The organism is Mesorhizobium dulcispinae (assembly GCF_033977345.1).
Taxonomy (GTDB): domain Bacteria; phylum Pseudomonadota; class Alphaproteobacteria; order Rhizobiales; family Rhizobiaceae; genus Mesorhizobium; species Mesorhizobium dulcispinae.
In genome coordinates, this window is the sequence record NZ_JAVIIY010000010.1 from 1 (window position 1) to 218,552 (window position 218,552).

Sequence of the window (218,552 nt, forward strand, 5' to 3'; positions counted from 1 at the left end):
CGTCATGCGAAAGATCGTCGTCACCCTAAATGCCAGGCTCCGGGACGCCATGATTCCTCAGAGTTGATGACGAAGACGATAGGCGGCGCTCCTAAGCCTCTGTTCTACCGGACACCTCCCTCGCAGGGGTCCCCAAAGTGGGGAGATTGGGCAGTTGCTCCGCCCCAGCCTCCCTCACAATTCCTTCTCCGCCAGCTCCCTGAACGCATCCGGCACCGAGCGCGCGGCTTCCAGCGCCACGGTGCCGTAGCCGACGGCCTCCTTGCCGAAGCGCCGGCGGATCTTGTCGATCGCGCGGTCGGCGCCGAAGCGGGCGAGGCCTTTGCGGCTGCCGGGCTTCAGCTTCTCATCCGCCAAGCCGAGCGGCAGCTCGAGCTGCAGTTCGGCATGCTCTTCCAGATGCGAGACCGAGATCGCCAGCAGCGAGATTTCCCTTTCCCCCGGATGGGGTGGCGAGCACGCCGCGCACCAGCTCTTCCGCGATCTCGGCGAGCATCGTCGTGGCCTGGATTGGCTGTTCCAGCGTCACCGAGCGGGTGACAGCGCGCATGTCGGCGAAGCGTACGCGCACCGTCACGGTGCGGCCGGGCCGGTCCTTGGCGCGCAGGCGGCTGGCGACGCGGTCGGCGAGATGCAGGAGCGTCGGCACGAAGACGCTGGGCAGCGCCGGCTTGCGGCCGAGCGCCGATTGCGCGCCGGCGGAATGGGCGCGGCGATGCGTCTCCAGCCGGCGCGGGTCGCGGTTCCAGGCGAGCGCCGCGAGCTTCTGGCCGGCGGCGTGGCCGATCAGCCGCTCCAGCGCGCCGCTATGCGTGCGCGCCAACTGCCCGATGGTCTCGACGCCGATCTCGGCGAGCCTGGCCTTGGTCGCCGGACCGACGCCCCACATCAGCGAGACCGGTAAATCGTGCAGGAAGGACAGCTCGGTGCCGGGCTCGACCACCACCAGCCCGTCGGGTTTGGCCACCTGCGAGGCGATCTTGGCGAGATGCTTCGTCCGCGCCATGCCGATCGAGATCGGCAAGCCGAGCTCGGCCTTCACGCGGCTGCGGATTTTCCTGGCGATCTCCTCCGGCGGTCCGAACAGATGCGTGCAGCCGGCGACATCGGCGAAGGCCTCGTCGATCGAGATGCGCTCGACCAGCGGCGTGAAATCGTCGAGCACCTTGATCGCGGCGTCGCCGAGACGCTGGTATTCGCTGAAGCGCCCGCCGACGAAGATGAGCTGCGGGCAAAGCTCGCGCGCCTTGCGGCCGGGCATGCCGCCGCGCACGCCAAAGACCTTCGCCTCATAGGAGGCGGCGAGCACCACGCCGCCGCCGACCGCGATCGGCTTGCCGCGCAGCGACGGGTCGAGCAACTGCTCGACCGAGGCGTAGAAGGCGTCGAGATCGGCATGCAGGATGGTGGCGGATGACGCGGCGTTCATGGCGGGCATCGCGCGCTCCCATCTCCGGCCGATACCGCGCCGCAGCATTAGTAAGAACTTTTGTATGAGGTGTTTGCTGGAACATAAAGAGAACAAAACCAGTCTCTTGTCAAGCCGCCGCGCTGGACATGAGAACGTTTACAACCTCGTGCAACCGAGGCGTTCGGAGGTGGTTGCGCGGATAATCCCCGTCGAGGGGAGATCGGCGGTTGCTATGCCGGTTTGGCGTATTGCTCGGCGCTGAGCACTTCGATGCACTGGAACGGCTGATTGCCTTCCACCCAAGCGTCATGGCCGGGCGGAATTGTGTAGGACGTGCCGGCCTCGAAGGTCTTCTGCGTCCCGTCGTTCATGCGCACGGTGATGGTCCCGGACACGACGTAGCCGACATGCGAGACCTGGCAGCTTTCGGTCTTGACCACTGGCTTCACGCATTCGGACCATTTCCAGCCCGGCTCCATGTTGAGCCGCCCGATCGTGTAGCCCGGCAGCCGCACCACTTCGACGCGCGTCTTGGCGGGCGAGCGGACCTCGTCGGGATCGTTGTGCGACTTGGATTCGAGTTTGGTGACGTTCATTGGCGCTTCGGCCATGGCATCCTCCCATCTTCCAAGCGGAGCCTGACGCGCGGTCGTCGGTGACCGCCGTCTGTTTCATACGCCTTTTATTGAGTGACTGCTAATTTAATTGCCGGGCGCGGCAGGAAATCGATTTTGCCACGCAACGGCTATTGCAGGCACGACATGCCGGTGATTTGCTGTTCCAAGCGTTGGCACGACGATGGTTGAGGGACCATCCGTTCTCGCCCCAAAAGGGAGAATTCGATGAATCCTCGGCAACCTGTCCGGACGATCTCGTCGCCGCCGTCGCGATCCCCAACCCGGACAATTTCGAGCTCGCTCAAATGCGCGCCGCATGCTCGGCGGGCGAAGCCGTGGCGGGGACAGCTAGGCCGGAGGCAATCAAACTAAAAAAGGGAGGAAACCGATGCTTCATCAGGCTGTCAAAACGGAAACCCGTCCGCCGCTCGCGTCAGGGCGCCGCACCCCGCCGGCGCTTCGCCAGTGTTGCGACAACTATATCTGTCCGGTCTGCGAGCAAGTCGTCGAACTGACGGATTTTCGCCAGGTCGTCTGGCATCAAAGGCCGGGCCATCAGCCAATGGAAATGGACGACTGAGCGGCCCCCGGCGCGAAAAAAGGGCCCGCGTCTTCCAAAGGAGTGCGCGGGCCGAAGCTGGAGTAGCCATTCGACGAACGCGCTGCCGGGCAACTGGTTGCGCCTGGTCGAAACGATCGACCGCCGCCGGCGGGCAGAGCCAAGCGAGCGGTTCGGGCTACGGTCCAGGCGCGGTGGGACTGAAGTCTTACCTTGCAACGCAGAGGCCCGAGCGGCCGGATTTCTGGAAACAAGTGCGCCGGCCATTCATTGCTTCACAGGCCGTCGAGCAAAGTCCCTTCATCGGCGGCTGACAACGGAGGGCCCGCCATCTCCTGCGATGTGGCGGGCACCTCTATCAGCAATTCCAGGAAAAGTGCGCGGCGCCGGCGTCTTCCTCGCCTTCGGCAGACCGCTCTGGCCGGAACGCCGGGCCGAGATCGTGGTCCCATTCACGGTCGATGCGACCACGACCGGCTCCGAGCGCGGCGCCTGCTTCGAGCCTTGCCTGCCGCTCCGCTTCGATCTCAAGCGCGCGCCGCCCAGGCCGTCGTCGAAATCGTGACCGCAACGACTCCAAGCGGAACCCGCCGCCCGCCACGCCGTTGATTCCCACGAAGGGATGCTGCGGGCGGAGGCCGCCATGGACAGCTTCGAACTCATCGATCTTATCTGCGTCGTCGATGCCTGCGCGAGCGACCGCGCGGCCGGGCGCCTCGTCTCGATGTCGAGAGCCGTCGAGGAACTGCGTGTCTTGACCGGCGACTTCGTCTCGTCGGACGAAGACGCTGCGAATGCCTTGAGCCAGGTGGCGCTGGAGCGCGGGTGCGCGGTGCTCTTCGACGAACAGGCGGGTGCCGATATCGTCGGCGAACTGTGATCTACGCCTCGTCGCCAAAGGCGGCAGAGGGGGTCGCCTCGAAGTGAGACGACCCCCTCTGGCCATCTCCCCTCAACGGGGAGAGTGGCGCCCCCGCCATCTCACTTCACCAGCGTGATCATCCTGCCGGCATACATCTCGCGGTTGCCGAGCTCGGCCGCGCAGTCCGACTTCACCGCCGAGTTCCCGGTCATTTCGACAGTTTTGCCGACCAGCCGCAGGCAACTGCCTTGCGCGTTCATATCGGAATTGCCGGCGTAGGAAATCGGCCCGTCAGGCGCGTAGATGAAGCCGCTCACCAGCGAGCCGGCCCCGCCGTTCAGCGTCAGCGCTTGTATGTTGCCGTGATCCTGGAAGATGGTGATGCCGGCATAAGGACCGCTGGTCGGCGGGGAGAGATTCACCTGTTCATTGGCGTTGATGTAGATCTGCGAGCCTTCCATCAGGAAGATCGTCACGTCCTGGCCGGTGAGGCTGCCATTGCCGCCGGGCTTTATGGTGACGTTGCGCAGGATGTAGGTGCCCGGGCTGAGCGTGATCTTTCCCGACCAGGTCTTGTCGCAATAGGTGCCGGGCGACAGCGTGATCGTCTTGCCATTGGGCATCGACTGGCAAAGCCCGTAGGGAGGCGGGGTGACGTTGGCCAGCGGATCGAAGGACGCGTATTGGTTTTCGAGCGGCGCGCCGCACGAAAGTGTGGCGTTGGGCGGCGTCATTCCCGAGGTCGAGCCGACCGTCGAGACGCATGCGGCGCTGACGATCGCAGAGCCGCCGCGGTTGACGGCGGCAGCCGCGTCCGAGTTGGCGGCGATCACGCAGCCGTTCATCGCGACATTGGTCGAGCCCTGCAGGTTGACGGCAGAGCCCACATGCGGATCGAGCGCGAGCACGCACGCCTGCGCTCCGGGCTTGACCTTCACGGAGGCGGAGCGGATCGCTTGCCAGGCGGGCGCGCCGCTGACGAAAGCCGGGCGGTTGATGCTGGACGACAGCGAGATGGTGTAGGCGCTGGGATCGCCGCTGGCCGTTGCCTGAAAGGCGTCGAGGCTGCCCGAATATTCCCCGGCGTCGGCGGCGCTCATATTGGCCGCGAAGAAAGTCAGGCCGAGCTGCCGCACATCGCCGGACGACATGCTCGGCTGGTACTTCGTGCCCACCGCGAGTCCTGCCGCGTCCAGCGAGTTCTGCAGTTGCGCGGCGTCGTCGCTTGTGCCCACCACGTCGACGGCGCCGGCCACGACGAGCATCAGCGGCACCATGGCGATCGCGGTCGCCAGCGCGAAATTGCCGCGCGTCGAAGCCCAGAACCGTCTAATCATGGCAGCGCCCTCGCCGGAAACCACGAAGAAATACCCCAGCCGCCTCTACGACCGATTTCCGAAAAAGATAAAATGCAGCAAATGCTAAAATCGCTGATTTATCCGTATCTTGACCTTAGGTCTTACGTGGATTGGGACCTAAGTCTGAGTGACTGCGGCGCAGGGCGGTAAATACGCGCTCAGGGGTCTGAAAATCGCAAGTCGAGGAAAAAAATTAGCCATTCGTTTATTGCCGGGTGCTGAACGTGATGGCTGGGATAGCTTGGGCGCGCTCGGCCATGGCCTCATTCGGTCTAATCTTCAGGTATTTCGTTTGCCGTCGCCTGCGAAGCGGCGAGGGCGGCAATGTCGCCATCATCTTCGCGCTCACCTTGCCCATTGTCGTCGGCGGGGCGGGGCTCGGCGTCGAGACCTCCTACTGGTACTATTCGAGCCTGAAGCTGCAGGCGACGGCTGACGCCTCCGCCTATGCCGGCGCGCTGGAGAAGATCGCGGGATCCGACACCGCGGCGATCACGACGGCCGCCACCCAGTCGGCGACCGATAACGGGCTGGGTACCGGCACCATAGTTGTCCACACCCCGCCCACCTCGGGACCGAACACGGCCAACAAGGCGGTCGAGGTGATCCTCAACCAGAACCTGGACCGGGTGTTCACCTCCATCTTCAGTCAGAGCAAGGTGCCGGAGCAGGCGAGGGCGGTGGCGCTGATCACCGATGGCGCCTATGGCTGCATGGAGGCGCTCAATCCGTCGGCCTCGCAGGCGGTGCTCTTCTCCGGCAGCACCACCGTCAAGCTCAGCGGCTGCGTCATCGCGTCGAATTCTATCGCCGACGATGCCATCAAGACCCAGGGCTCGGCGTCGCTCAAAGCCGACTGCCTGGTTTCGGTCGGCGGCATGGTGCTCAACAATCCAGTCACCACGGTCTGTAAGTCTCCGATTACCAAGTCCTTGCCTGTGGCCGATCCGTTCTCCAGCCTGCCGACGCCCGCGGCCTCGAGCCAGTGCTCGAAAGTCAACGGCAGCAAAACGTCGCAAACACTCCAGGCCGGCACCTACTGCAACGGCATGGACCTCAAGGGCAATGTCGCGCTTTCTTCCGGTACCTATGTCGTGCAGGGCGATTTCAAGATCAACGCCGGTGCGGTCGTCACCTGCGCCACACCCTGCACCGGCGTGACCATCTACATGGCCGGCAGCAACACTGTCAGCATGAACGGCAACGCCACGGTGACGCTGAGCGCGCCGACCTCGGGCACCTATTCCGGCGTGCTGTTCTACGGCGACAGAACGGGGACCACGGCGCAGAGCACCTTCAACGGCACCGCGGACTCGCTTTTGACCGGGGCCATCTACTTCCCCAGGCAGCAGGTCAACTATCTTGGCAATTTCTCCGGCGTCAACGGCTGCACGCAGGTCGTTGCCGACACGATCCAGTGGTCGGGCAATTCGACCATCAATCAGGACTGCACCAGCCTCGGGATGAAGAACCTCCCGGCGGCCCCGTCGATTGCGATCGTCGAGTAGCGGCATGGGACCATTCGCGATCCGCTTCCGCAAGAACCGCTCCGGCGCCGCCGCTGTGGAATTCGCGCTGGTGCTGCCGGTGCTGTGCACCGCGCTCTTCGGCATCGCCGATGGCTGGTCCTATGTCACCAGCTCGATGGCGATGCGCGCCGGCGTGAAGACGGCGGCAAACCTGCTGCTGGCCGGCGCGAGCGACGATACTGCCGTCCAGGCCGCCGCGCTCGCGAGCTGGGAGAAGAAACCTGCCGATGCCGCGATCGCGGTGACCCGCACCTACAAGTGCGGTACGACCGTGGTCACTTCGACCACCATCTGCACGGGCCAGAAGTTGCCCTCGGTCTTCGTCCAGATCCAGGCGTCGGGCACCTGGGTTCCGCCTTTCACCTTCGGCCCCTTCCCAAACAACACCGCGCTCGGCCATCAGCAGGTGATCCGTGTCCGCTAGACAGAGAGTGAAGGCGTTTGCCGGCAATGCCTCCGGCGGAGCCGCGATTGAATTCGCGCTGATCGTACCTTTCCTGATCATGCTCCTGTTCGGCATCTTCGCCTTCGGCTGGTCGATGAACAGCGAGTCCAGCGTGCGCTACGCGCTGGAGGCCTCCGCGCGCTCGCTGCAGCTCGACAACACGATGACCCAGGCCCAGATCCAGGCAATCGCGACAAAGAGGCTGCAGGCGCTCGGCCTGAAGGACGTCAATGTCACGATCACCACCGATCCGCCGAGCGGCGGCTTCAAGATGGCGCATGTCAACGCCAGCTACGCCTTTGTCATCAGCTTCCCGTATTTCAGCGATTTTCCGATCAACTACTCCACCACCGTTAACGTGCCGCTGATCGGCAGCTAGAGCAGTTCCAGCAAAAGTGTGAGCGGCTTTCCACCCGGAATCGCACGAAGCAAAGAGCAGGTTCGGGGAAGATATAGATTAGTATATAACGGCGGCCGTCCCTGGATTGCGCGAAGACAACCGTTTGCGCGCCCGCGCGCTCTGGCGCCAGCGCCTCTCCTGTCCGTCGCTCGAAACCGGCGCGGCCCTTATTGCGAAAACCAATGCATAAACAAGGATCTCGCCTTGCTTGACCGACGCAGGCTGCAGTGCGTTGGGCCCATGGTCCGATGGGGCATGGGCCTTCATTGTTTCGTAGGGTGTACTTAGCACCAGTCCTTTTTTTTACGTAACAATTTCAACAGGTTAATGTAGAGTCTCGGTCGATGCCGGGATTGTTTCCCTGGTTTGCTCCCTTGTCGCGACGGTATTTGTCTAAAAGTTACTCCAAGCCGTTAGGGAATTCTCATATGAGGCAGCCTAGCGGTTGGGCAGTGGTGGCGATTCACCTGCGGAGAAACACGATGACGATCCGAAAGACACTTCTGGCTTCACTGGCCATTCTGGCGCTCGCGGCTGCTCCGGCGCTTGCCGGGGCCGGTGGCAACGGTGGCGGCCATGGCGGCGGCAATCATGGCGGCGGCAACGGCAATGGCGGCGGTAACGGTGGTGGCAACGGCGGCGGCAAGGGCAACAGCAGCGCCTCGCACGGCAAGGCATCGGCTCCGGGCCAGGTGGCGAAGTCGCAGGACGACACGACCGACGACATCACGGATGAAACGGCCGCGACGCCCAAGGAAAAGAACATCCATGCCAAGCTTGGCCGGCTGAACTCGCTCCAGCGCAACATCAACGCCTACATGAATTCCAAGAGCAAGAAGTTCGCAGGCGTCCAGGCTTATGTGACGCAGGCGGCTGCGGCCAAGAACGCGCAGGCCAAGCTCGACGCGGCGAACGCCAAGCTGGCCGCCGACCAGGCCACGCTTGACGGGCTCAATCAGCAGCTCGCCGACCTGAATGCGACTGACACAACCGGCTTCACGCCCGAACAGCAGGCGGCTCTCGACGCGCAGATCGCCGACGTGCAGGCGCAGATCGACGCGCAGAACACGGCAATCGCCGATGACACCCAAGCGGTCGCGGATGCACAGGCCGCGGTTGACAATACACCTGCCCCCGATGATGCCTCGCTCGACGCCGCCCTGCAGGACATGGCCAACAAGCCGGTCGACCAGGAGGTGACGGACTGGGCCAAGGGCGTGCTGGCCGGCAAGATCGACCAGGCCGCCGCGGCGACATCCACGCCGTAAGGCGATCGTAACCTCCCAGAAGGTGAACTGCCATGCCGCCGGGCCTTAGCCCGGCGGCATTTTCGTTGGTGACATCGATCTCCCCTTGTAGGCCTGGGATCGGCGGTCCGCCGCCTCACGCCGATTTCAGCCGAATTTCAGCCGGGCATCACGCCGGCAGACGGGGCTTCGGGCAGCATGGCCGAAAAGGAAGGAGCACATCATGGCGGACATGCAAGGCGCGCAGCACTGGAACGAGAACAATTCCCGCAGTTTTCTCGACTATGGGCGCTATTTCGTTCCCGAACGCGAACGCCAGATCGACATGATCGCCGACCTTATCCCTGCCGCGCCGGGCGGGCTGCTGGTCGAGTTTTGCTCCGGCGAGGGCTTGCTCAGCCGTACCTTGTGGGGGAGATGCCCGCCAGGGCACAAGGGGGGCGCTGTTCCGCCGGCGTTGAATGGTTCATCCACACCAAAACCCGCCTTCGCCCTCAGTGCGTCGTGGCTAATATGCCTTGCGGCGTGTAGACTTCGGGGGTGAGGGTTTCACTGGGCATTGGGAGGACAGCAACATGCCACGGGTTTCCGAACTTTTCTTCAAGACGGCCATCGTCTTTCTCATTCTGGGCATAGCTGCCGGGCTGCAGATGGCGATTTCGGGCGATCACGGCGCCTTCCCGGCGCATGCCCACATCAACCTTCTCGGCTGGGTCACCAGCGCGATCTTCGGCGGTTACTACGCGCTCAATCCGGCCAAGGCCGAGCGCCGCATCGCCATGATCCATTACGGCCTCTATACGGTCGGCATCGTGATCATGCTGCCGGCGCTCTACTGGATGCTGGCGGCGGGCCGTCCGGAGATCGAGCCGGTCGTGGCGATAGGCTCGTTGATCGTCGCCGCCGCGGTGCTGGTCTTTGGCTTCGTCGTCTTCTCGTCAACGGAGACGGTGCGCTCGGCCACGGCCGCCCCAGCGCGCTGACCAGCATAGCGCCGCGCCGGCAAGCGCGTCGTCCGAACTCGTTTCGGCACGACGCGCTTTCGGTTCGGGTGCACCTATCCGCCGTTGCTTCGGTAGAGCCGCCACGACGTCTGGAGTTAAGCGTGGCATCCGGCCGTCGTCATCCGAGGCGGAGCAGGAGCGAAGCTCCGTCGCGGACACCCTCCATGCCGTTACCTTAGCCGAAGAGCGCCGCGGCGCAGAATTCTGCACCGTAGCCGCATTCTGATGTAAGGGTCTGGGGTCTGCGCCGCGTCGCTTCGCTCCAGGATGACGAAGCGATGGCGTTTCGGCCGAACTCTGAGGCGGACGATCGCTACGGCAGCAGCTTCGGGAACAGCCGCGAGATCAGCGCGTAGACGATGCCGTCCCGCTCGAACGGGCCTGGCAGCTTGGCGGGGGCGCCGGCGTCGGTCGCCTTGCTCTCGTCCGTCACCCGGCTTTCTATTTGCACAAGCCACAGCACGGCCACGAAGTAGCCTGCCTGCAGCACCACGCCTGCCAGGAACGTCCAGCCCAGCGACTCCCAGACCGACCCGGTGGACGCGTAGGTCCATCCGAGGACCACCAGGAGCGTTGCCGTCATTCCCACAAGAAACTGCGGAAAATACATTTGCCCAACCGAGCGCCGTGACCGCATCCGGTCCCGACGATCTCGCCCATTTCTCTACCCGTCCCGACCCTTGCACTTTTTCCGGGTGGATCGCAAGACTTCAGGGAGCCTCCCGGCCATAGGTCTTAGTGCCGTCGGGACCTGCGGTCCGGGACCTCCGACACAGGAACCAAGCCGAGGCCGATCCGTTCCCTTCCATCACGTTAATCAGGAGGAACTGATGGACCGCAGCGTCTATGAGGCGCGGTGGCTTCTCGCGCCTGTTTTCGGCCTCTGCATCGTCTTCGCGGCTGCCGGAATCCTGCTCGGCTAATGTCGCCCAAAAGTGCGCAGCGGTTTTGTGAGAACGACATGCATCAAAACAAAGCCTTAAAGCGCGTCGCCTGAATTCGCTTCAGCGCGACGCGCCTAGAGTCTCAACCATCCCGCAATCCCCGCACGACCGCCGAGAACGTCCCTTCATCGGCGGGAGGCCAACCCCCGCTGCTTTCTTGCGAAGGCGGTGGGGTTTGGATCTATGAAGCCTGTTCCATTGCGAATTCCGCGCCGCGAAAAATGACCCGCCATGCCTTGCGGCGCGGCGGGCCTCCTCCTGGCGGAAATGCTGTCCGGATCAGGCCTCCAGGATCGCCACGATCTCGTAGGTGTCCGGATCGACGATGATGATGCGTCCGTCGGCCAGCACGAAGTAGTCGAAGTCCTCATAGGCCGGGACGATCTTGACGATGCGGGCCGGCACTCGATGCAGGCGGATCTTATGCCGCGGAATCTCCACGCCGACCGAGATGTCGAAGTCGACCCTCGCAACCGGCTGGACGTGGGTCTCGTGGATGATCTGCGTGATCTGCGTCTTCTGCTCGACCGTCACATTGGCGATCGATGCCGTCTTGTTCTGATCGGTCTGGACGTTGGTACCCTGAGCGTTCTGCTCGGTGGTGGTACCGGTCTTGCCCTGGGCTTTCTGCTGGGTCTGCATCTTGGTCGTGCCCTGGGCGTTTTGCTCGGTGGCTGTACCGGTCTTGCTCTGGGCATTCTGCTCGGTGGTCGTGCCGGTCTTGCCCTGAGCATTCTGCTCAGTGGTCTTCATCTTGGTCTTGCCCTGGGCCTGTTCCTTTGTGCCCTTCGGGCAGTTAGCCATGCCGGTCTTGCACTTGGCCGTACCCTGAGCCTGCTCTTCGGTGTTGGTGCCGGCCTGGCCCTGGGCCTGCTCTTCGGTCTTCATCTTGGTCTTGCCCTGAGCCTGCTCATTGGTCTGCACCTTGGCCTTGCCTTGAGCCTGTTCCTCGCTGTTGGCGCCAGCCTTGCCCTGGGCATTCTGCTCGGTCTTCATCTTCATCTTGCCCTGGGCCTGCTCGCCAGCCTTGCCACCCTTCTGACAGTCGGCCTGGCCGGCGACACAGTTGTTGTCGCCGCTCGGCTGTGCGGACTCAGTCTGCGCCATCGCGGCGCCGCAACCGACGCCGAGCGCGATCATGCTCGTGATAAGCAGATACTTCATTGGATTCCTCCTCGGAAAGCCGGTCCCTTCACTCGGATAACCCGGGCTGAAAAGCATTGTTCCGAAATGTTTTGCGAAGCCGCGATGACGTTATGGGAGAGCGCGCCCGAAATTTTTGCAGGAACAAGGCGCGGTCACCGGCGTTTGGCCAGAGCCGACCGGCTGTGAAAAATCGCAGGCGCAGCGGAGGAGGCGACTTATCCGCAAAAGGAGACGATCATGAAAATGCACCTGACCACAGCCGCCGCGGGTCTACTGCTTCTCGCCGGTGTGGGCGCCGCGGCCGCCCAGGACGTCATCATCCAGCCTGAGCAGGAGACGGTGATCCGCGAATATGTGCACAAGCAGCCGCTGGCCTCGATAAAGGTTCCGGGCGTCGAGCTGAGCGTCGGCAGCACCCTTCCGGACACGGTCGAGCTACATGAAGTGCCGAGCGTCAAATATCGCTACGTCGTCGTCGATAACCAGACGGTCATTGTCGACCCCGGCACCCGCAGAATCGTCGAGGTGCTTCAGTAAAAACGGCCGCTAATGTCGGCCGGCAAACCGAAATGACCCGTCGCGCGCGTTGCGACCGGCGGGTCATAACCCAGTATTATTTTGTTACCATACGCTAACGGAACCTTCCGTCCGGGTGCGCGTTGCCGCCTCTGGGTCCGCGTTGCCTCATAAGCAACATAAGCCATTGGCATGATGCAGATGCGGATTCGGGCGGCGGCAAACAGGCATGGGCTGGGGGAGGAGGACTGACCAACATGTCGAAACGAGAAATCGGAACATCCCGCTCGCTCGGGATGCGCGTAGCCGATCTCAGGGCCAGGATGCGGGACGCCCGGATCACCGAACACGAAATGAAGACCTTTCAAAAGGTCGCGGCCATCATGGGGGGCGGCGAGGGCTCCCTACGCATCGATGCGGACGACCTGATTGCCGCATCCTTCGTCACCGAGGCACTCAGCGAATCGTCGCCTAACCGACAGTAGCCTTCCCCCGCCATCCGATGTCGGCCGGCTGCCGTCCAGCGCGTGGGCGGCAGTAAGCGGCGATGCGCGGGCGCCGCACCAGTGCCGGCAAAGCCTTTGGTCGGACGCCCGCCGATCGAACAGCGCCGGGTTGCCGCGCACAACCAAACCGAGCGGCCTCCTCGATCGATCGAAAGCCAGATCGCGCTCAAGGTGATGAGCCTTTCGGACAGGGCATAATCGACGCTCATGAGCTATCGATAGAGCTTGAAAGGGTAGGCTGCCGTAAAACTGGCCTTGCTGGGTAGTGCGGCTTGCAATCCTGTGTCGCCTAGAAAGCAAGCCGGGCTATTCAGCCTCTATCGCGCGCTTTTGCAGGGACCGCGCACGGCAGGCTTTCCGGTTTCCCTAACGGGCGCAATGATATCTGCGATCTTCCAAAGCTCGTCCGTCACGCCAGCGGCCATTGCCGACGCGACTGCTGCTGACCTGCGCGCCTGATCCTGCCGCGCCTGATCTTGGCCTCGCGCAGCGCCGTCACCGGGTCGACGCCGGTCCACAGGATGCCGGCCTTCTCCGCGAAGGCGAGGAAGGCCTGCCGTGCTGCCCCTAGTTTTATCCCTCCAGCCCATGCCGCCTCGCAGGCCTGCATCGCCGCGGCATGACAGTCGCCCCGCATCGCCTCCGGCCATTCCTTGAGGAAATTCTGCATCGCCCCCAGGGAGGCGATCTCGCGCTTGAACCCAGCCCCGACTGCGATCGCCACCGGCGTGCGCAGTGGCATGTCGCTTGTGACGTGAACTTCATTCATGGCGGGCCTTCCGCTTGTCGAATTGTTCAATTCAAACAATGCGAAGTCGCCCCGGCGGTTCCCGCCGAGAAAAATCAATTAGCCGCCGCGGAGGGAACAACAGCCTTCCGCAGGCGTTTGCCCCGCGAGCTCCTATGTTCGATCTGCCGATGTTTCCGCTCAGGCGGAGGCGGTGCGGAGCTCGCCAACGCAACAGGAGACTTATGATGAAAACCACCCTCATTCCTGCTGTCGCCGGCCTGGCTCTGATGGCCGGTATCGGCTTTGCGGCTGCGGACGAGGTGATCGTCACCCCTGAGCAGCAGACCGTTGTGAAGGAATATGTCCACAAGCATCCTGTGGCCTCGGTCAATATTCTAGGCCTCGAGCTCGGCATAGGCTCCACGGTGCCGGATACGGTTGAATTGCAGACGGTGCCGGACGTTCAGTACAGGTACACTGTCGTCAACGACCATACGGTTCTTGTCGACCCTGGCACACGCAGAGTGATACAGGTTATCGAGTAATCTTTGTGCTTACGAGCCCCGATCCTCCCGCCATAGGCGGGGGGATGCCGGCTCCTAGAAAGGAGTCGCAGCTATGCACCATCCCCATGTCGAATCACCTGACATCGCCAAAAACGTTGACAAGCTTCTCGCCGAGCATTGCACCGGCCTGCTGTCGATGAAGGATGCGATCGCCATTCTGCGCGAGCGCACCGGGACCGAGCGCTCTGATGCCGATTTGGCCGGATTGATCACAAAAAAGGCAGCGCATCTGGGCGTCGCCGTTATCGCCGTCGAGCACTGAAGAAATCGCTGCCCGAAGTTCAGGCCTTCATGCGTCGATGCGCAAGACGCCACCGGAAAATTCGGCTAATGTTTCCGTCGGGGAACGGCCCCATTTAAAGGAGGCGACAGTGACGGACGACAGGCAGGAACGCATTCGCCGGCGGGCGCATGAGATTTGGGAACGGGCAGGCCGGCCGGAAGGCGCGCATATGGAGCACTGGGACCAGGCGACCGCCGAGATCGATGGAGCCGCGAAGCCAAAGGCCAAGGCCGCGCCGAAAAAGGCGGCCGCCGCCAAGGCCGCCAAGCCAAAGGCGGCGAAGGCGGAAAAGCCCGCCAAGGCCCCGGCCAAGGCAAAGGCTCCCGCCAAGCCGAAAGCCAAGGCCTGATTTCAGGCGGCCCACGCGCCGCCGGCCCGCTGTCATCCATGACGAGAGGTCCCTTGCGCGCGGACGCACGCCATGCGTTCGCGGCGTAGTACTTGGCGGAGCGTATCCAATCTTTAATTAGAGACTATTAATAGACATGGCGCCCACGAACGCTTCGATCTCGGCCGCCCTTGCAGAACCGGATCTCGTCCAGGGCGAGCATTTCGGCCTGCGCGTCAACTAGGGCAATGCCGGCGAACGCCGAACCTTCGGCGTCACCGGCGCTGCGGTGCTGAGCTTCGCCCACGGCGGCAGGCTGACCGCCACGCTCGGCATTGCCTTTTCCGGCAGCGTCGTCGGCGGCAATGCGGGGCAGCAGTTCGCCTGTAGGTGTACGCCACCTTCTCCCCTTGCGGGAGAAGGTGGATCGGCGCGAAGCGCCGAGACGGATGAGGGCTATTCCAGCTTGGCGATATGCTTGAAAATGCCAGCCTCATTCCCTCCAACACTCGCATCCGGCCGAGCTTCGCGAGGCGTGCCTTCTACCAAAAAGGGGGAGAAGGGAGGGGCGCCGAACGGCTACCGCGCGCCTTGCTTCCTGGCATACTGGGCAACCGCGCAGAGGAATGCCATCGCTGCCGTATCGCAGGCAGCCCGCGATGGCGACGGACCCTTCGCAAAAAGCACCGCGTCCGCGACCGGGATCGTCAGGCCATGCTTCCTGGCAAATGAGGTGACTTCGTAAGGCTGATCGTCGGGTAGTATGCCGATGTCGATTTGCTGGTCCATCAAACGAGTTCCTCCCTGGTACGCGACTATGTCCTCCTTCGCCCGAGAGGAATTAAACGCCCGGCCGCTCGCAGGCGTCCACCAATTGGCAATTGTGTGAAACGATGCATTTCCGAAGGCGCAGAGCCGAAGGTTGCAGAGGGCATGATTGTTCGCGTTTTTGGGGCGGCGCCGGCGTTCTTTTCCCTACTCCCGTTGTAAGGGGGACAAGGGGGAGAATGCTCACTCCCAGGCATCGCTCGCCTTTGCAAAGGGCACGCTGGCCGCAATCATCGCGCTTTCGCATTCGCTGATGAGCCTGAGGTTCCTCAGATACCGCGCCACAGTCTCCGGCAGCCAGGCGGCGCAGGCCTCGACATAGGCGCGGCCGTGCACCAGCGTGCCGGTGGAAAGTCGCTGGTCCCTTCGGCGATCACCTTGAGGTATTGCCGGATGAAGCGGATGTCGTCGGCGATGTCCTGGCTGGCCATGCGCCAGGCGCCGGCCAGGCGCTCGCGCTCCTTGAGCGGCAGTGGCGACAGAATTGGGCGGGAGAGATCGGCGAAAGCGGCATGGTTCGCGGTGTTCAAGCAAGTTCCCCTCAAAGGAAGGGAATTATCGTACTTAATGTACGAAAAGTAGTCAAGCGAGCTTCGTACAATTTGAACGATAGTTCACTTGGGCCGCGTCGTGAAACCTTCGAGGTCGATTTGCGCTTCGTCGAGCGTTTTGCCTAGGATCAGGTCCACCATCTCGCGCCTGTCCGGCTGAAGCAATTGCAGGCCTTTGCGCAGCGCCTCACGCCAGGCATCGCCCCGTTCCCACGCTTCCGCGAAGGCATGGGCGAGATCGTTCCGCCGACGCGTGACGTCGAGCGCCTCGACCAGCAGGCCCGCTTGATGCAGGTCCTTTTCCCGCTTCGCGGCAGCGCTTCGTTCGCGACGTGCCGCGACGATCAGCTTGGACGGCGAAGCGCTCAGGCGGGGGACAAGCACCGGCACACCGGAACGATGCAATAGCACTGTCCTGACCGGCTCGCGGATCAGGAAATCGAGGAAGCACAAGGGTTGCGCCGAGGCGCCACCGAGCGGCGGCATCGGGCTTGCGTGGTCGGCATGGTCGTCGCTGCCGCGGTTCGGGGTGAGGAATTCGATCCGGTAACGAGAGGCGTTCTCGAACTGCGTCGTGCGCGCGGCATCGGCCCGGTGCGGGATCTGCCTGAATGTCGGGTCGATCGCTTTCAGCACCTCGATAATCGGCGGCATGCTGTCGTCGACCTCGGCCGAGACGGAGTGGAACTGGGCGAAGTCGGCATCTCCGGTCTGCAGCGCGGCTCCAGGCAGCTTGACGCCTAGATACCCGGCATAGGTTTGGAAGGCGACGGTGCCGATGAGAACCGCGCGCAACCGGAAGAGCCCGGCCTTCTCCAACGCCTCGACGACATCGCCGGTGAACGGATCGGGCGCCGCCAGGCCGGTGTCGCGCGTAAGGGTGGAGATCAGCTTGCGGCGGCTCCTCAGATCGTCCTTGATCTGCCTGAAGGCTGCGACCCGCTTGGCGATCTCTGGATTCTCGGCCGGGCCGACATAGCGCCTGGACTTTTCCGGTCGCGTCTCCTCGAAATACCAGTAGTCACGGCCTTTCACAGGCACGCGCACGAAATTGCCGGCCGTCGAGAAATCGGTCTCGAAGGAGGCGTCGAGGCCGCGTTGCACAAGCTCGGCGTATAGGGTGCGATAGGCGAGATCGATGCTCTTCATTGGCCGCATAGGGCAGGACAGACCGGGGCGCGAAGGAACGCCACGTCTCGTCAAGACATGCCAGGCACACCGCCTAATTCTTCGCAATGGCGTAGAGCATGGCGGTTTTGATGTGCCGTCCGGGCTCGCCCGGCAGCGACAGGGCGGCCGCGTAGAATTTGGCGACGGCGGGGCACAGGCCCGCGAAATCCTGGTTGGCGCTTGCTATAGCGTCCATCTCTGCCGGCGTGCCGCCGCTTTTGGTGAAAGCGTCAGCGACCAGCGACCAATCCTGATCTCCGGGCACAGCTGCCGGCAAGCCGCTCTTCTTGGCGGCGCCAAAGGCGTGGAACAGCGTCGCGCCGATCCTGTCCAGGTCCACCAGAAAATCATTGTCGGGCGCGCTGACCGCGTCCGGCCCGATGCGCAAGTAATTGTTACAGGTGGCTGGCGTTTGACGCTCCATCAGATGATTGAGCATGGCGAGCTGGGCGGAAAGTGCTTGCGCGGCTTCGCTGTCCGGGGCTGAGGGTAAAAGCGACGCATATTTGCGCCGCAGCTCGGCGACCCCAACCCTGCTCGCAGCGCGAACCTCCTGCTCGCTTCCCGATCTGGCCGCGACCGTGATCTTGTCGATCAAGGCACTGTAGTCGTCCGGGAATTCCTGAGCGATCGCCTTGAAGATCTGCAAGTCCTGCTTCTCGACCTCGGCGTTTATGTCGGCGCTGGTCAATGCCTTGGGCGCGGACGATCCCGCGAGCGTCTGATAGAGATATTTGCCGCCGGCAAAGCCGAGCGCCCACGGCAGCACCTTCACCGCGACGAAAGCCAAAGCGCCGACCGCCGCTACGCCCAACCCTTTCCAACGCGACATCCGCCGGCCTTTCAGATACCTGTTCAATTTCCCCCGAGGCTCAACGCCTTCTTGCGGTCGGCCTCGGCACGCTTGCGGTTACCCTTGGCTTCCCATGCTTTGCTTCGCGCCTCATATAGCCGGGCGAAGTTCGGATTGAGCTCGATGCCTTTGCTGAGGTCGGCAATGGCTCCGTCATAGTCCCCCCTGGTTTTCCGGATCACGCCTCGGCCATAGTAGCCGGACACGTTTTTGGGATCGAGACCGAGCGCCTTTTGGAAGTCGCTGTATGCGCCATCGCTGTCATGCCGGCTCATCCGCACTAAACCGCGATCCGCATAAATCTTCGCTTCGGTGGGGGCAAGGCTGATGGCTTTGTCGTAATCGGCAAGAGCCTGCTCAAAGTTACGTTTCAAGGTAAGGCTCTGAGCACGGCAATAATAGGCTGCGGCATTGTTCGGATCGAGGTCGATCGCCTGGTCGAATTCTGCGATGGCGCGGGCATAGTCGCCCTTTTCTTGCAGGGCGCGGCCCATGTTGAAGAACACCATCGCGCTTGCCTGCTTGAGGCCCTGGGAGAGGGTGTCCCCGTCGAGCATCCCCTTGGTAAGCTTGCCGGGCGCTTTCGAGCGAGATGCTTTCTCCTTCGCAGCCATTGCCAATTTTCGACCCTGGCGAGCCATGTCGGATTTAGGATCGATCTCGAGCGCCCGGTCGAGATCGGCGGTAGCGCGCTCGAAGTCGCCCATATAGTACCAGGCACTGCCGCGCCCGAAGTAATACGGGGCATAGTCCGGCTTCATTTCGATCGCGCGGTCGAAATCGGCGATGGCCTTTTCCGGCTCGCGCTTCTTCATCAGCGTGAGGGCGCGGCCGTGATAGGCTGCGATGTAGGATGGATCGATCTCAAGCTCGGTCGAGGTCGGCCAGGGCCCCGTCATAGTCGCCCTTTTGCAGGCGCGCCCTGGCGCGCGCCGAACAGGTCGACGGTTCATTTGGTGCGAGCGCCACGGCGCGGCTGTACTCAGCGATGGCGCGATCGTATTTGCGTTTCGCATAGAAGGCGTCGCCGCGCTCCAACAGTGCCATGACAGCCCGCAGATCCGCGCTGGCCGCAGCGTCGGCCTCATCGCTTTGCCCTTTCGTCGCCACAGCTGCCTTGCGGGCGACGGCGTAATCGGCATTGCCGGAGTCGAGCTTGAGCGCCTGGTCGAAATCGGCAATGGCGCCGTCATAGTCCTTGCGGTCGGCCCGGGCCATGCCGCGCGCATAGTAGCTGGCGTCGTCTCTCGCATCGATGCCGATCGCCACCGAATAGGCCGCGATGGCGCGCCCGGCGTCGCCCTTGGCGTGCCAGGCCATGCCCTTGCAATAAAAGGCGTCGCGCGCCTTCGGGTCGAGCTTGGCGGCCCGGTCGCAGTCGGCGAGAGCGCCGTCGACATCGCTGGACGTCACCTTGGCGAGGCCCCGGCGAGAATACGCCGCGGCGAAATTGGGGGCGAGCTGGATGACCCGGTTGAAATCGGCGATCGCCTGGCCGTAGTCGCGCGTGGCGGCCCTGGCCTTACCGCGGCCGAAATAGCCGAAGCGGTTGTCGGGGTCGAGAACGATCACCTGGTCATAGGCGCCGATCGCCTTGTCGTATTTGCCCATGTCCAGCCAGGCATCGCCGCCGAGGATCAGTTCCAGGGCCTTCGGGTCTTTTGTTTCCAGCGACTTTGCAGCTAGGGTGTCGTCCGTGGCCGTCAAATTAGGACGGACGGTTTGCGGCTTTGCAGCGGCGGTCGCCGGCTTCGACTGCTCCAAGTCCGGTACCGTCGCAGGGTTGCCCTCATCGCCAGCAAGCTGTTCGCTGCAGCTTCCCGTCCGTTTCAGGTCGAGTTCGATGGCGTGCCGGCAATCGGCTGCCGCGCCAGCCCGGTCGCCCTTAAGCATCCTGGCACGGCTGCGGCCGAAATAGGCGTCGGCATTTTTGGGATCGAGGCTGATGGCCTTGTCGAAATCGAGCAATGCGCCGTCCACGCCATATTTCGACAGCCGCATCTGGGCGCGCTCGAGCAGAGTTCTGGCGGTCGCCGGATCCCTGCTTGGTTGCGCGACGGCCGGCTTGCCGTGTTCGCCAGGCAGGTATTCCCAGCACGTGCCGGTTCGCTTCGGATCGAGCTCGACGGCCCGGCGGCAGTCGCCGACCGCGAGATCGAAATTGCCAAGCAAGGCCTCGGCGATCGATCGGTTGTAATAGGCATCGGCATTGTAGGGGTCGAGGTGAATGACAAAACTGAAGGTGTCTATCGCGCCCTTGGGATCGACCTGCATCTCTTGCAACCCCGATTTGAGGTTCCAGGCGATGGCGGCGGAATTATCCTTTGTGGCGTATGGTTGCGGCGGCTCGTACACGGGAGGCGTGGTAGGCTTGGCCGCCGCTTGCGGCTCAGCGGGGGACTGGGACCGGGGCCTGACCGGTCGCCGCGCTGGGCGCCTGCCGCAGTTTCGTCCCGCGCTTGCCAATCTGGACACTCAGCCTTTCCTTCCGGTAGTCGGCGTTGGCCGGATCGAGCGCGATCGCCTTGTCCAGGTCCGCGATTGCTTTGTCGGGATCACTCGCCTCCCAGACAAGTGCCCTCTCGAAATACGATTTTGGATCATCGGGACTGATGGAAATCGCTTTGTCGAGATCGGCGAGCGCCTCCCTTGAATTACCGACCTGGGCCATGGTCATGCCGCGCACGCGGTAAGCCTGGGCGTTGGCCGGGTCGCGGCGAACGGCTTCATCCAGATCGGCGATAGCGCGGGCATAATTCTTCTTTAAGCCCCAGCTCTTGGCGCGGTTGAAGTAGAAAGCGGAACTTGCTGGATTGAGCCGGATCGCCTCGTCGAATGCGGCAATGGCGCGGGTATGGTCGCCCTTTTCCTGCCACTCCACTCCAATCGCATTTTGAGCAGAAGCGGGGTTTGGGCCGGTCTCGCCGTCGCGCGGTTCGCCGAAAGCCTCGGCGATCAGGCGCGCGCAATCGCGCCCCTTGTCCGCATCGACGCCGGCAATGTGCCTGCAATCAGCTTTGGCGCGCTTGCGATCGCGCTTGGCGATCCACGAGCGAATGCGATCGTTGTAAGGCGTGACGGGGTCCGCACGGACGCTCTCCGCTTTGTCGTAGTCGGCCTGCGCCCGCACCGCGTCGCCCTTGTCGTCCCACACAACGCCGCGCACCCCATAGGCCATTTCATTGGCGGGATCGATGTCGATCGCCTTGTCACAGTCGACAATGGCGCGATCATGCTCGCCTTTCTTGTTGAGTGCCCTGGCGCGGTCGGCATAGAGGTTGGCATCGTCCGGCGTGAGCGCGATCGCGCGAGTGTAGTCCGCGACGGCTCGCTCGAAATCTCCCTTGCTCTCCCAGGCAATGGCGCGATTGGTAAATGCGGGCACGTATGTCGGATCGAGCGCGAGCACTTCGGTCATGTCGGTGACGGCGTGGTCGATATCGTTCTTCTGCGCGGAGGCGAGGCCACGCCAGAAATAGGCATTCACGCGAAGATCGGGAATCTCCGCACTGTCCTCGGCGATAGGAGTGCACGCGACAATCTGCTGGTCGGCGGAAACCTTGCCGTCACTGAAGCAGGTGGCGTAGTCCTTGCCCGCAGCGAGCGCGGGTGTGGCCAAGGCGCCAAGCATCACCGTCCCCGCCAGCCACAATAGCGGGCCGCGCCAAAGCCAAGCAACGAATGCGCGTGCAAACGCGGTGCGGCATGACATGGTGATGATCCTCCCCCGGAGTTGCCGCCACGGCGGCTGCAATTGCCTATATAGTTCTGTTTTTGTTCCGAAATGCAAGCAGAAATTGCGGGAGCTGCATTCCTGCGCTTCTAAGGTTAACGTCAGCGGGACAGAGGCGGCCCTCTCGGCCTGTCCACGCCAACCCTCACATATCGATCATCGACCGCTTCACCCGCCCGATGATCGTGATCGCGCCCTCCAGCTCCGGCGGGGGGATATCCAGATACGACGCCGGCTGGAAGGGCGGGATGTCGTTGGGGCGGTAGCGCTTGTAGGTGGCGCGGCCGGTCTCGTCGGCGATCACGTAGCAGCCATTGGTCACCAGCCGCTTGTCGCGCAGGTTGACGAAGATGATCGAATCCGGCGGCGAGATCTTGTTCATCGACGGCCCGTCGACGCGCAGCGCAATCCACTCGCCTTCCTCGAGGTCGGTGGTGGGGATGGTCGGATAGTCGGAGAGGTTGACGACGCCCTCCTGGCTGCCGAGCTCCCCGGCGCTGATCCATGACACGATCGGCACGTCGATGGTGACGGGCGAGGGGACAAGGTGGACCGGCGCTGCCTCGGCGCCGTCACCCCCCAAACCACCATCGAACAGGAGCCAGCCGGGGTCGACGTTGAACAGCCGGCCATATTTCTCCGCCGCCTTGCGCGACAGCGGCCGGTTGCCGTTCTCGTGGCTGATGAGGGTGTTCTTGTTGATGTCGCGCAACGCCCGTGCCGCATCGCTGGGCGAGGCATAGCCTGCCCGGGCGCGCGCCTGCTGCAATCTGTGCCGAGAATCCATCATCGTACAAAATGCCTGAAAATTATCGTCCAAAGTGTACGATTTCGCTTGCGCGTCGTTCGTACATAACGTACGCTTAGCGCATGATTGAGCATCCCGCAAGCATTTCCGCATTGTCCATGAGCTTCGTGAGTCTGCCCCCGACCATCTCGGGGCTTGTCGACCGCTGGCAGGGCATCGGCGCTTTCGCCGATGTCGACTGCTGCTACGAGGCCGCTCGCCGGATGCGCCGTTGCAGCCGCAACGCGTCGCAGCACTGGCCGCATGTGGTGGCCGCGAGCCGCAGGCTGGGCATCGCCGGTGTCGGCCACGAATGGATGGCCGGCCGCGCCGCCGCCGCCATGCAAGTGGAGGCGGCATGAACGTGCGTCCCTCGACTTTCGAATTCCAATCGTCCGGACTGTCCTCCTCCCCGGTCCGGACGCATTCCGGGGCTTTTGCCCCGGATCCGGCTGAACCGCCCGCACTCCGGTTCACCGGAACGGCCGGAGCCGCTCCTCCCCCGGCTCCGGCCCCCAATTCAGGTCCGCCCGTCTCCTGCATCCGCACCGAGGACGGCACCGTCATCCTGTTCGACCGGATCACGGGCCGCGCGGTGTCGGGGCTGACGCGGGCCGCCGCCGAGGCGGCCCTTCTTCAACTGACCGGCGCGGCGCCCGGCGCCGCCTGACCTCAACTCTCTCGCCGACCTCAAGACGCGGCCTCGCGGCCGAACCCTGGCGCTTGGCCGGAAGTCAAGCCCTTCGCAAGCAATGGAATGAGAAGATGGCAGCCGCCTACACCGAAAAGGAAATCGACGAGATCGCCGCCTGGCTGAAGGAGGGGCTTTCGGCCTCGCGCATCGCCGGTCGCTTCAGCGCGCTGCGCGGCAGCCCGGTCTCGCGCAACGCCATCATCGGCATCGTCCACCGCAACGCGGGCTTGCGAGCCATCGGCTTCGCCAATCCCAAAGGCGGCCGCGCCGGCGGCCGGCCGCGGAAGAATGCACGGCCGGATCGTCCGAGCCGACGGGGCAGGGTGGCTGGAGCGGTGACGCTGTCCGAGCCGGCGGCACTTGCCAGTCGAGTTGAGGAAGCCGACGCTGCAATTGCAGATCTCCCCCCAAGTGGAGGAGATGCCCGGTCCACCCTCCGCAGCTGCAGCGCAGCTGCTGCGGAGGACGGGCAGGGCAGAGGGGGGCGCCGTCCCGATGACATGTCCGCTTTTGAGCTCGCCGCGCGAGCGGACCGCGCCATCACTCCCCGCACGCCCAAGCCAAAGACACCCAAAGCCCGCAAACCCGCGCGTACGCTGCCGCCGGCCTGGCTCTCCCCCGGCAGCCGCGAAAAATCCGAAGCCCAGCTCTACACACTGCCGGCGCCGCCGCCTCCGGTAGCGCCGGGCCGACAGCCGCATGTCGCGGCCATGCGTTTCCTCGATTGCCTGTTCGGCCGCTGCCGCGCACCGATCGACCTCGCGTTGCGCGAGGATGCCGAGGACGACCCGCCCGGCGCGCGCCCGGGACCGCACATGCTCTGCTGCGGCCTGCGTACGCCCGGCACGCGCTCCTACTGTGCGCATCATCATGCCAGGTTTCACGGACGTCGCGGAATGTGATCGGAGCGCGATCGCCGGAACGCCAGCCTCTCCAATTTCTCCCAACCTCAAGGAACACCCATGCCCCGCAAGGCCTCCAGAAAACCCCAGCCGCCGAAACTTCCCAAGGGCGAGGCCGAGCAGGTGCGCATCCGCCGCGAGATCGGCCATGACTTCGCGCTGAAGGAGGACCGCTTCGGCCGCCAGCGCCTCACGAATGGCACCGCGGAGGCGCGCCGCGTCTACGAAGTGTCGAACGGCGGCTACACCTCCACCGGCGGCATCGTGCGCCTGCGCAATGTCGATCCGCTCATCGGCATCACCTCGCTCACCCGCCAGCAGCGCGAGGCAGGACAACGCTTCCGCGACGATTTCGAGCGCGCCGCCCGCGAGGGCCTGCAGCCGCAATCCTGGAGCGAGCGCGTCGACGGCGGCCGGGTCGGCGGCGGCATCCCCGACCGCGTGCTCTCAGCCGGCCGAGCCCATGCCCAAGCCGCAGCCGCGCTTGCCCATTGGGAGGTGGCGGAGGTGGTGCGAAAAATCTGCCTCGAAGGCCAGTCGGTAAAGGCCATCGCGGAGCGAAGCGGCGACGGGCGCGACGTGGTGGTCAAGCTGCTGAAGGTCGGGCTCGATTTGTTGGCGGTGCACTACGGGATGATGATGGGACGGAAGGCGGGGTGAGGGGTTCAATCGACGCGGCGAAATCAGGCACTTGCCGCAGCGAGGTGAATCACGATGTGAGGCGGCTGGCATGAACTTGCAAAGGCATGGCGCTGCCCCTCATCCGCCCTTCGGGCACCTTCTCCCCGTAAACGGGGCGAAGGAAGAGGCGCGGCGCCGGCGGCAGCGTCTTTCTCCCCGTCACTATACGGGGAGAAATGCCCGGCAGGGCAATGAGGGGCGGCGCCGACCGAACGCTTCTCAAGCTCCAGTCTTATTTGCCTTCGTTGGCTCCTCGCCGCTCACGGGCGGCCCCTCCCACCCAAACACACTCCGTCCCCCGAGCAGATGCGACTGGTCCATCTCGCCGGCGACGATCTCCTTCAGGCTCGGCCCCGTCACATAGCGCTCCATCCGGCGTGACTCCCCATCCAGCCGCTTGAGCGCCTGCAATTCCTCATCCCGCCCGAGCTTGGCCTTGCTCACCGCCGACTTCAGCACCGAGATCGTCTCGTCGTAGACCTTCAGCGGCACGGGGAAGGGGTGGCGGTCCTTGCCGCCGTGGGCGAGGGAGAAGCGCGCCGGGTCGGAGAAGCGGTAGGGCGCGCCGTGCACCACTTCGGACACCATGGCCAAGGCCCGCACCGTGCGCGGGCCGACGCCGGGTACAAGCAGCAGCTCGGGGAAATCCTTCGGCCCGCTTTCGATCGCGGCCGAAATGTTGCCGTGCAGCCGGCGCATGACGATGTCGCTCTCGCGCACGTCGTGATGCGCGGGCATGACGAGGTTGGGGAGCAGCGGCTGCGCGGCAGGTTCCGGCGCCGGCTTGACAATTCCTGGGGGCTCCAGCACCGCGAGCTCGGCCAGGATCTTCTCCGGGCTCATGGTCTTCAACAGCGCGATCTGACCGCCGCGGGCTTTCTCCGCGCGACGGTCGGTGAGGTTGACGATCTCGCCCTGGCGCTCGCCTTCGATCGCCGCATGCGGCTGGTCGACGAAGCTCGTCAGTCCTTCCGACAGCCAATGGTAGCGGCGGGCCTGGCGGGCGTCGCCGTTCATGCCCTGCTGCACCACCACCCAGCGCCCGTCATCGGTGACGATGAAGCCGTGCAAATAGAGGTCGTAGCCGTCCTGAACGGCGGCGCTGTCCACTTTGGCCACCAGCCGGCTGGCGGTGGCCAAGGCATCGCCGTCGAGGCCAACGCGGTCGCCGATGGCGATGAGCTCGCCCGGCGTCTTGCGCGAATGCGCGCCGCGCCCGCCGCAGACATGGATGCCGAGCTCGCCGGCGAGTGGGTTCAAGCCGCGCTTCAGCGCGCCGATGACGGAAGTGGTGATGCCGGAGGAATGCCAGTCCATGCCCATCACGGCGCCAAAGGACTGGAACCAGAAGGGATGCGCGAGCCGCCTGAGCAGCTCGTCGCGGCCGTAATGGTGGATGATCGCTTCGCACAGCACCGCGCCGAGCTTCGTCATGCGCTCGCCCAGCCATTTCGGGACCCGCCCGCCATGCAGCGGCAGGTCGGCGCTGCCGCTTCGCTGCGTCACGTCTTGGTCTCCATAAATGCCGGCTTTCTAGATGGCATTTTGGTGGGGATTTGCAAGGCGGAGGAGGTGGGCGCGCACAAGCTTCGCGGTCGTCATCCTAGGGCGGAGCAAGGAGCGAAGCGACGCGGCGCAGACCCTAGGATCCATGCCGTGACGTTCGAGCGTTACAACGGTGCAGAATTCTGATGCGTTGCGTTCCTCGGCCAATGTCACGGCATGGATCCTCGGGTCAAGCCCGTGGATGACGAAGGAGAGGCTGGTGAGACAACGCCCCTCCGCCCTGCCGGCCCCATGTCAGCGGCGCAAACCCACCCGGTGGCGGTGACGCCGGTGCTCACCATCTCGCTTCGCCAGCGGCCTGCTACGCGTGCTACCTAGTACCTGTAATAGTACCGATGGTGGTGCCTGTAGTGGTGCCTATGATGGTACCGATGGTGGTGCCTGTAATAGTGGTACCGGTAGTAGTAGCTGTGATACCGGTAGCGCGGATAGGGGACCATGTAGCCGGGATAATAGTCGTCGTAGTAGCGCGGGCCGTAATAGGGGCCGTAGCCGTAGAACGGGCCGCCGTAGAACGGGGCGCCGTAGAACGGGCTGAAGCCGAACGGACCGAAACCAAGGCCGAAGAATCCGTGCGCATCCGCCGGAGCGATCGTGGCTACCGCGGAGGCAGCGGCGATCGCCGAGGCAAGTAGAAGTTTTCTCATGGCAACCTCCTCCTGAAGGTCGATCATCAGACAAACGCGCCGCAAGGAGCCCACGTTCCCGATCGCTGACATTGGCTGCCAACAAAGTGGAGTGCAGTAGTGCCAGTCTGCCGATCGATCGGGGGCTCTCGGTCGCTGCCGCTTCGCCAGCTGTCAATGACAGCGGGCAGGCATCTCAGCCCGGCTCAGTAGCCGCAGACGCGTATTCCCCGCCTGACCCAGTGGTGGTGACTCCGGTGCCTCACCACCTCGATCCGGCAGTCCCGGTCGCGATTGGGCACCGCAAAGCTGCCATAGCCGCGCTTGTAGCCGGGGCCGATATACGTGTCGTAATAGGGGCCGCCGTAATACGGGCCGTAGAAGGGATACTCGCTATAACTGTTGTAGAAGTCGCCGAAGGGGCCGAAACCGAAATAGCCGCTGCCAAGGCCGAAGAACACATGCGCGTCCGCCGGCGCGACAGGGACCGCGGCCGCAGCGAGGGCGATCGCGGAAGCAAAGATAAGCTTTTTCATGGCAACCTCCTCCTGAAGGTTCCTCATGACAACGCGTGCCCAGCCGAAAGGCTTCCAGGCGCGGCTACGCTCGGCGCTGCAGCTTCGCTGCGTCACGTGTTTTGTTGGTTGTGGATGCCGGCCTTTGCAGGCGGCATTTTGCGCGGGATTTGCAAGGCGATTAGCCAATCTCCCCCCAAGGGGAGATTGGCCCGCGCCGCCCGCTTCGCTAATTGCAAACACCACCTGCCGACCCCTCAAGAGGTTTAGCCCATCGCCGGCTCAGTACCTGCAGATGCGAATTGCCTCGTACCTATGGTGGCGGTGCCACACATACTCGATATGGCATCGCCTGTGGTGCCGGAAGTAGTAGTGGTGCCGGTAGTAATAGTGCGGCCTGTAACTGTAATATTCACCATAATACGGGCGATAGTAGCGATGGGCATAATAGTCGCCGTAATAGGGTCCGTAGTCGTCGTAATAGTCATTGTAATAGCCGTCGCCGATGCCGAACTCGAACTCGAGACGGCCGGCATTGGCGGGGCCGATCACGGCTGCCGCCGACGCAATGGCTATAGCAGAGGCGAGCAGGAGCTTTTTCATGGCTACCTCCTCCTGAGGTTTGTCACCCCATAAACGCGCTGGAGGCAGCCTATGTTCCCAAGCGCTAATATTCGCCCGCCCATCGCCGGGATGGGCGGGCGGCCATCTCCCTTCGCGGGGGAAGATCAGCCAGTCGCGGGCACTAGCCGGTCAGCGCTCGCAAATGCGGATTTTTTCGATGACGCGGTGGTGATGGCGCCAGTGCTTCACGATCTTGACCCGGCAATAATCACCATAATACCGGTTATGATAGCGGACCACGTAACGATCACGGTAGGGAGTGTAGTAGTCGTCATCATAGACGTGCCGGTAATAGCGGTGAGGGTAATACCCGCCATAGTAGTCGTCTCCGTAGTATGGGTCATAGGACGGGCCGATACCGATACCGAACTGGACGCTGCCGGCGCTGGCCGGCGCGATCGCAAACGCCGAGGCGATGGCGATCATCGAAGCAAGCAGAAGCTTTTTCATCGCTGCCTCCTTGAGGTTCGATGGATGCCCCTTCGATCGGTAAACGGTTTCAAGACGGGCCGTGTTCCCGAGAAAATTGTGGGGGCGGAGCGAGGAGCGGCGCTGGACCTGCCGATTTCCCCCTTGTGGAGGAGATAAGGCGCCTCCGTCCCAGACCGTCGCGCCATGTCGCGGCGCCGCGCGCGCCATGCGGCGCCATCGGCTATTCAACCGCCAGCCAATCCCGGCAACCGCAGGAGCCCTCCATGAGCAAGCAGACCATTCTCAAATTCGGTGCCGTCGAGCATGCCGAGGCCGGCGACCTGCCGGGCTGGATCGTCGTCGAGGGCACGCCGACCATGCAGACCGCCGTCCAGCACACCAGCGAGGACGGCAAGGTGATGTCGGGCACCTGGCGCGCTTCGCCCGGCACCTACCACGCCACCTACACAGACTACGAATTCGTGCATATGATCGCCGGCCGCATCATCATCACGCCCGATGGAGGCGAGCCGGTCGAGGTCGGCCCGGGCGACGCCTTCGTCGTCGAGGCGGACTTCAAAGGCACCTGGAAGATCCTCGAGCCGGTGACCAAGCATTTTGTCGTAGTGGTGGGGTAAGGGCACAGCGCCGAAGCCGCTGATCTCCCCCCTTGTGGGGGAGATGGCCGGCAGGCCAGAGGGGGCGTGAAGGATCACGGCGCGCCGCCCTGAGCTTGCGACGATCCCACAAGGGGAGATCTGGCGCTCCAGCGCCCCGCCTACCGCCCCACTTTCGAGATCACCCTCTTCTCCACCTCCGGCTCCAGCGATTCCGCAAACGGCGTCGCCAGATGGTGCTGGTCGCGGAAGGCGATCTGGCCGTCGATGAAGACGTGGCAGGTGGTGGCGTTGCAGAAGCGGTCGGTGAGGTCGACGTAAGAGGCGTTGGGCACGCTGGTGACGATCTCGCGTTCGACTGCCGCCATCTTATCGTTGGCCGCATCTGCGCGCGTCTGGTCGCAGAGCGAAGGCGCCTTGTCGCGCCACAACGCGCGCGACACACAGGTGTCGATGTTCTCGTCGTTGAACGGCACGTCGCGGATAAAGGCGATCTTCAGCCCGGCCTTGCTCAAACTCACCAGTGTCGAGCGCAGGCCGGCCCGCCACACGGCGTCAGGCGTGTCCGGCTCGCCCTTGCCGGCCGCCATTTTGCGCGAAGAGGTCAGCGCCAGCTCCGAGATCACCACCAGCGAAGGGTTCGCGGCGATGATCTCCTTGATCGCCTGCTCGCGCCATTGGTCACATTCGCGATAGTCGCGGTTGAGCTTCGTGACGAAATAGGAGAAGCGTGAGGGCCGGCACGAGCTCTTCAGCCAGGTCTCGACGCGGTAGCCGTTCTTCTTTCCCGCCTCGATCAGCGGCGTCGACCAGTGATCGGCGTGGGAATCGCCGAACAGCGCGATCATGCGCCGGCCATTGCCGAACACGCAGGGTTTGGGCGTCACCGTGCCATAGCCCTCGACGCAGGCCTCGGCGCGCGCGGTGGCGGGCACGGCAGCGCTTGCCGCGATCTCGCGCTGCTCGGGATCCTGGTGGCGCACCGCAAGCGCTGCGTTGCCGTAGGCGGCTGCGACGCCGGTGCCGGTCAGGAGGAGGGCCGGCACCAGCGCCCGCGCCGCATTGGCCATAAGCCAGCCGTTGCGACGGATCGGATTCTCGATGAAATGATAGCTCAGCGCCGAGAGCGCCAACGTCAGCCCGAGACAGGCGAGGCGTTGGGCAAGCGTCAGCTCTTCCACCAGCATGCCGGCATAGACGATGACAGGCCAGTGCCACAGGTAAAGCGAATAGGAAAGTTTTCCGATCCACTGCAAGGGCGGCAGCGCCAGGGCGGCATTCACGCCGTCCCTGACGCCGGCCGCTCCCGCCAGCAAGAGAAGGACAGTGCCGGTAACCGGCACCAGCACCAGGAAACCGGGGAAGGGAGCCTCCTCGCTGAAGGTGAGGTAAGCGAAGGCAATCATTGCCAGTCCGGCCAAGCTGAGTGCCGGGGCAAGCCACGGGCGCTTCTGGAGCAGCCATGCCGGCGCCATCGAGGCCAGCCCACCGGCGGCGAATTCCCAGGCGCGCAGCGGCGAGAAGTAGAAGGCCCAGGGCTGCGATACGGTTGTCAGCCACGCGCAGACCGCGAAGGAGACGAGGCCGGCAATGGCGATCATGAGCACGATCGTCCGCTTGCCGGGCTTCAGCCAGGCCGCCAGCATCAACAGCGCCGGCCAGGCGAGGTAGAACTGTTCCTCCACCGACAGCGACCAGTAATGGATGAAGGGGTTGTTGGCGGCGTCATTGGCGAAATAGTCGAACGACCAGCGGATCAGCCACAGGTTGATCACATAGGCCGAGGCCCACATCGCGCCCTTGGAATAGAGCGCCTGCTCCTCCGGCGAGAGGATGATTGCGCCCGCGGCAAGCGTCGCAGCGATGACGAAAAGCGCCGCCGGCAGCAGTCGCCTCGCGCGCCGGGCGTAGAAGCGCAGGAAATCGAGCCGGCCGGTTTCGGAAATCTCGGTGACGAGATGGCGGGTGATCAGGTAGCCGGAGATGACGAAGAAGATGTCGACGCCGGCAAAACCGCCGGGCAGCGCCGTAAGGCCGAAATGGAAGGCGACGACGCCCGCCACGGCCAGCGCACGCAACCCCTCAATGTCTGGCCGGAAGTCCGGCGATGGTGCTGACACGAAGGCGAACCTCGCAACGCTCGTTCGTATCCCGCCTTGGGGCAAGCCTCGCGCCTACGGGTTTATATCGCAATGCAACAAATCTAACGCAGTGCAACATAAGGGAGGGGCGCCATATCTCTCCTCTTGTGGGAGAGAAAGCGATTTCAATATCTTAGCGAAGCTAAGTGTTAGAAATCGCAAGTGAGGGGAAAGCGCCAGCCCAAGAGAAAGTAGCGTCTGAGCCTGCGAGAAAGTTAGGTCTGCGCCTTACCGGCCGGGTCCCCGCTGCTCCGCAGCGTCCCGGCGTTCGCCGGCCTTTCATCGTGCCAGTGGCACGATGAATTCGCCTTCGGCGGACCGGCTGCTCACCCCCTCTCTGGCATTTTCCAAGCACTTGCTCGGGGCAAGCCCGCTCGCAAATGCAGGAAAATGCTTTCTCCCCCACCAGGAGGGAGATTGGGCACGACGCCCGCCCACACTCACGCCTTCTTCAAAAACTCCGTCTTCAGCACCAGGCCCTTCACCTGCTTGGTGTTGCATTCGATCTCGCCGGGATTGCCGTTGAGGCGGATGTTCTTCACCAGCGTGCCGCGCTTGATTGTCTCGGACGTGCCCTTGACCTTGAGGTCCTTGATCAGGGTCACGGAGTCGCCGTCATTGAGCGGGGTGCCGTTGCTGTCTCTTACGATCGCATCTGTCATGGTGGGTCTTTCGTCGATTGAATTGGCGAGCGCCCCGCCTATCGCGCCGGCGATGACCTGGTCAAGCCGCCACTCGCCCCGATATCGATTCAAGGGCGGGGCGGCGACGCCGGCTGCTATAGGCGTAGCGCCCACGATCTCATGCCATTTTAGAATATGCTTGTTTAGAACCTTCTTGCCCTCCCGATAGCCTCGGCGCATCATGGGCGCGTAGCCCAAATGGGGTCATCCTTGGTCGACGCGGTGCAGGTCGAAACGGGCAGCCGTCGTGACGCGCGGCTGGGCGTCGTGCTCGTTCTCGCCGCTGCGCTAGCCTGGAGCACCATGGGCCTGTTCGTGCGCATGTTGCCCGACGTCGACATATGGAATGTCGTTTTTTGGCGCTGCACCTTTGGCGGACCGTCGATTGTCGCTCTCGCCATGATGGAACGGAAGCGTTGGTCACTGGATTGGCCACGAACCGTGATGCCCGCGGGCATCGCAACCACCGCACTCATCGCCACTGGCCTCTTCTGCTCCATCTATTCCATGCAGAACACCACCATCGCGAATGGCGGTGTCATCTACTCCACGGTTCCTTTCATGGCAGCTGTTCTTGCCTGGCTGTGGTTCCGGGAACGGCCCGGCGCCAGTACGATTTTTTGCACATTCGTTGCCGTGGCAGGTGTCGCCGTGACCGTCCGCGGCACCGTCAGCGCGGGTGGCGGTCATCTGAAAGGCGATCTTGCAATGGTCTACGTGGCCTTCGCGATCGCGATGATGACCGTCACCATGCGCCGCTATCGCGACACGCCGATGCTGGAATCCGCGGCTCTCGGCAATATCGTAGCGGCTATTTTTGCATTCTCTTTCGCCGACCCATTCAATATCCCTCTCGGCAAGGTGGCGCTGCTCGGTCTTTTCGGAATCATCACGCAAGGTGTCGCGCTCGGGCTCTACACGATGGGCGCGCGGCGCCTGCCGGCCGCCCAAGCCACCTTGCTCAGCTCGGCGGAGATGCCGATGGGACCGCTATGGGTCTGGTTGTTCTTCAGTGAGATGCCGGCGATGGAAACCTTCGCGGGCGGCGCATTGGTGCTTGCGGCAATCCTGGGGAACATTGCTGCCGAGCTGCGAGACGGTCCAACTGCGGAGGCCGTTTGAGCCGAGACTGTAAGCCTCACTCCACAATCATCACCTCGGCCTCGATCTCGACCGGGAGATCGAAGGGCAGGGCGGCGACGCCGATGGCCGTGCGGGCGTGGCGGCCGATCTCCGGGCCGAAGATTTCGAGGATGAGGTCCGAAAAGCCGTTCATCACCGCCGGTGTCTGGGTGAAGCCCGGCGCCGCATTGACCATGCCGTGCACGCGGCACCAGCCGGTGATCCGGTCGAGGCTGCCGAGATCGCGCCGGAGGCTGGAGAGCATCGACAGCCCGACCTTGCGGGCGGTCGCGCGAGCCTCTTCCAGCGACACGCTCCCTCCGACGGCGCCGAACGGGCCGGCGAGCGCGCCGTCCGGCTCCTGCGGCCCGTGGCCGGAGATGTAGGCGCGGTCGCCGCGCACGTTCACCCACGGAAAAGGCAGCACCATGCCCGGCGGCAGCTTCAGCGGCGGTGGCAGCACAATGCCGAGCGCGGCAAGCTTTTCGTCGGCACCCATAGTATGGCCTCCCTCGTCGCACAGCACCATTGCAGTGCCCTGGCCGCAACCGTGCCGAGCTTTCCGGTTCGCCGTCCTTTCGTCAAGACGGCAAGAACTGGCCGAACTGAGGATTGGCGTGGCCCGCGCGGACCGCAGTTTTGCGATCCGCGCGGACGGGCGCCTGCCCCCGCCGCGGCGGCGCCTAGCCCCCAACCCTCAGGCTGGCCGGGAGGCTGTTTGGTTCGGCCCTTTGCCCGGCCGATTGTTTTTTCCTCGCTGATCCGGACCGGAAACCGCCGTGCGGCCTTCCGGGGAATGGCTCCCTTTTGTCTTACGCAATTCCTGACGGAGAACCCCTGAGCACTTTTCGCGGATTGCTTCTAGAAGTGCAGGTCCAGCGGCGGCGGATAGGCCTGGCCCGGTTCAGCGTCGTTCGCCATCCGGTCGGCCGAAGGCAAAATGCCGCCAGTGGACGTCTGGTCCAGCGCCGGCCGGGTTTTCTCGGTCTGGGTCTTTGTCTCGGTCACCAGAGTTTTCGTTTTGGCTTCAGCGGCTTGCGACAGCGCAAGCGCCACAACAAGCGCGGATAGAACGACTTTCATGACAGCTCCCCTGCACCCACCCTGGCGGCGACCCTAGCGCCGGCTGTCCGGCCGCAAAGACGGTGCGTGCGGAACGCTGTGGAATTCTCTGGATTTCCTGGAATATTAGGCCATGGAAAATTGGCATGGCCGGGGAATGGAGACTGTTTGCCGACGTGCTAAACCGTAGGCAGCTCGGCGATTCCCCTGCCAAACGCCGAAACGCTCTGATGCATGTCGCCCAAAAGTGTGCAGCGGTTTTGGGAGAACGACATGCATCAAAACAGGGACCTAAAGCGGCGAAAAGTATCGAGGGGCTTGTGGCATGGCGCAGCACATCGCGCAAAAACTAAGACTGACGTCGGCCTTGCTGGGAACGGTGACCCGCAAGGACCTGGCGGCGGCGTTCCGAGCCGTCAACCCAAAGACGGCGTTCGATCTCGGCCGCGCCGACAAATGGCTGCAGGGCCGCGCGCGGCCGCGCCAGATGAGCGTTTATGACGACTGGGCAAAGGTGCTCGAGCTGGAGCAGCCCGGCGCCTGGATCGCCGAGAGCGATCTGGCAAGCTTCACCGCCGCGATCGCGGCCCGCCGTGGCATCGACGGCGCCGAGCTGGAGCGCCGCGCCGGCATGCAGTTCGAGGCCTCCGCGCATGACGAGCGCGGCCTCGGCTCCGGGCTTGCCGGGACCTATGCCTGCTATTCGCGCGCGTGGTCGCCCTACTACCGCGGCCAGCTCATCAAGGGCCGCCTGTCGATCGAGGCCGGGCCCGGCGCACATGGGCTTGCCGCGACCTATCGCGAGACCTTGCCGACCGGGCAGCTGCTGCTCAGCGGCCCGGTCAACCCGGCAAAGCGCGGCCTCTACGTGCATCTGAAAGAGGTGGGCGGCGACGCCCAGTTCTTCCTCTGCCTGTTCCCGCAGACGCAGCCGGTCAGTGTGCTCGGCGGCTATATGTGCGGCGCCGCCATCATCGGGCCCGAAGCCCAACCGTCGATCACCAGGATCCTGCTGGTGCGGCTGCGCGATGCAGCATCCGGCGCCGAGACATGGGGCGGGTACCTGCCGCCCGGCGGCTCGGTCGCCGAGGACCTGGCGGGTCTCGGCATCGCCGTGGAGCACCCGGAAACGGTCGACCGGCAGCTCGAGCAATTCTTGGGCGCCGACAGCGGCGGCGGCGCCAACCAGATCCCGCCGACCGATTTCCGTGCCATCGTCAACGTGTTCGACCGCCACTGGCTGCAGCACGCGGGCTGACCTCGGCGTCCACCGCGTATCGCCGAGCCGGCGGCAGCGGGCGATTTCGCCGGGCTTTGCCGCATGGTTGCACTCGTCGAAGCTTGACAGGCTCGGCATGGCGCGTTCACCTGCGCCGATCGTTGACCCTCGCAGGAGCGGACGATGAAGAAGACTTACGAAAAGCCCAGGCTGCAAAAGCGCGAAAGGCTTTCGGCCGCGACCGCCGCCGCCCCATCGTCCGGCTTCACGTTCTGAAGCCGTCGGGCGCCCCAAACCCGACAGGCGCTCCCCGCGGCTCTCATTTTGCCCGGATCGTCTTCAGGGGGATCTCGATGGGGAAGGTCTACAGCAGCCGACGCTCGAAAAGCTTTCGGCTGTAGCGGCTGGCAACGGCTCGTCCATCGCGGTCTAGCGGCAGCCACCCTTCGGAGCCTTGCGCCGCTCCTGGCCAGGAGCGGGCGGTGCACTGCGTAGGTGCCCGCCCGTCCGGCGCCGCCGCCAAGCTGCTGAAACCCCGTCCGTCCCCAACAGCAACGGTCATGGCGTGACCAGTGATTGCGGAGTGCCATTGGCGGGGCTTGCTGTCAACGCCGGGCGGGACGCCGCGTCGAGGGCGTTTTTTGTCGTTGTGCAGGGCCGAAATCGGCCTGCCGCGATCGCGCCATTGCCCCACGGGAAAGCCTGGAAATGGCGGATTTCCGGGCTTTTCGGCCGCCGCGTGGTCAAGTGCGCGCTTATTTGCCTATCCGCTTGAATAAGTTCGTTTTTCGTCGGCTGAGGTATTTTGAGGTCCGGTTCTCAACCTGACTTTTTTTGGGCGCATTTCCGCAGCGCAACATCGGCGCTGAATCTCCCCCTTGTCTCTCGAGGGGGGAGATGCCCAGCAGGGCCAGAGCGCCGGCGCTTCTGGCGTCGGCAAGGCGTTGGCGCTTCACGCACCGCGGCCCCCTCTGTCGCCTTCGGTGGCATCTCCCTCGGGTCCCGTCAACTCCTCTGTGAAAGGCTTCATGATGCGCTCATGCAGACATGCTAGAATGCACTATCCGAGCGGGGAGGGTGCGGTGGGCAGTCGGTTGCTCGAAGTGCTCGCCAGGCGCAAGTCCTGGCTGGACAGGCTGGCGCTTGGATTCCTCATCTTTCTCGCGACGCTGATTGCCGGTCTCATGGGCGGCGCCAGTGCGCAGGAGATGGAAAAGGTGCGCGCCGCCACCTTCAACGCCTATCTGCTCTCGCCGATGAGGACGCCAAGCGCGAGTTCGATCGACGGGGTGCGCGATCCGCTGAAGTGGAATTTCGATGGTGGCCGCAACCGGCTGAACTATGAGATCACGATGCGCAAGAACACGCCGCTGACGGCAGCGCACTGAAGGTGGCAGCACTTGGGTTCCTCGCCCCGCGAAGCGAGGGAGAGGTGTCCGCGAAGCGGACGAAGAGGGGGCCTTTGTAGGGCGTTCCCCCTTTCGTCTCGGATTCGCCGAGCCTCCCCTCCCTTACTTCGAGGGGCGAGGAACCCTGGTCCTGACGCGCCGTGATCCTTCGCGCCCCCTGGCCTGCCCGTCCTCCGCAGCAGTTGCGGAGGTGGACCGCCCATCCTGCCGCAGGGAGGAGATCGGCGGCCTCCCGCACACCTCCCGCACCACCCCCCGGAGCCAGCGGTGCGCGGGGTCAGCGTCGAGGCGAGGGTGCCATAGCAGCGAGATGGTGAGTTCGGCGAGCTTCACCGGCAGGGCGAAGGTGAACAGGCCTTCACGCAGCTTGCCCGTATAGCGCTCCGGCACGGTGGCGATGAGGTCGGAGCCGCGCGCCAGCGCCAGCGCTTCCGAAAAGCCGCCGACCACGGTGGCGATCGTCCGCGTCAGCCCGGCGGGCTCCAGCGCGTCGTCCACCGGCCCGCGGTCGAGGCCGCGGCGCGAGATCAATATATGTCGTCCGGCGGCGAAACGAGCGGCGGTGATCCTGCCTTCGCTCAAAGGGTGGCCTATGCGCACCACGCCGACGAAACGGTCACGGAACAAAGCTTGCGCCCGCACCTCGGGACCGGTCGAGCCGCCGACCACGCCGGTCTCCAGATCGACACTGCCCTCGCGCATCGGCGCGCTGTCCTTGTCGGGCTTCGGCACGAAGCGCAACTGAACGCCCGGCGCCTCCTCGGCGACGCGCGCGATGAGAGCAGGGCCGAAATTCTCGACAAAGCCGTCGCTGTTGCGCAGCGTGAAGCTGCGCGCGAGACGCTTGAGGTCGAGCCGCTCGGCGGGTCTGAGCACGGCTACCGCTTCCTTCACCAGCCGGCCGACATCCGCACCGAGCTCGATGGCGCGCGGCGTCGGCACCAGGCCGCGCCCGGCGCGTACCAGAAGCGGATCGCCGGTCGCCTCGCGCAATCTTGCGAGCGCGCGGCTCATCGCCGAAGGGCTGAGCTTCAGCCGACGTGCAGCCCTGGCGACGCTGCCTTCGGCAAGCAGCACATCCAGCGTGACGAGCAGGTTGAGATCGGGTCGCGACATGGCACGACCATAGCATTGTTGCGTCGCCATGACATGGCATTTCATGCACTGTTCATGTGCAAGTGCTGCGCATTCCGCCATATCAGGCAAGCGCCTATCTTCTCGGCAAGTTTCACCCGAGCCGGAGAAGAGTCATGGTCGAGGTCGCAGATCCACGCATCGCATCAGCAAGCCGCTCGGCAACCGGCGCGCTGGCCAGCCTGTCGCTGGCCATGCTCCTGTCCTCGCTCAGCACCAGCATCGCCAATGTCGCGCTGCCGACGCTTAGCACGGCCTTTTCCGCGTCCTTCCCGGCGGTGCAATGGGTGGTGCTTGCCTATCTGCTTGTCATCACCGCGCTCATCGTCAGCGTCGGGCGGCTCGGCGATCTCGTCGGCAGGCGGCTGCTCATGGTTGCCGGTCTCGCGCTGTTCAGCGCCGCCTCGCTGGCGGCGGCGCTCGCGCCGACCCTGCCGCTGCTGATCGTCGCCCGCGCCGCGCAAGGCCTGGGCGCGGCGGTGATGATGGCGCTGACCATCGCCTTCGTCGGCGAGACGGTGCCGAAGCAGCGCACCGGCAGCGCCATGGGCCTGCTCGGCACCATGTCGGCGATCGGAACGGCACTTGGGCCGTCGCTCGGCGGGGTGCTGATCGCTTCCTTCGGCTGGCGTTCGATCTTCCTCGTCAATGCCGCGCTCGGCGTCACGGCCATGCTTGCCGCACGGCGCTTCCTGCCTGCGGGCGAGTCGAGGGAAAATCAGGGCGCGAAGAGGGGACGCGGCCGCTTCGATATGCTCGGCACGATCCTGCTTGCGCTGACCCTTGCCGCCTACGCGTTGGCGATGACTTTCGGGCGCGGCCGTTTCGGCGGCATGAACGGTGCGCTGCTCGGCGCTGCCGTTTTCGGCGCCGGCCTGTTCCTCTACGCCGAGGGCAAGGTGGCCTCGCCCCTGGTCAAACCGGCACTGTTCCGCGACCCGGTGCTGGCGCCGAGCCTCGCCATGAACGCGCTGGTCTCCACCGTGATGATGGCGACCCTTGTGGTCGGGCCGTTCTTCTTGTCGCGCGCGTTGGGCTTGAGCGAAGCGCTGGTCGGTGCCGTCCTGTCGATCGGCCCGGTCGTCTCGGCGCTGTGCGGCGTGGTCGCCGGCCGCATCGTCGACCGCCTGGGTGCATCCGCGATGGTCGTCGCCGGGCTGGCGCTGATGGTGATCGGCTGCGGTGCCCTGTCGCTGCTGCCGGCGCTGTTCGGGGTCGCCGGCTACGCGGCGGCGATCATGCTTCTGACGCCCGGCTATCAGCTCTTCCAGGCGGCCAACAACACCGCCGTCATGGCCGATATCGACAGCAACGAGCGCGGCGTGGTGTCGGGCATGCTTAGCCTGTCACGCAATCTCGGCCTGATCACCGGCGCGGCGGTGATGGGTGCGCTGTTTGCGTTTGCTGTGGGTGCGGGGGAGATTGCCGAGGCCGCGCCGGAAGCCGTGGCTGGCGGCATGCGCGTCACCTTCGCGGTGGCGGCGGGGTTGGTGGTGATAGCGATGGGGATCGCGGTGGCTGGCAATTGGAGAAGGCGTTGACGCGCTTAATCTCCCCCCTCGTGGGGAGATGTCCGGCAGGACAGAGGGGGGCGCGAAGGAACTCGACCGTTCCGTGATCTTGTGTGGGTGCAAAAAACGGATAGGCCGGCGGGACAGCGCCCCCTCTGCCTTGCCAAGCATCTCCCCCACAAGGTGGGGGATTGGCAGTTTCGGCGACGGCGCCCTTCTCGTCCGGCGCCGCCCGCCAATGTAACCCATCGCACATTCCCCGCTCCCATCTTGCCGTATCGGCTTCCGTAAATTAGCCGATTTTGATATTGCGGTGCGGTCTTCTCCCGCCGCGGGAAGCCAGGGGGTAATGGCAGTGGAAGGGTGCCCGGTCGCATGACTGTCGGTCCGTATAGCGGGCCGCTGAACCTGTGCGTGCTCGGCGATTTTCAGGTGGCACGCGACGGCGCGCTGCTCGACCTGCCGCCGTCGCGCAAGACGAGGGCCTTGCTCGCCTATCTCGCCGTCACCGGCAAGCCGCACCAGCGCGAGCGGCTTTGCGAAATCTTCTGGGACATTCCCGACGATCCGCGCGGCGCGCTGCGCTGGAGTCTGTCCAAGATCCGCCAGGTGCTGGGCGAGGACGAATGCGCTTTGGTCGCCGACCGCAACAGCGTCTCGCTCAAGGTCGCAACGGACTATGCCCGGCTGCTGCCGCTGCTGAAGGGCGATCTTTCCCTGGCGTCGACGGAAGAACTGGAGGCCGTCGCCGGTTCGATCCGCGGCGATTTCCTCGCCGATCTCTCGCTCGAGCGCTGCTTCGAATACGAGGCGTGGCGCGCGGGCCTCGCCAGCGAGGTCGAGATCGCCGAGCTTGGCATATTGCGCGAGCTGGTCGGTCGCCTGGCCGGCGAGCCGCGGCGGGCGCTGCCGCTTGCCCGGCGCCTGCGCCGCCTGCTGCCGGAGGATATAGGCCTGGCGGAAGAGATCGAGGCGCTGGAGGAGAAGGTGAGGGCAGCGGCCGTCCATCCGACGCCACGCTCGCCGCAACCCGGCGTGGCCCAGGCCCAACCGCCTTCGCCTTCCCTCGGAAAGAGCCCGACGGCCACACAGGACCCCGGCCGTGCCGTTCATTTCTGCCGGGCCCGCGACGGCACGAGGCTCGCTTTCGCCAAGACCGGCAGCGGCCCGCCCATTCTTCGCGCCGCGCATTGGATGTCGCATCTGACCTTCGACTGGGACAGCCCGATCTGGCGGCATTGGATGTCGGAACTGTCGCGCGAGAACCAGCTGGTGCGCTACGACGAGCGCTGCAACGGCCTGTCGCAACGCCATGTGGTCGACGTCTCGTTCGACACGATGGTGTCGGATCTCGAATGCGTGGTCGAGGCGGCGGAACTCGATCGCTTCACGCTTCTCGGCCTTTCGCAGAGCTGCGCGGTTTCGATCGCCTATGCCATTCGCCATCCCGAGAAAGTGTCGGGCATGATCCTCTATGGCGGCTACGTCAAAGGCTGGCGGGCGCGCGGCGACGCCGGCGAGATCGCCACACGCGAGGCCGTCGCGACGCTGATGCGTGAGAGCTGGGGCAAGCCGAATCCGATGTTCCGCCAGGCCTTCTGCTCCATGTTCATCCCCGGCGCCACGCACGAACATTTCGCCTGGATGGACGATTTGATGCTTCGCACCGTATCGCCGGACGATGCCTGGCGCCTGCAGAGCGCCTTCTCCGTCATCGACGTGAGTGAGCTCCTGGAAAAGGTGCGGGTACCGACCCTGGTGCTGCACGCGCGCGAAGATAACGTGGCGCCGGTGGAGTCGGGCCGCACCATGGCGGCCGGCATTCCCGGCGCGCGCTTCTTCGAACTGGAAAGCCAGAACCACATCCTGCTCGAGGGCGAGCCCGCCTTCGACGAGTTCATCGGCCACGTCCGGGCCTTCGTCGCCGAGACGGCGGGATCGTAAGACCCGCGGGCGGTTGTCCGGCTGCCCGTCATGGAACCATATCAGCGAGGTTGCGTTTACTTATTGCGTTTATTTCGGATATTGCGGATAATGGTGTAAATGCCATACCGATAAGGACATGACTAATGACCAGGCTGCTCGGACGACCGGTCTTGCCATCGGTGGACGACGCCGAACTCGCCGCTCAGGCCAGTCGGGTGCTTTCGCGCACCAAGCGCGACGATGCAGAATTGAAGGTTCAGGTGGGTAAGGAAACCTTGCGCCTGCCGAAGAGCGTCGGCGACCTGCTTTACCGTCTTCTGACCGAAATGGGCCAGGGAAATGCGGTGACGGTGATCCCGATCCATGCCGAGCTTACGACGCAGGAGGCGGCGGACTACCTCAACGTATCGCGCCCCTATCTCATCCGGCTGCTGGAAGAGGGCAGGTTGCCTTTCAACATGGTCGGAACGCATCGGCGAGTGAAGTTCTCCGATCTGACGGCATACCGAAACAGCAAGGAGGAAGAGCGCAAAAAGGTCATGGAAGAACTGGCCGCTCAAGCCCAGGAACTGGGGATGGGCTATTAAGACCTCTTCCTGTACCGCTGTCCTGGACGCTTGCGTTCTTTATCCAGCCCCGCTGCGCGATCTCCTCGTGGAACTTGCCGCCGGAGGTGGCCTCTATCGCGCCAAGTGGACAGAACAGATCCATGATGAGTGGATGCGCAACCTCTTGCAGGACCGTCCGGATCTCAAGCCGGAGCAGATTTACAGAACACGCGACCTGATGAACCGCGCCGTCCCGGATTGCCTGGTTGATGGCTATCAGGACCTTGCTGCCGAGCCTAGCGCTTCCCGACGAAAATGACCGCCATGTTCTGGCGGCGGCCATCGTCTCGGCTGCCGATGCGATCGTCACTTCAACCTCAGGGATTTTCCCAAGCCCGTTCTCGATAAATACCATCTGGACCTGATCCACCCCGACGATTTCATTTTCCAGCAGTTCGGCATCGACAATGCTGTCGTATTGGTCTCGGTTCAAAGATGTCGCGCGCGGCTGAGGAACCCTCCCAGAAGCCCTGCCGAATACCTCGATACGCTGGAGAGGCAAGGCCTGCCGAAAACGGTTGGCCATCTGCGCGCTTATACTGGAGTGATTTAAGGACCAGCTTGCTGCCCGTCCTCACTTCGGCCTTCAGCCCCGGTGGGCTGAACGGTCCTCCTGAACCGGCGGACATGGTTGATCGGCGTAGGAACAGAACACGCAGCAATCACCCGCGCGAGGCTTCAGGAGCGTTCCGCACCCACGGCATTGATAGAAATGAACGCAGGCGTCCGTGGGCATCGTCTCTTTTTCGCGATGTCCGCACTCGGGGCAGGTGATGGTCGCTTCAAGCATTGCCGCTCCCATGCTTCCGGTAGGCATATATGCCCCAAAGCATGTGGCATCAAATAGATAGGCAATCGGGGACCAGGCGCATTCAGCTCTTGGCCAGCGGCACGGTGAACACCGTCGCGGTGCCGGTGAGACACATCTCACCGGCTTCGTTGCGCACCGATGTCTCGAGCTTTGTGATCGGCTTGTCGGCGCGCACCTCCGTGACCTCGACCCTTCCGGTGATCAGCTCGCCGACGCCGACGGCCTTGACGAACTTCCATGAGACTTCGAGGAACACCGAGCCGGGACCGGGAAGGTCCTCCGCCACCACCGCGTTGAGGATGCCTGAAGTGACGCCGCCCTGGACGATCAGCTTGCCGAACACCGAAGCCTCGGCCAACTGCCTGTCGTAATGCAGCGGGTTGCGGTCGCCGGTCATCTCGGCGAACGCTTCGATATCCTGCGCCTGTGTCCGCCGCGAGCGCTCAGCGGACGCGCCCACCTGCGGGCGGCCGTTGACGACGCCGATCCATCCGTCCTTCATCATATGCGCGGTCATGGTCTCATCCTCATTCGGTTGCGTTGCGTGATCGAGCCGGCTGCTACCGGCGGGCTGGTGTCGTTTGCCGGTGCCCGCCGCGCCGCCGGCCGCCGTCGGGCGGCGGGGAGGGTGTGGCTTGGCATCTCCTCTCCGGCGAGCGCTTGGACTTCCGCCTTCATCACCGCGCTCAAGCGGCGATGACGCTCGCCGATGTCGGCGAGCGTCCAGTCGAAACTTGCGACGGCGTCCGTAGCGTCGAGGATCTGATTGGCGAAGACGTCGCGCCCGCGCTGCCAGGCAGCGAAGGCTGCTTCCGATCCGTCCAGGACCGCCCGTGCCAGGCCCTCGGCATCGCGCAGCGCATCCGAAATGCCGTGCGCGGTGATCGGATCGCGGAAGAAGCCGGCATCGCCGACCAGCGCCCAGCCCGGACCGTAGGCCTGGCGGATATAGCCCGGCACGCCGCGGAACGCCTGCAGGCGGGCATCCTCGGCCGCGCGGCCCGCTTGCACGGCAACGGCGGGTGAGAGTGCTTCCAGCACCTCCATGCGGGCGCGCGCATGGTCGGCGCGGAAGTGCTGGTCGAACAGCCTGGTCGGCACCGAGGCGACAATGCAGGCCAGGCCGTCATTGGTCGGGATCAGCGAGCCGGCAATGCCGTCGCGAAAATACCAGTGGTAGCCCGCGCCGGATTCGACGGGAGCATAGCTATAGACATGGGCGGCAGAGACGCTGCCGGCGCGCAGCACCTGCGCGTCGCAGCATTTCGCCACCAACGAGCCGATGCCGTCGGCGCCGATGACGATGTCGGCACTGACCCGCAAGGATGCAGCGCCCGCGCCGCGGATCTCCACGCCGCGCACGCGACCGCTCGTATCGGCGAACAGGTCGGCGACGGCCATGTCGTGCAGGAACTCGGCACCGGACTTGCGCGCGGCGTCGACGAGAACGCGGTCGAGCACGGTGCGCCTGGGCGCGATCAGGCCGGGCAGGTCCGGTCCGCTGTCGAGCGGGATGGCGATCTCCTCATCGCCATAATGGAAGGTCGTCGTCTCGATCAGTGGTGTGCCGGCCTCGAGCAACGGCGCGAGCAGGCTCCAGCGCGACAATTGCAGCACGGCTGGACGCATCAGCGCGTGCGTCGACAGCGTGTCCGAGCCATAGCGCCTGCGCTCGATGACCAGCACTTTCAGCCCGGCGCGGGCGAGCAGCAGGGCCGTCGAGGCGCCGGCGCAGCGCGCGCCGACGATGATCGCATCGTACTGGACGCGTTTGGGCGTGGGCGTAAGGGAAATCGCAGTCGTTGGCATCATCATTGTCCTCAGGCGGCTTGGCGGCCTTTGCGGTCGAGATAGCGGGAGACCTCGGCGGCGATCGCCTGCGCGTCCGTGCCGGCGCCGCCGATGAAGTTGGAATCGCGCTTGCGCAGGAAGCGGAAGCCGAGCGCGTAGAGGCCCGGAACGCTGGTGACGCCGCCCTGATGCGCGAGCTCGCCGTCCGGTCCCAGCGCCGATGGCTCCAGCCAGTCTAACGATCGGGTATAGCCCGTCGCCCAGATGATCGTGCGGATCGATCCGTCCGTCAGCAAAAGCCGCCGGGGCTGTGCTGAAGGTATCGCCACCGGTTCGCGCCGGCCTGGTCGCGCCGCGCCGGCAAAGCGGTCGATCTCGGCAAGCAGGCGCGCCTGCTTTGCCTCGGCCGCCGCTACGTTCGCCGCGAGATCGTCGGCGAAGGCGATCTCGCGATTGGCCATGCCGCGCACCCGCCCGGTCAGCTCAACGCCCAGCGCCTGCAGCGTGGCGAGATCGACATCGGCCTTGTCCGGCCGCCCGGCGAGCTGCAGCGAGGGCTGCCGCCTGGCGCTCTCGGGGTTGGCGAGCGCGTCGAGCGGCTGCGCCATGAGACCCATCTGGCAGAGCCAGAAGAAGATATCCTTGCCGCGCCACAGCCTAGGCAGGCGCGTGTGCTTGCCGACTGACAGCATCACGCGCCGGCCGGCCCGCGCCAGCTCGTCGGCGATCTGCACGCCGGAGGAGGAGGCGCCGACGATCAGCACGCCGCCGGGCGGCAATTCTCCGGGGGAACGATACTGCGAAGCGTGGAGAGCGAGCGGCCCACCTATGGTTCGTGACACAAAGGGGATCATCGGCCGGTCGCAATGGCCGGTGGCCACCACGACGGCCTTAGCCGACCAGGCGCCGGCGCTGGTGTCGAGCATGAAGCCGTTGCCGGTCCGCCTGCAGGACAGAACCTCTACGCAGCATTCGACCGGCGCCTGCCAGCGTCCCACATAGGCCTCCAGCGTCGTCACGAAGGCGCTTTTGTCCATGAAGCCGTCGGGGTCGCCACCCGCATAGGGCGAGCCGGGCAGGGCGTTCAGCCAGTTGGGCGTCAAGAGCCTCAGCGAACGCCAGCTCTGCGAGCGCCAGCGCTCGCCGATGCGGCCGCGCTCCAGCACGACATGATCGATGCCGGCGCGGCCAAGGCAATGGCTGAGCGCAAGCCCGGCCTGCCCACCGCCGATGATGACGACGTCAGCATGTCTCATGGCGCTGTTCCAAAACCCCGGGAAGAAACGGTCCGGATTTCTCCGGACCGGCTTTTTCAGCCAACGCATGTCGCCCAGAAGTGTGCAGCGGTTCTGGAACAACGACATGCGTCAAAACAAAGATCTAAAGCGCGTCGCCTGAATCCGTTTTCAGCGCGACCCGCTTTAGGTCACTGGATGGTCTTGATGCCGACCGTGACCGGCACGCCCTTGGTCAGCACGTCGAACACGGCCGAGCGTGCGCGGGCCTGCTCGACAAGCTGCTGGAGCTTCTCGGCCGGCGCGTCGCCCTCGATGTCGAATGAGACCTGGATGTTCTGGAAGCCGTTGCGGACCTCGTCCGAGATGCCGAGGATGCCACGCAGGTCGATGTCGCCGTCAACCGAGCACTTGACCTTGGTGAGCTTGATGCCGCGCGCGGCGGCGATGTTGGCGAGCCCCGCCATCAGGCAGCTCGCCAGCCCATGCAGCAGCCATTCGACCGGAGTCGGCGCGTTGTCGGCGCCGCACAGGATCGCCGGATGGTCGCTGTCGGCATAGAAGGGCTTTTCGTGCTTCTGCTCCTGGCCGGCGCCGTGAAAGCCATGCATCACGCTTTTGCTGTGCGTGCCCTCGATCCATTCATTGTGGGCGCGGAACTGGAACTTCGCCAGTTCCGGCTGGCCGGCGACGAAGTTGATCGTCGCCAACAGGTTCGGCGTGTCGACGCCATTGAGCGGAAGTCGTGCAGGTTTGGTGTTGGGTTGCATTTTCCTACTCCGAAGGTTGTTTGCGGCTTGGTTGCCGTGACGCTTTCTTTTGGCGGTCGAGCGTTTGAGCGAGAGTGGGTGCGAGCGTGGAATTTTTGATGCGGGCACCGTGGAAATTGCATCGACTGTTTCATTTGGGACGCGCGCCCGCCGCCGCAATCCAACGTTGGGAGGCCGGTCGCTGCTGGGTCAAACGCGAAAAACCCCGGCAATGCCGGGGTCTTTGGCTGGGCTCATAAGCCGTTCCGGCCGGCGAAGCGGCGATGCTTCAGCGGCCCGTCCCCTCCGTGTCGGAGGGCGCAAGGCGCACGCGGGTGTAGTGCTCGATCTGCGAGCGGCTGATGCCGATATCCTTAAGCATGTGGTCCGGCATGGCCTGCAGCGCGGCGCGTTCGCTGCGCATCTTCATGGCGCGATAGGCCAGCCTGAGCGCGCGGCCGGCAAAGCCGGGCAGGCTGAAGCCCGCCCGGCCGGACGCGCTGATGGTTCGATCCAAAGTCGTCATTGTCATCTCCATAGGTTGCGGGCGCGTTTGTTCGCGCGGTCGACGGAGACGATGCATGAGGCCCGGGGGAGCCAGCGTTGGAGCCGGCGTCGAAATTGCCGTGGAATCGTGGGGGTACTGGTAGTCTCCCCTCGAGGGGAGATTAGCCGCTCCCGCCGCCCTCATTGGACTTCGCCCGGCACAACCCCATATTGAATCCATGGAGCTTTGAGCGTGAAACTCGCGCGGGTGGCCCTTCTGGCAGCGGCCTTCGTGGCCGCCGCGGTTCTTTTCCCCTTCTCCTCGGCCGGAATGGCGGCGGAGAGGATTGCTCTCAGCATCGCGATCGATGGCGCCATTGGTCCGGCAAGCTCGCGCCAGCTCAAGGATGCGCTCAAGGTAGCGTCCGAGCGCAACGCCGCGGTCCTCATCCTTCAGCTCGACACGCCGGGAGGCCTGGTCACCTCGATGCGCGAGATGATCGCCGACATCCTTGCCTCTCCCGTTCCCGTCATCGGTTATGTCGCGCCGGCCGGCGGCCATGCGGCAAGCGCCGGAACCTATATCCTCTATGCCACCCATGTCGCGGCGATGGCGCCCGGCACCAATCTGGGCGCGGCGACGCCGGTCGAGATCGGCGGGCTGCCCTCGCTTCCCGGCGGGGAGAAGGACAAGGGCGGGAAGGACGCCGGCGGGCAGCCGTCCGGCGATCCGATGATGGCCAAGGTGACCAATGACGCGGTGGCGCTGATCCGCTCGCTCGCCGAGCTGCGCGGGCGCAACGGCGACTGGGGCGAGAAGGCCGTGCGCGAGGCGGCGAGCCTCTCGGCAAGTGCCGCGCTGCAGGAACATGTCATCGACTTCGTCGCCCGCGACACGACCGAGCTGTTGCAGATGGCCGACGGCCGCACCGTCGAGGTCGCCGGCAAGAAGGTGGTGCTGGCGACGAAGGGCCTGGCGGTCGAGACGCTGGATCCCGGCTGGTTCATCCGGCTTCTCTCCGTCATCACCGATCCGAACGTCGCCGTCCTGCTGATGCTGATCGGCTTCTACGGCATCGTCTTCGAGGTCACGAGCCCCGGCGCGGTGGCGCCCGGCGTCATCGGCGCCGTCTGCCTCGTGCTCGCCCTCTACGCGCTCGATCTGCTGCCGATCAACTATACCGGGCTCGCACTGATGCTGCTCGGCGTCGGCTTCCTCATCGTCGAGGCTTTCAATCCGACGGTGGTGCTGGGGGTCGGAGGCGCGGCCGCCTTCCTGCTCGGCGCGGCCATGCTGCTCAAGATCGAGGGGCCGGGCTTCGCCATATCCTGGGCGATCATCGGCCCTGCCGCCGCGTTGACGCTGGGGCTGGCACTTTTTGCCGGCAGCTACCTCTGGGCGGCGCGGCGCAATCCGCCGCGTACCGGCGGCGAGGCGATGCGTGGCCTCCCCGTGGAGATCCTCGACTGGCAAGGCGGCGAGGGCCATGTGCTGGCGCTCGGCGAACGGTGGCGGGCGAAGGCCGACGAGCCGATAGCGCCGGGAGATCGTGCGGAGGTGACCGCCGTCAGCGACCTTGTGCTGACGGTGCGGCGGCGTAATGCGGGAAACGACGGAGCAAGACAATGACAGTCGGTTATGTCGCCTATCTGGTCCTTGCGCTGCTGGTGATCATGTTCCTTTCTGCGGCAATCCGCATCCTCAGGGAATATGAGCGCGGCGTGGTCTTCACGCTCGGCCGCTTCACCGGCGTCAAGGGGCCGGGTCTCATCATCCTCGTTCCCTTCATCCAGCAGATGGTGCGGGTGGACCTGCGCGTGGTGGTGCAGGACGTGCCGCCGCAGGACGTCATCTCGCGCGACAACGTCTCGGTGAAGGTCAACGCGGTGCTCTACTTCCGCATCGTCGACGCCGAGCGCGCGATCATCCAGGTCGAGGATTTCATGACTGCCACCAACCAGCTTGCGCAGACCACGCTGCGCTCCGTGCTCGGCAAGCACGAGCTCGACGAGATGCTGGCCGAGCGCGATAGGCTCAACAGCGACATCCAGGAGATACTCGACCAGCGCACCGACGCCTGGGGCATCAAGGTCTCCAATGTCGAGATCAAGCATGTCGACCTGAACGAGAGCATGATCCGCGCCATCGCCAAACAGGCCGAGGCGGAGCGGCTGCGGCGCGCCAAGGTCATCAACGCCGACGGCGAGCAGCAGGCCGCGGCAAAGCTCGTCGAGGCCGGCCGCATGCTTTCGGCCGAGCCGCAGGCCATGCAACTGCGCTACTTCGAGGCCCTGCACGACATCGCCGGCGAGCGCTCCTCTACGGTGGTCTTCCCGCTGCCGGTGGATCTGCTGCGGCAGTTCCTGAAGCAGCCGGGCGGTGAGGGCGGGTAATCTCTTCTCGAAGGTTGTCAATCCGCCTCGCGGTCCGAACCCTTGCCGCACTCGGCGAGCACCGTGCCGATTGCCGCGCTCGATCCGGCCAACGGAAAGCTCACCTCGCCATATTTGTCGGCCGAAACCCTCACTTCACCCTTGCCGCGCAACAGAGCCAGCAGCGGGTCGGCGGGGCCGGAGAGGTCCGTCGTGAAATAATTGTACATCGCCTCGAGAACCAGCTTTTTGGTCACGCTCTTGCCGCCGGCCTTGAAGGTGAAGGATCCTCTGATGCCGGGCTCCAGTTGCCCGCCGGCCGCGCCGAGATCGTAGCTCAGCACCGGCCTGTCGAAGCAGGCCAGCATCAGATTCGCATCGCCCTTCGGCCCGCCACAGACCGAGGCCATCATCACGCTGCCGCCTTCGTCTTCCTCCATCTTGGCGGACCAGGCGCAGGACGCGGCATGGGCAGGCAGGGCGACGAGCAAAGCGGCGGGGAGGAAAAGTGCAAGGACGAGGCCTGCCGGGATGCGCTGCATGATCCTTCTCCGTGTGTTTCCGGATCATACAGGACAAAAGGTCTGGGGACAGCACTTACGACGGCGTATGTGCGCGGCGGCGCACCTTGTCCGCTGTCGAGCAGAATTTCGTCACCGGCTCTGGGCCGGCTGGAACAGTTCCACCAGATTGCCGGAAGGATCGACCAGCAGGATCTGCGAACCGCCCGGACCCGTCACGATTTCATTGCGGAAGCTGAGGCCCGCCGCCCGCAGCCGGGTAACCTCGGCCGCAAGGTCCTCGACGATCAGGTGGATGCGGTTCCAGCCGCCCGGGCCCGGCCGCTCGCCATCGGGCATCGGCCTGCCCGCTGAACTCGTGGGACCACTCAGGAGCAGCCGAAGCGCTCCCCGCGCGACGTCGGCGAAGGCCGGCGCATGGTTCGAAAGCTGCTTGAAGCCCAGGTGCTCCGTGTACCAGGCCACCGCCTCCTCGACGTCATTGACCATGTATCGGACGTTTACAGTCGTGGGCATCGTCTCGCCTCGCTGACCTCGCCGCAAATCCCGGAAAAGTGCGTAGCGGTCTTCCGAGAGATAGAGCGGTTCGCTGTTTCCGTGAAGCGGTGAAATGCGCCGGCCGGCTACCGCCAGGCAGCCTCATTCTTCTGCTCATAGTCCCGAAAGGCCTTGATCAGGCCGCCCAGGACCTCCGCCGACGTTTCGAACATTGCCTTGAACTGGGGCTCATCGACCTTTTCGATGTCTTCCCGCAGGTGAGCTTGAATCTCCTGGAGTGCTTTCTGCATTTTCTGCGTGTGATGCAGCGGATCGCGGTCGGCTACGCTTGCCATGGTCCATCTCCATTCGTGAAGCGCTCGTCAGCAAACGCGGGCGATGGAGGCGGGTTCCGACGCCGGGCATTGCCAGTGGCGGCGGTTGCACCACGTATTGAGCGGATCCGACCGCCTTACGATTGCAAGGAAGCGAACCAATGACCGATGACGAGGCCGCGATCCGGCGGGTGGTCGAGACCTGGATGGCGGCGAGCCGCAAGGGCGACCTGGAGACGGTGCTCGGCCTGATGACGGACGACGTCGTCTTCATGGTTCCCGGCAAGGCGCCATTCGGCAAGGAAGCCTTCGCCGCCGCCTCGAAGGGCATGGGCGAGACAAGGATCGACGGCGACAGCGACATCGTCGAGCTCAACGTTCTCGGCGACTGGGCCTATATCCGCAACCGCATCGACATGACGGTGACGCCGCCGGGTGGCGAGCCGGTGCGGCGCTCCGGCTATACGCTGACGCTGCTGCGCAAGGAAGGCGACGGGCGCTGGCGGCTGGCGAGGGATGCGAATTTGCTGGCGGGGTAGGGACTTGTCGCGAGTTTGCCGCGGTCCTCATCGCCGCCACGGCGGCTCGGGTGAAAATCGCTTACCGATCCAGTCGGCGAAGGCACGGGTCTTGGCGGCTTGGCCTTTGGCCGAGGGCATGACGACATAGACCGCGCCCTCGTCGGCCAGCGTCCAGTCTTCCAGGATCGGCACCAGCCGCCCGTCGGCGAGCTCGCGTCCGACCAGCCAGTCGGTGCTCATCATCAGGCCTGCGCCCTGCACGGCGGCTTCGACCAGCACCTCGGCGTCGTCGCTGACCAGCGGCCCCGAAACCTCGACGCGCACGCGCCGGCCTTCGCGGTCGGTCATCTCCCAGGCCGGGAAGGTCTGGAAGCCGGTGAAGCCGAGACAGGAATGTTCGAGCAGCGCCTGCGGTGTCTGCGGCCGGCCTTTTCGGGCGAGGTAGGAGGGCGCGGCGCAAAGCAGCCGGCGCCGCGTCGCCACCTTGCGCGCCACCAGGCGAGAATCCTCCAGGCTGCCCAGCCGGACAGCGACGTCGAAATTCTCCGCGACGAGATCGGCGAAGCGGTTGGAGAATTCGGCTTCGATGCGCACGTCCGGGAACTCGGCGAGGAACTGCGGCAGGAACGGTGCTATCCACATGCGGCCGAACGTGCCGGGCAGCGCCAGCCTTAGCAGGCCGCGCGGCCCGCCGCCCGCATGTGCGGAGGCGGCGGCTTCGGCCTCGTCGACTGAGGCGAGGATGGCGCGCACGCGCACAAGGAATTCCGCGCCCGCCTCGGTCAGCGATACGCTGCGCGTCGTGCGGTGGAGCAGCCGCACTCCCAGCCGCTCTTCCAGCGACTGCAGCCGACGCGACAGGATGGTCGCGTCGCGCCCGACTTTCGCTGCCGCCCGAGTGAAGGAGCGCGCCTCGGCGACAGCCGCGAAGGCGGCCATTTCGGCAAGGGTGGAGGGTTCATGAGATTGCTGCATGATTTGCAATACTCAAATGCAGAAGCCGACAATTATCAAGGAATAGAGCAGCAGATAGGTTCACTCAACCCTTGATCGGTTACCCACGGAGTGAACCCATGAAAGCCATCGAACTCAGCCAGCCCAGGCTGGACGCCTTCCGCGCCGCCAGCGTCGCCACGCCCGAACCACAACGCGGCGAGGTGCTGATCCGCCAGCGCGCGGCGAGCCTGAATTTCGTCGACGTCGCAGTGGCGAGCGGCAATTATCCTGGACCGGTCTTCCCGCTCATTCCCGTCGCCGACGGCGCCGGCGAGATCGTCGCGCTCGGCGAGGGCGTGACAAGGTTCGCCGTCGGCGACCGCGTCGTCGCCCACGCCAAGCCGCGTTGGATCGGCGGCCGGCCGCGGCCTTACGAGATGACGCAGATGCGCGGCATCTCGCTGCCCGGGTCGCTCGCAGAATATGTGGCGCTGCCGGCCAATTCGGTCGTGCCGGTTCCGGCGCATCTCTCCTTCGAGGCGGCCTCGACGCTCCCCATCGCCGGCACCACCGCCTGGAACGCGCTGCGCGCCGCCGATGTCGGGCCGGGCTCGGTCGTCGTGCTGCTCGGCACCGGCGGCGTTTCGATTTACACGCTGCAGCTTGCCAAAGCGGCCGGCGCCACCGTCATCATCACCTCGTCGTCGGACGAGAAGCTGGAGCGGGCCAAGGCGCTCGGCGCCGATCATCTCATCAACTACCGCACGACGCCGGACTGGGACGGCAAGGTACTGGAATTGACTGATGGCCTCGGCGCCGACCTCGTCGTCGAGACCGGCGGCACCGCCACCTTCGCCCGAGCGGTCAACGCCACCGCGCCCGGCGGCACGCTGTTCACCATCGGCTTCGTCACCGGCGCCGAGGCGACCGTCAATCTGCTGCCGATCATCATCAAGGCGCTGAAGGTGGTAGGCAACAACACCGGATCGGTGTCCGACCTGCGCGACGCCGCCCGCGCCGTCGGCGCTGCCGGGATCGAGCCGTTCGTCGACAAGGTGTTTTCACAAAACGAGGCGACCGAAGCCTACACCCACATGGCCGCCGGCGGACTGCACTTCGGCAAGTTGGTATTCCGCCTGGATTGGTAAGGGATGGCTGACGCTGGAAATTGGCGAAAGCGGGCAGACTGCCGATCTCCTCCCTTGTGGGGGAGATGTCCGGCAGGACAGAGGGGGGCGCTGTCCCGCCGGCGTATCAGCTAATCCGTGGTCGGATACTTTCGTAAGTTACCAATGCACCCAGCGTTGCCGGAGAGGTCTCGTTCCTTCGCGCCCCCCTCTGGCCTGCCGGCCATCTCCCCCACTTGGGGGGAGATCGGCAGCTTCTACGCCGGCGCTAAATCAACTTCTCCAGTGTGATCGGCAGGTCGCGCACCCGCTTCCCCGTCGCATGGAACACTGCGTTGGCTATCGCGGGCGCCACGCCGACGATGCCGAGCTCCCCCACGCCCTTGCCGCCGAGCGCGGAGGAGTGCGGGTCGGGGATGCCGACCGAAATCGTCTGGATGTCGGGGATGTCGGCGTTGGTCGGCAGCATGTAGTCGGCGAGGTTGCCGTTGACGATGCGGCCGTGGCGGCGGTCGACGATGCCTTCTTCGAGAAGCGCCTGGCCGATGCCCATGATGATGCCGCCCTTCCACTGGCTCTCGGCCAGCTTCGGGTTGTAGAGCCGGCCGGAATCCAGCGCCGACACCACGCGCGACACGCGCGCGGTGCCGAAATCCTCGTCGACGCGCACCTCGACGAAATGCGCGCACCAGGAATGGCGCGAATAGTCGCCCTCGGTATGCGGCAGCGCAACGGCGATGGTGGTGTAGTTGTTGTAGCGCTGCTGTGGCGTGAAGCTGGCCGGAACGGTGTCGCCCTTGGCCTCGATCCGCTCGCGGCCAAGCATGCTCATCAGCTCGGGAATCGAAATCTCCGGCCCGTCGCCGCGTGGCGAGGCGATGCGGCCGTCCTTCACGACCAGCGTGTTCGCCTGCAGCCCATGGAAGGGCGAGCGCGGATCGGAGAGCGCCAGCCCGATCAACTCGTCCAGCGCCTGGCCGGCCGCCTTGTAGACGGCACCGGTCATGACGCCGGCGAGGCGCGAGCCGCCGGTGACGCCGGCCCGCGCAAGACGCGAGTCGCCGAGCTTCACCGACACGCGTTCCACCGGCACGCCGAGCGTCTCGGCGGCGGTCTGCGCCAGGATCGTGTAGGTGCCCTGGCCCATGTCGATGGAGGAGCTTTCGACCTCGGCCGAGCCGTCGGCCAGGAGCTTCACCACCGCCTCGCCATAGGCGCGCCGCACCGGATAGGTGCCGGCCGCCACGCCCCAGCCGATAAGCTGGTGGCCGTCGCGCATCGAGCGGGGCGCCGGTGAACGCTTCGCCCAGCCGAAGGCTTCCGCGCCGACGGCAAAGGCTTCGCGCAATTGGCGTGTCGACCACGGCTTCCTCGCATGCGGATCCCGCTCGGCATAGTTGATCAGCCGGATCTCCAGCGGATCCAGTCCAAGCTCATAGGCGAGCTCGTCGATCGCGCATTCGATGCCGAAGGCGCTCGGGTTCTCGCCAGGCGCACGCTTGGCGCCCGGCACCACCGTGTTCACCCGAACCACATTCTGCTTCGAGGAAAAGTTGGAAGTGGCGTACATGATCGAGGTGACCGAACCGAGCGGCTCGACCCACATGCCGTCGACGGCGGTCTCGTTGACGCCGCGATGCACGATCGACTGGATGCGGCCTTCGCGGTCGGCTCCGATCGCCACCGTCTGCCGTGTCGCGGCGCGGCCGCCATAGGAGGTGAAATTCTGCGGGCGGTTGAGCACCAGTTTCACCGGACGGCCGAGCATTTTGGCCGCTGCCGCCGCCACCGCGCTGTGCGCCAAGGCCAGCGCCTTCGAGCCGAAGCCGCCGCCAATATAGGGCGAGACCAGCCGCACATTCTCGAACGGGATCGAAAACCATTCGGCATAGGTGCGCGCCATGCCGTCGAGCCACTGGCTCGGCTCCCAGATGGTGAGCGCGTCGCCTTCCCAGTGCGCGATCAGCCCATGCGGCTCCATCGCCGCCTGGAACTCGCGCGGCGTGTTGTAGGCCGCGCAGACACGCACCGGCGCTTCGGCGAAAGCGGCTTCGGCGTCGCCCCATTCCTTGGTCATGGCATCGATCGGGATACCGTCGGTGCCGTCGCTCAAGTCGACGATGGCCGGCGTCTCGTCATACCAGACCTTGACGAGTGCGGCCGCCGCCACCGCCTGCTCGAAGGTCTCGGCCACCACGGCCGCGACGTGCTGGCCGGAAAAGGTGACCTCGCGGGCAAGGGGACAATAGGTTTGTGTGGCCGGCGGGTTGCCCAGCCAGTCCGAAGCGCCCTTCAGCTCAATGATGGTGTCGGGCGTCAGCACCGCAAGCACGCCCGGCGCAGTTTCCGCCGCGCGAGTGTCGATCGCAGTGACCTTGCCGGCGGCAATCGTCGCGCCGACCATCACGGCATGCGTGAGCCCTTCGAGCTGCTGCTCGAAAGCGTATTTCGCCGCGCCCGTGATCTTGGCCGGGCCGTCGACGCGCGACAGCCTGCCGCCGACCGCTTCGAGGCGCGCGCTGTCGGACGCCGCATGTTTCATGTCATGAACGGTCATGCCGTCTCTCCCAATTTGAGGATGGCGCGCGCGATCACGCGCGGCGCCAATGCGATCTTGTAGTGATTGGCGCCATGGTCGATCGCGCCCTCCATTGCGAGCTCGCTCGCCTCGCGCACGATCTCTTCGTCGAGCGGCTTGCCTTTCAGCGCCTCCTCGACTTCGCGCGCCCGCCACGGTTTCGTGGCGACGCCGCCGAGCGCGACGCGGATGTCGCGGATGGTGCGGCCGTCGCCTTCCAGTTCCAGCCCGACGGCGGCACTTGCCGCCGCGAATTCATAGGACTGGCGATCGCGGATCTTGAGGTAGGTCGAGCGCCGCGCGGCAGCCGAGCCGGGGATCTCTATTCCAATGATCACCTCGCCTGGGCGAATGTCGTGCTCCTGCTCGGCTGTCGCGCCGGGAGCGAGGAAGAAGTCCTCCACCTTCAGCTTGCGCTCGCCCAGATCGACCTCGGCGTCGAAGGCGACGAGCGCGATGGCGAGATCGCCCGGATAGGTGGCGATGCAGGCCTCGCTCACACCGAGCACCGCATGGCCGCGCGTCACACCGCCGATGGCCGAGCAGCCGCTGCCCGGCGCGCGTTTGTTGCAGGCCGGGAAGTTGGCGGGATCGCGGAAATAGGGGCAGCGCGTGCGCTGCATCAGATTGCCGCCGATGGTCGCCATGTTGCGGAGCTGCGCCGAGGCCGCTTGCCACAGCGCCTCCGACACGGCCGGGAAGTGGCTCTTCACTTGCGGGTTGTCGGCTACATGGCTCATCTTCGCCAGCGCGCCGATCACGGCACGGTCGGCGGTTACATCGATGGCGCCGAGCCCCTCGATATGACTGATGTCGATGACGGTCGAGGGTTCGGCGACGCCGCATTTGGCGAGGTCGACCAGCGTCGTGCCGCCGGCAAGCAGCATGGCGCCGGGAAGGGCGGCCGCGTTCCGCGCGGCCTCGACGCTATCGGCGCGGAGGTAGGAGAAATCTTTCACGAGCGGAGCTCCTGTGCTGCCTGGCGGACGGCGGCGACGATGTGCGGATAGGCGCCGCAGCGGCATAGATTGCCGGCCATGTATTCGCGGATCTCATCGTCGGAGCCGGCATGGCCCTCGCGGATGCAGGCCACTGCCGACATGATCTGGCCCGGCGTGCAATAGCCGCACTGGAAGGCGTCTTGTTCGAGGAAGGCGGCCTGCACGGCATGAAGCGTGCCGTCCTCGTCGGCGAGCCCCTCGATGGTGGTGATCGAGCGGCCCTCGACCTGTGCGGCAAGCGTCAGGCAGGCAAGCACGCGCTCGCCGTCGACATGCACCGTGCAGGCGCCGCACTGGCCTTGGTCGCAGCCCTTCTTGGTACCGGTCAGATGAAGCCGCTCGCGCAACGCGTCGAGCAGCGTCACGCGCGGCTCGACGTCGAGCGCATGGGTCTGGCCGTTGATGGTGAGATGGATGGATAAGGTGGTGGGGCTGATGGTGCTCTGGTCATTCATGAGGCGTCGGGCTCCGGTTGCTGGACGCTAGGCGGATGGAAATGGGGCTTGGGAGGAGAGGGGCAAGGGCGGCGATTGTGGAGAGGCGCCGGCGGCGGAGAGAACAATCTCCCCCGCGCGGGGGAGATCACGCTCTCGTCATCAACACGTGACATACCGCTTCCCCTGATTATATGATAAAGGTACTCCACTAAAACGGAGGCGCCTCCGCTTATTACGTGGGGGCTGACCCGCATGGGTTCAAGCCCCATATTGCGAGAGTGGAGAAAAAACTGACTGAACAGCCGCCAGAGACTGCCGAAAAGCTGGAAACGCCGGCACCAAAGCCGTTGCGCGCCGACGCGCAGCGCAACCGCGACAAGCTCGTCGAGGTTGCGGCGCAGGCGTTCGCGGCCGACGGCGTCGACGCCTCGCTGGAGGAGATCGCCAAGCGGGCAGGGGTCGGCATCGGCACCCTCTACCGCCATTTCCCGACGCGCGAGCATCTGGTCGAGGTGGTCTATCGCCGCGAGGTGGAAGGGCTATGCCACGCGGCTGGCGAACTCGCTCAGCTGCATCCGGCCGATGTCGCGCTGGAGCTCTGGATGCAGCGCTTCGTCGACTACATTGCCACCAAGCGCGGCCTGGCGACCAGCCTGCGGGTCCTGCTGACGACCAACTCGACGCTGTTCTCCGACACCTCGGGGCGCGTCTCAGGCGCCATGAGGCGCCTAATCGAGGCTGCCGCCGCCTCGGGAAAAATCCGCGCCGATGTCGACGCCTCCGACGTGATGCACGCGCTCGGCGGCATCTATTCCGCCCCCAACACGCCCGACTGGCGCGAGCGCTCGGGCCGGCTGGTGAAGTTGCTGATGGACGGGTTGCGGTTCGGAGCGAAGGGGTGAGGCTCCCCCTTCTCCCCTTGTGGGAAAAGGTGTCGCCGAAGGCGACGGATGAGAGGTACTGGACAGAACGAGACGGAATCAGGGGCCTTGAATCATCGGCGCCTCGTTTCTTCCAACACCCCTCAATGCTCGCGATTGCCAAACCGCGCGACCGCCTCGATCAGTACCCTGGTGTCGACGGGCTTCGACAGTCTCGGCGAATCGCGGAACTGGTCGGGAAAGACCGTGGCGCTGTCATAGCCGGTGAGGAAAACAAAGGGGACGTCGCGGGCTGCGAGATGCTCGGCGAGAGGGAAGCTGCGTTCGCCTTGCAGGTTGACGTCGAGCACCGCACCATCCAGCTCGACGCCGTCGATCTGCTCGAGCGCCTGTTGGACGGAGGGCGCGGGTCCGACGACATCGCAACCTGCATCGGCCAACTCGTCGGAGAGATCGAGCGCAACCAGGAAAGCGTCCTCGACGACGAGGATCCGCAGGCCGGCTAATGGAGCGCTCTTGTTCATTCGTCGTCGGGCAACAGGTCGACAGCTTCCGTCTGGGGCAAGGGAATCTCAAGCAGGCACTCCAAGCCGCCTGGCCTGAAGTTCAATTCGACACTCCCTCCCAACTCGTACTCTAAACTCTGCTGGATAAAAGTCGTTCCAAAGTTCCTACGGGAGGGCTCTTCCACCGTCGGGCCGCCGATTTCCTTCCAGGTGATCGACAAGATGTCCGGCTTTTCGATGCGCCAGGAAATATCAACGCGGCCTTTGTCGCTGGTGAACGCGCCATATTTGGCTGCGTTGCTGGCCAGTTCGAAGAAAACCAGACCGAGCGTGGCCGCCGCGCTCGCGTTAAGCTGGAACGGTTCGCCCTGAATGACCACGTTCTGGCCTGAATAGCCGCCATAGGAAGACAGCGTCGCCCGCACCAGCCCTTCGAGATCGGCGCCTCCCCAGTGGTAAGAGGTCAGCAATTCGTGCGTGCGAGCCATCGCCTGGAGACGGGCCTGAAAGGCGCTCGCGAAATCGTCGAGCGATTCCGAGGAACGCACCATACGTGAAGTCAGCGCGGTGATGGTGGCGAGGATGTTCTTCACGCGATGCTGCAATTCATGCAGCAGCCGCTCCTGGTCGCGCTCGGCATTCTTGTGGCTGGAAATGTCGATCAGGGTGCCGATCGCGCCGCGCACCTTGCCAAATTCGTCGAACAGTGGATTGGCCGACATCATCACGTCGATGCTCGAGCCGTCCGACCGCGCGACTCGCGCCTCGTAGCCGGGGATGGCCTTGCCCGTCCGCATTGCCTTTTGCAGGGGCTGATCGTCCGTGTCGACCGTGGCGCCGTCGATCATCAGCGGCAGCTTGGCCGGCACTGGCGTTAGCTTGCCGTCCGCGGCGCGCAGGCCGGCGAGTTCCGCCGCGCGGCGGTTGGCGCGGATCGCGTCGCCGTTGCCGTCCTCGGCGATGAAGATGCCCACAGGCACCAGGTCGAGCAGCGTCTCGAGGCTTTCGACACGGTTGCGAAGATCGTGCGAGAGCACGCCGATCCTTTCCTCCGCCCGCGCGATCTGGGTGACGTCGACGAAGGTGACGACCAGGCCGGCGATGACATTGTCGACAGTGCGGTAAGGCAGCACGCGCATGATGTAGCGCCTGCCATTGTCGATGCCTTCCACCTGCCGCTCGATCGTGCCAAGCTTCTGCAGCACCTGCTCCATGTCGGTCTGCAGACCGTCGGCGGGAAAACGCGGGCGCACATGCGCGAGCGGCCGGCCGACATCGCTTTCGACCAGCCTGAACAGATCGCGCGCCGTCGGCGTGAAGCTCTTGATGCAGAGGTCGCGGTCGAGGAACACGGTCGCGATCTGGGTGCTTTCGAGAAGGTTCGCCATGTCGTTGTTGGCGCGGCTGAGCTCGTCGACGCGGATGTTGAGCTCGGCATTGACGGTCTGCAGTTCCTCGTTGATCGACTGCAGTTCTTCCTTTGAGGTTTCCAGCTCCTCGTTTGACGATTGCAGCTCCTCATTGATCGAGGACAGTTCCTCGTTGGAGGACTTCAGCTCCTCGTTCGAGGATTCGAGCTCCTCCGTCGTGATCTGCAGCCGCTCCCTGGTTTCCCTGAGCTCCTTTTCGAGCTGGCTGACATTGGCGCTTTCGACATCGTCGGTCGTGTGGACCGGTTCGTCCTCGGCCTCAGGCTTGATGCCGCCGACATCCCGGAAGACCAGCATGTAGAGCGAGTCGTTCGACCCGTCGGGCGGCAGCGGTTGCACCGCGAGGCTGATCGTCTGGCGCCCGCCATTGGTGCCGATGCTGATCTTGTTCTGGACCGCCACCTGTCCGGTGCCGACAGCCTTGTGGAGCGCGGCCCTCAAATCCATGCGCAGCCCGCGCCGCGCCATGGAAAAGACGTTGTTGTCGGGGGCGCCGGCGGCGAGCTCCAGATATTTGCCGGTGCCTCCGGAGCTGTGCATCAGCTCGCCAGCGGCATTGATGACCACATAAGCGGGCGAATAGCGCTCGACCAGCAGGCGCTCCGCAACGTCCTGCAAGGTTACCGTCGTCGCCCGCTGGCGCGCATGCGGGGTTGTCTGCCTGGCCGCGGCAGCGAGCGGGAATTCCGGCAGCCGGTGCGCCGCGCCGCCGCGCTTCTGGAAGATGCGGCTCGCCTTGTCGATGGTCGAGAACAGTCGCGCGTGACGCGTGACATTCTCCGAGGAGCCGAGAAAGAGATAGCCGTTGTTGCGCAGCGCGTAGTGGAAGATCGGGACGATCTTCTCCTGCAGTTCCGGTCCCATGTAGATCAAAAGGTTGCGGCAGGCGATCAGGTCGAGCCTGGAGAAGGGCGGATCGCGCAGCAGATTGTGCGCCGAAAACAGGCAGACTTCCCGCAGCTCCGAAGCGACCCGGTAGGTGCCGTCCTCGCGCGAGAAGAACTCCTTCAGCCGCTTCGGCGTGACGTCGGTCGCCATCGTCGCCGGGTAGCGGCCGGCGCGCGCCACCTCCAGCGCGCGCTCGTCTATGTCGGTGGCGAAGATCTGCAGGTTGGGTGAGGCGGCACCGCGCGGCGCGGCCTCCTTCAAGAGCATGGCGATCGAATAGGCTTCCTCGCCGGTGGCGCAGCCCGGCACCCATACCCTTATCGTCTCGTCCGGCTTGCGGTCCTCGAAAAGCTTGGGAATGACGAAGCGTTCGAGCGCATCGAACGCCTGCGGGTCGCGGAAGAAGCTGGTGACGCCGATGAGCAGGTCCTGGAACAGAAGATCCACCTGCTGCGGCTCGTCGCGCAGCCGTTCGTAGAAGGCGGTGGGGTCGTCGATCTGCAGCACCTGCATGCGGCGCTGGATGCGCCGCAGGATGGTGTTGTCCTTGTAGCCGCTGAAATCATGGCCGGTGCGCGTGCGAAGCAAGGCCGCGATGCGCGAAAGCTGCTCGGCCACCTCACGCTTGCGGCGGTCGCGCTCGCTTTCGGTACGGTTGGCGTGGCTGAAATAGCCGACCAGCTTGTCGGCCATCTCTTCCGCGGGAAGCACCATGTCGACCAGGCCGCTCTGGACGGCGCTGCGCATCATGCCGTCATATTCGGCGCTTTCCTGCGCAAGAGTCAGGCCGCCGTGCTCCTTGATTGCCCTCAGACCGATGGTGCCGTCGCTGCCGGTTCCGGAAAGAATCAGCCCGGCCGCATGTTCCGACTGTTCCCGCGCCAGCGAGGTGAAGAAATCGTCGATCGGCGTTCGCCTGGCGCGTGTTGCGGCCATCTTGGCCACGCGGAACTGCTGTTTCTCGATAGTCACCGAGACGCCGGGAGGAATGACGTAGATATGGTCCGGCTCGATCTCCACACCCTCCGCCGCTGTTTGTGTTTCGATCGCGGTTGAGCGCTGGATGATGCTGGCAAGCACGCTTTCGTGCTCGGCGTCGAGGTGTTGAATCACCACATAGGCAAAGCCGCTGTCGGACGGAACTTCGGGGAAGAATTTCTGCAGCGCCCCTATGCCGCCGGCCGACGCGCCGATGCCGATGATGGGGAAAGGCGCGGGCTCTTTCGCGCCCTCGCTTGAACTAGCCCTTGCCTTCCTTGTGCTTGCCTTCCTCGCCGCCTGCGCCATCGTGTGTTGCCTGCACCCGCCTGCTTTCGAGGATGCGCTCGATCAGAGCGGCATCCGCTTCGTATTCCCTGGCCCGCTTGCCGAACTCGTTGGCGAGCTCGGCGCTTTGCTGTGTCTTTTGTCGCTCGGCCATGCGCCGGGCAAACTCTGCCCGCTGCTGGTGCGATCGCAGCAAGCTCCACAAGATCTCGTCGGCCTCGATCGCCTGCGCTTCCATCACCGCTTCGGTGGTGAATGCGTGCCCGGTATGGCATCGATAGCGCAGCATGTCACCGTCTTCGATCTCCCACAGTGGCCCGTGGCATTCGGGACATGTAAACACCGACAGTTCACCAAGTCGATCTTCATTCTTCATGGTCGAATGCTCCTGCGCGGCTACCGCTGCCTCCAGCCTCACACCCGGTGGCGCGGGGAAGGTCTCGCCGGCTGGTTCGGCCGCCAATTTCCCGAGCAGACCGCCGAGCTTCGCGGCCGGAAGACAATGGTCGATCTCGACGTAATGCAGCGCGCTTTCCACCATGGAAGGCACCAGCGTGTCCCTCGGGTGCTGCACGACCGTAAGCCCCCCGACAGCCTTGATGGCCCTCAAGCCGGCGGTGCCGTCGGATAGCGAACCTGAGAGCAGCACGCCGATGACGCTGGCGCCATAGCTCAGTGCCGCCGAGCGGAACAGCGGGTCTATCGCCGGCCGGGCGAGGTTTTCGCGCGGGCCGCGCCGCAGCATCATGTGATCGTCATGCAGGAGGAGGTGGAAGCCGGGCGGAGCCACATAGACTTTGCCGGTCTTGAAGGTCGCGCCGTTCTCGGCCACCGAAGCCTTTAGCGCTCCCGCGCGGTCCAGAATTTCCGGGAGATAGCTCACCTGACCCACGTGGAGCACGATGAAGACGGCTGCCGGCAGATCGGCGGGCAGGTCGCTCGCAATCTTCTTCAGCGGTTCGACCCCGCCCGCCGACGCGCCGATCACGATGATGAAGCGGTTGCGCGCCTGTCCTTGCGGCGAGCTTGTCTCATTCTCGCGAGCAGGTGAAACACGATTTCGAACGTCGGCCATGGCACCCATGGGTTGCCCCTAATCATAAGTCGGCCAAGGGGACTAGGTTCCATGGCGCGGCGTTGTCATCGACTCGCATTACTGAAAGCGCAGCCTAGATAGAGCGGGGCAAACACCGTGCAGAAGGACATCCGCATGCCTGAACAGCTGACATTGAACGACGGCGCCACCATTCCCCAGATCGGGCTTGGCGTGTGGCAGGTCGATCCGGACATCACGGCCAGGGTCGTGCGCTGGGGGATCGAGGCTGGTTACCGCCTGATCGACACCGCCGAGGGCTACCGCAACGAGGAAGGCGTGGGCGAGGCGATCCGCGCCGCCGGCGTGCCGCGGTCTGAGCTGTTCATCATCTCGAAGCTGCGCAATGGCGCCCATCAGCGCGACGCGGCGCTGCGCGCCTTCGACGACACGATGCAAAAGCTCGGCATCGACCAGATCGACCTCTTCCTTATCCATTGGCCGGTGCCCAGCCAGGACAAATATGTCGGGGCCTGGAAGACGCTGGTCGAGTTGAAGCAGGCCGGTCGCATCAAATCGGTCGGCGTGTCGAACTTCAACCTGGACCATCTGGAGCGCATCATCGGCGAGACCGGCGTCACCCCCGCCGTCAACCAGATCGAGCTGCATCCACGCTTCCAGCAGCGAGACAAGCGCGAATTCCACAAGAAGCACGACATCAAGATCGAGAGCTGGAGCCCGCTTGGCAGCGGCCGGCTGCTCGCCGACCCGACGCTGGAGGGCATCGCGAAGAAGCACGGCAAGTCGGTGGCGCAGGTCATCATCCACTGGCATCTGCAGGAGGGATTGATCGTCATCCCGAAGTCGGTCCATCAGGAGCGCATCGCCGGCAATTTCGACGTCTTCGATTTCGAACTGGACGGCGAGGACATGCAGACCATCCGCGGGATGGACTCCGCCGACGGTCGCACCGGGCCGGACCCCGCGACGGCGGCGTTTTTGTTCTGACGCATCGCAGCGTCCAATCTCCCTGGGGGCTCATGCGGGGATGTCCGGTCGACCTCCGCAGCGCAGCCGCTGCGGAGGAGGCGATCATCCGCGCGGTCGAGCACTGCGGAGGCGGATTTGCGGGTCGTAAATCCGACTGCGAGGCGGCAAGGCGAGGCTTGCGGCACGCCGGTAGGAAAAGATTTCTAAATTAGCCGTCTCTCATGGAACTTTGTGGCGGGTCTTCCATTTTCAACGGCATGCGAGACTCTGTCCACGGCATACGGACGCGGGCAAACGTGCTATCCCCACGCTACTCATTGGTGCTGCCGATATACAATGAGGAAGAAGTCTTGCCTCGGCTGGTCGAGCGGATCAGCGCACTGACCACACGGTTGGACGGAGAGACCGAAGTCATCTTCGTCGACGACGGAAGCAGCGATAAAAGCGTGAGGTATCTGCGCCGCATCGTCGCCGCTGAACCGAGCTTCAGGCTGATCGAGCTTTCCCGCAACTTCGGCCATCAGATCGCCATCACCGCCGGCATGGAGGCGGCGGCGGGCGAGGCCGTCATCGTCATGGATGCCGACCTGCAGGATCCGCCCGAGGTCGTTCTGGAACTGGTGGCGAAATGGAAGGAAGGTTTCGAAATCGTCTATGCAAAGCGTGTCAGGCGCGAGGGCGAATCCTGGTTCAAGCGCTTCAGCGCGAGCCTTTTCTACCGCGTCCTTGAGAGGATGACGCCGGTCGACATCCCGCGCGATGTCGGCGATTTCCGCCTGGTCGGCCGTAAGGCGCTGGAGACGTTCAAGCGCATGCCGGAGCACGATCGCTTCGTCCGGGGCATGTTCGGCTGGATGGGCTTCAAGCAGGCGGCGGTGCCGTTCGAGCGCCCGGCGCGCGCCCTGGGCGAGACCAAATACCCGTTCTGGAAGATGCTGAATCTTGCGCTTCACGGCATCATCGGCTTCTCGGAACAGCCGTTGCGGCTGGCGCTCTGGACCGGATTGGCCATTTCCGCACTTGCGGTGCTGTTTGGCGCCTACGCCATCTTCTCCTGGATCTTCGACACCGGCGTTATTCCCGGTTGGACCTCCACGGTGGTGATCGTGTCGCTGTTCAGCGGCATCAATCTGTTCATGACCGGTGTGGTCGGGCTTTACGTCGGCAGCATCCATGCCGAGGTCAAACGGCGCCCGCTTTACGTGGTCGATCGGCTAAGCGGCTTCGACAGGCGGATGCGCGTCGCCTCCGGCGCGAAACGCGCATCGTTCCGCAAGTCCGGCAGCGGGGTTACAGCGGATGTCCGAACTCTTCGACCGTTATAAATCCAGCTATGGCGAGGTGGTCGAGGGCTCGATCCGCTTTTCCGGCCTTCAGCATGACTTTTTCCTGCGTGCCAAAGCCGAGCTTCTGCGGCGACTGGCGGTCGAGCAGCGCCTTCGCCAAGGCGGGGCGCAGGTGCGCGCGCTCGATGTCGGCTGCGGTGTCGGTTCGCTTCATCCCTATCTCGAAGATGCCTTCGATCGTCTCGACGGCTGCGACGTCTCCAAGGAATCTCTGTCGCGCGCCAGCGGCACCAATCCGCACGTTGCCTACAGGGCGTGCACCCCGTCCCGTCTGCCTTACGAGGACGGCACCTTCGACCTGGCTTTCGCGAGCTGCGTTGTCCACCATGTGCCGCCTGCGTCCTGGCGCGATTTCTTCCGCGAGCTGCGCCGCGTCCTGCGCGGAGGCGGGCTCGCCTGCATCATCGAGCACAATCCCTACAATCCGCTGACCCGCATGGCGGTGCTGAGGTGCCCCTTCGACAAGGACGCGGTCCTGCTCAGCGCCGGCAAAACCGCCTCGCTGCTCAGACAGGCGGGCTTCAGCGACATCGGCTGCCAGCATTTCCTGCTTCTGCCATCGGCAAGGCCGTTAGCCAGGAGGCTCGAGCGCGCATTCGCCGGCCTGCCGCTCGGAGCGCAATATGCCTGTTCCGGCCATGCGTGATCATCGTCGCGTCGCCGGCCTGCGGCTCCTGGCACGCTTCGGTACCGTCGGCATCATCGCCACCATCCTCTATGCCGTCCTCGCCGCGTTCTTTTCCCGAGCGGGATGGATCGGCCTCGCGCCGGTGGAAGCGTCGTTCGTGGCTTACGCCGCCGCCGCGCTGTTTTCCTATCTCGCGCACAAGTTCTTCACCTTCATGTCGGCAGGATCGCATAGCGCCGAGGCGCCGCGTTTCCTCTTGCTGACGCTCACCGGTCTGGCCGTGGCCTACGCCGCCCCGATACTGTTGACGGTGAAGCTCGGGCTGCCGTTCGTGGTTCCCGTGCTCGTCACCTGCCTGGTTATCCCGGCGCTCAATCTTCTCGTGCTCGACCGGTGGGTCTTTGCCGAACGCGGTCGCCGGGATGACGGGCCGGTTTGACAGCTTGGCGGTGAGACGGGTCAAAGCCGGTCCAGCCGGAACGATGTCAGCTTGATGGCGCGATTGTAGATATTGCTCGCGGCCGGGCTCTGCGCGATGCCGTCGGGATAGTCGAACGCCATTTCCAGCCTGTCGTTGCCGGCCAGGACTGCCTGCGGAATGACGAAGGACACCGTCGTCGGCGCGGCGCCCGACAGCGTCACCCGATGCACCTCGGTGCCGTTCGCCGAGATGACGATCCTTTGCGAGAGTTGCGGCGGGCGAATGACGGCGTTCATTTCGAGGGTCGCCAGCAGCCCGTCGCGCAACGGCGGCATGGCGAGGCGCAGGCGCGAGGTCTCGCCCAGCGAATGGGTGCCGTCGGCAACCGGGCCTGACCAGCCGCAGACCATCATTGGCATTGCCTCCCTGGCCCCATTCGGCCGGAACGACACCGTTCGGCCTGGCGTGTAACGCCCGACGGCGTCGCGGTTGAGGCAGGTCGTCGTCTTGTCGATGTAGTAGGCGCGGTAGTCGTCGTTGACCTTGGGGTCGAGGGCCAAAGCGAGGACGGCGAGCTCGGCCGCCGCGAGCGCGCCCGCCAGCGCGTAGCAGCAAAGCAGCTGCGCGGGCCTGGTCGATCTCGTCAGCTCAAGCCAGCGCAAGGTGGCCCCCCAGCCACGCCACGGTCATGAAGTAGCAGGTGGCGAGGAAGAAGATCAGGGCGGCCGCGAATGTCGGCTTCGAGGCCGACAGCAGCACGGCCGCCAGCATCGACAGCGGCGCGAGGCCGACGACATAGCGGACCATCGAAGCCAGGTTCGAGGTCAATGGCAGGGTGATGGCGATCGCGCAGAAGAGGGCCGCGCCATATTGCCTGCGAACCGCAAGCATAACGGACAGCCCCAGCCCAGCGATCGCCGTCAGCGCGCTCCACTGCGGCGCCGTCGGCAGCCAGCTGCTCGTGGGATGATAGGACAGCCCGTCCCACAGGAACAGCAGCGGATCGCCCGCCACGCGCCCGAAGGCGCGCTGGACATGGACGAACGCAAAGCCGTCCCCGACCGTGACAGTGAGGTAGAGGATGTAGGCAAACAGGCCGCCAGGCGAGATGAGGATGGCGACGAGGAGGTCCGGCCGGCCAAGCAGCCAGCGCGGGAAGCCGATGACCGATCCGCCCCTGGCGCGATGATCCTCGAACATGCGAATGACGGTCGCGAAAACGGCAAGCACGCCGACAGGTCTCGTTGCCGAGAGGAGCGCGCAGGAGATGCCCGCCGCGAGATAGTTCGAGCGTTTGAGCGCCAGGAAAAGACACGATGTGAGAAGGACGAACAGCGGCTCGGTGAGAAAGGCGGCGAAGTAGAAGGAGAACGGGCCGCTCATCAGGAATGCGCAATAGAGCGCATAGGCCCGCATGTTCTTCTCCATGAGCGGCCATGCCACCAGGCACGAAGCGTAGCCGCATGCGAGCGACGCGACGGTCGCGATCAGGAGGGTGGGGAAAGGGAAGACGGAGCGGATCCCGGCCACCAGCATCGGATAGAGCGGAAAGAAGCCCCAGCGCCCGATATTGGTGTGGCCCGGAATGGGAAAGCGCTCATAGCCCTGCTCGGAAATGTCCACATACCAGGTACAGTCCCACTTGCAGAACGCGCGGGCATAGGCCGCAAGGCTCGGGTCCGCGGACACCGAGGCAAACGCGGCATAGCGAATGGCAAGGCCGCTCAAGAGAAACAGCAGCGGCACCGCCGCCACCGTGATGACCATGAGGCGAATGCCGCTTTTGGCACGCGCCGCATTTTCAAGCGCCAAATCCGCCTCCACCCGTCCGGACGGCATCGCCATCCGCTCCGCGTCGGTCCGGCGGTCCTGGCGGGTCGGCCGTCCAACGCGGCGTCGGGTAAAGCGGCTGCGGGTATTTTAGTTCCGTTGCAAGTATCTAAAATCGGCTGCTTGGCGCGCGGCCCGGTCGGCGGCCCCACCTTCTCCGACAGGAGAGAACCGCTAGGCTCCGCGCTGTCAGTCGCTGGAGCCCGCCCATTCCAAAACCCACCTTCCTTGAATCGCCGCGTGCTATCTCGAGCAGCAGCGCGCGCACCGGCTGACGGCCATGCCCATCATGGACCTGCGAGGAGACGTGCGTCGGCTTCTCGCACTGGCAACGCCGATCGTATCAATACTGTCTCGCCGGCCTGTCGAAAGAGCATCTGCGCCGCCGTTGAACTTTGGACGCGCCTGACCTTCTCTAGACCAGGGAGAAGGAGAGGGCGCGCTCGCCTACCCCTTCGACTCCACCAGGATCACCAGCGAGTCCGGCACCACGCCGTCATAGGCCATCGCATCGGCGGCCGCCTTGCTCTGCATCACGGCCGCGAGCTTGTCCATGTCCGGAACGTCCATCATCACCGCGACGCGTTTCGGGTTCTGCGGGTCGACGAAGGTGCGGATATTGGTGATCCCGAGCGGGCCGAACAGCTCCTTGCGCTTGGGCGATGTAAGCCAGTGGTTCACGTCTTTGCTGATGTCGTGATGGCCGATGATCGTTGGCATCTGAGACCTCCCAAGGTGACGTCGGCGGGTCGAAATCGCCCGCCTTGGCTGCGATCCTTGCGGCATCGAATGAGCGCCGCTTCCGGCAGGCTGTCAATTAGTATTTTCTAATATTGCGCAGCGACGACGGAACGGCTGATCTCCCCGCGGGTCGGAGATTGGCGGCTTCAGCGCCCCGCCTCCTTCTCTTGCAACGGGAGAAGGTCTAGGCTCGCGCCGACACACCCCAGGAGCCACCCATTCCAAAGCCTACCTTCCTCGAAATCGCGCGTCGCGCCGGCGTCGGCACGGCGACAGTGGAGCGCGTGCTGAACGGCAGGGGCGGAGTGCGCTCCGAGACCGTCGAGAAGGTGGTCGCCGCGGCGCGCTCGCTCGATTATCCGCGCCGGCTGCCGGAGGCGCATCGCGGCGTCATCCGCATCGAGGTGATCCTGGTGAGGCCCGACGCCACCTTCTTCGCCAGGCTGTCGCGCGCCTTCGAGCGCATTGCGGCGACGCTCGACCGCAGCATCGCCGTCCACCGCACCTTCCTCGACGAGGCCAATCCGGCGGCGATCGCCAAGCGCATCCTCGAGCCGGATCTGCGGCGCGCCGCGCTCATCCTCGCCGTGCCTGACCATCCGCTGGTGAGCACGGCGCTTCGCAAACTCGAGTCGGAAAACATCCCGACGGTGCAGATCGTCACCCAGATTTCCGGCACCAGGAGCACCTATGTCGGCATCGACAACTACGCCGCCGGGCGCATGGCGGGGCTGCTGATGGCGAAGATGCAAAGGCGGCCGGGCAAGGTGGTCGCGGTCTGTCACAGCCAGATCTACCGCGTCCACCGCGACCGCGTGCGCGGCTTCTTCGACTTCCTGATCGAGCAGGGGCGAGATTTCGAGCCCATGGCCGCCCTTTTCGGTTTCGACGACGGCGACCGCAATGCCGAGCAACTGCACGAGGCGTTTGTGCGCTGGCCGGACCTTGTCGGCCTCTACAATGCCGGCGGCGCCAACACGGCACTGAACGAGGTGCTGCGCCGCCATCCGCGCGGTCGCGACATCTTCTTCGTCGGCCACGAACTCACCGAGCGCAGCACGCGCGGCCTGCGCGATGGCACCATGGACGTCGTGCTCGACCAGGCGCCGGAAGCGCAGGCGCGCCGCGCCATCGACCTGGTGCTGGCAGGGCTCAACCTGCACGATCTGCCGGTCGACAACCCGCCGATCCGTTTCATCACCTTCACCGCCGAGAACCTTTGATCTGATTTGATCAAGGAACCGCGAGCCTTCGCTGCAATTCCGGTGCTAACTCGCCCGTGAACGGGAGGATGAGCGTCTGCAAGGACTCCCCCTCATCCGGCCGCTGCGCGGCCACCTTCTCCCCAAGGGGAGAAGAGGGCCGGCACCGACGCAGCAGCCCGGCTCCTCTCCCCTCGGGGAGAGGTCGGATTGCCCCGAATTGCCCTTCGCAATTCGGCTGGCAATCCGGGTGAGGGGAACTTTTCACGAGCACATCCTTTCCGCCAAACGGGGAGGAACATAGGTGACGAGACGGCTGACGGCCTACGATCTGCAGAGCGCCAAGGGCAACCGCAAATGGCTGCAGCTGCATGTCGACACGCCGGCCGAGGCGGCCGCCGCGGTGGCCTGCGACATCGTCATTCTTTCCTGCGAGCCCGATCACAATCTCGAAGCCATTCGCCAGGCGGCACCCTTCGCCTTCCTCTCCGTCGGCATGCCGCATGGCGCGATTGCTTCGCCCGAGGAGGCAGTGCGGCTGGGCTTCGCTATGATGAAGCGCGGTGCCGATGCGGTTTATTCGTCGCATTCGCCGCGCTTCATCGAGGCGATGGCGGCCGAGGGCATTCCCGTCACCGGCCATGTCGGCCTGGTGCCGAACCGCGCCACCTGGACGAATTTCCGCGCCATCGGCCGCACGGCGGAAGAAGCCTTCAAGGTGCTGCGCGCGGCGAAGGACATCGAGAATGCGGGCGCCGCCTGCATCGAGGTCGAGGTGGTGCCGGTAAGGCTCGCCGAGCACATCACGCGCGCCACCCCGCTGATCACCATGGGCATGGGCTGCGGCAGCGCCTGCGACACGCAGTACCTGTTCTCCTGCGACGTGCTTGGCACCCATGCCGGCCACTATCCGCGCCACGCCAAGCGCTATGCCGACTTCCTCACGCTGGAGGCCGAGCTTCAGGAGAAGCGCATCGCCGCTTTTCGCGCCTTCGGCCGCGACGTCGCGGCCGGCGGCTACCCGGACGCGAAGCACCAGGTGGACATGGACGATGCCGCCTACGACCGCTTCCTCACCCTCTCTCAGTCTTTGTGAGATCAGCCATGGACGACCTGCAATACGGCACGCGCAACAAGCGGGGCGACTGGGCGCCGAACGAACCGGCCGGCACCGCGCCACTCTTCGTCTTTCCGCCGCGTCCGCTCGCGGTGCTGAAATGGCTGCCGCATTATTTCCTGCCTTACAATGTGCTTTTCGCGCTCTCGGCGGTGGTATGGTGGCGCTTCGTGCTGCCTGACGTCGAGACGATGAAGACGCTCTCCGTCGGCTGGATCCTGCGTCTCTTCATCGTCAACTGCGCGGCGCTGCTCAGCTTCTTCGGCGTCTTCGAGCTTAGACTCTACATTTTGAGAGCCCAGGGCAATCGCTTCAAATACAACGGCAAATGGCCGTCGGAGCAGAAGAGCAAGGCCTTCTTCTTCGAGAGCCAGAACATCGACAACTTGCTGCGCACCTTCGGCACCGGCATGCCGATCTGGACGGCGATCGAGGTGGCGATCCTCTACGCTTACGCCAACGGTTACGTGCCGTGGCTGACCGTCGCCGAGCATCCGGCCTACCTGTTCTGCCTGGCGCTGGTGGTGCCGATCATTCACGAGACGCATTTCTTCCTGCTGCACCGGTCGATTCACTGGGGGCCGCTCTACAAATGGGTGCATTCGGTGCACCACAATTCGGTCAACCCGTCGCCCTGGTCGTCGCTGTCGATGCATCCGGTGGAGCAGCTCGGCTATCTCGGCGTCGCCTTCTGGCACCTGATCATCCCGTCGAACCCGCTGCTGGCGCTCTATCAGCTCCACTATGCCGGCTTGGGCGCCATTCCCGGCCATGTCGGCTTCGACAAGGTGGAGCTGACCGAGGACATATCAGTCGATAGCCACGCCTACATCCACTACCTCCACCACAAATATTTCGAGGTTAACTACGGCGATGGCCTGATCCCCTTCGACCGCTGGTTCGGCACCTTCCACGACGGCAGTAAGGACGGCGAGGCGCGCATGCAGGCCCGCTACGAGAAGAAGAAGGCGCGCGCCAACGCCGCCGCCAAATGACGCCCGAACAGACAGCCAAATGGGTCGGCCTGAGCCGCCCACTGGTGAGATGGCCTTTGGCCATCCACCTAAACCATCCCGAAAGGGCCGGAGACAAAAGCGGGGTGAACCGGCACCCATCCGCAAAGGGAGGAAACCCGTGAAGAAATTTCTCATCTCGACGGCTTTAGCCGCTCTGTGGTCGACGGCATTCGCCGCGACTCTGTCGATGCCGGCAACCGCCTTCGCCGCCAAGCTTGGCGTCTCGATCGTCAATTTCGACAACAATTTCCAGACGCTGCTGATGCATGGCATGCAGGCCCGCGCCAAGGAGAAGGGCGCCGACATCCAGGTCGAGGACGCCCAGAACGACGTCGCCAAGCAGCTCGACCAGGTCAAGAACTTCATCGCCTCGGGCGTCGACGCCATCATCGTCACCCTCGTCGACACCAATGCTTCGAAGACCATCAGCGAGGAAGCGGCCAAGGCCGGCATTCCGCTGGTCTTCGTCAATCTCGAGCCGGTCGACATGGCCAAGCTGCCGGAGAAGCAGGTCTATGTCGGCTCGAACGAGGTCGAGTCCGGCACGCTGGAAGCCTTCGAGGTCTGCAAGATGCTGCGCGCCAAGGGCAAGTCGGCCGGCGCCACAGCCTACATCGTCATGGGCAGCCTGGTGCACCAGGCGGCGCTCCAGCGCACCAAGGATGTCGAGCAGATCTTCGCCACCGACATGTGCAACTTCATCAAGGTCACCGACAAGCAGTCGTCGGAACGGTCGCGCGACAATGCGCAGAACCTGATGACCAACTGGCTGACCGCGGGCGCCGCACCCGACGCCGTCATCGCCAACAACGACGAATCCGCCATCGGCGCGATCCTGGCGCTGAAGGCCAACGGCGTCGACATGAAGAATGTCGTGGTCGGCGGCATCGACGCCACGCAGGACGGCCTGCAGGCGATGAAGGCCGGCGAACTTTCGGTGACGGTGTTCCAGAACGCCAAGGGGCAGGGCGGCGGCGGGGTGGATGCGGCGCTTGCGCTCGCCAAGGGCGAGAAGGTCGACCGCGTCGTCTACGTGCCCTTCGAGCTGGTGACGCCGGCGAACGCGGCGGAGTATCTCGACAAGAACTAGGCCTGGCGAGGCCCCCTCATCCGGCCGCTGCGCGGCCACCTTCTCCCCCAAGGGGAGAAGAGGCTGACGCAGGCGCCGACAACCTCCTCTCCCCTTGGGGAGAGGTCGGATTGCCCCGAATTGCCCTTCGCAATTCGGTTGGCAATCCGGGCGAGGGGGACTTTCGCCACCCAAAAGGAGAAGAAAATGACCGGCTGGATCAGGGCCTGCGGCCTCGACGACATCGAACAGGAAGGCGCGCGCCGCTTCGACCATGGCGGCAAGACCTATGCCGTCTTCCGCTCACCGGATGACGAGGTGTTCTGCACTGATGGCCTCTGCACGCATGAGGCGGTGCACATCGCCGACGGACTGGTCATGGACTACGAGGTCGAATGCCCAAAGCACGCCGGCGCCTTCGACTATCGCACGGGAGCGGCAAAACGCCTGCCGCCATGCATCAATTTGAAAACGTATCCGGCGAAGGTGGAGGCGGGGGAGGTTATGGTGGCGGTGGGGTGAGGCGCCGGCGCCTCCTTAACGTTGGTGATTGGCGAAATCGCCCAAGCTGCCAATCTCCTCCCTTGTGGGGGAGATGTCCGGCAGGACAGAGGGGGGCGCTGTCCCGCCGACTTAGCGAGCAGCCCGACTCCGCCAGCCTCTCAGATCGGACCAGCCAATCCCGCCCTAATAACAATGCGCTGGCACACATTGTCGATGTCGCGGATCACGTCGTCGTTCCAGAAACGCAGGACGGTCCAGCCATCCTGTTCCAGGCGGCTCGTTCTCGAACCATCTGCCTCGGCAAGACCCGCGTCGCCGTGCTGCGAGCCATCGACCTCGACGACTAACCTCTTCTCCGGACAGGCGAAGTCGACAATGTAGCCCGCTATCGGAAACTGCCTGCGGAAATCTAGACCCATCAGCCGATGCGCTCGGAGTTCATTCCAGAGCTTGAGTTCGGCATCGGTCATGACCCGGCGCATCGATTTCGCGTTGGCGCGATGTCTGGGCGGCAGGGGCGTGTGCGGCATGGTCGATCTGCGGGACTGAGGTTTATGTCGCCCACGTTGATACTCTACGGCGCCCCCTCTGTCCTGCCGGACATCTCCCCCACAAGGGGGGAGATTGGCAGCTTCGGCGATTCGCCAATCGTCAACGAGAGAGACCGCCGCCGCTAAATCCCTTCGCCATCCACCAGCGGCACGTCCTCGCCCTCCCATGGGCTCGGCATCGACCCTCGCCCTGCCGAGGGCAGCGGCATCCAGCATCTGAGCTCCGGCTCGGCATATTCGACGATGCGGCCCGGAGATGAGTCCGACGCCCGCCAGCCTTCTTCGCCGAACTGGTCGGCGCGCGACCAGTAGGCCATGTCGACCTCGGCCGGTCCCTGCTCGGACGAGCGCACCGTCACCAGGATGCGGCTGCCGTCCCGCGGCGCGCTCGCCATGTTGCGCCAGTGGTCGGTCTCGTCCATGGAAAGTCCTCCTGTGCACTCCTATTGCGATAGTCGCCGCCCGCCGGGGAGGGGTCAACCCGAACTTGGCGCAAGACAGAAATATCGTTCAGAGCTAATATCTTTCCGACCGCAATCGGATAACGACGATGGACGAAGGATTGCTGTCTCAAGCCACCCGTCTCGGGCCGGTCCATCTCAGAGTGACCGACATCCCGGCCGCCTTGACCGTGTGGCGCGACACGCTCGGGCTCGCGCTGGTCAATGAGGACGATGCCACTGCGAAGCTCGGCGCCGGCGGCCGGACGCTCATCGTGTTGCATGCCGGAGCGCAGACGCCCCTGCCGCAGAAATCGCGCGATCTCTTCCATGTCGCCATCCATGTCACGAGCCGCCGCGACCTTGCCCATGCGGCGGCCCGCCTCAAGGCGTCGGGCCTGAGATTCAGCGCCCAGGACCACCTGGTTTCGGAATCGCTCTACGTCTCCGACCCGTCAGGCAACGGCATCGAGATCTGCTTCGACACGCCGGAGCGCTTCCTGCGCCGGGAAGTGTCGGCCGATGGCCGCGTGACGCTGATCGCCGCCGACGGCAGCGCGCATTCCGGGCTCGAGCCGCTGGACGTCCCGGGCCTGCTGCGCGATCTCGGCAATTCCGGCCATGTCGAGCAGAGGATGGCCGCGGATGCCTTCATCGGCCACATCCACATGCGCGCCCGCGCGCCCGAGACGTTGATGGAATTCTATGTCGGCGTGCTCGGCTTCAGGCCGCACATCCAATCCAGGACGTTTGGCATGTTCGACTGCGGCACCGCGCGCCGCGCGCATATGATCGCCTTCAATATCTGGGCGCGCGACGAGCTGCGTGAGCCGCCGCCGGGTGCGGCCGGCCTCGATCTTTTCACGGTCGAGCTCGCGTCGGCGGAGGAGTTTGCCGCGGTGGCGCTGAGGCTCGACGCAGCCAATGCGCCGTCGAAAAAGGTCAATGGTGCCGTCGAGACCGCCGATCCGGAGGGCAATCGCTTGCGGCTCGTGGTTCAGGAAGGTTGATCGCGCCGCAGCGGACCCATCGGGGAGGCAGAGGGAGAAGGGGAAAAATGTCGCTCAGGGTGATAGGGACCGGCTTCGGCCGAACCGGCACGGATTCGATGCGCGAGGCGCTGACGATGCTCGGCTTCGGCCCGTGCCACCACATGTCGGAGGTCACGGCGCACGACGAGCAGAAGCGGCTCTGGCGGGCGTTGGCCAAGGGCGCCGCGCCGGACTGGGACCGGCTCTTTGCCGGCTACAAATCCTGCGTCGACTGGCCATCGGCGCATTACTGGCGCGAGCTGATCGAAACCTATCCCCAGGCCCGCGTCATCCTCACCTGGCGCTCGCCCGAAAGCTGGTGGGAGAGTTTCGCAAAGACCATCCTGCCGGCGGTCATTGATAGCCAGGATCAGGAGTCGTTGGGCGTCGCCCTTGTGACCAAGCAGGTGTTCGGCGGCCGCCCGCAGGACCGCGCACATGCGATCGCCGCCTATGAGGCCAATGTCGAAGCGGTGCTGAAGACCGTGCCGGCCGGGCGCCTTTTGATCCACAAGCTCGGCGACGGCTGGGAACCGCTCTGCGCCCATCTCGGCGTCCCGGTGCCGGCCGAGCCCTATCCCAACCGCAACACCACGAACGAGTTCCGCACGGCGCTTTCGTTGAACTGAAGGGAGTGGGCAGTAGGCAGTAGGGAGTAGGGTAGTGGCGGGCAAAGTGCACGGCGCCCCAGTCTGATCTTTCCCTACTGCCTACTGGCTACTTCCTACTGCCTGGAGCACGACCATGACCCACTCCGACACCACCTTCCTGACCGCCGGTGAGCTGGCGGCGGCGATCCGCGCGCGGCGCGTCAGCGCCGTCGAGGCGATGGAGGCGCAGCTGGCCCGCATCGCGCTGGTCAATCCGCTGCTCAACGCCATCGTCACCCTCGACGAGGAAGCCGCCCGCTCCGGCGCGAGGGCCGCCGATATGGCGGTCGCGCGCGGTGAGGCCGTCGGTCCGCTGCATGGCGTGCCGGTCACGCTGAAGGACGGCCACGCCACCGCCGGCATGCGCACCACCGTCGGCCTGGAGGCCTTTGCCGACCACGTTCCGGCGATGGACAGCACCGTCGCCGCGCGGCTGCGCAAGGCCGGCGCCATCATCATCGGCAAGACCAATGTGCCGCCCAGGCTGCGCGACCTGCAGACCGTCAATCCGATCTTCGGCCGCACCGTGAATCCCTGGGATGTGACGCGCACGCCGGGCGGCTCCAGCGGCGGCGCGGCCGCCGCGGTCGCCGCCGGGCTGGTGCCGCTGGAGATCGGCAGCGACGCCGGCGGCTCGATCCGCGTGCCGGCGCATCTGTGCGGCATCTATGGCTTCATGCCGACAGGGGCCACCGTGCCGATCACCGGCAGCTATGCCGATCCGCCTGACATGCCGCGCAGCTTCCGCCTTTTGTTCGGTATCGGGCCTTTGGCTCGCGACGTCGACGACCTCATCCTCGCGCACCGCATCATCGCCGGCGCCGACGGCCTCGACACCGAAGTGCCGCCGGTGGCGACGGACGAGGCACCGGAGCCGCCGCTTGGGCAATTGAGAGTGGCCTTTGCCCCCGAATTCCCGGGCGTGCCGACCGCGCTCGACATCGCCGACGCGATCGAAGGCTTCGCTGGCGCGATCGAAGTCGGCGGTGCGCGGGTAGGGCAGGCCCTGCCGCGACATGATTTTTCGGCCGAGCGGGCGCTGTTCTCCGATCTTATCACCTGGTATTCGCAGGCCTTCCGGCAGCCGAGCGAAGCCTCGCCTTCCTTGGCCGCCTATCTCGAGGCGCTCAACCGGCGCGACGAATTCATCTTCGCCTGGGAGCGCTTCTTCGACGACTGGGATGTGCTGGTCTGCCCGGCGATGATGTGCACCGCCTTCCGCCACCGCGAGATGGGGGCGCCGATCCCCGTCGACGGCATCGAGACGCCATACTGGAGCGCGCTCAGCCACGCCTGCCGCTTCAACTTGACCGGACATCCGGCCGCCGTCATTCCGATCGGCCTCGACCGGGAGGGCCTGCCGATCGGCGCCCAACTCGTCGGCCGCCGTCATTCGGACATGAAGCTGCTGGCCGTGGCGAAGGCGCTGGCGCGTCTCACGGACGGCTTCGTCCGGCCGCCGGGGTTGTGATCGGGAGGAAGGGCGCCGGAAGATGGAGGCCGGGCCTCCGGCTCACACATGCACGTCGCCGAACGACAGCTCGCCGTCGTCGGCGTGTATCAGGAAGGTGGCTGCCAGCATCGCGAGATAGAACACCACGACGCCGCACACCACCACGACGCCGGGGATTGGCCCGAGCGTCGCCACCCGGAAGGTGTCGATCAGCGAGGCGCCGAAGCCGATCGGCGAGCCTTCGCGCTGCAGGCTGGGCGTGGTGATCTTCAAGACCCAGGCGAGCATCAGGATCGTGTACATGAACATGTAGTTGCGGCGCAGCCGCCGGATCAGCGCCGAGCGCTGCGAGATGAGGAAGCGCGGCGAGCGCAGGCCTTCGCCGAGGATCGCCAGCCAGTTGGAGGCAAAATCCGGCTGCGGCGAGAAGATCTGCGCGAAGTAATAGCGCTCGAACTGGCGCACGCGCGCCCGGTAGACGTCGAAAAAGCGGTAGCGGCGCGCTTCGATCCACAGAAGCAGCGTGATCAGGAGCATGGCGAAGAGCAGCACGCCGTGGTGGGCGGAGGGCGTCGACAGCGACACCGAGAGCATCGCCGCCACCACGGTGATCGCCCAGTTGCTGGTGCGGTCGAGCCGGTCGCGCCAGCCAGCCATGCGTGCGATCTCGGCGCGATGGAAATGCGACATGGTGGTTGCAAATTCGGAGGAGGTCAGCTTCAGCGCGAACGCGTCGGAAGCACGCGGCGGAGCGGCCGCTTCGGCCGGTTTTATGGTCTGGACCTGCGACATCCCCTTGCCACGCGCCTCCCGCCGTGGCCGGCCGAACGAGCCCGCCACACCCCATATAGCACAACGTGCGGCCGGCGGAAAATGTTCCCGTCGACGCCCTTCCGGCGGAAGCTTTCACGCGCTCAGCCAGACGCGCTCTGCGACGCGATGATCACTGAGCAGGAAGTTGGGATTGGGAACGAATCCCTTCACCTCCTGGCGCGCTGCGTCGATCCAACTGGCGAAGGCCGGGATAATGGTCGGGCACTCGTCATGGATCATCTGCTGCAGCTCGAAATAGACCTCGCGACGTTTCGCCGGATCGGCGAACGAACGCGACTCCGTCAGCTTTCTGTCGAAGTTGTCGTTCTTCCAGTGCGTCTCGTTCCACGGAGCGCCCGAGGCGTAGACGGAGGAGAACATCATGCTCGCCGACGGCCGCCCGGCCCAGAAGGAAGCGACCCATGGCTTCTTCAGCCAAACGTCGCTCCAGTAGCCGTCATCGGGTTCGCGCTTGACGCTGATGGTGATGCCGGCGGGCTTGGCCGATTGCGCGAAAAGCTCCGCCGTGTTGACCGCCTGCTCGAACGCCACGGGGGCGGCGTGCAGCTCGAGGGCAAGGTCGCTCTTGCCGGCTTTCTTGAGGTGGAAACGGGCCTTGTCCGGATCGTAGGCGCGTTGCGCGATGTTCGGATTGAAGCTCGGATCGCTGGCCGCGATCGGATGATCGTTGCCGACCCTGCCGTAGCCGGCCATCAAGAGCTTCACCATCTGCTCGCGGTCGAGCGCGTACTTCAGCGCAAGCACCACGTCGGGATTGTTGAACGGCTCCTTGGTGGCGTCCATCGGCAGTGAGAAATGTTGCTTGCCCTCCGTGACCACCAGATAGGCGCGCGGATCCTTCTTGAGCAGCGGTGCGATCTTGTAGTCGATGCCGTTGATGATGTGGACGGAGCCGCCCTGAAGCGCCGTGACGCGCGCCGTGGCGTCGTTGATCACCACCGTTTCGACCGTATCGACATGGCCGCGATCGCTGCGCCAATAGCTTTCGTTGCGTGTGGCCGTGGCATGCACGCCGGGCTGGAAGGCGGTGAGCTTGAACGGACCGGTGCCGACCGGCTTCAGCCAATCGGTGAAGCCCGCCGGAACCATGGCGAAATGCAGGTCCGACAGCACGTAGTCCATGTCGGGGTTGGGCGACTTCAGCAGGATCTCGACCTGCGTCGGCGAAGCGGCCCGCACTTTGGCGATGTCGGCAACCAGCCCCTTGGCCTTCGACTTGGTCTTGTCGCCAATATGCAGCCCCAACGAGTATTTGACGTCCTCGGCATCGAAGACCTTGCCGTTGTGAAACTGCACGCCCGGCCTGAGATTGAGGATCCAGCGCTTGTTGCCGTCGCTGGCTTCCCAGCTGGCCGCGAGTTCCGACGCCGGCTTGCCGTCGTCGCCGATCTCCACCAGCGTATTGTAGACCTGCCGCGAGACGTTGATGGAAAAGGTGCCGATCAGCTGCGTCGGGTCCAGCGTGTCGGCGGAGCTGCCGCCGTTGAGGCCGAGGCGCAGCGCGCCGCCCTTGCGCGGCGCCTCGGCGAGGCCGGTGCGCGGAAACGCCGCCGTGGCGAAGGCGGCCGCAGCGGCTGTCTTGATGAAGATGCGGCGATTCATGCTGTCCAGGCTCGAGAAGACGCTCTTGTCGTTCATGTCATTCTCCCATTGGTTCAGTAGGCGCCAAGGACTTCGTTGACTATCAGCGGCCGCGGCGGCAGCCGCTGGTCGAGAACGGCATTCAGCGCGCGCGCCTGCGCGCTGAATGCTTGCTCGGGAAACAGATTCCAGTGCTCCCAGGGATCTACGCGAAGGTCGAATAGCTCCCCCCACGCAGGCTGGTTGGGGTAGCGCGTGAACCGCCACTCCTTGGAGATGATCGACTGGTTGTAGAGGCAGGCGTCCCGCCGCGGATGGTATTCGGCGAACAGGACGTCGCGGACATCGGCGATCCGGCCGTCGATCAGCGGCTTGAGATCGCTGCCGTCGGTCGCCGGCGCCGGCAGGCCGAGCAGCGATGCGATGGTCGCGAACAGGTCGAGATGACTGGTGAGGGCATCGATGCTGGTGCCTGCCTGAATTCCCGGGCCGCACAGCACCAGCGGCACCTGCAGCAACTGCCGGTAGGGCGGCGGCCCCTTGCGCAGCAGCCCGTGATCGCCGAGCAATTCGCCATGATCGGCGGTGAACAGCACATAGGTGTCGTCGAACACGCCTGCGTCGTCCAGGGCCGCGAGCAGCCGTCCGACGGCATCGTCGATCATCTGGATCATGCCGTGCGTGTGGGCGATCGCGGTGGCCAGCGTTTCTTCGGAGATATCGTCGGTGCGCAGGAGGAAGCCTTGCTCGCGCGGCTGCTCGCCGCTGGCGATGTAGGGCACTTTCGTCGGATCGTCGCCTTCGCCGAGATAGGCCGGCATGCGCTCCAGTTCGCCGGCCCGGATGGCCGGCCCGGGCATCCGCTCCGGTCGGAACAGGTCGCAATAGGGCCGGGGCGGCGCGAAGGGGTGGTGCGGGTCCGGAAACGAGACAAACAAGCCGGACGGCTCCGGTCGCTTGCCCTGATGCTCGATGAATTGGATGGCCCGGTCAGCGATCCAGTTGGTGTAGTGGAGCTCCGGCGGCACCGCGCTTTTCCAGACTTCGTTCAGATCCCGCGCCCGGCTGTCGGGGCTGGCCTCGGGCTCGTAGAGGTCCACCACTTCAGGATGGTTGTCCTTGAGCCAGGCGGCGTAATGTCCGGCGCGGGTGGATTCGTTGGCTTCGCCCATCACGAGGTCGACGGCGTCGAAGCCGAAATAGGGACCGCGCCAGGCTTCGCTGTTGGGCTTTTCCCAAAAAGCCAGCGATTCCGGCATGTCGCGTTCGGCTGGCGCGAGCAGGGGCTGGAAGTGCAGCTTGCCGACGCCTTTCGTGGCGTATCCGGCAAGCGACAGCGCCTGCCACAGGTTTGGGAGCCGCTCGTCGAGCGCCACGCCGTTGCGCCACAACCCGTGATGGCGTGGATAAAGTCCCGTTGCCATCGTCGCCCGGCTTGGCGAGCAGATCTGGTTGGGCGTGAAGTGCCGGTGGAAGGTCGCGCCCCGCGCCGCGACGCGGTCGATATTGGTGGTATGGGCGACGCGGTTGCCGGTGACCGATAGCGCGTCGTAGCGCATCTGGTCGGCACAGATGATGATGAGGTTGGCTCGCTTCACGACGTCTCCGCCCGTTTCTGCCAGGCTTGCAGCTAGGGCTCGAAACGCATCGAAATCAAAGATCAAGATTTTCGTCCGGTATGTGCTAATCCTATACCGGGAGGAAGAGATGCGTTTTTCCGGGCTCAGCGTCCGTCAATTGGAAGCCTTCGAGGCAACCATGGTGGCCGGCTCCGTGTCGGGCGCCGCGATTGCGCTCAACATCTCGCAGCCCAGCGTCAGCCGCCTCCTGCAGGAGCTGGAGATCGACACCGGCCTCAGCCTGTTCGATCGCTCGCACGGCCGGCTGATTCCGACCGAACAGGGCCTGTTGTTTTACAGCGAAGTCGGTAAGACCTTCCATGGCGCGCGCAACCTGATCATGGCGGCTCAGGAGATCAGGGAGCTCAAGCGCGGCGTCGTGCGCATCGGAACCCTGGCCGCGATGTCGTTCCACATCGTGCCGGAGGCGATCCGGCAGCTTCGCATGCGCTTTCCCGAAGCCAGGACCACCATCGCGGTGCGCAGCTCGACGGAAATCGTGTCTTCGGTCGCTTCGCGCCTGACCGATGTTGGCGTGGTGGACGCCGAGGTGTCGTTTCTGGATGCCAAATGCGTCGCCACCTTCGAGCGCAACAGCGTCTGCGTCATGGACCAGCACCATCCGCTTGCCGGGCGCGAACGGGTCCGGCTGGAGGATTTCTCCTGTTATCCGTTCGCGTCGCTGGGTGAGCTCTATTTCAGGCGCAGCCGCGACGGCGCCAGGCTGCTCGAAGTGACAGCGGCCAACACCGTCGCCGATATCTTTCAATCCTTTCTGGCTTGCGCGCTGGTCAGGGGCGGCTCCTCTCTGGCAATCGTCGATCCATTCACGGCAAGCTTCTATTCCGAGTTTGGACTGACGCTGAGGGAAATCGACTTCGACATTCCGTTTCGTACCTCGATCATCGTCAATGATCGGTCAGCGACGGGCGCGGCGGCCGGCAAGGTCATCGAAACGATGACGGACCTGATTGGTCGTGGGTGACAATGCCGGTCGCCACTGGCTTTGGCTATCTTTGCAAGGCTGTCTTGGGAAAAGGCACCACTTCGGCCTCGGGCCGGGCATATTGGGCGGTGGCGACCGCTTCGATTACAAGGTCCAGCGCCGCGAGCGCCATGCGGCTGGTCTCGTCGTCGCCGCGAAGATAGTGGCAGGCCCTGTCGAGGTGCAGGTGGGCGGCGGCAAAGTCGCTTTTCATTAGCTTCTCCTTATTGCCCGCCTTGTCTCGACCATGCGCGAGTCGCTTTACCGACAAGCAAAGATCGGCGATGGCATTTGAATCGAATTGTCCGGGGACGCTGAAGCCGCCAATCTCCCCCATCGTGGAGGAGATTAGGCATTTCGCCGTTGTGCAACCGAAGCCCTCGCCGAATCGTTATGGCCAGGCATAATCGAGGGGTGCAGAAATTGTCCTCCATGCTCAGTCGGCGCTGGACGACCGTGCTTGCGGCGACGGCGCTCCTTTTTGTGCCGGCCGTCGCCTGGGCCGCCGAGAAGAGCAGCATGTCCAGCGAAGGTATCTTCGTCCTCGAAGTCATCCTGCTGCTGCTCGTCGGCCGCGGCATCGGCGAGTTGCTGGAGCGGCTCGGCCAGCCGGCGGTTATGGGGCAGTTGATCGGCGGCATCCTGCTCGGGCCCTCGCTAATCGGCTGGCTGTGGCCGGCGGCCGAGCGCCTTGTCTTCGCCGGCGATGCCGCGCAGAAGTCGATGATCAACGCCATCGCCCAGTTCGGCGTCTTGATGCTTCTGCTGCTGACCGGCATGGAGACGGATCTGAAGCTGGTGCGCCGGGTCGGCCGCGCCTGCTTTTCCATCTCCGCCGCCGGCGTCGCCGTGCCTTTTGCGCTTGGCTTCATGGCGGCACAGTTCATGCCGGCCTCGCTGCTTGCCACCGGCAGCGAGCGCATTGTTGCCGGCCTCTTCCTCGGCACCGCGCTGTCGATCTCCTCGGTCAAGATCGTCGCCATGGTGGTGCGCGAGATGAACTTCATGCGCCGCGACCTCGGCCAGATCATCGTCTCCTCGGCCATCATCGAGGACACGATCGGCTGGGTGATCATCGCCATCACCATCGGCATCGCCACAAAGGGGAGCATCGAGCTCGGCAACCTTGCCTTCACGTTGGCCGCCGTCACCGCCTTCATGGTCTTTTCCTTCACGCTCGGCCGCCGCATCGTCTTCGACGCCATCCGCTGGACCAACGACACCTTCCGCTCGGAATATGCCGTCGTCACCGTCATCCTCGCCATCATGGGCGCCATGGCGCTGATCACCGACCTGATAGGTGTCCACACCGTGCTCGGCGCCTTCGTCGCCGGCATATTGGTCGGCGAGTCGCCGATTCTGTCGCGCCACATCGAGGGGCAATTGCGCGGGGTGATCACGGCACTTTTCATGCCGGTGTTCTTCGGCGTCGCGGGCTTGTCCGCCGACCTCACCGTGCTCGCCGACCCGGTGCTCGCGCTGCTCACCGTTGCGCTGGTGGCGATCGCCAGCATCGGCAAGTTCGGCGGCGCCTTCATCGGTGCCGAGGTCGCCGGCATGAGCCGTGCCGAGGGGATCGCGGTCGGCTGCGGCATGAACGCGCGCGGCTCGACCGAGGTCATCGTCGCCTCGATCGGTCTCTCGATCGGCGTGATCTCGCACACGCTTTTCACCATGATCCTCACCATGGCCGTCATCACCACCTTGGCCATGCCGCCGACCCTGCGCTGGGCGTTGGGGCGGCTGCCGATGGGCGAGGCGGAGAAGAAACGGCTGGAGCGCGAGGAGGTCGATCAGCGCGGCTTCATCGCCAATCTAGAGCGGCTCTTGGTGGTGGTCGACGAAGGCGTGGTCGGCCGCTTCGCCGCCTACCTTGCCGGAGTGATCGGCGCCGGCAAGCCGACGACGGTGCTGCATGCGAGCGGCGAAAGCGAAGCCGATCCAGGCGAGGCAGCACATCTGGGCGAGGTCGAGAAAGGTGCCGAGGAGGGCCGCGAGGCGGCGAAGGAAGCCAATGAGGAGCCGGCGCACGAGGTGCCGCTCACCCGCCGCCGGCACGACCTCCCGCTCTCGGCCGAGGCGGTCGCCAAGGAGGCACGCAAGGGCTACGGCATGCTGCTCATTGGACTCGGCCGCGCGGTGACCGCGAAGGGCGGCTTCTCGCGGCGGCTGAACGAGGTTGCCGGCGCCTTCGACGCCCCGCTTTGCCTGGTGCTGAAGCCGACGGGCGCCGGCCGCCATATGCCGGGGCTCGGACCCCAGTCGGGCCGCATCCTGGTGCCGGTCAACGGCACGTCGGTCGCCCGCCGTGGCGCAGAGCTCGCGCTGGCAATCGCCGCTGTCACCGGCGCGCCGGTCAAGATGCTCTATGTCGCGCGCCCCGGTCGCGATGAACCGCGCGACACCGTCTCGCATCGCCGCAGGGAGGCTGTGCTGAAGGACATCGTCGCGCTCGCCGACCGCTACGGCGTCGAGATCGAGACCGCTATCCGCTCGAGGGCCGCCGCCGCCGATGCCATTGCCCGCCAGGCAGGCAGGAACGTGGCGTTGATCGTCATGGGCGTGGCGCGTCGGCCGGGCGACGAGCTCATCTTCGGCGCGACGACGAGCGGCGTGCTGCAGCACTGCCCGTGCCCGGTGGTGCTGATCTCCGACGAGCGCCTGCGCCGCGACGACGAGGGCAGGGAGGCGCTGAGGTCGGGCACGGGCGGGTGATTAGCTAATCTCCCCCACGAGGGGTGAGATTGGCAGCTCTGGCGCCCCCGCTTCAAAGTCTCCCCGGATCGGTTATCCTCGCCGCCCACGGAGGCGTTGATGAGCTTCAGTGTAAAACCTCTCGACATGGTCACCTGGCCGGACTTCGCCGCGCTGGTCGAGCGGCACAATGGCGTCTGGGGCGGTTGCTGGTGCATGGCCTTCCATGCCAAGGGCGTCGGCGCCGCCGGCAACCGCGACGATCCCGCCAGGGACGCGGCGCGCGTCAGGGCGATGTACACGCATCTTGGTTTCGTGCGGCGCGGCGTTGGCCGCCTCATCCTTTCCGTCTGCGAAAAGGCCGCGAGGCAGGAGGGCTTCCGTCGCGTCGAGCTCGGCGCGACCATGGCCGGAGAGCCGCTCTACCGGGCCTGCGGCTACCAACCGAGGAAGAGGATCTTCGACGACACCGGCGGCGCGCCGGTGCCGATCCTGATGATGTGGAAGACGATCTGAGAGGGAGAGCAGCGATGGCCGCCTATCTGATTGCCGATGTCGATATCACCGACATGGCTGTGTTCGACGAATACAGGCGCGAGGTCCCGGCGACCGAGGCGCGTTATGGCGGGCACTATCTTGCACGCGGCGGCGCGACCAGGGTGTTCGAGGGCGACTGGGAACCGCATCGCCTGGTCATCATCGAATTTCCCGACATGGCTTCGCTCACCGCCTGGTACGATTCACCGGAATACGCGCGGCTGAAGGAAATCCGCTTCCGCTGCGCCCGTACACGCATCATAGCCCTCGAAGGGGTGGCGCCGGCCTGACGGTTCGGGAGCCGACGGCTGCCGTTCACTTGCCCTCGAAGAAGCTGTGGATGGCCGCGTCCAGCTTTCCGATGAGCTCGGCGTTGCGCGTGCTGCCGGCCCAGATCAGCGCATTGAGCCGCATGTCCTTGTTGAGGAAGTTCACCTTCCGGGTGGCCAGCAGATATTGCGCAACCTCGAAGTGCCGTCCTTTGATCGCCTCGATGAGCGCGCTGTTGCGTCCCGTCTTGTCGGCCTGGTTGACGTCCGCCCCATGCTCGACCAGCAGCTTGACGACATCGAGGTGCCCGTTCCTTGCCGCTTCGATCAATGGCGTCCTGCCGTAATAGTCGGCGCGGGCATCGATATCGATCTGCGGATGCTTCACCAGCGCCTGGATACAGGCGAGGTGACCTCTGGCCGCGGCCAGGCTCAACGGCGTGCTCTTCCATTTATTTCGAGAGTTCACGTCGATTGCCGGGTGGCCGATCAGGGTTTCGAGCGCGGCGATACGGCCGTTATGCGCGGCGAGGTGGAGGGCCGACCAGCCACCTTCGTCGGTCTGGTTGATATCCGCGCCCGCCGCGAGTTCCAAGCCAATCGCCTCGGCATTGCCGCTCTCGGCCGCGACCAGCAGGCGGGACCAATTCCTTGCTTCTGCGGCTTTCAGGCCTGAGGCCACTGCAATATCCCCGGATCACGCCGGTCTGGCCGGCATTTCAAATGCAGCGTTTCCTGCGCGGAGAGTTTCACACTCGCCGTCGTCGGGCAATGGGTTTCGCATCGCGGGCAGGCGGTTCCGTGAGGGTCGGAACCGCCGGATATTCTTGCGACGCTTACGCCATCTGCAGCCGCTGCCGGCTCGGCTGCGGCGGGAAGGCGATGGCGATGCCGGCAGCACCCAGGCCCACCAGCGCCGAGCCGATGAACAGCCAGGAATAGCTGGCATAGGCGTCGTAGATCATGCCGCCGGCAAGCGGGCCGAACGACATGCCGAGGCTGGAGAGCATGGTGGCGGCGCCGAGCACGGTGCCGATGATGCGGCCGCCGAAATATTCGCGCGCCAGCATCGCGTAGAGCGGCATCACGCCGCCATAGGTGGCGCCGAAGATGACGGCCAGTATGTAGAAATGCTCCAGACGGCCGGCGCCGAGATAGGCGGCGATCACCAGGCCCTGAATGGCGAGCCCGGTGACCAGCACCGGCTTGACGCCCAGCCTGTCGGCGAGCACGCCGTAAAGCAGCCGGCCGCCGAGGCCGGCGAGGCCCTCGACGCTGTAGATCGAGACGGCGGCCATCGGCGCCACGCCGCAGGCCATGGCATAGCTGACCATGTGGAAGATCGGCCCGGAATGCGCCGCGCAGCAGGCGAAGAAGGTCAGGCCCAGCACCAGGAATTGCGGCGAGCGCAGCGCCTGGCCGACGCTCATACCGGGGTCGTCGGCGGCAGGCTGTGCCCCGCCGCCCGTCGCCGCGACCGCCGTCGGCGGCTGACGCACCAGGAGGACGGCGGGCAGCAAAAGCACCCAGGCCATGACGCCGATGTCGAACATGGCGGTGCGCCAGTCATAGGCCGAGATCAGCCAGCGCGCGAAAGGCGAGATGGTCATCGGCGCCACGCCCATGCCGGCCGAGACCAGCGACACGGCAAGGCTGCGGTTGGTGTCGAACCAGCCGGTGGTCAGCGCGATCATCGGCGCGAAGAAGGCGCTGGCCGCAAGGCCGACGATCACGCCGTAGCTGAGCTGGAACACCAGCAGCGAGTTGGCACGGCTCGCCACCACCAGCGCCAGGCCAAGCAGCACCGCACCGGCGAGCACGACGGGGCGGGCGCCGTGGCGATCATAGATCGAGCCCCAGGCGAAACCGCCGACGCCCATCACCAGGAAGTTCAAGGTCATGGCGCTGGAAATGCCGGCGCGCGACCAGTTGGTGTCGAGCGACATCGGCTCGAGAAAGATCGCCAGCGAGAACATAGCGCCGAGCGCCACACAGGTCATCAGCGCGCCAGCCGCGACAATGACCCAACGATAGGAATGGTTCATGGTTTTCTCCATGCCGTAGGGCATCCTGTTTGATGCGGCACGGTTTTTCCAGGCTCATCGTGCCGCTTGCGTCCGAAGGACGCCGCAGGCGACACCGATCCTACAATCTGGTTGCATTTTTTATCTGGTTTTTTGGGGGTGGATATCGGCTATTGCCAGAAAGGTCGCGTTCCTTCGCGCCCCCCTCTGTCCTGCCGGACATCTCCCCCACAAGCGGGGAGATTGGCAGTTCCCGCGCCGGCGCTTTTCCCGTGTCCTCGGTGATTGGCGAAAGCCGGCGTGATATCTGATCTCCCCCCAAGTGGGGGAGATGGCCGGCAGGCCAGAGGGGGGCGCTGTTCCGCCGGCGTCTCGGAATGTCAGCAGCCTTCCGCCTTCACATTGACCAGGCTCCCGTCCCTTCTAGATTGACCCCTCAACTTGGAGGCACCCCATGGAACTTTACCGCGGCCGGCTCATCGACCACCTTCATCTGGTGGTGCGCGATATCAAGGCGAGCAGGCGCTTCTACGGCGCGCTGCTCGAGGTGCTGGGCATCCCGATCGGCGGCGAGGCCGAGGATTATTTCTGGGCCGACGAGCTGTTCGTCTCCAGCGCCGACAGCCGCGCGGCCCTTGGCGTGCTCACCGGCCGGCACCATTTTGCCTTCCAGGCGAAGGACCGCGCCATGGTCGATGCCTTCTACGAGGCGGGGCTGGCGGCCGGCGGCAAGGGCAACGGCGCGCCGGGCGAGCGCCCCTACCATCCCGGCTACTACGCCTGCTTCCTGCTCGACCCCGACGGCAACAACGTCGAGGCGGTGTTCCATGGTGAGGCGAAGCGGAGCGCGGCGGCGGTGGTGGTGAGCTTCTAGGAAAGCCAGGCCGGCCCGATTGCGGTGTCCCGGCCGGCTAGCTCAAGCCCAGCCGCTACCCCGTAGGCACGACGTATAGGGCGCCGTTCATGAGAACGGGCACATGCCGGCGAGGTCAGGTCAGAAAGAGGCTGCGCAGGTTAAGCCATCGGCGGGGGCGATCGACGGTCGGCTCGGCGCCCATTTCGCTGTATGACGGCTCGTCGGGCGTCAGCAGGTACAACCAAGCCAGCATCTCATGGGCCTCGCCGCAGCAGGGGCCGGCAATGCCCGTGGAAAGGATGCTCAGCGCTTCTCCTCGCGTCAGCGTCGTGGCTGCGAATGGTGTGTCAGTTTTCGCATGCATCATTGAGCTCCGTGATTGGCGGCGGCAGCTCATTTCTCACTGAATTGAGCCTGCCGCCGGCGCCGCCCTCTACGACAATCCCGTCATTTGCTGGCCAACTCGTCGGCCCCAGGGCACTGCGGCCTGGCGCCGACGGGAACCACCTCGTAACCGGCGGCGATCAACTGGAGCCTCGTTTCCTCGAAATGTCGCTTCAAGCCACTGTCGATCGCGGCCGGCGTATAGTTCCAGCCGTTGCGGGCGGCGGCGGAAAGAAGGTCGGCATATTGGCGGATACTGGCGATCTTCAGGTCGGATTCGATGAGCTGCCGGCATTGGCCTGCCCATGATGGCCCGGCCACGGGCAAACTCAGAACAGCGCATGCGATCGCTATCGAAATACGGCGCATGGAAACCTCCTTCGGTTGGTCGTCGATCCTGTCGAGGGAAAGCTTGCGCCGAATACGCCCGCGGCGGGATCGGCCACATGCTGTGTTTTTGGGTCCTGCATTTGTAGTATTTTTGCGGCGTCGGACGTTTGATAATGTTGCACTCCGCGGGCAGGGGATCGGGATGAACCACAACGCGACGCCCACACCGGCAGCGCTTTCGTCGGGCCAGCCCTTGCCGGCCCTGTCCGAGCGAGAGCGCGCGGTGGCGGAAAAATTCGCGGCCGGCCTGACCTATCGCGAGATCGGCGAGGCGCTGTTCATCGCGCCGTCCACCGTGCGCACCCATCTTGCGGCGATCTACGAAAAGCTGGGCGTGCGCAGCAAAGTCGCGCTCGCCATGCATATAAACGCTATCGGCGCCGCGCCGGCGCCATCCTCGGCCGTCGCCGACGCTTCGCCGGTGCTTGCGATATTTCCAATCGAATGCCTGAGCGCCGACGAGCACTGGCGCCGCTTTGCCGACGGCCTGTCGTCGGACATCACAGTCGACCTTGCCCGCTACGCGGATCTGCCGGTCGTTGCCTTCCACACTATGAAGGCGCTGGGCAGCAAGCCGGCCGATTTCACCGCCGACGGCAAGGCCTTGGGCGTCGCCTATTTTCTGTCCGGCCAGTTGCGCGCCGACGCGCAGCGGGTGCGGCTGACGATGGAGCTTGCCGATGCACAGACCGGCGTCAGCCTGTGGAGCGAACGTTTCGACCGGCCCGTCGAGGACATCTTCGCGCTGCAGGACAGCCTGACCGAAAGCGTCATCAACGTGCTCGCCGGCTGCTTCGGTGCGATCGCCACGGTCGGCCGCAATGCGATCCGTCGCAAGCCGCCGGCCAGCCTGCGCGCCTACGACTGCTACCTGCTGGGCGTCGAACAACACAACACCTTCAGCCGGAGCGGCAACAGAGAAGCCATCAGATTGTTCTCACGCGCGCTCGAGCTTGATCCGACCCTGGTCAGAGCCTGGACCGAACTCGCCTATGCCTACTCGATCGAGGCGTGCAACGGCTTCGGCAGCGATCCGAAGCAGTCGATCGAGAAATGGCACAGGGCGGCCGAGAACGCGCTGCGGCACGACCCGACCGATAGTGCGGCCAATACTTGTCTTGGCGATGCGATGGGTTGTCTCGGCGATCTCGAGGCGGCGGAGCGTTGCTATCGCCGTGCCTTCGAATATGGCTCCAACCACGCCGACACGCTGATGCTGCTTGCCGGCAGCAGGGCGCTGGTCGCCGGCGATCCGGGCGAGGCGATGCCGCTCATCGAGCGCGCCATGCGCCTCAACCCGTTCGTTCCCCCTTGGTATTTCGGTATGCAGGGCCGCATCCTGTTTGCGGCCGGCCGGCACAGGGAGGCTATCGCCGCGCTGCGACGCAGCACGCTGGACTCTCCAAATGCGTTGATGTTCCTGGCGCTAGCCCATGCGGCGGCCGGAGAGGGCGCCGAGGCCGAGCGCTTCGCGGCGCGGCTTGATGCCGAATTCCCCGACTTCACCGTCGAAGGTTTCATCTCTGGCTATCCCGTCACCAATCCCGGCGCCGTGCGCGCCATCCGCGACGCGGCGAAGCTGGTGCCGATCCGCTAGCCTAGAGCAATTCCAGGAAAAGTAACGGTTTTCCGTCCGGAATTGCGTAAAAAAAAAAGAGATAGAGCGTTTCGCCGTTTCCATGAAACGGTGAAGCGCTCCAGCGTCCATCGAGTGGCGCGTTGCCCATGAAAATGGCAAGCGCCGACGGCGAGGCTATTCCTTCACCGCGCCTGTCATCGACGAAACATAGTGCTCGACGAAGAAGGAATAGAGCACCACCACCGGCAGCGAGCCGATCAGCGCCCCCGCCATCAGCGCTCCCCATTCATAGACGTCGGAGCGGACGAGCTCGGTGAGAACGCCGACCGGCACCGTCTTCTTCTCCGACGACTGGATGAAGGTCAGCGCATAGATGAATTCGTTCCAGGATAGCGTGAAGGCGAAGATGCCGGCCGAGATCAGGCCGGGCACCGAGAGCGGCAGCACGATCTTGGTGAGGATCTGCCAGCGCGTTGCTCCGTCGATGAGCGCGCATTCCTCCAGTTCGAACGGGATCGAACGGAAGTAGCCCATCAACAGCCAGGTGCAGAACGGGATCAGGAAGGTTGGGTAGGTGAGGATCAGCGCGAACGGCGTGTCGTAGAGGCCGAGGTTGAACACCATCACCGACAGCGGAATGAACAGGATCGAGGGCGGCACGAGATAGGCGAGGAAGACGGCAAGCCCGACCTGCCGGGCGCCGGAGAACCGCAGCCTTTCGATCGCATAGGCGGCAAGCACCGCGGCGGCCAGCGACAGGAAGGTGGCTGCCGTCGAGATGATCACCGTGTTGAGCAGCCAGCCGGGATAGGAGGTCTCGAAGAGCAGGTAGCGAATGTGCTCCAGCGTCGGATGCACAACCCAGAGCGGATTGTAGTTCACATAGTCGGTCATCTCGACATTGGGCTTAACCGCCGTGATCGTCATCCAGTAGAACGGAAACAGGAGCACGATCAGAAACACCAGCAGCGGCAGATAGACCGTCACCACCTTGCGCGGCAGGCTCTGCAGGTAGCCCATGCCGCCTTCATCGGTGTCCACGCGCTCGACTTGCTTGATCGCGGCCATGTCAGTCTCCTCCGCCTTGCTGCCACCTGCGCCGCTGCAGGCCGAAATAGCTGAACAGGATCGCCGCCAGCAGGAAGGGGATCATGGCGACCGCGATGGCCGCGCCTTCGCCGAGCTGGCCGCCGGCAATGCCGCGCTGGAACGACAGTGTCGCCATCAGGTGGGTGGCGTTCACCGGTCCGCCGCGGGTCAGCACATAGATCAGCTGGAAGTCGGTGAAGGTAAACAGCACCGAGAAGGTCATGGTGATGGCGATGATCGGCGTCAAAAGCGGCAGCGTGACATGGCGGAACAATTGCCAGCGGCTGGCGCCGTCGAGCGTGGCCGCCTCGTAAAGCGATTGGGGAATGGTCTGCAGGCCGGCAAGCAGCGTGATGGCGACGAACGGAATGCCGCGCCAGACATTGGCAGCGATGACGGAAGCGCGCGCATTGGTCGGATCACCGAGGAAATTGATGCGATGGTCGATCAGGCCCATTTGCTGCAGCGCCCAGGACAGGATCGAGAACTGCGAATCGTAGATCCACCAGAAGGCGATGGCCGACAACACCGTGGGCACCACCCAAGGCAGCAGGACGATCGCGCGGAAGAATGATTTGAAGGGCAAGTTCTCGTTGAGAATGAGAGCGAGCCACAGGCCGAGCACGAACTTCAGGATCGATGCGCTTATCGTGTAGAGCAGGGTGTTGAAGACGGAGAGCCAGAAGACGCCGTCGCTCCACAGATATTGATAGTTCTCGATGCCTATGAAGATGCCGGGGCGGCCAATACGGGCATCGGTGAAGCCGAGCCAGACACCGAGCCCGAGCGGATAGGTGAGAAACACCAGGAGCAGCGCCGCCGCCGGCAGCATGAAGCCGAGGCCAAGAGCATTCCGGCTCTCGGCGAGCCGCGAAAGGATCGACGGAGGTCGCTGAACGGCAACGGATGGCACGGCCATGGCGTGGGCTCCCTATGAAGTCTGATGGAGCGGCCGGGACGGCTCTTCGTTCCGAATGCCTCCGGACGACAGGCGCGGCCACCCCGGCTCAGGTCGAACAGGATCAGACGCGATAGTAGCGGTTGGCGCGCTTTTCGGCCTCTTCCATCGCCTCCTGCGGCGTGGCCTGGCCTGTTACCGCCTTGGCGAACATGTCTACCAGCACATAGTCGGCCATGGTCGCGGCGGAGGCATAGCCGAGCGGCCCGGCATAGCCGTTGGGGCGCAGCGTCGCCGAGGCCTTCGCGTAAGCCGCATTGTTCGGGTCGGCCTTCCACACCGGGTTGTTCTCGAAAGCCTTCAGCGTCTGGCAGCAATACGCGGCCGACGACGTGATCCAGTCCGGCATCTGCGGCTCCTCGAACATGAACTGCAGATAGGCTTTGGCCGCGTTGGGGTAGGGGGTGTAGTTGAAGATCACGGCCGTGGTCACCTGGAACAGCTCGACCGATTTCCCGACCGGACCGATCGGCAGGTTGGTGGTGCGCATGTCCTTGGCGATTTCGGTCAGTTTCGGATCCTTGTCCTTGTTGACCTTGGCCGTGTTGTAGACCGAAATGCCGTTGGCGATCACGCTCACTTCGCCGGCCAGGAAGGCGCGGTTGTTGTTCACGTCGAGCCAGCTTTCGGTGCCGGGAATGAAGGTCTTGTAGAGCTCCTGCGCATACTGGATCGCCTTGAGCGTCTCCGGGCTGTTGATCGTCACGTTGCCCTTCTCGTCGACCATCTGGCCGCCATGGCTCCAAAGCAGCCAATGCGCGTAGTTGTTGCCGTCGCCGACGCCATGGCCATGCGTGAAGCCGGCTGGATGACCTTTCGCCTTCAGCGCCTTGCAGAGTTCGAGGAAACCGGCAGTGTCCTTCGGGAATTCGGAGAAGCCCGCCTCCTTCACCCAGCTTTCGCGATAGACGATGGCGTTGCCGATGGTGGCCAGCGGCAGGCCGAGGAACTTGCCCTCGCGCGTCGCATACTGTTTCGGGCCGTCGTACCAGCCGCCATATTTCTTGCCGAGATAGTCGCCCAGTTCCGTCACGTCGAGCAGCTTGTCGGGGTACTGGTGCGGGTCGTCGAACCAGACCAGCATCAGGTCCGGGCCGGAGCCGACATTGGCGGCGACCGCAGCCTTGGGCCGGATGTCTTCCCAGCTCTCCTTGTCGACACGGACCTCGACGCCCGTCGCCTCGGTGAACCGCTTCGTATTCTTCAGCCACTGGTCCTCGTCGCCCTGCACGAAAGGCGACCAGCGCAGCAGCCGGAGCTTCGCACCATCCTCCGGCTTGTACTTGAGCCCCTCCTGGGCGATGGCCGGTGAGCCGATCAAGCGGCTGCCCAAGGCCCCGGCCGCCGCGCCGGCGGTCGTGCGGATCACGTCGCGTCTGGTGAACTTCATGCTCGTCTCCTCCTGCTTTTTCCTCGTTGCGTGAACTATCGCGCCGCTTCGATCCGCTGGCCCGTTCCGCCGTGAAACAGATGGATGGGGCCGGGTTCGACCGACAGCCGGATGGTTTCTCCCGGCGCGAAGGAATGGCGTTCGCGGAAATTGGCGACGATATCCTCGCCGCCGGCCGTCCGGCCGATGATCTGCACTTCCGAGCCGGTCGGCTCGATAACCACCACGGTGACCGGAATGCCGTCGTCGGCCAGCCGCAGATGCTCGGGCCGCACGCCGAGCACCATCGCTTCGCCATTGCCGATCGAAGGTGGTTTCGGCAAGGGCACCGAAACGCCTCCCGCGCCCCGGAAGGACGGCACGCCATCGTTGGCGAATGTGCCCTTGAGCAGGTTCATGGCGGGCGAGCCGATGAAACTCGCGACGAAAAGGTTGTTCGGCCGGTCGTAGAGATCGAGCGGCGGTCCGATTTGCTCGACGATGCCGTCATGCATGACGACTATCTTGTCGGCCATTGTCATGGCCTCGATCTGGTCATGGGTGACGTAAATCGTCGTCGTCTTCAGTCGCTGGTGCAGCTCCTTGATCTCGGCGCGCATCTGGACCCTCAGCTTAGCGTCAAGATTGCTGAGCGGCTCATCGAACAGGAACACCTGCGGATTGCGCACGATCGCGCGGCCCATGGCGACGCGCTGACGCTGGCCGCCTGAAAGCTGGCGCGGATAGCGCGACAGAAGCGGAACCAGCCCGAGGATCTCGGCCGCGCGCTGCACTCCGGCATCGCTTTGCGCCTTGGGCACACCCTTCAGCATGAGTGAGAACGCCATGTTCTCGGCCACTGTCATGTGCGGATAGAGCGCGTAGTTCTGGAAGACCATGGCCACGTCGCGCTCCTTCGGCGCAACGTCGTTGACGATCCGGCTGCCGATCGAAATATGGCCGCGTGAGATTTTTTCCAGGCCGGCAATCATCCGAAGAAGGGTCGATTTTCCGCAGCCCGACGGCCCGACCAGCGTGACGAACTCGCCGTCGTCTATATTGACGCTGACGCCGTGCAGGATCTGGGTGGCTCCGAACGACTTGTAGACATCGCCAATCGCGACAGACGCCATCGAACTCCTCCCGATGGTCCCTGCGAGGTTTCGCGGGGAGCCGTTTCCCAATCAAGGTGTGGCTGAAACGGATGCCGGCAAGCATCCACCACTGGCGTCGGCGACGTTGCCCCAGCTCCCCCCGGGTCACGCGACTGTGAAACGGTAGCGCTACCAAACTCGCCTGTAAAGCTGCGGTGCGTGCCCTTATACTTTCGTCGCGGAGGTCGGATGGACTGAGAAGTCGAGCCGGCTACGCCGCTTCTCCCTTGTCGGATAGCGGCTGAATAACATTAGCAAATACTAAGGTGCTTGATTTCAACCTATCCGGGAAACCTGACCTGTGCCCGTTGCGGCGTAAATTGGATTGGCCGCTATCCGTGTGGGATGCGGACATTGCTTCATTGTGCCCCTGCTCACACGGAGGGCAGGGCGCCGACCGCTGCCTCTCACCCCCCGAGCAAAAACGCCGCGATCAGCTTCTGCAAATTCCCGCCCGGGCCGAACTCGACCTTGTCGAAGTCGCGGCTGGCCTGACGCTGGGCCTTGGAAAGCTGGTCGAGATGTTGCGTCAGCTCGACCCTGATCTTCTTGCAACCGGGATCGTCGGCCACGGTGAGGCCGGTGCTGAAGGTGACGATCTTGTCCACCATGTCGACGATGCCGGCGCCGTGCACCTTCTCATGCGCGATAAGCCCGTCGGCGAACGCATCCCAGCGTGCCTGCACGGCCGGGGCAAGTTTTCCGGCAGGTTTCGGCAGCGTGTAGGTGATGATGAGCTTCGGCCGCGCCGTCTTCAGCACGCAGGCGCCGCCTTGCGGTTGGTAGTCCCGCTGCCAGGTCAGCTTGAAATTGGTCTGCGCGATCGCCCGCCGCCCATTGCCCGCGCTGTCCTTGCCGATCACCGGACCCTTGTCGCCGATCGAGACATAGAGTTCCTCCACCGTCTGCCCGGAGATGGCATAGGGCTCGATTTTCTCGACCGGCTTCCAATCGGCGAGGGCCGGCGCGGGCAGGAGCAGGGCGGCGATGGCGAGTGGGAGCTTCACGCGGCGACCAGCAGTTTCGTCGTGCGGGTGAAGATCGGACCGTAAGAAGGATCGTCTACCTCGGAAAAGCTATGTGTCCGCAAGAAACGCTGTAGCCTTGGATTCGGCTTCGCACAGGTCAGTGCATGCACGTTCCAGCGAATTGAGTGGAAGTCACGTTCGGTCGCATACGCTCGTAGGGCTCGCCAGAGGACCAGCAGAACACCTTCGCCCCCACCGTCGATATGGGCAAGATTGATGGTCAGTTCCTTTCCATCCTGGTTGAACTCGGCCAGGACCGTGGCGCTTCCCATCATGAAAGAAATTGGCCGCGAAAAGCTGAGCAGTTCGTCCTGCTCCTGATGCGACAGCGCCCTTAGCGCGTCGAGCGGGATACCTTCGATTTCGATCGTCATGGCGATGCTTCCCCTCGGGGCCCGGCAAGCTAGACGGGAGGCCTGCTCCGCACAATGGACAAAATCATCCACCGGTTGCGGCCTTCGTTCGCTTGCACAGTGGCGTCGAACCACCTTGACTCTTCCTTACTTAAGCGCAATAAAATCTATACGCATGTACAGTTACACATGCGCATTCGTATAGGAGGAGACGGAATGCCAATGCGTAGGCTCATGGGAATTCTCGCCGCGGCCACCGCCGCTTCGGCGTTGACGGCAGGCGCTGCCCTGTCGGAGGAGATCACCGTCGCGACCGTCAACAACGGCGACATGATCATCATGCAGAAACTGTCGTCGGAGTGGGAGAAGGCCACCGGCAACAAGGTCAACTGGGTGGTGCTGGAGGAGAACGTGCTGCGCGAGCGCGTCACCACCGACATCGCCACCAAGGGCGGTCAGTTCGACGTGCTCACCATCGGCGGCTACGAGACGCCGATCTGGGGCAAAAGCGGCTGGCTGACGCCGCTCAACGATCTCGGCGACGACTACGACTATGACGATCTGATCGCGCCGGTGCGCAGCGGCCTCACCGTCGACGGCAAGCTCTATGCCGTGCCCTTCTATGCCGAGAGCTCCTTCACGCTCTACCGCAAGGACCTGTTCGACGCCGCCGGGCTGAAGATGCCGGAGCAGCCGACCTACGACCAGATCACCGAATTCGCCGACAAGCTCACCGACAAGTCGAAGGAGCAGTATGGGCTCTGCCTGCGCGGCAAGCCGGGCTGGGGCGAGAACATGGCCTTTGTCGGCACGCTGGTGAACACTTTCGGCGGCCGCTGGTTCGACCTGGACTGGAAGCCGCAGTTGAATTCCGACGCGTGGAAGAAGGCGATCGGCTGGTATGTCGACACGATGAAGAAGGACGGACCTCCGGGCATCAGCTCCAACGGCTTCAACGAGAACCAGACGCTGTTCGCCTCCGGTCGTTGCGCGATGTGGATCGACGCCACGTCCGCCGCCGGCCGTGTCTATGACCCGAAGCAGAGCAAGGTGGCCGACAAGGTTGCCTTCGCCAAGGCGCCGGTGGCGGTCACGCCCAACGGCTCTGCCTGGGGCTGGGCGTGGAGCCTCGCCATCCCGGCCTCGACCAAGAAGGCGGACACGGCGAAGTCCTTCGTGAAGTGGGCGACCTCGAAGGCCTATGTCCAGCGCGTCGGCGAGACCGAGGGCTGGGTCGCGGCACCGCCGGGAACGCGTAAATCCACCTATGCCAGCCCGGACTACCAGAAGGCGGCGCCCTTCGCCGCGACCGTGCTTGCCGCGATCGAATCCGCCGATCCGACCAAGCAGTCCAAGGACCCGGTGCCCTATATCGGGATCCAGTTCGTCGCCATCCCCGAATTCCAGGGCATCGGCACGCAGGTCGGCCAGGCGGTCGCTGCCGCCGTCACCGGTGAGCAGTCGGTCGACGACGCGCTGAACGGTGCCCAGGCCAACGTCGAGAAGACGATGGAGGAGGCGGGCTACATCAAATAGCGGCCCCGAACAGGCCGGCCGGGAGACGGAGCGTGCGCCTCTCCCGGCCATCCGGCCCGCGGTAAAACTCCCTGCGGCAGGCCGGAGGATGCGCGGATCCGCCCGAGCAATTCCAGGAAAATCGCACAGCGGTTTTTCCGTCCGGAATTGCGTGAGCAACGGCGGATCCGTGCGTTCCTTGGCGTGCACCGACATCGTTTTCGAAACTTAGAAACTGGAATTTGGAATGAAGCTGACCAACAAGACTGCGCTCATCACCGGCGGCGCGCGCGGCATCGGCCTCGGCTTCGCGCGGGCCTATGCGCGTGAAGGGGCGAGGGTGGTGATCGCCGATATCGACATCGAGCGCGCCACGCAGGCGGCGGCCGGGATCGGTCCGGCGGTCAGCGCCCAAAAACTCGACGTCACCGACCTTGCCGCGATCGAGAGCGTCGCCGCCGAGGTCGACCGCGAATTCGGCGGCATCGACATCCTGATCAACAACGCCGCCATCTTCGATATGGCTCCGATCACCGACATCACCGAGGCGAGCTACGAGCGGATCTTCGGCATCAACCTCAAGGGGCCGCTGTTCATGATGAAGGCCGTCGCCAATCTGATGATTAAGCGCGGCCGCGGCGGCAAGATCATCAACATGGCGAGCCAGGCCGGCCGGCGCGGCGAGGCGCTGGCGATGCTCTACTGCGCCTCCAAGGCGGCGATCATCTCGGCCACGCAGTCGGCGGCGCTCGCCCTGGTCAAGCACGGCATCAACGTCAACGCCATTGCGCCCGGCGTCGTCGACGGCGAGCATTGGGACGATGTCGACGCCCATTTCGCTCGCTGGCAGGGCCTGAAGCCGGGCGAGAAGAAGGCGCAGGTGGCGAAGGCGGTGCCGATCGGCCGTTTCGCCACGCCGGAGGACATTTCAGGCCTCGCGGTCTTCCTCGCCTCGGCCGACAGCGACTACATCCTCGCCCAGACCTACAACGTCGACGGCGGCAACTGGATGAGCTGAGGGGGGCCGCCAGACCGATTGGAGGAGACGGGATGAAAGCTATCCGATTTGCAGCCGCGGGCGTTGCCGGCATGGCGGACCTCGACACGCCGAAGATCAGACCGGGGCACGCCCTGGTCAGGGTGCGCGCCGCGGGCCTCTGCCACACTGACATCGACGTGCTGCACGGCCGTTACGGCGAGGGCGCTTTCCCGCTGGTTCCCGGGCATGAATATGCCGGCACTGTCGAGGCGGTCGCCGACGACGTGACATCGGTGAAGCCCGGCGACCGCGTCGCCGTCGATCCCAACATCCCGTGCGGGCAATGCCCGGCCTGCGCGAAGGGCCTGACCAATCTCTGCGCCGCGCTGAAGGCCTATGGCGTGACGGAGAATGGCGGCTTCGCCGAGTACAGCCTGGTAGCTGTCGACCATCTACACGGCATCGGCGATCTCGGCTTCGAAACGGCCGCGCTCGCCGAGCCGCTGGCGTGTGTGCTGAATGGCCTCGGCGCCGCCGGGGTAGGGGCGGGCGGGCGCGTGCCTGGCAACGCGCTGGTCTTCGGCGCCGGGCCGATCGGCCTGCTCATGGCTTTGTCGCTGAAGGCGAGGGGCGTGGGAAGCGTGGCGGTCGCCGACATCAGCGAGCCGCGGCTCGCCTTCGCAGAGAGCCTCGCGCTCGAGCCGCTGGTTTCCGGATCGCAGGCACTCGCCGCAAGGGCGAAGGGCTTCGACTTCGTCGCCGACGCCACCGGCGTCGCCAGGGTGGTGGAGGGCATGATTGGCCTCACCGCCGACGGCGGCACGGCGCTCGTCTTCGGCGTCTGCGCGCCTGACGCGAGGATCTCGGTCGCGCCGTTCGAGATCTTCCGCCGCCAGATCAGGCTTGCGGGCTCGCATTCGCTGAACCGCAACATCCCGCAGGCGCTGGAGATCCTGAGCCGCGACGACGGCACGATGGCGAAGCTGGTCAGCCATCAGCTGCCGCTTGCAGAGGTGTTGCCCTTCTTCGAAAAGAGCGCCGGCAGCCCGGCGACGATGAAGGTACAGTTTTCTTCTGAACAGTAGCGGGCGAGCCGGCTTCTTTGCGCGAAAATGGTGACTCAAGTAGATAGTCGCGAGGCGGTACGGACAGGGGCAATCGGATGGCAAAGACAATAAGGACAATGGAGGATTTTTCCGCCTTTGTCGGTCTGTCCCGCACGACGGTCTCCAAATATTTCAACGATCCGGACTCGGTGCGGCGCAACACGCGCAGTGCCATCGAGGCGGCGCTGAAGAAGTCCGACTTCCGGCCGAGCATGTTCGCCGTCAATTTGAACCGCCGCCGTTCCAACATCCTCGGCGTCATCATCCCGAACTCGACCGATCCGTTCTACATGGCGCTGACGCGCCGCATCGAGCTGATCGCCAACGAGGCCGGCTTCCTCGCCTTCGTGCTCTCCTCCGACGGGCGCGCCGAGATGGAGGACCAGGCCATCCAGACGTTCCGGTCGATGAACATCGCCGGTGCCATCATCGCGCCGCTCGGCGTGCGCTCGCATCATCGCATCCTGGCCGAGCTCGGCTCTTCGATCCCGCTGATCTACGTCGACTCGCCGCTCGACGAAACCTCGTCCTTCGTCGGCACCGACAACCGGCAAAGTTTCAGGCTGATCGTCGACTATCTCTGCCGCTCCGGCGAGCCGCCCTGCTACTTCGCCATGCCGCTGGTCAACAACAACGCCTTGGCGCGGCAGGAGGCCTATGCCGAGGCCATGCGGCAAGTCGGGATGACGCCGTCGATCGTGTCTGTCGAAGACGTGCGGTCCTGGGATTTCGAAAAATTCGGCTTCGACGAGGCGCTTCGCATCCTGAAGGGCAAGGGCTTCCCGACCAGGACCGTGCTGTGCGCAAACGACCGCGTCGCCTTCGGCGTGCTCGGCGCCGCCTACCAGCTCGGCCTGAAGGTTGGCCACGGCCCCGACTGCGACCTGCGCGTCGCCGGCCACGACGACCATCCGCTGTCGCGTTACGCCTGCCCGCCGATCACCACGGTAGCGCAGAACTACAACGAGATCGGCCGCCTCGCGATCGAGCTGCTGCTGGCAAGGCTGGACGAGAAATCGCCCGCGGCGAAGCCCGAGCGGATACTGCTCAACGCGGAGCTGATGCTGCGGAGCTCGGCTTGAGCGTGCCAGCGCCTATCTCCCCACAAGGGGGAAGATAGAGAGTCTGCACCGCTCGGAACCCGTCCCACCCATCCCCCGTTTCTATGCCATCGCCTCGACAGATGGGGGAGGACAATGATGACCCGCAACGAGATCGTTTCCGTTCTTGGCCCGGTCGATGAGGCCGTGATCGCCGACATCGCGCTCACCGGTGCCAGCCTCGAGGAATTGCGCGAGGCCTTCGCTTGGATCGGCGCCGACGAGGCGCTTGTGAACGAGGGGCACGCAATGCCCAGCCCTCGGGTGTCGCGGCTGATCGAGATCCTGGAACCGCCCGAGGACGAGCCCGAAGTGCCTGGCGAGATGGAGTGAGTTCTTCCTTTCTCCCACAAGGGAGAAGGATAGGTGCTTCTCCCCACTTGCCGTTTCCACGCCTCCCGGCATAGCCTGATATGGCCTTGGGGGGAGGAAACTACGTTGGACACCAATGTCGTCATTGTCGGCGCCGGACCGGCGGGTCTTGCCGTCGGCGCCTGTCTGAAACAGGCTGGCATCGATTTCATCATCCTCGAAAAGGCCGGCGAGGTGGCGCCGGCTTGGCGGCGGCATTACCGGCGGCTGCATCTGCACACGGTGAAATCCTTCTCGTCGCTGCCCTTTGTGCCGTTCCCCAAAAGCCACCCGCGCTACGTCCCGCGCGAGAAGGTGGTTGCCTATCTAGATGCCTATGCCGAACGCTTCGGCCTCGAGCCGCGCTTCGGCGTGACGGTGAAGGCGATCCGCCGTGCGGGCGGAAAATTCCTGGTCGAGACCGATAGAGGGGAGATCCTCGCCCGCAAGCTCGTGATCGCCACCGGCAACAATGCCGAGCCCATCACGCCGGACTTCCCGGGCATCGAGGCCTTCAAGGGCAACGTGCTGCACAGTGCCGCCTATACGGAGGCCGCACCCTATACGGCCAAGAACGTGCTGGTCATCGGCATGGGCAATACCGGCGCCGAGATCGCGCTCGACCTGGCCGAAAGCGGCGCCCGTCCGACGATCTCGGTGCGCAAGGGCGTCCACATCGTGCCGCGCCAGCTCTTCGGCGTGCCGATCCAGATGGTGGGCATCGCCAGCCGGCCGATGCCGCAGGCGCTGAACGACTGGATGTTTCCGAAAATCCTCGATCTCGCGCTGGGCAGGCTGGAGAAATACGGCATCGTGCGGCCGAAGCAGGGCATCCTCGCGCAGATCGATGCCGGGCGCATTCCCGTCATCGATGTCGGCACCGTGGCGGCGATCAAGGCGGGTCGGATCGGCATCGCGCCTGACATCGCCCGCTTCACCGGGGGCGGCGCCAAGTTCGCCGACGGGCGGGAGAGGAAATTCGACGCGGTGATCCTCGCCACCGGCTATCGGCCGGGCTTCGACGGCATCCTGCCGGCGGAGCTCAGGCCGGGGAACAGTGGCGTCAATGCCCGCGCCTCGCAGCTCGGCGTCTATCTCGTCGGCTTCTACAACCCGGTCACCGGCCTGCTGCGCGAGATCGGCATCGAGGCGCAGGCGGTGGCCGCTGATATCAAAAAGCGGGGGTGAGGCGGAAGATTGGGCGACTGCGTCGGTGACGGCCGATCTCCCCCTCCGCAAGGGGGAGATCAGCAGCTTAGGCTTCAGTGCTTGGCGCTGCTAGCCTTGCCCTCGTTGACGGCGATGCGTTTGGCCTTGGTCTGGGCGCGCTTGGTCTTGGGCAGCGTTACGGTGAGCACGCCGTTGCGGAAGGTGGCGTGGACCTTGTCTTCCTCGACTTCGTAGCCGAGCGGGATGCGTCGCTCGAAACGGCCATAGAAGCGTTCGGAGAATTGCTTGCCCTTGTCCTCGGTCTCGGCGCGCTTCTCGCCGCGCAGCGTCAGCACGCCGTCGTCGAGCAGCACCTCGATGTCCTTTTCCTCCATGCCGGGAATCTCGGCGGTCACGTGGATGTCCGTCTCGCCGTCGGAGATTTCCACACTTGGCCAGGCTTGTCCGGCATAGGCCCCGCCAAATGACGGCATGCGCGTTTCGAAGCCACGCATGGCGTCGTCGAACAGGCGGTTCATTTCCCGATGCAGCATCATGAAGGGGTCGCCCCCACGATGGAGATCGCGATACATGTCGGAGAGCTGGCTGCCCTCCCGGCCCCAGGGAATGAGATCACGGATTGCCATTGCATTTCCTCCTCATCTGGTCGCGTCAGGATGTCGTCGAATGTCCAGGCCTGGGATCGTGTGACTCTCAAGTCGAACCGCGCCGTCGCGTCGGATCCGTTGCCCGAATGGCCAACAAATCGTGGCCAGCAAGCCGCGGCCGGCAAACCGGCGGCGTCGCCGGTCCCTTCAGGCGACCGGCAAGTGTCGATTTGGAGGTTGTCTGACCAAAATCAAGACCCGCATTCTGTCTGCCGGCAGATTTGATCATGGAGCTCGAATGCCGGCCGCTTGCCAGGCGCGCGGGTGGCGAGGCTGATCGAGACCCTGGAGCCTCCGCGCCGGCGGATCGCCGCATAAATCGGGTGGCGCCCATGCATTGCCCATGCCAAGCAAGCCACCTGCACGAGAAGGGACCCGCAATGCTCACGCTCTACGATTATCTGCCGTCGCAAAATGCCTGGAAGGTGCGCGTCCTGCTCGGGCTGCTCGACATCGCTTACGAGACCCGCATGGTGTCGATCTTCGAGGGCGAGAGCCACACGGAAGAATTTCTCAAGCTCAATCCGGCCGGCGCCGTTCCGGTGCTTGGCCTGGAGAATGGCGAGGCGATTGCCGAGTCAAACGCGATCCTCGCCTATCTCGCAGAGGGCACGCCTTATCTTCCATCCGATCGATTCCTGCGCGCGAAAATCATGCAGTGGCTGTTCTTCGAGCAGTATCATGTCGAGCCGGTCATCGGCTCGCTGCGCTTCTGGACGCTGACCGGGCGGCTGGAGCGCAACCAGGCGATGGTTGCCGCCAAGCGCGAGGCAGGCGCCCGCGCGCTTGGCGCTCTCGAGCGCAGCCTGCAAGACACGCCCTTCCTGGTTGGCAGCTCGCTCACCATCGCCGACATCGCCGTCTACGCCTACAGCCACCGCGCCGAGGATTGCGGCTTTTCGCTTGCCGATTATCCGGCGGTCGCGGCATGGATGGACCGGGTGAGCGCGGCGATCGGCCTGGGCTATCCCGTGCACCCTTACAGCATCGATCGGCATTCGGGCGCCTGAGCCACCGGAACAGAAGCGCGGGCAGGGCGTTTTCCAATGGCAGTTGCGGCCTGCTTTCCAGCAACATGAAGCAATGGAGGCCAGGATGGTTCGCTCCGTCGCCATCGCAATCCTCGCCACCGGCATTGCCGGCCTTCCCGCCATGGCGGCCGAGGAATACTGGGTCGCCAGGGATGCCGTATCGAAACAGTGCGAGATCGTGCCGAAGAAGCCCGACGGGACGCTGGTCATCGATCTCGGCAAGAAGAAATACGCCAGCGAGGGGGAGGCCAGGAAGGCGATGGAGGCATTGTCGGACTGCAAGAAGAAGTAGGGTCGATCTCCCCGGGGAGATCGGCTGGCCCTACCGATCCACCATCGACATCGTCCGCTCGTTATATCTCGGCCCCGACACCTTGTCGGGCGAGAGCGCCATGTCGAGCCCGAGCATCTCGGTGGCGTCGAGCTCGATGCCGGCCGCCGCGATATTTTCTTCCAGATAGGTCCGCCGTTTGGTGCCGGGGATCGGCACGATGTCGATGCCGAATTCCGGACCCTTGGCGAGCAGCCAGGCGATCGCCACCTGGCCGGGCTTCACGCCCTTGGCGTCGGCGATGTCGCGCACGGCGGCGGCCGCCGCGACATTGGCGTCGAAATTCTCGCCCTGATAGCGCGGGTCGCCGCGCCGGAAATCGCCTTCCGGATACTCTTCCGCGCGCTTGACGTCGCCGGCGAGGAAGCCGCGGCCGAGCGGCGCGAAGGGCACCAGGCCGATGCCGAGCTCGCCGAGCGCCGGGATGATCTCGGGCTCCAGGTTGCGTTCCCACAGCGAATATTCGCTCTGCAGTGCCGAAACCGGATGCACCGCATGGGCGCGGCGGATGTTGGCAATCCCCGCCTCCGAGAGGCCGAAGAAGCGCACCTTGCCCTCCGCCACCAGCTCGCCGATCGTGCCTGCGACATCCTCCATCGGCACATCCGGATCAACGCGGTGCTGATAGAGCAGGTCGATGCGGTCGGTGGCGAGCCGCGTGAGCGACGCCTCGACCACCTCGCGGATATGCTCGGGCCGGCTGTCGCGGCCGGTTCCGTCCTGCTTGCCGTCGACGATGCGGAAGCCGAATTTCGTCGCGATCGTCACCTCGTCGCGCCGGCCCTTCAGCGCGCGTCCGAGCAATTCCTCGTTGATGAACGGCCCGTAGACCTCGGCCGTGTCGAGGAAGGTGCAGCCGAGCTCGATCGCCCGGTGGATTGTCGCGATCGACTCCGCTTCGTCGGCCGGCCCGTAGGACTGGCTCATGCCCATGCAGCCGAGGCCGATCGCCGAGACTTCGAGCCCCTGGCCCCCGAGTTTTCGCTTGCCGAGGCTCATCTGTCTGTCTCCGGTGAGAAATTAGCACCCGCGAAATTATAGGGCCGGGAGGCGAAGCGTCCAGCGCCTCAAGCCATCGGCAGCAGCCGGCGCATGATCAGCGAGGCATGGCCGCCGACGCCGTGCGCCGCCGGCCGGCGCTCGGCGATCTCGAAGCCATGCTTGCGGTAGAAGGCGATCGCCCGGTCGTTGCCCTCAATCACCTCCAGCGCGATGCTGGGAATGCCGGCATGGGCGGCAAGTACGGCGCGCAGAAGGTCGACGGCAAGCCCGCTGCCGAATTCCTGCGGCTCGACATGCAGCCGGTCGAGCATGACGTCGCCCTTCTCGTCCATCGCAGCCATCGCATAGCCGGCGATCGAGCCGTCGGTCCGCTCGGCGACGAAGGACATCTTGTTGTCGTCGGCGAGTTCCTCGGCCAGCTTCTCCGGCGCATGCTTCTCGTCGGAGAGCCGGGCGGTGTTTTCCTCGCCCATGATCGGCGAATAGGTCCGCCGCCAGGATTGGCCAAGCAGCCGCGACACTGCCGAGAGATCCTCTTTCGCCATTGCCCTGATCTGGACCATTACCATCTCCCTCATTCGCCGGCGCAAACGCGACGGGGCTCACTACTGCAGGCGGCGCGCCTGCTTGGCAAGGCCGGTCGACAATCGCCGGGCCCATCTGAACGGGCTGATGAGGCGAAGTGTTCCGATGCTGCACCGCGCAAATCCGCCCGCTCTCGAAATGACCCGCACTTGCGCTCGCGCCATCCTGAATAGCGCCGTGATTACAGTGCGTTGAAGTCCCGACAGGGCGTTGAAAATTCCGGGTGGCAGCCCTTGAAACCCCTCGGTGCCAGACTAGTTCGATAGACGTGCGAGCCCCGGTAATAGAAGGCTCGCGGAGGGAGGGTTCCAATGGTTGCCAAGGAAGTGAAGTTCCACACCGAGGCCCGCGACAAGATGCTGCGCGGCGTCGATATTCTGGCCGACGCTGTGAAGGTGACGCTCGGCCCCAAGGGTCGCAACGTCGTCATCGACAAGTCATTCGGCGCGCCGCGCATCACCAAGGACGGCGTGACCGTGGCGAAGGAAATCGAACTGGTCGACAAATTCGAGAATATGGGCGCGCAGATGGTGCGCGAGGTGGCGTCGCGGACCAGCGACATTGCCGGCGACGGCACCACCACCGCCACCGTGCTCGCCCAGACGATCGTCAGGGAGGGGGCGAAAGCCGTTGCCGCTGGCATGAACCCGATGGATTTGAAGCGCGGCATCGACAAGGCCGTGGAAATGATCGTCGCTGAGCTCAAGGCCAATGCCCGCAAGGTAACCCGCAACGACGAGATCGCCCAGGTCGGCACCATCTCGGCCAATGGCGACGCCGAGATCGGCCGCTTCCTGGCCGAAGCGATGCAGAGGGTCGGCAATGAAGGCGTCATTACCGTCGAGGAAGCCAAGACCGCGGAAACCGAGCTCGAGGTGGTCGAGGGCATGCAGTTCGACCGCGGCTATCTCAGCCCTTATTTCATCACCAACCAGGACAAGATGCGCGCCGATCTCGAGGAGCCTTACCTGCTGATCCACGAGAAGAAGCTGTCCAATTTGCAGGCGCTGCTGCCGATCCTGGAGGCGGTGGTCCAGTCGGCCAAGCCGCTTCTGATCATCGCCGAGGATGTCGAGGGCGAGGCATTGGCGACGCTGGTCGTCAACAAGCTGCGCGGCGGCCTCAAGGTCGCCGCCGTCAAGGCGCCGGGCTTCGGCGACCGCCGCAAGGCGATGCTGGAGGACATCGCCATCCTCGCCGGCGGCCAGGTCATCTCCGAGGATCTCGGCATCAAGTTGGAGAATGTTACGCTCGAAATGCTTGGGCGCGCCAGGCGGGTGACCGTCGAGAAGGAAACCACCACCATCGTCGATGGCGCTGGCGCCAAGCCCGACATCGCGGGCCGCGTCGCTCAGATCAAGCAGCAGATCGACGAAACCAGCTCCGACTACGACCGCGAGAAATTGCAGGAACGGCTGGCCAAGCTCGCCGGCGGCGTCGCGGTCATCCGCGTCGGCGGCTCGACTGAGGTTGAGGTCAGGGAACGCAAGGATCGTGTCGACGACGCGCTGCACGCCACCCGCGCCGCGGTCGAGGAAGGCATTCTGCCGGGCGGCGGCGTGGCGCTGCTGAGAGCAGCAAAGGCGCTCGACGCGGCCGCCGTCGACAACCCCGACCAGAGGACCGGCATCGAAATCGTGCGCCGCGCGCTGGAAACGCCGGTGCGCCAGATCGCCGAGAACGCGGGCGCCGAAGGGTCGATCATCGTCGGCAGGCTGCGCGAGAACGCTCAATTCTCTTTCGGCTGGAACGCGCAGACCGGCGATTACGGCGATCTCTTTGGCCAAGGCGTGATCGACCCGGCCAAGGTGGTGCGCACCGCCCTGCAGGACGCCGCCTCCATCGCCGGGCTTCTGGTCACCACCGAGGCGATGGTGGCGGAAAAGCCGAAGAGGGAGGCCGGTCCCGCAATGCCTCCCGGGGCGGGGATGGACTATTGAGGCGGCAGCACCTCACTTCGCCGTCCTCGGGTCAAGCCCGTGGATGGCGAAGCTCCGGGTCCTTGGCAATCGACGACCTTGCCTGAGTGATCGCCGCCGACTGCGCGAAAATTGACTCGATCCCCGCTCTCCGCCATCCTTAGCGAGCCGTTATTCAAGCGGCAGCGTGTTTCGAGTGAAGCCATGGCCAGTCCCGTCGCCAGAGAAAAGTCCCGCCGCGCCGCGGTGAAGAAGGCGCTCGACCGTCACAAGGTTTATGTCACCGCGCAGAGTTTTTCCGGCGGCACCTATCAGGCGCGCGTGCTGGTCGATGGCGAGGCCTATTGGGTCGACGAGTTCCGGCTGAGTCAGCTGCGGCAAGGGCTGACGCCGGCCGAACTGGAACTGACGCCGGCTGCTGACGATTGAGGTGATTTTCGTTCTTTCGCACCGCTGCGCCATAGGAAAATCCGAAATGCTGGCGGGACAGCGCCCCCCTCTGTCCTGCCGGACATCTCCCCCACAAGGGGGGAGATTGGCGGTTCCGCCGATGGCGCTATTCCTGCAACGTCGAAAATTGGCGAAAGCCCGCGCGACGTCCGATCTCCCCCCAAGTGGGGGAGATGTCCGGCAGGACAAAGGGGGGCGCGAAGGAACGCGGCTTGTGTCTTTGGCAGCCCCTACCTAACCCATGCCCTCCAAGCTCAAAACCTACCGCGCCAAGCGCGAGTTCAGCCGCACACCCGAACCTGCGGGCAGGCCAGAAGTCGGAGCGGGCAACCGCTTCGTCATCCACAAGCACCATGCCACGGCCGACCATTACGACCTGCGCCTGGAGGTGGGCGGCGTGCTGAAGAGCTGGGCGGTGCCCCGCGGACCCTCGCTCAACCCCGCCGACAAGCGCCTCGCCGTCGAGACCGAGGACCACCCGATCGAATATATCGACTTCGAGGGCGTCATCCCCGAGGGCGAGTATGGCGGCGGGCCGATGATCGTCTGGGACACCGGCACCTGGGCGCCGATGGAGGATGTCGAGGAAAGCCTGCGCACCGGCGCCTTCAAGTTCCGGCTGGCCGGCCAGAAGCTCAATGGCGGTTGGATGCTGACCAGGCTGAAGCCCAAGCCCGGCGAGGACGAGAACAAGAAGAACTGGCTTTTGTTCAAGGAGCGCGACCTCGCTTCCGACACCAAGCTCGACATTCTCGAGGCGCGTCCGGAAAGCGTGAAGTCGGGCCGCCGCATCGAGGAGCTGGTAGCGCCCAGAAAGCCGCAGCGCCTGCCGCCGAAGCTCGGCTCGCTGAAGCCCGGGTCATTGCCCGGCGCCGTGAAGGGCGACCCGCCCGCCCGCATCGAGCCGCAGCTTGCCACACAGGTGCCGAAACCGCCTGGCGGCACGAGCCTCGCGGAGAACACACGCGAGCTCTGGCTGCACGAAATAAAGTTCGACGGCTACCGCACCATGGCGCATGTCGTCGACGGCGAGGTGCGGCTGATCACCCGCGGCGGCATCGACTGGACGAAGCGCTACGGCGATCTCCCCCAGGCGTTTTCGCGGCTGCCGGTCAGCCAGGCAATCATCGACGGCGAGATCATGGTGCTCGACGACAGGGGCATCTCCCGCTTTGCGCTGTTGCAGGACGCGCTGGCCGAAGGCGCCGGGTCCAAATTGCATTTCTATGCTTTCGATCTTCTCCACCTCGACGGCTGGGACCTGCGCAAGGTGCCGCTGCAAAAGCGTAAGGCCCTGCTTGCCGAACTGCTCGCCGGTCAGGCCGCCAACTCCGCCATCCAGTTCAGCGACCATGTCGAGGGCGACGGGCAGGGCCTCTACGACCAGGCCTCGGACCTTGGGCTGGAAGGCGTCGTCTCAAAGCGTGCCGACGCCATCTACCAGAGCGGCCGCACCAAGAGCTGGACCAAGGTGAAGGCGCAGAAGACGGACGATTTCGTCATCGCCGGCTATACGGTCTCCGACCGCGCGGAAGGTCTGGCGGCGCTAGGCATGGCCGAGTTCGAGAATGGCGAACTTCACTATCGCGGCAAGGTCGGAACCGGCTTCGACAGCGACATGGCACGAGAGCTGCTCACCCGACTGGAGCGGCTGTCGGCCGGCGCCAGCCCGCCCGAAGGCGTGCCGCGCGAGATCATGCGCGAGATGCATTGGGTGAAGCCGCTGCTGTCGGCGCGCGTCCGCTATTCGAACCGCACCGCCGATAATGCGATCCGCCACGGTGTCTTTCGCGGCTTGCGCGACGTCGGCGGGCTCACCACGCCGGTGCCGGTCAAGCGCAAGCGGTTGATCGCCGAATCCGACCTTGCCACCATCTGGGTCACCAATCCGGAGCGGCGCCTGTTCGGCAAGACCGGGCCGACCAAGCTCGACATCGCCGTCTATTACGCGCTGGTCGGCGATTTCATGCTGCCGCACATCATCGGCCGCCCGGTGTCGCTGGTGCGCTGCCCGACCGGCAAGCCGCAGGACTGCTTCTTCCAGCGCCACGCCTTCACCGGCATGCCGCCTTCGGTGGCGGTGTTCGAGTCGACGAATTCCGAGGGCGAGACCAAGACCTACCTCTCGGTCGAGGACGCCAAGGGCTATCTGGCGCTGGCGCAATTCGGCGTCGTCGAGTTCCACACCTGGGGCACGCACCGCACGAAACTCGATAAGCCCGACCAGATCGTTTTCGACCTCGACCCCGGCGAGGGGATCTCCTGGCGCGAGGTGGTGGAGGCTGCCGTCCACATCAAGGGCGGACTGGAGAGCCTTGGCCTTGTGCCGTTCGCCAAGACGTCAGGCGGCAAGGGCATCCACATCACCGTGCCCGTGACGCGCAAGCAGAACTGGAAGAAACTGCACCAGGCCTCGAGCGCCATTTCGACTTTGCTGGCGGCAAGCGCGCCCGACACCTTCACCACCACCATGGGCAAGGAAAACCGCAAGAAGCGCATCTTCATCGATTTCCACCGCAACGCCCGCGGCCACACCTCCGCGGCGCCTTATTCGCTGCGCGCCCGCACCAACCTGCCGGCCTCGACGCCGGTGAGCTGGACGGACCTCGAAGCAATCGACGCGCCGGAGGACCTGAACTACGCCTCGCTGCCGGGATTGCTGGAGACCTCGGGGGATCCGTGGGCGGAGATCGACGAGGCTGCGAGGGATTTGCCGACGACGGACAAGGCAAGATAACGAAGAACGCTGAGTTCCTTCGCGCCCCCTCTGTCCTGCAGGACAGAGGGGGCGCTGTCCCGCCGGCATCTCTGTGCAATCCATCGACGCTTTCTACAATTTGAATTATTCTTCCGCCCGTCCCAGCCGCGCCTCAGAAAATACTTCGCTAGGGATTTGCCGCTATCGTGAGGGGTCGGTGTAGGATTTCCACGGCGCCAACCGTCCTTGAGCGGGAAGCGCTGCAGAGAGCATGATCCCAAAAAGTGGGAACCGGTTTTTGGAGAAGATCATGCTCAAGCTAAAATGTCAGTGCATGGCTGCGTAGGAGTTCATCATGGCGCCCAGGGCAAGTTGGAAAGGTTACCTCAAGCTCAGCCTCGTCAGCTGTCCGGTCCGGCTTTATCCGGCCACCAGCGCGAGCGAGCGCATCTCGTTCAACCAGCTGCACAAGAAGACGCACAACCGCATCAACATGAAGCCGGTCGACCCCGAGCTCGGCCTGGTCGAGCGCTCGGATCTGGTGCGCGGCTACGAATACGAGGACAAGCAGTACATCATCATCGATGACGCCGACCTCGATGCGGTCAGGATCGAATCCAACCACACGATGAACATCGAGGCCTTCGTCGACGAAGGCGAGGTCGACGTCATCTTTCAGGACTCGCCCTATTATCTCGCACCCGACGGCGCCATGGCGGAAGAGACTTTCGCGGTGCTGCGCGAGGCGATGCGCAAGTCCGGCAAGCTGGCGATTGCCCGGCTGGTGCTCTCCAGCCGCGAGCGCGTGGTGACGATCGGCGCGCGCGAGAACGGCATGTTCGTCTGCACCTTGAGGAATCCAAACGAAGTGCGCGGCACGGCTGAATATTTCGGCAACATCCCGGCCGGCAAGCCGGACCCGGAAATGCTGGAGCTCGCCCAGGCGCTGATCAAGCAGAAGGAAACCCACTTCGATCCGAAGAACTATGAGGATCGCTACGAGGTGGCGCTGATGGCGATGATCCGCGAGAAGCTGAAGGGCCACAAGCCGATCATCGCCGCGGCACCCGAGCGCGGCAACGTCATCAACCTGATGGATGCGTTGAAGGCGAGCCTGTCGCAGCAGGCCAAGCCCCCGGCCAAGTCGAAGAGCAAGGCCGAGGAAGCGCCGGCCAAGCCCGCCAAGAAGACGGCTGCCGGCGGCGGCGCGCCTGAAAATCCGCTCAAGGCGAACCTGCTGAAGGCCGTCGGCAAGAGCAAGAAGTGACGTCGGTGATTCTCCCCGGCGCCGTCTTCGGCGCCGTCGGCGCGCTGGCCGCCTTTCCGCTCAGGCTCGCCGCGCGCGAGGTCGAGCGCCGCCATGCCGAGCTGAGGCGCGGCGTCACCCGGCGCACCACCCATGTCGTGTTCGGCCGCGCGCTGCTCGCCAAGCCAACGAAAACCGGCGACGCCGAGATCGAGCGTCGCGTGAAAGCCGAGCGCGACGCCGGCCGCCGGCTCATCAGCGAGGGCGGTTTCCTGCGTCTGCTCGGGCTGATGAAGGCGCCGGAGGCGTCGTCCCTATCCAGGCAGTCGCTCATCGACCAGTCGCGGCTCGCTGGCGACGATCTCGACATGCTGTCGCTGTTCGATGCCTTCGAGCATGACGGCGAACCCTATTCCTTCCGCGATCTGATCCTGGCCCGAAAATATGCTGGGCTGATCGCCAGCGGCGCCTCCTGGGGCGCGATCGTCCGCTCCGTGTATCGCTCCGGCCCGGTCGCCTCGCTCACCGCCAAGTCGCTCAATCTCGGTTCCCAGTACGGCCGGCCGGACGCGATCTATCTCGACGATGGGACGAGCGAGGTCGACGGCCAGCTGCTGTTCGATCTCGGCAGCTCGGAAGACGACACGCTGGAGGAGCTTTTCGCCGAGGCGGAAGCCGCCGAAGAGGAGGGGCGCCACGACGATGCGGCAGCACTCTACCAGCGCTGCCTGGCGATCGACCCGAAGGATGCGATTGCCGCCTTCAATCGCGCCAACTGCCTGCGCGGCGCCGGCCGCGTGGCGGAGGCCGCGCATGACTATGCGCGGGCGATCAAGCTGGATCCGGGTTTCGTCGAAGCCTGGTTCAACCTAGCCGGGCTGATGAGCGACGAGGGCAAGGTGGCCTCGGCCCGCCGGCACCTGCAGAAGGCGATCGCGCTCGACAAGGCCTATGCCGACCCGGTGTTCAACCTCGCCCGGCTGGAATTCGACGCCGGCAATCTTGCCGAGGCGCGGCGGCTGTGGGCGCGGTATCTGGAGCTGGATGCGGAGTCGGAATGGGCAAGGCTGGCGCAGAAGGGGATACAGTTCGTGGATTTGCATATGGCGCGCACGGCGGGGTGACGATGATTGGCGAAGGCCGTCGCGACGGCCAATCTCCCCCCTTGTGGGGGAGATGTCCGGCAGGACAGAGGGGGGCGCTGTCCCGCCGACCTCTCAACGGTTGGCCGCCGCGACCTTTAGAATTCTCTTTTCTTAAGGGTCGAAGTCGGCGTTCCTTCGCGCCCCCCTCTGCCCTGCCGGGCATCTCCCCCACAAGGGGGGAGATCAGCAGCTTCGCCGTGGCGCGGAATATCTCTCCATGACCTATTTCCTCTTCGACGGCCCCGACACCGCCCCCGTCACCATCTTGCTCGCGCATGGCGCCGGCGCTTCGATGGACTCACCCTCGATGGCGGCCACCGCCAAGGCACTCGTAGCGGCCGGCTTCCAGGTCGCGCGCTTCGAGTTCCACTACATGGCCGCCCGCCGCTACGGCCACCGCAAGCCGCCGCCGCGGGCCGAGACGGTGAACCCGGAATATGTGAAGGCGATCGCCGATCTGCGCGCCAAGGGCGTGACCGGCAAGCTGATCATCGGCGGCAAGTCGATGGGCGGCCGCGTTGCTTCCATGGTCGCCGACGAGATGTTTGCCAAGGGCGAGATCGCCGGGCTGGTCTGCCTGGGCTATCCTTTCCATCCGCCCGGCAAGCCGGAACAATTGAGGACAAAACACCTCGCCGGCCTGAAAACGCCGACGCTGATCTTCCAGGGCACGCGCGACGAGTTCGGCACGAAGGACGAGGTCGCGACCTACGGCCTGTCCGAGGCTATTCAGGTGATCTGGCTGGAGGACGGCGACCACGATTTGAAGCCGCGCAAGGCGATCTCGGGGTTTTCGGCGGCGGATCATCTGAAGACGGTGGCGGAGACGGTGAAAGCCTGGATGGCGCCCTCGGCTTCGTCATCCTAGGGTGGAGCAAGGAGCGAAGCGACGCGCGCAGACCCTAGGATAACGAAGTGTGGGGCGCCTTCGGCATCCAAAAATGAAACTCGCCACCTTCAACATAAACAACATCAACAGCCGGCTGGAAAACCTGCTGGCCTGGCTCGCGCGCGCAAAACCCGACGTCGTCTGCCTGCAGGAGCTGAAGTCCCGCGATACCCAATTCCCGCTGACCCGACTCGCCAATGCCGGCTATGGCGCGGTGTGGAAGGGCGAGCCGACCTGGAACGGCGTCGCCATCCTGGCAAGGGGCTCGGAACCTGTGCTGACGCGCGACGCGCTGCCCGGCGACGATGCCGACCGCCAGGCGCGCTACATCGAGGCGGCGGTCGACGGCATCGTCGTCGCCTGCCTCTACGCGCCGAACGGCAACCCGCAGCCCGGACCGAAATTCGACTACAAGCTCGCCTGGCATGAACGCTTCGCGGCGCATGCCGAACAGTTGCTCGATACCGGCCTGCCGGTGGTGCTCGCCGGCGACTACAACATCGTGCCCGAGCCGCGCGACATCTACCAAACCCGCTCCTATGACGACAACGCGCTCGTGCAGCCCGAAAGCCGCGCCGCCTTTGCGGCGCTGATCGAGCAGGGCTGGACCGATGCGCTGCGAAAAGTCTTCCCGAAGGAGGAGAAGCTCTACACCTTCTGGGATTACCGGCGGAACCGCTGGCCGCGCGACGCGGGTCTCAGGCTCGACCATATCCTGCTGTCGAACAAGGTGGCGCGGAAGCTGAAAGGGGCCGGGATCGACCGGGAGGTGCGAGGCGGCGACAACGCCAGCGACCACGCGCCGGTGTGGGTGGAACTGGCGACCTGACCTTCTCCCACAAGGGGACAAGGGAATGGGGCGCTGTCCCGCCAACATTTCGATGGTTCGATACTATCATCTCGCCGGTTATGGTTGTGCAGCCACGAAGTCCCAAGTTAATTTGAAAGACATTAAAGAGGGGGCTCTGACGTTATGCTTTTCATCTTGGACATCTTTCTCCAGCCATCGCTCCCCCGCCATGGCTGACAACGCCCTCGTCCTCTTCATCTCCGCTCTCGTCCTCGCCGGCACCATCGCCCTCATCGCGCTCGCCATGCGCTGGCGGCGCAAGCGCCGCAAGGCGCGCGGCAATCCCGATCCCGCTCAGGATTATGCGGCCAGGACCGACTGGAGCGGCAGCCGCCGACTGCTCAACTATTCCAGCTTCGTCTTCATGGATGTCGACGGCGACGGCAAGTTCGGCCAGGCCGACCGGCCGATCGCGGGCATCGTGGTGCGGGCCTATGACGAGAAGGGGTCCTTCCTTGCCGCCTTGCGCACCAACGGTGGCGGCTTCGCCAATTTCCCAATGTCGACGAAAAAGCGCCGGGCGCTGCTGCGTGCGCCCGGCACCTATCGGTTTGTGGTCTCGGTGCCGCGGGGATGGCGCGTCAGCACGAACAACCAAGACCAGTCGCTGCGGCTTATGGAATTGCCGGGCTCGCCTTCGGGCCTCGCCGGCGAGGAGCTGCCGCGGGCGGTCGGCCTTTCGCCGGCGCGCTTCGTGCGCGGCAAGGCGGCGGCCGAGGTAACGCTCACGCTTCTGGGCGATGGCATGGTCCTGGACACGAAGCCACTTGCGCCGGGCGCTTTTCGCTTCGATGTTCCAGTCGATGCTGACACGGTGATGATTTCAGGTTCAGGCCTCGACCGGCGCCTGCCGCTCTCGCCCTATGCGGCGGACCTTGGGTTATTGCAGCGGGGCGCGATCAGCGGCGAAGCGGCGCTGGAAACAATCGGTTTCAACGACGTGACCAGGCTTCCCTTCCAGAAGGTCCGCTCGGGCTATGGCGGGCTCGACTGGCGCAACCTCAATGCCTTGACGGGCCACTACGTCAAGAACAGCGAAGGCTATGTCAACGGCAGCCTGTCGCGCTGCTATGTGGCTTATACGAGCAGCGGCCATCAGGCCGAGTTCGGCAGCAACGAACCGTTCGGATTTCATTCGGTGATGCTGACCGCCGCATGGCTCGCTTCGGAAGGCGAGGTGGCACTGATCGAAAGCTGGTTAGGCGAAGAGCTTATCGCGAGCGACGAGGTGGTGCTATCGGCGCTGGCGCCCGTCCACTATGCGCCGATGCTGAAGGCGGTGACACGCGTGCGCATCTCCACCAGGCATTGTTGGCAGGCTGTGCTGGATGAACTGGTAGTGGCACGGTGAGCAAACCCGGCCCCCGCAGCATCTAGGTTGACTGGGCCGTTGCGGTGACGGTGGAAAGATTTATTTAGCCAACATATGCGGCCATATAGGTCTTTTGAATGACCTTCGAGACGCCTCTTGGGAGGGGGCCTAGCCGGGAAATCTAGGCCGGTGCGTTTCCATTAGTGGGAACGGAAACACCGCCGCTCGTGATCGCCGAAAGCTTGCCTTTGCGGACGATGCTAGGCTTCTCGTAAGTCTTCTTCATGATTCAAAACCCCCTTATTGCCCTGCCTATGGCTTATGAGCGATGTCCTTCGCTGTCAATTACCCCCGCCGATCCACCATGCCTAACGATCCACGGAATCGTTCAGTCCTGCTGGTGGCTCGCGCGACAGCTGTCCGGGCGCTTCAAAATCGTTAAGTCGCGGATGGCGCCAACTGCGCAGTGACTGTCGAAAGCCGGCCCTTTTTCACCAGGGAAGGCCTCTCATAAATCTTCTTCATGCCAAGCTCTCCTAAAAATTCCCCGCCGGATGATGTCATAAGGGTTTTTCCTGTCAACCAAGCCGGCTAGCATTCCAGTCTATTCTTGGGGAATGTGGCTTTCTGCTCACAGTGTCGGTCGGCCGCCATGGGCATGGAGATATTGGTCAGCCGCGCAAGTAAATGGCAGCAGACTCGATGGAAAAGACATGCCTGACCGAAGCCCATTTATCTTTCTTCATGTGATGTCTCGCACTTAGCCTCGGAGGGAAGCTCGGCTAGGATGGCGGATGCTTCTTCCATCTTTGGGCGGGGAAGGGGCGCGGGGGCGCTGATGAAAAGATCGACCGACAGGCTGCTGGCATTGGTGATGCTTGCCGTTGGCCTCGCCTGCTTCGCCAAGCTCTATCTGGCGCTGGGCGGCAAGCCCTCGGCCACGACGAGCGCTGAGATCTTCGGCGCCGCGGGCGTGCTTTCGATGCTCGCGGGGCTTTTGTTCCTCGCCGGCCTGCTGCCGTCGGCGGCAAGGCATGATCCGTCAGTGCCTCTCTTCGGCCGCGACGCCGAGATTGTGCCCGCCGGGCGTCCGCGGCTGCGCCGCATCGCGCTCGCCATGCCGCTCGTTGCCCTGCTCGTCATCCTGGCCGACCAGTTCAGCCCTTGGCGTGCCCACGAGGCCGGCGCCGGCAGCGAGCCGGCCGCGACCGCCGAACCAAAGGACGTCGCCAGCGCTCCGGCGCAACCGGTACCGCCGGCCGAGCCCACCCCGGCGCCCCCGGCTCCGTCGGCCGAGCCGGCGAAGCCCGCGCCACCTGCCGAACCCATGGCCGCGCCTGTCGCGCCGACAGCCACTTCGCCGGCCGAGCCGGCTCGCTCGACGCCTGCTGCGCCCGCTACACAAACTGTCGCTCCGGCGCAGCCTTCCCAGCCAACCGAACAGACGGCGCTGGCGCCCGCTACGCCGCCTGAGACGGTGGCGCCGCCTCCACCCGAGCCGCCGGCGCAGCCGACCGCGCCGGAAGGCCATCGCGATGCCGTCGTCTGGCTGGCGGTGTCAGCCGACGGGCACGAGATCATGAGCGCCAGCACCGACCGCACGATCAAGCTCTGGGACATCGACGGCCAAAGGCTGATCCGCGATCTCGGCGTCCACAAGGACATGGTGCGAACCGCGCTCTTCATGCCCGACGGCAAAACCGCGCTCACCGCCGGCGACGATGGCGAGATCGTGCTGCGCCAGCTTTCCGATGGCGCGGTGCTGCATGTCTTCTCCTCGGGCCAGAACGGCGGCGTCAACAAGCTCGCCATCAGCCCGGACGGCAAGCGCGCCGTCAGCGGTCACGACACCGGTTCGGTCATCGTCTGGGACCTGGAGAAGGGCGCGGTCCTGCATATGCTGTCCGGCCATGACTGGTCTATCAGCTCGGTCGCCGTTTCGTCCGACGGCACGAAGGCGCTCACCGCCAGCATCGACGGCGAGCTGAAGCTTTGGGACATTGTCGCCGGCAAGCAGCTGCGCAGCTGGCACGGCCACGACCGCGGCGCCTATGGCGCAGTCTTCACCGCCGACGGCCGCCATGCGGTGACCGGCAGCGGCGACTACACGATCAAGCTCTGGGACCTCGACAGCTTCAAGGAAGTGCGCCGCTTCGATGGCCATTCCGGCACGGTCTATGCGCTGGCGCTCTCGGCCGACGGCAAGCGCCTCGGCTCGGTCTCGCTCGACGGCACCGCGCGGATCTGGAACATGGACACAGGCGCCGAGATCGCCGAATTCGACCCCGGCACCGGCCCGATATACGCGGTCGCCTTCGCCGCCGACGGCACGCTCATCACCGGCGGCATCGACCGCACCATCCGCGACTGGCCGGCGGCAGGAGGGGATGGGACGGTGCTGTTTGCGGGCGCTCCGGAGTAGCCTGATTGACGGAAGTTCGTTCACGGAAAGGCCGGGCGGGACAGCACCCCCCTCTGGCCTGCCGGCCATCTCCTCCGCAAGGGGGGAGATCAGCAGCTTCGGCCTCGCCGCCATTCCTGCAACGCTGGCGAATGGCGAAAGCCTGCGCGACAGCCAATTCCCCTCTTGCGGGGGAGATGTCCGGCAGGGCAGAGGGGGGTGTGACGGAGCGCGACCTTCAGGAAGCTGCGGATCGTCGCCATTGCAGAGAGTTTGCCATGACTACCCTCCGCCTCGTCGAAGCCTCGATCGCCGACCTGCGCCACGCGCTGGAGGAGGGCATCGTCACTAGCGTCGAACTCACGGGCGCATATCTGCGGCGCATCGCCCACTACGACCGCCGCGGCATCGCGCTCAACGCCGTGCCGATCCTCAATCCAAAAATGTTCGAGGAGGCCGAGGCTTCCGACCGGCGCCGCCGCGCGGGCAGGGTGCTCGGGCCGCTTGACGGCATCCCTTACACCGCCAAGGACAGTTACAAAGCGAAGGGCCTGACGGTCGCCGCCGGCTCGCCGGCCTTCGAGCATCTTGTCGCCACCGAGGACGCCTTCACCATCGCCAGGCTGCGCGCCGCGGGCGCCGTGCTCATCGGCCTCACCAACATGCCGCCGATGGCCAATGGCGGCATGCAGCGCGGCGTCTATGGCCGCGCCGAAAGCCCTTACAATGCCGACTATCTCACAGCCGCCTTTGGCTCTGGCTCGTCCAACGGTTCGGGCACCGCGACCGCGGCTTCTTTCGCCGCCTTCGGGCTCGGCGAGGAGACCTGGTCGTCCGGCCGCGCGCCGGCCTCCAACAATGCTTTGGTCGCCTACACGCCCTCGCGCGGCGTGATCTCGGTGCGCGGCAACTGGCCGCTGGTGCCGACGATGGATGTGGTGGTGCCGCATACGCGTACCGTGCCCGACATGCTGGAACTGCTCGACGTGATCGTCGCCGACGATGCCGAGCCGAGAGGCGATTTCTGGCGCGTGCAGCCCTGGATTTCGATCCCGAAGGCTTCGGCGCTCAGGCCGGCAAGCTACACAGGGCTTCCGCTGCTGGGCGCGCTCAAGGGCAAGCGGCTCGGCGTGCCGAAAATGTATATCGGCAAGGATAGTGAAGCCGACCGTCCGATCGAGACGCGCGCCTCGGTGCTGGATCTCTGGCGGCAGGCCGCTCGTGACCTGGAAGCGCTCGGCGCCGAGGTGGTCGAGGTCGATTTTCCCGTCGTCTCCAATTATGAGCGCGACCGCCCGGGCGCACGCTCGATGGTCGATCGTGGCCTGGTGCCGAAGGATTTCGCCGAGCGCGAAATCTGGGACCTGTCGATCTGGTCGTGGGACGATTTTTTGCGCGCCAACGCCGATCCGGCCATCCCAGATCTCGCTTCGGTCGACGGCCCGAAAATCTTTCCGCAGCCGCCGGGCACGCTGCCCGACCGGTATGGCGATGACGGTTTTGACCTGGCCGAATATGTCGAACGCGCCAAGAAAGGTGTGGCGCCGCTGGAACACATTGCCACCATCGAGGAAGGGCTGAAGGGGCTGGAGGCAACGCGCCGCGTCGATTTCGAGGACTGGCTCGAGGCGAACGGCCTCGATGCCGTGGTGCTGCCCGCCGCCGCCGATGTCGGCCCGGCCGATGCCGACGTCAACGAGGCTTCGGCAGAACTTGCCTGGCGCAACGGCACCTGGGTCGCCAACGGCAATCTTGTCTGGCGCCATCTCGGCATCCCGACGGTGACGGTGCCGATGGGCACCATGGCCGATATCGGCATGCCGGTCGGCCTGACCTTCGCCGGCAAGGCCTATGACGATGTGGCGCTGCTGACGATGGCCGGAGACTACGAGCGCGCCACGCAGCGCCGCACCGTCCCGCCGCGCACGCCGGCGCTGGCGGACGATGTGTTTGCGGCGGGCTGGGGTATGTCGAGTGGTGCCGGCGATGCGCCGTTTGCGATAGATTTGAGTGCTGAAACGACCCACGCCGGCGACACGGACGAGATCGCGATCGCGCTGGAGATCGAGGCGGGCAGGGCGGAGCCAGAAGCGGCCGTGAAAGTCCACGTCAACGGCGAGCCGGTCACCATGCAAGTAAACGGCAACCGCTACACCGGCCGGGTGATTGTCCCGGCCTCGAAGCATCAGGGCTTCCACAGCGTCTGGCGCGGTTCCTACGGCTCGATCGTGACGGCCATTGTGAGGCTGCCGGATGGGCGCGCCGCGGGCGCTTATGCGGTGATGGGCGGGATTGGGTGAGGCGCTGAAACCGCTGATCTCCTCCCTTGTTGTGGGGGAGATGGCCGGGGGAGATCGTTCAATCCCGTTCCTGCATCGCCCTGTGCCAAGGTTACCCTCGCGCCATGCAAACCAGCCATAGGGAAGATCCCAGAATTCGCGAAGCGAGTTGTCACGCTTTACCATCTCCGACAGGCCGACAAGCATGGCATTGGCCACCTCGAAATCGGCGTTCCGGTTCAGGAATTGCCACGCGCCGTCGTCGTCATCATGGCAGACATAGTCGATGATATGTTCGCCCTTCATGACCTGACGCGTCGTGAAGACCGCAGCATTCGGCGGATCGTCAAAAGGCCAATCAGGATCCACCTGTCAGCTCCTGCAACCCGCGAACGGGAGGATTGATCCTCAAGAGGGCAGGGAGCGAGCCATGAATCCCAAAACTTCTGCTGCATATGGACGAACACGGGCGCCACGTCATAGCCTTCGTCAAATATATTGACTAAGTCGCTCTCGTTGGGATGCTCCCCCGTTTTCACCTTGCAGACCACCAATCCACGACTCATCTCTGTCAAAGTCCCCCTCAGGGAAAATATTGTAACTCGCACCGTAACAAAATGGCAGTATCCCTTCTACTTCGAGTTGCTTGCGGATTTGGCACAGGGCTTCGAAATAGTCGTCTTCTTCCGCCTCGATGACCTTGTTCCGATAACTGCAGGTGAGCCTGCACCTGGTTCCCACGTCCTGCAGCGTGAACACCGCCGGCTCGTTGCCTCCGGTGTCTCCTCCAATCAGAAATACGGTGCATTGTTGACCCATCGTAATTCCCCAATCAATCGCGGATAGTAGTTGTGATGTATTCGCATTTCAACTAGTGATTGACAATTCTTAAGTCGGCAATGGCACTTGCCGGCTCCTCTGCGCCTTGACCCATCCCCCGCCCACGCTATCTTCGCGCCATGTCAGACACCGCTCCCTCCGCCGCCGCCCCGCTCATCGTCATCGACCTCCAGACCGGCATGTTCGACGGTCGTTTCGATCCGCCGATCCATGACGCCGACATTATCGCCGAACGCGCTCGAAAACTGATCGACTGGGCGCGCCGCTCCGGCCGCAAGGTGGCGTTCATCCGCCATGACGGACCGGCGGGCGATCCGCTGGCGCCGGGCGCTTCCGGCTGGCCGGTGTGGCCGCAACTCGGCCAGGCGGCCGACGAGCCGACCTTCGGCAAGACGGTCGGCAATGCCTTTTCCAATGCCGAGCTCGGGCAGTGGATCGCGGGGCAGGGCGCGCGGGATGTTGTGCTCATCGGCGCCCAGACCGACTTCTGCGTCGCCGCCACCGTCAGGGGCGCCTTTGCCGAGGGGCTTGGCGTCACCGTGGTTTCGGATGCGCATTCGACGCTGGATTCTCAGGATGAGAAGGCACCGGAGATTATTGCGCGGCACAACGCGGCTTTCGCCGAGCAGGGCGTACGGCTAACCACGACGGCGGCGTTGACGGGTAAGTAAAAGGCCGCGATCCTTCGCGCCCCCCTCTGTCCTGCCGGACATCTCCCCCACTTGGGGGGAGATCAGATGTCACCTTGGCTTTCGCCAATCTCTAACGCTGCAGGACAAGGCGGGGCGCGCCCGAGCTGCCAATCTCCCCCCTTGTGGGGGAGATGTCCGGCAGGACAGAGGGGGGCGCTGTCCCGCCGGCGTTTGTTGTTCAAACTCAGGAGCCCCACCATGCCGACCCTTTCCCTGCCCGCCGAAGGAGGCTGCCGCTGCGGCCGCGTGCGCCTGAAAATCTCGGCAAAGCCCTTGCTCACCATGGCCTGCCACTGCACCGGCTGCCAGAAGATGTCCTCCAGCGCCTATTCGTTGAGCGCCGCCATTCCCGCGGACGGCTTCGAGATCACCAAGGGCGAGCCGGTGATCGGCGGCCTGCACGGCGCCTCGAAACACTATTTCTGCGGCTACTGCATGACCTGGATGTTCACCCGGCCGGAAGGGCTCGACTGGTTCGTCAACCTGCGCCCGACCATGCTGGATGACCCCGCCTGGTTCACGCCCTTCGTCGAAACCTGGACCAGCGAGAAATTGCCCTGGGTGACCACACCCGCCGCGCACAGCTATGTGGCCCTGCCGGCCTTCGAGGAATATGACGGGCTGGTCGCGGAATACGCCGGCTCCCAAGCCTGACGGGTCAAGACAACCTGATCGGCCCAAAACAAAAACGGCGACCCGGGTCAGATCGCCGTTCAGTTCATGGTCGACGCGGCCGTTGGGGGCGACATTGTTGGGGATGTGCTTGGGCGTCCGCGTCGACCACGGCGGCCTCGTACCGCAGAATGCACTATCGCATATTTTTGGCGCACGGAAACTTCCGTGATAGCGGAATAGGCAGGGGGCAGGGACTTCCCCACCGGCGTTTGAGATTAAGGTTAACGACGGCAGCCGCGACAGCGACCGAGCGCGCGATCCCCGCTTGTGAGATCGACAGCTTCGGCGAAAGACTTTCTACCTCCCGCCGCATTGACCTCGGCCTGCCCAGCGGCGACGACTGGTGCTTTCACTTCCAATGGATTGCATCTTGCCCCAGTTTCTCAACGCAAAACTTGCCGATGGCTCGTTGGCCGATCTCACCGTCTCCGACGGCCGCTTCAGCGCCATTACGCCCGCCGCCGGCGCCACAACACCGCCGCCGGACACCGTCGACCTCGGCGGCCAGCTCGTGCTGCCGGCCTTCGTCGAGGGCCACATCCATCTCGACACCTCCTTCTATGGCGATGCCTGGCGCCCGCACATTCCCTGCACCAACGGCTTTGACGTGCGCGAGCGTGTCGCCTTCCAGATGCAAAACCTTGAGCGGGCCGCGCCGATGGAAGAGCGCGCGAAAAACCAGCTCGAGCTTTGCATCGGCCACGGCAGCCTCGCTATGCGCAGCCACGTCATGGTCGACGCCGCGGTCGGGCTGAAGCATGTCGAGACGATCCTCGGCGTTCGCGAGAAATATCGCGAGCTGATCGACATCCAGCTCGTCGCCTTCCCGCAGAGTGGCATTCTTTCCTCGCCCGGCACGGCCGAGCTTCTGGACGAGGCCTTGACGCTCGGCTGCGACCTCATCGGCGGACTCGACCCAGCGAGCTTCGACCGCGACGTCAAGGGCCATCTCGATGTCGTCTTCGGCCTTGCCGAAAAACGCGGCGCCGGCGTCGATATCCACCTGCATGATGGCGGCACGCTCGGCCTGTTCGAGATCGAGGAGATCGCAGCGCGGACCACGGCACTGGGCATGCAGGGAAAAGTCGCCGTCAGCCACGCCTATGCGCTGGGCGACATTCCCGCCGACGCGCTGGCCAGGGCCGGCGAGAGGATCGCCGCCTCCGGCGTTGCCATCATGACCAATGCGCCCGGCAACCATCCTTTCCCGCCGGTCGCGGCGTTGCGCGAGGCGGGCGTCACGGTGTTTGGCGGTTCCGACAACATCCGCGATTCCTGGTGGCCCTATGGCGACGGCGACATGTTGAACCGCGCCAACATGATGGGCTACCGCTCCGGCTTCTACGAGGATTCCGAGCTGGAAGCCGCCTATGACGTGGTGAGCCGTGCCGGCGCCAGGGCGCTGGGGCTGGAAGGATACGGCGTCGCCGTGGGCACCAAGGCCGATTTCGTCGCGCTGAAGGCCGAGCATGTGCCGGAAGCCGTGGTGGCGGTGCCGAAGCAGCGCATCGTCTATCGGGCGGGCAGGGCTGTTGCCAGGGACGGCGCAATGATCGGGTAAAGGGCCGGGGGGCGCGCAAAATCGGCTGCGCTCCGCTCCCCTCATGGATCGTTTAGCCGGCACCGACGTTCCTCTTGGTGGAATCGAGATCGGGAGGAACCAATGGCAGACGAGACCAGGGAAGAGCGCATCCGCAAGCGTGCCTATGAGCTTTGGGAAAAGGAAGGAAAGCCCGAGGGCGCCGACTTGCGCTTTTGGGAAAAGGCGATGGGCGAGATCGACGAAGAGGATCAAAAGCAGGATACGTCGGGTAAACGTCGGCGAGCCGGCCCCTAAAGCGGCATAAATATGCGCCCTGATATGGGCCCCGCAACGGCGGCTTGCGGTTGCTAGCCCATCTATGATGGTCGTGTGGCAATGGACGTTCGCGACGCCATCGATCGAGCGCTGGCCTGGGCCAGCGGATGGTTCGACTATGCCGCAAACCCGTGGTTTCTCTATCAGGCCGCCATCATCGTCACGCTGATCCTCGCGGCCAAGCTTGCGGCGCGGCGTGTCGAGCCGCTCGCGGAGGACCAAGCGCGCCGGATCAAGGGCCATCCCGGACTGCTGAGAGTCGTGATAGCCCTGTTGCGGCGCACCGATTGGATCCTCTTCGCGCTCTTCCTGTTTGCAGCACTCAGCGTCTTGCGTGCCTTCACCTGGCCAAGCCGTACCCATCTCCTCCACATCGTGCTTTCGCTGTCGCTTGCATGGCTGGTGGCGTCGGTGCTGTCACGCATCATCCATAATCGCCTTGTCGCCCGGCTTCTCGGCTGGCTGATCTGGATCTATGCGGCGCTTGTCATCTTGGGCATCAGTGAGGAGACTGAAACCTTCCTCGACAGCCTCGCGATCTCGTTAGGCGCGGTCCATTTTTCGGCCCTGCTGCTGCTCAAGGCGGTGCTGCTGCTGGTCGCGACGGTCTGGCTTGCGGTGGTCGTCGGCAATTATATCGATGAGCGCGTCCGCATCTCCGAGGAGCTGACACCCTCGATCCGCGTCCTCGTCGGCAAGGTGGCAAAGATCGGCCTTGTCCTGGTAACCGGCGCCTTCGCCCTTTCGGCCGTCGGCGTCGACCTGACGGCGCTGACGGTCTTTTCCGGCGCCATCGGCGTCGGTCTGGCCTTCGGGCTGCAGAAGGTCGTTTCGAATTTCGTCTCCGGCATCATCATCCTGCTCGACAAGTCGATCAAGCCGGGCGACACCATCTCGCTCGAAGGCACGTTCGGCTGGATACGTGAATTGCGGGCGCGCTTTGTCTCGGTGGTGACGCGCGACGGCCGCGAATATCTCATACCAAACGAAGACTTCATCACCCAAAGGGTCATCAACTGGTCGTTCAGCGACAATCTTGTGCGGCTCGACGTGGACTTTGGCGTCTCCTACGAGGCCGACCCGCACAAGGTCGCCGAACTGGCGATAGAGGCCGCGATCAGCGTCGGCCGGGTCGAAGCCGACCGGCGGCCGGTCTGCTGGCTGACCGGGTTCGGCGATTCCTCGCTCGACTTCGTCCTGCGCTTCTGGATCCGCGATCCGCAGCAGGGCCTGACCAATGTGCGTGGCAGGGTGCTGCTGGCGTTGTGGGACACGTTCAAGAAGAACGGCATAGGCATCCCTTATCCGCACCGCGAGGTCATTGTGAGGGAGGCCGGGCCGACCGGGCTGAAAGGCAATTGGGCGGCACGTTGAAACGGCAGCGGGATCGCGAGGTCAGAGAAACCGTCAAGTTTTCGATCGAGTACGCCCCCCAACCTTCGCATGGCCGAATAAACTAATTTGCACACAAATGTTTCAGGCCGCGCCGGCTTCGTGAAGCATTTCACCGTTCGCGCGCAATCGGCTGGTTACAGACGCATCTGAAAAGCGGCGCCCTGGTGAGCGGGCAGCACCGATCTTTCTGCCGCTGCTTTGAGGAGGTCCCGATGTTTAAGAGCCTTAACCGAATCCGCGCCGCCTTTGCGCAGGCGAGCAAGCGCCGCAGGACGACGCGCGAGCTGAACGAACTGCCGCCGGAGATCCGTAAGGACATCGGCTGGCCGCAGTCGAGCCAGGTCGACGAGATTCGATTGCCATTCTAGCCTTGGTGACTGCCGCCTACCGGCCGCAATTTGGCGTTGCGGCCTTGCCGCTTAGCCGGTCCCGCGTCCAGGCCACCAATTCGGCTTCGAGCGGCGAGCCGCCCGTCACCAGCGAAAGGTGGTCGAGACCTTTGTACTGCCGGAAGTCGATCGGCTGTCCTTCCGAGCATCGCTTGCCGACATAGTCCCGCTGAATGCGGGCCGGGACGAGATCGTCGTCGGCGCCTTGCGCGATCAAGACCGGCGCATTGATAGGCGCGCCGGGCATGTTCTCGTCCAGTCTTGCGCCGAGCGGCCCTGAGGCCGGGTCGCGGGTGAAGATGCCGCCGGGAACAAGGGCTGCCTCGGCGATCGAGAACAAGGTGGCCCTGCCGCCGACGCAGCGGCCGGCCATGTCGCGGGCAAGTATCCTCGATACAGGACCGAGATAGTCACCGAGCTGCACGTCCGGGTAGGCCTCGGCGTAGGCCTCAGCGAGATAGGACGATACGATCTTGCCAAGGATCGTATCCTGCACGGCCTGGAACAGGGCGCGAAGATCGGTTGCCGGCGCGAGCGCCGCGACGCCGGCAATGTCGAGGTCCGGCGCATACCCCATGGCGCGCATGCCGGCCCAGAGCGCGCTGTTGCCGCCTTGCGAATGGCCCCAGACGACTACCTTGCCATTGGCTCTCAGGCCGCTGATCTGGCGCGCGGCGCGCACGGAATCGAGCATGGCCCGCGCGGCATCCTCGCCGATCATATAGGCGTGGCGGTCCCCGGACGTGCCGAGACCGACATAGTCGGTCGCCACATAGACCCAACCTTGCTCGAGCGGGGCGTGCAGCGCAGGGACATTGGCAAAGGGATGCCTCAACACCGAGGGCGCGCAGCCGGGTTCGATGCCGGTCGTGCCATGCGCCCAGGCGACGATCGGGCGGCTTGCGGCGCTCGGGCCCCTCGACGCCATGACGATCGCGCTCGCCACCGTCGGCGAATCGTCGCCGCGCGTGGTCGCGTAAAGCACCAGCCACGCCCGCGCACCCTCTGGAACGTCGCGGGTAAACGGCTCGCTGGCGATCAGCGTCCCGGGCGGCGGGATTGAGTCGGGCTGGCTGGTGTAGAAGGCGTCGGGCATCGCAGGCCGCGCCAGCCACCACAGGCAGGCGACGAGTGCGCAGGCGGTCACTCCGATCCATGCCGCGAGCCGGACAAGAACCTTCACAGGGCAGTTCCTCTCGCCGCGTCCGCCTGTGCCGCCATTCCGCTACCCTGCCCGAAGGAGAGCGATTGTGGCACGAAAACGGGCTCGCTTCATCAACGGTGGCAGCGAGTGGACCCGGTCTGTCTTTCGTTTCGGGATTCGGAAGGCAGCACGGGCAGGTTCAATCGAGCCGTGCTGCCTGACCGGAGGCAGGTCAGCCGGCGGGCTTATAGACGCCGGCAGCCTTGTTGGCGGCCTCGATCACCGCCTTCATGTTGAGTTCCTCGAGGACGACGAGGTCGCGCACCGAACCGCTGGCCCGGACCGCCAGCGCCATGCCCATCCCGGCAACCTGATCCGGCACCTCGCCATTGACGACGACATCGTACATGCCGCGCGTGAATGTCAGGCTGCTCATCCTGCCGCCGACGCTTTCAAAAAGCGCCTGGACTGCTGCTTCCCGGTTCGATCCCTTCATCAGCCCTTTGGCGGCATTGGGTTCGTAGTTTGCCAATATGGTAACCTTCATGGGAATCTCCTCCAAATATCATTGTCTCGGGCTGCTCAATGGTTTGAGCAGCACCGAGGTGCTTGTTGCTTCACTGACATTTGACCTGGTCGTGGACCGCCCGGGCAACCGTGGCCAACAGGCGGTTCAACCGGAGCATGGCTTCGGCTTATACCAATATGCGCCTATTCTAAAATAACGACAATCCCGCAATGAGGGTCGCAGGCCCCGATCGCCGTCGCACCTCCATTAGCATTCATGAAAATATGTAGGCCAAATGTCGCCTGAACGATGCGCCATGGCCGTTTTGTGTATTCACGCATGCGGCATCACCTGATAATAGGTCAACCAAGCTGACCTAAATACGAAGCCCTGAAGCCCTAAAGACGAAGCCACAGACACGAAGCACTGCGGGAGGTGCGCCTTGACCCTGTTGAACCTTCTGGCCTCGCGCTCCTCGCGCATGAAGGCCTCGGAAATCCGCGAGCTCCTGAAACTGCTCGACCAGCCCGACATCATCTCCTTTGCCGGGGGAATTCCGGACCCGTCGCTGTTTCCGGCCGAGGCCATTGGCGATGCTTACCAGTCCGTGCTCGGCGGCGCGGAAGCGGGCGCTGCCCTGCAATACCAGGTCAGCGAAGGCTTTCTGCCGCTGCGCAAATGGCTGGCCGCCTATATGGGCAAGCTCGGCGTCCAGTGCGACGAGGGCAATATCTTCATCACCTCCGGCTCGCAGCAGGCGCTCGACTATCTCGGCAAGCTGTTTCTGTCGCCCGGCGACACCGCGCTGGTGACCTGGCCGACCTATCTCGGTGCATTGCAGGCCTTCAACGCCTATGAGCCGCGCTACGACCGGCTGAACACGGCCGGCGGCAACATGACGCCGAAGGCCTATCGCTCGGCCGCCGCCGCGAATGGCGGCAAGGTGAAGTTCGCCTATCTGGTGCCGGACTTCGCCAACCCGACCGGCAATACGCTCGATGCCAAGCAGCGCGAGGCGGTGCTCGAACTTGCCGGCGAGCTCGACATCGCCGTCATCGAGGACGCCGCCTACCGCGCGCTGCGCTATGACGGTGAAGCGGTGCCGCCGATCCTTTCGCTCGATTGCGCGCGCGCCGGCGGCATCGACAATGCCCGCACGCTCTATTGCGGCTCCTTCTCGAAGATTCTCTCGCCCGGCATGCGCGTCGGCTGGGTCTGTGCGCCGCGTCATGTGGTGGAGAAGCTGGTGCTGATGAAGCAGGCCTCCGATCTGCATAGCCCGTCGATCAACCAGATGGTCATGCACCGCGTCGCCGAGACGATCTTCGACGGCCAGGTGGAAAAGCTCATCGGCGCCTACCGCCGGCGCCGCGACGCGCTGATCGGCGCGCTGGAAGCAAGCATGCCGAAGGGTATCTCGTGGAGCCGGCCGGACGGCGGCATGTTCGTCTGGCTGATGCTGCCGGAAGGCAGTGACGCCACCGAACTGCTAGCGCGTTCGGTGAAGGAGGCGCGCGTCGCCTTCGTGCCGGGCAACGCCTTCTACGCCGACGGCACCGGCCGCAACACGCTGCGCATGTCCTTCACGCTTGCCGATGACCGCGCGGTGGGCGAGGGCGTGCCGCGGCTGGCGAAGCTGCTGAAGGGGTAGGGGCGCAACGCTGAAACTGCTGATCTCCCCCTTGTGGGGGAGATGTCCGGCAGGACAGAGGGGGGCGCCGTAGAGCGCCAACTTCAACCAAACCAATTGGCCGCATACCTTCAGATTTTCCAGGGTCTCACTGCGAATAGCTGAGCCGCTGGCGGGACAGCGCCCCCTCTTGGCCTGATAGCCATCTCCCCCACAAGGGGGGAGATCAGACGTCGCGTCAGCCTTCGCCAATCTCCAGCGCACCTCCTTTCGCCGGCTATCACCTCGTTCTCGCGCAGGCGTGATTGTTGGTGCTCAGGCGTGATTATCGGCGCGGCCGGTTCTTCGGCTAGGGTCGCGGTCGATCCAACACCCCCTGGATCGACCGGCCGCGAAAGTCCCACCTTCACGGCCCGAACGAAAGAGCCCGACGGCCTCACCGGCGGGGCTTTTTTCATGGGGCCTTCCCGCGCCGGCGGGGCCGACGCGGTAGAACGGGACAAACCAAGCAGCGCTACTTGTTGCAGTTCTGCATATCGGAGGTCATGGCGCCGCTGGGGGTGTTGTTGTCGGTATCGTAGCCACCGCTGTCCTTGCAACGGTCTTCCATGCCATTCGACTTGTTCGTGGAACTCGTCGTGGTGGTATCCGTAGTATTGGGGGTTGCCGGGTTCGGTGCCGTCCCTGTCACCGTTGCGCCGCCGTTTGTGCTGCCCGACGCATTGGCGCCGCCGCTTGCGCCGGTCGATTGCGCCATCGCGGCCGAGGTCGCGAGCGCAATGGTGAGCACGGAAGCTGCGAGGATTTTCTTCATCATGAGGAAATCTCCATCGGTTTGCATCGTTGATTGCATCAAGTGTCCAACGAAGCATTCCGGGGGATGTTCCCCATTCGAAGAATTCGTGAAGGGCCGCGCCGCCGGGCTTTTTCGAGGCCTGGGGGGCAGGTTGCGCGCTGGTCGGCCCTTGTAGCGGAGGGCCGGCAAGGTCAAATGTGTCGCCTGTGTCGCCCGGGTTCGCGAGAGAGGATGGTATGGATGCATCGCCGCGCGTGACGCTGCTCATCGGCAGCGCCCCCGATGTCATGCGCTGCGCCGCCTGGCCGAAGCATGCCTTCGCACACATCGTTGCCATCAACAACGCCTGGCGCGTGCGCCCCGATTGGGACGTGCTGGTGCACGCCGGCGATTTCCCGGCCGATCGCATGCCGCAGCCTGGCCCGTCGCGGCAGATTTTCAGCGCCCCCGACTACGTGCCGGCGCAAAACGCTTTCGGCGGCTTCGTCTATGCCGGCGGCACCATGTCGATGACGGCGGCCTACTGGACCATCCATAGCCGGCGCTCGGATGTGCTCGCTTTCCTCGGCTGCGACATGATCTATGATCAGCCCGGCAATAGCCATTTCTACGGCACCGGCCGGGCCGACCCGCTGCGCGACGACGTCACGCTGCAGAGCCTGGAGGCCAAGTCCGCGCGGCTGCTCGTCCATGCGCTGCGGCGCGGCACGCTCTGCGTCAACCTGTCGGACCTCTCGCGCAGCCGGCTGGTCTTCCCGAAACTCACCTTCGAGGAAGTTCGGGACCTGTCGCCGTCGCGCTTCGCCGCTATGCGGGCCGAATTGCGCGCCGGCATCGATATTGAGGCGGTGGAGGCGGCCGAAGCGCTGGAGCGCGAATTCGGTTATTTCTATCAAGACGGGATGTACTGGAACCATCTCGACGAGATCGACGGCGCCAAGCTTGCCCGCATCGACCGGCTGTGGATGGCGGCCGTGGAGTGGCTGGTGGCGCCGCCGCTGGAGGAATGCAAGGCGGCGGAGTAGGCGCAGTTGGCGAAGGCGCTGGCGACGTCCAATTTCCCCCTTGTGGGAGAGATCGACAGCTTTGGCGCCTCGCCCGCCCGTCACGCAAAGTTGCTCGGTTCCGGCCCGCCTTTCGGATAGACTTCGGGCAATCCAAGCAGAAGGAGTGCAGCCATGATCTTGCGCCTTGGCTTTACCATGCTTGCGCTGGCCGCCTTCGCCACCCAGGCATCCGCCTTCGAAATCTCCAGCCCGTCGCTCTCCAACGGCAAATGGGACGCAAAATATCTCGGCGACAAGGCCGGCTGCGGCGGCAAGAGCGTCTCGATCGCGCTTGCCTGGAAGGATCCGCCGGCCGGCACCAAGAGCTACGCGCTCACCATGTTCGACCCCGATGCCAATAGCGGCAAGGGGTTCTGGCATTGGCTGGCCTGGAACATCCCGGCAAGCGCCAAGGGCCTGGCCGAAGGCGCGGGCTCCAAAGGCGGCAAGCGCCTGCCCAAGGGCACGGTGTCCGGCACGGGCGGCGTCGGCCGCGCCGGCTATTTCGGCCCATGTCCGCCACCCGGCAGCGGCGCGCACCATTATGTCTTCACGCTCTATGCGCTGGGTGAGCCGAAGCTGCGCACACCGGAAAATCCATCGCCGGAGATGGTGTCGGTCGCGGCGAAAAGCCAGGCGCTGGGCGAGGCGAGCGTGACGTATACGTACGGGAGGTAGTGGGGCGTCGGCGACAGCCAATCTCCCCCCGCTAAAGGGAGATCAGCAGTTCGCACGCCTTCCGCCTACCTCACTCGGCCGCTTGCAGCTTGTCCCGCGTCTTCGTCTCAAAGTCGCTGGCGTCGTGGCGTTCGTGGAGCTGGTAGGCCGGGTCGCCTGAGATGCGGTTGACCATGCGGCCGCGCTTGACGGCCGGCCTAGCATCGATCGCGTCGGCCCAGCGCTGCACGTGCTTGTACTCGTGCACCGAAAGGAACTGCGCGGCGTCGTTGTAGCTGCGGCCCTTGGCGAGTCCGCCATACCAGGGCCAGACCGCCATGTCGGCGATGGTGTAATCGGGGCCGGCGAGGTATTCGCTTTCCGCCAGCCGCCGGTCGAGCACGTCCATCTGCCTTTTGGTCTCCATGGCGAAGCGGTCGATGGCATATTCGATCTTTTCCGGCGCATAGGCGTAGAAATGGCCGAAGCCGCCGCCGAGATAGGGCGCCGATCCCATCTGCCAGAACAGCCACGAGAAGGTTTCCGCCCGCGCCGCACGCTCCGTCGGCAGGAATTCGCCGAACTTTTCCGCCAGATAGGTGAGGATCGAGCCGGATTCGAACACGCGCACCGGCTTTGCTTCGCTGCGGTCCATCAGAGCCGGGATCTTCGAGTTCGGATTGACCTCGACAAAGCCTGAGCCGAACTGGTCGCCGTCATTGATGCGGATAAGCCAGGCGTCGTATTCGGCGCCCTTGTGGCCGCGCGCCAGAAGCTCCTCCAGCATGATCGTGACCTTCTGGCCATTGGGCGTGGCCAGCGAATAGAGCTGCAGCGGATGCTTCCCGACCGGCAGTTCCTTCTCATGCGTCGGCCCGGCGACCGGCCGGTTGATCGAGGCGAAGGCGCCGCCATTCGGCTTGTTCCAGGTCCAGACTTTCGGCGGGGTGTACTGGTTCATCTTAGGGATGCCTTGTTCCTGCGGGGCGGATGAGGGTTCGTTGGCCCAAGATTTAGGTGCGGTTGCGCGCGCGTCAAAGAAAAAAGTTCAAATTTCGTTGAACTAATGACTGTGCCAGCCCGACCTCCCCACAAGGGGTGGGCACAGTCCGCCCTTGCACCACGTCCCTTTGGCCATACTTATAGAAAAACACCCGCAATTCAGGATCGACCGATGACCATCGAAAAAGTCTCGCGCTCCGTCGTGGCCATTCGCGCTACGGTTCCGGACGACGCCTTCACCGCCAATGCGCTGGGCACGCGCCGCGAGGGCAGCGGCGTGGTGATCCGCGACAACGGGCTGGTGCTCACCATCGGCTATCTCATCACCGAGGCCGAGGAGGTATGGCTGACCGACCAGAACGGCCGCGTGGTCGCCGCGCATGCGCTGGCCTACGACCAGGAGACCGGCTTCGGCCTGGTGCAGGCGCTGTCGCCGCTCAACCTGCCGGCTGTGAAGTTCGGCAACGCCAGGAGGGCCAATGTCGGCGACGCCGTGACGCTTGTCGACGGCATAGGCCAGCAGGTCGACGCGCATATCGTCACCAAGCAGGAATTCGCCGGCTATTGGGAATATCTCATCGACGAGGCGATCTTCACCGCGCCGGCGCATCCGTCCTGGGGCGGTGCTGCGCTGTTCGACGGTGACGGCAAGCTGCTCGGCGTAGGCTCTCTGCGCCTGCAGATGAGCCGCGCCGGCGAGGTCGCCGACATCAACATGATCGTGCCAATCGACCTTCTGACCCCGATCCTCGACGACCTTGTGAAGCGCGGCCAGGTGGCCAAGCCCGCGCGCCCTTGGCTCGGCGCCTTCTCGGCCGAGTCGAACGGCATGGTCGTGGTGATGAGCGTCGCCGAAGGCGGTCCGGCAGCGAAGGCTGGCCTGCGCCAGGGCGACATCATCTCCGACGTGCGCGACGGCGAGGTCGATGGTCTCGCCGACTTCTACCGCAAGCTCTGGGAGAACCCGGCCGGCGCCGAGATCCCGCTGCGCGTGGTGCGCGACGGTCGTGAGACCTGGCTGCGCGTAAAATCCGCCGACCGCAACTCCTTCCTCAAGAAGCCGCAGTTGCAGTAACGCCGCATGCATCCAAGGCTGTTGAAGACCTTCCTCACGGTCGCGCGCACCCGCAGCGCCACGCGTGCGGCGGCAGAGGTCAATCTCGCGCAGTCGAGCGTCAGCGACCAGATCCAGGCGCTCGAGGCCGAGCTTGGCGCGAGCCTGTTCACACGCTCGCGGCAGGGGCTGGAACTGACGCCGGCCGGCGAGGCGCTGAAACCCTATGCCGAGGAGTTGCTGGCGCTCGCGGACGAGGCGCGAGCCGCCATCGATGCGACCAAGAGCGAGACCGCCGGCAGCTTGTCGATCGGCGCGCTGGAGACGATCGCTTCGGCAAGACTTGCCGGCTGGCTCGCCGACTTTCAGGCCGTTCATCCCGATATCGACATCAAGCTGAAGATCGCCGGCAGCGGCGCGCTGCTGCGCATGCTGGGAGAGGGCGAGCTGGACGTCGCCTTCTGCTTCGATCGGTCCGGCGCAGGCGAACCGGACGCGCGCTTCGCCAGACGCATCGTCGGGGCCGAGCCGCTGGTGCTGATCGCGCCGCCCGGCGAGAACCGGACGGATGTCGATCTGGCCGAGCTTGCCGAAAAACGCTTCGTCGCCACCGAGACCGGATGCGTCTACCGCGCCATGGTCGACAGGGCTTTCGCCGAGGCGGGTTTTGGCCTGCCGAAGCTCGCGGCGGAGGTCGGCAGCATCGACGCCATCGCCGGCCTTGTGGCGTCCGGCGCAGGCTTTGGCCTGGTGCCGCGGCTCGCGGTTACCGAGGCGCTCGATCGTGGCGCGGTGGCGGAGGCGGCCTGGCCGGATCCTGGCCGGTCGGTGGATCTCGTCATGATCTGGCGGCGCCGGCGCGTCCAGCCGCCGGCGCTGAAGTTATTGCTCTCGGCGAGCGAAAACTTCGCAACCGTCAGACCAGCCGGTGCCCGCCCTCGACATGCAATGTCGCTCCCGTCGTAAAGCCGTTGCCCATCAGGAAGCGGATTGCGTCCGCAATATCCTCCGGCCGTCCGACCCGTCCCGCCGGCAGGCGTTTGGCCATGGCGGCGAGTGTATCGTCCTTCGCATCGCCGGCGACGAATTGCCAGATCGGCGTGTCGACCCAGCCGGGCGACACAGCATTGACGCGGATCGGCGCCAGCTCGACGGCCAGGGCCCGCACCAGCCCTTCGAGCGCCGCGTTGACCGCGGCGACGACCGAGCCGCGCGCCGCCGGCCGGTAGGCGGCAATGCCGGACACGAAGGTGAGCGAGCCGGCAGCCGACAGTTTTGGCGCGCCATGCTTCGCCAAAAGCAGCGGCCCATAGAACTTGCTCTCCACCACTCTTTGCGCCGCCTCCAGCTCGATCTCCGGCAACAGTCGGTAGGCGCCCGCGATGTCGGCCGCGGTGCTGACGATGTGGTCGAGTGGGCCGATGCGCTTGAAAAGTGCCGCGACCTCGTCCTCTCGGCCGATGTCGACCGCTGCCGTCTCGAGCGCGGCCGGGCGGCCGAGTTGTTCCCGCGCCGCGCTCAACTTCGCTTCGCCGCGCCCGGCGATGATGACCGCAGCACCTTCGTCGAGGCAGCGCCTGGCGAGCGCCAGCCCCATGCCCGAGCTGCCGCCAACGATCAGGATTTTTCGATTGTTCATGTCCATGCCTTTCCTTGCATGGACGTGATGTGGCAGGCAGGAGCGCGAAGCGGAAACGGAAGAAACCGATGGTGTTATCGGAGAGTCCGATACGGCAGCGTCGGTGGCTGCGCAAGGAGGAGCAACGATGCCCCCGGTCAAGGTCGATCCGGACAAGATCCACGAATTCCCCGATGCAGCAAGCTTCTATGCCTGGCTGGCCGAGAACCACGCCAGCGAAAGCGAGGTCTGGATCAAGGTCCATAAGGTCGGTTCGGGGCTTGCCTCGATCACGCCGAAGCAGGCGATCGATGTGGTGCTTTGCTTCGGCTGGATCGACGCGGTGCGCAAGTCGCTCGACCAGAAGAGCTTCCTGCAGCGCTACACGCCGCGTGGAAGGAAGAGCATCTGGAGCAGGATCAACATCGACAATGTCGCCCGCCTGGTCGAGCAGGGCCGCATGACCGAGCATGGTCTCAAGCAGGTCGAGGCGGCGAAGGCCGACGGCCGCTGGGACCGCGCCTATGGCGGCTCGAAGGAGATGGCGATCCCGCCCGACCTGCAGGCGGCGATCGATGCCGAGCCGAAAGCGAAGGCAATGCTGGCAAAGCTCTCCGCCCAGAACCGCTTCGCGCTCGCCTTTCGCACCCACAACATGAAGACCGAGGCCGGCCGCAAGAAGAAGATCGAGAGCTTCGTCGAGATGCTGAAGCGCGGCGAGGCGATCCACCCGCAGAAGAAGTAGCAAAAACGCCGCCCCGAGAGGGACGGCGTTTCAGGGAAGCGATGATCCCGAACCCTGTTGAAGCGGTTCGAAATCACCCGGTCATGAAGGTTGGGAGGCTGACCTTATGCGGCCTGCTTCTTGGCGGGCTTCTTGTGCGCGGGCTTCTTGGTGTGGTGCTTCACCTGGTGCTTCTTGGCGTGATGCCGGGCGTGCTTCTTCACGTGATGCTTGCGGGTGTGGTGGCGGCGATGCTTCTTGTGCTTCTTGTGATGCGCGACCGTGGCGGCGGGCTTCGCCGTCTCGGTGGCCGCGGCCGGAGCAGCGGTCGTAGTCGTCGTCGTGGTGGTCGCGGCAGCCGTGGTCGCGGCGGCGTTGGCTTCGGTGGTGCTCAGCGCCGGCACCGCGAAAGCGAGCGCGACGGCCAGGCCGAGAACAGAGAGAAGGGTCTTTTTAAAGATCGATGTCTTTTGTCGCGCGCCGCAATCGTTCGGCTGCTCCGCTGCCGCTTATGACAGCCGGTCTTTTCGCCAGTTTTTCCCGATTGTTGAATCTTGTTTCCGGATTGTGTACGGCATTTCCTCGCCCGCGGAAGGGGTTGCCCAGTGGTCAAATCTGACGCGTGGTACCCGATGCGGAATGCGGCTTCGACCGACCCAGGCGGACTATCGGACTCGACGATGGCATCCAGGCCATTGCTGGGCTAATGTCGCCCGAACGAGGCCAAAACGGTGTCCGGCTGATAGGACCTGTTATTAACTACCAGCGTCTGGCGCCACTCGCACTGGAAGATCAGTTCCGATGCCGACGTTGCTATCGCTGCCCGACGACATATTGATCAAATCGGCGCTCGGGGAATCTGTCCTTGAAGCCGCTCGCCGGGCAGATGTCCCGATCGCCTGCGCTTGCGGCGGTAAGGCCAAGTGCTCGACCTGCCGGATCTGGATTCTCGACGGTGCAGACGGCTGCCCGGAGCGCACCACGCTGGAGCGCACGCTCGTGGAGCGGTTGGGGCTTGGCAACAACGTACGCCTGGCATGCCAGCTCAGACCTGCCTCCGACATCACATTCCGCAGGCTCGTACTCGACGAGACCGACCTGCGAATGACCAGTCAGTTGCTACCGCACAGGTCCACCAGTGCGGGCGAGCTGAAGTCGGTCGTCATTTTCTTCAGCGACGTAGCCGGGTTCACCCACTTCTCCGAAACGTTGACGCCTTACGACGTCATGTATCTGCTCAATCGCTATTTCACTCAGGTCGCCGAAGTGATCGAGCTCAACGACGGCTACATCGACAAGTTCGTCGGCGACGGGCTTATGGCGATATTTGGCGTGGAGGGCCAGGACGATGCGCCGGTGCGCGCGGTCAATGCGGCCCTGCAGACCCTTGCCACGGTCGATCGGCTGAAGCCCTTTTTTGCCTCGATGTACGGCATCGACTTCGATATTCGCATCGGGTTGCACCTGGGCGAGGCCGTGATCGGCTCTGTCGGATCACCCGGCAACGAGCGCCTGACGGCTATAGGCGATGCGGTCAATGTGGCGAGCCGCGTCGAAACGGCCAACAAGGAGGCCGGAACCCGCCTGCTGATTTCCGAGACGCTCTATGAACGGGTCAAGGATGAGGTTGAAATTTCCGATTTCATTCGGGTGCGTTTGCGCGGTACCTCCGACCGCATTTCCCTGTACGAGATAAAGAAGCTGAAGGTTGAAGCCGAGCGCCGGCTGAACGAAAAAGGCACGCGCGAGACCATGCAACTGGGCGGCAAGATGTGGCACCGGACGGTCGCGACGAGCGAACTGAAGGACGGCGACTACAAGGTGATCGAGTTCCAAGCGCTCTATGTCGTGATTTTGCGCAGGGGCGGGCGCGTTCATGCCTTTAACAATGCCTGCCCGCATTTGAAGTTGCCGTTCTTCGAGAGTACCTCGCGGACCAACGGCCACGCAGGACAGGCGAGCACTTTCGACGAGGACGGCACGCTGGTGTGTCGCTGGCATCACAGCGGATTCGATCTGGATACAGGCGAAATCGTAAAGTGGTGCGAGGCGCTCAATGAGGACGGAACTTCGGCCGGCATGGAGATCCTCGGCGACATTTCGAAGAACCGGGCTCCGTTGCGTCTCATTCCGTGCCGCGAGGAGGATGGCTACATCTGGGTCGGTCTCGATTGAACGTGCCGGCCGGATCGTCCAAGAACTCCCGCTAATCTGCTGTCGGTCCGACCAGTAGAGGGTTCCTCCAACCGCGTTAGGACCATTTGGCCCTAATGTTCCTCCCCACGCTGAGCGGGCTTATGACTCCGGTACCAGGCATCAGATTTTGACCGCTGGTGCCGGAGAGGAGGGGCCGCGCTCCCGGATGCGCCTACGTCCTCTTGCGGCGGCGACCGACTGCGAATCCGATTTGCTCAAGATCACTAATTCATGAGCTGCATCGCGCAATGAGTGCCAATTCTGCACCCTAATTATTCGGTGCGATCGATGCGATCTTTGCTACCGATACGAGGAACGGAAGGACAGAAGCAATGACCAACACCCAAAATCATTCGGGCAAGGTGGCGCTCGTCACCGGCGGCAATCGCGGTATCGGGCTGGAGACGGCCCGCCAACTCGCCGAACTCGGCTTCACCGTGCTCATCGGCGCGCGCGACCTCGCCAAGGGCGAGGCGGCGGCGACGACGCTTGGCGGCAAAGTTGAGGCTATCGCGCTGGATGTCGCCGCGCCTGATGCTGCAGCCCGCGCCGCGGCCGAAGTCGAGCGCCGCTTCGGCCGGCTCGACGTTTTGGTCAACAACGCCGCCATCCACTACGACCCTTCCGCGCGGGCGCTAAAACCCGACTGGACGACGATCCGCGAGGCCTTCGAGACCAATGTCTTCGGCGCCTGGCGCGTCGCGGTTGCCTTCGCGCCGCTGCTCGGCGCAAGCGGCCACGGCCGGCTGGTCAACGTCTCGTCGGAAGGCGGCTCGCTCGCCTCGATGGGCGCCGGCGCGCCGGCCTATTCGACCAGCAAGGCGACGCTCAACGCACTGACCCGCATCCTTTCGGCAGAGCTGCGCGGCTCAGGCGTGCTCGTCAATTCGATCTGCCCCGGCTGGGTCGCGACCGACATGGGCGGTCCCGGCGGACGCCCCGTCGCGCAAGGCGCCGCCGGTATCGTCTGGGCCGCGACCTTGCCGGACGACGGCCCGACCGGCGGCTTTTTTCGCGACGGCAAGAGGCTGCCTTGGTGAGCGGCTCGACCGCCCCACCTGCCCATACGCCATGCTACGAAAATAGCATTCTCGGTCTGCCGGGCGGGTGCTAGGGTCCCGGCCCGTGCACCCAAGGCACAGGGCGGCGTGTTCCCGCAGGAGGAGGTAAGGCGAGCGGCACGCATGCCCGTATTCCCGACGAATCCCACCGACTGTTGAACCATTGCGAGGCCCGCCGCGTTTCCGCTGGTTGGCCACAAGGGAGGAACCACCAGTGAAAGCATCCTATCTCGTCTCGGCCGCGCTCATTGCGGCGTCCGCAATGCCGGCGGCGGCTGGCGAAATTTCCGACGGCAAGGTTAAGATCGGCATCCTCAACGACCAGTCGGGCGTCTATGCCGATTTCGGCGGCAAATGGTCGGTCGAGGCCGCCAAGATGGCGGTCGAGGATTTCGGCGGCAAGGTGCAGGGCGTCCCGATCGAGATCGTCAGCGCCGACCACCAGAACAAGCCGGACATCGCCTCCAACATCGCGCGCCAGTGGTACGACACCGAGCAGGTCGACGCGATCATGGAGCTCACCACATCTTCCGTGGCGCTCGCCGTCCAGGGGCTTTCCAAGGAAAAGAAGAAGATCGACATCGTCACCGGCGCTGCCTCCACCGACCTCACCGGCAAGCAGTGCTCGCCCTATGGATTCCACTGGGCCTATGACACGCACTCCCAGGCGGTCGGCACCGGCGGGGCGCTGGAGCAGCAGGGCGGCGACAGCTGGTATTTCCTCACCGTCGACTATGCCTTCGGCTATTCGCTGAAGGAGCAGACCGCCAAGCTGGTCGAATCCAGCGGCGGCAAGGTGCTGGGCGAGGTGCGCTATCCGCTGGGCTCCACCGACTACTCCTCCTTCCTGCTGCAGGCGCAGTCCTCCGGCGCCAAGATCATCGGCCTTGCCAATGCCGGCCTCGACACTTCGAACTCGATCAAGCAGGCCGCCGAGTTCGGCATCGTCGCCGGCGGCCAGCGGCTGGCCGCGCTTCTCTTCACGCTCGCCGAAGTGCACGGGCTCGGCCTGCAAGCAGCGCAGGGCGTCGTGCTCACCGAAGGCTATTACTGGGACCGCGACGACGAGAGCCGCAGGTTCGCCGACCGCTACTTCAAGCGCACCAACCGCATGCCGAACATGATCCAGGCCGCCACCTATTCGGCGGTGACGCAGTATCTTAAGGCCATCGACAAGGCCGGCACCGACGAAACCGAGGCGGTGACCAAGCAACTGCATGAGATGCCGGTCAACGACGTCTTCACCGCCAACGGCAAGGTGCAGGCCGACGGCTCGATGGTGCACGACATGTATCTCTACCAGGTCAAGAAGCCGGAAGAGTCGAAGAAGGATTGGGACTACTACACCTATCTGGCGACCATTCCCGGCGACAAGGCCTTCCTGAAGGCCGAGGACAGCGGCTGCCCGCTCGTCACAAAGTGACGCTCGAGACCGCCACCGCCGTCCGACGGGGCGGCAGCGAACACACGCCGCGGGTGGTGCTTTCTGCCCGTGGCCTGCGGCGCGATTTCGCCGGCTTCGTCGCCGTGAAGGATGTCGACCTCGACGTCCATCACGGCAAGATCCATGCGCTCATCGGCCCGAACGGCGCCGGCAAGACCACCATCTTCAACCTGTTGACCAAATTCCTGCAGCCGACGAGCGGCACGATCGAATTGCTCGGCACCGACATCACACGCACGCCGCCAGCCAGGGTGGCGCGCATGGGTCTCGTCCGCTCCTTCCAGATATCAGCGATCTTTCCGCATCTCAGCGTGCTCGACAATGTGCGCGTGGCGCTCCAGCGCCCGGGTGGACTGGGCTACCAGTTCTGGCGCCCGGTCTCGGCGCTGGACCAACTGACGCCGCGGGCGCGTGAGCTGCTTGCCATCGTTGGCCTCGACGATGCCGCGCATCGTCTCGCCGGCGATCTCTCTTATGGCAGGAAGCGCGTGCTGGAGATCGCCACCACGCTGGCGCTCGATCCGAAAGTGCTGCTGCTCGACGAGCCGATGGCCGGCATGGGGCATGAGGATGTCGGCATGATCTCCGGCATCATCCGCTCGCTGGCAAAAGACCGCGCCGTGCTGATGGTCGAGCACAACCTCACCGTCGTCGCGGACCTATGCGACTGGATCACCGTCATGCAGCGCGGCCAGGTGCTTGCCGCCGGCGATTACGCCACCGTCAGCCAGGACGAGCGCGTGCGCGTCGCTTACATGGGGACGGAGCATGAGTGAGCCGCTGCTTGCCGTGCGCGATCTCCACGCCTGGTATGGCGAGGGCCATGCGCTGCATGGCGTCGATCTCGATGTCTTTCGCGGCGAGACCGTGACGCTGCTCGGCCGCAACGGTGTCGGCAAGACGACGACGCTGCGCGCCATCATGGGCCTGATCCGCAAGCGCAAAGGCTCCGTCACCTTCAACGGCAAGGACCTGATCCGCCTGCCGCTGCACCGCGTCGCGCACCAGGGCATCGGCTTCGTGCCGGAGGAGCGCGGCATCTTCGCCACGTTGACAGTCGACGAGAACCTGATCCTGCCGCCGGTGGTCGCCAAGGGCGGCATGAGCATGGACGAGATCTTCGAGCTCTTTCCCAACCTCAAGGAACGGCGCAACAGCCAGGGCACGAAACTCTCCGGCGGCGAGCAGCAGATGCTGGCCATCGCCCGCATTCTTCGTACCGGTGTCGAGATGCTTTTGCTCGACGAGCCGACCGAAGGGCTGGCACCCGTCATCGTGCAGCGCATCGGCGAGTTGCTGGCGACGCTGAAGAAGCGCGGCATGACCATCCTGCTGGTGGAGCAGAATTTCCGCTTTGCCGCCCGCATCGCCGACCGTTTTTATCTGATGGATCACGGCAAGGTCGTGGAAGGTTTTCCGGTGGGGCAGCTTTCCGCGCACACCGACAAACTGCACGAGGTGCTGGGGGTATGATGGCCAAATGACCATGATCTTCGGCATCCCCATCCAGGCCTTGCTCGGCCAGCTTCTTGTCGGCCTGATCAACGGCTCTTTCTATGCGATGCTGAGCCTCGGCCTGGCCGTCATCTTCGGCCTGCTCCGCATCATCAATTTCGCCCATGGCGCCCTCTATATGCTCGGCGCCTTCATCGGCTATCTGCTTCTGGTGCATCTCGGCATCGGTTACTGGCCGGCGCTGGTCATCGTGCCTTTGGCCGTCGGCCTGTTCGGCATGGCGGTGGAGCGCGTGGCGCTGTCGCGGCTCTACCGCCTCGACCCGCTCTACGGCCTGCTCTTCACCTTCGGCTTGGCGCTCGTTATCGAAGGCGTGTTCCGCTACTACTACGGCGTCTCCGGCAACCCTTACGCCGTGCCGACGCTGCTTGCCGGCGGCACCAATCTCGGCTTCATGTTCCTGCCCAATTATCGCGGCTGGGTGGTGGTGGCCTCGCTCATCGTCTGCGTCGGCACCTGGCTCTTGATCGAGAAGACCCGGCTCGGCTCGTATCTGCGCGCCGCGACCGAAAACCCGGAGCTGGTGCAGGCCTTCGGCGTCAACGTGCCGTTGCTGCTCACGCTCACCTACGGGCTGGGTGCAGCACTTGCCGGGTTGGCCGGCATCCTCGCCGCGCCCGTCTATCAGGTCAGCCCGCTGATGGGCTCGGATCTCATCATCGTCGTCTTTGCCGTCGTCGTGGTCGGCGGCATGGGCTCGATCCTCGGCGCCATTGTCACCGGCTATATGCTCGGCCTCGCCGAAGGCCTGACCAAGGTTTTCTATCCCGAGGCCTCGAACCTCGTCGTCTTCGTCATCATGGCGATCGTGCTGCTTCTGCGCCCCGCCGGCCTGTTCGGAAGGGACGCCTAAGATGAGCGAGGCGACCCTGCACGAAGAGCGCGCCGCTGCCTCCGTGCGGCTGGAGAGGGGCCTTGTGGCCCTGGGCATACTGGCGCTCGTCGCCGCGCCTTTCCTCATCTATCCGATCTTCGTGATGAAGATGCTGTGCTTCGCGCTCTTCGCCTGCGCCTTCAACCTGCTCCTCGGCTACACCGGGCTGCTCTCCTTCGGCCATGCCGCCTTTTTCGGCGGCGCGGCTTATTTCTGCGCCTATGCGGTGAAAGCCTGGGGCTGGCCGCCGGAAGCCGGCATCCTGCTTGGAACCGCTGGCGCCGCGGGGATGGGGCTCGTCGTCGGCTTCCTCGCCATCCGCCGGCAGGGCATCTATTTCGCGATGATCACGCTGGCGATGGCGCAGATGTTTTATTTCTTCTGCGTGCAGGCACCATTCACGGAAGGCGAGGACGGCATCCAGGGCGTTGCGCGCGGCCATCTCTTCGGCATCCTCGACCTCAACGTGCCGATGAACATGTATTTCTTTGTGCTCGCCGTCTTCCTGGTCGGCGTCTTCGCCATCTGGCGCATCGTCAACTCACCCTTCGGCATGATCCTGCGCTCGATACGGGAGAACGAGAACCGCGCCATTTCGCTCGGCTATTCCGTCGGCCGCTACAAGCTCGCCGCCTTCGTCATGTCGGCAGCCCTTGCCGGCCTTGCCGGCGCGCTGAAGGCGATCGTCTTCCAGTTCGCGACGCTGACCGACGTCACCTGGCAGATGTCTGGCGAGGTGATCCTGATGACGCTGCTCGGCGGCATCGGCACCATGGTCGGCCCGGTGGTCGGGGCAGGCCTGGTCGTGGGACTCGAAAACACACTGGCCACCTCCGGCTTCCCGGTGACCATCGCCACAGGCCTGATCTTCATGATCTGCGTGCTGATCTTCCGGCGCGGCATTGTCGGTGAGGTCTATGCCAGATGGCTGGCGCCCGCGACTGGCGGCAAGGGCTAAGAGTGGTTCAGCAATTCTGTTTACGCTGAGCTGCTCTAGGCCGCGCGCTTCGGCTCGACAGCGAAGGGGCTAAGGCCGAGCCAGGTCTGCATCTTCTTGCCGATGGCGTGATCGCCGGTCAGGGCTACCTTCGCGCCGGCCTTCTCGACGGTGATCAGCCCCATCCAGATCGCCGTCATTGTGTGCAGGTCGGTCGAGACGTAGAGATCGACATCGAAGCCCGGGTCGTACCAGCACAGATCGACCTCGCCATGCTTCTCGACGATCAGCCACCACGAGCGTTTCGACGCGGGGAGGTCCTGATACAGAAATTGTATCACGGTTCGGCCTTCTGGAAGCGGCGACGGGTTCAGGTTGCGCCGCATGTCCCACATCAGAAGTGACGGATCGAGGTTCTTCAGCGACAGCCGGGACTCAACCCATTTCTGCCCCCAGAATCCCATCGCCTCAACGACTGGGCGCAAATCGCGACCCGCCTCGGTCAGATGATAGTCGAAGATGCCCTTCTCTCCGGGAACCTCCTTGCGCTCCACGATCCCTGCCAGCTCGAGCTCCTTCAGCCGTTGCGACAGAAGGGTCGGCGACATCTTCGGCACGCCGCGGCGCAGGTCGTTGAAGCGGGTCGAGCCTGCGACCAGCTCGCGCATCAGCACCATCGTCCAGCGGGTGCACAGCACCTCGGCGGCCATCGATAACGGGCAGAATTGCTTGTATCCGTGCTGGGCCATGATCGGTGTCCCTCCTTCGAAGTAGAGCGAACATTAGCCCTTCATGAATGAAGCCGCGAGTACAGAAACTGTACCGGCCTGGTACAGATCGCGGACTGGTTGGCGCGGGCCCCGGCATGCGAGCCCTTTGCCGACGCACGGGCTACCTCTGTGCGCCACAATCAGGAGACTAACCATGACCGCTTACCTTATCGCAGACATCAAGGTGAAAGACCCGAAATGGATACCGGCCTACGCCGCTTCGGTGCACGAGCTCGTCCACAAGCATGGCGGTAAATATCTGGCACGCAGCGGCAATGTGAAGACGCTCGAGGGCAAGCCGCTCGACACGACATTGATCGCGCTGATGGCCTTCCCTTCGGAGGCGGCAGCCCGCGCCTTCACCAATGATCCGGTCTACGCGCCCTTCGTGTCGGCCCGCCAGGCCGGCAGCGACAGCCGTTTCCAGCTGATCGACAACACCGATCTGGCCGGAACGATTTCGTATCTGCCGAAGGGATGATCGACAGTCGCCGCATCGAATCCGGGATCATCAAGCAACAGCCACGGCGCTTGCCTGTCGCGCCGCCGTATTGTCGGCGGCCGGCCAGCCGGGCTTTTTCAGGAAGAACGGAATGAACATGACACCAAACTTTTGGAACAGGCTTCTCATGGCCGCGGCCGTGCTGTCGGTCTGCACAACTCTCGCGCAGGCGCATCAGGAGGCGGCTCCCTCTATGCCCGGCGCCAGTCCGCTGGCCGACAAGGTGCGGGCGGCCAACAGCCGGTTTCTCGACGTCAAGGCCGCCATGGCCGAAGGCTATGCGCCGATTCCCTGTGCCAGCGGCATAACCGGTGGCGCAATGGGCATTCACTACGTCAACGGCGACTATCTGAAGGACGACAAGATCGACATCGCCCGTCCCGAAGCGGTCATGTACGAGCCGATGGCCGACGGCACGCTGAAGCTGGTGGCGGTCGAATACATCGCCTCCAAGGGCCCTGCGTCGCTAGACGGCCAGCTGTTCAACTTCAACAGCGCGCCTAATCGCTACGGCCTCGGCCCGTTCTACGAGCTGCATGTCTGGGCCTGGAAAGTCAATCCTACGGGCACGTTCGCCGACATGAGCCCGAAAGTGTCTTGCGAGCACGCTACGGCGCCGACTCAGTAAGCGGTGCGGGTGGCTGCCGATCTCCCTGAAATGGGAGGTCGGCTCCCTTCGGTCTCCGCCGTCACCCTCCAGCTCGTTCCCCCACCGGCACCTCAAGCCCCACCTTCACCCGGTCCATCGCCACAAACGTCCGAAACCGCTTGACGTTGTTGTTCTCGAAGAACAGCCGCCTGGTCAGCGCCTCGTAATCGGCCATGGTCGCCACGGTGACGACGAGGATGAAGTCGGCCTCGCCGGTGACGTAGTAGCATTGCTGCACCTCCGGCACTGCGGCAAAGCCGCACTTGGCGGCGTCGATCAGCTCGGCGCGCTCGCTCTCGACCTCGACCTCGACGAAGATCGTGATCGGGTGGCCGACCTTCGCCGGATCGACCAGTGCGACATTGGCGCGGATGACGCCCGTCTCCTCCATGCGCTTGATGCGCCGCTGCACGGCCGGCGCCGAGAGGTTCACTGCCTCGCCGATCGCACGCTGCGGCGTGGTGTTGTCCGTCTGCAGGATAGTGAGGATCGCACGGTCGAAGGCGTCGAGGTCGGGCAAAACAGGCATGGCGGTGGTCCTGACGAAACAAACTTGCATCCAGACCGGCAAAACAGAGCGCTTTTATCGACCATCTTGCAATAAGTTTCAGACACCGAAGGAGAAAAGCGAGCCATGTTCCTGCTCAACCGCCACCCCGACCATCGCCAGCCATTGACCCCGCAGGATGCCGCGACGCTAGGGCTCGCCGGCGCCGCCGGGGCGGAGCGCTTCCTTGCCGCGCGCGACAATCATGCCGAGACGCCGCTGCACGCCTTGCCGGCGCTGGCCGGCGAGCTCGGCATCGCCGCGCTGCACGTCAAGGACGAAGGCCAGCGCCTTGGCCTCGGCAGCTTCAAGGCGCTGGGCGGCGCCTATGCAGTGATGCAGCTCTTGCTGGAGGAGGCCGGGAGGCGGCTTGGCCGCGCTGTCGATGTCGCGGAACTGCATGGGCCCGATGTGGCGGCGATTGCCGCCGACATGACTTTCGCCTGCGCGACTGACGGCAATCACGGACGCTCGGTGGCGCAGGGCGCCGGCCTGGTCGGCGCGCGCTCCGTCATCTTCGTCCATTCGGGCGTAAGCAACGAACGCGTGGCGGCAATCGCCCGCTTCGGCGCCGAGATCGTTCGTGTTGCGGGCGACTATGACCAGTCGGTCAGGGAAGCGGCCCGCGTCGCCGCCGAGCGCGGCTGGACCGTTGTCTCCGACACGTCCTGGCCGGGCTATGAGCGCATCCCGGGACTGGTGATGCAGGGCTACACGGTGATCGTGCGCGAGGCGTTGAAGCGCTTGGCCCTGCCGCCCACCCATGTCTTCCTGCAGGCCGGCGTCGGCGGCTTCGCCGCGGCGATTGCCGGCCACCTCGCCATCGTGCTTGGCGAGGATCGGCCGAGGGCAATTGTGGTCGAACCGGCCCGCGCGGCCTGCATCTATGAAACCGCAAAGGCCGGGCATCCAATCGCGATTGCGCACAGCAAGCCAACGGTGATGGCGATGCTCGAATGCTATGAGCCGTCGCTCGTCGCCTGGCGCGTGCTGTCGCGGCTCGGCGATGCTTTCATGACCGTGGACGAGGAAGACGCGGTGTCGGTGATGAACCGCCTGGCGCGGCCATCAGGCGACGATCCGGCGATCGTCTCCGGCGAGAGCGGCGGGGCAGGGCTCGCCGGGCTGATCCGCGCTGCCGGTGACAAGAAGATGCGGGCGGCGCTTCACCTCGATACCCATTCGCGTGTGCTCATCGTCAATTCCGAAGGCGCGACCGACCCCGGCCGCTATGCCGAGCTGGTCGGGATGGCGCCGCATGAGGTTGCACTGGCGAGGCAGCCGGCATGAGCAATCTGACGATCAACGCCGAACGTCTTCTCCGCCGTATCGAGGAGCTCGGCAGAATCGGCCGCGATCAGCAAGGCCGGCTGGTCCGCGTCGCTGCCTCCGATATGGACAAGCTCGGACGCGACCACCTTGTCCGCTGGCTGCAGGAGGCAGGGCTCGACGTCGCTGTCGACCGCATCGGCAATATCTTCGGCATCTGGCAGGACGAGGCCAATACCGGCCAGGCGCCGGTCATGCTCGGCTCGCACATCGACACGGTGATCGACGCCGGCATCTACGATGGCTGTTACGGGGTGCTCGCCGGCCTCGAAGCGATCGAGAGCCTGAAAGAGGCGGGCTTCGCGCCGGTGCGCCCGCTTGTCGTCGCCGCCTTCACTAATGAGGAGGGCGTGCGCTATTCGCCCGACATGATGGGCTCGCTGGTCTTTGCCGGTGGCAGGGACCTTGGGGAAGCGCTCGCCTCGGTAGGCACCGACGGTTCGGTGCTGGGCAAGGAACTGGAACGTATCGGCTATGCCGGCAAGCACGAGCCCGGATTCCTCAAGCCGCATGCCTATGTCGAGCTGCATGTCGAACAGGGGCCGGTGCTCGAGCGCGAAGGCATCGCCATCGGCGCGGTCGAAACCCTCCAGGGCATTTCCTGGCAGCGCATCACGATCGACGGCGAGGCCAACCATGCCGGCACGACGCCGATGTCGATGCGCCGGGATGCCGGCGTCGCCGCCGCGCGGGTGATCAGCTTCCTCGCCGACCGGGCCAGTGCCTCGTCGACGCCGACGGTCGCCACCGTCGGCACCATCGCCTTCGAGCCCAACGCCATCAACGTCATCCCGTCGCGGGCGACCTTCACCGTCGACCTGCGCGACCCCGATGAAACGCACCTTCGCGAGGAAGAAGCAGCACTCGCCGCCTACCTCGACAAACTTGCCGCAAGCGCTGGCGTCACCATCCATGCCGAAAGCCTCGCGCGTTTCGAGCCGGTGACATTCGACGCCCGTATCGTTTCGCTGATCGAGGATGGCGCCAGAGCCGGCGGCCTTTCCTGCCGGCGCATGACGTCGGGCGCCGGGCACGACGCGCAGATGATTGCACGCATCGCGCCGGCCGCGATGATCTTCGTGCCGAGCCGTGGCGGCATCAGCCATAACCCGGCCGAGTTCACCGCCGCCGACGAGCTGGTTGCCGGTGCCAATATCCTGCTTGGCGTTGCCGCCCGGCTGGCGGCCGACTGATCGGGGGGCGAAACGCGTACGGCGTCGACGACACCGTGCAATCAGACCAATTACCACCAAAAATAGTATGTTGGATACGTCGAGTACTTCCGAGGCGAACATTCGGCGACATCTGGTCGAAACAAAAATCAATCACTTAGCCAATTAAAGCGCCGGAATCGCGTCCGCCGACAGAGTTCAGTGCCTTGCAGGAAGAACTAGCATGCTGCTGCTCAACCAACGTCCCGAACACAACCAGCCGTTGGTTGCCGCCGATGCAGAGTCCCTCGGCATGGCCGGCGGCGCGCGGGCAGAGCATTACCTCAAGGCGCGCGACAATCATGCGGAAACACCGCTGCACGCCTTGCCAGCACTGGCCGACGAGCTCGGCATCGCGGCGCTTCATGTCAAGGATGAGGGCCAGCGGCTTGGGCTCGGCTCCTTCAAGGCGCTGGGCGGCGCCTATGCCGTCATCCGGCTGGTGCTGGAAGAGGCCGGCAAGTGGCTCGGACGCGATGTCGACGTTAGCGAGATAAACGACGCTAAAGTGCGCCAGATCGCGTCGAGCATGATCTTCGTCTGCGCTACCGACGGCAACCATGGCCGCTCGGTGGCGCAGGGCGCCGGCCTCGTCGGCGCGCGTTCGGTCGTCTTCGTCCACGCCGGCGTAAGCCGCGAGCGTGTCGCGGCCATCGCTCGCTTCGGCGCCGAGATCGTGCAGGTCGAGGGCGGCTATGATCATGCGGTGCGCGAAGTCGCCCGCGTCGGCGCCGAGCGCGGCTGGAAGATCGTCTCCAACACGTCCTGGCTGGGCTACGAGCGCGTGCCTGGCCTGGTCATGCAGGGCTATACCGTGATCGTGCGCGAGGCGCTGCGGCATCTGGCCGAACCGCCCACGCATGTCTTCCTGCAGGCCGGCGTCGGCGGCTTCGCGGCAGCGATTGCCGGCCATATGGCAATTCTGCTCGGTGAGCGGCGGCCGAAGGCCGTGGTGGTCGAGCCGAGGCGCTCGGCTTGCGTCTACGCTTCGGCCGAGGCCGGACGTCCCGTAACGATCGTGCATCAGCAGCCGACCGTCATGACGATGCTCGAATGCGCCGAGCCGTCCCTGGTCGCCTGGCGGGTGCTGGCGCGCGTCGGCGACGCCTTCATGACGGTGGACGAGGAGGATGCGGTCGCGGTGATGAACCGGCTGGCGCGGCCCGCCGGCAACGATCCGGCGATCGTCTCCGGCGAGAGCGGCGGGGCAGGGCTTGCCGGCCTGATCCGCGCTGCTGGGGACAAGCATATGCGGGCGGCACTCGGCCTCGATGGCAACTCGCGCGTGCTCGTCATCAACTCGGAAGGCGCGACCGACCCCGGCCGTTATGCCGAACTGGTGGGCATGGCGCCGGAAGACCTGCTGCTGCAGACTGCCTGAAAAAAGCGGAGCCAGGTATGACCGACCTCGACGCACTGCATCGCGAGATGACGGCATGGCGGCGCGACCTCCACGCCCATCCTGAATTCGGCTTCGAGGAAAAGCGCACCGCCGCCTTCGTCGCGGAGAAGCTGCGCGCGTTCGGGCTGGAGGTCGCGGAGGGAATTGGCGGCACCGGCGTCGTCGGCACGCTGACCAGGGGCAGCGGCAACCGGGCGATCGCGCTGCGCGCCGACATGGATGCGCTGCGCATCGCCGAGCAGGGAACGCAGCCCTACCGCTCGCAGACGCCCGGCACCATGCATGCCTGCGGCCATGACGGCCACACTGCGATGCTGCTTGGCGCAGCCAAACTGCTTGCCGGCGAAGGCGACTTCGACGGCACGGTGCGCTTCATCTTCCAGCCGGCCGAGGAATGGGGCAGGGGCGCGCTCGCCATGTTGGAGGACGGCCTGCTCGAGCGCTTCCCCTTCGAGGAGATTTTTGGGCTGCACAACATGCCGGGCCTGCCGATCGGCCATGTCGAGACCCGGAGCGGCCCGGTCATGTCGGCCGAGGACAATTTCGAGATCGTGCTCAAGGGCGTTGGCGGCCATGCGGCGCGGCCGCATGCGGGGCCGGAGACGCTGGTCGCCGCCTGCGCGCTGGTCGTCAACCTGCAGACCATCGTCTCGCGACGATTGAGCCCCGCCGACATCGGCGTCGTCTCGGTCACCGAGCTCATCACCGACGGCACGCGCAACGCGCTGCCCGGGCTCGCCCGCATCCTCGGCGATTGCCGCAGTTTCCGTCCCGAAGTGAGCGCGGCGATCGAGCAGGAAATGCGCCGCATCGCCGAAGGCACAGGGCAGGCCTATAACGTCGCGGTTGAAGTCACTTACACGCGGGAGTTCGTGCCTTTGATCAACGACGCGGCCCTGGTCGATGAGGCTTTCGCCGCCGCACGGCAGATCCTCGCCGACGATGCCGTCGGCATAGCGGCGGAGCCGATGACGGCCTCGGAGGATTTCGCCCGCTTCCTCACCGAAGTGCCCGGCTGCTTCGTCTTCCTCGGCAACGGCAATTCCGCGCCGCTGCACAATCCGGCTTATGATTTCAATGACGAAGGCCTGCTCCACGGCGCGCGCTTCCACGCCGCGGTGGTGAGGAGACGGCTGGCGGTGGGTTGAGGGCATGACGCGGACAAACGGGTCGTCATCCTAGGGCGGAGCAAGGAGCGAAGCGACGCGCGCAGACCCTAGGATCCATGCCGTGACCTGCGAGCGCCGCAACGGTACAGAACGCTCACCAGCCGGTTCCGCGAAAGAGTTCGGACCAATTCGGGTTGGTCTTCTCGATCAAGTCGATCTTCCATTGGCGTGGCCAGCGCTTCAGCGACTTCTCGCGCTGTATGGCGTCGGCGATGTCGAAGTGTTCCTCATACCAGACCAGTCGCTGAACGCCGTAGCGACTGGTGAAGCGCGAGCCCTGGCCCGATTTGTGCTCTGGCATGCGACGACCAAGATCGTTGGTGACGCCGATGTAGATCGTGCCACCTTTCTGGCTTGCGGTCATGTAAACGTAGCCGGTCATCGATGTTAGCTGGCCCTGTTGCAAGCGACCATTCTGCACAGTTGCATTCTATGGCCAACGTCACGGCATGGATCCTAGGGTCTGCGCGCGTCGCTTCGCTCCTTGCTTCGCCCTAGGATGACGAAGCCGATAGGCGGCGGCGCCATCCGTCGGCTCCACCTCCGGTAACCCTTTTTTCTCTGGTTTCATGCACAATGGTCCGACGGGGACGGAAGAAAACCAGGGCATGGCGGACCACAACAAACGCAAGGGCGAATTCTGGGCGCTGGCGCTCGATCGCGCCCAACTCGGCCTTTGGGACTGGAACCTCGCGACCGGCGACTGCTACTATTCGCCGACCTGGTCGAGGATGCTGGGCTATGCCGAGGGCGAGCTCGCCAACACCTCCGATCTGTGGCTGAAGCTCACCCATCCCGACGATCGCGAGCGGGCGCTGGCGAGCGGCGAGCGCCACATTGCGGGCCTCGTCGGCTCCATCGAGACGGAGCTGCGCCTGAAGCACAAGGACGGCCACTGGATCTGGGTCCTCGACCGCGGCGGCATCGTCGAGCGCGATGCCGAGGGGAAGCCGCTGCGCCTGATGGGCGTGCAGACCGACATCACCAGGCAGAAAGAAGCAGAGACCGCCCTCGAGCAGGTCAATGTCCGCTTCCGCCTCGCGCTCGCCGCCAGCGGCACCGGCATCTGGCACTATGACGTTGGCACCAACAAGAGCTATTGGGACGTCCGCACCCGCGAGATCTTCGGCCTGGTCAGCGACACCGACGAGGTGACGGCCGACCTTTGGCACACCTATCTCCACCCGGACGACAAGGAGGCCACCGAACGCGCGCACCTGCCGCCGCCGGGCTCGCAAAGCGTTCGGGCCACGCAATATCGCATCATCCGGCGTGACGGCGAGATCCGTCATGTCGAGTCGCTGGTGCGCTTCATCGACGGCGTCGGCGCGGCCGGCCAGATCCTCGGCACCGTGCGCGACATTACCGACGAGAAGAAGCGCGCCGAGGAGCTCGCCTACGCCGCCCACCACGATGCGTTGACCGGGCTGTGGAACCGCTCGGCCTTCGACCGGCTGCTGGCCGAAAACATCGGCGCCGCGGACCGGCTGCCGCTCGCTGTGTTCTATGTCGATCTCGACTACTTCAAGGCGCTCAACGACTATGCCGGTCACGCCGCGGGCGATATCGCGCTGAAGAGCGTCGCCGCCGGTATTCGCGCCAGCCTGCCACCCTCGGCGCATGCCGCGCGCCTTGGCGGTGACGAGTTCGCACTGCTGGTGCCGAACTGCAATGACGCCTGCGCCGAACGGCTCGCGCGTGCCGTGCTCGCCGCCGTGCGCGACGCAGACCTTGGTTCCGCCGTGACCTCCCGCAGGCTGGCGGCCAGCATCGGCATCGCCTTCGTGCACGATCCCAAGATGACGGTGGCGGATGCGCTAGCCTGCGCCGACGATGCTTGTTACGCGGCCAAGGCCGGCGGGCGCGACCGCTTCGCCGTGTTTGCGACCGAGAGGGCGTCCGGCTCTGGCGGCCTCAACGCCGCGCGGCTCGCCGCCAAGCTGGTCGATGCGATGGAGGACGGCCGGCTGAAGCTCTTCGGCCAGGAGATCCATCGCCTGGGCAGACCCTGGCGAGAGAACTGCCATGTCGAGGTGCTGGCGAGGCTCGAAGGCCGCAACGGCAGGCTTATCCCGCCTGGCGAGTTCATTCCGGTGGCCGAACGCTTCGGCCTTGCCGCCCGGCTCGACCGCTGGATCATTCGCACGGCGCTGTCGCGCCATGGCAAGGCGATGCTCTCCGGCGCCATCTCGCTCGGCTTCAACCTGTCGGCGCAGACGCTTTCCGATCCGCAACTCTGGGATTTCGTCGACGCGGCGATCGCTGAGAGCGGCGCTCCACCCTCGGCCATCGGCTTCGAGATCACCGAGACCGCCGCCGTCACCAATTTCGCCGCGGCGGAAGAATTCGTGCGCAAGGCCAGGCTGCGCCATTGCCGCGTCAGTCTCGACGATTTCGGCGCCGGCATGAGCTCGTTCGAATATCTCAGGCGCTTTCCCATCGACGCCATCAAGATCGACGGCTCCTTCGTCGAGCACATCGCCGACAGCCGCTTCGACCGCGAGATCGTCTCGGCGATCACCGGCATCGCCCGCTCGATGGGCTGCGCCGTCGTGGCCGAGAAGGTCGAGGAAAGAAACGCCCTGGAGATCCTCATGGGCATGGGCGTCGCCTATGGCCAGGGCTATTTCCTGCACCGGCCGGAGCCGTTGGAGGCGATCGTGGCGAGAGCGGTTGCGCAGCCGGCGCCGCAGTACCGGGTGAGTGGAATTAAATAAGCAATCGCTAAACTTTATATCACTCATTTAAGCGCACCGTAATCCGGCGGGGCAATGATCCGCACCAGCAATTGGCGGCCTTGGGCCAGATCGGAGCGACGAGAATGAAGAATCTTCCCTTGCTAGCGGCAACCGCAATTGGCCTGCTCGGCATCTTTGCAACGCAGCCATCCTTCGCGGGCTCGGACAATGGTGGCCAGGTGACTGCGACCGTGACCGAGGATGACGACGACCAGGGCGCCACGGCCGGCGATGACGGCGATCACGCCGTCGCCGAGAGTGACGAGGCCGACCATGAGACCGACGGCGTCGAGTCGGGCTCGCATGAAGGCGACCAGGGTGACGACGAGGACGGCGATCACGAGGGCGACGATCACGACGGCGGGGACAGCGGCGGCCACGACGGTGGCGACGGCGGCGGTCACGATGGTGGAGACAGCGGGGGTGGCGGCGACGACTGATCGGCGGCGCTTGTACTGCGGTCTCCCTCCGGCGGGTTGAGAAGGGCGCGGCCCGCCGGGCAGCCGAGCGCATAGCCGCGCCGCCGCTCTAGGAAATTCTTAAGATATACTCGGCTATTACTTTGCCCAACCGATTTGTTCTACTCGAGACATGATGTCTTGGCTCGACCATCCGGTGCTCGTCCAATGGTGGACGGGGCCGTTGAGGCCAGCAATGTCTCCATTGTCAGCGCTGAACAGCGGCGCCTTCCTGATCCTCCAGCCGCAGCGCCTGACGTCGACGGAGACGTCGGCAGGAGATGGTCTCGTCGCGAGCATCAATAGCGCCTCCGCCAGTCCCGGCGCGGGTTCGCCGCTGACGCTGGCGCAGGCCAGGATCACCGAATCCATGTTCAGCGTGGACAGCCTCAACGTCACGGCAACGAAAGTCCGGCTGATGGAGCGCGCAGGCAAGGAGCTCGGCATCGACCAGGCCGACTACGAGTCGGTCTTTTCCTACGGTTCGGCCGTCAAGAACGCGGTCGAGGCGTTGAAACGGCAATCGCCCTCGGCGATTGCCGAGATCGAAAGGCAGCTCGGCCTGGACCAGCTTGGCGTTTCGCTCGATACGCTGGTCGCTGCCATCATCGACCCGCAAGGCAGCGACGGCGACCGGCTGGACGCCGCGCTGGAAAAGCACCTGGGCGAGATCGCCGGGGATGAGGCCGCTTCGGTCCAGCCGAACGAAATCGGGCTCTACGGCGGCTGAGGCTGATCTCCCTGCTTAAGCGGAGATTGTCGCATCAATGATGCGCGTGGCTCTCATTGCGCTTGCGCGTGGCCGCCGCCTTCCTGGCCGAGGCCGAGCGCTCGGCCGCCGGACGCTCGCCGGAAGCCTTGCCGCCCATCCTGCCGCCCTTGTGCGCGGCGGGATTGCCGGTGTGCTTGGCGCGGCCCGAGCCGCCTGCCTTCTTGCCACCGGCATCGTCCTTGTTGACGGTCGCCCAGGCGCGCCGCTCGGCTTCCTTCTCGGACACGCCGCGCTTCTCATAGCCCTCGGCGATGTGGTCGGCCTTGCGTTCCTGCTTGTCGGTGTATTTCGATTTGTCTCCGCGTGGCATTTTTCTTCTCCTGTTGCGCTGAGTGAAGTTCAAGCTGTGAAGACCAGGGGTCGGTCTTAGGAGCGTTTCTTCTTGGCGACGTCGCCTAGGTCGGACCGTTCCGGATCCTTGTTGTTCTCGCCGGCGGCGTCACGATCTTCGTCTGGATCGTCCTTGGCCGGCAGGTAGCCGGGTGGGCGGCTCTCTTCCGGACCTTCCCAGCGAGGCCACTGATCGGAAGTTCCCGGGGGCCCCTTCTTCGGTGAGCTGCTCATTTTTTACTCGCCTACGGGGGGCATCAGCCCTCCGCCTTCATGGTTCGTGCGATCCTCAGGAGCTTGTCGCGATCATTCCCGTGCTCGCGGATCAACTCGCGCGCTTGCTTCGGCGAGAGATCGCTGTTTTCCGCCAGGAACCGCACATCCGGATCCTCGCCGCCCTTGGTCGGCAACCGGCTGGACGATGGCGAATGACCGGCGCCCGGTCGGTTCGGGATATTGTCGTTTGCCTGGTTCATCGCAGGCCTCCTTTGTTGTCGCCGCGCTAGCCGGCCTTCTCCGGCCTGCGGCGCGCCTCCTTCTTGCGGCGCAGCACCTCGTCGGTTCCAACGATCTCTTTCGAGCCACCGGTGATGGCGGTCGAAACGACCGCCGGCGGGTCGCTCGCCGGAAAGCTGTCCTCCAGACCGGATTGCAACTGCTCTTCCAGCGTCTCCGGGTTCTCGGAGCGACCTGCCGCGCGGCGCTCCTCGATCTCTTCCAGGTCGTGCTTGGCGTCGGGATGCTCACGCACGTTGCGCAGCGTCGACACCACGAGCTCGACCGCGAACTCCTTCATCGCCTCGCCATCCGGCGCGGCGACGACGGTTTCCTCGATAAGGCGCACGAGCGACGTCTCGATCTTGTCCAACTCCTTCATGCCCTGGCTGCGCGCCAGCTTCTGGGTCAGCGAATGGATCAACAGCGGAGCAAAGGTCGAATAGGCATGCATGCGTGCCTCGTCGACGCGATCAGGGTGAAGTGTGTGCACGGACATTGATTCCTCCGTTGAAACGTCCGCCTGGACGGCGGCGAGCCGCTGCGCGTTTCTGAGGAACCGGGGGGAGGGGAAGAAGTTCCAATCACAGAGAGCGCCGTAGCCCGAAGACCGCGTCCGCGACCCGATCGCGCCATCCAGCGCTTCATGAGGGGCAACGGTCCGAACCGTTCCTGCGACTGAAGTCCGAGTGCCCCGCGCATTGGGCCCGCAGCGGCAACCAAGGCGGAAGCTTCGAGTTAGTGAGCGGTCGTCGATGGACCCCCCTCCGTCGGCGGCATTTTGGGTGTCCGCCAGTCCGCGCAACGGCGGGCACCCAGGACCGTCGGAACCCAGAAGCCAAACCATCGGAACAAGGAAGCCGCATTGCCGGTTTCGAAAGCGAGACGACGTTTTGACCTTTATTTCTGCCAAGCCCAAGCTGCGAAACGCTGAAAGCCACCCTGCGAACGACAACCATCTCTCCGCTCTCGCCGACATCTCGATCCTCGAATTCATCGATGACGATGACGACGTCGCCGACATCGCCAGGCGCGCCGAACGCCTGGGCAATGCCGTGGTGATCGTAATGGCGCTCTGCCTGATCGTAGCGCCGGCGATCTATCTCACCCTGGCCTACGCGCTTTAGGGCATGATCCCGAAAAGTGGGAACCGGTTTTCGGAAGAAGATCATGCTCCAACAAAGAGTTAGATCAGGATGGCGATTCAACGAAACGTCATCCTGATCTAGCCGGCAGCAGAAAATCGCTGAGCCTGGCGGCTGTCTCAGCCGATGCCTCTTCTGGAAAGAAATGCCCGCCGGGCATCGGCCCGCCGCTCACGTCGTCAGCCCACTCCCGCCATAGGGCCAGCGGCCCGCCTTCGGCCGCATACCATTCGGCGAGCGCGCCATGTTCGCTCCATAGCGCCAGCACCGGGCAACCGATGCGCCGGCCGGCTGCCCGGTCCGCATGGTCGTGCTCGCGGTCGAGTGTCGCCGCCGCACGGTATTCCTCGCAAATGGCGTGCGCATGGACCGGATCGCGCAAGGCCTCGGCATAAGCGTGCCGGACCTCGGCGGGAAAGGCGGAAGGCGAGGAGCCCCAGCCAGCCAGCGCATTATCGACGATCGCATCCGCGGCCGCCGCCATGATCGTCTCCGGCAGCGGCTCCGGTTGCGCCAGCAGCGACCAGGGCCAATAGCTGAGCGCCAGCCGGGCGTCGGCCCGGTCCCAGGCATCGGCGGTGGGTATGATGTCGAGCACGGCAAGCTTCTCGATGCGGTCGGGGCGGTCCAGCGCCAGGCGATAAGCCGCGCGCCCGCCGCGATCGTGGCCGGCAACCATGAAGCGGGCAAAGCCGAGCTTCGTCATCAGCGCCGCGAGGTCGGCGGCCATGGCGCGCTTGGCGTAGGGCGCATGATGCGGATCGGATGGCGGGCAGGAGCTTTTCCCGTAGCCGCGCAGGTCGGCGCAGACGACGCTGAACCGGTCTGCGAGCTTCGGCGCCACGTCGCGCCACATCAGATGCGTTTCGGGGAAGCCATGCAGCAGGAGCAGCCCCGGGCCGCTGCCGGCCGTCCGGATGAATATCCGTGCCCCGTGCGTGTCGACCTCGGCGCTTTCAAACCCTTCGAACATGTTTTGCCTTCCGGCATCGGAACGGCTGAGGTCAGCGATCGTTGCTGCAGCCCACTGGAAAGTTCTCTCGGCTGGCGCTTCCGATCTTCAGCCCAGACCGCATTCAGGGTGAGCGATGCCTCGAAAACCTGTTCGCTTTTCTCGTTGCGCACTTTGACGGTTGTCGTCAGACACTCTCCGCCCTGCATCTCGTCCCATGCGACATCGTGCAAGATCCGCAGCGCTTCCATGCCAGCCCGCTCAGGGTTGGAAAGAAGTTGTCCTTCGGCGTCCAACTGGGTCTGCTCGGTGTTGTACAAGTCGAAGTAGAAGCGTTCCATCGATACCACGATCCCGGACAGTTCTGACGTTTAATTAATCGCCGCGATCATGGTTCCAAGCGACTGATCCTTAGAGGAAATCCGCTAGCGGCCGTCTGTTGCGGCCACTATCGCGACCTATCGTCTGCAACCGGCCCGGTCCTTCAACGTTAGCTTTTACGAATGCAGCACGGAAAATCCGAATGCTGGAATCCCTGTTTCTCAACCTTGGCCAGCACGATGCCGTCTCGAATGAAGAGAAGGAATTGCTGACCGGGGCCATGTCGACCGAGAAATATTTCCTCGCCGGCGAGGATATCGTTCCGGAGGGATCGAGGCCCGTCTACAGCACGCTGATCGTCGATGGTCTGGCCGCGCGCTATAAGGTGCTTGAGGATGGCGGACGCCAGTTCACCTCGCTGCAGGTCGCCGGCGACTTTGTCGACCTCCATGCATTTCTGCTGAAGACCATGGATCATGGCATTGTCGCGCTCTCGCCATGCCATGTGGTGGCGGCCGAGCACAGCAGGCTGCGCGCGATAACCGAGCAGGCGCCGCATCTGACCAGGCTCTTGTGGCTAGACACGCTTGTCGACGGCGCCATCCACCGTGAATGGATCGTGGCTATGGGTCGCCGCTCCAAGACCGCGCATCTGGCGCATTTGATCTGCGAGCTGTTCGTCAGGCTCCAGGTCGTGAACAAATCGCGCGACATGAGCTTCCATCTGCCGCTGTCGCAAGCTCAACTCGCCGATGTGCTCGGCCTCTCTGTCGTCCACATGAACAGGGTCATCGGCACGCTGCGGCGCATGAACGTGATCAACTGGGTGAACCACATGATCACGATCCTCGACTGGGAACGGCTCGTCGGAATCGCCGAATTCGACCCGACCTATCTCAGCATGAGAAATGAGCCGAGATGACGGCCCGCTTCAGGGTGGCGGCTTCTTGCGGTCGCGCGACCAAAGCTGGTCGAGCATGTTGAGCGCGGCGCTGGGATCGGCCGGTTTCAACAGACCCTGTTGCGCGGCGGCCTTTTTGAAAGCGGCGAAAGCGACTGCCGGTCGACAGATACCCGCAATGGCATCGTCCACCAGCCGCGCCGCCGCGAGGTAGTCGGGCGCGTCTTTGTCTTTCCATGCCCCGTCCAGCGCCTTCTTCGCGTCGGCGATCGAGGAAACCACCATCGAGCCGCCGGTGGCGAAGCGGATGGTGAGCGGCAGGAACCGGCTCATTGGCCGTCACCATCCGAAACATTCATGCGCGCGCCAGGCGAGGCCAACGAAAGGCACCGCGGTGAGCGCCGCCGCCGCTAGAATGAAAAGGGGACTGTTCGTGCGAATGGATTTCATGTTGCCACCTCAAAGATTTGGATCGCCATAAACGAAGTTGCCGCCGGCCGGTTGCATCCGCTCGGCCGGGACTGACTGCATGGACGAGCTACATATTGCTCGCTGGCCGCAGAGGGTGCGCCGGACGGTAGGGCGCGCACGGGCACGGCCTTAGCGGCCATTGGCAAGCGAGGCCTGGACAGGCCTTGCTGGATTGGTCGGCACGGCAGCACGCTGGCGCAGAAATGCCGTCGATAGCTTGCCGATCAAAATTTCGGACATCCATGGAACTCTCCTTCTGGAAAGTCCCCCCAAACAGCGATCGACTAGCAGCTATAGCCACCCGCGCGCATTTAACTTTGATATACGCGCCATGGCCACGCGGCGGCGGCCCGAACGAAAGCCAACCTTTTCCACCGGCGTGCGTTGTCTATCGGAAGGAGATGACGAATGCCGACCAGCACCCGATCGAAAAGCGATAGCTCGAAGGCTGTGAGCCGGCAGCGGAGCGTGCAGCGCAAGGTCGACGCCACCGATCGCGCCAGGTCGAACGGTAAATCCGGATCGCAAGGCGCCATGCAGGCCGGCGCCAGGCAATATCCGGTGCCGCCCTTTCCGAAGCAGCACCATTTCAAACCTGGCGAGGAATGGGCGATCGAGCCGGCGCCGCTCTATGACGCGCCGTTCTGGCAGGGCTCGGGCAAGCTGGCCGGCAAGGTGGCGCTGATCACCGGCGGCGATTCCGGCATCGGCCGCGCCGTCGCCGTGCTCTTCGCGCGCGAAGGCGCCGATATCGCCATCGCTTATCTGAGCGAGGACCGCGACGCCAAGGCGACGAAAGCGGCGGTCGAGGCAGAGGGCAGGCGCTGCATCACGCTGCGCGGCGATGTCGCCAGGCGTGCCTTCTGCCGTAAGGCCGTCGAAGAAACGGTGAAGAAGCTCGGCGGGCTCGACGTGCTCGTCAACAACGCCGCCTTCCAGGCGCACTCGGCGGACTTCGCCGACCTCACCGAGGAGCATTTCGACACGACGCTGAAGACCAATCTCTACGGCTATTTCCACATGGCGCAGGAAGCGGTTCCGCACATGAAGCCGGGCTCGGCGATCGTCAACACCGGCTCCGTCACCGGTATCGAAGGCTCGAAGGAACTGGTCGATTATTCGATGACCAAGGGCGGCATACACGCCTTCACACGGGCGCTCTCCGGCAGCCTCATCGGCAGGGGTATCCGCGTCAACGCGGTGGCGCCGGGCCCGGTATGGACGCCGCTCAACCCGTCGGAGAAGGAGGCCGAGGGCGTCGCACGGTTCGGCGCCAAGACGCCGATGAAGCGACCCGCCCAGCCGGAGGAGATCGCGCCGGCCTATGTGTTTTTAGCCTCGCCGCAGTGCTCGAGCTACATCACCGGCGAGATCCTGCCGATCATCGGGGGTTACTGAACCCATGAGGAGGATCCAATGAAGAAAAGACTTCTTGGCTTCACCATTGTCCTGATGTCAGGCCCAATGTTGGGAATGACCGCCGCGGCCCAGACCCAGCCGGAAAATCCGCAGATCGAGGACTGCCAGGTCAAGCCGGACGACAACGCGACGCCGAAGCAGAACGGCGAGCAGCCGAAAGCCCAGGCCGATGATCTGTCCAACAACCTTACCGCCAGCCTGGCGCCTTGCGGCGGTGTGCTGAAGCCTCCGCCCACTGGCGACAAGAACGCCACCGTTCCGCCGTCCAACACCAGCCAGATGCCGGTGATCAAGCCGGGCGAAGTCCCGCCGCAGACGTCAAAATAGTATGCCAGGCCAGCCCTGGCTTGAAACTTTTCAGGGTCAGGCGGGTTACCATCTGGTAGTCCCGGACACCCGAACTACTTCCCACAATTAACGCCCCGGTCTCTCCCATCCGGGGCGTTTTTTTGCTGCGCGGGTACAGGCCCATTGCTCGATATCCGCGATCTGAAACCCGGAACCATCCCGCCCGCATCGGGTTGTGGCTCAGCGGGCCGCGTCAGCCGGACCTGGTGGTAAAGAGAACAGGGTTTGGTTTCTCCGGCTTCACACCCTGGCCAACGAAAAGGCAGTCGAGCTCTTGTCCCACCCGGCCCGCCTAATTCGGGCGTGGGCACATGGCAAAACGTCCCGTATCCGAACCTGCGTCTCCCGTTCGAGATAGACGGTGAGAACATGCAGCGCTGGTTCCAGGAAGCCTGGGTTCTGCTGAGAGAGAGCGTCACCGGCTATCTCAACGACAATGCGTTGAGCCATGGCGCGGCGATGGCCTTCTATGCCGCGACCTCGCTGGCGCCGATCCTTCTGATTATCGTGGCGATCGCGGGTATCGTCATCGGCAACGACGCCGCGCAGCTTGCGCTTTCGGCCGAGTTCGCGGGCGTGATGGGCCCGCAGAGCGCCGACCTCCTCAAGGCAACGATCGAGACCGCCTCGCATCGCGGGTCCGGCACGCTGGCTACCCTCATCGGGCTGATGGCGCTCCTCGTCACCGCCTCCGGCGTCTTCGGCGAGATGCAGCAATCGCTGAACCGGATATGGAAGGTCGAGCCCAATGGCGTTTCGCTCTCGCGCCTGGTGCGGGCGAGGGCGGCAAGCCTCGGCCTGGTGGCAGCTCTTGGTTTCATGCTTCTGGTGTCGCTCGCCGCAAGCACGGCGATCTCGGCGCTGAGCGAGATCATCAACCAACAGCTGCCGTTCGGCGAGCTGATCGTGAGCTCGATCAACACCGTCGTCTCTTTCGTGCTGATCGCACTGCTCTTCGCCGCGATCTACAAGGTCCTGCCGGACCGCAGGCTCAAATGGCGCGACGTCGCCGTCGGTTCCATCGTCACGGCGCTGCTGTTCACCATCGGCAAGTCGCTGATCGGCTGGTACATCGGCACAAGCGCCATCGCCACCTCCTATGGCGCCGCCGGCGCGCTGATGGTCGTGCTGCTATGGGTCTACTATTCGGCCCAGATCTTCCTCTTCGGCGCCGAGATCACCCGCGCCTATTCGGTGCGGCGCGGCCGCCGGCAGGATCTCGCGCCAGTGGTGGCGGCCGGCAGTGAAACGGGAAGGCCGGGCAGGTCCCGGAACCCGGGCGTGTCGGATAGCGAGGTCGCCATATGGATCGTCATCAGCAGCCTGATCACGGCGCTGGTCTCGGAGTTTTGGCGGGGGAGGCAGGGTTGACGCTGCTGCGTGGCGATCCGGGGCTTGGCCTTTCTCCGGCCTGTCGCTCCTCCTGACGCTTTTCGACTTCGTAGGAAAGCCAGCGGCAAAACATGCCGACGATCGATGTCGCGGCGCCGCCGAGCAGGCAGGCAACCAGCAGCGGACTTTTCGAAGCGCTCCCCCAACTGACGATCGCCAGCAGCATCACGCTTACCGTGGAGATCGAATAGCCCATGCCCTTGAGCAGATGGAGCGACGATCTAATCATGCCATGCCCGCCTCCCGAAGTGGAACAATCAGCCGCGACCGAAGTTCCATCTCCGCGGGGTTCCCTCCAAGATAGCCGCCCCTCGGCAGATAGGCCCTGCCAGGGCAGCGACGTTAGTCATCGCTGTTAGTCATCAGAGCCTGCCAAGCAGGTACCGGCGGGCTCTGGCGACTGACTGACCCTGGCGGCGAGCCTCTCACTTAATATCGCCGGATCGCGACAGCCGTTCTCAAACAAAATTAGCGCGCACCTTGCGGCCTCAAGCCGCTCATCGCTTTCCGCTCGAATATGAAATTTACGGCAGTAGTCGTCGAGGACGGCTACGACGATTGCCAAGTCCTCCGAGTCGAGGATGTTCGATAAAACCATTGCTCTCCCTCCCTTTCACAGGCGAAAGCGCGGTCTGCTTCCTTAAACGCCGGCTTGTGTCGCGGAGTTGCAGGCGAACCGGGGTCACGAGTCACTTATTGTATCGCCGTGCCATAGGTCGAAACTCGGGCCTTCCTGTTCGCATCCGATTGAGAGGCGGACCGAGCGACAGCAGACCGCAATCGCGGCCGGCGCGCGGGTAATGGTGGCCGAGGGCCCAAGCGCGCAGATGAACCTGGTCTGTCGGGAGCGATGCCGCTTTATCCAAGTGCCCGGCGAGGGCTAGCGCTTCCGCTTTCCTCTGTCCAGAACCTTGTAACCCGATGCCTCATGCGCCTCGCGCATCATCCGCAGCGCTTCTTCGGGGGTAAGGCCGCACTTACGGGCAAAATAGACGGCCTCGGTAGCCTCCGAGCGGGAGGCTGTCGCTATGGCGGACAAGGCCGATCTCGATTTCTTCTTGGCCATCGGTTCACCGTGCCATGAATCATTTAGTCAGCTAATATAGAATTGTTGTTTGCAAATCCAAATTTCGGGCTTTGCGCGCTAAATGTGGCGCGACGTTCGAGGTTGAAAGAGGGCTGTGCTGTGCGACACAGCCGTCAAGCCTACCAGCCCTGGCGCCTCGCCCAGTCGTCTATGTCACGGCGGACGCGATCCTTCTCGATGCCGTACCGTTCCTGGATCTTGCCTTCGAGCTGGTCGCGTTTTCCCGCGATGCGGTCGAGGTCATCGTCGGTGAGCTTGCCCCACTGTTCTTTCACCTTGCCCTTCACCTGCTTCCAGTTCCCTTCGACGCGGTTCCAATCCATGGTGTGACCTCCTTCGTTTGCACGAATGACTAACGGCGGCACTGCCCGGAGGTTCCTGTTTCGGCCGGACGCTGAAATCGCGACATTGCGAGGGAACATTTAGACGCCGCTGATGTTCTTCTTCACGGCGCGCAGCATCATCCCCCTGCGAAGAGCGCGCCTATGGACTGGGTATCCAGAGCCCGATCCAGCCCGCCTCGGATGTCCCCGCCGGGGCGGGCTTCCACATTGAGAGAGAGATCATGCTTTACCAGGCGGCGAAGATCGCCGAGGAGGCCCATCGCGGCCAGAAGGACAAGACCGGCCGCCCCTATATCGAACATCTGCGACGCGTCGCCGACGCGGTCGAAACGCTGGACGAGAAAACCGTCGCTTACCTGCACGACGTGGTCGAGAAAGGCGAAGGGTGGACGCTCGATCGGCTCGATGCGGCGGGCTTCGGCTTTCCGGTCGTCGCGGCCGTCGACGCTCTGACGAGAAGAATGGACGAAAGCGAGCAGGGCTTCATCTACCGCGCGGCGTCCAACGAGCTCGCGCTGCCGGTCAAGGCGGCGGACCTCAGGGACAATCTCTGGCAGGCTCACCAGGCCGGCGTTTCGCCGGTGAAATATGAGATCGGGCTGCGTTTGCTTGACGAGCTCGCCCGCAGCTAGGGCAGGCGAGTGTCGCAGGCGCTCCCCCTCGAAATCGATGGCCGGCGAGCCGGCCTCTTGCAGGGCCAGGCTCTCCATGTCCCGCCGAGCGACATTCTCGAAGCTGGAATTTCGGCGTGCCGTCGACAGACAAGGCCGAAGGAAGTACTTGTCATTCCAAGGCTTGGGCCATTGCCTGGATTTAAGCGCGCTCTAACTAGTGCCAATGACGATTAGCGGGGGCAGATTTCGACAGAATGCGGGCGCCAATGCGCGGCTAGCTGCCATCGTCGATTCCTCGTTCGACGCCATTATCGGCAAGGACCTGAACAGCGTCATCACCGACTGGAACCGCGCGGCCGAGCGCATGTTCGGCTACAGCCAGGAGGAAGCCATCGGCCAATCGATGCTGCTCCTCATCCCCGAGCACCTGCATGACGAAGAGGCCGACATCATCGGCCGCATCCGCGGAGGCGAGGGCGTGGCGAGCTTTGACACGATGCGAAAGCGGAAGGACGGCTCGCCGATCGCTGTTTCAGTCACGGTCTCGCCGATCAGGGACCCTTCCGGCAATATTGTCGGCGCGTCCACGATCGCTCGCGACATCACCGCGGCCAAGGAAAGCGAGCGCCGCATCCGGCTCTTGATGCGCGAGGTCAACCATCGCGTGAAGAACCAGTTCGCGGTGATCCTGTCGATGGTGAGGGAAACCAACAAGCACTCGGCCAGCCCCGGCGAGTTCGAGGAGATGATCCGCGCGCGCATCATGGCACTGTCGCGCTCGCACGACCTCCTGGTCACTTCGGAATGGGCGGGAGCGAGCCTGTTCGACCTGATCCAGGAGCATCTGAAGCCGTTCGGCCATGAGGAGCGTATCTCGCTCTCCGGTCCCTTGCTGACGCTGCAGTCGAACGCCGTGCAGAATCTCGGCATGGCCTTCCACGAGCTCGGCACCAACTCGTCGAAATATGGCGCGCTGGCGGGTGAGCGCGGTCATGTCGAGATCACCTGGACGGTCGAGACCGGTCCGGAGGCGCAGCGCCGGTTTCACCTTGTCTGGCAGGAGACGTCGAATACCGATGCCGGCAACGGCGAGCCGAATGAGGCGGCGCGCAAGGGCTTCGGCACGGTGGTGTTGCAGCGCGTGGCGCCGCAAGCGCTCGGCGGCTCCTCCAGCCTCGAACGTTCGCCCGGCCAGATGAAATGGTCGTTGACGGCGCCGATCGAGGCCATCGTCGTGCCGCAGTTGGGCGCCGAGAACGGAAGCGATTTCAACGGTTGACGGGCGGTTCCGGACCTAGGCTGCCGCAGGCCCCCTCCCTTGCAGGTCCGTAAAAGTGTATTACATCATTTAATAGAGCGTGCGCGTCGCACGCTAAATGCAGTTGCTTTGGTCAAGCTTCATCGATGGAGGTTGTCATGGCAAGCAAACTGTTGGAAGAACGGAAGAGCAAGGACTGGGTTACCCTGGTCCTCGCGATCTGCCTGTTCGTCTCACCCTGGGTCATCGGATTCACCGCGGTAATGATGCCCGCGTGGAACGCCTGGATTGTCGGCGTCCTGCTCGGTGCGCTTGCCCTGGCAACGCTTTCGGTGTTCGCAGAGTGGGAAGAATGGGTAAACCTCGTCCTCGGGCTCTGGCTGATCGTCTCGCCCTGGTTCCTGGGCTTCGCTGCCGACAGGAATGTAATGATCACGCATGTCGTCCTCGGCGTGCTCGTGGTCGCGGCATCGGCCTGGGCCGTCTGGGACGTCCGTCATCCCCACGCCCACGCGTGAGCGATGATTGAGCGGGAGCCCGCCGCGCGAGCGGCGAGCTCCTTTAAAAGCAATTCCAGGAAAGGCGGGTTTCCGCCCGGAATTGCGTGAGAAACAGATCGGGGCATGGGGCTAAGCGGCGGTTGCGACTTCACGCAACTGCTGCAACCGGGAATCTTTTCGTGCATTCTTGGGAATGGCCTCGATGCTCCACCCCGACACCCCCGCCAAATGCTGCTCCTATTGCGGCGGCCGCGACCATGATTTCGAGGCGTGCCCGAAGCGCAAGGCCGATGCCGAGAAGGAAACGGCGGCGCGGGGCCGCGAAGGCGCGGCTCCGATTGACGTGACATCCGAAACCCTGCCGTAGCGTTCCTTCGCGCGCGCCCCTCAGCGCATGCCCAGCCGCATCCGCGAATGAGATATCCTAGTGATCTCGCGCATCGCCATCGAGGTCACGTCGCGCTCTGTCTTTTTCTGGGACGATCGAAGAACGGCAGTCGAACCGGTCTATAGTCGGGACGGGGGTGCGCGGGTGGCGGACGTCGTCTCGATCAGAGTGAGTGCGAAGCCTGCCGGGCGGGTGTCGGCGGGACGTTTACGGTTTTTCGCATTCATGGCGATCGCCGCGTTCATGATCGCCGGTCCGGTCGCAGAGCAGGTCTTCGGGGTGCGAACGGCATTGCTGCGCTCCTGGACCATGTTCAGTGCGATCGGGCTCGGCGTGATCGACGCTTCCCGACTATAGACCGCTTCAACGCGGGTTCTTCGACCTTACCAGAAAAAGTCTGGGCTCGACGCCGCGCCTGCGCGGTCGGCGTCCACGGCTCAAATCGCTTGGCGTGCACAGCTACCCACGCAGCGCATGTCCCGCCGCTTCGGCAAACGAGATGTCGCCCTTGATCTCGCGCATCGCCATCGAGGTGACGGTGCGGCGCACGCCGGGCAACCGGCTGAGCTCCTCGCGCAGCATCCGATCAAGCGCCCGCATATCGACGGTGACGATCTGCAAGAGATAGTCGGCCTCGCCGGTCGTGGCGTAGCAGCGGCGGATCAGCGGGTGCTTCTTCACCGCCGCCTCGAAGGCGTCCGAGACCTCGAAGTCGATCGACACCTGGATAAAGGCCTCGATGCCGAAGCCGATCACCGCAGGATCGATGCGGGTGGAATAGCCGCGGATGACGCCGGCATCCTCCAGCGCCTTCACCCGTTTCCAGCACGGCGTTTTGCTCAGCCCAACCGCCTCGGCGAGTTCGCCGAAGGAGAGGCGCGCATCGCGTTCCAATGCGGCAACGATCTTGCAGTCGAGGGCGTCCAGCATTAGCCGTTCTCCAAAATTGCGGAAATGGAAGATGATCGTCCTCCACTTTCCGTCATTTGGATAACAGAAAGGAACAATGTTCAAGCCGAAAGCGCTATCCTTGGCTATCGGCCGAACCATGCCCGCGCGAGGAGGATGAGCCATGGACAAATCGGATTATCACGCCCGCATCGAGGCGCCCGAGATGCGCGACTATGGCGTCTATCTCCAGTGCGATAAACTTCTTCAATGCCAGAAGCCGCTCGCCGAGATGGTCAATGCCGACGAGCTGCAGTTCCAGATCGTGCATCAGGTCGAGGAGCTGTGGATGAAGCTCATCGCCTACACGCTGGTCGACGTCCTCGACTATCTGGAGAGGCAGGACACGCACCGCATCATTACGCTGATGGGCCGCGTGCACCGGCTGGTGCGCATGATGACGGCACAGCTCGATTTGCTGGAGACCATGTCGCCGAAGGAGTACCAGCAGATTCGCCTCGAGCTCGGCAATGGCAGCGGCCAGGAATCGCCGGGCTTCAAGCTCATCCTGCGCCTGCCGCCGGACCTCTGGCGGGCCTTCAAGCACGCCTATCTCGATAGCCGCGGGCTCACCGTCGAGGACATCTATGACACCCATTACGACCATGGCGACGCCTACATGGTGGCAGAGGCGCTGATCGAGTTCGACGAGCTGTTCCAGAAATTCCGCGCCAACCACCTTTATCTCATCCACCGCTCGATCGGGCTTGGCGCCAAGTCGCTGAAAGGCCGGCCGGTGGAAATCCTGGAAGGCGGCGCCCGCCACCGCTTCTTCCCGGAGCTCTGGGACATACGCTGCGACATGACCGACCGCTGGGGCGCAGCCTACGGCACCGTGCGCGATTCGATAAGGCATCCGCCGGAGGCGAAGGTGGGCTGACGCCTGGTTCCTCGCCCCGCGCGAAGCGGGGGGAGAGGTAGCGGCGAAGCCGCGACGGAGAGGGGGCCTTGGTAAAACGCCGAGCTTGGCAGTGGGGCTCGCCGTCTGGCGCTTCGTCCTGCCATCGTCGGCGCTGTCCCCCTCTTCGGCCGCTGCGCGGCCACCTCTCCCCCGCCTGCGGCGGGGGCGAGGAACAGGCGCTCCAAACAATTTTTCCCACCCCTGTCGGAACCATCGTCCTCCATCCGTCCTTGGAGCACATCAACCGCTTCAACTCGGAGGGAACATCGTGGAACCGCAATCGGCCTGGCAGACCGCCGCCATTCTCATCGCTCGCCTGATCTTCGCCGCCATGTTCGCAATGGCGGTGGCGTTCAAGTTCATGGATATGGGGGCCACCGCCGGCTACATCGCCGCCGCCGGCTTCCCGTTCCCGCTGTTTTTGGCCTGGTGCGCCGCGATCCTCGAAACGCTGCTGGTCATCGCCTTCCTGACCGGCGCCTTCCTGACCCCGGCCGCCCTGATCGGCGCGGTCTATGTCATCTTCCTCGCCTTTGCCTTCCACGGCCCGTCGCACTGGGCCACGGACCAGGCCGAGTTCGGCGCCTTCATGTCGCATTTCCCGTTCGCCGCCGGCCTGCTCTTCGCGGCCGTCCATGGACCGGGCAGCGTGCTTGCCGTCCGGCAAGGCTGGCCGGGCAGGGCGTAAGCCTCTCCTTCTCCCCGTTCACGGGGAGAAGGTGCCCGAAGGGCGGATGAGGGGCAGCGCCGACCTTGCCTCGAAATCGTTCCCCGCCGACCTCACATCTGGTCGTTATACGGCTCCTTCATCTGGCCGACCATGCGCGCCAGCTTGGAGAAGGACGGCATGTCCGCCTCTGGCTGGCATTGATTGGCGAGCTCGAGCAGGCGGATCGGGAAGTTGACGGCGTCGCGGCTCGACGCCGACATGCCCTCGGACCGGTCCTCGCCGGTCTCGACGGCCTCGGCCTTGCGCAGCGCGATGTCGATCTCCTCGACCGTCAGCACACCCTTACGCACCAGCGTGTGGTTGATTGCCGCGACGGCCATCAACAGGCCCTCGAGTTGCAGGTTGGCGACGTTCATGGCGCTTCCTCCCATTGACCTCGCCTAAAAACGCGCGAGCCGCGTTTCCGATCCGGGGGAAGTGCCCTACGCCTCCATCAGGCGCTCGCCATATTCGCTCCAGAGCTGCTTGACCTCGCGGCTGCCGAGCGGCGGCGTCGAGCGGTCGCCATAGGAGATGGCGACGGCGCTGAGATCGTATTGGCCGTCGGCCTCGGCGATGAAGCGGATGGCTTCACCGAGCGGCCTCGAATGGAAGATCGGATCCGCCTGACCCCGGCCCAGGCTGCGAACGCCCGAAATGCTTGCTGGCACATGCCGCATCCGAAAGACGGATGCCATGGCAGGTTTGTCCATGCCCGCTCTCCGCGATTCCAATGCGGAATGATTCCATAAGGTCCGGCTAATGACCAGCCTGCGCGAAAGGCCGCTGAGGGTCGGCTTTCTTGGCACGTCTACGCGTAGCGACGAGACGGGCAGGCCCGTCTCGTGCCTTTCCTGCCAAGGTCTGTGCGGCAGCGACGAGACGGCAAAGCCGTCTCGCGCCTTTTAGCGATGCCAGCGGTGGAACCAGTCGGGTTCCGGCTGCGAGCTTCTGGCCAAGGCAAGGCCAACCAGCACGCCGACCGCTCCGCCGAGCGCGACCGCGGTCGAGAAGGTGCCGGGATTGTGCTGCACCGTTTCCGACACGCTGTGCGCCTGGCTGCGCAACTGCCTGGCCGCGCGTGAAGCACGACCGGTCGCGCCGCTGTACAGGTTGGAGGCCTGGTCGGCCGCGCTTTGATACCAGCCGTGAGCCGTCTCCTCGGCCTGGTCGGAGAGCATCCGGTTGAGCCGGCTGACCTCGCGCTTCAGTTCCGCGATCTGCTTCTTCATCGCCGCCTCGGAAGTGCCCGAAGCCGGCGCGCTGCGGCGCGCAGCACTTCTGTTGCGCGCGGCGCTCGTCGTGCCCTTGCCATTGCCGCTTGTCCGACCGGCGGTGTCTATCTCGTTGTCTGCCATCGGTTTTCTCCTCTTTTTTTGTTGAACGGCCGGGGCGGCGCATGGTTCCCCGCTGGTATCTGCGGCCACCAAAGCAAAGGCCGCGGAACAAGCTCCACGGCCTTGTGACGCCGTTCGCGGCGATACCGCTGCTACTTGCCGCAGTTCTTGTCGTTGACGGTCGGCGCGGTGGTTCCGGGCGACAGGTTGCCGGCATCGGGCTGAGCGCCCTGCGGACCCGGCGCGCAGTTGCGGTCGGCGTTCGAGTTCATGCCGTCGTCATAGGTCGGACCGCCATAGATGCTGCCGGTCGTGCCGGGATCGACGGTATCAGGATTGGGAACGACCGTCTGGCCGCTGCCACCCGTCGTGTCATTTGTGCTGCCCGAGCCCATTGTGCCGCCTGAGCCCATGTGGCCGGCGCTTTGGGCCATCGCCGCCGTGGCAAGACCGATCGTGAGCGCCGAAGCCGCAAGGATGGTTTTCAACATGATTTTCTCCTTTTCTTGGCGAAAGGTCGTCGCGTTGCGACATGGCCCAACTGCTCGGGCCGCCCATGGTTCCGACAAAAATGCCCGCCTGCGGCGACCTGTCCCGGTCAGGCCATTTCGGCGGCCGGTATCTGTGGTGGTGTTCAAAGGCGGTAGGAAAATTTGCCTAGAGGCATTGCCCGGTGAGGGCAGCTATGCTATGATTTTATTCATGGTGCTGATTTGCGCCGACGACCCGCCGACCCGGCGGGTTTTTTGTTTGTGGCGCAGCAGCTGTTTGTTTCGCGAATACCGAGCGCTGGCGGGACAGCACCCCCCTCTGGCCTGCCGGCCATCTCCCCCGCAAGGGGGGAGATCAGCTGTCCCATCGCCTTCGCCAACCATCGACGTCGCAGGAAGAGCGCCGACGCCGGAACTGCCAATCTCCCCCCTTGCGGGGGAGATGTCCGGCAAGACAGAGGGGGGTGGGCGGGAACTCGACTGTTCAGTTGAACTGCGGAAGTCTTTCATGCCACGCTATGCCACCATCATCACCGGCGACGATGGCGCCGAGATTGTCAGCGCCATCGGCGAGTTCGAAGGCGCGCATCTGCCGCGCCGTGCCGGACGCGTCGAGCAAGTCGCGCTGGGCGTGCGCATCGGCATGGTGCGCGGCGGCGCGGTTGACGCAGTCAGCGGCTTCGGTTTTCCACGCCAGGGTCTCGACCCTTCGGCGATCGCCACCGTTGCGGCGATGCTGAAGGCAACGGCGCCGGCGCCGAAGCTGCCGATCTCCTCCCTTGTGGGGGAGATAGCCGGTAGGCCAGAGGGGGGCGCTGTCCCGCCGGCCTCGACGATTGGCAAGGCAGCATCCGCCCAGACTGCGTCGCAGAAGCGGCCTCGCGCAAAGCCGCGCAAGAAGCCGGCGCGCAAGGCCCGCAAGGCGAGGACGGCGCGGTCGTCCCGAGCCGCAGTGTCCGAAGCGGCCCATGGTTGACGACAGCAAGGCCGTGCGCCGCGGGGCCGCCAGCACGAAGCCGGCGAGGTCGAAACGCAAGCCGACCGCAGCTCAAGGCGCCGCCGCTGCGGTCACCCGCCCGAAGCGCTCGCGAAAGACACTCGGCGACGATTTCGCCGCAGCACTACGCGCCGATTTCCGCGCCAACGGCGCCGGCGTCATCGCCGCGGTGCGTGCCGAAAAGCCCGACCAGTATCTCAAGGTCGTGCTGACCATGCTGCCCAAGGAATTCTCGCAGGGTCTCGATGCAAACCAGAACAGCCTCGGTCAATTGAGCGATGAGGAGATCCGCAGCCGCATCCGCGGCCTCGAAACCAGCCTTCGGCCGTTCCTCGACAGCGATGCAGACCTATCTGGCGCTGCTCGAGGAACTGGACCGGAGACGCCGTAACAACCAGCTCGCAGTCTACAGGCCCTACGAAAGGCAGGCCGAGTTCCATGCCGCCGGCGCGCAGAACCGCGAGCGCCTGTTCATGGCCGGCAACCAGCTCGGCAAGACCAGGGCAGGGGGCGCCGAGTGGGCCATGCATCTCACCGGCCGCTATCCCGACTGGTGGGTGGGCAAGGTCTTCGGCACGCCCGTCCGGCTCTGGGCGGCGGGCGTCACCGGTGAAGGCACGCGCGACAATCCGCAGCGCGTGCTGGTCGGCCCGCCGCAGCAGCAGGCGGAATGGGGCACCGGCATGATCCCGGCCGACGCGATCGCCGGCACGGTGATGGGCCGCGGCGCCCCGGGTGCGCTGGACAGCGTCGTCGTGCGCTGGGGCGGCGGCGCCGACGTCCAGACGGGCGAAAGCGTTCTCTCCTTCAAGTCTTACGAAAAAGGCCGCGAGAAATGGCAGGGCGAGACCCTGCACGGCGTCTGGTTCGATGAGGAGCCGCCGCTGGATATCTATTCGGAGGGCCTGACCCGCACCAATGCGACGAACGGCATCACCATCGTGACCTTCACGCCGCTATTGGGCATGTCGGACGTGGTGCTGCGGTTTTTGTCGAGCGAGGAGGTGGAGAGGATCGGGAAGGGGTAAGTGACGGCTGATCTCCCCCCTTGTGGGGGAGATGCCCGGCAGGGCAGAGGGGGGCGCTGTCCCGCCAGCCTGTCTAGATGTCACAGCCGCGCGATCCGGTTGCGAGTGGCTGAAATTCGGAAGAGTGGCGCTCCTTCGCGCCCCCCTCTGTCCTGCCGGACATCTCCCCCAGGGGAGATTGGCAGCTTCGCCGTCGGCCGCAATCGAAGGTCGAGCCTTCCAAAAGAATGGATGACGTCGAATCAGGGATATTTGCTGCCCGCAAGCTGCCTGGCGCGAGCCTTGGGATCGGTCGCTTTCCGGGTGAGCGGTCGGCACCATATCCTTTCGTCGCCTGTAATCTGATTGAACCAGACATTGCATACTTTGTTCGGTGTGTCCGGGGCACAAACTTTGTGTTGATGCCCGTTGAGGTCGTACATCTTGCAGGTCTGCTTACTTGTATCATAAGGAACGTTCGATTGGCATGCCGATGCACTGGCGGCAATGGCCACGACGATTGCTATGCGGATCATGTATCTCCCCCCGATTCATCAGCAACTTCGCATTGATGGACAGTATTATCAATGGCTGTAAATCATCACGGCAGATAATTACGGTGCGCTAATATGTCTCGTCACGTCACCTTCATGACCATCGACGATGCTGGGCACTATTCGCCGCAGCAGCGCGCCGAAATCATCGCCGCCTATCCCGAGCATGAGCGCGAGGCGCGCGCGAAGGGGATTCCGGTGCTGGGCTCCGGCCGCATCTTCCCGGTGCCGGAGGAGATGATCGCGTGCGAGCCTTTCAAGTTGCCGCGCTGGTGGCCCAGGATCGGTGCGCTCGATTTCGGCTGGGACCATCCTTCCGCCGCCGTCGAGTTGGCCTGGGATACCGAGGCCGACGTCGTGCGCCTGGCGACTGTCGCCAATATCGACGTCGATACCGGCGGCTTGCTGGTCATCGACGGCGTGCAGACCGAAGTCGGCGACCGCATCTTGGTCAAAGATCAGACCGACGGCTCGGAGAACGGCATCCGCACCGTTTCGGCGGGCCAGTGGTTCCGTGCCGCCGATGCTCGCACCGCGCGCACCATGCAATACGGGACGACGGTCACCGTGCAGGAAGGATCGGCGAACGGCGGCAAGACCTTCCGCTTCAACACGCTGGATCCTGTGATCGGCGATGACCCGATCAGCATTGTCGAGTATCCCCTTGGCGGAACGGCGCCGGCGGTCGCGCGCGACTATATCGACGCGCCGGTCTATGTGGCCGACCGCGCCGCGCTCGCCGCGCTCGACACCAGCCGGGACAAGGTCGCCCTTATCTGGAACGAGGGTGGCCGCAACGGTGTTTTTGTATTCGATGCCTCCAACCAGGCGGTGAATGTCACAAACGATCCCCAGCAGGGTGTGCTTGTCGCGCCGTCCTCCGATGCTACAGGCGCCTCAGGCGCATGGCGCCGCATCGATCTCGTCTCCAGCACGAGCGCGGCAGGGGCCGTATCGCCGCTCTGGTTCGGCGTCACTTTGGACGGCGCCGATAGCACGGCCGCGTTCTCGGCCTTCCTGGATTTCCTCGTTTACACCGGCATTGCCGGTGAACTTCCGGCCGGCACCATCACGCTCGGCTCAAAGATCACCAAGAATATCGGCTCGGCTGGCCTGGCCCTTGGCGGGCAGGGCGAGGACATTTCGATCCTCCTGTGGACCAGCGCCGACGGCGGGCTGAACATCACCTCCACCCACGCCACCGGAAAGGTCCAGTGGTCCCGCCAAGTCGAGCTCCACCATTTCAGCATCAAGACCAGCCGGGCAAGCGGCGGCACGGCGCTCTCGCACACCATCAGCCCGGTCAGCGCTTCTTCCACCTCGATCATGTTCGACTACCATGACCTGAGCATCCAGGGGCTGGATGTGGATGCCGACCACTGGGACAACGGCATTGTCGTTACGGATGGGTGGAACGGCACGATTGAGCGATGCAGCATCAAGGGCATCGCCGGGGATAACCTGTCGCCATTCGAAATGAACGACGCCATCAAGCTGGTCCGGTGCAATGACTGCCATGTCAGCAAGGTTCACGCCTACCACTGCGAGGTTGGCATCCACTCTACCTCCGACACCTCGTCCTACGGAGACGGTCTCACTATTGAGGACTGCCGCATAGTCGGGGTCAGCACCGGCATTCTCTCAGATGGCAGTGTGGTCAACGCCTGGATGGGTATCTGCAACACCCACATCAATGCGAGCGTAAAGGGCATAAACCTAACCAACCTATACTACACCCCGATCTCCGAAAATCTGATCTACAAAACGCACGTCTCGACCCAGGACAATTGGTCGGGCATCTTCATGCTTGGCCCTGGTTTCAACATCTTAACGGGTAACACGATCTCAACGCCGGGCGCTCCAGCGGGTGTCACCAACTTTGGTATCGTCCTGTCTGGTGTCGGGAACAACATTGTCGACGGCAATTTGTTCAACAACACGACGGGTGGCTTCTATTGCATCTACGAATTGTCGGGCACCACAAAGAATACCATCATCAATAACATCGCAGATGGGACCATTGATGCCATCGTTGGTGGTGATGGGACGGCTACCCAAAGCACCGTCCGTAACAATAAGCCGATCACCAACCTTACCACTGTGACCAGCGGCGACGCTACGCCGTCTGTTGCATCGCTGATCGACAACATCCTTGTCACAACCAATACCGGCGCTACCAGCATCACGACCTTTGATGATGGCGTCAATCAGCAGTTGCTTGAGCTTCACGTCGCTGATGCCAATACCACGCTGGTCAATGGCGCAACATTGGCATTGCTCGGCGCGCAGAATACGTCGCCACCCAATGGCGCTATCCTGGTCTTCCGCAAGATAAGCACAGTGTGGACTGAAATTGGACGCAGCTACCCGGTTGGTAACCTCATCATCGGAAGCTACACCAAGGCTCCACAGAGCAAACTGCACGGCTACGACGCGGCTAACACCCTGAGGATTCTTACAAGACTGGAGAACGACAACGGCGCATCGGGCACGGCAGCCATCGGCTTTGAGGTAACGAACTCCGGCACCGAGACGCGCTCCGCCAAGGCCGGCCTTGGCCTCACCCGAAACAGCAGCAATGGACGAGGTCAGCTCGGAGTGTTTGTCAGAACTACCAACGATGGAGCTGACTTCGATATCAACGACCTAAAGTCGGGATGGAACGTCACCGGCATCTTCCACAGCTTCATGGGAACTACGGTGGCAAGTGCCTCAACCATCGTGCCGACTGGCAACCTGTTCCACGTATCGGGTACGACCAATATCGCCACGATTGACGGCACGGGTATTGTCGCCGGCACGACAATCCGCATGATCTTCGACGGCATCCTCACGGTCACTGCGGGCAGCAATCTGAAGATGGCCGGAAACTTTACCACCTCCGCATCGGACATGCTTGTTATGACCTGGGACGGCACCAATTGGTATGAGGAAGGCCGATCAGCGAACGCATGATTCTGCCGACTGAAGGATTAGAGCATCCTTCATCAAACTTGTCGTAGAGGCCGCTTTCGCTTCGCGCGGCTCGAGCATGAGGGCCGCCCAGCATCATTCTCGGCAATTATCACAACCGACGGGGGCGCTCCGCGCTTCCGTTCGTTTGCTCGCGCGAAAGATGTTGGTCGGCGGCCGGCAGGACGTCAGCAGGTGCTGTCTTGGATCTCTTTCTGGAAGACTTGGCAGTTTTGCGCCCAGGGTTTTTGGACTCGATCGTCGCGGAGAACGGTCCGCTATCCAATTCCTTGTAGACATCGAAAAGGGTGACGTGCTCGCCGAGGCGGTAGATTATTTGCTTGGCCTCGAAGAGGTATGCGCTCGACTCCTGATCGAGACGCTGTGCTGCTGGTTCCCAGAATCGCGGGAACCGAGTGGACAGTTTCCGGACCAAGTTGGCCCTCAGCATCCAGCGCTTTTCGTCAGGGGCAAGCATATTCCACATCTCGCGGCCTTTCTCGGTGCGCGGCCATCGGAAAAGCGATTTGTGGGACTTCAGATACTGCCACATCTGTACATGGCGATAATGTTTGAAGTCCGGCTGGCGTGCTTTGTCTCCGATTACGCGAGCGACGTAAGCCATCGTCACGATATACTCTGAATGATAGCGTGAAGCTGGCAGAAGACGCTTGCTTACCTCGCGATAGATGTCGTCATTGGCGACATCGTGGTTGAGCACCTTGAAGCCATCATCGAGCTTTGCGTTCATCAAGGTAAATCCAAAAGACACCTTGGATACACCCTGGAAGGCGAGTGGCCTCGGCTCACCGACTACCTTTTTAGCCAGATGTAGGGCTAGGTTGGCAAAATAGTAATCTGGAAACGGAGAGAGCATCACTCGGCCATCAATCCGCATCCGTTCCAGAAGGTCGCGGCTGCAGCAGAAGGCGGGCATATTGAACATGAACGATCGCCGCATCCGAAGCGAATTGTCGACGGAGCGTCGAACCTCCTTAGGGTCGAGAACAAAGGGGTAGTCCCGATCCTCGAAGAAGTCGGCCATTTGCAAGCCCGCGACATAGCCCTGTCGCTTGCCAGGAACTACACCCGGATGCATGAACTGGTAGAGATTTGAGAAGATCAGATCGGGGCTGTCGAAGCGGTCGGCCAGATAGTTGATGCGTTGAAAGAAGCCGGGCGCAATGCCGTCGTCATCGCCAATCATGGTGACGAATTCACCCTTGGTCATATCGATCGCGCCGTTCCAGCTTTCGGTCACGGGAAGGAATTTTTCAGACCGCTTGACCTGAATGCGCGGATCGCCAAGTGCGGCGATTGCGGGGGAAATGGGGTTCTTCGAGGCATTGTCGAAGACGCAGATTTCCCAGTTGTCGTAGTTCTGATGCGTGATGGTCTTGATCGCGTCAAGAACCAGATCAAGACGATCGTGCGTAGGAATCGCTATGGAGATGAGGCGTTCTCGGCCCAATTTCTTGGGTGCCATGAAGTTTTCGATCCTCTCTGAGAGAGGGGCTTTCCGCTCGAAGGAAACGCCGAGCAGTTTGGTGTCAAGCCGAGGGTCGCGGCTATAGCCGCCCCAAGTCATGGTCTGATGGGTGCGCTTTTCCCCGTCCGTGAGCAATTCGTAGGCGCGGGTCTGGTTGTCGGACGCCAATAGATTCGACTGGTCACCTGAACGGAACCCGCCGCAAGTCGGCCATTGATCCATGCGGTAGCCGATGCCATCTGCGCCGACCACCACCAGGTCGAGGCCCTTGCTGAGCATCGAGATTGAAAGACTGTCAGGTCCACTTTCGAAACGGCAGCAAGCGTATTTGCTGGTGCCCTCCATGGGTACGGAAAGCATATCGAGCCGCCGCATCATGAAAACATTGCTGCGGATGTGGGGATTCGGAAATTGCGGGACATCCCGGAACTCACGAAGACCACCATTGTAGCCGAGCACATCGGCCCAGGTCTGCGACATTTGTCCTTGAAGGCGGGCCATGCTGGAACGATTGCGCAGGATGTCGCCCAACAGTCGGCGGATACGGTAGCGTTTCGATTTTGCGGCTCGCATGGTGTGTGGTGCAAATTGGTTCAGCAGCCATCCAAACTGTTGGGTCGATGCCCGGTCGAATCTGGCTGTTGGCTGAGACGCTGCCCATGCGAGAAAATTGATGACCTTGTAGCTGGTAAAGAGGCTTTCAAATGAGCCGGTGGCGCCGACCATGCCGATGCCCGGCTTCGACAGATTCGCCCAGAGCTTGGCAAGCCAATTGTCGGTGCGAAGAAGGGTGAACGTGTTAAGGCAGCAAACAAATTCGTTGCCTATCCGTAGCGCGGCTTCGCGATAGGCGTTGATATCCAGCCCGATGTCGTCGGGCATGGATATGATCTTGTGGCGGATACCGGTGAAAATTGCACCAATGGCGGCAAATTCGCCAGGCTTCTCAAACCCCTTGCAGATGATAACGAGGTCATGCTCCTGGCCGGCAGGATGCTTGCGGTACGTCTCGGCAAAAGCCTCGAAGGATTGAAACCCCTCGTGAAGTCTGGCCAGATAAATGACTGCAATTTTTGCCGGCACGGCAGATCTCCCGGTTCGATTTTGCAGGAGCCTTTATCACTACAGGCCTGCACGCGGCAAATTGATTGTGGTGCAATAACCGCAACTTCTGGATTTATTATCGTTTGCTTAATTTCCCATTTCGAATACTACCTTGCAACAGCCGACGGATTGCCATCAGTGCGAGTCGGACCGGTGCGGTTATCTTCCAGGATGTGCTGTTTCTTACGGCGGCGATCTCGCCTTGTAGCTTCTGCAGCGCCTCGTTGGCCGATTTCAGCTCGGAGTTGGATGACTCCAGTGCCTCACTGGCGGATTTCAGCTCGGCATTGGATGACTTCAATGATGCATGAAGTTTTTCTGCCTCGCGCCGGCCGTCATACACCTCGGATCGCAGTCGCTCGATCTCGTTGATATTATCCAGCGCCGAGGCGGTGACGTTCACGAATTGCTCTTGTTTTTCCGTTGCGAGCGCCAGTCTGTCAGCGATATGAAGGTCCGCAACCAACTCAGGGCCTCCTGAGCGAAAAGCAGCCGCGCCGCCGTTCACTTTGAAAATATGGCCTGCAACGTGTCGCCTGTTCTCCTGGCGGCTGACGCTTTTGCGAACGATGCAGATCGAATTGGCGAAGGTCACCTCATCGATGTCAAGATCGATATCGCTCAAAGCGATATCGTAGCGCTCGGCATAGCTCTTCAGCAGGTTGAAATCGGTGCGGCTGTTTCGCCAAAACTCCTTGTTCACGACATCGGCAAGCAGCTTGAAAAAACCCATGGAACTGAGTTCGAGATCAGAGCTGCCGCCAAAGTCTTCCCAATAGGACGTGTGAAGGTCCTCCACCACGTAGGCGCCGCCAGGCTTGATGCTGGGAAAATACAAGGCGAATGATTGGATAACATCGCTCACAATATGTGAGCCGTCGTCCACTATGATATCGAAGGTCGCCGTATCGGCAAGGATCGCCTCCCTGGTCTCGACAGAGTTCGCGTCACCGATAAAGACAGCTATCCGGTCATCCTGAAATGTGAGTTCGCCGCACTTCTCGTCGATGTCGCAGCCCAAAATACGCATGGCGCTTTTAAAATACTTTCCCCAGATTTCCAGGGAGCCGCCGTTCTGCACGCCTATCTCCAACAGGGTGATCGGCTGCTGCCGATAGCCAGCAAAATGACTGTCGTAAGTGGCAAAATATGTGGCCCACTTGTCTGAGCCCAACCCATCATGAGCGTCGAAAATTTCCTGAAGCGTCGGCAGCTTCATATTCTCTCCCGTCTGAGTGAGGGCGACCCTGGGACGCAAGCCGCAGTCCCGCTTACAACCAAAAACCAGGCGCTAAAGCAACCCCGAACGGTTATCAAAAACTGACGATCTGGATCCGCGCTAACGGTTGATCGATTCCCGTTTTGACAAGAACCATCGCAGGTCCGGGCGGGAAGGACACGTCATCGACTGTTCGAATCCGAAGATCGCTGGTCGGACGATGGCGCCGATATGCCCCCCTCAGCCGTTGCATAAGGCCCATACATCAGGCCGATTCGGGGAAGTCACGGCACGCAGATCGCGGCCGTCTATCGGTGCATAAAGTGGGAGGAAATGGTGGCTCCGAGCTGCCCATGGCAGTTCAGGCGATTGCGCCTCGCTCGATTAGATGTGTTGGAGCCCCGAAGTGGAAAATGTTCTCGGGCGCATGTGGCTTCTCTTGAGAGAAGATGGCTACTCAATGTTGAGCTTCGCCGGCGCGGCAGGACCTATCCTAGGTCACGCTATCGATCGCACATCCCTTGACCATTCGTGTCCCGCCCGTCCCCTCGCACTCCACACAGCGCACGCTGGTGCCCGGGCACCTAAGCTGATGCGTGCCCGCCGGGCAGCAGTGGCCGTTCGAACTTCGCCATCTCGGGCATTCGAATATCGTGCCGGTGCCCCCGCAACCTTGGCACTCGCCTGTGTCGAAAAACGCCAAACCCATTTTGCCCAACCCCTCGGCCTTGCCTTGCAACGCCGCTGCCCATTCAACTCGGCGGAGCCCAACCGCCATCTCCTGACATTACCACGCGGCAATTAAGGCTTTTCTAAAGAGCTAAATTCACGCGAACGCAATTCGCCGGCAAACTTTTCCACCCCAATCTGCATCCCAGGAGCCTGCCATGGACCGCAATTTCGCGCGCTCGCTCGCGCTCGTGCTCAAATCCGAAGGCGGCTGGTCGGACAAAAGAGCCGATCCCGGCGGCGCCACCATGAAGGGCGTCACACTCGCCAACTTCCGCCGTTACGTGAAAGCCGACGCCAGCAAGGCCGACCTGAAGAAGATCACTGATGAACAGGTCGACGCGATCTATCGGCGTTTCTACTGGGACGCCGTGCTCGGCGCCGAGCTTCCTGACGGCGTCGACTACGCCGTCTTCGATTTCGCCGTGAACAGCGGGCCGGGCAGGGCGGCGAAATATCTGCAGGCCGTGCTCGGCGTTGCTGAGGACGGCCGCGTCGGGCCGGCCACGGTCGCCGCGGCCCGGGCGAAACCCGCCGGCGTCGTCATCGACACGCTTTGCGATGCGCGTCTCGCCTTCCTCCAGCGGCTGCCGACCTGGCCGACCTTCGGCAAGGGTTGGAACGCGCGCGTCGCTTCTGTGCGCGCCCAGGCGCTGCTCATCTCGGCGCAGCCCGAGGCGCCCACCCGGCCGCCGCAGACGCCGACATCCGCCGCGGGGCAGCCGGCCGTCAGCGACTCCGGGGGCGACGGCACCCAGCCGGCCATTTCACCTGCGCCGGGAACGTCAGCCAAGACGGCCGGCATCCTCGCCCTGATCGCGCTGGCGTTCGGCTCCGCCGCCGCTTGGGCCGCGCATCTTCCCTGCAATCTCCTTGGAGTCTTCTGCCAATGATCGCCGTCGTCATCCGCATCGCGCTCCGCTATGGCGCCGGCGTCCTCGTCGCGCGCGGCCTGCTCGGCGCCGGCGATGCCGCCGCGCTTTCGGCCGATCCCGACATCCAGATGGCACTCGAAACCGGTATCGGCCTGGCGGTCAGCCTCGCCACCGAAGCCTGGTACGCGCTCGCCCGCAAATTCCACTGGTCGAAGTGAGGTAGCAAAAATGGTCGAGGTCTTCACCGAACTCATCCGTCAGGCTTTGCCTTGGGTCATCGGCGCACTGCTCCTCATCGGCGCGCTTATCGTGTGGTGGCTGGCATGACGGCGCTCCTGTCCTTCCTCTCCGGCAATCCCGCCATCCTGGGTGTTTTGGCGTCCCTCATTGCGGCGCTTGGCTGGGGCTTTCACCAAAGGCTCGCCGGCGCCAAAGCCGAGCGCGATCGGCAGGCAGCCAGCGAAGCGGCGGCCCGCAATATCGCCGATCAGGTCGACAACGATATCGGTGCGCTGCCCGTCGGGGCGGTCAAGAAGGAGCTGAAGTCATGGGCAAGGGACTGATCGCCGCCGCCATCGTCGCAGCGCTCTGCGGCTGCAGCACGGCCAAGGGCAGCTTCTGCGCGGTTTCCTCGCCGCTGCATCTTTCCGGCAAGGCCGTCGATATGCTGTCGGACGAGGAGGCGAGGGCGGTTCTCGCATACAACCGCAAGGGCGCAAAACTCTGCGGCTGGAGGCCTTGATGCACGACATCTTCGACCTGCTCGGCGTCAAGGGCCAGGTAGTGGCCGCCGGCCTCGCCGGCGGGGTGCTCAGGGCACTATCGCGCCACCGTTACAAGCTGCGGGAGATGATCGCCTCGCCGATCTGCGGCGCTTTGGCCGCAGCCTATCTGACACTGCCCGTGGTCGCCTGGGTTCAGGCGAGCGGCCTGCCGATGCCCGACGCCGCCGACGACACCACCACTTTAGCCGCTGCCTTCCTCATCGGCGTCTCGGCCATGTGGATCTCGGACATCCTGTTTGAGGTGGTGGTGCGGCGGTTCAAGACGGCGCCGGAAGAATAAAGAACTGCAAAATTTCCGTGAACCAATTCGTGCCGTCACGCGACGCATGGGTGCGAATGAACACATGCACCATGGAGATTTTCCGATGAATGCAATCTTGCGCAATACACTTCTCGCCGCTGTCACAATCTCGGCCTTCTCCGGCTCCGCGATGGCCGGCCAGCAGATCTACGAATGCGACAACACGCCGACCAACAAGCTCTGGGCCGGCCGCTGCTGCGGCGTTGGCGACGCCAACTGCCTCGGTGGCGAAAGCAAGGGGCATGACCGGGGCAATCCCGGCAACAACGGCAGGGGCGACAAGGGGCTCAAGTGAGGCTGACCTCAGGCTGCCGATGCTCGCCGGTTGCACGACCGGCGAGCATCGGCAGAAATCCAGCGCCGCGTTTGGTTGCGTTCCTTTCCAACCACCCTTTTCCGATCGTCCACTCCAACCGCTTGAGCGGCTGGAAGAAGCAGGTCACAATCCCCACTTATGGAGAAATCCAAAGGAGGTTTGATATGGCTTCTTCCGAACGCGCGGTCCTTGCCGGCGGCTGCTTCTGGGGCATGCAGGATCTGATCCGCCGCTTTCCGGGCGTGATCTCCACGCGTGTCGGCTACAGCGGCGGCGACGTGGCGAACGCAACCTATCGCAATCACGGCACCCATGCCGAGGCGATCGAAATCGTCTTCGATCCGACCAAGACCAGTTTCCGCACGCTGCTTGAATTCTTCTTCCAGATCCACGACCCGACAACCAGGAACCGTCAGGGCAACGATGTCGGCATGAGCTACCGCTCGGCGATTTTTTACACCAGCGACGAGCAGAAGCGGGTGGCAGAGGATACGATCGCCGATGTCGACGCCTCGGGCCTTTGGCCAGGCAAGGTCGTCACCGAGCTCGCTCCGGCCGGCCCCTTCTGGGAGGCGGAGCCCGAGCATCAGGATTATCTGGAGCGCTATCCCAACGGCTATACTTGCCATTTCGTCCGGCCGGGCTGGAAGCTTCCGGTCCGTCAAAAGGCTGCCGCGTCATAGCGGCTACGCAATAGCCTCTCTTCCATGATCAAGCCCGCCGTGCCGAAAAGGCATGGCGGGCTTTTTTGCGTTCCGGCGCTGTTCTGGAGGGTTCGCCGTTTCGCGGAAACGCCAGACCGCTCTTGACGCAATTCCGGACGGAAAATCGTTTACTTTCTTCCTGAAATTGCTCCGGCACGGAGCGTGCCGGCAAGATGCCGGCTGGCAGCCTCAGCCTTTGGCCCGGCGGTTCTCGTTCTCGTGGCTACCGATCCAATGGGCGCGGATGCGGTCGCTGGCTTCGAGGTAAGCCATGTCGATGAGATAGGTCAGAAGCTTTTCGCCATCGGCCTCAGCCTTTTGGCGAAGCTCCCGCAAGATCCCCTGCGCAAACTGCAGGTTTTCCATTTTGCTTGGCTGGTCCATCGGTGCCCCCAATGTCTGCATGGGAAGTTTGGCTCACTATACTTGTACGAAGGTTATGGGTCTGACTCTCGGTTAGGCTGTACCCGGTTGCACCCGCGCTCGATCAAGGAAGCTGTTGGACATCGCGCGGAAATGTCGATATTTTACGCCCCCAATCGGATAGCGACCATGCACGAAGACGAGGGCAGCACTCCTGAAAAGTTGCAAGCCATGCTTGACGTGATTGCCAGGAGCGAGGCCTCGAGCGGGAGCGGACAGGCCGATGTCGGAAGGCTGCAGGCCGACGCCGCCAAAGCCGCCAACGTGTTGATCGAATTCTATGGCGATGCCGCGCTCGAGCGGGCCAGGCTTATCGAGCGCCGCTCGCCCCAGTCGCATTTCGCACGTATGGTGACGGCCGAGATCGGCAGGCGCGGCAGGCTTCCGCCTAGAAGCTAGCCCAAAATCTGTCAAAGACCGCCTCAGGAAGATTTGCGCCTCCTCGATTTCTCGCCAAGCCGCTGCTGGATCTCTTCCTGTATGTTGTCCAGGAGGTAGGACAGCATGTCGTGCCCGATCGACTGCGCGATTTCCTTGGCCTGCTCGGCATGGTTGTGGATTTCCCGCAGCGAGTGCTCCTCGCACGCGGCGTCCTGCGTCAGGTCGACGAACCAGCCAGGATACAACGCTGCCTCGCCCATGTCGTCGACATAGCATTGGCCGACGGCCAGAATCTTGCGCAGCCCCATCTTTTCCGAGCGGACCTTGTAAACCTCGCGGAAACCTGACCTGCGCTCGATTGCCTTGCGGATCGCCAGTCGAACCCTCGGCTGGTCTTCCCGCTCTATGCTTTGCATCCACCGTTCCAGCGGCGCACCGTGCGAGAATTCCTCGAGCGTCAGGTCAAAGTAGGCGGACAGATTTGCATCGCCATAGACGCGGTCGCGCTTGATGTCCCAGGTCCAGAACCCGTCCATCGGTGGATACCGCATATGCGCGTTGCGGCTGCACTCAGGCGCCAACGTCATGAAAACCGCCCCGTTCGGTTTCAAGATTCGCCAGTACTATGTCGCAAAACCAAAAAGAAACAAAGGTGGTCTTTTGTACAAGGCAGGAAATCATAGGGCCTGCAGCTTACTTACATAGCCAGATCGCGTAGTTGGCATGATCAGAAATGCGGACGATAAAAAATTTTCTCTTGCCGAAACAATTTTCACTTTTCCGTCGCAACTGAAGCTTGATGCTTCACACGATAAGAGAAAGCCTTGAATTTGAAACAACCTTAATGGTTGTATTCGCTTTGGACGCAGCGCCCAGGCCGAACATTCTATCGTTCTTGCAAGGCCGGCGCGGCAATGCTGATGTGTTGCCTGAGCCGCGCCGGCCGAAGCGGCCTCCAAAAGGTTTCGCCGCGTCGGGAATGCTAGCGGTCGTTGCCGCGCCGGCAACCGACCGGTGGTTGAAAGCGCGCGACTTCAAGAAGAAGACGAGGCTCTCGCGGAGGGCGTCCTGCCTTTCGGGGACCGATGCTTCTTTGGTCTGGGACTTAAGTCTTGCTGCCATTCCGAATTTAGGCTGACTTGCGGTGCGGCTCGCGCCTCCGTCGCCGGTTCGCCACCATCGGCCGCCGAATCGGCGACGGTCCGGTCATGCTCGAACTGGCGCGCATCGGGCAGAGGATGCAACCAGTGCTCGCGTCGACCGATCCACAGTTCGTAGCTGGGCTCCAGCCCTTCAGTCGGCGCGACATCCAGGCTGCCGATCATCACCTCGACCTCATCCTCGCCGACAGATGGCAAGCGGCTGCCGCAGGTTGGGCAGAAACTTCGCCCGCCATAGGTACTGGTGATTCCAGCGCTTTCGAATGCCTGGCGCGGCCATATGGCGAAGGCCTGGTAGGCCGATCCGCTGGTCTTGCGGCAGTCCTTGCAATGGCAAAGGCCGACCCTCAGCGGTTCGCCGGTCACCCGGAACTGGACACCGCCGCAAAGGCAACTGCCGCTGCGCATGATATCGCTGGACATGGCCGTTCCTCCTGCCGCCGGGGATTTGGCATCACCAGCCGCTACAATTCGCGTGCCGCCGCAACGGTTCCGCAACACGGTTGGAAGGGCCGCTCAATCAGGAAAGTCGAAGACCGGTTCCTCGCAGCGGTAGACGCGGCACGGACCGTCACGGGTCGGAACCGCGACCGACATCGGGACTTCCGGCCAATCGCACTCATTGCCGAATTGGCGCACGAAGCGATCATAGGTGTTAGGCCCGGTGGTCAGCACCGCGGCGTGCCGGCCTTGGATCAGCGCCCGCGTCTCGGGGCAGGTCATGGCGCGCGTGTCGGGCCGCGCAACTGCGCCGCCGACAGTCCACAACATCGTGCCGGCAACAAGGGTGATCGACAGGCTTTTCATGCGGACACCGCTTCCAGCCTTGGCTTTTCGGCGACGAATATGGATCGCTGCTAGAAAACCGCAAGATATCTGAGCAGCGAGACAATGCCGATGATGATGACGACGACCTGGGCGATCTGCCTTGTGCGGCCGTCGAGCGGCAGGCGCTGAATGAGATAAAGCACCAGGATCACCACCAGGAAGGTGATCAGGATGCCGATGAGGATCGATACATCCATTTGCCTGTCTCCGCATCTCCCAAGTGGGCTCGCCCTAACGTTGTGGACGCAGGAATGGTTCCGGATCGAGGGGCGCGTGTGTGAGTGCGGCAAAGAACAAGTAACAGGACCATAAGCGGCTATGTCCGCAAACCGCCCTTGGATCCGGCTATGTCAAACGAATGGCGAAGCCTTGCCGGCCATGCGAGAAAGCCGGCTCGCGTCGCGGCGGCCGCTCGCGGCCGCCGGGGGAGTCTCCTTCGCGGTGAGCGGCGGGCTCCTCGAAACGCGATCCGTCAGGCGTTCCGGCCTTCGCGTCCGCCGCATTCCAGGCACACCATGCTGTGTCCGGAGCAACTCAGCCGATGCGTGCCTTCCGGGCAGCAATGGCCGTTGGAACTGACCCAGCGGGCGCAAATGAAGACTTTCCTGGCGCCATGGCAGCGCCGGCATTCCGTCGAGGGCATCAGATTCTCCGTTAGCGAGACGCGATGCTCCCCTTCAACGACCGAGTTCATCTGTTTAGTCCCCAACGACTGGATTGTCGGCCCGATTTTTTTTAGGAAACATTACATTAGCTATATGTGATGTAAAGCCGCGAAGTAGCCGGGCGAAAGTTTCGGCGGTCGACGTTTTCCCTTTGCGCCACTCTTGCTAAAGGTGGTCCGGCAAAGTGCGGCCGAGCAGATTCTGCCGGGCAGGGCGAGCGGGAACCTCTGGAAATGACATGGACCGGCGCAGGCGCGCTTTTCATCCTCGTGCTCACCTATGCCGGTGTCGCCGTCGGCCGCATTCCGGGCCTCAGGCTCGACCGCGCAGGCATCGCGCTGCTCGGCGGCGCCGCCATGATCGCCATCGGCGCCATCGGCATGGAGGACGCCTACCGCGCCATCAATCTCGACACCATCACGCTTTTGCTCGGCATGATGATCGTGGTGGCGCATCTGAAAGTGTCTGGTGCCTTCCGGGCGCTCGGCGGCTTCGCCATCGAGCATGCGCATGCGCCCTTCATGCTGCTTGTCATGGTGACGCTTCTGACCGGCGTGCTCTCTGCCTTCCTGGTCAATGACGCGATCTGCCTGGTCATGGCGCCAATCGTCGTCCACGTCACTCGTGTCATCCGGCGCAATCCGGTGCCCTATCTCATCGCCACCTGCACGGCCTCCAACTGCGGCAGCGTCGCCACCATCACCGGCAACCCGCAGAACATGGTGATCGGCGCGCTGTCCGGCATTTCCTATCCGGCTTTCACCGCAGCACTTTCACCGGTCGCGCTGTTCGGCCTTGTCGCCGTCATCGTCATTGTGCGCATCGTCTACCGCGCTGAATTTTCGCGGCCCACCGAGCTCAGCCCCGAGGTCTATCGCGGCCGTATGCTGCCCGGCCAGGTGCTGAAGGCGACCATCGTCTGCATCGCGCTGGCGATCGCCTTCTTCGCCGGCGTTCCCGTCGCCAAGGCGGCGCTGATCGCCGGCGCCTTCCTGCTTGTTACCCGGGCGATCAAGCCGCACCGCATTTACCGCGAGATCGACGGACCGCTGCTCTTCATGTTCGCAGGCCTGTTCGTGGTCGTGGCGGGCGCCGAGCGCACGCTGCTCACCCCCGACATGATCGCCTGGGCAAAGACCATCGGCCTCGACGACGTCTGGCGGCTTTCAGGCTTCACCGCCGTGCTTTCCAACATCATGAGCAACGTGCCGGCGGTGCTGGCGCTGACGCCCTTCATTCCGGGCCTCGAAAACCCCGAGCGCGCCTGGCTGGTCGTGGCGATGAGCTCGACCCTTGCCGGCAATTTCACGCTGCTCGGCTCGGTCGCCAACCTCATAGTTGCCGAGCAGGCGAAGGCGGCCGGCAAGGAACTATCCTTCATGGCCTTCTTCAAGGTCGGCCTACCGCTGACCTTGCTGACGCTCCTCGTCGGCACTGCCTGGCTCGCCTTCACCTACTGATTTCGGACCCTTCCGCCCGTGACAAAAATCTGTCGCGACCATTTATCGAATCGATTGCGCAAACGTTTCGATGGCTTTATGGTTTCGTCAGATCCGCCGAAGAGCGGACGGGAAACGCAATCAAGGGAGGAGCGCTTGCGGGCACTCCGTTCGCATGCCGACAATGGCTGAGGTCGCGCGCCGCGCCGGCGTCTCGGTTTCGACGGTCTCGCATGTCGTCAACCGCACGCGCTTCGTCTCGCCCGAGAAGGCGCAGCTCATCAACGATGCCATCGCCGCCATGGGCTACCAGCCCAACGAGTTGGCGCGCTCGCTGAAGGTGGCCTCGACCAATAGCGTCGGTCTAGCCATCTCGGCGATCTCCAACCCCTACTTCACCGACATCATCTGCGCGGTTGAAGCGGAATGCGCGAGGCTCGGCCTGATGGTGTTTCTCTCCGACACGCAGGAAGATCCCGACCGCGAGCTCCAGGTGGTGCGCGCCTTCCACCAGCGCCGCGTTGACGGCGTGATCCTCGCGCCCTCAGGCTCGCCTGAGCGCGCGATCGCCTATCTCGCCGAAAAGAAGCTGCCTTGCGTCTTGATCGACCGCTTCGCCGACGACCGCTTCGACCAGATCGGCGTCGAGAACGAGACGGCGATGCGCTCGCTCATCGACCACGTCGCCTCCTTCGGCCACAGGCGCATCGGCTATATCGCCGGCCAGCCGGGGCTGGCCACCACGCGCGAGCGCGTCGACGCCTTCCGCGCCTCGCTCGCCGCCAATGGACTTGAATGCCTGCCGCACTATGTCTCGCCGGAGAATGTCGACACGGCGAGTGCCACGGCATCGACGCACGCGATCCTGTCGCTGCCCGCGCCGCCCACCGCATTGGTCACCGGCAACAACATGACGACGATCGGGGCAGTCCGTGCCATCCGCGAGAAGGGTCTTTCGATCCCGCGCGACCTGTCGCTCGTCGGCTTCGACGACTTCGAATGGGCCGATTGTTTCGAGCCCAGGCTGACGCTGGTCGAGCAGCCCTGCACCGAAATCGGCCGCCAGGCCGCGGCGCTGCTTAGCGAACGCATCGCCTCCAGCGACTCAGCACCTCGCGCGGTGCGGCTGCAAGCAAGACTGCAGGCGCGAGAATCCTGCGCGAGGCCGACCCTCACGAGGCCTGCATGAGCGCGCCGCTGCTTTCCGTTACGGGTGCTGTAAAACACTTCGGCGGCGTGCAGGCGCTGCGCGGCGTCGACTTCGACCTCAAGGCCGGCGAGATCCATGCGCTGCTGGGCGAGAATGGCGCCGGCAAGTCGACGCTGATGAACCTTCTGTCGGGTGTCTATGCGCCGGACGAGGGCGAAATCCGCGTCGACGGCAAGCCGGTCACCTTCAACAACCCGCGCGAGGCTCAAGCCGCCGGCATCGCCACCATCTTTCAGGAACTCGACCTCGTGCCCTCGCTCGACGTGGCGGCGAACCTCTTCCTCGGCCGCGAACTGATGCGGCCGGGCGGCATGCTCGACGTGCCGGCGATGCGCCGCGAGGCCAGGCAGCGTCTGGAGGCGATTGAGCTGGCGATCGACCCGGCGCGGCTCGTCGCCGACCTCTCGATCGGCCAGCGCCAGGTGGTGGCGATCGTCAAGGCGCTGTCCTATGCGTCGCGCGTGCTGATCATGGACGAGCCGACGGCTGCTCTTACCGTCGGCGAGGTCGAGCGCTTGTTCGACATAATGAGGAAGCTCGCCGCGACCGGCGTCGGGATCGTCTACATCTCGCATCGGCTGGAGGAAGTCCCTGGTATCGCCGACCGCGTGACGGTGATGCGCGACGGCCGCGTCGCCGGCATCGCCGAGCCGCACGCGCCACAGGCCGAGCTGGTGCGCCTGCTGGTCGGGCGGCCGCTGGACGAGCTTTATCCCGCACGCGCCAAGAGCGCCGGCAAGACGCTGCTCAGTCTCAAGGATGCAAGTTTCCGGCTCGTCCGCGAAAGCGCCGGCTGGCAGCCGCCGAGCGGCATTTCGCTCGAGGTCAGGGAAGGCGAGATCGTCGGGTTGGCCGGCATCATGGGGGCAGGGCGCACGGAGCTGCTTTCCGCGCTCTACGGCACCGGCCTTGCCGGCCGCTGGCAGGGTGAGGTTGCGGTCGACGGCCGGCCGGTGAAGCTCGAATCCATCCACGCGGCGCGCAAGGCCGGCATCGCCTTTGTCACAGACGATCGCCGCGGCAGCGGCCTGATGCTTCGGATGGCGGTCGGCTTGAACCTGGTGATGTCGGTGATCCGCCACATCTCGCCGGCCGGCTTGATGTCGCCGCGCCGCCAGGCGGAGGCAGTGCGGCAATCCTTCGGGCAGTTCGACATCCGACCGAAGAATCCGGACATCGCCGTCGGCGCGCTGTCGGGCGGCAACCAGCAGAAAGTGGTACTGGCAAAGGAAATCCTCGGCAATCCGCGGCTGTTGCTACTCGACGAGCCGACGCGCGGCGTCGATGTCGGCGCCAAGGGCGAGATCTACGCGCGGCTCAGGGCGCTCGCGGCGCAAGGGCTGGGCATTCTGGTTGCCTCCAGCGAGATGCCGGAGCTGATCGGCCTCTGCGACCGGATCGTGGTGCTGCGCCAGGGGCGCAATGTGGCGGAATTTATCGGCGGCGTCGACGAGCACACCGTGCTTGCCGCGGCAAATGGCAGGGAGGCCTGATGTCGGATCAGAAGATTTCGGTGGCGGCGAACCCGGCAGCTTCAAGCCCGGCACCTGGGGCGGCGACGAAGCATCGCATCGACCCGCTGGCCATCATCGTGCGCTTCCAAAGCCTGATCGGTCTGGTGCTGGTGGCGATCGGCGGCGTCATCTTCTCGCCCCGGCGCCACGGCGAGATTCTGTTCCTCAACCCCGACAACATCGCCAACATCGTGCGCGCCGTGTCGGAGACCGGCATCATCGCCATCGGCATGACCTTCGTCATAATCACCGCCGGCATCGACCTTTCGGTCGGCGCGGTGCTCGGCCTTTCCGCCGTGGTGACCGCCACGATGATGATCTCCGGCGGATTCGGACTGATCTCCACGATCCTTGCCGTGCTTGCCATGGGCATCGTCTTCGGCGTCGTCCAGGGTACGATTTCCACCCGCTTTCGGCTGGAGCCCTTCATCGTCACGCTGGCCGGCCTGCAGGCGGCGCGGGGTCTCGCGCTGATCGTCTCCGGCAACCAGTATATCAACATCTCCTATGGCGACGGGCCGGGCTTGGCGCCGCCGGTCTTCGCGGTGCTGGGCGAGCGCCTGTTCGACAACACGGTGCCGGTGGCAACTATCGTCTTCATCATATTCGCGGCTATAGCCACGCTGATGCTCAATACCACCCGCTTCGGCCGCTACGTCTATGCCGTCGGCGGTAACGAGCGCGCCGCGCGCATTTCCGGCGTGCCGGTGTCGATGGTGAAGATCTCGGTCTACGCCATCACCGGCTTTGCCTCGGCGCTCGCGGGCATCGTGCATGCCGGACAGTTCAACTTCGGCAGCGCCAATGACGGCATGGGCTATGAGCTGACCGCGATCGCCGCCGTCGTCATCGGCGGCACCAGCCTGTTCGGCGGCGCGGGCTCGATGGTCGGCACCGTCGCCGGCACCATCATGCTCGGCGCTTTAGCCAACATCCTTCAGCTCAACAACATCACCCCCGCCACGCAGTTGCTCGCGACCGCGGCGATCATCGTCTTGGCGGCAGTGCTTCAATCTCTCGTTCGCCGCCGCGAGGGATTGGGACGATAGGAGGCCGGCGGCAGCATCCCGAAAGAGCAACCAAAGGTCTGGCATCCCGAGCCGGACGAGGAGGAGACTGAGTATGAGAACCACACTGAGAGGATCGCGCGTCCTTCGGGTCGCGCTTCTGGCGGGCGCCGGCCTGTGCATTGCAGGTGCCGCGCAGGCTACCGACCCGATGGTGAAAGCCTGCGCCAAGGACGGCCAGTTCGTCATCGGTTTTTCGCAGGCTAACAACGCCGAGCCCTATCGCCAGCACGTCAATGACGAACTGACGGCGGCGGCCAAGGAGGTGCCGGGCTTCACGCTGCAGATCGCCGACGGCGCCGGCAATGTCAACACGCAGACCTCGCAGGTCGACAACTTCATCACCCAGAAGGTCGACATTCTGCTGATCTCGCCGTTCGAAGCGGCACCGCTGACGCCAGCCGTGAAGCGCGCCATGGATGCCGGCATTCCGGTCATCGAGCTCGACCGCAAGACGGTGGGCGACCCCGGCAAGGACTACACCGCCTTCATCGGCGGCGACAATTTCAAGATCGCCCAGGAAGCCGGCAAGTTCACGGCTGAAAAGCTGCTGCCCGACGGCGGCGAGGCGGCGGTGCTGGAAGGCCTGCCGAGCTCGACCCCTGCGGTGGAGCGCTTGAACGGCTTCAAGGAGGGCGTGAAGGCCAATGCCAAGATCCAGATCGTCGCCGAGCAGGCAGCCGACTGGGTTCCGGATAAAGCCCAGACCGCCTTTTCGGCCATGCTGCAGGCGCATCCCGACATCAAGGTGCTCTATGCCTCGAATGACATGATGGCGGCGGGCGCGCTGCTGGCCGCCAAGGGCGCCGGCAAAGACGTCAAGATCATCGGCACCGACGGCCTGCCGGGCCCGGCGGGCGGCATCGAGGCGGTGGCCAAGGGCGACTGGGCGGCGACCTTCACCTATCCGACCGGCGCCAAGGAAGCGATCGAGATGTCGAAGAAGATCCTGCTCGACTGCGCGACGTCCGTGGAGCCGACGGTGACGGTGGACACCACCGCGATCACGCCTGAGAACGCCAAGCAGTTGGCGGGGAAGTAGGGCAGGGCTCTGCCGCCGACGACTTTGCGACAAGGCCCCTAACGGGGCCTTGTTTGCTTTTTGACCGACCCTGGATTGGCGTCAAGATATCGAACCACTCTAAGGCATCATCTCCGCCTGGTGGGCGCTCATCGGCGCCATGTTCACGCTGAGATGGGCCATGATCCAGACCGAGCCGATCACGACGAGCGCGACGATCAGCACGCCGAAAGCGAGCGCGAGCACGTTGTTGGTGTTGTCGGGCCCGGTGGTCAGGTGCAGGAAGAAGACGAGATGCACGCCCATCTGCGCGATGGCCAGCACCACCAAGGCCGAGATCACCGCCGGCTGGTAGATCAGGTCGGTTTGCGCGGCGAGGAAGGAGGCGATGGTCAACAGGATCGCCAGGCCGAAGCCGAGCAGATAACCCGACAGCCCTCCCGCCAGCTCATGTTCTGTGATGCGCTCTTCGCCCGGCGCTGAATCACGGCGGTCGAGCTCCTCTTCGATCCGGCTTTCGATGTCGCTCATGGCGATGCTCCCAGGAGATAGACCAAGGTGAAGATGGCGATCCAGATGATGTCGAGCGCGTGCCAGAACAGGCCGAAGCAGTGCAGCCGGCGCAGCAGGTCCGGCCGGAAGCCCTTCACCCAGAGCTGCGCCATCATGGTGCCGAGCCAGAGCAGGCCGAGCCCGACATGGGTGCCGTGGCAGCCGACAAGGGCGAAGAAGGCGGAGAGGAAGGCGCTGCGCGAGGGGCCAGCCTGCTCGCTCGCCATTGTCGCGAACTCCTGCACCTCCAGGAACAGGAAACCAGCACTCAGCAGGCCGGTGACGAGCAGCCAGAACTGGGTGGCGGCGATCGACCGGCGGTGGGTCGCGAGCGTCGCAAGGCCGCCGGTGAAGCTCGAGGTGAGCAGTAGCCCCGTCTGCGCCGCGATGCGGGGGAACTCGAACAGCTCCTTGCCGGTAGGCCCGCCGGCCGTCGCCTGGGACAGCACGGCGAAGGAGGCGAAGAAGGCCGAGAACATGATGATGTCGGATAACAGAAAGATCCAGAAGCCGTAGGCGGCCGTGACGAATTTCGAGGCCGGGCCGCCCTTGCCATGGCCCGTCGCCGAAAACAGGCCGTGGCCGTGCGCGCCGGACTGTCCGGGCCGGTATGGTTCTCTTATTGCGCTGCCGGCTGTGACGTCGGTCATGCCACACGCTCCCTCTTACGCATCCACGCAAGCTGCGCGGCTCTGCCGTCGCGGTCGATACGCTCGACCTCGTCCGCCGGAATTTCGTAGTCGCCATGCTCGCGCCAGGCGAAGACGACGAAAGTAGCGTAGGCGCCGAGGAAGCCGACGATCGCCAGCCACCAGATATGCCAGATCAGCGCGAAGCCGATTAGCGTGCTGAAGAAGGCGGCGACGAAGCCGGTCGGGCTGTTGCGCGGCATCTCGACCGGCTCGTAGCTTTCGTGGTCGGCCGGGGCCTGCCCGTCCAGCGCCCGCTGCTTGACGGTCCAGTAGGGCTCCTCGTTCTCGACATAAGGCAGTCGCGCATAGTTGAAGAAAGGTGGCGGCGAGGATGTCGACCATTCCAGCGTGCGGCCGTCCCAGGGGTCGCCCGTCTCGTCGCGCAATTCGTCGCGATGCCTGATCGACACGATGAGCTGCGCCACCTGGCAGCCGGCGCCGACGATCATCACCGCGATGCCGAAGGCCGCCACCACTAGCCACGGCGTCCACAGATCCATGTCGATATGCTGGAGGCGCCGGGTCATGCCGAGCAGGCCGACGATATAGAGCGGCACGAAGACCAGCACGTAGCCGGCAAGCGTGAACCAGAACGCGGCCTTGCCCCAGCCTTCGTGCAGCCGGAAGCCGAAGGCTTTCGGGAACCAGTAGGTGAGGCCGGCGAAGGCGGCAAACAGCACGCCGGAGATGATCACATTGTGGAAATGCGCCACCAGGAAGAGCGAATTGTGCAGCATGAAGTCGGCCGGCGGCACGGCAAGCAGCACGCCGGTCATGCCGCCGATGATGAAGGTGGTGACGAAGGCCAGCGCCCACAGCATCGGCGTGTCGAAGCGCACGCGCCCGCCATACATGGTGAAGAGCCAGTTGTAGATCTTGACCCCGGTGCCGACGGCGATGACCGAGGTGGCGATGCCGAAGGCGGCATTGACGTCGGCCCCGGCGCCCATGGTGAAGAAGTGGTGCAGCCAGACCATGAAGGAAACGATGCAGATGAACAGCGTCGCCGCGACCATCGACCGGTAGCCGAACAGCGGCTTCGACGAGAAGGTCGAGAAGATCTCGGAATAGATGCCGAAGGCCGGCAGCACGAGGATGTAGACCTCCGGATGCCCCCAGGCCCAGATGAGGTTCATGAACATCATCTGGTTGCCGCCGGCTTCATTGGTGAAGAAGTGGAAGCCGAGATAGCGGTCGAGCGTGAGCATCGCGAGCGTCGCGGTGAGGATCGGGAACGCCGCGACGATCAGCAGGTTGGAGGCGAGCGAGGTCCAGCAGAACATTGGCATGTGCAGATAGCCCATGCCGGGCGCGCGCATCTTGAGGATGGTCGTCGCCAGGTTGACGCCGGTGAGCAGCGTGCCGACGCCCGAGATCTGGATCGACCAGAGATAATAGTCGACGCCGACGCCCGGCGAGTAGGTCGTCTCCGACAGCGGCGCATAGGGCAGCCAGCCGGTGCGCGCGAACTCGCCGACGACGAGCGAGATGTTGACGAGCAGCGCCCCGGTCGCCGTCAGCCAGAAGCTCACCGAATTCAGCGTCGGGAAGGCGACGTCGCGGATACCGAGCTGCAGCGGCATGACGAAATTCATCAGCCCGATCACGAAGGGCATCGCGGCGAAGAAGATCATGATCGTGCCGTGGGCCGAGAAGACCTGGTCGTAATGCTCCGGCGGCAGGTAGCCCGGCCCGTGGATGGCAAGCACCTGCTGCGTGCGCATCATGACGGCGTCGACGAAGCCGCGAAAAAGCATCAGCGCCGCCAGCACGATATACATGACACCGATGCGCTTGTGGTCGACCGAGGTGATCCACTCGTGCCAGAGATAGGGCCAGTAGCCTTTCACCGTGACCCAGATCAGCACCGCGACGGCCGCCAGGAAGACGATGAGGGTAGCGCCCAACGGGATGGGCTGATCAAAGGGAATGGCCGACCAGTCGAGCTTGCCGAGCATCGTCATCCTCCCACTTTGGGCTGCGGCTGTTGGGCTGCGGGTAGCGCTTTCGGGCTTACCTGCGGCTCGCCGTCGGCGGTCTCGGCCGGCCCCGGGCCTGGCGGCAGCGTCTGGCGCACGATCGCGTCGAACAGGCCCTCCTGGACATGACCGAACGAGGCCGGCGGCACGTTGATGCTCTGCCGGGCAAGCTCGCGATAGGCGCTGGCGTTGAGCACCTCGCCGCCTTGCAACGACGAGGCCCAGCTGGCGAAGGCGTCGGGCGAGACGGCGCGTACGCGAAAATTCATGTCCGAAAAGCCGTCGCCGCTGAAATGCGCCGACATCCCGAAATAGTCGCCCTCGCGATCGGTCTGCAGATTAACCTCGGTCTGCATGCCGTTCATGACGTAGACCATGCTGCCGAGCTGCGGAACGAAGAAGGTGTTCATCACGCTGGCCGACGTCAGCTTGAAGCGCACCGGCACGCCGGCCGGGATGACGAGCTGGTTGACGGTTCCGATGCCCTGGTCCGGGTAGAGGAACAGCCACTTCCAGTCGAGCGCCACCACCTGGATGTCGAGCGGCGGCTGGCTGGAGGCGATCGGCCGGCGCGGGTCGAGATGGTAGGACCCGTAATAGATCAGCCCGCCAAGGAAGAGGATGGTGAGCGTGGGGATAGACCAGACGATCAGCTCGATGCGGCCCGAATAGGTGAATTCCGGATCGTAGCGGGCGTTGCGGTTCGAGGCGCGGAACATCCAGGCAAATAAAAGCAGCGCCACCAGCGTCGGGATGACGATGACCAGCATGACCGCCAGCGAGTTGAGCAGGATGGTGCGGTTGCCGGCGCCGATCGGGCCCTGCGGGTCGAGCACGCCGCCCGCGCAGCCGGAGAGCGTTGCCGTCGCGGCTATCCAGAGGAGTGGGCGGCCTTGCCCGGGTCTACGGAACGAAAACACCGGAGCGGATCATGCGTGGCGGGAACATGTCGGTGGGACGTGATGGCCGCGAGCGGCGTCGCGGTATCGGTGTTTGAGAAACCCGCCTCGGTGAGGGGCGCGTTCTGCGGCATCTTTCATCTGAAGTCTCCCCGGATGCAGACTTTGAGACACTTCCGCCAAGCTCCGCCAACTGCCGGACAGGGCACTTGCCTCAAGCACCTGCCGCTTGTTCCGCAGAGGCGGTTTTGCCCGATGGCTGGATGGGCTGTGGAAAAGATAGGGCGCGGCTTCGGCCCGACCAGAAGGCGCCGTTGGACGCCAATCCGCATTGGCAGGAATTGGAAGGAACGGTGCTCTTCTGGCCGATCGGTTCGGCCGCCAGGGTAGTGACAAGGCGCGCGACGCGTGCATTGTTTGCGCGGGCAACCGACATCGACCTGGGAGAACAGCCTTGTCCGAGATTGCAACCATCCTGTCCATCCTTGGCGTTTTTCTGTTGGGCGCGATGAGCCCCGGGCCGAGCTTCGTCGTCGTCTCTCGTATCGCGGTCGCCGGCGAGCGCACGGACGGCCTGGCGGCCGCGATCGGCATGGGCATCGGCGGCTTCATCTTCGCCACCATCGCCGTCGCGGGCCTCACCGCGCTGCTCGTCCAGGTCGCCTGGCTGGACATTTTCCTGCGCATCGCCGGCGGCGCTTACCTGTTGTGGATCGGCATAAAGATCTGGCGCGGCGCCAACGAGCCGATCGAGATCGCCAACGATGCATCGGCGCGCGCCGGCTCGTTCTGGCGGGCGCTTCGCCGCGCGCTTCTGGTGCAGCTCGCCAACCCGAAGACCGCGATCTTCTACGCCTCGATGTTCGCGGCCATGCTGCCGGCCTCGCCGCCGCTCTGGATGCTCTTCATCCTGCCGCCGCTGCTCTTCCTGAACGAATTCGTCTGGTACGCGGTCGTCGCCTTCGCCTTTTCTTCCAGCCGGCCGCGTGCGGCCTATCTCGGCACCAAGCGCTGGATCGACCGCGCCGCCGGCGCCGTCGTCGGCGCGCTCGGCCTGAAGCTGATGTGGGAGGGCATGGCCGCCGCGCGCCGCGGCATCAGCGGATGAGGTGACGCCGAAACCCGGGCGGGGAGGGGCGAAGCGGCGGATATCGTGAAACTTTCTGATTTTTAGGCCGTTGTCGGCCTGATGTCAGACATGAAATCCAAACCGCAACCGCCCGACCGCGCCAAACAGCGTGGTGCCCAGCGGTCGCGCCCGGAAAAGGCGCACGAAGAAAAGTCGCACGAAGAGGAGTCGCGCCCAAGGAAATCGAGCGAAGAGAAAGAATCGGCCGCCGAAGCCGCGCCGGAGGTGAACGGCCAGGCCGCGCCGCCGCCGGATGCGGTCGACCCCGATCCGCAGCTGACGCCCCAACAGGCCGAGCAGGCGCGCAAGAAATACCTGCTCAGGCGTTTCTGGATCAGCGGACGAGGCTATTGGGGCCGGCATGGCGACAAGCTTGCCTTGCCGTTCACATTCGGACTGCTGGTACTGATCTGCGTCAATGTCGGCTTCCAATATGGCATCAATGTCTGGAACCGCGCGTTTTTCGACGCCATCGAGCAGCGCAACGTCCACACCGTCTATATGCTCAGCGCCATCTTCCTGCCGCTGGTGGCCGGAAGCGCGAGCTTGGTCGTTGCGCAAGTGTATCTGCGCATGACCATCCAGCGCCGCTGGCGCTCCTGGCTCACCACATCGATCATCGGGCGCTGGCTGGCCAGCGGCCGCTACTACCAGCTCAACCTCGTCAAAGGCGACCACACCAACCCCGAGGCCCGCATCTCGGAGGATCTGCGCATCGCCACCGAGTCGCCCGTCGATTTCATCGCCGGTGTCCTCAACGCGTTCCTGTCAGCGTCGACCTTCATCGTCGTGCTGTGGACGATCGGCGGCGCGCTCACCCTGCCTCTCGACGGCGAGAGCATCACCATTCCCGGTTTCCTCGTCATCACCGCGGTGATCTATGCCGCCATCACCTCGACCTCCATGGTGGTGATCGGCCGCCACTTCGTGCAGCTTTCCGAACAGAAGAACCAGACGGAAGCCGAATTCCGCTACGTGCTGACGCGCGTGCGCGAAAACGGCGAGAGCATCGCGCTCCTCGGCGGCGAGGAGGAGGAGCGCAGCGGTATCGACAACACGTTCGGCCATGTGCTGAGGCAGTGGGCGCTACTGACGGGGCAGCACATGCGCACGGCGCTGGTGTCGCAGGGGTCGAGCCTGTTCGCGCCGGTGGTGCCGGTGCTGCTCTGCGCGCCAAAATTCCTCGAAGGCACGATGTCGCTTGGCGAGGTGATGCAGGCGGCTTCAGCATTCGCCATCGTGCAGGGCGCGTTCGGCTGGCTGGTCGACAACTACCCGCGCCTTGCCGACTGGAATGCCTCGGCCCGGCGCATCGCCTCGCTGATGATGTCGCTCGACGGGCTGGAGCGCGCCGAACGGAGCGAAGCGTTCGGGCGCATCAGGCACGGCAAGACGCAAAACGGCGCCATGCTCAGCCTTGACGATCTCTCGGTGACACTCAATGACGGCACCGGCGTGGTCAAGGAAACCGAGGTCGAGATCGAGCCGGGCGAGCGGGTGCTGGTCTCCGGCGAATCCGGCACGGGCAAGTCGACGCTGGTGCGGGCGATCGCCGGCTTGTGGCCGTGGGGCGGCGGCAGCGTCAATTTCCACGCCGGCCGTCGGCTCTTCATGCTGCCGCAGCGCCCCTACATCCCCACCGGCACGCTGCGTCGCGCGGTCGCCTATCCCGCCCCCGCCGACAACTGGACGGTCAAGAAGATCAACGCCGCCCTCGACAAGGTCGGCCTCGGTTATCTGAAAGACCGGCTGGAGGAAGACGCGCCCTGGGACCAGACGCTCTCCGGCGGCGAAAAGCAGCGCCTCGCCTTCGCGCGCCTACTCCTGCACTGCCCCGACATCGTCGTGCTGGACGAGGCGACCTCGGCGCTCGACGAGAAGAGCCAGGACAGGATGATGCAGACGGTGATGCGCGCATTGCCCAAGGTCACCATCATCAGCGTGGCCCACCGCGCCGAGCTGGAAGCTTTCCATAGCCGCAAGATCACGCTCGAGCGCCGCGAGGGCGGGGCGAAGCTGGTCAGCGATGTGGAGCTTATGCCGCGCAAGAGGAAGCGGAGCCTGATCACGCGGGCGCTGTGGGGGAGCGGGAGGCGGGGCCGAGGGGCGTGAGGCGGGAGTGGGCGAACTCAATACGTGCCATAGCCGTCCACTACGGATCGATAACTACTACGTTAGAAGGAGACGGTCCCTAAGCCTCTTGCGGAGCTTGGCGCTGCCGAGAGTGCTTTTCTATCATGAGCCTTTGGTGCGGCATCCAGCCGCGCAGTACGGGTCACGGAGAACATAGCGGCGAGGGGACGCACAGCCGGTGGGGTTCAGTGATGAGCCATGTGCAGGGTACCCAATCAGCATGTTTCCATCGGGCCTTCACGTTTATTGGACGACACCTTTCGAGTTTACTTTCTGGAATGCGCGGCAGGGGCTGCACCCTCGCGCTATGCCTCATTTCGCTATGCCTCGTTCTGCTGCTGGGATTGCCGGCGAGGAGCCAGTCGACGGTTGACGACAGACTAGGACCCGGAGACAGTATCGAACTACACGTCTGGCACTGGACTGCGCTGCGCGGCGGCGTTTTGGAGGGGTTGCAACTCAACCGAAGCTTCAGCATCGACTCGACCGGCAGGCTCGATCTTCCGAACATCGGGAGCATTGGCGCCGCAGGCTTGCGTACGGACGAGTTGGCAAAGCTGATTGCCGATCGCCTGCAGGCCAGGAGCGGCCTGCCCGAGCGGCCGGAGACGATCGTCCAGCGCATCCTTAAACCGGCCACGGAAACGACAGGTTCCGTGGCGCCCGAAGGCGACCAGACAGCGCCCGAAGATATGGCGCCGACGGCGCCAGAAGCACTCAAGGAAGCTGCGCGAACGTTGCCTGGCGAGCATGAGCAGGCTTTGCGCCGCGAATTGGCGGCAGCACGAGCGGCGCTGGACGTCATGCAGCGCAATGCGCGCGACGCAAGTGCCGAGGCACATGCAGTGGCCGATAAGGCGGCCAAACAAGCACAAGACCTGCAAAAGCAGCGGCAGAAAGCCAAAGCGCTCGCGCTCGATCTGGAGGCGGCGAGACGCGTTATCGAAGGCTTCAAGGCCGATGCCATTGTCTGGGACAATGAAAAGGCCGCCATGCTTGAGGCGGATCGCTCGGCAGAAGCCTCCCGGGCTGCTGTCCAGCGGACGCTCGATGAGGAGCGGCACAAGGTTGAGCTCGTGGAACAGGAACTCGCCGCGTCCCGCCGGGCCGTCGACGCTCTGAAGACAAACGCAAATCTGGCGGCGATCGAGCAGGCCAACGCCATAAAGGACCGCCAGGCGGCCGAGGCAGCATTGAAGCAAGCCGGCGAAGCGCTGGCGCTGGAACGCCAACGGACAGATGCAGCCGCGCGTGATCTCGACAACATGCGCAAGGAGCGCGACGCTTCACGGGAGGCCGCGGCAGCGTTGAGGGCGGCCTGGGAACAAGAGCGTGAAAGGTCTGTCGGCCTGGCCCGCATCCTCAGTGCCGCACGGCAGGCAACCGGCATCGTCAAGGCGGAGCGTCGCACGGTGAACATGAAGCGCATGCCGAAAGCGTCGGCGCGCAAGCCGCCGGACAAACAGAGGGTCAAGGTCCAAAGGTCACCGCAGCCCGATCTGGTGGCGACCATAGCTCTTCCCGCCGCTTTGCTCCCGACGCGGCCACCGAAGCTCGACCCTCGCCATTGAAGAGTGGCGTGCTGCAACTATGCCGCAGGGAGTGTGGCCATGAAAAAATACGTCGCAGCCGCGTTGGCGATCGGGATCACAATCGGGCCTGCCTCGGCTGTTGACGTAGGCGTAGGCGGCAAGGTTGGCGGTGTCGGGGTCGGCGCTGGATTGAGCGCCGGTTCGCAAGGCATGTCGGCGGGCGTGGGCGCGAGCGCCGACGGCGTAGGTGAAGCAAACGTTGACGCATCGTCCGGGGGCAGCGGATCACCCGGCGTTGGTGCCGGCGGCAACCTGGGCGGCATAGGCGCAGGCGTGTCGGCGGGCGCCCGTGTGGGCGACCATCCTTCCGCCCAACGTGGGCCGGCTGCCTCGGCCCGGCGCCCGGCCGTGGTCACGGCACCCCCCGCTTTTGCCAGGGCCGCCGCACAATCCATCACGCTGCCTCGCGCCCTCCGGCCTTCCGGAGCTGGCAACGGTGACCTCAGGCGGGTCACCAAGGCGCATCCTTTTGGGTCTCTGCCACCTCTGACAGCGAAACCCGGCACACCAGATCACGTGGTGCGCGCCTGTCACGCGGCGATCATGACCGCCGCGAAGCCCCTCGGCGCCGTGCGTGTCTACGCGGCAAGCGCAGGTCCCGCGCGTCATGGTCAAAGCGGACTCAACGCCCCGATCGCGGTGCGCATAGACTATGAAAGGCAAGGCGGCATTGAAGTCAGGCAGGCGCGAGTCGGCTGTCACCTCAACGCGGCAGGGATGGTCACCGCAGTGATTTAGAGCTGGAAATTGGCTTTCGTGGCATTCGCCTCGGCCGGGGCAGGGGCAATCGCATAGGGCGCTCCCCCTCTCCGTCTCGGCCTCGCCGAGCCACCTCTCCCCCACTTTGTGGGGCATGGAACCCAAGCTTTTCGAAGGCCACGCCTTTTGCGATTGGCATTTCCTCGCCCCCACGAAATGGGGGAGAGGTGGCTCGGCGCGCAGCGCCGAGACGGAGCCGGGGCTGGCGCTGCCCTATGCGATTGCGATGCCGCGGCGGCTGCAGACAAGGCGCCCGCGCCTCGGCTACAGTTCCGCCGGGTGCAAAAACCATCGAAGGGGAGCATCGCGATGAACGAAGTCAGGCCGATCGCCGAGATCGCCAGCTATCACGCCCATATCTACTACGCTGGGCAGGCCGAGCGGCAGCACGCCGAATGGCTGCGCCTGCGCATCGGCGAACGTTTCCGCGTGCGCCTGGGCAACTGGCGCGACGAGCCGGTCGGCCCGCATCAGCAGGCCATGTACCAGGTCTCGTTCGCCAACGAGATTTTCGCGACGCTCGTGCCGTGGCTGATGCTGAACCACGGCGGCTTGAGCATCCTCATCCACCCCAACACCACCAACCCCAAGCGCGACCATCTGGTCGACCCGATCTGGATCGGGCGGGCGTTGGCGGTGAACGGCGAGGTTCTCGGCGAGGAGGACGAGGCGGAGGAGGCGCTGGAGGTGAATACCGAGCCGACGCTGGGGGTGTAGGGGCGTCAGCGTAAACACCAGCCTGAGAGGGTGTGGCGAGAGTCAGGCTGTACCGATGCTGTTCAATCCGATGAACTCATCGCCGCAAGCCGCCGATGGGCAATTCGCCAAACGAGACTCGGAACGCAAATCCCTCGAGACAATGTTTTGAAGTGATGTTAGTCATCGCGCATGTCATTGCCCGCCAATCGTGATTCATCAGCGAAAAGCCTCAGCGCCTACTATACACCGGCCACACTTGCCGACGCGCTTGCTCAGTGGCTGGTCCGCACGGGTACTGAACGTATTCTCGAGCCAAGTGTGGGAGAAGGCGCGCTGATCGATGCCGCCTGTCGGCAAGCACAGCGCGTGCACGAATATCCCAGCGTTCGTTTCACCGTATGCGATATTAATCCAGCAGTCATAGAGGCAATCGGTTCGCGGCTAAGCGCTCGGTCCGAAGCGAGATCTATTGATTTTCTGCAACTCGATTCCGCGAGCACTGGGCTTTTCGATGGAATCCTCGCAAATCCGCCATTCACGAGAAATCACACTCTCGATGCGCCGAGGCGATCAGTTCTTCGGAAGCGCTTCGACACCGTTGGTGCAGCGGGTCTCTGGGTTCATTTCCTCTTTCACGCAATGGAATTTCTTCGCCCCGGGGGAAGGCTAGCTTCGGTGATCCCTGCGTCGGCGCTTTTCAGCGACTATGGGCGCGCTGCCCTCCAGCGACTGTGTGGCCGCTTTGCGCAGGTACAGATTCGCGAAATTGTGGACCGTCCGCTTTGGGTTAACGGAGCTGATGAGCGCGGCGCGCTCTTTCTCGCTGATGGGTTCGACCAAGGGTCATCGCATTTGCCGGAATCGACCCGCTGGTCGGCAGACGGAATTCCTGCCGGGCTTTTACCGATATCGGCCGCGGCATACGGACAATTGGCTGATCAGTGCACTCCGCTCGGATCCATTGCGTTGCTCAGCATCGGCGCCGTCACTGGGTGCAACAGCGTCTTCTTAATAAATGAGGAACAGCGCAAGACACTAAAGATCCGCAAGTCCGATCTTCAGCCGATGGTGTCGCGGGCTTGGCATATTCCAGGTCTCACTATCGATAAGGCGAAGTTGCTGCAACTTGCCCGAGAGGGTGAGAAGACCTGGCTGTTGGCTCCGAAAAGTTTAGGTAATAAGGGCAGTGGCGTCAGGCGCCAACTTGCGAAGATCTCTGCGCGTCGCCGCTTGACGACCCTGTGGTTTAAGAAGCGCACACCTTGGTGGAAGGTTGATGTTGGTAAGTCGAGTGATGCGATTTTCACTTATATGAACGACCGTGGTCCCCGGCTGGTCTTGGCTGCCACAGATATTCGGTGCACCAACACTTTGCACTGCGTTCGGTTCTCAGACCACGTGTCTGTCGATCAGCGATTGACGGCGTGCTTGAGCTTGATCTCCACCTTCGGGCAGTTGGCGGCCGAACGCCTTGGTCGAATCTATGGAGGCGGGCTGCTTAAATTCGAACTGAAGGATGCCCGAAAGTTTCCAATCTTGCCAGTCCGACGAAACCTGCATTCCGAGTTTGACAACGCAAACAAGGCTCTCAATGCAGGCGAAATAGCCAAAGCGACGAGGATTGCTGACGAAGCCCTGCTCGCCCCACTCTTGGGAATGCAATGGGAACAGACGATCGAGCAGCTTCGAAGTGAAATAGATGCCCGCCGCGAAGTGCGCCGCGGGCGGCGCTGACTGATTAAAGCGTCAGCGGTTCTGAAATTGGGCTTTGCATCGCGACAATCGCAAGATGGTCGGGTTTGTTTATCATCTGCCGCCATCCCGCCAGGATTTGGTCGAAGCGGGATCGCTGACGGCCAGGAATCAATCGCAGCTGAGACTTGCCGTTGGCCGACATGACGTGCTCTCGCCATTTTTTCTGGTGAAGTTCAAGGATTGCCCAGCTGAGGACATCTACAGGATGGATGATTAGACTTGGGATGCGTGGGATATCATTCACCATTCCGTAAAATTGCATATGAAAAGCCGGATGTCCGGCACGGGCACGCTCCTTGCCTTTGTGCATCTCGGTCCAGCCGCCGGTTTCCACATCGAAATGGAAAACCTTGTCCGTCGCCTTATCAGAGTCCTTTATGCGGATGACGGTCACGCCCTTGGCGAGAGTGCGTTCACCGCCATCAGTTAGCGTGCATTTATAATCGATGGTAATGTCCGCGGACAACGGGTCGAAGTCCTCCGTCCCGCCTTTCCACTGACGTGACTCCTTTATCTGGATTGGCTGAGATGGTAGAGTTTTCCAATTGAACTCAGTGTGACCCGTGGCTTTCGCGTTGGCTACCGCGTTAATGAGGTCTTTGGCCAAGCGCTGGATCCGTGACACCGACTGACCAGAGAAAAACGGCGCTGCCACCCGCGACAACGAAACGAGATCGTCCGACATTTCCTTGGGAAGAAAGGTGAAGCTCATAAAAGATTCGCGAGTTCAGCAGGGTCAATCATGCTTTTGGCAGCTGTATCATTTGCGGCTTCGTCCCTCCGCATCCACAGCTTGAGCGCTTCCACCGGCCATCCAGGCGGATAAATCTCGACAACCTGATCGATCGCTGCAAGACCTTCTTCTTCGAGATCGCTATTGACAACGACAACTTTTTCCGGCGGCGCCATCGGGCTTAGGCCCGCTCCTGCCATTGCATCGAGGGCCAGCTGAATTCCTCCCTTTTCATATGACTGTTCCCGTAGCTGCCAGCCGATAAAGTCTATGCCCGCCGCCCACCAGCGTGGCGGGTAGAGCCCGTGCGCCGGACCTGTGTATCGCGCCTTCTCTAGCATTTTGGCCAAGTCGCTGTTGCCTCGCTCAGCCGTTTGCTCGAAGCCCTCAAGCTCTATCCCGAGAGACCAAGCTGCGTATCGATTCGAGACAAGTAGGCCAGGGCAAGGCAGAACCTGATGTAGCAACCACCTAAGAACCGCGGTCGCACCACGTGCACCCGCGCGAGCTGGGCCTGGTTCGCCTATTGGCGGTCGCCACCGCGCGATACTCGTGTATGCGATGTCCGACCACGCAGAACCTCGCGATAATCCCAGAAACGCGGCGGTTTCCTCGAGGCTCATTCGCCCATCTCCGGCAATCTGGTGGAGCCGGTGCGAGTCCTCGGCTAGGCCAACGGCAGATCGAGCCGCGCCGTCGAGGTTCTTGCTAATCAGCCATTCGACATCGAGCGCGGGCGCGATTCTCGCCTCGTGTCCGACAAAGCTCCCATTGAGCGGAACTGCAGGACCAAGCGCCGGAGATTCGTCTGAGAAGGCGCTATCTTCGCTGGTGTAGATGACCAGCGGCGGTAACGACACCTCATTTGCGCGTGCCCAAGAGCGAAGATGACCAACGAAACTCGCGCCGTCGGATGCGTTCAAGCCGAGCCGTTGGTCAAGGTGGAGATTATGATCGAGTAAGATCAAGTCAGTATTCTTGATCGCTCCCGAAAGATCGGCTCCGAAATTAGCGTCGGCTGGATTAAGCGCGAGGACCTCCGCTCCTTTCTCCAGATCGGTCACTTGTGGGTCGTCGTCGATAAGAAGTATGTGAGGAGCTGTCATGTTCGCGGAAACTCAACTTCGATGGCGGTTGCATAGCCCGCAGAGGGCGACACGAAGTGGATCGTGCCGCCGTATTCATCGACAAGGCTGCGAGTGATCGTCAGGCCAAGTCCCATGCCCTGTCCGAGCGCTTCGTCGACAGACGTGGTCGTCGAGCGGAAGGGTTCGAACCAGCGATCTGAATTCTGCGGATCGACTTTGTCGCCAGTATTCTCGATCCGCAGCCTGAAACTGCCATTTCCTGTCTCACTCGCAATTCGGATACGGCCCTTATCTCCCATGAACTTGATCGCATTACTGAGGAGGTTGCTCAAAATGGCGACAAGCTCAGCAGGAAAAAGCGGAGGGGTCTGCAAGTTCGTGGGAATATCGATGTCGACTGCTGCGCCACGCCGCTTGATGGCATTCTCGAAAAAGCCGAGCACCCGTTCGACGCGTTCACGAAGCGCTTGGCGACTACGCCGCCTCCGACCTTCAATCCCAGTCACATCAGCAAGATAGATGGCGTTGCGATGTAGTCTTTCGCGCAATTGACGCGCGTCTGCCGCAATAGCGCGAAGACGCTTCGCAACCGTCTCGTCAGCTACCCCGCGAGCGATCGTCTCGAGCGCGTCGCTAAGCGTTTGCGCACTGAGGGAAAGGGCTGCGAACCTCGTGGATAAACGCCGCATGCTCCAGTCCGAGCGATGCAACGACACGAAACATAGTCGCTTCGGAGATGACTTCGTCGCCGAGTTCGACGGCCGAAAGCAGATTCTCTTCGAGTTGAACGAACTCTGCTTCGGCATCCTCGGCGCGGCCGGTCGAGATCGCCAATCGCGCGTTGTTAAGGGATTGTCGGGCGACTTCGTGGAGTTCGCGCAGATTATATGCCGTCGGAGCCTGACCAGACGCGGCACGCTGTGCTGCGCGCTGTTGTCGATCTCGTGTGATTTGCCGAGCTTGCTTGACCTCGGAGGTTGCCGCATAACGCAGGCGAACCTGCAGATCAATCGCCAGCCTAACGGTCTCGGTGATGAAATCGAACTGCTTGCTTGGGATGAAGCCCTCGCGATTCACCAGCATTTCCAGTTCATCCGCACCCGACCGGGTGATCAGCACCGCTCCAAAGAAAGCGGTATTGCCTTGGATGGCCAGCATTTCCTTGTCGTTCCCGACTGGGAGATCCCATCCCGTGCGCTTTCTCAGTCGGCCCAATTCAGTGTGGCCGCGTGAACGATAGTCTCGATCCAGTTGCAACCAGTCGTCGCGTGAATCACCATAGGGAAGGACTCGAAATCCTTCGAAATAAACGCGCACGCCCTGGTAGCGCTTCGGCCATTGGCCATTTGACATTTGGAAAAGGCGTGCTTGGAACCCGACTAACGGGTCAGTTTCCTCCAGCTTGCGATTGAGAACAAATGATTCAGCATTTGTGAATTCGGCCTGTGTCTTGCGCGTTGGCAGGACGGAAATCCGCAGGCGGCGCTTGTCCTTATCGCAGTCGATCTCGATGATCCACGACGCACTTTCCGCTTCCGCCGGCAATTCACTCTCGGACAGTGCGAGATCGCCAGCATAGCTGACTTCGAAGCCTCCCGGCCGCAGTTCATCGCGCACATTCAACTTGTCGAGCAGCGGCGGAGCGGCAGCGACTGTGGATCTGAGTGGCTCGACCAGGACTTCTGGTGGCGTGAGTGTCGCCACTTCATCAACGAACTGCTCGCGATCGCGCTCTGTCCACTGCTTGCGCAATGGGGAGAGCGTGAGGGTCGTTCCGGAACTCCTTCCAAAGCTCGAATCGGAGTTCAATGTAATCGCGTCGCTCGTCTCAATCTCATTGATTGAGTCGAGAGCTTCAATCTTGTCCCAATTGATTGCGGCGTCGATAATCTCGTCGGAGGGGAAGCCAGCGACAGGATCGCGATCCTTGCCATTCCAACGGCGAGAAATGATCTTAATCAAGCGTGCGAGCTTGTGAGCGGCAAGACGGCCCACACCTTTTTCGCCCGTGTAGCGTCGCTGGAACCATGGCGATCGTCGATCCGCCCCGAGCTTCGAGCGGCCCGCAATTCGGAGAAAGCCTTCCGTAAACTCGGTCTCCGTCATGCCAACCCCATTGTCGGTCACAATGATTCTTCCGTTGGCCTTGGCTATGCCCTCTCCAAGAATCGTGACCTTAGTAGCGTCGGCGTCATAGGCATTTTTGATCAGTTCGACGAGCGCGGTCGACTCGCGGCCGACGAGCAATTCTCCCAATTCTCGGAAGAGCTTTGTGTCGACAGAAAACCCCGGCACCTAGACCCCCAATGTCTAAAGATCAAAACGATGTAGCATTTAAATAGCTACCGAAAACTTGCGGTCGTCATTCGTCTCGTCTCGGTGTCATATCGCGGTTAGCTTTCCGAACGGCATAGTTTCATTCGCGCGGTCGAGTGGGTATTCGCCACTGAGCAATCAATAAGGATTCGACTACCTCGGAAACCTGCTATCAAGACGTATCAAACACTCGGCTCAGAACTATCGAAAGTCGCGAGACGATTGCCTATCCCCCCGCCAGCCGCGGCAGCAGAAAAATCTCCGCCCCCTCGGGCAGTTCCTTCGACCACGTATCCCGATAAATCGTCCCGTCGATCGCCACCGCTATGCCGCGATCGATCAGGGGTTCGAAGGCGGGATACTGTTCCGCAAGTTTGCGGAACAGCTCCCTTATGTCCTTGGCCTCGATGTCGAGCTTGCTCTGGCCTCCGGCGGCAGTGCCCAGCGAGCCCCAGAGCGTCACTTCGACCATTAGCGCGAAAACCTCTCCCGTTCGGCTTCCAGCGCCGCCAGGATGCGCGGCGGCGACATCGGGATGTGGCTCATGCGCACGCCCACCGCGTTCGACACCGCATTGGCGATCGCCGCCAGCGGCGGCACGATCGAGGTCTCGCCGACGCCGCGCACCCCATAGGGGTGGTTGGGGTTGGGGATCTCGAGAATCTGCGTGTCGATCATCGGCAGGTCGGAGCACACGGGGATGCGGTAGTCGAGGAAGCCCGGGTTCTGCAGCCGCCCGTCCTTGCCGTAGATATACTCCTCGTTGAGCGCCCAGCCGATGCCTTGCGCGGCACCGCCCTGGTACTGGCCCTCGACATAGGTCGGGTGCACCGCCTTGCCGGCGTCCTGCACCACCGTGTAGCGGATCACCCTGGTCGCGCCGGTCTCGGGGTCGACCTCGATGTCGCAGATATGGGTGGCGAAGGACACGCCCGCGCCGTCGGCGACGAGCTCGCTATGGCCGGCGATCGGCCCGCCGGTCTTGCCGGACTGCGCCGCGATCTCCTTCAGCGACAGTTTGCCGAGATTGCCGTGCTTCTCGCCCTTGGCGACCGCATGGCCCTGTTCCCAGGCGACGTCGTCGACCGGAATATCCCACATCTGCGCCGCACGCTCGCGCAGCACCTTGATCGCGTTGCGGGCGGCCGAGATGGTCGCCATCGAGGAGGAGAAGGTGCCGCGGCTGCCGTCGGTCATGTCGTTGTAGCCGAGGCTCGACGTGTCCGCGACGATCGCCTTGACCTGGCTGTAGTCGATGCCGAGCTCCTCCGCCGCCACCAGCGACAGCGAGGCGCGGGAACCGCCGACGTCCACCGTGCCGACGGCGAGCGAGACCGAGCCATCCATGCCGATGTTCAAGTCGGTGCAGGTCTGGCCGCCGAAGTTGAACCAGAAGCCGCAGGCCATGCCGCGCCCCTGGTTTGCTTTGAGCGGCGCCTTCATGTGCGGATGGTTCTTCACCGCCTCAAGCGTCGGGCCGATGCCGATCGGGCCGTAGACCGGACCGTAGGAGGCGCGGGTGCCTTCCTGCGCCGCGTTCTTGATGCGGAAGTCGACCGGGTCGATGCCGATCTCCTTGGCGAGCTCGTCGACCGCGCTTTCCACCGCAAACGCCGCCATCGGCGCCGAGGGCGCGCGATAGGCCGCGGTCTTCGGCCGGTTGACCAGCACCTCGTAGCCCACGGTCTTGACGTTCTCCAGCTTATAGCAGGCGAACGCCGTCATCGCGCCGATCTCGGCCCACATGCCGGCATAGGGTCCGCAGCTGTAGCGCAGCGTCGCTTCGGCGGCAGTGATCGTGCCGTCTTTTTTGGCGCCGATCTTCACGTCGATCGAGGTGGCGCTGGTCGGGCCCGAAGCGCGAAACACCTCGTCGCGGGTCATCACCAGCTTCACCGGGCGGCCGGCCTTGCGTGACAGCGCCAGCGCCACCGGCTCGGCCCAGACATGGGTCTTGCCGCCGAAGCCGCCGCCGATCTCGGAGGAGGTGACGCGCAGCTTCGAGGCCTCCAGCCCAAGCAGCTGGGCGCAGTGCTGGCGGTAGACGAAATGGCCTTGCGTGCAGACCCAGAGGTCCGCCGTGCCATCGGGGTTGACGCTCGCCACGCAGGCATGCGGCTCGATATAGCCCTGATGCGTCTGCTCGGTCTTGAAGGAGCGTTCGACGATCGTGTCGGCCTGGGCAAAGCCCTGATGGACGTCGCCATGGCCGTATTGCGTGCGCTTGGAGACGTTGGAGGGCTTGACCGGCTTCTCCTCGAGGCCCTCGGTGAAGATGGCGTCGTTGATCAGGGGTGCCGTGTGCTTCATCGCCTCGTCGACGTCGGTCACATGCGGCAGTACCTCATAGTCGACCTCGATCAGCTTCAGCGCCTGCCTTGCGATGCGGGCATCGATCGCCGCGACCGCGGCCACGGCATGGCCGTCATAGAGCGCCTTGGTGCGCGCCATGCAATTGTCGAGGATGTCGAACATGGCGGCATCGCCGTCGGTGAGGTCGGGCAGGTCTTTCGCCGTGATCACCGCCTTCACGCCGGCGAGCTTTTCCGCCTTCGAGGTGTCGATCTTCCTGATGATCGCATGGGCGTGCGGGCTGCGCAAAACGCGGCCGACAAGCTGTCCCGCCATGTTGAAATCGGCGCCGTAGCGCGCGCGGCCAGTCACCTTGTCGACGCCGTCGGGGCGGATGGGGCGCGTGCCGACGGAAGAGAAATTGCGTCCCGAGTAGCGCGGATCGAAATTCATCTCAGGCTCCCTTCATCACGTTGGCCGCGTCCTGGACGGCGCGCACGATCTTGTCATAGCCGGTGCAGCGGCAGAGGTTCCCGGCGAGGCCGAAGCGGATCTCTTCCTCGGTAGGCGAGGGGTTCTTCGCCAGAAGGTCCTTCGCCGCGATCAGGAATCCGGGCGTGCAGATGCCGCATTGCAGCGCGGCGTGCTCCAAAAACTTCTGCTGCAGCGGATGCAGTTGGTCGCCATGCGCCATGCCCTCGATGGTCTCGATCTGGCGGCCTTCGGCCTCAGCGCCGAGCACCAGGCACGAGCAGACCAGCCGGTCGTCGACGATGACGCTGCAGGCGCCGCAGTCGCCGGTGCCGCAACCTTCCTTGGCGCCGGTGAGCCCGAGCCGGTCGCGCAGCACGTCGAGCAGCGTCTCGTCAGGCTGGCAAAGATACTCGACGTGATCGCCGTTGATTGTCGTTGAAACCGCTACACCGGCCATCACTTGCCTCCTGCACGCTTGTAGGCGAGCTCTGCGACCCGTTTGGCCAGCACGCCCGCGACTTTCCGTCTGAATTCGATGGTTCCGCGCTTGTCGTCGATAGGACGGCAGGCGCCCGAGCAGACTTTTGCCAGCCGCTCCAGCGTCGCTTCGTCCAGCTTCGAACCGACGAGAACCTCGGCGGCCTCCTCGACCAGCAGCACCGTCGGCGCCGCGGCGCCCAGCGCCACGCGGGCGGACTTGACCGCGCCCTTATCATCGAGCGTCAGGTTCACGCCGGCGCTGACCACCGCGATGTCCATCTCGGTGCGCGGAATGAAGCGCTGATAGGCATCGCCCGCATTTGGCCCACGCTTGTCGAGCAGGATCGCCTCGATGATCTCACCCTTGGCAAGCGACGTCCTGCCCGGCCCGGTCGGCACGGCTTCCACGGCAATGGTGCGCTTGCCCGAAGGCCCGGCAACCACCGCCTTGGCGCCGGCGGCCACCAGCGCCGGCACGCTGTCGGCGGCGGGCGAGGCGTTGCAGAGATTGCCGACGATGGTGCAGCGTCCCTGCACCTGCTTGGAGCCGATCAGCTTGGCCGCCTCGACGACACCGGGCCAGGCCTTCTTCAGGGCCGCATTCTCGCCCAATACGGCGCAGGGCACTGCGGCGCCGATCCTGAAGCCGTCGGCCGTTTCCGTGATGTCGCTCAGGCCGGCGATCGCCTTGATGTCGACGATCAGCTCGGGCTCGACAAAGCCGCCCTTCATCCTGACCAGGAGGTCGCTGCCTCCGGCAAGGATGGCGGCCGGACCGGCCGCGCCGGCCAGCAGCCCTACGGCATCTTCCATTGATTGCGGACGTATGTAGCGCATCGTCTCCCCTTGGTGGTCATGATCAGATCGACCGTTATAAAGACTCTCCTCATAATGGCCATCCGCTTCCTGCATTGCACCATCCAAGTCAGGCGCATTGCCCTAATTCCTACCCCTAAATTTTCTAAGCCTAGCCGCTAGAACTACTCGTTTGCGCCCGGCCGGCCAAGCCTCCACCATGCTCCTAATTAAGCCGGACATCGCATCCGGCAATGTGGAGGCTTCAATGACCGCTCTTGCCCGCAGGCCCTGGGTTCCCGCCCATTGCGAGGATTTTATCCAGGCGCTGGCGACTGCCACAAGCGGGCAGGGGAGCGACGCCGTGCTCGCCGCGATCGAGGGCGGCATCGCGCTCAACCGGCAAATCCACGAGGCCGACGCCGTCAACCTCAATCCGGCGACCAATGTCATGAACCCTAGAGCCGAGGCCGCGCTTGCTTCCGGGCTCGGCTCGCGCCCGTCGCTCGGCTATCCCGGCGACAAATACGAGATGGGGCTGGAGGGCGTCGAGCGCATCGAGGTCATCGCCGCCGAGCTCGCGGCGCA

General features: G+C 64.1%; 237 protein-coding genes and 1 pseudogene (1 of these 238 running past the window's edge). 131 read left to right on the top strand and 107 right to left on the bottom strand.

Annotated elements, in window-relative coordinates:
- Positions 1-174: 174 nt before the first annotated feature.
- Both dinB and RFN30_RS20880 read right to left on the bottom strand, forming a co-directional pair.
- Positions 175-1,429 (bottom strand): annotated as a pseudogene (gene dinB, locus RFN30_RS20875) (DNA polymerase IV).
- Positions 1,430-1,641: 212 nt separating this feature from the next.
- Positions 1,642-2,022: a cupin domain-containing protein gene (locus tag RFN30_RS20880; RefSeq protein ID WP_320263976.1), complete on the bottom strand. Its 381-nt coding sequence runs from the start codon at positions 2,020-2,022 to the stop codon at positions 1,642-1,644.
- A 394-nt stretch (positions 2,023-2,416) separates the two neighbouring features.
- On the opposite strand from RFN30_RS20880, the gene RFN30_RS20885 reads away from it, so the two are divergent.
- From RFN30_RS20885 to RFN30_RS20895, 3 genes are all read left to right on the top strand, one after another.
- Positions 2,417-2,608, top strand: a complete 192-nt coding sequence (locus RFN30_RS20885; protein WP_320263977.1) for a hypothetical protein — start codon at positions 2,417-2,419, stop codon at positions 2,606-2,608.
- 355 nt (positions 2,609-2,963) lie between these two features.
- The gene (locus RFN30_RS20890; protein ID WP_320263978.1) at positions 2,964-3,152 is read left to right on the top strand and encodes a polymerase; all 189 of its coding nucleotides are present in this window, start codon (positions 2,964-2,966) and stop codon (positions 3,150-3,152) included.
- Between the two features lie 78 nt (positions 3,153-3,230).
- Positions 3,231-3,467, top strand: a complete 237-nt coding sequence (locus RFN30_RS20895; protein ID WP_320263979.1) for a hypothetical protein — start codon at positions 3,231-3,233, stop codon at positions 3,465-3,467.
- A gap of 101 nt (positions 3,468-3,568) precedes the next feature.
- Here RFN30_RS20895 and RFN30_RS20900 read toward each other — a convergent pair whose 3' ends face one another.
- Positions 3,569-4,786, bottom strand: a complete 1,218-nt coding sequence (locus RFN30_RS20900; RefSeq protein ID WP_320263980.1) for a pilus assembly protein TadG-related protein — start codon at positions 4,784-4,786, stop codon at positions 3,569-3,571.
- 248 nt (positions 4,787-5,034) lie between these two features.
- On the opposite strand from RFN30_RS20900, the gene RFN30_RS20905 reads away from it, so the two are divergent.
- The 6 genes from RFN30_RS20905 to RFN30_RS20930 all read left to right on the top strand — a co-directional run bounded on the left by RFN30_RS20905 (position 5,035) and on the right by RFN30_RS20930 (position 9,411).
- Positions 5,035-6,315, top strand: a complete 1,281-nt coding sequence (locus RFN30_RS20905; protein ID WP_320263981.1) for a TadE/TadG family type IV pilus assembly protein — start codon at positions 5,035-5,037, stop codon at positions 6,313-6,315.
- A gap of 4 nt (positions 6,316-6,319) precedes the next feature.
- Positions 6,320-6,760 carry a TadE/TadG family type IV pilus assembly protein gene (locus RFN30_RS20910; protein ID WP_320263982.1) on the top strand — a complete coding sequence of 147 codons (441 nt, stop codon included), beginning with the start codon at positions 6,320-6,322 and terminating at the stop codon, positions 6,758-6,760.
- Positions 6,750-7,160, top strand: a complete 411-nt coding sequence (locus RFN30_RS20915) for a TadE/TadG family type IV pilus assembly protein (RefSeq protein ID WP_320263983.1) — start codon at positions 6,750-6,752, stop codon at positions 7,158-7,160. Before RFN30_RS20910 ends, RFN30_RS20915 begins: the two co-directional genes overlap by 11 nt.
- A 503-nt stretch (positions 7,161-7,663) precedes the next feature.
- The gene (locus RFN30_RS20920) at positions 7,664-8,449 is read left to right on the top strand and encodes a hypothetical protein (protein WP_320263984.1); all 786 of its coding nucleotides are present in this window, start codon (positions 7,664-7,666) and stop codon (positions 8,447-8,449) included.
- A 202-nt stretch (positions 8,450-8,651) separates the two neighbouring features.
- Positions 8,652-8,972, top strand: coding sequence for a hypothetical protein (locus RFN30_RS20925; protein ID WP_320263985.1), 321 nt, complete (start codon positions 8,652-8,654; stop codon positions 8,970-8,972).
- Positions 8,973-9,003: 31 nt separating this feature from the next.
- Positions 9,004-9,411 (top strand): hypothetical protein, encoded by a 408-nt coding sequence (locus tag RFN30_RS20930; protein WP_320263986.1) that lies wholly within the window; start codon positions 9,004-9,006, stop codon positions 9,409-9,411.
- 334 nt (positions 9,412-9,745) lie between these two features.
- Here RFN30_RS20930 and RFN30_RS20935 read toward each other — a convergent pair whose 3' ends face one another.
- The gene (locus tag RFN30_RS20935) at positions 9,746-10,015 is read right to left on the bottom strand and encodes an exopolysaccharide production repressor protein (protein ID WP_320264238.1); all 270 of its coding nucleotides are present in this window, start codon (positions 10,013-10,015) and stop codon (positions 9,746-9,748) included.
- Positions 10,016-10,655: 640 nt separating this feature from the next.
- Positions 10,656-11,540, bottom strand: a complete 885-nt coding sequence (locus RFN30_RS20940; protein WP_320263987.1) for a DUF1236 domain-containing protein — start codon at positions 11,538-11,540, stop codon at positions 10,656-10,658.
- A 219-nt stretch (positions 11,541-11,759) separates the two neighbouring features.
- Here RFN30_RS20940 and RFN30_RS20945 point away from each other — a divergent pair, with 219 nt between their 5' ends.
- The gene (locus tag RFN30_RS20945; RefSeq protein ID WP_320263988.1) at positions 11,760-12,059 is read left to right on the top strand and encodes a DUF1236 domain-containing protein; all 300 of its coding nucleotides are present in this window, start codon (positions 11,760-11,762) and stop codon (positions 12,057-12,059) included.
- Positions 12,060-12,295: 236 nt separating this feature from the next.
- Positions 12,296-12,523 (top strand): hypothetical protein, encoded by a 228-nt coding sequence (locus RFN30_RS20950; protein WP_320263989.1) that lies wholly within the window; start codon positions 12,296-12,298, stop codon positions 12,521-12,523.
- Positions 12,524-12,953: 430 nt separating this feature from the next.
- Here the strand turns inward: RFN30_RS20950 and RFN30_RS20955 are convergent, their stop codons facing one another.
- Positions 12,954-13,313, bottom strand: a complete 360-nt coding sequence (locus RFN30_RS20955) for a DUF982 domain-containing protein (protein ID WP_320263990.1) — start codon at positions 13,311-13,313, stop codon at positions 12,954-12,956.
- Positions 13,314-13,519: 206 nt separating this feature from the next.
- Here RFN30_RS20955 and RFN30_RS20960 point away from each other — a divergent pair, with 206 nt between their 5' ends.
- The 3 genes from RFN30_RS20960 to RFN30_RS20970 all read left to right on the top strand — a co-directional run bounded on the left by RFN30_RS20960 (position 13,520) and on the right by RFN30_RS20970 (position 14,472).
- Complete coding sequence (locus RFN30_RS20960; protein WP_320263991.1) at positions 13,520-13,819, top strand: DUF1236 domain-containing protein; 300 nt, start codon at positions 13,520-13,522, stop codon at positions 13,817-13,819.
- Between the two features lie 73 nt (positions 13,820-13,892).
- Positions 13,893-14,102 (top strand): hypothetical protein, encoded by a 210-nt coding sequence (locus RFN30_RS20965; RefSeq protein WP_192254275.1) that lies wholly within the window; start codon positions 13,893-13,895, stop codon positions 14,100-14,102.
- Between the two features lie 109 nt (positions 14,103-14,211).
- A complete protein-coding gene (locus tag RFN30_RS20970; RefSeq protein ID WP_320263992.1) occupies positions 14,212-14,472 on the top strand; it encodes a DUF2934 domain-containing protein in 261 nt (86 codons plus the stop codon).
- A 558-nt stretch (positions 14,473-15,030) separates the two neighbouring features.
- On the opposite strand, the gene RFN30_RS20975 is transcribed toward RFN30_RS20970, so the two are convergent.
- The 8 genes from RFN30_RS20975 to RFN30_RS21010 all read right to left on the bottom strand — a co-directional run bounded on the left by RFN30_RS20975 (position 15,031) and on the right by RFN30_RS21010 (position 22,376).
- The gene (locus RFN30_RS20975; protein WP_320263993.1) at positions 15,031-15,240 is read right to left on the bottom strand and encodes a hypothetical protein; all 210 of its coding nucleotides are present in this window, start codon (positions 15,238-15,240) and stop codon (positions 15,031-15,033) included.
- Positions 15,241-15,548: 308 nt separating this feature from the next.
- On the bottom strand, positions 15,549-15,809 hold the full coding sequence (locus RFN30_RS20980) for a hypothetical protein (RefSeq protein ID WP_320263994.1): 261 nt from the start codon (positions 15,807-15,809) through the stop codon (positions 15,549-15,551).
- A gap of 84 nt (positions 15,810-15,893) precedes the next feature.
- On the bottom strand, positions 15,894-16,979 hold the full coding sequence (locus tag RFN30_RS20985) for a nucleotidyltransferase family protein (protein WP_320263995.1): 1,086 nt from the start codon (positions 16,977-16,979) through the stop codon (positions 15,894-15,896).
- A gap of 73 nt (positions 16,980-17,052) precedes the next feature.
- A complete protein-coding gene (locus tag RFN30_RS20990; RefSeq protein ID WP_320263996.1) occupies positions 17,053-17,832 on the bottom strand; it encodes a hypothetical protein in 780 nt (259 codons plus the stop codon).
- A gap of 23 nt (positions 17,833-17,855) precedes the next feature.
- Positions 17,856-18,752 carry a tetratricopeptide repeat protein gene (locus tag RFN30_RS20995; RefSeq protein WP_320263997.1) on the bottom strand — a complete coding sequence of 299 codons (897 nt, stop codon included), beginning with the start codon at positions 18,750-18,752 and terminating at the stop codon, positions 17,856-17,858.
- Positions 18,718-20,127, bottom strand: coding sequence for a tetratricopeptide repeat protein (locus RFN30_RS21000; protein WP_320263998.1), 1,410 nt, complete (start codon positions 20,125-20,127; stop codon positions 18,718-18,720). Before RFN30_RS21000 ends, RFN30_RS20995 begins: the two co-directional genes overlap by 35 nt.
- 115 nt (positions 20,128-20,242) lie before the next feature.
- Entirely contained in the window at positions 20,243-21,565 is a 1,323-nt protein-coding gene (locus RFN30_RS21005) for a tetratricopeptide repeat protein (RefSeq protein ID WP_320263999.1), read from the bottom strand.
- A 166-nt stretch (positions 21,566-21,731) separates the two neighbouring features.
- Entirely contained in the window at positions 21,732-22,376 is a 645-nt protein-coding gene (locus RFN30_RS21010) for a LexA family transcriptional regulator (RefSeq protein ID WP_320264000.1), read from the bottom strand.
- Between the two features lie 116 nt (positions 22,377-22,492).
- Between RFN30_RS21010 and RFN30_RS21015 the strand changes: the two genes are divergently transcribed.
- The 4 genes from RFN30_RS21015 (at position 22,493) to RFN30_RS21030 (ending at position 24,629) form a co-directional block, all read left to right on the top strand.
- Positions 22,493-22,735 (top strand): hypothetical protein, encoded by a 243-nt coding sequence (locus tag RFN30_RS21015; RefSeq protein ID WP_320264001.1) that lies wholly within the window; start codon positions 22,493-22,495, stop codon positions 22,733-22,735.
- Positions 22,732-23,043: a hypothetical protein gene (locus tag RFN30_RS21020; protein ID WP_320264002.1), complete on the top strand. Its 312-nt coding sequence runs from the start codon at positions 22,732-22,734 to the stop codon at positions 23,041-23,043. Before RFN30_RS21015 ends, RFN30_RS21020 begins: the two co-directional genes overlap by 4 nt.
- Positions 23,044-23,138: 95 nt before the next feature.
- On the top strand, positions 23,139-23,969 hold the full coding sequence (locus RFN30_RS21025; RefSeq protein ID WP_320264003.1) for a GcrA cell cycle regulator: 831 nt from the start codon (positions 23,139-23,141) through the stop codon (positions 23,967-23,969).
- A gap of 60 nt (positions 23,970-24,029) precedes the next feature.
- On the top strand, positions 24,030-24,629 hold the full coding sequence (locus RFN30_RS21030; RefSeq protein ID WP_320264004.1) for a DUF6456 domain-containing protein: 600 nt from the start codon (positions 24,030-24,032) through the stop codon (positions 24,627-24,629).
- 240 nt (positions 24,630-24,869) lie between these two features.
- Here the strand turns inward: RFN30_RS21030 and RFN30_RS21035 are convergent, their stop codons facing one another.
- The 5 genes from RFN30_RS21035 to RFN30_RS21055 all read right to left on the bottom strand — a co-directional run bounded on the left by RFN30_RS21035 (position 24,870) and on the right by RFN30_RS21055 (position 28,431).
- Complete coding sequence (locus RFN30_RS21035) at positions 24,870-26,156, bottom strand: DUF763 domain-containing protein (protein ID WP_320264005.1); 1,287 nt, start codon at positions 26,154-26,156, stop codon at positions 24,870-24,872.
- 374 nt (positions 26,157-26,530) lie between these two features.
- Entirely contained in the window at positions 26,531-26,863 is a 333-nt protein-coding gene (locus tag RFN30_RS21040; RefSeq protein WP_320264006.1) for a hypothetical protein, read from the bottom strand.
- A 185-nt stretch (positions 26,864-27,048) separates the two neighbouring features.
- The gene (locus RFN30_RS21045) at positions 27,049-27,378 is read right to left on the bottom strand and encodes a hypothetical protein (RefSeq protein ID WP_320264007.1); all 330 of its coding nucleotides are present in this window, start codon (positions 27,376-27,378) and stop codon (positions 27,049-27,051) included.
- A 261-nt stretch (positions 27,379-27,639) separates the two neighbouring features.
- Complete coding sequence (locus RFN30_RS21050; RefSeq protein ID WP_320264008.1) at positions 27,640-27,909, bottom strand: hypothetical protein; 270 nt, start codon at positions 27,907-27,909, stop codon at positions 27,640-27,642.
- 201 nt (positions 27,910-28,110) lie between these two features.
- A complete protein-coding gene (locus RFN30_RS21055) occupies positions 28,111-28,431 on the bottom strand; it encodes a hypothetical protein (protein ID WP_320264009.1) in 321 nt (106 codons plus the stop codon).
- Positions 28,432-28,676: 245 nt separating this feature from the next.
- Between RFN30_RS21055 and RFN30_RS21060 the strand changes: the two genes are divergently transcribed.
- Positions 28,677-29,030 (top strand): cupin domain-containing protein, encoded by a 354-nt coding sequence (locus tag RFN30_RS21060; RefSeq protein WP_320264010.1) that lies wholly within the window; start codon positions 28,677-28,679, stop codon positions 29,028-29,030.
- Between the two features lie 140 nt (positions 29,031-29,170).
- On the opposite strand, the gene RFN30_RS21065 is transcribed toward RFN30_RS21060, so the two are convergent.
- Both RFN30_RS21065 and RFN30_RS21070 read right to left on the bottom strand, forming a co-directional pair.
- Positions 29,171-31,129, bottom strand: coding sequence for an acyltransferase family protein (locus tag RFN30_RS21065; protein WP_320264011.1), 1,959 nt, complete (start codon positions 31,127-31,129; stop codon positions 29,171-29,173).
- 461 nt (positions 31,130-31,590) lie between these two features.
- Positions 31,591-31,812 (bottom strand): alkylphosphonate utilization protein, encoded by a 222-nt coding sequence (locus RFN30_RS21070; protein WP_126100844.1) that lies wholly within the window; start codon positions 31,810-31,812, stop codon positions 31,591-31,593.
- Positions 31,813-32,043: 231 nt separating this feature from the next.
- On the opposite strand from RFN30_RS21070, the gene RFN30_RS21075 reads away from it, so the two are divergent.
- On the top strand, positions 32,044-32,955 hold the full coding sequence (locus tag RFN30_RS21075; protein WP_320264012.1) for a DMT family transporter: 912 nt from the start codon (positions 32,044-32,046) through the stop codon (positions 32,953-32,955).
- Between the two features lie 16 nt (positions 32,956-32,971).
- Here RFN30_RS21075 and RFN30_RS21080 read toward each other — a convergent pair whose 3' ends face one another.
- Together RFN30_RS21080 and RFN30_RS21085 are read right to left on the bottom strand one after the other, a co-directional pair.
- Positions 32,972-33,454: a RidA family protein gene (locus RFN30_RS21080; protein WP_320264013.1), complete on the bottom strand. Its 483-nt coding sequence runs from the start codon at positions 33,452-33,454 to the stop codon at positions 32,972-32,974.
- Between the two features lie 362 nt (positions 33,455-33,816).
- The gene (locus RFN30_RS21085; protein ID WP_320264014.1) at positions 33,817-34,038 is read right to left on the bottom strand and encodes a hypothetical protein; all 222 of its coding nucleotides are present in this window, start codon (positions 34,036-34,038) and stop codon (positions 33,817-33,819) included.
- A gap of 304 nt (positions 34,039-34,342) precedes the next feature.
- Between RFN30_RS21085 and RFN30_RS21090 the strand changes: the two genes are divergently transcribed.
- The gene (locus tag RFN30_RS21090) at positions 34,343-35,275 is read left to right on the top strand and encodes a hypothetical protein (RefSeq protein WP_320264015.1); all 933 of its coding nucleotides are present in this window, start codon (positions 34,343-34,345) and stop codon (positions 35,273-35,275) included.
- Positions 35,276-36,318: 1,043 nt separating this feature from the next.
- Positions 36,319-36,624 carry a hypothetical protein gene (locus RFN30_RS21095; protein ID WP_320264016.1) on the top strand — a complete coding sequence of 102 codons (306 nt, stop codon included), beginning with the start codon at positions 36,319-36,321 and terminating at the stop codon, positions 36,622-36,624.
- Between the two features lie 123 nt (positions 36,625-36,747).
- Here the strand turns inward: RFN30_RS21095 and RFN30_RS21100 are convergent, their stop codons facing one another.
- Positions 36,748-37,761, bottom strand: a complete 1,014-nt coding sequence (locus RFN30_RS21100) for a LysR family transcriptional regulator (RefSeq protein ID WP_320264239.1) — start codon at positions 37,759-37,761, stop codon at positions 36,748-36,750.
- A gap of 134 nt (positions 37,762-37,895) precedes the next feature.
- Between RFN30_RS21100 and RFN30_RS21105 the strand changes: the two genes are divergently transcribed.
- The 3 genes from RFN30_RS21105 to RFN30_RS21115 all read left to right on the top strand — a co-directional run bounded on the left by RFN30_RS21105 (position 37,896) and on the right by RFN30_RS21115 (position 41,803).
- On the top strand, positions 37,896-39,320 hold the full coding sequence (locus RFN30_RS21105; RefSeq protein WP_320264017.1) for an MFS transporter: 1,425 nt from the start codon (positions 37,896-37,898) through the stop codon (positions 39,318-39,320).
- A gap of 345 nt (positions 39,321-39,665) precedes the next feature.
- The gene (locus tag RFN30_RS21110; RefSeq protein ID WP_320264018.1) at positions 39,666-41,234 is read left to right on the top strand and encodes a bifunctional AfsR/SARP family transcriptional regulator/alpha/beta hydrolase; all 1,569 of its coding nucleotides are present in this window, start codon (positions 39,666-39,668) and stop codon (positions 41,232-41,234) included.
- 125 nt (positions 41,235-41,359) lie between these two features.
- On the top strand, positions 41,360-41,803 hold the full coding sequence (locus RFN30_RS21115; protein ID WP_320264019.1) for a helix-turn-helix domain-containing protein: 444 nt from the start codon (positions 41,360-41,362) through the stop codon (positions 41,801-41,803).
- On the opposite strand, the gene RFN30_RS21120 is transcribed toward RFN30_RS21115, so the two are convergent.
- Positions 41,754-42,257: a hypothetical protein gene (locus RFN30_RS21120; protein ID WP_502572750.1), complete on the bottom strand. Its 504-nt coding sequence runs from the start codon at positions 42,255-42,257 to the stop codon at positions 41,754-41,756. The genes RFN30_RS21115 and RFN30_RS21120 overlap by 50 nt on opposite strands.
- Between RFN30_RS21120 and RFN30_RS32525 the strand changes: the two genes are divergently transcribed.
- Positions 42,243-42,377 carry a VapC50 family PIN domain-containing toxin gene (locus RFN30_RS32525; protein WP_502572751.1) on the top strand — a complete coding sequence of 45 codons (135 nt, stop codon included), beginning with the start codon at positions 42,243-42,245 and terminating at the stop codon, positions 42,375-42,377. The genes RFN30_RS21120 and RFN30_RS32525 overlap by 15 nt on opposite strands.
- 33 nt (positions 42,378-42,410) lie before the next feature.
- Here RFN30_RS32525 and RFN30_RS21125 read toward each other — a convergent pair whose 3' ends face one another.
- The 6 genes from RFN30_RS21125 to RFN30_RS21150 form a co-directional block, all read right to left on the bottom strand.
- Positions 42,411-42,626 (bottom strand): GDCCVxC domain-containing (seleno)protein, encoded by a 216-nt coding sequence (locus RFN30_RS21125; RefSeq protein ID WP_320264021.1) that lies wholly within the window; start codon positions 42,624-42,626, stop codon positions 42,411-42,413.
- Positions 42,627-42,696: 70 nt separating this feature from the next.
- Positions 42,697-43,152, bottom strand: a complete 456-nt coding sequence (locus RFN30_RS21130) for a MaoC family dehydratase (RefSeq protein WP_320264022.1) — start codon at positions 43,150-43,152, stop codon at positions 42,697-42,699.
- Positions 43,149-44,444 (bottom strand): NAD(P)/FAD-dependent oxidoreductase, encoded by a 1,296-nt coding sequence (locus tag RFN30_RS21135; protein ID WP_320264023.1) that lies wholly within the window; start codon positions 44,442-44,444, stop codon positions 43,149-43,151. The genes RFN30_RS21130 and RFN30_RS21135 overlap by 4 nt, the downstream gene beginning before the upstream one ends.
- An 11-nt stretch (positions 44,445-44,455) precedes the next feature.
- Positions 44,456-45,682, bottom strand: a complete 1,227-nt coding sequence (locus tag RFN30_RS21140; RefSeq protein WP_320264024.1) for a flavin-containing monooxygenase — start codon at positions 45,680-45,682, stop codon at positions 44,456-44,458.
- Between the two features lie 170 nt (positions 45,683-45,852).
- Positions 45,853-46,431 carry an OsmC family protein gene (locus RFN30_RS21145; RefSeq protein ID WP_320264025.1) on the bottom strand — a complete coding sequence of 193 codons (579 nt, stop codon included), beginning with the start codon at positions 46,429-46,431 and terminating at the stop codon, positions 45,853-45,855.
- Positions 46,432-46,699: 268 nt separating this feature from the next.
- Positions 46,700-46,936: a DUF1127 domain-containing protein gene (locus tag RFN30_RS21150; protein ID WP_320264026.1), complete on the bottom strand. Its 237-nt coding sequence runs from the start codon at positions 46,934-46,936 to the stop codon at positions 46,700-46,702.
- Positions 46,937-47,149: 213 nt separating this feature from the next.
- On the opposite strand from RFN30_RS21150, the gene RFN30_RS21155 reads away from it, so the two are divergent.
- A complete protein-coding gene (locus tag RFN30_RS21155; RefSeq protein ID WP_320264027.1) occupies positions 47,150-48,526 on the top strand; it encodes an NfeD family protein in 1,377 nt (458 codons plus the stop codon).
- The gene (locus RFN30_RS21160) at positions 48,523-49,290 is read left to right on the top strand and encodes a slipin family protein (RefSeq protein ID WP_320264028.1); all 768 of its coding nucleotides are present in this window, start codon (positions 48,523-48,525) and stop codon (positions 49,288-49,290) included. Before RFN30_RS21155 ends, RFN30_RS21160 begins: the two co-directional genes overlap by 4 nt.
- A 17-nt stretch (positions 49,291-49,307) precedes the next feature.
- On the opposite strand, the gene RFN30_RS21165 is transcribed toward RFN30_RS21160, so the two are convergent.
- The 3 genes from RFN30_RS21165 to RFN30_RS21175 all read right to left on the bottom strand — a co-directional run bounded on the left by RFN30_RS21165 (position 49,308) and on the right by RFN30_RS21175 (position 50,623).
- Positions 49,308-49,811 (bottom strand): hypothetical protein, encoded by a 504-nt coding sequence (locus RFN30_RS21165; RefSeq protein WP_320264029.1) that lies wholly within the window; start codon positions 49,809-49,811, stop codon positions 49,308-49,310.
- Between the two features lie 111 nt (positions 49,812-49,922).
- The gene (locus RFN30_RS21170; protein WP_320264030.1) at positions 49,923-50,306 is read right to left on the bottom strand and encodes a VOC family protein; all 384 of its coding nucleotides are present in this window, start codon (positions 50,304-50,306) and stop codon (positions 49,923-49,925) included.
- 107 nt (positions 50,307-50,413) lie between these two features.
- Positions 50,414-50,623 (bottom strand): hypothetical protein, encoded by a 210-nt coding sequence (locus RFN30_RS21175; RefSeq protein ID WP_320264031.1) that lies wholly within the window; start codon positions 50,621-50,623, stop codon positions 50,414-50,416.
- A 140-nt stretch (positions 50,624-50,763) separates the two neighbouring features.
- Here RFN30_RS21175 and RFN30_RS21180 point away from each other — a divergent pair, with 140 nt between their 5' ends.
- Positions 50,764-51,141 carry an SgcJ/EcaC family oxidoreductase gene (locus tag RFN30_RS21180; RefSeq protein ID WP_320264032.1) on the top strand — a complete coding sequence of 126 codons (378 nt, stop codon included), beginning with the start codon at positions 50,764-50,766 and terminating at the stop codon, positions 51,139-51,141.
- 27 nt (positions 51,142-51,168) lie between these two features.
- On the opposite strand, the gene RFN30_RS21185 is transcribed toward RFN30_RS21180, so the two are convergent.
- Positions 51,169-52,098: a LysR family transcriptional regulator gene (locus tag RFN30_RS21185; protein ID WP_320264033.1), complete on the bottom strand. Its 930-nt coding sequence runs from the start codon at positions 52,096-52,098 to the stop codon at positions 51,169-51,171.
- A gap of 98 nt (positions 52,099-52,196) precedes the next feature.
- On the opposite strand from RFN30_RS21185, the gene RFN30_RS21190 reads away from it, so the two are divergent.
- Positions 52,197-53,207, top strand: a complete 1,011-nt coding sequence (locus RFN30_RS21190; protein WP_320264034.1) for a zinc-dependent alcohol dehydrogenase family protein — start codon at positions 52,197-52,199, stop codon at positions 53,205-53,207.
- A 247-nt stretch (positions 53,208-53,454) separates the two neighbouring features.
- Here the strand turns inward: RFN30_RS21190 and RFN30_RS21195 are convergent, their stop codons facing one another.
- Genes RFN30_RS21195 through RFN30_RS21205 form a run of 3 tightly spaced genes read right to left on the bottom strand, consistent with a single transcriptional unit; the run spans position 53,455 to position 57,220 of the window.
- Positions 53,455-55,743, bottom strand: coding sequence for a xanthine dehydrogenase family protein molybdopterin-binding subunit (locus RFN30_RS21195; RefSeq protein WP_320264035.1), 2,289 nt, complete (start codon positions 55,741-55,743; stop codon positions 53,455-53,457).
- Positions 55,740-56,723: an FAD binding domain-containing protein gene (locus RFN30_RS21200; RefSeq protein WP_320264036.1), complete on the bottom strand. Its 984-nt coding sequence runs from the start codon at positions 56,721-56,723 to the stop codon at positions 55,740-55,742. Before RFN30_RS21200 ends, RFN30_RS21195 begins: the two co-directional genes overlap by 4 nt.
- Positions 56,720-57,220: a (2Fe-2S)-binding protein gene (locus RFN30_RS21205; RefSeq protein WP_320264037.1), complete on the bottom strand. Its 501-nt coding sequence runs from the start codon at positions 57,218-57,220 to the stop codon at positions 56,720-56,722. Before RFN30_RS21205 ends, RFN30_RS21200 begins: the two co-directional genes overlap by 4 nt.
- A gap of 260 nt (positions 57,221-57,480) precedes the next feature.
- Between RFN30_RS21205 and RFN30_RS21210 the strand changes: the two genes are divergently transcribed.
- Positions 57,481-58,104, top strand: a complete 624-nt coding sequence (locus RFN30_RS21210) for a TetR/AcrR family transcriptional regulator (RefSeq protein ID WP_430699072.1) — start codon at positions 57,481-57,483, stop codon at positions 58,102-58,104.
- Positions 58,105-58,226: 122 nt separating this feature from the next.
- Here RFN30_RS21210 and RFN30_RS21215 read toward each other — a convergent pair whose 3' ends face one another.
- The 3 genes from RFN30_RS21215 to RFN30_RS21225 are packed head-to-tail and all read right to left on the bottom strand — an operon-like array spanning position 58,227 to position 63,257.
- On the bottom strand, positions 58,227-58,607 hold the full coding sequence (locus RFN30_RS21215) for a response regulator (protein WP_320264038.1): 381 nt from the start codon (positions 58,605-58,607) through the stop codon (positions 58,227-58,229).
- On the bottom strand, positions 58,604-62,194 hold the full coding sequence (locus tag RFN30_RS21220; RefSeq protein ID WP_320264039.1) for a CheR family methyltransferase: 3,591 nt from the start codon (positions 62,192-62,194) through the stop codon (positions 58,604-58,606). Before RFN30_RS21220 ends, RFN30_RS21215 begins: the two co-directional genes overlap by 4 nt.
- Positions 62,148-63,257 carry a chemotaxis protein CheB gene (locus RFN30_RS21225; RefSeq protein WP_320264040.1) on the bottom strand — a complete coding sequence of 370 codons (1,110 nt, stop codon included), beginning with the start codon at positions 63,255-63,257 and terminating at the stop codon, positions 62,148-62,150. Before RFN30_RS21225 ends, RFN30_RS21220 begins: the two co-directional genes overlap by 47 nt.
- A 126-nt stretch (positions 63,258-63,383) precedes the next feature.
- Here RFN30_RS21225 and RFN30_RS21230 point away from each other — a divergent pair, with 126 nt between their 5' ends.
- The 4 genes from RFN30_RS21230 (at position 63,384) to RFN30_RS21245 (ending at position 66,609) form a co-directional block, all read left to right on the top strand.
- Complete coding sequence (locus RFN30_RS21230) at positions 63,384-64,214, top strand: aldo/keto reductase (protein WP_320264041.1); 831 nt, start codon at positions 63,384-63,386, stop codon at positions 64,212-64,214.
- A gap of 239 nt (positions 64,215-64,453) precedes the next feature.
- The gene (locus RFN30_RS21235) at positions 64,454-65,521 is read left to right on the top strand and encodes a glycosyltransferase family 2 protein (protein ID WP_320264042.1); all 1,068 of its coding nucleotides are present in this window, start codon (positions 64,454-64,456) and stop codon (positions 65,519-65,521) included.
- A complete protein-coding gene (locus RFN30_RS21240; RefSeq protein ID WP_320264043.1) occupies positions 65,496-66,188 on the top strand; it encodes a class I SAM-dependent methyltransferase in 693 nt (230 codons plus the stop codon). The genes RFN30_RS21235 and RFN30_RS21240 overlap by 26 nt, the downstream gene beginning before the upstream one ends.
- Positions 66,166-66,609 (top strand): GtrA family protein, encoded by a 444-nt coding sequence (locus RFN30_RS21245; RefSeq protein WP_320264044.1) that lies wholly within the window; start codon positions 66,166-66,168, stop codon positions 66,607-66,609. Before RFN30_RS21240 ends, RFN30_RS21245 begins: the two co-directional genes overlap by 23 nt.
- Positions 66,610-66,629: 20 nt before the next feature.
- Here RFN30_RS21245 and RFN30_RS21250 read toward each other — a convergent pair whose 3' ends face one another.
- From RFN30_RS21250 to RFN30_RS21260, 3 genes are all read right to left on the bottom strand, one after another.
- Positions 66,630-67,253, bottom strand: a complete 624-nt coding sequence (locus tag RFN30_RS21250; protein ID WP_320264045.1) for a hypothetical protein — start codon at positions 67,251-67,253, stop codon at positions 66,630-66,632.
- Positions 67,240-68,403 carry a putative hexosyltransferase gene (locus RFN30_RS21255; protein WP_320264046.1) on the bottom strand — a complete coding sequence of 388 codons (1,164 nt, stop codon included), beginning with the start codon at positions 68,401-68,403 and terminating at the stop codon, positions 67,240-67,242. Before RFN30_RS21255 ends, RFN30_RS21250 begins: the two co-directional genes overlap by 14 nt.
- A gap of 465 nt (positions 68,404-68,868) precedes the next feature.
- The gene (locus tag RFN30_RS21260; RefSeq protein WP_320264047.1) at positions 68,869-69,141 is read right to left on the bottom strand and encodes a hypothetical protein; all 273 of its coding nucleotides are present in this window, start codon (positions 69,139-69,141) and stop codon (positions 68,869-68,871) included.
- 239 nt (positions 69,142-69,380) lie between these two features.
- Here RFN30_RS21260 and RFN30_RS21265 point away from each other — a divergent pair, with 239 nt between their 5' ends.
- From RFN30_RS21265 to RFN30_RS21285, 5 genes are all read left to right on the top strand, one after another.
- Positions 69,381-70,385: a LacI family DNA-binding transcriptional regulator gene (locus RFN30_RS21265; protein WP_320264241.1), complete on the top strand. Its 1,005-nt coding sequence runs from the start codon at positions 69,381-69,383 to the stop codon at positions 70,383-70,385.
- 283 nt (positions 70,386-70,668) lie between these two features.
- Positions 70,669-71,460 (top strand): 3-methyl-2-oxobutanoate hydroxymethyltransferase, encoded by a 792-nt coding sequence (locus tag RFN30_RS21270; protein ID WP_320264048.1) that lies wholly within the window; start codon positions 70,669-70,671, stop codon positions 71,458-71,460.
- Between the two features lie 8 nt (positions 71,461-71,468).
- Entirely contained in the window at positions 71,469-72,476 is a 1,008-nt protein-coding gene (locus RFN30_RS21275) for a sterol desaturase family protein (RefSeq protein WP_320264049.1), read from the top strand.
- Positions 72,477-72,615: 139 nt separating this feature from the next.
- Positions 72,616-73,587, top strand: a complete 972-nt coding sequence (locus tag RFN30_RS21280; RefSeq protein WP_320264050.1) for a substrate-binding domain-containing protein — start codon at positions 72,616-72,618, stop codon at positions 73,585-73,587.
- Positions 73,588-73,773: 186 nt separating this feature from the next.
- Positions 73,774-74,088, top strand: a complete 315-nt coding sequence (locus RFN30_RS21285) for a MocE family 2Fe-2S type ferredoxin (RefSeq protein ID WP_320264051.1) — start codon at positions 73,774-73,776, stop codon at positions 74,086-74,088.
- 140 nt (positions 74,089-74,228) lie between these two features.
- Here RFN30_RS21285 and RFN30_RS21290 read toward each other — a convergent pair whose 3' ends face one another.
- On the bottom strand, positions 74,229-74,600 hold the full coding sequence (locus tag RFN30_RS21290; protein WP_320264052.1) for an endonuclease domain-containing protein: 372 nt from the start codon (positions 74,598-74,600) through the stop codon (positions 74,229-74,231).
- A gap of 143 nt (positions 74,601-74,743) precedes the next feature.
- Positions 74,744-75,043, bottom strand: coding sequence for a hypothetical protein (locus RFN30_RS21295; protein ID WP_320264053.1), 300 nt, complete (start codon positions 75,041-75,043; stop codon positions 74,744-74,746).
- 128 nt (positions 75,044-75,171) lie between these two features.
- Here RFN30_RS21295 and RFN30_RS21300 point away from each other — a divergent pair, with 128 nt between their 5' ends.
- From RFN30_RS21300 to RFN30_RS21310, 3 genes are all read left to right on the top strand, one after another.
- A complete protein-coding gene (locus RFN30_RS21300) occupies positions 75,172-76,071 on the top strand; it encodes a VOC family protein (RefSeq protein WP_320264054.1) in 900 nt (299 codons plus the stop codon).
- 47 nt (positions 76,072-76,118) lie between these two features.
- Positions 76,119-76,721: a sulfotransferase family protein gene (locus RFN30_RS21305; RefSeq protein WP_320264055.1), complete on the top strand. Its 603-nt coding sequence runs from the start codon at positions 76,119-76,121 to the stop codon at positions 76,719-76,721.
- A gap of 115 nt (positions 76,722-76,836) precedes the next feature.
- The gene (locus RFN30_RS21310; protein WP_320264056.1) at positions 76,837-78,213 is read left to right on the top strand and encodes an amidase; all 1,377 of its coding nucleotides are present in this window, start codon (positions 76,837-76,839) and stop codon (positions 78,211-78,213) included.
- Positions 78,214-78,255: 42 nt separating this feature from the next.
- On the opposite strand, the gene RFN30_RS21315 is transcribed toward RFN30_RS21310, so the two are convergent.
- From RFN30_RS21315 to RFN30_RS21325, 3 genes are all read right to left on the bottom strand, one after another.
- Positions 78,256-78,987 carry a DUF2270 domain-containing protein gene (locus tag RFN30_RS21315; protein ID WP_320264057.1) on the bottom strand — a complete coding sequence of 244 codons (732 nt, stop codon included), beginning with the start codon at positions 78,985-78,987 and terminating at the stop codon, positions 78,256-78,258.
- Positions 78,988-79,101: 114 nt separating this feature from the next.
- Positions 79,102-80,667 carry an ABC transporter substrate-binding protein gene (locus RFN30_RS21320; RefSeq protein WP_320264058.1) on the bottom strand — a complete coding sequence of 522 codons (1,566 nt, stop codon included), beginning with the start codon at positions 80,665-80,667 and terminating at the stop codon, positions 79,102-79,104.
- 17 nt (positions 80,668-80,684) lie between these two features.
- Positions 80,685-82,274, bottom strand: a complete 1,590-nt coding sequence (locus RFN30_RS21325) for a sulfatase family protein (protein ID WP_320264059.1) — start codon at positions 82,272-82,274, stop codon at positions 80,685-80,687.
- A gap of 43 nt (positions 82,275-82,317) precedes the next feature.
- Between RFN30_RS21325 and RFN30_RS21330 the strand changes: the two genes are divergently transcribed.
- Positions 82,318-83,214: a LysR substrate-binding domain-containing protein gene (locus RFN30_RS21330; RefSeq protein WP_320264060.1), complete on the top strand. Its 897-nt coding sequence runs from the start codon at positions 82,318-82,320 to the stop codon at positions 83,212-83,214.
- Positions 83,215-83,239: 25 nt separating this feature from the next.
- Here RFN30_RS21330 and RFN30_RS21335 read toward each other — a convergent pair whose 3' ends face one another.
- Positions 83,240-83,428, bottom strand: coding sequence for a hypothetical protein (locus tag RFN30_RS21335; protein ID WP_320264061.1), 189 nt, complete (start codon positions 83,426-83,428; stop codon positions 83,240-83,242).
- 218 nt (positions 83,429-83,646) lie between these two features.
- Here RFN30_RS21335 and RFN30_RS21340 point away from each other — a divergent pair, with 218 nt between their 5' ends.
- The 3 genes from RFN30_RS21340 (at position 83,647) to RFN30_RS21350 (ending at position 86,735) form a co-directional block, all read left to right on the top strand.
- Complete coding sequence (locus tag RFN30_RS21340) at positions 83,647-85,929, top strand: cation:proton antiporter domain-containing protein (RefSeq protein WP_320264062.1); 2,283 nt, start codon at positions 83,647-83,649, stop codon at positions 85,927-85,929.
- A 99-nt stretch (positions 85,930-86,028) separates the two neighbouring features.
- Entirely contained in the window at positions 86,029-86,424 is a 396-nt protein-coding gene (locus RFN30_RS21345; RefSeq protein WP_320264063.1) for a GNAT family N-acetyltransferase, read from the top strand.
- A gap of 14 nt (positions 86,425-86,438) precedes the next feature.
- Positions 86,439-86,735 carry a DUF1330 domain-containing protein gene (locus tag RFN30_RS21350; RefSeq protein WP_320264064.1) on the top strand — a complete coding sequence of 99 codons (297 nt, stop codon included), beginning with the start codon at positions 86,439-86,441 and terminating at the stop codon, positions 86,733-86,735.
- Between the two features lie 25 nt (positions 86,736-86,760).
- Here the strand turns inward: RFN30_RS21350 and RFN30_RS21355 are convergent, their stop codons facing one another.
- Together RFN30_RS21355 and RFN30_RS21360 are read right to left on the bottom strand one after the other, a co-directional pair.
- Positions 86,761-87,396: an ankyrin repeat domain-containing protein gene (locus tag RFN30_RS21355; RefSeq protein WP_320264065.1), complete on the bottom strand. Its 636-nt coding sequence runs from the start codon at positions 87,394-87,396 to the stop codon at positions 86,761-86,763.
- Positions 87,397-87,550: 154 nt separating this feature from the next.
- Positions 87,551-88,759, bottom strand: coding sequence for an MFS transporter (locus RFN30_RS21360; protein WP_320264066.1), 1,209 nt, complete (start codon positions 88,757-88,759; stop codon positions 87,551-87,553).
- A 433-nt stretch (positions 88,760-89,192) separates the two neighbouring features.
- Between RFN30_RS21360 and RFN30_RS21365 the strand changes: the two genes are divergently transcribed.
- Positions 89,193-89,612 carry a VOC family protein gene (locus tag RFN30_RS21365; protein WP_320264067.1) on the top strand — a complete coding sequence of 140 codons (420 nt, stop codon included), beginning with the start codon at positions 89,193-89,195 and terminating at the stop codon, positions 89,610-89,612.
- 115 nt (positions 89,613-89,727) lie between these two features.
- Here the strand turns inward: RFN30_RS21365 and RFN30_RS21370 are convergent, their stop codons facing one another.
- Positions 89,728-89,958, bottom strand: a complete 231-nt coding sequence (locus RFN30_RS21370; RefSeq protein WP_320264068.1) for a hypothetical protein — start codon at positions 89,956-89,958, stop codon at positions 89,728-89,730.
- Between the two features lie 83 nt (positions 89,959-90,041).
- Positions 90,042-90,347, bottom strand: a complete 306-nt coding sequence (locus RFN30_RS21375) for a hypothetical protein (protein WP_320264069.1) — start codon at positions 90,345-90,347, stop codon at positions 90,042-90,044.
- Positions 90,348-90,510: 163 nt separating this feature from the next.
- Between RFN30_RS21375 and RFN30_RS21380 the strand changes: the two genes are divergently transcribed.
- Entirely contained in the window at positions 90,511-91,965 is a 1,455-nt protein-coding gene (locus RFN30_RS21380; protein ID WP_320264070.1) for a LuxR C-terminal-related transcriptional regulator, read from the top strand.
- 156 nt (positions 91,966-92,121) lie between these two features.
- Here RFN30_RS21380 and RFN30_RS21385 read toward each other — a convergent pair whose 3' ends face one another.
- The 6 genes from RFN30_RS21385 to RFN30_RS21410 form a co-directional block, all read right to left on the bottom strand.
- Positions 92,122-93,015 (bottom strand): carbohydrate ABC transporter permease, encoded by an 894-nt coding sequence (locus RFN30_RS21385; protein WP_320264071.1) that lies wholly within the window; start codon positions 93,013-93,015, stop codon positions 92,122-92,124.
- A 1-nt stretch (position 93,016) separates the two neighbouring features.
- Positions 93,017-93,955: a carbohydrate ABC transporter permease gene (locus RFN30_RS21390; RefSeq protein WP_320264072.1), complete on the bottom strand. Its 939-nt coding sequence runs from the start codon at positions 93,953-93,955 to the stop codon at positions 93,017-93,019.
- A gap of 103 nt (positions 93,956-94,058) precedes the next feature.
- Complete coding sequence (locus RFN30_RS21395; protein ID WP_320264073.1) at positions 94,059-95,384, bottom strand: ABC transporter substrate-binding protein; 1,326 nt, start codon at positions 95,382-95,384, stop codon at positions 94,059-94,061.
- 35 nt (positions 95,385-95,419) lie between these two features.
- On the bottom strand, positions 95,420-96,496 hold the full coding sequence (locus RFN30_RS21400) for an ABC transporter ATP-binding protein (protein WP_320264074.1): 1,077 nt from the start codon (positions 96,494-96,496) through the stop codon (positions 95,420-95,422).
- A 428-nt stretch (positions 96,497-96,924) separates the two neighbouring features.
- Positions 96,925-97,524 carry a DUF922 domain-containing Zn-dependent protease gene (locus RFN30_RS21405; RefSeq protein ID WP_320264075.1) on the bottom strand — a complete coding sequence of 200 codons (600 nt, stop codon included), beginning with the start codon at positions 97,522-97,524 and terminating at the stop codon, positions 96,925-96,927.
- Positions 97,521-97,919 (bottom strand): hypothetical protein, encoded by a 399-nt coding sequence (locus RFN30_RS21410; protein ID WP_320264076.1) that lies wholly within the window; start codon positions 97,917-97,919, stop codon positions 97,521-97,523. The genes RFN30_RS21405 and RFN30_RS21410 overlap by 4 nt, the downstream gene beginning before the upstream one ends.
- Before the next feature lie 201 nt (positions 97,920-98,120).
- Between RFN30_RS21410 and RFN30_RS21415 the strand changes: the two genes are divergently transcribed.
- The 6 genes from RFN30_RS21415 to RFN30_RS21440 all read left to right on the top strand — a co-directional run bounded on the left by RFN30_RS21415 (position 98,121) and on the right by RFN30_RS21440 (position 104,137).
- Entirely contained in the window at positions 98,121-99,434 is a 1,314-nt protein-coding gene (locus RFN30_RS21415; protein WP_320264077.1) for an ABC transporter substrate-binding protein, read from the top strand.
- A gap of 226 nt (positions 99,435-99,660) precedes the next feature.
- Positions 99,661-100,431 carry an L-iditol 2-dehydrogenase gene (locus tag RFN30_RS21420; RefSeq protein ID WP_320264078.1) on the top strand — a complete coding sequence of 257 codons (771 nt, stop codon included), beginning with the start codon at positions 99,661-99,663 and terminating at the stop codon, positions 100,429-100,431.
- A 32-nt stretch (positions 100,432-100,463) separates the two neighbouring features.
- Positions 100,464-101,477, top strand: a complete 1,014-nt coding sequence (locus RFN30_RS21425) for a zinc-dependent alcohol dehydrogenase family protein (RefSeq protein WP_320264079.1) — start codon at positions 100,464-100,466, stop codon at positions 101,475-101,477.
- 98 nt (positions 101,478-101,575) lie between these two features.
- Positions 101,576-102,580 (top strand): LacI family DNA-binding transcriptional regulator, encoded by a 1,005-nt coding sequence (locus tag RFN30_RS21430; protein ID WP_320264242.1) that lies wholly within the window; start codon positions 101,576-101,578, stop codon positions 102,578-102,580.
- Positions 102,581-102,697: 117 nt separating this feature from the next.
- On the top strand, positions 102,698-102,931 hold the full coding sequence (locus tag RFN30_RS21435; protein WP_320264080.1) for a hypothetical protein: 234 nt from the start codon (positions 102,698-102,700) through the stop codon (positions 102,929-102,931).
- 105 nt (positions 102,932-103,036) lie between these two features.
- Positions 103,037-104,137: a flavin-containing monooxygenase gene (locus tag RFN30_RS21440; protein ID WP_320264081.1), complete on the top strand. Its 1,101-nt coding sequence runs from the start codon at positions 103,037-103,039 to the stop codon at positions 104,135-104,137.
- A gap of 74 nt (positions 104,138-104,211) precedes the next feature.
- On the opposite strand, the gene RFN30_RS21445 is transcribed toward RFN30_RS21440, so the two are convergent.
- Positions 104,212-104,745: an Hsp20/alpha crystallin family protein gene (locus RFN30_RS21445; protein WP_320264082.1), complete on the bottom strand. Its 534-nt coding sequence runs from the start codon at positions 104,743-104,745 to the stop codon at positions 104,212-104,214.
- A gap of 401 nt (positions 104,746-105,146) precedes the next feature.
- On the opposite strand from RFN30_RS21445, the gene RFN30_RS21450 reads away from it, so the two are divergent.
- Both RFN30_RS21450 and RFN30_RS21455 read left to right on the top strand, forming a co-directional pair.
- The gene (locus RFN30_RS21450; RefSeq protein ID WP_320264083.1) at positions 105,147-105,776 is read left to right on the top strand and encodes a glutathione S-transferase family protein; all 630 of its coding nucleotides are present in this window, start codon (positions 105,147-105,149) and stop codon (positions 105,774-105,776) included.
- A gap of 85 nt (positions 105,777-105,861) precedes the next feature.
- On the top strand, positions 105,862-106,089 hold the full coding sequence (locus RFN30_RS21455; RefSeq protein WP_320264084.1) for a hypothetical protein: 228 nt from the start codon (positions 105,862-105,864) through the stop codon (positions 106,087-106,089).
- Positions 106,090-106,119: 30 nt separating this feature from the next.
- On the opposite strand, the gene RFN30_RS21460 is transcribed toward RFN30_RS21455, so the two are convergent.
- Both RFN30_RS21460 and RFN30_RS21465 read right to left on the bottom strand, forming a co-directional pair.
- Positions 106,120-107,127 (bottom strand): aldo/keto reductase, encoded by a 1,008-nt coding sequence (locus RFN30_RS21460; RefSeq protein WP_320264085.1) that lies wholly within the window; start codon positions 107,125-107,127, stop codon positions 106,120-106,122.
- Positions 107,128-107,195: 68 nt separating this feature from the next.
- Complete coding sequence (locus tag RFN30_RS21465; protein WP_320264086.1) at positions 107,196-107,693, bottom strand: GNAT family N-acetyltransferase; 498 nt, start codon at positions 107,691-107,693, stop codon at positions 107,196-107,198.
- A 333-nt stretch (positions 107,694-108,026) separates the two neighbouring features.
- On the opposite strand from RFN30_RS21465, the gene groL reads away from it, so the two are divergent.
- From groL to RFN30_RS21545, 16 genes are all read left to right on the top strand, one after another.
- Positions 108,027-109,655: a chaperonin GroEL gene (gene groL, locus RFN30_RS21470; protein ID WP_320264087.1), complete on the top strand. Its 1,629-nt coding sequence runs from the start codon at positions 108,027-108,029 to the stop codon at positions 109,653-109,655.
- Positions 109,656-109,838: 183 nt separating this feature from the next.
- Entirely contained in the window at positions 109,839-110,063 is a 225-nt protein-coding gene (locus tag RFN30_RS21475; protein WP_320264088.1) for a hypothetical protein, read from the top strand.
- Positions 110,064-110,325: 262 nt separating this feature from the next.
- Positions 110,326-112,821: a DNA ligase D gene (gene ligD, locus RFN30_RS21480; RefSeq protein ID WP_320264089.1), complete on the top strand. Its 2,496-nt coding sequence runs from the start codon at positions 110,326-110,328 to the stop codon at positions 112,819-112,821.
- Positions 112,822-113,137: 316 nt separating this feature from the next.
- Positions 113,138-114,049, top strand: coding sequence for a non-homologous end joining protein Ku (gene ku, locus RFN30_RS21485; protein ID WP_320264090.1), 912 nt, complete (start codon positions 113,138-113,140; stop codon positions 114,047-114,049).
- Between the two features lie 5 nt (positions 114,050-114,054).
- Entirely contained in the window at positions 114,055-115,152 is a 1,098-nt protein-coding gene (locus RFN30_RS21490) for a tetratricopeptide repeat protein (protein ID WP_430699075.1), read from the top strand.
- Positions 115,153-115,390: 238 nt separating this feature from the next.
- Positions 115,391-116,041, top strand: a complete 651-nt coding sequence (locus RFN30_RS21495; protein ID WP_320264092.1) for an alpha/beta hydrolase family protein — start codon at positions 115,391-115,393, stop codon at positions 116,039-116,041.
- Between the two features lie 73 nt (positions 116,042-116,114).
- Positions 116,115-116,891: an exodeoxyribonuclease III gene (locus RFN30_RS21500; protein WP_320264093.1), complete on the top strand. Its 777-nt coding sequence runs from the start codon at positions 116,115-116,117 to the stop codon at positions 116,889-116,891.
- A 190-nt stretch (positions 116,892-117,081) separates the two neighbouring features.
- Positions 117,082-118,263: a hypothetical protein gene (locus tag RFN30_RS21505; RefSeq protein ID WP_320264094.1), complete on the top strand. Its 1,182-nt coding sequence runs from the start codon at positions 117,082-117,084 to the stop codon at positions 118,261-118,263.
- A 799-nt stretch (positions 118,264-119,062) separates the two neighbouring features.
- On the top strand, positions 119,063-120,646 hold the full coding sequence (locus RFN30_RS21510) for a WD40 repeat domain-containing protein (RefSeq protein ID WP_320264095.1): 1,584 nt from the start codon (positions 119,063-119,065) through the stop codon (positions 120,644-120,646).
- A 257-nt stretch (positions 120,647-120,903) separates the two neighbouring features.
- Complete coding sequence (locus tag RFN30_RS21515; protein ID WP_320264096.1) at positions 120,904-122,925, top strand: amidase; 2,022 nt, start codon at positions 120,904-120,906, stop codon at positions 122,923-122,925.
- Positions 122,926-123,863: 938 nt separating this feature from the next.
- Positions 123,864-124,415: a cysteine hydrolase family protein gene (locus RFN30_RS21520; RefSeq protein WP_320264097.1), complete on the top strand. Its 552-nt coding sequence runs from the start codon at positions 123,864-123,866 to the stop codon at positions 124,413-124,415.
- A gap of 219 nt (positions 124,416-124,634) precedes the next feature.
- Positions 124,635-125,090: a GFA family protein gene (locus tag RFN30_RS21525; protein WP_320264098.1), complete on the top strand. Its 456-nt coding sequence runs from the start codon at positions 124,635-124,637 to the stop codon at positions 125,088-125,090.
- Positions 125,091-125,469: 379 nt separating this feature from the next.
- Positions 125,470-126,672, top strand: coding sequence for an amidohydrolase family protein (locus tag RFN30_RS21530; protein ID WP_430699076.1), 1,203 nt, complete (start codon positions 125,470-125,472; stop codon positions 126,670-126,672).
- A 102-nt stretch (positions 126,673-126,774) separates the two neighbouring features.
- Positions 126,775-126,948 carry a DUF2934 domain-containing protein gene (locus RFN30_RS21535; protein WP_320264100.1) on the top strand — a complete coding sequence of 58 codons (174 nt, stop codon included), beginning with the start codon at positions 126,775-126,777 and terminating at the stop codon, positions 126,946-126,948.
- Positions 126,949-127,029: 81 nt separating this feature from the next.
- Entirely contained in the window at positions 127,030-128,343 is a 1,314-nt protein-coding gene (locus RFN30_RS21540; protein ID WP_320264243.1) for a mechanosensitive ion channel family protein, read from the top strand.
- Between the two features lie 233 nt (positions 128,344-128,576).
- Positions 128,577-128,732, top strand: coding sequence for a DUF1127 domain-containing protein (locus RFN30_RS21545; protein WP_320264101.1), 156 nt, complete (start codon positions 128,577-128,579; stop codon positions 128,730-128,732).
- Between the two features lie 16 nt (positions 128,733-128,748).
- Here the strand turns inward: RFN30_RS21545 and RFN30_RS21550 are convergent, their stop codons facing one another.
- Complete coding sequence (locus tag RFN30_RS21550; RefSeq protein ID WP_320264102.1) at positions 128,749-129,936, bottom strand: alpha/beta fold hydrolase; 1,188 nt, start codon at positions 129,934-129,936, stop codon at positions 128,749-128,751.
- A 193-nt stretch (positions 129,937-130,129) separates the two neighbouring features.
- Positions 130,130-130,444: a GYD domain-containing protein gene (locus tag RFN30_RS21555; RefSeq protein ID WP_320264103.1), complete on the bottom strand. Its 315-nt coding sequence runs from the start codon at positions 130,442-130,444 to the stop codon at positions 130,130-130,132.
- A gap of 442 nt (positions 130,445-130,886) precedes the next feature.
- Here RFN30_RS21555 and RFN30_RS21560 point away from each other — a divergent pair, with 442 nt between their 5' ends.
- Positions 130,887-132,056, top strand: a complete 1,170-nt coding sequence (locus tag RFN30_RS21560) for an aminotransferase-like domain-containing protein (RefSeq protein WP_320264244.1) — start codon at positions 130,887-130,889, stop codon at positions 132,054-132,056.
- Positions 132,057-132,549: 493 nt separating this feature from the next.
- On the opposite strand, the gene RFN30_RS21565 is transcribed toward RFN30_RS21560, so the two are convergent.
- A complete protein-coding gene (locus RFN30_RS21565; protein ID WP_320264104.1) occupies positions 132,550-132,852 on the bottom strand; it encodes a hypothetical protein in 303 nt (100 codons plus the stop codon).
- Between the two features lie 215 nt (positions 132,853-133,067).
- Between RFN30_RS21565 and RFN30_RS21570 the strand changes: the two genes are divergently transcribed.
- Both RFN30_RS21570 and RFN30_RS21575 read left to right on the top strand, forming a co-directional pair.
- Positions 133,068-133,856 (top strand): hypothetical protein, encoded by a 789-nt coding sequence (locus RFN30_RS21570; protein ID WP_320264105.1) that lies wholly within the window; start codon positions 133,068-133,070, stop codon positions 133,854-133,856.
- Between the two features lie 153 nt (positions 133,857-134,009).
- Positions 134,010-134,555, top strand: coding sequence for a YbhB/YbcL family Raf kinase inhibitor-like protein (locus RFN30_RS21575; RefSeq protein ID WP_320264106.1), 546 nt, complete (start codon positions 134,010-134,012; stop codon positions 134,553-134,555).
- 70 nt (positions 134,556-134,625) lie between these two features.
- Here RFN30_RS21575 and yghU read toward each other — a convergent pair whose 3' ends face one another.
- Complete coding sequence (yghU, locus tag RFN30_RS21580; RefSeq protein WP_320264107.1) at positions 134,626-135,495, bottom strand: glutathione-dependent disulfide-bond oxidoreductase; 870 nt, start codon at positions 135,493-135,495, stop codon at positions 134,626-134,628.
- Positions 135,496-135,708: 213 nt separating this feature from the next.
- On the opposite strand from yghU, the gene RFN30_RS21585 reads away from it, so the two are divergent.
- Positions 135,709-136,611, top strand: a complete 903-nt coding sequence (locus tag RFN30_RS21585) for a S1C family serine protease (protein ID WP_320264108.1) — start codon at positions 135,709-135,711, stop codon at positions 136,609-136,611.
- A gap of 6 nt (positions 136,612-136,617) precedes the next feature.
- Positions 136,618-137,556, top strand: coding sequence for a LysR family transcriptional regulator (locus RFN30_RS21590; RefSeq protein ID WP_320264109.1), 939 nt, complete (start codon positions 136,618-136,620; stop codon positions 137,554-137,556).
- On the opposite strand, the gene RFN30_RS21595 is transcribed toward RFN30_RS21590, so the two are convergent.
- Positions 137,507-138,235: an SDR family oxidoreductase gene (locus RFN30_RS21595; RefSeq protein WP_320264110.1), complete on the bottom strand. Its 729-nt coding sequence runs from the start codon at positions 138,233-138,235 to the stop codon at positions 137,507-137,509. The two genes, RFN30_RS21590 and RFN30_RS21595, sit on opposite strands and share 50 nt — an antisense overlap.
- A gap of 121 nt (positions 138,236-138,356) precedes the next feature.
- Between RFN30_RS21595 and RFN30_RS21600 the strand changes: the two genes are divergently transcribed.
- Positions 138,357-138,953, top strand: coding sequence for a YdeI/OmpD-associated family protein (locus tag RFN30_RS21600; RefSeq protein ID WP_320264111.1), 597 nt, complete (start codon positions 138,357-138,359; stop codon positions 138,951-138,953).
- 104 nt (positions 138,954-139,057) lie between these two features.
- Here the strand turns inward: RFN30_RS21600 and RFN30_RS21605 are convergent, their stop codons facing one another.
- Complete coding sequence (locus RFN30_RS21605) at positions 139,058-139,336, bottom strand: hypothetical protein (RefSeq protein ID WP_320264112.1); 279 nt, start codon at positions 139,334-139,336, stop codon at positions 139,058-139,060.
- 397 nt (positions 139,337-139,733) lie between these two features.
- On the opposite strand from RFN30_RS21605, the gene RFN30_RS21610 reads away from it, so the two are divergent.
- The 7 genes from RFN30_RS21610 to RFN30_RS21640 all read left to right on the top strand — a co-directional run bounded on the left by RFN30_RS21610 (position 139,734) and on the right by RFN30_RS21640 (position 146,980).
- Positions 139,734-141,107: an adenylate/guanylate cyclase domain-containing protein gene (locus tag RFN30_RS21610; protein WP_320264113.1), complete on the top strand. Its 1,374-nt coding sequence runs from the start codon at positions 139,734-139,736 to the stop codon at positions 141,105-141,107.
- Positions 141,108-141,460: 353 nt separating this feature from the next.
- Positions 141,461-142,168, top strand: a complete 708-nt coding sequence (locus tag RFN30_RS21615; RefSeq protein WP_320264114.1) for an SDR family NAD(P)-dependent oxidoreductase — start codon at positions 141,461-141,463, stop codon at positions 142,166-142,168.
- 235 nt (positions 142,169-142,403) lie between these two features.
- Positions 142,404-143,612: an ABC transporter substrate-binding protein gene (locus RFN30_RS21620; protein WP_320264115.1), complete on the top strand. Its 1,209-nt coding sequence runs from the start codon at positions 142,404-142,406 to the stop codon at positions 143,610-143,612.
- Complete coding sequence (locus tag RFN30_RS21625) at positions 143,609-144,409, top strand: ABC transporter ATP-binding protein (RefSeq protein ID WP_320264116.1); 801 nt, start codon at positions 143,609-143,611, stop codon at positions 144,407-144,409. The genes RFN30_RS21620 and RFN30_RS21625 overlap by 4 nt, the downstream gene beginning before the upstream one ends.
- Positions 144,402-145,106: an ABC transporter ATP-binding protein gene (locus RFN30_RS21630; protein ID WP_320264117.1), complete on the top strand. Its 705-nt coding sequence runs from the start codon at positions 144,402-144,404 to the stop codon at positions 145,104-145,106. The genes RFN30_RS21625 and RFN30_RS21630 overlap by 8 nt, the downstream gene beginning before the upstream one ends.
- A gap of 7 nt (positions 145,107-145,113) precedes the next feature.
- Positions 145,114-146,001 carry a branched-chain amino acid ABC transporter permease gene (locus RFN30_RS21635; RefSeq protein ID WP_320264118.1) on the top strand — a complete coding sequence of 296 codons (888 nt, stop codon included), beginning with the start codon at positions 145,114-145,116 and terminating at the stop codon, positions 145,999-146,001.
- Between the two features lies 1 nt (position 146,002).
- Positions 146,003-146,980 (top strand): branched-chain amino acid ABC transporter permease, encoded by a 978-nt coding sequence (locus tag RFN30_RS21640; RefSeq protein WP_320264119.1) that lies wholly within the window; start codon positions 146,003-146,005, stop codon positions 146,978-146,980.
- 35 nt (positions 146,981-147,015) lie between these two features.
- Here RFN30_RS21640 and RFN30_RS21645 read toward each other — a convergent pair whose 3' ends face one another.
- Positions 147,016-147,708, bottom strand: a complete 693-nt coding sequence (locus tag RFN30_RS21645) for a winged helix-turn-helix transcriptional regulator (RefSeq protein ID WP_320264120.1) — start codon at positions 147,706-147,708, stop codon at positions 147,016-147,018.
- Between the two features lie 175 nt (positions 147,709-147,883).
- On the opposite strand from RFN30_RS21645, the gene RFN30_RS21650 reads away from it, so the two are divergent.
- Both RFN30_RS21650 and RFN30_RS21655 read left to right on the top strand, forming a co-directional pair.
- Positions 147,884-148,210: a DUF1330 domain-containing protein gene (locus RFN30_RS21650; RefSeq protein ID WP_320264121.1), complete on the top strand. Its 327-nt coding sequence runs from the start codon at positions 147,884-147,886 to the stop codon at positions 148,208-148,210.
- Between the two features lie 148 nt (positions 148,211-148,358).
- Positions 148,359-148,859: a hypothetical protein gene (locus RFN30_RS21655; protein ID WP_320264122.1), complete on the top strand. Its 501-nt coding sequence runs from the start codon at positions 148,359-148,361 to the stop codon at positions 148,857-148,859.
- A 61-nt stretch (positions 148,860-148,920) separates the two neighbouring features.
- Here the strand turns inward: RFN30_RS21655 and RFN30_RS21660 are convergent, their stop codons facing one another.
- Complete coding sequence (locus RFN30_RS21660; protein WP_320264123.1) at positions 148,921-149,409, bottom strand: Lrp/AsnC family transcriptional regulator; 489 nt, start codon at positions 149,407-149,409, stop codon at positions 148,921-148,923.
- Positions 149,410-149,514: 105 nt separating this feature from the next.
- On the opposite strand from RFN30_RS21660, the gene RFN30_RS21665 reads away from it, so the two are divergent.
- From RFN30_RS21665 to RFN30_RS21680, 4 genes are all read left to right on the top strand, one after another.
- Positions 149,515-150,717 carry a diaminopropionate ammonia-lyase gene (locus tag RFN30_RS21665; RefSeq protein ID WP_320264124.1) on the top strand — a complete coding sequence of 401 codons (1,203 nt, stop codon included), beginning with the start codon at positions 149,515-149,517 and terminating at the stop codon, positions 150,715-150,717.
- Positions 150,714-151,949, top strand: coding sequence for a Zn-dependent hydrolase (locus RFN30_RS21670; RefSeq protein ID WP_320264125.1), 1,236 nt, complete (start codon positions 150,714-150,716; stop codon positions 151,947-151,949). Before RFN30_RS21665 ends, RFN30_RS21670 begins: the two co-directional genes overlap by 4 nt.
- Positions 151,950-152,151: 202 nt before the next feature.
- Positions 152,152-153,348: a diaminopropionate ammonia-lyase gene (locus RFN30_RS21675; protein WP_320264126.1), complete on the top strand. Its 1,197-nt coding sequence runs from the start codon at positions 152,152-152,154 to the stop codon at positions 153,346-153,348.
- Between the two features lie 17 nt (positions 153,349-153,365).
- Complete coding sequence (locus RFN30_RS21680; RefSeq protein WP_320264127.1) at positions 153,366-154,517, top strand: M20 aminoacylase family protein; 1,152 nt, start codon at positions 153,366-153,368, stop codon at positions 154,515-154,517.
- Positions 154,518-154,632: 115 nt separating this feature from the next.
- On the opposite strand, the gene RFN30_RS21685 is transcribed toward RFN30_RS21680, so the two are convergent.
- The gene (locus tag RFN30_RS21685) at positions 154,633-154,920 is read right to left on the bottom strand and encodes a GIY-YIG nuclease family protein (protein ID WP_320264128.1); all 288 of its coding nucleotides are present in this window, start codon (positions 154,918-154,920) and stop codon (positions 154,633-154,635) included.
- A 226-nt stretch (positions 154,921-155,146) separates the two neighbouring features.
- Between RFN30_RS21685 and RFN30_RS21690 the strand changes: the two genes are divergently transcribed.
- From RFN30_RS21690 to RFN30_RS21700, 3 genes are all read left to right on the top strand, one after another.
- The gene (locus tag RFN30_RS21690; RefSeq protein WP_320264129.1) at positions 155,147-157,255 is read left to right on the top strand and encodes an EAL domain-containing protein; all 2,109 of its coding nucleotides are present in this window, start codon (positions 155,147-155,149) and stop codon (positions 157,253-157,255) included.
- Between the two features lie 104 nt (positions 157,256-157,359).
- Entirely contained in the window at positions 157,360-157,716 is a 357-nt protein-coding gene (locus RFN30_RS21695) for a hypothetical protein (RefSeq protein WP_320264130.1), read from the top strand.
- Between the two features lie 214 nt (positions 157,717-157,930).
- Positions 157,931-158,464: a hypothetical protein gene (locus RFN30_RS21700; RefSeq protein WP_320264131.1), complete on the top strand. Its 534-nt coding sequence runs from the start codon at positions 157,931-157,933 to the stop codon at positions 158,462-158,464.
- 34 nt (positions 158,465-158,498) lie between these two features.
- Here RFN30_RS21700 and RFN30_RS21705 read toward each other — a convergent pair whose 3' ends face one another.
- Genes RFN30_RS21705 through RFN30_RS21720 form a run of 4 tightly spaced genes read right to left on the bottom strand, consistent with a single transcriptional unit; the run spans position 158,499 to position 159,830 of the window.
- A complete protein-coding gene (locus RFN30_RS21705) occupies positions 158,499-158,816 on the bottom strand; it encodes a plasmid stabilization protein (RefSeq protein WP_320264132.1) in 318 nt (105 codons plus the stop codon).
- Positions 158,817-158,872: 56 nt separating this feature from the next.
- Positions 158,873-159,070: a hypothetical protein gene (locus tag RFN30_RS21710; RefSeq protein WP_320264133.1), complete on the bottom strand. Its 198-nt coding sequence runs from the start codon at positions 159,068-159,070 to the stop codon at positions 158,873-158,875.
- Positions 159,071-159,093: 23 nt separating this feature from the next.
- On the bottom strand, positions 159,094-159,312 hold the full coding sequence (locus tag RFN30_RS21715; protein ID WP_320264134.1) for a hypothetical protein: 219 nt from the start codon (positions 159,310-159,312) through the stop codon (positions 159,094-159,096).
- Between the two features lie 26 nt (positions 159,313-159,338).
- Positions 159,339-159,830, bottom strand: a complete 492-nt coding sequence (locus RFN30_RS21720) for a hypothetical protein (RefSeq protein ID WP_320264135.1) — start codon at positions 159,828-159,830, stop codon at positions 159,339-159,341.
- A 394-nt stretch (positions 159,831-160,224) separates the two neighbouring features.
- On the opposite strand from RFN30_RS21720, the gene RFN30_RS21725 reads away from it, so the two are divergent.
- Positions 160,225-160,458, top strand: coding sequence for a hypothetical protein (locus RFN30_RS21725; RefSeq protein ID WP_320264136.1), 234 nt, complete (start codon positions 160,225-160,227; stop codon positions 160,456-160,458).
- An 88-nt stretch (positions 160,459-160,546) separates the two neighbouring features.
- Here the strand turns inward: RFN30_RS21725 and RFN30_RS21730 are convergent, their stop codons facing one another.
- The gene (locus RFN30_RS21730; protein ID WP_320264137.1) at positions 160,547-161,449 is read right to left on the bottom strand and encodes an alpha/beta fold hydrolase; all 903 of its coding nucleotides are present in this window, start codon (positions 161,447-161,449) and stop codon (positions 160,547-160,549) included.
- Positions 161,332-161,769 (bottom strand): DUF6894 family protein, encoded by a 438-nt coding sequence (locus RFN30_RS21735; RefSeq protein WP_320264138.1) that lies wholly within the window; start codon positions 161,767-161,769, stop codon positions 161,332-161,334. Before RFN30_RS21735 ends, RFN30_RS21730 begins: the two co-directional genes overlap by 118 nt.
- 182 nt (positions 161,770-161,951) lie before the next feature.
- Between RFN30_RS21735 and RFN30_RS21740 the strand changes: the two genes are divergently transcribed.
- Entirely contained in the window at positions 161,952-162,671 is a 720-nt protein-coding gene (locus RFN30_RS21740; RefSeq protein WP_320264139.1) for a Crp/Fnr family transcriptional regulator, read from the top strand.
- A 9-nt stretch (positions 162,672-162,680) separates the two neighbouring features.
- On the opposite strand, the gene RFN30_RS21745 is transcribed toward RFN30_RS21740, so the two are convergent.
- On the bottom strand, positions 162,681-162,983 hold the full coding sequence (locus RFN30_RS21745) for a DUF982 domain-containing protein (protein ID WP_320264140.1): 303 nt from the start codon (positions 162,981-162,983) through the stop codon (positions 162,681-162,683).
- Between the two features lie 546 nt (positions 162,984-163,529).
- On the opposite strand from RFN30_RS21745, the gene RFN30_RS21750 reads away from it, so the two are divergent.
- The 3 genes from RFN30_RS21750 to RFN30_RS21760 all read left to right on the top strand — a co-directional run bounded on the left by RFN30_RS21750 (position 163,530) and on the right by RFN30_RS21760 (position 166,259).
- Positions 163,530-164,519 (top strand): SDR family oxidoreductase, encoded by a 990-nt coding sequence (locus RFN30_RS21750; RefSeq protein WP_320264141.1) that lies wholly within the window; start codon positions 163,530-163,532, stop codon positions 164,517-164,519.
- A gap of 18 nt (positions 164,520-164,537) precedes the next feature.
- Positions 164,538-164,867: a hypothetical protein gene (locus tag RFN30_RS21755; RefSeq protein WP_320264142.1), complete on the top strand. Its 330-nt coding sequence runs from the start codon at positions 164,538-164,540 to the stop codon at positions 164,865-164,867.
- A gap of 390 nt (positions 164,868-165,257) precedes the next feature.
- Positions 165,258-166,259: a YihY/virulence factor BrkB family protein gene (locus RFN30_RS21760; RefSeq protein WP_320264143.1), complete on the top strand. Its 1,002-nt coding sequence runs from the start codon at positions 165,258-165,260 to the stop codon at positions 166,257-166,259.
- Here the strand turns inward: RFN30_RS21760 and RFN30_RS21765 are convergent.
- From RFN30_RS21765 to RFN30_RS21775, 3 genes are all read right to left on the bottom strand, one after another.
- Positions 166,216-166,509: a hypothetical protein gene (locus RFN30_RS21765; protein WP_320264144.1), complete on the bottom strand. Its 294-nt coding sequence runs from the start codon at positions 166,507-166,509 to the stop codon at positions 166,216-166,218. The two genes, RFN30_RS21760 and RFN30_RS21765, sit on opposite strands and share 44 nt — an antisense overlap.
- A 651-nt stretch (positions 166,510-167,160) precedes the next feature.
- Positions 167,161-167,346 (bottom strand): hypothetical protein, encoded by a 186-nt coding sequence (locus tag RFN30_RS21770; RefSeq protein WP_320264145.1) that lies wholly within the window; start codon positions 167,344-167,346, stop codon positions 167,161-167,163.
- 140 nt (positions 167,347-167,486) lie between these two features.
- Positions 167,487-167,690, bottom strand: a complete 204-nt coding sequence (locus tag RFN30_RS21775) for a CsbD family protein (protein WP_126084600.1) — start codon at positions 167,688-167,690, stop codon at positions 167,487-167,489.
- A gap of 242 nt (positions 167,691-167,932) precedes the next feature.
- Here RFN30_RS21775 and RFN30_RS21780 point away from each other — a divergent pair, with 242 nt between their 5' ends.
- The 5 genes from RFN30_RS21780 (at position 167,933) to RFN30_RS21800 (ending at position 170,828) form a co-directional block, all read left to right on the top strand.
- Positions 167,933-168,343 carry an HD domain-containing protein gene (locus RFN30_RS21780; protein ID WP_320264146.1) on the top strand — a complete coding sequence of 137 codons (411 nt, stop codon included), beginning with the start codon at positions 167,933-167,935 and terminating at the stop codon, positions 168,341-168,343.
- A gap of 205 nt (positions 168,344-168,548) precedes the next feature.
- The gene (locus tag RFN30_RS21785) at positions 168,549-169,604 is read left to right on the top strand and encodes a sensor histidine kinase (protein WP_320264147.1); all 1,056 of its coding nucleotides are present in this window, start codon (positions 168,549-168,551) and stop codon (positions 169,602-169,604) included.
- A gap of 137 nt (positions 169,605-169,741) precedes the next feature.
- Positions 169,742-170,101 (top strand): SPW repeat protein, encoded by a 360-nt coding sequence (locus RFN30_RS21790; protein ID WP_320264148.1) that lies wholly within the window; start codon positions 169,742-169,744, stop codon positions 170,099-170,101.
- 184 nt (positions 170,102-170,285) lie between these two features.
- The gene (locus tag RFN30_RS21795) at positions 170,286-170,450 is read left to right on the top strand and encodes a hypothetical protein (protein WP_320264149.1); all 165 of its coding nucleotides are present in this window, start codon (positions 170,286-170,288) and stop codon (positions 170,448-170,450) included.
- Positions 170,451-170,510: 60 nt separating this feature from the next.
- On the top strand, positions 170,511-170,828 hold the full coding sequence (locus tag RFN30_RS21800) for a hypothetical protein (protein WP_320264150.1): 318 nt from the start codon (positions 170,511-170,513) through the stop codon (positions 170,826-170,828).
- 102 nt (positions 170,829-170,930) lie between these two features.
- On the opposite strand, the gene RFN30_RS21805 is transcribed toward RFN30_RS21800, so the two are convergent.
- Positions 170,931-171,401: an Lrp/AsnC family transcriptional regulator gene (locus RFN30_RS21805; RefSeq protein ID WP_320264151.1), complete on the bottom strand. Its 471-nt coding sequence runs from the start codon at positions 171,399-171,401 to the stop codon at positions 170,931-170,933.
- A gap of 142 nt (positions 171,402-171,543) precedes the next feature.
- Between RFN30_RS21805 and RFN30_RS21810 the strand changes: the two genes are divergently transcribed.
- Positions 171,544-172,299, top strand: a complete 756-nt coding sequence (locus RFN30_RS21810; protein WP_320264152.1) for a tryptophan 2,3-dioxygenase family protein — start codon at positions 171,544-171,546, stop codon at positions 172,297-172,299.
- 286 nt (positions 172,300-172,585) lie between these two features.
- The gene (locus RFN30_RS21815; RefSeq protein ID WP_320264245.1) at positions 172,586-173,008 is read left to right on the top strand and encodes a DoxX family protein; all 423 of its coding nucleotides are present in this window, start codon (positions 172,586-172,588) and stop codon (positions 173,006-173,008) included.
- Positions 173,009-173,100: 92 nt separating this feature from the next.
- On the opposite strand, the gene RFN30_RS21820 is transcribed toward RFN30_RS21815, so the two are convergent.
- The 4 genes from RFN30_RS21820 to RFN30_RS21835 all read right to left on the bottom strand — a co-directional run bounded on the left by RFN30_RS21820 (position 173,101) and on the right by RFN30_RS21835 (position 174,857).
- Positions 173,101-173,406 carry a hypothetical protein gene (locus tag RFN30_RS21820; protein WP_126084587.1) on the bottom strand — a complete coding sequence of 102 codons (306 nt, stop codon included), beginning with the start codon at positions 173,404-173,406 and terminating at the stop codon, positions 173,101-173,103.
- Positions 173,407-173,472: 66 nt separating this feature from the next.
- Positions 173,473-173,742 (bottom strand): hypothetical protein, encoded by a 270-nt coding sequence (locus RFN30_RS21825; protein ID WP_320264153.1) that lies wholly within the window; start codon positions 173,740-173,742, stop codon positions 173,473-173,475.
- Positions 173,743-173,934: 192 nt separating this feature from the next.
- Positions 173,935-174,387: a hypothetical protein gene (locus tag RFN30_RS21830; RefSeq protein WP_320264154.1), complete on the bottom strand. Its 453-nt coding sequence runs from the start codon at positions 174,385-174,387 to the stop codon at positions 173,935-173,937.
- A gap of 131 nt (positions 174,388-174,518) precedes the next feature.
- Positions 174,519-174,857 (bottom strand): hypothetical protein, encoded by a 339-nt coding sequence (locus RFN30_RS21835; protein ID WP_320264155.1) that lies wholly within the window; start codon positions 174,855-174,857, stop codon positions 174,519-174,521.
- 508 nt (positions 174,858-175,365) lie between these two features.
- Here RFN30_RS21835 and RFN30_RS21840 point away from each other — a divergent pair.
- Genes RFN30_RS21840 through RFN30_RS21850 form a run of 3 tightly spaced genes read left to right on the top strand, consistent with a single transcriptional unit; the run spans position 175,366 to position 176,882 of the window.
- Positions 175,366-175,833: a hypothetical protein gene (locus tag RFN30_RS21840; protein ID WP_320264156.1), complete on the top strand. Its 468-nt coding sequence runs from the start codon at positions 175,366-175,368 to the stop codon at positions 175,831-175,833.
- A complete protein-coding gene (locus RFN30_RS21845; protein WP_320264157.1) occupies positions 175,826-176,245 on the top strand; it encodes a hypothetical protein in 420 nt (139 codons plus the stop codon). Before RFN30_RS21840 ends, RFN30_RS21845 begins: the two co-directional genes overlap by 8 nt.
- Positions 176,196-176,882, top strand: a complete 687-nt coding sequence (locus tag RFN30_RS21850) for a terminase large subunit domain-containing protein (protein ID WP_320264158.1) — start codon at positions 176,196-176,198, stop codon at positions 176,880-176,882. Before RFN30_RS21845 ends, RFN30_RS21850 begins: the two co-directional genes overlap by 50 nt.
- A gap of 242 nt (positions 176,883-177,124) precedes the next feature.
- On the opposite strand, the gene RFN30_RS21855 is transcribed toward RFN30_RS21850, so the two are convergent.
- Positions 177,125-177,397, bottom strand: coding sequence for a hypothetical protein (locus RFN30_RS21855; protein WP_320264159.1), 273 nt, complete (start codon positions 177,395-177,397; stop codon positions 177,125-177,127).
- Between the two features lie 114 nt (positions 177,398-177,511).
- On the opposite strand from RFN30_RS21855, the gene RFN30_RS32425 reads away from it, so the two are divergent.
- A complete protein-coding gene (locus tag RFN30_RS32425; RefSeq protein ID WP_430699073.1) occupies positions 177,512-180,370 on the top strand; it encodes a terminase large subunit domain-containing protein in 2,859 nt (952 codons plus the stop codon).
- A 109-nt stretch (positions 180,371-180,479) separates the two neighbouring features.
- Here the strand turns inward: RFN30_RS32425 and RFN30_RS21865 are convergent, their stop codons facing one another.
- Both RFN30_RS21865 and RFN30_RS21870 read right to left on the bottom strand, forming a co-directional pair.
- Positions 180,480-182,939, bottom strand: a complete 2,460-nt coding sequence (locus RFN30_RS21865; RefSeq protein ID WP_320264160.1) for a glycosyltransferase — start codon at positions 182,937-182,939, stop codon at positions 180,480-180,482.
- Between the two features lie 97 nt (positions 182,940-183,036).
- Positions 183,037-184,179: a class I SAM-dependent methyltransferase gene (locus RFN30_RS21870; RefSeq protein WP_320264161.1), complete on the bottom strand. Its 1,143-nt coding sequence runs from the start codon at positions 184,177-184,179 to the stop codon at positions 183,037-183,039.
- 887 nt (positions 184,180-185,066) lie between these two features.
- On the opposite strand from RFN30_RS21870, the gene RFN30_RS21875 reads away from it, so the two are divergent.
- The 7 genes from RFN30_RS21875 (at position 185,067) to msrA (ending at position 187,868) form a co-directional block, all read left to right on the top strand.
- Entirely contained in the window at positions 185,067-185,801 is a 735-nt protein-coding gene (locus tag RFN30_RS21875; RefSeq protein ID WP_320264162.1) for a glycoside hydrolase family 108 protein, read from the top strand.
- On the top strand, positions 185,798-186,001 hold the full coding sequence (locus RFN30_RS21880) for a Pam3-gp28 family putative phage holin (RefSeq protein ID WP_320264163.1): 204 nt from the start codon (positions 185,798-185,800) through the stop codon (positions 185,999-186,001). Before RFN30_RS21875 ends, RFN30_RS21880 begins: the two co-directional genes overlap by 4 nt.
- Before the next feature lie 105 nt (positions 186,002-186,106).
- Positions 186,107-186,346: an ABC transporter permease gene (locus RFN30_RS21885; RefSeq protein WP_320264164.1), complete on the top strand. Its 240-nt coding sequence runs from the start codon at positions 186,107-186,109 to the stop codon at positions 186,344-186,346.
- The gene (locus tag RFN30_RS21890) at positions 186,331-186,525 is read left to right on the top strand and encodes a hypothetical protein (RefSeq protein WP_320264165.1); all 195 of its coding nucleotides are present in this window, start codon (positions 186,331-186,333) and stop codon (positions 186,523-186,525) included. Before RFN30_RS21885 ends, RFN30_RS21890 begins: the two co-directional genes overlap by 16 nt.
- Positions 186,525-186,848 carry a hypothetical protein gene (locus RFN30_RS21895; RefSeq protein ID WP_320264166.1) on the top strand — a complete coding sequence of 108 codons (324 nt, stop codon included), beginning with the start codon at positions 186,525-186,527 and terminating at the stop codon, positions 186,846-186,848. Before RFN30_RS21890 ends, RFN30_RS21895 begins: the two co-directional genes overlap by 1 nt.
- 85 nt (positions 186,849-186,933) lie before the next feature.
- On the top strand, positions 186,934-187,164 hold the full coding sequence (locus RFN30_RS21900) for a hypothetical protein (protein ID WP_320264167.1): 231 nt from the start codon (positions 186,934-186,936) through the stop codon (positions 187,162-187,164).
- A 185-nt stretch (positions 187,165-187,349) separates the two neighbouring features.
- A complete protein-coding gene (gene msrA, locus RFN30_RS21905) occupies positions 187,350-187,868 on the top strand; it encodes a peptide-methionine (S)-S-oxide reductase MsrA (protein ID WP_320264168.1) in 519 nt (172 codons plus the stop codon).
- A 210-nt stretch (positions 187,869-188,078) separates the two neighbouring features.
- Here msrA and RFN30_RS21910 read toward each other — a convergent pair whose 3' ends face one another.
- The gene (locus RFN30_RS21910; protein ID WP_095778310.1) at positions 188,079-188,273 is read right to left on the bottom strand and encodes a hypothetical protein; all 195 of its coding nucleotides are present in this window, start codon (positions 188,271-188,273) and stop codon (positions 188,079-188,081) included.
- 168 nt (positions 188,274-188,441) lie between these two features.
- Here RFN30_RS21910 and RFN30_RS21915 point away from each other — a divergent pair, with 168 nt between their 5' ends.
- On the top strand, positions 188,442-188,711 hold the full coding sequence (locus RFN30_RS21915) for a hypothetical protein (RefSeq protein ID WP_320264169.1): 270 nt from the start codon (positions 188,442-188,444) through the stop codon (positions 188,709-188,711).
- Positions 188,712-188,734: 23 nt separating this feature from the next.
- Here the strand turns inward: RFN30_RS21915 and RFN30_RS21920 are convergent, their stop codons facing one another.
- The 4 genes from RFN30_RS21920 to RFN30_RS21935 all read right to left on the bottom strand — a co-directional run bounded on the left by RFN30_RS21920 (position 188,735) and on the right by RFN30_RS21935 (position 190,878).
- On the bottom strand, positions 188,735-189,280 hold the full coding sequence (locus RFN30_RS21920) for a PAS domain-containing protein (protein ID WP_320264170.1): 546 nt from the start codon (positions 189,278-189,280) through the stop codon (positions 188,735-188,737).
- A gap of 447 nt (positions 189,281-189,727) precedes the next feature.
- A complete protein-coding gene (locus RFN30_RS21925; protein ID WP_430694698.1) occupies positions 189,728-190,276 on the bottom strand; it encodes a GFA family protein in 549 nt (182 codons plus the stop codon).
- A gap of 93 nt (positions 190,277-190,369) precedes the next feature.
- Positions 190,370-190,660: a hypothetical protein gene (locus RFN30_RS21930; protein ID WP_320264171.1), complete on the bottom strand. Its 291-nt coding sequence runs from the start codon at positions 190,658-190,660 to the stop codon at positions 190,370-190,372.
- A 50-nt stretch (positions 190,661-190,710) separates the two neighbouring features.
- Positions 190,711-190,878: a Thivi_2564 family membrane protein gene (locus tag RFN30_RS21935; RefSeq protein WP_320264172.1), complete on the bottom strand. Its 168-nt coding sequence runs from the start codon at positions 190,876-190,878 to the stop codon at positions 190,711-190,713.
- Positions 190,879-191,579: 701 nt separating this feature from the next.
- On the opposite strand from RFN30_RS21935, the gene RFN30_RS21940 reads away from it, so the two are divergent.
- The 5 genes from RFN30_RS21940 to RFN30_RS21960 all read left to right on the top strand — a co-directional run bounded on the left by RFN30_RS21940 (position 191,580) and on the right by RFN30_RS21960 (position 197,618).
- A complete protein-coding gene (locus RFN30_RS21940; protein ID WP_320264173.1) occupies positions 191,580-192,806 on the top strand; it encodes an anion transporter in 1,227 nt (408 codons plus the stop codon).
- 154 nt (positions 192,807-192,960) lie between these two features.
- A complete protein-coding gene (locus tag RFN30_RS21945; protein WP_320264174.1) occupies positions 192,961-193,974 on the top strand; it encodes a LacI family DNA-binding transcriptional regulator in 1,014 nt (337 codons plus the stop codon).
- Positions 193,971-195,488, top strand: coding sequence for a sugar ABC transporter ATP-binding protein (locus RFN30_RS21950; RefSeq protein WP_320264175.1), 1,518 nt, complete (start codon positions 193,971-193,973; stop codon positions 195,486-195,488). Before RFN30_RS21945 ends, RFN30_RS21950 begins: the two co-directional genes overlap by 4 nt.
- Positions 195,488-196,558: an ABC transporter permease gene (locus RFN30_RS21955; protein WP_320264176.1), complete on the top strand. Its 1,071-nt coding sequence runs from the start codon at positions 195,488-195,490 to the stop codon at positions 196,556-196,558. Before RFN30_RS21950 ends, RFN30_RS21955 begins: the two co-directional genes overlap by 1 nt.
- 73 nt (positions 196,559-196,631) lie before the next feature.
- Complete coding sequence (locus RFN30_RS21960; protein ID WP_320264177.1) at positions 196,632-197,618, top strand: substrate-binding domain-containing protein; 987 nt, start codon at positions 196,632-196,634, stop codon at positions 197,616-197,618.
- A 99-nt stretch (positions 197,619-197,717) separates the two neighbouring features.
- Here RFN30_RS21960 and cyoD read toward each other — a convergent pair whose 3' ends face one another.
- Genes cyoD through cyoA form a run of 4 tightly spaced genes read right to left on the bottom strand, consistent with a single transcriptional unit; the run spans position 197,718 to position 201,740 of the window.
- The gene (cyoD, locus tag RFN30_RS21965) at positions 197,718-198,128 is read right to left on the bottom strand and encodes a cytochrome o ubiquinol oxidase subunit IV (protein ID WP_320264178.1); all 411 of its coding nucleotides are present in this window, start codon (positions 198,126-198,128) and stop codon (positions 197,718-197,720) included.
- The gene (locus tag RFN30_RS21970) at positions 198,125-198,799 is read right to left on the bottom strand and encodes a cytochrome (ubi)quinol oxidase subunit III (protein ID WP_320264179.1); all 675 of its coding nucleotides are present in this window, start codon (positions 198,797-198,799) and stop codon (positions 198,125-198,127) included. Before RFN30_RS21970 ends, cyoD begins: the two co-directional genes overlap by 4 nt.
- Positions 198,796-200,799, bottom strand: a complete 2,004-nt coding sequence (gene cyoB, locus RFN30_RS21975) for a cytochrome o ubiquinol oxidase subunit I (RefSeq protein WP_320264180.1) — start codon at positions 200,797-200,799, stop codon at positions 198,796-198,798. The genes RFN30_RS21970 and cyoB overlap by 4 nt, the downstream gene beginning before the upstream one ends.
- Positions 200,800-200,801: 2 nt before the next feature.
- Positions 200,802-201,740: a ubiquinol oxidase subunit II gene (gene cyoA, locus RFN30_RS21980; protein WP_320264181.1), complete on the bottom strand. Its 939-nt coding sequence runs from the start codon at positions 201,738-201,740 to the stop codon at positions 200,802-200,804.
- Positions 201,741-202,173: 433 nt separating this feature from the next.
- Here cyoA and RFN30_RS21985 point away from each other — a divergent pair, with 433 nt between their 5' ends.
- From RFN30_RS21985 to RFN30_RS22010, 6 genes are all read left to right on the top strand, one after another.
- Positions 202,174-202,827, top strand: coding sequence for a LysE family translocator (locus RFN30_RS21985; protein WP_430699074.1), 654 nt, complete (start codon positions 202,174-202,176; stop codon positions 202,825-202,827).
- Positions 202,828-202,908: 81 nt separating this feature from the next.
- The gene (locus RFN30_RS21990) at positions 202,909-204,960 is read left to right on the top strand and encodes an ABC transporter ATP-binding protein/permease (RefSeq protein WP_320264182.1); all 2,052 of its coding nucleotides are present in this window, start codon (positions 202,909-202,911) and stop codon (positions 204,958-204,960) included.
- 212 nt (positions 204,961-205,172) lie between these two features.
- On the top strand, positions 205,173-206,552 hold the full coding sequence (locus tag RFN30_RS21995; RefSeq protein WP_320264183.1) for a polysaccharide biosynthesis/export family protein: 1,380 nt from the start codon (positions 205,173-205,175) through the stop codon (positions 206,550-206,552).
- 39 nt (positions 206,553-206,591) lie between these two features.
- Positions 206,592-207,311: a hypothetical protein gene (locus RFN30_RS22000; RefSeq protein ID WP_320264184.1), complete on the top strand. Its 720-nt coding sequence runs from the start codon at positions 206,592-206,594 to the stop codon at positions 207,309-207,311.
- A gap of 330 nt (positions 207,312-207,641) precedes the next feature.
- Entirely contained in the window at positions 207,642-208,049 is a 408-nt protein-coding gene (locus RFN30_RS22005; protein ID WP_320264185.1) for a DOPA 4,5-dioxygenase family protein, read from the top strand.
- Between the two features lie 171 nt (positions 208,050-208,220).
- Positions 208,221-209,765, top strand: coding sequence for an Eco57I restriction-modification methylase domain-containing protein (locus tag RFN30_RS22010; protein ID WP_320264186.1), 1,545 nt, complete (start codon positions 208,221-208,223; stop codon positions 209,763-209,765).
- 4 nt (positions 209,766-209,769) lie between these two features.
- On the opposite strand, the gene RFN30_RS22015 is transcribed toward RFN30_RS22010, so the two are convergent.
- From RFN30_RS22015 to RFN30_RS22050, 8 genes are all read right to left on the bottom strand, one after another.
- The gene (locus RFN30_RS22015) at positions 209,770-210,498 is read right to left on the bottom strand and encodes a hypothetical protein (protein ID WP_320264187.1); all 729 of its coding nucleotides are present in this window, start codon (positions 210,496-210,498) and stop codon (positions 209,770-209,772) included.
- Entirely contained in the window at positions 210,495-211,583 is a 1,089-nt protein-coding gene (locus RFN30_RS22020) for a hypothetical protein (protein WP_320264188.1), read from the bottom strand. Before RFN30_RS22020 ends, RFN30_RS22015 begins: the two co-directional genes overlap by 4 nt.
- Positions 211,584-211,621: 38 nt before the next feature.
- A complete protein-coding gene (locus RFN30_RS22025; RefSeq protein ID WP_320264189.1) occupies positions 211,622-212,296 on the bottom strand; it encodes a sensor histidine kinase in 675 nt (224 codons plus the stop codon).
- Positions 212,241-213,902 carry an ATP-binding protein gene (locus tag RFN30_RS22030; protein ID WP_320264190.1) on the bottom strand — a complete coding sequence of 554 codons (1,662 nt, stop codon included), beginning with the start codon at positions 213,900-213,902 and terminating at the stop codon, positions 212,241-212,243. Before RFN30_RS22030 ends, RFN30_RS22025 begins: the two co-directional genes overlap by 56 nt.
- A 247-nt stretch (positions 213,903-214,149) precedes the next feature.
- The gene (locus tag RFN30_RS22035; RefSeq protein ID WP_320264191.1) at positions 214,150-214,395 is read right to left on the bottom strand and encodes a MoaD/ThiS family protein; all 246 of its coding nucleotides are present in this window, start codon (positions 214,393-214,395) and stop codon (positions 214,150-214,152) included.
- Positions 214,395-216,668 carry a xanthine dehydrogenase family protein molybdopterin-binding subunit gene (locus RFN30_RS22040; RefSeq protein WP_320264192.1) on the bottom strand — a complete coding sequence of 758 codons (2,274 nt, stop codon included), beginning with the start codon at positions 216,666-216,668 and terminating at the stop codon, positions 214,395-214,397. The genes RFN30_RS22035 and RFN30_RS22040 overlap by 1 nt, the downstream gene beginning before the upstream one ends.
- Position 216,669: 1 nt before the next feature.
- Entirely contained in the window at positions 216,670-217,146 is a 477-nt protein-coding gene (locus RFN30_RS22045) for a (2Fe-2S)-binding protein (protein WP_126084545.1), read from the bottom strand.
- On the bottom strand, positions 217,146-218,006 hold the full coding sequence (locus tag RFN30_RS22050; RefSeq protein WP_320264193.1) for an FAD binding domain-containing protein: 861 nt from the start codon (positions 218,004-218,006) through the stop codon (positions 217,146-217,148). The genes RFN30_RS22045 and RFN30_RS22050 overlap by 1 nt, the downstream gene beginning before the upstream one ends.
- Positions 218,007-218,232: 226 nt before the next feature.
- On the opposite strand from RFN30_RS22050, the gene glyA reads away from it, so the two are divergent.
- Positions 218,233-218,552: the 5' end (the start) of a serine hydroxymethyltransferase gene (glyA, locus tag RFN30_RS22055; protein WP_320264194.1), read on the top strand. The gene runs 1,003 nt beyond the window's last position; only the first 320 of its 1,323 coding nucleotides appear in the window; it begins with the start codon at positions 218,233-218,235; its stop codon lies beyond the right edge, outside the window.

Excerpts from the sequence above, each read along its gene's own strand:
- RFN30_RS20880 (WP_320263976.1), bottom strand. The coding sequence starts at position 2,022 with ATGGCCGAAGCGCCAATGAACGTCACCAAACTCGAATCCAAGTCGCAC.
- RFN30_RS20885 (WP_320263977.1), top strand. The coding sequence starts at position 2,417 with ATGCTTCATCAGGCTGTCAAAACGGAAACCCGTCCGCCGCTCGCGTCA.
- RFN30_RS20895 (WP_320263979.1), top strand. The coding sequence starts at position 3,231 with ATGGACAGCTTCGAACTCATCGATCTTATCTGCGTCGTCGATGCCTGC.
- RFN30_RS20900 (WP_320263980.1), bottom strand. The coding sequence starts at position 4,786 with ATGATTAGACGGTTCTGGGCTTCGACGCGCGGCAATTTCGCGCTGGCG.
- RFN30_RS20905 (WP_320263981.1), top strand. The coding sequence starts at position 5,035 with ATGGCTGGGATAGCTTGGGCGCGCTCGGCCATGGCCTCATTCGGTCTA.
- RFN30_RS20910 (WP_320263982.1), top strand. The coding sequence starts at position 6,320 with ATGGGACCATTCGCGATCCGCTTCCGCAAGAACCGCTCCGGCGCCGCC.
- RFN30_RS20920 (WP_320263984.1), top strand. The coding sequence starts at position 7,664 with ATGACGATCCGAAAGACACTTCTGGCTTCACTGGCCATTCTGGCGCTC.
- RFN30_RS20925 (WP_320263985.1), top strand. The coding sequence starts at position 8,652 with ATGGCGGACATGCAAGGCGCGCAGCACTGGAACGAGAACAATTCCCGC.
- RFN30_RS20930 (WP_320263986.1), top strand. The coding sequence starts at position 9,004 with ATGCCACGGGTTTCCGAACTTTTCTTCAAGACGGCCATCGTCTTTCTC.
- RFN30_RS20935 (WP_320264238.1), bottom strand. The coding sequence starts at position 10,015 with ATGACGGCAACGCTCCTGGTGGTCCTCGGATGGACCTACGCGTCCACC.
- RFN30_RS20940 (WP_320263987.1), bottom strand. The coding sequence starts at position 11,540 with ATGAAGTATCTGCTTATCACGAGCATGATCGCGCTCGGCGTCGGTTGC.
- RFN30_RS20945 (WP_320263988.1), top strand. The coding sequence starts at position 11,760 with ATGAAAATGCACCTGACCACAGCCGCCGCGGGTCTACTGCTTCTCGCC.
- RFN30_RS20950 (WP_320263989.1), top strand. The coding sequence starts at position 12,296 with ATGTCGAAACGAGAAATCGGAACATCCCGCTCGCTCGGGATGCGCGTA.
- RFN30_RS20955 (WP_320263990.1), bottom strand. The coding sequence starts at position 13,313 with ATGAATGAAGTTCACGTCACAAGCGACATGCCACTGCGCACGCCGGTG.
- RFN30_RS20960 (WP_320263991.1), top strand. The coding sequence starts at position 13,520 with ATGAAAACCACCCTCATTCCTGCTGTCGCCGGCCTGGCTCTGATGGCC.
- RFN30_RS20965 (WP_192254275.1), top strand. The coding sequence starts at position 13,893 with ATGCACCATCCCCATGTCGAATCACCTGACATCGCCAAAAACGTTGAC.
- RFN30_RS20975 (WP_320263993.1), bottom strand. The coding sequence starts at position 15,240 with ATGGACCAGCAAATCGACATCGGCATACTACCCGACGATCAGCCTTAC.
- RFN30_RS20985 (WP_320263995.1), bottom strand. The coding sequence starts at position 16,979 with ATGAAGAGCATCGATCTCGCCTATCGCACCCTATACGCCGAGCTTGTG.
- RFN30_RS20990 (WP_320263996.1), bottom strand. The coding sequence starts at position 17,832 with ATGTCGCGTTGGAAAGGGTTGGGCGTAGCGGCGGTCGGCGCTTTGGCT.
- RFN30_RS20995 (WP_320263997.1), bottom strand. The coding sequence starts at position 18,752 with ATGACGGGGCCCTGGCCGACCTCGACCGAGCTTGAGATCGATCCATCC.
- RFN30_RS21000 (WP_320263998.1), bottom strand. The coding sequence starts at position 20,127 with ATGCAGGTCGATCCCAAGGGCGCGATAGACACCTTCAGTTTTGTCATT.
- RFN30_RS21005 (WP_320263999.1), bottom strand. The coding sequence starts at position 21,565 with ATGTCATGCCGCACCGCGTTTGCACGCGCATTCGTTGCTTGGCTTTGG.
- RFN30_RS21010 (WP_320264000.1), bottom strand. The coding sequence starts at position 22,376 with ATGATGGATTCTCGGCACAGATTGCAGCAGGCGCGCGCCCGGGCAGGC.
- RFN30_RS21015 (WP_320264001.1), top strand. The coding sequence starts at position 22,493 with ATGAGCTTCGTGAGTCTGCCCCCGACCATCTCGGGGCTTGTCGACCGC.
- RFN30_RS21020 (WP_320264002.1), top strand. The coding sequence starts at position 22,732 with ATGAACGTGCGTCCCTCGACTTTCGAATTCCAATCGTCCGGACTGTCC.
- RFN30_RS21025 (WP_320264003.1), top strand. The coding sequence starts at position 23,139 with ATGGCAGCCGCCTACACCGAAAAGGAAATCGACGAGATCGCCGCCTGG.
- RFN30_RS21030 (WP_320264004.1), top strand. The coding sequence starts at position 24,030 with ATGCCCCGCAAGGCCTCCAGAAAACCCCAGCCGCCGAAACTTCCCAAG.
- RFN30_RS21040 (WP_320264006.1), bottom strand. The coding sequence starts at position 26,863 with ATGAGAAAACTTCTACTTGCCTCGGCGATCGCCGCTGCCTCCGCGGTA.
- RFN30_RS21045 (WP_320264007.1), bottom strand. The coding sequence starts at position 27,378 with ATGAAAAAGCTTATCTTTGCTTCCGCGATCGCCCTCGCTGCGGCCGCG.
- RFN30_RS21055 (WP_320264009.1), bottom strand. The coding sequence starts at position 28,431 with ATGAAAAAGCTTCTGCTTGCTTCGATGATCGCCATCGCCTCGGCGTTT.
- RFN30_RS21060 (WP_320264010.1), top strand. The coding sequence starts at position 28,677 with ATGAGCAAGCAGACCATTCTCAAATTCGGTGCCGTCGAGCATGCCGAG.
- RFN30_RS21070 (WP_126100844.1), bottom strand. The coding sequence starts at position 31,812 with ATGACAGATGCGATCGTAAGAGACAGCAACGGCACCCCGCTCAATGAC.
- RFN30_RS21080 (WP_320264013.1), bottom strand. The coding sequence starts at position 33,454 with ATGGGTGCCGACGAAAAGCTTGCCGCGCTCGGCATTGTGCTGCCACCG.
- RFN30_RS21085 (WP_320264014.1), bottom strand. The coding sequence starts at position 34,038 with ATGAAAGTCGTTCTATCCGCGCTTGTTGTGGCGCTTGCGCTGTCGCAA.
- RFN30_RS21090 (WP_320264015.1), top strand. The coding sequence starts at position 34,343 with ATGGCGCAGCACATCGCGCAAAAACTAAGACTGACGTCGGCCTTGCTG.
- RFN30_RS21100 (WP_320264239.1), bottom strand. The coding sequence starts at position 37,761 with ATGTCGCGACCCGATCTCAACCTGCTCGTCACGCTGGATGTGCTGCTT.
- RFN30_RS21105 (WP_320264017.1), top strand. The coding sequence starts at position 37,896 with ATGGTCGAGGTCGCAGATCCACGCATCGCATCAGCAAGCCGCTCGGCA.
- RFN30_RS21110 (WP_320264018.1), top strand. The coding sequence starts at position 39,666 with ATGACTGTCGGTCCGTATAGCGGGCCGCTGAACCTGTGCGTGCTCGGC.
- RFN30_RS21115 (WP_320264019.1), top strand. The coding sequence starts at position 41,360 with ATGACCAGGCTGCTCGGACGACCGGTCTTGCCATCGGTGGACGACGCC.
- RFN30_RS21125 (WP_320264021.1), bottom strand. The coding sequence starts at position 42,626 with ATGGGAGCGGCAATGCTTGAAGCGACCATCACCTGCCCCGAGTGCGGA.
- RFN30_RS21130 (WP_320264022.1), bottom strand. The coding sequence starts at position 43,152 with ATGACCGCGCATATGATGAAGGACGGATGGATCGGCGTCGTCAACGGC.
- RFN30_RS21135 (WP_320264023.1), bottom strand. The coding sequence starts at position 44,444 with ATGCCAACGACTGCGATTTCCCTTACGCCCACGCCCAAACGCGTCCAG.
- RFN30_RS21140 (WP_320264024.1), bottom strand. The coding sequence starts at position 45,682 with ATGAGACATGCTGACGTCGTCATCATCGGCGGTGGGCAGGCCGGGCTT.
- RFN30_RS21145 (WP_320264025.1), bottom strand. The coding sequence starts at position 46,431 with ATGCAACCCAACACCAAACCTGCACGACTTCCGCTCAATGGCGTCGAC.
- RFN30_RS21150 (WP_320264026.1), bottom strand. The coding sequence starts at position 46,936 with ATGACGACTTTGGATCGAACCATCAGCGCGTCCGGCCGGGCGGGCTTC.
- RFN30_RS21160 (WP_320264028.1), top strand. The coding sequence starts at position 48,523 with ATGACAGTCGGTTATGTCGCCTATCTGGTCCTTGCGCTGCTGGTGATC.
- RFN30_RS21165 (WP_320264029.1), bottom strand. The coding sequence starts at position 49,811 with ATGCAGCGCATCCCGGCAGGCCTCGTCCTTGCACTTTTCCTCCCCGCC.
- RFN30_RS21170 (WP_320264030.1), bottom strand. The coding sequence starts at position 50,306 with ATGCCCACGACTGTAAACGTCCGATACATGGTCAATGACGTCGAGGAG.
- RFN30_RS21175 (WP_320264031.1), bottom strand. The coding sequence starts at position 50,623 with ATGGCAAGCGTAGCCGACCGCGATCCGCTGCATCACACGCAGAAAATG.
- RFN30_RS21180 (WP_320264032.1), top strand. The coding sequence starts at position 50,764 with ATGACCGATGACGAGGCCGCGATCCGGCGGGTGGTCGAGACCTGGATG.
- RFN30_RS21185 (WP_320264033.1), bottom strand. The coding sequence starts at position 52,098 with ATGCAGCAATCTCATGAACCCTCCACCCTTGCCGAAATGGCCGCCTTC.
- RFN30_RS21190 (WP_320264034.1), top strand. The coding sequence starts at position 52,197 with ATGAAAGCCATCGAACTCAGCCAGCCCAGGCTGGACGCCTTCCGCGCC.
- RFN30_RS21195 (WP_320264035.1), bottom strand. The coding sequence starts at position 55,743 with ATGACCGTTCATGACATGAAACATGCGGCGTCCGACAGCGCGCGCCTC.
- RFN30_RS21205 (WP_320264037.1), bottom strand. The coding sequence starts at position 57,220 with ATGAATGACCAGAGCACCATCAGCCCCACCACCTTATCCATCCATCTC.
- RFN30_RS21215 (WP_320264038.1), bottom strand. The coding sequence starts at position 58,607 with ATGAACAAGAGCGCTCCATTAGCCGGCCTGCGGATCCTCGTCGTCGAG.
- RFN30_RS21220 (WP_320264039.1), bottom strand. The coding sequence starts at position 62,194 with ATGGCGCAGGCGGCGAGGAAGGCAAGCACAAGGAAGGCAAGGGCTAGT.
- RFN30_RS21225 (WP_320264040.1), bottom strand. The coding sequence starts at position 63,257 with ATGGGTGCCATGGCCGACGTTCGAAATCGTGTTTCACCTGCTCGCGAG.
- RFN30_RS21230 (WP_320264041.1), top strand. The coding sequence starts at position 63,384 with ATGCCTGAACAGCTGACATTGAACGACGGCGCCACCATTCCCCAGATC.
- RFN30_RS21235 (WP_320264042.1), top strand. The coding sequence starts at position 64,454 with ATGCGAGACTCTGTCCACGGCATACGGACGCGGGCAAACGTGCTATCC.
- RFN30_RS21240 (WP_320264043.1), top strand. The coding sequence starts at position 65,496 with ATGTCCGAACTCTTCGACCGTTATAAATCCAGCTATGGCGAGGTGGTC.
- RFN30_RS21245 (WP_320264044.1), top strand. The coding sequence starts at position 66,166 with ATGCCTGTTCCGGCCATGCGTGATCATCGTCGCGTCGCCGGCCTGCGG.
- RFN30_RS21260 (WP_320264047.1), bottom strand. The coding sequence starts at position 69,141 with ATGCCAACGATCATCGGCCATCACGACATCAGCAAAGACGTGAACCAC.
- RFN30_RS21275 (WP_320264049.1), top strand. The coding sequence starts at position 71,469 with ATGGACGACCTGCAATACGGCACGCGCAACAAGCGGGGCGACTGGGCG.
- RFN30_RS21285 (WP_320264051.1), top strand. The coding sequence starts at position 73,774 with ATGACCGGCTGGATCAGGGCCTGCGGCCTCGACGACATCGAACAGGAA.
- RFN30_RS21290 (WP_320264052.1), bottom strand. The coding sequence starts at position 74,600 with ATGCCGCACACGCCCCTGCCGCCCAGACATCGCGCCAACGCGAAATCG.
- RFN30_RS21295 (WP_320264053.1), bottom strand. The coding sequence starts at position 75,043 with ATGGACGAGACCGACCACTGGCGCAACATGGCGAGCGCGCCGCGGGAC.
- RFN30_RS21300 (WP_320264054.1), top strand. The coding sequence starts at position 75,172 with ATGGACGAAGGATTGCTGTCTCAAGCCACCCGTCTCGGGCCGGTCCAT.
- RFN30_RS21305 (WP_320264055.1), top strand. The coding sequence starts at position 76,119 with ATGTCGCTCAGGGTGATAGGGACCGGCTTCGGCCGAACCGGCACGGAT.
- RFN30_RS21310 (WP_320264056.1), top strand. The coding sequence starts at position 76,837 with ATGACCCACTCCGACACCACCTTCCTGACCGCCGGTGAGCTGGCGGCG.
- RFN30_RS21315 (WP_320264057.1), bottom strand. The coding sequence starts at position 78,987 with ATGTCGCAGGTCCAGACCATAAAACCGGCCGAAGCGGCCGCTCCGCCG.
- RFN30_RS21320 (WP_320264058.1), bottom strand. The coding sequence starts at position 80,667 with ATGAACGACAAGAGCGTCTTCTCGAGCCTGGACAGCATGAATCGCCGC.
- RFN30_RS21330 (WP_320264060.1), top strand. The coding sequence starts at position 82,318 with ATGCGTTTTTCCGGGCTCAGCGTCCGTCAATTGGAAGCCTTCGAGGCA.
- RFN30_RS21335 (WP_320264061.1), bottom strand. The coding sequence starts at position 83,428 with ATGAAAAGCGACTTTGCCGCCGCCCACCTGCACCTCGACAGGGCCTGC.
- RFN30_RS21340 (WP_320264062.1), top strand. The coding sequence starts at position 83,647 with ATGCTCAGTCGGCGCTGGACGACCGTGCTTGCGGCGACGGCGCTCCTT.
- RFN30_RS21345 (WP_320264063.1), top strand. The coding sequence starts at position 86,029 with ATGAGCTTCAGTGTAAAACCTCTCGACATGGTCACCTGGCCGGACTTC.
- RFN30_RS21350 (WP_320264064.1), top strand. The coding sequence starts at position 86,439 with ATGGCCGCCTATCTGATTGCCGATGTCGATATCACCGACATGGCTGTG.
- RFN30_RS21360 (WP_320264066.1), bottom strand. The coding sequence starts at position 88,759 with ATGAACCATTCCTATCGTTGGGTCATTGTCGCGGCTGGCGCGCTGATG.
- RFN30_RS21365 (WP_320264067.1), top strand. The coding sequence starts at position 89,193 with ATGGAACTTTACCGCGGCCGGCTCATCGACCACCTTCATCTGGTGGTG.
- RFN30_RS21370 (WP_320264068.1), bottom strand. The coding sequence starts at position 89,958 with ATGCATGCGAAAACTGACACACCATTCGCAGCCACGACGCTGACGCGA.
- RFN30_RS21375 (WP_320264069.1), bottom strand. The coding sequence starts at position 90,347 with ATGCGCCGTATTTCGATAGCGATCGCATGCGCTGTTCTGAGTTTGCCC.
- RFN30_RS21380 (WP_320264070.1), top strand. The coding sequence starts at position 90,511 with ATGAACCACAACGCGACGCCCACACCGGCAGCGCTTTCGTCGGGCCAG.
- RFN30_RS21385 (WP_320264071.1), bottom strand. The coding sequence starts at position 93,015 with ATGGCCGCGATCAAGCAAGTCGAGCGCGTGGACACCGATGAAGGCGGC.
- RFN30_RS21390 (WP_320264072.1), bottom strand. The coding sequence starts at position 93,955 with ATGGCCGTGCCATCCGTTGCCGTTCAGCGACCTCCGTCGATCCTTTCG.
- RFN30_RS21395 (WP_320264073.1), bottom strand. The coding sequence starts at position 95,384 with ATGAAGTTCACCAGACGCGACGTGATCCGCACGACCGCCGGCGCGGCG.
- RFN30_RS21400 (WP_320264074.1), bottom strand. The coding sequence starts at position 96,496 with ATGGCGTCTGTCGCGATTGGCGATGTCTACAAGTCGTTCGGAGCCACC.
- RFN30_RS21410 (WP_320264076.1), bottom strand. The coding sequence starts at position 97,919 with ATGACGATCGAAATCGAAGGTATCCCGCTCGACGCGCTAAGGGCGCTG.
- RFN30_RS21415 (WP_320264077.1), top strand. The coding sequence starts at position 98,121 with ATGCGTAGGCTCATGGGAATTCTCGCCGCGGCCACCGCCGCTTCGGCG.
- RFN30_RS21420 (WP_320264078.1), top strand. The coding sequence starts at position 99,661 with ATGAAGCTGACCAACAAGACTGCGCTCATCACCGGCGGCGCGCGCGGC.
- RFN30_RS21425 (WP_320264079.1), top strand. The coding sequence starts at position 100,464 with ATGAAAGCTATCCGATTTGCAGCCGCGGGCGTTGCCGGCATGGCGGAC.
- RFN30_RS21430 (WP_320264242.1), top strand. The coding sequence starts at position 101,576 with ATGGAGGATTTTTCCGCCTTTGTCGGTCTGTCCCGCACGACGGTCTCC.
- RFN30_RS21435 (WP_320264080.1), top strand. The coding sequence starts at position 102,698 with ATGACCCGCAACGAGATCGTTTCCGTTCTTGGCCCGGTCGATGAGGCC.
- RFN30_RS21445 (WP_320264082.1), bottom strand. The coding sequence starts at position 104,745 with ATGGCAATCCGTGATCTCATTCCCTGGGGCCGGGAGGGCAGCCAGCTC.
- RFN30_RS21450 (WP_320264083.1), top strand. The coding sequence starts at position 105,147 with ATGCTCACGCTCTACGATTATCTGCCGTCGCAAAATGCCTGGAAGGTG.
- RFN30_RS21455 (WP_320264084.1), top strand. The coding sequence starts at position 105,862 with ATGGTTCGCTCCGTCGCCATCGCAATCCTCGCCACCGGCATTGCCGGC.
- RFN30_RS21460 (WP_320264085.1), bottom strand. The coding sequence starts at position 107,127 with ATGAGCCTCGGCAAGCGAAAACTCGGGGGCCAGGGGCTCGAAGTCTCG.
- RFN30_RS21465 (WP_320264086.1), bottom strand. The coding sequence starts at position 107,693 with ATGGTCCAGATCAGGGCAATGGCGAAAGAGGATCTCTCGGCAGTGTCG.
- groL (WP_320264087.1), top strand. The coding sequence starts at position 108,027 with ATGGTTGCCAAGGAAGTGAAGTTCCACACCGAGGCCCGCGACAAGATG.
- RFN30_RS21475 (WP_320264088.1), top strand. The coding sequence starts at position 109,839 with ATGGCCAGTCCCGTCGCCAGAGAAAAGTCCCGCCGCGCCGCGGTGAAG.
- ligD (WP_320264089.1), top strand. The coding sequence starts at position 110,326 with ATGCCCTCCAAGCTCAAAACCTACCGCGCCAAGCGCGAGTTCAGCCGC.
- ku (WP_320264090.1), top strand. The coding sequence starts at position 113,138 with ATGGCGCCCAGGGCAAGTTGGAAAGGTTACCTCAAGCTCAGCCTCGTC.
- RFN30_RS21495 (WP_320264092.1), top strand. The coding sequence starts at position 115,391 with ATGACCTATTTCCTCTTCGACGGCCCCGACACCGCCCCCGTCACCATC.
- RFN30_RS21500 (WP_320264093.1), top strand. The coding sequence starts at position 116,115 with ATGAAACTCGCCACCTTCAACATAAACAACATCAACAGCCGGCTGGAA.
- RFN30_RS21505 (WP_320264094.1), top strand. The coding sequence starts at position 117,082 with ATGGCTGACAACGCCCTCGTCCTCTTCATCTCCGCTCTCGTCCTCGCC.
- RFN30_RS21510 (WP_320264095.1), top strand. The coding sequence starts at position 119,063 with ATGAAAAGATCGACCGACAGGCTGCTGGCATTGGTGATGCTTGCCGTT.
- RFN30_RS21515 (WP_320264096.1), top strand. The coding sequence starts at position 120,904 with ATGACTACCCTCCGCCTCGTCGAAGCCTCGATCGCCGACCTGCGCCAC.
- RFN30_RS21520 (WP_320264097.1), top strand. The coding sequence starts at position 123,864 with ATGTCAGACACCGCTCCCTCCGCCGCCGCCCCGCTCATCGTCATCGAC.
- RFN30_RS21525 (WP_320264098.1), top strand. The coding sequence starts at position 124,635 with ATGCCGACCCTTTCCCTGCCCGCCGAAGGAGGCTGCCGCTGCGGCCGC.
- RFN30_RS21530 (WP_430699076.1), top strand. The coding sequence starts at position 125,470 with ATGGATTGCATCTTGCCCCAGTTTCTCAACGCAAAACTTGCCGATGGC.
- RFN30_RS21535 (WP_320264100.1), top strand. The coding sequence starts at position 126,775 with ATGGCAGACGAGACCAGGGAAGAGCGCATCCGCAAGCGTGCCTATGAG.
- RFN30_RS21540 (WP_320264243.1), top strand. The coding sequence starts at position 127,030 with ATGGACGTTCGCGACGCCATCGATCGAGCGCTGGCCTGGGCCAGCGGA.
- RFN30_RS21545 (WP_320264101.1), top strand. The coding sequence starts at position 128,577 with ATGTTTAAGAGCCTTAACCGAATCCGCGCCGCCTTTGCGCAGGCGAGC.
- RFN30_RS21555 (WP_320264103.1), bottom strand. The coding sequence starts at position 130,444 with ATGAAGGTTACCATATTGGCAAACTACGAACCCAATGCCGCCAAAGGG.
- RFN30_RS21560 (WP_320264244.1), top strand. The coding sequence starts at position 130,887 with ATGAAGGCCTCGGAAATCCGCGAGCTCCTGAAACTGCTCGACCAGCCC.
- RFN30_RS21565 (WP_320264104.1), bottom strand. The coding sequence starts at position 132,852 with ATGATGAAGAAAATCCTCGCAGCTTCCGTGCTCACCATTGCGCTCGCG.
- RFN30_RS21570 (WP_320264105.1), top strand. The coding sequence starts at position 133,068 with ATGGATGCATCGCCGCGCGTGACGCTGCTCATCGGCAGCGCCCCCGAT.
- RFN30_RS21575 (WP_320264106.1), top strand. The coding sequence starts at position 134,010 with ATGATCTTGCGCCTTGGCTTTACCATGCTTGCGCTGGCCGCCTTCGCC.
- yghU (WP_320264107.1), bottom strand. The coding sequence starts at position 135,495 with ATGAACCAGTACACCCCGCCGAAAGTCTGGACCTGGAACAAGCCGAAT.
- RFN30_RS21585 (WP_320264108.1), top strand. The coding sequence starts at position 135,709 with ATGACCATCGAAAAAGTCTCGCGCTCCGTCGTGGCCATTCGCGCTACG.
- RFN30_RS21590 (WP_320264109.1), top strand. The coding sequence starts at position 136,618 with ATGCATCCAAGGCTGTTGAAGACCTTCCTCACGGTCGCGCGCACCCGC.
- RFN30_RS21595 (WP_320264110.1), bottom strand. The coding sequence starts at position 138,235 with ATGGACATGAACAATCGAAAAATCCTGATCGTTGGCGGCAGCTCGGGC.
- RFN30_RS21600 (WP_320264111.1), top strand. The coding sequence starts at position 138,357 with ATGCCCCCGGTCAAGGTCGATCCGGACAAGATCCACGAATTCCCCGAT.
- RFN30_RS21610 (WP_320264113.1), top strand. The coding sequence starts at position 139,734 with ATGCCGACGTTGCTATCGCTGCCCGACGACATATTGATCAAATCGGCG.
- RFN30_RS21615 (WP_320264114.1), top strand. The coding sequence starts at position 141,461 with ATGACCAACACCCAAAATCATTCGGGCAAGGTGGCGCTCGTCACCGGC.
- RFN30_RS21630 (WP_320264117.1), top strand. The coding sequence starts at position 144,402 with ATGAGTGAGCCGCTGCTTGCCGTGCGCGATCTCCACGCCTGGTATGGC.
- RFN30_RS21635 (WP_320264118.1), top strand. The coding sequence starts at position 145,114 with ATGACCATGATCTTCGGCATCCCCATCCAGGCCTTGCTCGGCCAGCTT.
- RFN30_RS21640 (WP_320264119.1), top strand. The coding sequence starts at position 146,003 with ATGAGCGAGGCGACCCTGCACGAAGAGCGCGCCGCTGCCTCCGTGCGG.
- RFN30_RS21645 (WP_320264120.1), bottom strand. The coding sequence starts at position 147,708 with ATGGCCCAGCACGGATACAAGCAATTCTGCCCGTTATCGATGGCCGCC.
- RFN30_RS21650 (WP_320264121.1), top strand. The coding sequence starts at position 147,884 with ATGACCGCTTACCTTATCGCAGACATCAAGGTGAAAGACCCGAAATGG.
- RFN30_RS21655 (WP_320264122.1), top strand. The coding sequence starts at position 148,359 with ATGGCCGCGGCCGTGCTGTCGGTCTGCACAACTCTCGCGCAGGCGCAT.
- RFN30_RS21660 (WP_320264123.1), bottom strand. The coding sequence starts at position 149,409 with ATGCCTGTTTTGCCCGACCTCGACGCCTTCGACCGTGCGATCCTCACT.
- RFN30_RS21665 (WP_320264124.1), top strand. The coding sequence starts at position 149,515 with ATGTTCCTGCTCAACCGCCACCCCGACCATCGCCAGCCATTGACCCCG.
- RFN30_RS21670 (WP_320264125.1), top strand. The coding sequence starts at position 150,714 with ATGAGCAATCTGACGATCAACGCCGAACGTCTTCTCCGCCGTATCGAG.
- RFN30_RS21675 (WP_320264126.1), top strand. The coding sequence starts at position 152,152 with ATGCTGCTGCTCAACCAACGTCCCGAACACAACCAGCCGTTGGTTGCC.
- RFN30_RS21680 (WP_320264127.1), top strand. The coding sequence starts at position 153,366 with ATGACCGACCTCGACGCACTGCATCGCGAGATGACGGCATGGCGGCGC.
- RFN30_RS21685 (WP_320264128.1), bottom strand. The coding sequence starts at position 154,920 with ATGACCGGCTACGTTTACATGACCGCAAGCCAGAAAGGTGGCACGATC.
- RFN30_RS21690 (WP_320264129.1), top strand. The coding sequence starts at position 155,147 with ATGGCGGACCACAACAAACGCAAGGGCGAATTCTGGGCGCTGGCGCTC.
- RFN30_RS21695 (WP_320264130.1), top strand. The coding sequence starts at position 157,360 with ATGAAGAATCTTCCCTTGCTAGCGGCAACCGCAATTGGCCTGCTCGGC.
- RFN30_RS21700 (WP_320264131.1), top strand. The coding sequence starts at position 157,931 with ATGTCTCCATTGTCAGCGCTGAACAGCGGCGCCTTCCTGATCCTCCAG.
- RFN30_RS21705 (WP_320264132.1), bottom strand. The coding sequence starts at position 158,816 with ATGCCACGCGGAGACAAATCGAAATACACCGACAAGCAGGAACGCAAG.
- RFN30_RS21710 (WP_320264133.1), bottom strand. The coding sequence starts at position 159,070 with ATGAGCAGCTCACCGAAGAAGGGGCCCCCGGGAACTTCCGATCAGTGG.
- RFN30_RS21715 (WP_320264134.1), bottom strand. The coding sequence starts at position 159,312 with ATGAACCAGGCAAACGACAATATCCCGAACCGACCGGGCGCCGGTCAT.
- RFN30_RS21720 (WP_320264135.1), bottom strand. The coding sequence starts at position 159,830 with ATGTCCGTGCACACACTTCACCCTGATCGCGTCGACGAGGCACGCATG.
- RFN30_RS21730 (WP_320264137.1), bottom strand. The coding sequence starts at position 161,449 with ATGTTCGAAGGGTTTGAAAGCGCCGAGGTCGACACGCACGGGGCACGG.
- RFN30_RS21735 (WP_320264138.1), bottom strand. The coding sequence starts at position 161,769 with ATGGAACGCTTCTACTTCGACTTGTACAACACCGAGCAGACCCAGTTG.
- RFN30_RS21740 (WP_320264139.1), top strand. The coding sequence starts at position 161,952 with ATGCTGGAATCCCTGTTTCTCAACCTTGGCCAGCACGATGCCGTCTCG.
- RFN30_RS21745 (WP_320264140.1), bottom strand. The coding sequence starts at position 162,983 with ATGAGCCGGTTCCTGCCGCTCACCATCCGCTTCGCCACCGGCGGCTCG.
- RFN30_RS21750 (WP_320264141.1), top strand. The coding sequence starts at position 163,530 with ATGCCGACCAGCACCCGATCGAAAAGCGATAGCTCGAAGGCTGTGAGC.
- RFN30_RS21755 (WP_320264142.1), top strand. The coding sequence starts at position 164,538 with ATGAAGAAAAGACTTCTTGGCTTCACCATTGTCCTGATGTCAGGCCCA.
- RFN30_RS21760 (WP_320264143.1), top strand. The coding sequence starts at position 165,258 with ATGCAGCGCTGGTTCCAGGAAGCCTGGGTTCTGCTGAGAGAGAGCGTC.
- RFN30_RS21765 (WP_320264144.1), bottom strand. The coding sequence starts at position 166,509 with ATGATTAGATCGTCGCTCCATCTGCTCAAGGGCATGGGCTATTCGATC.
- RFN30_RS21770 (WP_320264145.1), bottom strand. The coding sequence starts at position 167,346 with ATGGCCAAGAAGAAATCGAGATCGGCCTTGTCCGCCATAGCGACAGCC.
- RFN30_RS21775 (WP_126084600.1), bottom strand. The coding sequence starts at position 167,690 with ATGGATTGGAACCGCGTCGAAGGGAACTGGAAGCAGGTGAAGGGCAAG.
- RFN30_RS21780 (WP_320264146.1), top strand. The coding sequence starts at position 167,933 with ATGCTTTACCAGGCGGCGAAGATCGCCGAGGAGGCCCATCGCGGCCAG.
- RFN30_RS21785 (WP_320264147.1), top strand. The coding sequence starts at position 168,549 with ATGACGATTAGCGGGGGCAGATTTCGACAGAATGCGGGCGCCAATGCG.
- RFN30_RS21790 (WP_320264148.1), top strand. The coding sequence starts at position 169,742 with ATGGCAAGCAAACTGTTGGAAGAACGGAAGAGCAAGGACTGGGTTACC.
- RFN30_RS21795 (WP_320264149.1), top strand. The coding sequence starts at position 170,286 with ATGCTCCACCCCGACACCCCCGCCAAATGCTGCTCCTATTGCGGCGGC.
- RFN30_RS21805 (WP_320264151.1), bottom strand. The coding sequence starts at position 171,401 with ATGCTGGACGCCCTCGACTGCAAGATCGTTGCCGCATTGGAACGCGAT.
- RFN30_RS21810 (WP_320264152.1), top strand. The coding sequence starts at position 171,544 with ATGGACAAATCGGATTATCACGCCCGCATCGAGGCGCCCGAGATGCGC.
- RFN30_RS21820 (WP_126084587.1), bottom strand. The coding sequence starts at position 173,406 with ATGAACGTCGCCAACCTGCAACTCGAGGGCCTGTTGATGGCCGTCGCG.
- RFN30_RS21825 (WP_320264153.1), bottom strand. The coding sequence starts at position 173,742 with ATGGACAAACCTGCCATGGCATCCGTCTTTCGGATGCGGCATGTGCCA.
- RFN30_RS21830 (WP_320264154.1), bottom strand. The coding sequence starts at position 174,387 with ATGGCAGACAACGAGATAGACACCGCCGGTCGGACAAGCGGCAATGGC.
- RFN30_RS21835 (WP_320264155.1), bottom strand. The coding sequence starts at position 174,857 with ATGTTGAAAACCATCCTTGCGGCTTCGGCGCTCACGATCGGTCTTGCC.
- RFN30_RS21840 (WP_320264156.1), top strand. The coding sequence starts at position 175,366 with ATGCCACGCTATGCCACCATCATCACCGGCGACGATGGCGCCGAGATT.
- RFN30_RS21845 (WP_320264157.1), top strand. The coding sequence starts at position 175,826 with ATGGTTGACGACAGCAAGGCCGTGCGCCGCGGGGCCGCCAGCACGAAG.
- RFN30_RS21850 (WP_320264158.1), top strand. The coding sequence starts at position 176,196 with ATGCAGACCTATCTGGCGCTGCTCGAGGAACTGGACCGGAGACGCCGT.
- RFN30_RS21855 (WP_320264159.1), bottom strand. The coding sequence starts at position 177,397 with ATGATCCGCATAGCAATCGTCGTGGCCATTGCCGCCAGTGCATCGGCA.
- RFN30_RS32425 (WP_430699073.1), top strand. The coding sequence starts at position 177,512 with ATGACCATCGACGATGCTGGGCACTATTCGCCGCAGCAGCGCGCCGAA.
- RFN30_RS21870 (WP_320264161.1), bottom strand. The coding sequence starts at position 184,179 with ATGAAGCTGCCGACGCTTCAGGAAATTTTCGACGCTCATGATGGGTTG.
- RFN30_RS21875 (WP_320264162.1), top strand. The coding sequence starts at position 185,067 with ATGGACCGCAATTTCGCGCGCTCGCTCGCGCTCGTGCTCAAATCCGAA.
- RFN30_RS21880 (WP_320264163.1), top strand. The coding sequence starts at position 185,798 with ATGATCGCCGTCGTCATCCGCATCGCGCTCCGCTATGGCGCCGGCGTC.
- RFN30_RS21885 (WP_320264164.1), top strand. The coding sequence starts at position 186,107 with ATGACGGCGCTCCTGTCCTTCCTCTCCGGCAATCCCGCCATCCTGGGT.
- RFN30_RS21890 (WP_320264165.1), top strand. The coding sequence starts at position 186,331 with ATGGGCAAGGGACTGATCGCCGCCGCCATCGTCGCAGCGCTCTGCGGC.
- RFN30_RS21895 (WP_320264166.1), top strand. The coding sequence starts at position 186,525 with ATGCACGACATCTTCGACCTGCTCGGCGTCAAGGGCCAGGTAGTGGCC.
- RFN30_RS21900 (WP_320264167.1), top strand. The coding sequence starts at position 186,934 with ATGAATGCAATCTTGCGCAATACACTTCTCGCCGCTGTCACAATCTCG.
- msrA (WP_320264168.1), top strand. The coding sequence starts at position 187,350 with ATGGCTTCTTCCGAACGCGCGGTCCTTGCCGGCGGCTGCTTCTGGGGC.
- RFN30_RS21910 (WP_095778310.1), bottom strand. The coding sequence starts at position 188,273 with ATGGACCAGCCAAGCAAAATGGAAAACCTGCAGTTTGCGCAGGGGATC.
- RFN30_RS21915 (WP_320264169.1), top strand. The coding sequence starts at position 188,442 with ATGCACGAAGACGAGGGCAGCACTCCTGAAAAGTTGCAAGCCATGCTT.
- RFN30_RS21920 (WP_320264170.1), bottom strand. The coding sequence starts at position 189,280 with ATGACGTTGGCGCCTGAGTGCAGCCGCAACGCGCATATGCGGTATCCA.
- RFN30_RS21925 (WP_430694698.1), bottom strand. The coding sequence starts at position 190,276 with ATGTCCAGCGATATCATGCGCAGCGGCAGTTGCCTTTGCGGCGGTGTC.
- RFN30_RS21930 (WP_320264171.1), bottom strand. The coding sequence starts at position 190,660 with ATGAAAAGCCTGTCGATCACCCTTGTTGCCGGCACGATGTTGTGGACT.
- RFN30_RS21935 (WP_320264172.1), bottom strand. The coding sequence starts at position 190,878 with ATGGATGTATCGATCCTCATCGGCATCCTGATCACCTTCCTGGTGGTG.
- RFN30_RS21940 (WP_320264173.1), top strand. The coding sequence starts at position 191,580 with ATGACATGGACCGGCGCAGGCGCGCTTTTCATCCTCGTGCTCACCTAT.
- RFN30_RS21945 (WP_320264174.1), top strand. The coding sequence starts at position 192,961 with ATGCCGACAATGGCTGAGGTCGCGCGCCGCGCCGGCGTCTCGGTTTCG.
- RFN30_RS21950 (WP_320264175.1), top strand. The coding sequence starts at position 193,971 with ATGAGCGCGCCGCTGCTTTCCGTTACGGGTGCTGTAAAACACTTCGGC.
- RFN30_RS21955 (WP_320264176.1), top strand. The coding sequence starts at position 195,488 with ATGTCGGATCAGAAGATTTCGGTGGCGGCGAACCCGGCAGCTTCAAGC.
- RFN30_RS21960 (WP_320264177.1), top strand. The coding sequence starts at position 196,632 with ATGAGAACCACACTGAGAGGATCGCGCGTCCTTCGGGTCGCGCTTCTG.
- cyoD (WP_320264178.1), bottom strand. The coding sequence starts at position 198,128 with ATGAGCGACATCGAAAGCCGGATCGAAGAGGAGCTCGACCGCCGTGAT.
- RFN30_RS21970 (WP_320264179.1), bottom strand. The coding sequence starts at position 198,799 with ATGACCGACGTCACAGCCGGCAGCGCAATAAGAGAACCATACCGGCCC.
- cyoB (WP_320264180.1), bottom strand. The coding sequence starts at position 200,799 with ATGCTCGGCAAGCTCGACTGGTCGGCCATTCCCTTTGATCAGCCCATC.
- RFN30_RS21990 (WP_320264182.1), top strand. The coding sequence starts at position 202,909 with ATGTCAGACATGAAATCCAAACCGCAACCGCCCGACCGCGCCAAACAG.
- RFN30_RS21995 (WP_320264183.1), top strand. The coding sequence starts at position 205,173 with ATGAGCCATGTGCAGGGTACCCAATCAGCATGTTTCCATCGGGCCTTC.
- RFN30_RS22000 (WP_320264184.1), top strand. The coding sequence starts at position 206,592 with ATGAAAAAATACGTCGCAGCCGCGTTGGCGATCGGGATCACAATCGGG.
- RFN30_RS22005 (WP_320264185.1), top strand. The coding sequence starts at position 207,642 with ATGAACGAAGTCAGGCCGATCGCCGAGATCGCCAGCTATCACGCCCAT.
- RFN30_RS22010 (WP_320264186.1), top strand. The coding sequence starts at position 208,221 with ATGTCATTGCCCGCCAATCGTGATTCATCAGCGAAAAGCCTCAGCGCC.
- RFN30_RS22015 (WP_320264187.1), bottom strand. The coding sequence starts at position 210,498 with ATGAGCTTCACCTTTCTTCCCAAGGAAATGTCGGACGATCTCGTTTCG.
- RFN30_RS22025 (WP_320264189.1), bottom strand. The coding sequence starts at position 212,296 with ATGCGGCGTTTATCCACGAGGTTCGCAGCCCTTTCCCTCAGTGCGCAA.
- RFN30_RS22035 (WP_320264191.1), bottom strand. The coding sequence starts at position 214,395 with ATGGTCGAAGTGACGCTCTGGGGCTCGCTGGGCACTGCCGCCGGAGGC.
- RFN30_RS22040 (WP_320264192.1), bottom strand. The coding sequence starts at position 216,668 with ATGAATTTCGATCCGCGCTACTCGGGACGCAATTTCTCTTCCGTCGGC.
- RFN30_RS22045 (WP_126084545.1), bottom strand. The coding sequence starts at position 217,146 with ATGGCCGGTGTAGCGGTTTCAACGACAATCAACGGCGATCACGTCGAG.
- RFN30_RS22050 (WP_320264193.1), bottom strand. The coding sequence starts at position 218,006 with ATGCGCTACATACGTCCGCAATCAATGGAAGATGCCGTAGGGCTGCTG.